189 protein-coding genes and 3 pseudogenes (1 of these 192 cut by a window edge) are annotated in these 230,686 nt (G+C 38.1%); 42 read left to right on the forward strand and 150 right to left on the reverse strand.

Features of this window, described 5'->3' with window-relative positions; translation table 11 throughout:
• Positions 1-140: 140 nt before the first annotated feature.
• The 5 genes from CIL03_RS11240 to CIL03_RS11265 form a co-directional block, all read right to left on the reverse strand.
• Complete coding sequence (locus tag CIL03_RS11240) at positions 141-1,115, reverse strand: DnaD domain-containing protein (protein WP_094885959.1); 975 nt, start codon at positions 1,113-1,115, stop codon at positions 141-143.
• 65 nt (positions 1,116-1,180) lie between these two features.
• Entirely contained in the window at positions 1,181-1,717 is a 537-nt protein-coding gene (locus tag CIL03_RS11245; RefSeq protein ID WP_094885960.1) for a sigma-70 family RNA polymerase sigma factor, read from the reverse strand.
• Between the two features lie 116 nt (positions 1,718-1,833).
• Positions 1,834-2,097 (reverse strand): helix-turn-helix domain-containing protein, encoded by a 264-nt coding sequence (locus CIL03_RS11250; protein ID WP_094885961.1) that lies wholly within the window; start codon positions 2,095-2,097, stop codon positions 1,834-1,836.
• A 737-nt stretch (positions 2,098-2,834) separates the two neighbouring features.
• The gene (locus CIL03_RS11260; RefSeq protein ID WP_094885963.1) at positions 2,835-4,070 is read right to left on the reverse strand and encodes a flagellin N-terminal helical domain-containing protein; all 1,236 of its coding nucleotides are present in this window, start codon (positions 4,068-4,070) and stop codon (positions 2,835-2,837) included.
• 71 nt (positions 4,071-4,141) lie between these two features.
• A complete protein-coding gene (locus tag CIL03_RS11265; protein ID WP_094885964.1) occupies positions 4,142-4,330 on the reverse strand; it encodes a carbon storage regulator in 189 nt (62 codons plus the stop codon).
• Positions 4,331-4,665: 335 nt separating this feature from the next.
• Here CIL03_RS11265 and CIL03_RS11270 point away from each other — a divergent pair, with 335 nt between their 5' ends.
• The gene (locus CIL03_RS11270; protein WP_094885965.1) at positions 4,666-4,992 is read left to right on the forward strand and encodes a hypothetical protein; all 327 of its coding nucleotides are present in this window, start codon (positions 4,666-4,668) and stop codon (positions 4,990-4,992) included.
• A gap of 183 nt (positions 4,993-5,175) precedes the next feature.
• Here the strand turns inward: CIL03_RS11270 and CIL03_RS11275 are convergent, their stop codons facing one another.
• The gene (locus CIL03_RS11275) at positions 5,176-5,769 is read right to left on the reverse strand and encodes a magnesium chelatase domain-containing protein (protein WP_094885966.1); all 594 of its coding nucleotides are present in this window, start codon (positions 5,767-5,769) and stop codon (positions 5,176-5,178) included.
• Between the two features lie 585 nt (positions 5,770-6,354).
• On the opposite strand from CIL03_RS11275, the gene CIL03_RS11280 reads away from it, so the two are divergent.
• Genes CIL03_RS11280 through CIL03_RS11290 form a run of 3 tightly spaced genes read left to right on the forward strand, consistent with a single transcriptional unit; the run spans position 6,355 to position 11,062 of the window.
• Entirely contained in the window at positions 6,355-7,731 is a 1,377-nt protein-coding gene (locus CIL03_RS11280; protein WP_094885967.1) for an ABC-three component system protein, read from the forward strand.
• Positions 7,728-8,441 (forward strand): ABC-three component system middle component 1, encoded by a 714-nt coding sequence (locus tag CIL03_RS11285; RefSeq protein WP_094885968.1) that lies wholly within the window; start codon positions 7,728-7,730, stop codon positions 8,439-8,441. Before CIL03_RS11280 ends, CIL03_RS11285 begins: the two co-directional genes overlap by 4 nt.
• Entirely contained in the window at positions 8,438-11,062 is a 2,625-nt protein-coding gene (locus CIL03_RS11290) for an AAA family ATPase (RefSeq protein ID WP_094885969.1), read from the forward strand. Before CIL03_RS11285 ends, CIL03_RS11290 begins: the two co-directional genes overlap by 4 nt.
• 767 nt (positions 11,063-11,829) lie before the next feature.
• Here the strand turns inward: CIL03_RS11290 and CIL03_RS11295 are convergent.
• Positions 11,830-12,600 (reverse strand): hypothetical protein, encoded by a 771-nt coding sequence (locus tag CIL03_RS11295; RefSeq protein WP_094885970.1) that lies wholly within the window; start codon positions 12,598-12,600, stop codon positions 11,830-11,832.
• A gap of 224 nt (positions 12,601-12,824) precedes the next feature.
• Between CIL03_RS11295 and CIL03_RS20120 the strand changes: the two are divergent.
• Positions 12,825-12,944: pseudogene (locus CIL03_RS20120) on the forward strand (ATP-binding protein); the annotation flags it as partial.
• Positions 12,945-13,201: 257 nt separating this feature from the next.
• Here the strand turns inward: CIL03_RS20120 and wecB are convergent.
• From wecB to CIL03_RS11385, 17 genes are all read right to left on the reverse strand, one after another.
• On the reverse strand, positions 13,202-14,302 hold the full coding sequence (wecB, locus tag CIL03_RS11305; RefSeq protein WP_094885971.1) for a non-hydrolyzing UDP-N-acetylglucosamine 2-epimerase: 1,101 nt from the start codon (positions 14,300-14,302) through the stop codon (positions 13,202-13,204).
• An 81-nt stretch (positions 14,303-14,383) separates the two neighbouring features.
• On the reverse strand, positions 14,384-15,535 hold the full coding sequence (locus CIL03_RS11310) for an aminotransferase class I/II-fold pyridoxal phosphate-dependent enzyme (protein ID WP_094885972.1): 1,152 nt from the start codon (positions 15,533-15,535) through the stop codon (positions 14,384-14,386).
• Positions 15,536-15,627: 92 nt separating this feature from the next.
• Positions 15,628-16,881, reverse strand: coding sequence for a phenylacetate--CoA ligase family protein (locus CIL03_RS11315; protein WP_133087829.1), 1,254 nt, complete (start codon positions 16,879-16,881; stop codon positions 15,628-15,630).
• A 62-nt stretch (positions 16,882-16,943) separates the two neighbouring features.
• A complete protein-coding gene (locus CIL03_RS11320; RefSeq protein ID WP_094885974.1) occupies positions 16,944-17,582 on the reverse strand; it encodes a NeuD/PglB/VioB family sugar acetyltransferase in 639 nt (212 codons plus the stop codon).
• A complete protein-coding gene (locus CIL03_RS11325) occupies positions 17,575-18,174 on the reverse strand; it encodes a sugar transferase (protein WP_094885975.1) in 600 nt (199 codons plus the stop codon). Before CIL03_RS11325 ends, CIL03_RS11320 begins: the two co-directional genes overlap by 8 nt.
• A gap of 40 nt (positions 18,175-18,214) precedes the next feature.
• A complete protein-coding gene (locus CIL03_RS11330; RefSeq protein ID WP_094885976.1) occupies positions 18,215-19,432 on the reverse strand; it encodes a glycosyltransferase family 4 protein in 1,218 nt (405 codons plus the stop codon).
• Between the two features lie 24 nt (positions 19,433-19,456).
• On the reverse strand, positions 19,457-20,743 hold the full coding sequence (locus CIL03_RS11335) for a nucleotide sugar dehydrogenase (RefSeq protein ID WP_094885977.1): 1,287 nt from the start codon (positions 20,741-20,743) through the stop codon (positions 19,457-19,459).
• 140 nt (positions 20,744-20,883) lie between these two features.
• A complete protein-coding gene (locus tag CIL03_RS11340; protein WP_094885978.1) occupies positions 20,884-22,032 on the reverse strand; it encodes a glycosyltransferase family 4 protein in 1,149 nt (382 codons plus the stop codon).
• Positions 22,033-22,495: 463 nt separating this feature from the next.
• Positions 22,496-23,902 carry a lipopolysaccharide biosynthesis protein gene (locus tag CIL03_RS11345; RefSeq protein ID WP_094885979.1) on the reverse strand — a complete coding sequence of 469 codons (1,407 nt, stop codon included), beginning with the start codon at positions 23,900-23,902 and terminating at the stop codon, positions 22,496-22,498.
• The gene (locus CIL03_RS11350) at positions 23,892-25,118 is read right to left on the reverse strand and encodes a polysaccharide pyruvyl transferase family protein (RefSeq protein ID WP_094885980.1); all 1,227 of its coding nucleotides are present in this window, start codon (positions 25,116-25,118) and stop codon (positions 23,892-23,894) included. The genes CIL03_RS11345 and CIL03_RS11350 overlap by 11 nt, the downstream gene beginning before the upstream one ends.
• A gap of 91 nt (positions 25,119-25,209) precedes the next feature.
• Positions 25,210-26,412 (reverse strand): O-antigen polymerase, encoded by a 1,203-nt coding sequence (locus CIL03_RS20345; RefSeq protein ID WP_338061887.1) that lies wholly within the window; start codon positions 26,410-26,412, stop codon positions 25,210-25,212.
• Positions 26,413-26,584: 172 nt separating this feature from the next.
• Positions 26,585-28,408 (reverse strand): polysaccharide biosynthesis protein, encoded by a 1,824-nt coding sequence (locus tag CIL03_RS11360; protein ID WP_094885982.1) that lies wholly within the window; start codon positions 28,406-28,408, stop codon positions 26,585-26,587.
• A 64-nt stretch (positions 28,409-28,472) separates the two neighbouring features.
• On the reverse strand, positions 28,473-29,117 hold the full coding sequence (locus CIL03_RS11365; RefSeq protein WP_094885983.1) for a helix-turn-helix transcriptional regulator: 645 nt from the start codon (positions 29,115-29,117) through the stop codon (positions 28,473-28,475).
• Between the two features lie 154 nt (positions 29,118-29,271).
• Positions 29,272-29,943, reverse strand: coding sequence for a response regulator transcription factor (locus CIL03_RS11370; protein WP_094885984.1), 672 nt, complete (start codon positions 29,941-29,943; stop codon positions 29,272-29,274).
• An 89-nt stretch (positions 29,944-30,032) separates the two neighbouring features.
• Positions 30,033-30,797 (reverse strand): tyrosine-protein phosphatase, encoded by a 765-nt coding sequence (locus tag CIL03_RS11375; protein WP_094885985.1) that lies wholly within the window; start codon positions 30,795-30,797, stop codon positions 30,033-30,035.
• Positions 30,798-31,037: 240 nt separating this feature from the next.
• Positions 31,038-31,739 (reverse strand): CpsD/CapB family tyrosine-protein kinase, encoded by a 702-nt coding sequence (locus CIL03_RS11380; protein WP_094885986.1) that lies wholly within the window; start codon positions 31,737-31,739, stop codon positions 31,038-31,040.
• A complete protein-coding gene (locus tag CIL03_RS11385) occupies positions 31,714-32,478 on the reverse strand; it encodes a YveK family protein (protein ID WP_094885987.1) in 765 nt (254 codons plus the stop codon). Before CIL03_RS11385 ends, CIL03_RS11380 begins: the two co-directional genes overlap by 26 nt.
• 326 nt (positions 32,479-32,804) lie before the next feature.
• On the opposite strand from CIL03_RS11385, the gene CIL03_RS11390 reads away from it, so the two are divergent.
• The gene (locus CIL03_RS11390) at positions 32,805-33,866 is read left to right on the forward strand and encodes a C40 family peptidase (RefSeq protein ID WP_094885988.1); all 1,062 of its coding nucleotides are present in this window, start codon (positions 32,805-32,807) and stop codon (positions 33,864-33,866) included.
• 445 nt (positions 33,867-34,311) lie between these two features.
• Here the strand turns inward: CIL03_RS11390 and CIL03_RS11395 are convergent, their stop codons facing one another.
• The gene (locus CIL03_RS11395) at positions 34,312-35,259 is read right to left on the reverse strand and encodes a nuclease-related domain-containing protein (protein WP_094885989.1); all 948 of its coding nucleotides are present in this window, start codon (positions 35,257-35,259) and stop codon (positions 34,312-34,314) included.
• A 298-nt stretch (positions 35,260-35,557) separates the two neighbouring features.
• On the opposite strand from CIL03_RS11395, the gene CIL03_RS11400 reads away from it, so the two are divergent.
• The gene (locus CIL03_RS11400) at positions 35,558-35,971 is read left to right on the forward strand and encodes a hypothetical protein (protein WP_094885990.1); all 414 of its coding nucleotides are present in this window, start codon (positions 35,558-35,560) and stop codon (positions 35,969-35,971) included.
• A gap of 586 nt (positions 35,972-36,557) precedes the next feature.
• On the opposite strand, the gene CIL03_RS11405 is transcribed toward CIL03_RS11400, so the two are convergent.
• The 13 genes from CIL03_RS11405 to CIL03_RS11465 form a co-directional block, all read right to left on the reverse strand.
• Positions 36,558-37,310 (reverse strand): carbohydrate ABC transporter permease, encoded by a 753-nt coding sequence (locus tag CIL03_RS11405; protein WP_420855415.1) that lies wholly within the window; start codon positions 37,308-37,310, stop codon positions 36,558-36,560.
• A 71-nt stretch (positions 37,311-37,381) separates the two neighbouring features.
• Positions 37,382-38,320 (reverse strand): carbohydrate ABC transporter permease, encoded by a 939-nt coding sequence (locus tag CIL03_RS11410; RefSeq protein WP_094885992.1) that lies wholly within the window; start codon positions 38,318-38,320, stop codon positions 37,382-37,384.
• Positions 38,321-38,394: 74 nt separating this feature from the next.
• The gene (locus tag CIL03_RS11415) at positions 38,395-39,687 is read right to left on the reverse strand and encodes an ABC transporter substrate-binding protein (protein ID WP_094885993.1); all 1,293 of its coding nucleotides are present in this window, start codon (positions 39,685-39,687) and stop codon (positions 38,395-38,397) included.
• Positions 39,688-39,789: 102 nt separating this feature from the next.
• Positions 39,790-41,199 (reverse strand): response regulator, encoded by a 1,410-nt coding sequence (locus tag CIL03_RS11420; protein ID WP_094885994.1) that lies wholly within the window; start codon positions 41,197-41,199, stop codon positions 39,790-39,792.
• Complete coding sequence (locus CIL03_RS11425) at positions 41,180-42,622, reverse strand: sensor histidine kinase (RefSeq protein ID WP_094885995.1); 1,443 nt, start codon at positions 42,620-42,622, stop codon at positions 41,180-41,182. The genes CIL03_RS11420 and CIL03_RS11425 overlap by 20 nt, the downstream gene beginning before the upstream one ends.
• The gene (locus tag CIL03_RS11430; RefSeq protein ID WP_094885996.1) at positions 42,619-43,605 is read right to left on the reverse strand and encodes a sugar-binding protein; all 987 of its coding nucleotides are present in this window, start codon (positions 43,603-43,605) and stop codon (positions 42,619-42,621) included. Before CIL03_RS11430 ends, CIL03_RS11425 begins: the two co-directional genes overlap by 4 nt.
• Positions 43,606-44,281: 676 nt before the next feature.
• Positions 44,282-46,216 carry a BglG family transcription antiterminator gene (locus tag CIL03_RS11435; protein ID WP_094885997.1) on the reverse strand — a complete coding sequence of 645 codons (1,935 nt, stop codon included), beginning with the start codon at positions 46,214-46,216 and terminating at the stop codon, positions 44,282-44,284.
• Between the two features lie 179 nt (positions 46,217-46,395).
• A complete protein-coding gene (locus CIL03_RS11440) occupies positions 46,396-47,784 on the reverse strand; it encodes a glycoside hydrolase family 1 protein (protein WP_094885998.1) in 1,389 nt (462 codons plus the stop codon).
• A 74-nt stretch (positions 47,785-47,858) separates the two neighbouring features.
• Complete coding sequence (locus tag CIL03_RS11445; RefSeq protein WP_094885999.1) at positions 47,859-48,164, reverse strand: PTS sugar transporter subunit IIA; 306 nt, start codon at positions 48,162-48,164, stop codon at positions 47,859-47,861.
• A 65-nt stretch (positions 48,165-48,229) separates the two neighbouring features.
• The gene (celB, locus tag CIL03_RS11450) at positions 48,230-49,522 is read right to left on the reverse strand and encodes a PTS cellobiose transporter subunit IIC (protein WP_094886000.1); all 1,293 of its coding nucleotides are present in this window, start codon (positions 49,520-49,522) and stop codon (positions 48,230-48,232) included.
• Between the two features lie 24 nt (positions 49,523-49,546).
• Positions 49,547-49,855, reverse strand: coding sequence for a PTS sugar transporter subunit IIB (locus tag CIL03_RS11455; protein WP_094886001.1), 309 nt, complete (start codon positions 49,853-49,855; stop codon positions 49,547-49,549).
• Positions 49,856-50,287: 432 nt separating this feature from the next.
• Complete coding sequence (locus CIL03_RS11460; protein ID WP_094886002.1) at positions 50,288-51,202, reverse strand: Gfo/Idh/MocA family protein; 915 nt, start codon at positions 51,200-51,202, stop codon at positions 50,288-50,290.
• Positions 51,203-51,334: 132 nt separating this feature from the next.
• Entirely contained in the window at positions 51,335-52,318 is a 984-nt protein-coding gene (locus CIL03_RS11465) for an SGNH/GDSL hydrolase family protein (RefSeq protein ID WP_094886003.1), read from the reverse strand.
• A gap of 263 nt (positions 52,319-52,581) precedes the next feature.
• Between CIL03_RS11465 and CIL03_RS11470 the strand changes: the two genes are divergently transcribed.
• Positions 52,582-53,466, forward strand: a complete 885-nt coding sequence (locus tag CIL03_RS11470; RefSeq protein ID WP_240508057.1) for an SMP-30/gluconolactonase/LRE family protein — start codon at positions 52,582-52,584, stop codon at positions 53,464-53,466.
• 145 nt (positions 53,467-53,611) lie between these two features.
• On the opposite strand, the gene CIL03_RS11475 is transcribed toward CIL03_RS11470, so the two are convergent.
• The 16 genes from CIL03_RS11475 to CIL03_RS11550 form a co-directional block, all read right to left on the reverse strand.
• Positions 53,612-54,625 carry a 2-dehydro-3-deoxygalactonokinase gene (locus CIL03_RS11475; protein WP_094886004.1) on the reverse strand — a complete coding sequence of 338 codons (1,014 nt, stop codon included), beginning with the start codon at positions 54,623-54,625 and terminating at the stop codon, positions 53,612-53,614.
• Positions 54,626-54,643: 18 nt separating this feature from the next.
• Positions 54,644-55,285 carry a bifunctional 4-hydroxy-2-oxoglutarate aldolase/2-dehydro-3-deoxy-phosphogluconate aldolase gene (locus tag CIL03_RS11480; RefSeq protein WP_094886005.1) on the reverse strand — a complete coding sequence of 214 codons (642 nt, stop codon included), beginning with the start codon at positions 55,283-55,285 and terminating at the stop codon, positions 54,644-54,646.
• Positions 55,286-55,420: 135 nt separating this feature from the next.
• Positions 55,421-56,719, reverse strand: coding sequence for an alpha-glucosidase/alpha-galactosidase (gene melA / locus CIL03_RS11485; RefSeq protein WP_094886006.1), 1,299 nt, complete (start codon positions 56,717-56,719; stop codon positions 55,421-55,423).
• A 29-nt stretch (positions 56,720-56,748) separates the two neighbouring features.
• On the reverse strand, positions 56,749-58,266 hold the full coding sequence (locus CIL03_RS11490; RefSeq protein ID WP_094886007.1) for a sulfatase family protein: 1,518 nt from the start codon (positions 58,264-58,266) through the stop codon (positions 56,749-56,751).
• A gap of 58 nt (positions 58,267-58,324) precedes the next feature.
• A complete protein-coding gene (locus tag CIL03_RS11495) occupies positions 58,325-59,209 on the reverse strand; it encodes a carbohydrate ABC transporter permease (RefSeq protein WP_094886008.1) in 885 nt (294 codons plus the stop codon).
• Positions 59,209-60,090 (reverse strand): carbohydrate ABC transporter permease, encoded by an 882-nt coding sequence (locus CIL03_RS11500; RefSeq protein ID WP_094886009.1) that lies wholly within the window; start codon positions 60,088-60,090, stop codon positions 59,209-59,211. The genes CIL03_RS11495 and CIL03_RS11500 overlap by 1 nt, the downstream gene beginning before the upstream one ends.
• A 212-nt stretch (positions 60,091-60,302) precedes the next feature.
• On the reverse strand, positions 60,303-60,506 hold the full coding sequence (locus CIL03_RS11505) for a hypothetical protein (protein WP_094886010.1): 204 nt from the start codon (positions 60,504-60,506) through the stop codon (positions 60,303-60,305).
• A 72-nt stretch (positions 60,507-60,578) separates the two neighbouring features.
• Positions 60,579-61,892 (reverse strand): ABC transporter substrate-binding protein, encoded by a 1,314-nt coding sequence (locus CIL03_RS11510; protein ID WP_133087831.1) that lies wholly within the window; start codon positions 61,890-61,892, stop codon positions 60,579-60,581.
• Positions 61,893-62,004: 112 nt separating this feature from the next.
• Positions 62,005-62,901, reverse strand: a complete 897-nt coding sequence (locus CIL03_RS11515) for a dihydrodipicolinate synthase family protein (protein WP_165767944.1) — start codon at positions 62,899-62,901, stop codon at positions 62,005-62,007.
• A gap of 36 nt (positions 62,902-62,937) precedes the next feature.
• Positions 62,938-64,098: a mandelate racemase/muconate lactonizing enzyme family protein gene (locus CIL03_RS11520; RefSeq protein ID WP_094886013.1), complete on the reverse strand. Its 1,161-nt coding sequence runs from the start codon at positions 64,096-64,098 to the stop codon at positions 62,938-62,940.
• A gap of 48 nt (positions 64,099-64,146) precedes the next feature.
• Entirely contained in the window at positions 64,147-64,767 is a 621-nt protein-coding gene (locus tag CIL03_RS11525; RefSeq protein ID WP_165767945.1) for a YesL family protein, read from the reverse strand.
• Between the two features lie 46 nt (positions 64,768-64,813).
• Positions 64,814-66,301 (reverse strand): sulfatase-like hydrolase/transferase, encoded by a 1,488-nt coding sequence (locus CIL03_RS11530; protein ID WP_165767946.1) that lies wholly within the window; start codon positions 66,299-66,301, stop codon positions 64,814-64,816.
• 83 nt (positions 66,302-66,384) lie between these two features.
• A complete protein-coding gene (locus CIL03_RS11535; protein WP_094886016.1) occupies positions 66,385-67,692 on the reverse strand; it encodes a family 4 glycosyl hydrolase in 1,308 nt (435 codons plus the stop codon).
• A 116-nt stretch (positions 67,693-67,808) separates the two neighbouring features.
• Entirely contained in the window at positions 67,809-69,155 is a 1,347-nt protein-coding gene (locus tag CIL03_RS11540) for a sulfatase family protein (RefSeq protein ID WP_094886017.1), read from the reverse strand.
• 94 nt (positions 69,156-69,249) lie between these two features.
• A complete protein-coding gene (locus tag CIL03_RS11545; RefSeq protein ID WP_094886018.1) occupies positions 69,250-70,029 on the reverse strand; it encodes an SDR family NAD(P)-dependent oxidoreductase in 780 nt (259 codons plus the stop codon).
• Between the two features lie 80 nt (positions 70,030-70,109).
• On the reverse strand, positions 70,110-71,147 hold the full coding sequence (locus CIL03_RS11550) for a LacI family DNA-binding transcriptional regulator (protein WP_094886019.1): 1,038 nt from the start codon (positions 71,145-71,147) through the stop codon (positions 70,110-70,112).
• 345 nt (positions 71,148-71,492) lie between these two features.
• On the opposite strand from CIL03_RS11550, the gene CIL03_RS11555 reads away from it, so the two are divergent.
• Genes CIL03_RS11555 through galT form a run of 3 tightly spaced genes read left to right on the forward strand, consistent with a single transcriptional unit; the run spans position 71,493 to position 75,164 of the window.
• Positions 71,493-72,677, forward strand: a complete 1,185-nt coding sequence (locus CIL03_RS11555; RefSeq protein ID WP_094886020.1) for a galactokinase — start codon at positions 71,493-71,495, stop codon at positions 72,675-72,677.
• A complete protein-coding gene (gene galE / locus CIL03_RS11560) occupies positions 72,674-73,684 on the forward strand; it encodes a UDP-glucose 4-epimerase GalE (RefSeq protein WP_094886021.1) in 1,011 nt (336 codons plus the stop codon). The genes CIL03_RS11555 and galE overlap by 4 nt, the downstream gene beginning before the upstream one ends.
• Positions 73,674-75,164, forward strand: coding sequence for a UDP-glucose--hexose-1-phosphate uridylyltransferase (gene galT / locus CIL03_RS11565; protein WP_094886022.1), 1,491 nt, complete (start codon positions 73,674-73,676; stop codon positions 75,162-75,164). Before galE ends, galT begins: the two co-directional genes overlap by 11 nt.
• Before the next feature lie 641 nt (positions 75,165-75,805).
• On the opposite strand, the gene CIL03_RS11570 is transcribed toward galT, so the two are convergent.
• From CIL03_RS11570 to CIL03_RS11650, 17 genes are all read right to left on the reverse strand, one after another.
• The gene (locus CIL03_RS11570; RefSeq protein ID WP_094886023.1) at positions 75,806-76,627 is read right to left on the reverse strand and encodes an MBL fold metallo-hydrolase; all 822 of its coding nucleotides are present in this window, start codon (positions 76,625-76,627) and stop codon (positions 75,806-75,808) included.
• Between the two features lie 54 nt (positions 76,628-76,681).
• The gene (locus tag CIL03_RS11575; protein ID WP_094886024.1) at positions 76,682-77,656 is read right to left on the reverse strand and encodes a Gfo/Idh/MocA family protein; all 975 of its coding nucleotides are present in this window, start codon (positions 77,654-77,656) and stop codon (positions 76,682-76,684) included.
• Positions 77,656-78,381: a hypothetical protein gene (locus tag CIL03_RS11580; RefSeq protein WP_094886025.1), complete on the reverse strand. Its 726-nt coding sequence runs from the start codon at positions 78,379-78,381 to the stop codon at positions 77,656-77,658. Before CIL03_RS11580 ends, CIL03_RS11575 begins: the two co-directional genes overlap by 1 nt.
• 53 nt (positions 78,382-78,434) lie before the next feature.
• On the reverse strand, positions 78,435-79,487 hold the full coding sequence (locus tag CIL03_RS11585; RefSeq protein ID WP_094886026.1) for a Gfo/Idh/MocA family protein: 1,053 nt from the start codon (positions 79,485-79,487) through the stop codon (positions 78,435-78,437).
• Positions 79,488-79,510: 23 nt separating this feature from the next.
• Positions 79,511-79,996 carry an MgtC/SapB family protein gene (locus CIL03_RS11590; protein WP_094886027.1) on the reverse strand — a complete coding sequence of 162 codons (486 nt, stop codon included), beginning with the start codon at positions 79,994-79,996 and terminating at the stop codon, positions 79,511-79,513.
• A 16-nt stretch (positions 79,997-80,012) separates the two neighbouring features.
• On the reverse strand, positions 80,013-80,744 hold the full coding sequence (locus tag CIL03_RS11595) for a glycerophosphodiester phosphodiesterase (protein ID WP_094886028.1): 732 nt from the start codon (positions 80,742-80,744) through the stop codon (positions 80,013-80,015).
• 62 nt (positions 80,745-80,806) lie between these two features.
• Positions 80,807-81,583 carry a Cof-type HAD-IIB family hydrolase gene (locus tag CIL03_RS11600; RefSeq protein ID WP_094886029.1) on the reverse strand — a complete coding sequence of 259 codons (777 nt, stop codon included), beginning with the start codon at positions 81,581-81,583 and terminating at the stop codon, positions 80,807-80,809.
• Positions 81,584-81,644: 61 nt separating this feature from the next.
• On the reverse strand, positions 81,645-82,265 hold the full coding sequence (locus tag CIL03_RS11605) for a YesL family protein (RefSeq protein ID WP_094886030.1): 621 nt from the start codon (positions 82,263-82,265) through the stop codon (positions 81,645-81,647).
• 31 nt (positions 82,266-82,296) lie between these two features.
• Positions 82,297-83,196 carry a carbohydrate ABC transporter permease gene (locus CIL03_RS11610; RefSeq protein ID WP_094886031.1) on the reverse strand — a complete coding sequence of 300 codons (900 nt, stop codon included), beginning with the start codon at positions 83,194-83,196 and terminating at the stop codon, positions 82,297-82,299.
• A 13-nt stretch (positions 83,197-83,209) separates the two neighbouring features.
• Positions 83,210-84,160 carry an ABC transporter permease gene (locus tag CIL03_RS11615; protein ID WP_094886032.1) on the reverse strand — a complete coding sequence of 317 codons (951 nt, stop codon included), beginning with the start codon at positions 84,158-84,160 and terminating at the stop codon, positions 83,210-83,212.
• An 88-nt stretch (positions 84,161-84,248) separates the two neighbouring features.
• Positions 84,249-85,874, reverse strand: coding sequence for an extracellular solute-binding protein (locus tag CIL03_RS11620; protein WP_094886033.1), 1,626 nt, complete (start codon positions 85,872-85,874; stop codon positions 84,249-84,251).
• A gap of 124 nt (positions 85,875-85,998) precedes the next feature.
• A complete protein-coding gene (locus tag CIL03_RS11625; RefSeq protein WP_094886034.1) occupies positions 85,999-86,991 on the reverse strand; it encodes a Gfo/Idh/MocA family protein in 993 nt (330 codons plus the stop codon).
• Between the two features lie 535 nt (positions 86,992-87,526).
• Entirely contained in the window at positions 87,527-91,531 is a 4,005-nt protein-coding gene (locus CIL03_RS11630; RefSeq protein WP_165767947.1) for an FIMAH domain-containing protein, read from the reverse strand.
• 491 nt (positions 91,532-92,022) lie between these two features.
• Positions 92,023-93,126 (reverse strand): zinc-binding dehydrogenase, encoded by a 1,104-nt coding sequence (locus CIL03_RS11635; protein WP_420855416.1) that lies wholly within the window; start codon positions 93,124-93,126, stop codon positions 92,023-92,025.
• Positions 93,127-93,672: 546 nt separating this feature from the next.
• Positions 93,673-94,383 carry a glycerophosphodiester phosphodiesterase gene (locus tag CIL03_RS11640; RefSeq protein WP_094886037.1) on the reverse strand — a complete coding sequence of 237 codons (711 nt, stop codon included), beginning with the start codon at positions 94,381-94,383 and terminating at the stop codon, positions 93,673-93,675.
• 139 nt (positions 94,384-94,522) lie between these two features.
• Positions 94,523-95,911 carry a sulfatase family protein gene (locus CIL03_RS11645; protein ID WP_094886038.1) on the reverse strand — a complete coding sequence of 463 codons (1,389 nt, stop codon included), beginning with the start codon at positions 95,909-95,911 and terminating at the stop codon, positions 94,523-94,525.
• Between the two features lie 292 nt (positions 95,912-96,203).
• Positions 96,204-98,294: a helix-turn-helix domain-containing protein gene (locus tag CIL03_RS11650; protein ID WP_240508058.1), complete on the reverse strand. Its 2,091-nt coding sequence runs from the start codon at positions 98,292-98,294 to the stop codon at positions 96,204-96,206.
• Positions 98,295-98,771: 477 nt separating this feature from the next.
• On the opposite strand from CIL03_RS11650, the gene CIL03_RS20255 reads away from it, so the two are divergent.
• Together CIL03_RS20255 and CIL03_RS11655 are read left to right on the forward strand one after the other, a co-directional pair.
• Positions 98,772-98,906, forward strand: a complete 135-nt coding sequence (locus CIL03_RS20255; RefSeq protein WP_276282947.1) for a hypothetical protein — start codon at positions 98,772-98,774, stop codon at positions 98,904-98,906.
• Positions 98,906-99,943 carry an aldose epimerase family protein gene (locus tag CIL03_RS11655; protein WP_094886040.1) on the forward strand — a complete coding sequence of 346 codons (1,038 nt, stop codon included), beginning with the start codon at positions 98,906-98,908 and terminating at the stop codon, positions 99,941-99,943. Before CIL03_RS20255 ends, CIL03_RS11655 begins: the two co-directional genes overlap by 1 nt.
• A gap of 238 nt (positions 99,944-100,181) precedes the next feature.
• On the opposite strand, the gene CIL03_RS11660 is transcribed toward CIL03_RS11655, so the two are convergent.
• Together CIL03_RS11660 and CIL03_RS11665 are read right to left on the reverse strand one after the other, a co-directional pair.
• A complete protein-coding gene (locus CIL03_RS11660; RefSeq protein ID WP_094886041.1) occupies positions 100,182-101,351 on the reverse strand; it encodes an ROK family transcriptional regulator in 1,170 nt (389 codons plus the stop codon).
• A gap of 357 nt (positions 101,352-101,708) precedes the next feature.
• Complete coding sequence (locus tag CIL03_RS11665) at positions 101,709-102,656, reverse strand: DMT family transporter (RefSeq protein ID WP_094886042.1); 948 nt, start codon at positions 102,654-102,656, stop codon at positions 101,709-101,711.
• 501 nt (positions 102,657-103,157) lie between these two features.
• Here CIL03_RS11665 and CIL03_RS11670 point away from each other — a divergent pair.
• Positions 103,158-104,027: an aldose 1-epimerase family protein gene (locus CIL03_RS11670; RefSeq protein WP_094886043.1), complete on the forward strand. Its 870-nt coding sequence runs from the start codon at positions 103,158-103,160 to the stop codon at positions 104,025-104,027.
• Positions 104,028-104,152: 125 nt separating this feature from the next.
• On the opposite strand, the gene CIL03_RS11675 is transcribed toward CIL03_RS11670, so the two are convergent.
• Together CIL03_RS11675 and CIL03_RS11680 are read right to left on the reverse strand one after the other, a co-directional pair.
• Entirely contained in the window at positions 104,153-104,776 is a 624-nt protein-coding gene (locus tag CIL03_RS11675) for an SGNH/GDSL hydrolase family protein (RefSeq protein WP_094886044.1), read from the reverse strand.
• A 77-nt stretch (positions 104,777-104,853) separates the two neighbouring features.
• Positions 104,854-105,801: an acetylxylan esterase gene (locus tag CIL03_RS11680; protein WP_165767948.1), complete on the reverse strand. Its 948-nt coding sequence runs from the start codon at positions 105,799-105,801 to the stop codon at positions 104,854-104,856.
• Positions 105,802-105,933: 132 nt separating this feature from the next.
• On the opposite strand from CIL03_RS11680, the gene CIL03_RS11685 reads away from it, so the two are divergent.
• Positions 105,934-106,326, forward strand: coding sequence for a hypothetical protein (locus CIL03_RS11685; RefSeq protein WP_094886046.1), 393 nt, complete (start codon positions 105,934-105,936; stop codon positions 106,324-106,326).
• A 155-nt stretch (positions 106,327-106,481) separates the two neighbouring features.
• Here the strand turns inward: CIL03_RS11685 and xylB are convergent, their stop codons facing one another.
• Positions 106,482-107,981, reverse strand: coding sequence for a xylulokinase (gene xylB, locus CIL03_RS11690; protein ID WP_094886047.1), 1,500 nt, complete (start codon positions 107,979-107,981; stop codon positions 106,482-106,484).
• Between the two features lie 27 nt (positions 107,982-108,008).
• Entirely contained in the window at positions 108,009-109,334 is a 1,326-nt protein-coding gene (xylA, locus tag CIL03_RS11695; RefSeq protein ID WP_094886048.1) for a xylose isomerase, read from the reverse strand.
• Between the two features lie 222 nt (positions 109,335-109,556).
• On the opposite strand from xylA, the gene CIL03_RS11700 reads away from it, so the two are divergent.
• Positions 109,557-110,174 (forward strand): YesL family protein, encoded by a 618-nt coding sequence (locus tag CIL03_RS11700; protein WP_094886049.1) that lies wholly within the window; start codon positions 109,557-109,559, stop codon positions 110,172-110,174.
• A 43-nt stretch (positions 110,175-110,217) separates the two neighbouring features.
• On the opposite strand, the gene CIL03_RS11705 is transcribed toward CIL03_RS11700, so the two are convergent.
• The 3 genes from CIL03_RS11705 to CIL03_RS11715 all read right to left on the reverse strand — a co-directional run bounded on the left by CIL03_RS11705 (position 110,218) and on the right by CIL03_RS11715 (position 113,334).
• A complete protein-coding gene (locus CIL03_RS11705; protein ID WP_094886050.1) occupies positions 110,218-111,039 on the reverse strand; it encodes a carbohydrate ABC transporter permease in 822 nt (273 codons plus the stop codon).
• 15 nt (positions 111,040-111,054) lie between these two features.
• Positions 111,055-111,933, reverse strand: coding sequence for a carbohydrate ABC transporter permease (locus CIL03_RS11710; RefSeq protein WP_094886051.1), 879 nt, complete (start codon positions 111,931-111,933; stop codon positions 111,055-111,057).
• Between the two features lie 102 nt (positions 111,934-112,035).
• Positions 112,036-113,334, reverse strand: a complete 1,299-nt coding sequence (locus CIL03_RS11715) for an extracellular solute-binding protein (protein ID WP_094886052.1) — start codon at positions 113,332-113,334, stop codon at positions 112,036-112,038.
• 878 nt (positions 113,335-114,212) lie between these two features.
• Between CIL03_RS11715 and CIL03_RS11720 the strand changes: the two genes are divergently transcribed.
• Positions 114,213-115,400, forward strand: coding sequence for an ROK family transcriptional regulator (locus CIL03_RS11720; protein WP_094886053.1), 1,188 nt, complete (start codon positions 114,213-114,215; stop codon positions 115,398-115,400).
• A gap of 89 nt (positions 115,401-115,489) precedes the next feature.
• Complete coding sequence (locus CIL03_RS11725; protein WP_094886054.1) at positions 115,490-117,106, forward strand: glycoside hydrolase family 43 protein; 1,617 nt, start codon at positions 115,490-115,492, stop codon at positions 117,104-117,106.
• A 189-nt stretch (positions 117,107-117,295) separates the two neighbouring features.
• Here CIL03_RS11725 and CIL03_RS11730 read toward each other — a convergent pair whose 3' ends face one another.
• The 27 genes and pseudogenes from CIL03_RS11730 to CIL03_RS11860 all read right to left on the reverse strand — a co-directional run bounded on the left by CIL03_RS11730 (position 117,296) and on the right by CIL03_RS11860 (position 147,121).
• Complete coding sequence (locus CIL03_RS11730) at positions 117,296-118,423, reverse strand: RNA-guided endonuclease InsQ/TnpB family protein (RefSeq protein ID WP_094886055.1); 1,128 nt, start codon at positions 118,421-118,423, stop codon at positions 117,296-117,298.
• Between the two features lie 285 nt (positions 118,424-118,708).
• On the reverse strand, positions 118,709-119,677 hold the full coding sequence (locus CIL03_RS11735; protein WP_094886056.1) for a sugar phosphate isomerase/epimerase family protein: 969 nt from the start codon (positions 119,675-119,677) through the stop codon (positions 118,709-118,711).
• A gap of 281 nt (positions 119,678-119,958) precedes the next feature.
• Positions 119,959-120,999: a Gfo/Idh/MocA family protein gene (locus CIL03_RS11740; RefSeq protein ID WP_094886057.1), complete on the reverse strand. Its 1,041-nt coding sequence runs from the start codon at positions 120,997-120,999 to the stop codon at positions 119,959-119,961.
• Positions 121,000-121,003: 4 nt separating this feature from the next.
• Positions 121,004-122,035 carry a Gfo/Idh/MocA family protein gene (locus CIL03_RS11745; protein WP_094886058.1) on the reverse strand — a complete coding sequence of 344 codons (1,032 nt, stop codon included), beginning with the start codon at positions 122,033-122,035 and terminating at the stop codon, positions 121,004-121,006.
• Between the two features lie 12 nt (positions 122,036-122,047).
• The gene (locus tag CIL03_RS11750) at positions 122,048-122,764 is read right to left on the reverse strand and encodes a ThuA domain-containing protein (RefSeq protein ID WP_094886059.1); all 717 of its coding nucleotides are present in this window, start codon (positions 122,762-122,764) and stop codon (positions 122,048-122,050) included.
• Between the two features lie 330 nt (positions 122,765-123,094).
• Positions 123,095-124,069, reverse strand: a complete 975-nt coding sequence (locus CIL03_RS11755) for a Gfo/Idh/MocA family protein (protein WP_094886060.1) — start codon at positions 124,067-124,069, stop codon at positions 123,095-123,097.
• Between the two features lie 52 nt (positions 124,070-124,121).
• Positions 124,122-125,204 (reverse strand): Gfo/Idh/MocA family protein, encoded by a 1,083-nt coding sequence (locus CIL03_RS11760; RefSeq protein WP_094886061.1) that lies wholly within the window; start codon positions 125,202-125,204, stop codon positions 124,122-124,124.
• A 229-nt stretch (positions 125,205-125,433) separates the two neighbouring features.
• Positions 125,434-126,255 carry a carbohydrate ABC transporter permease gene (locus CIL03_RS11765; RefSeq protein WP_094886062.1) on the reverse strand — a complete coding sequence of 274 codons (822 nt, stop codon included), beginning with the start codon at positions 126,253-126,255 and terminating at the stop codon, positions 125,434-125,436.
• 12 nt (positions 126,256-126,267) lie between these two features.
• Positions 126,268-127,599: a carbohydrate ABC transporter permease gene (locus CIL03_RS11770; protein WP_094886063.1), complete on the reverse strand. Its 1,332-nt coding sequence runs from the start codon at positions 127,597-127,599 to the stop codon at positions 126,268-126,270.
• 100 nt (positions 127,600-127,699) lie between these two features.
• On the reverse strand, positions 127,700-129,049 hold the full coding sequence (locus tag CIL03_RS11775) for an ABC transporter substrate-binding protein (RefSeq protein ID WP_420855411.1): 1,350 nt from the start codon (positions 129,047-129,049) through the stop codon (positions 127,700-127,702).
• A 399-nt stretch (positions 129,050-129,448) separates the two neighbouring features.
• The gene (locus tag CIL03_RS11780; RefSeq protein ID WP_094886245.1) at positions 129,449-130,204 is read right to left on the reverse strand and encodes an SDR family oxidoreductase; all 756 of its coding nucleotides are present in this window, start codon (positions 130,202-130,204) and stop codon (positions 129,449-129,451) included.
• A gap of 24 nt (positions 130,205-130,228) precedes the next feature.
• Complete coding sequence (locus CIL03_RS11785) at positions 130,229-131,212, reverse strand: LacI family DNA-binding transcriptional regulator (protein WP_094886064.1); 984 nt, start codon at positions 131,210-131,212, stop codon at positions 130,229-130,231.
• Positions 131,213-131,569: 357 nt separating this feature from the next.
• Positions 131,570-132,318 (reverse strand): annotated as a pseudogene (locus CIL03_RS11790) (alpha/beta hydrolase).
• Between the two features lie 216 nt (positions 132,319-132,534).
• Positions 132,535-133,272 (reverse strand): glycerophosphodiester phosphodiesterase, encoded by a 738-nt coding sequence (locus CIL03_RS11795; RefSeq protein ID WP_240508060.1) that lies wholly within the window; start codon positions 133,270-133,272, stop codon positions 132,535-132,537.
• Positions 133,273-133,317: 45 nt separating this feature from the next.
• The gene (locus CIL03_RS11800) at positions 133,318-134,442 is read right to left on the reverse strand and encodes an MFS transporter (protein WP_094886065.1); all 1,125 of its coding nucleotides are present in this window, start codon (positions 134,440-134,442) and stop codon (positions 133,318-133,320) included.
• Positions 134,443-134,460: 18 nt separating this feature from the next.
• Positions 134,461-135,507: a GNAT family N-acetyltransferase gene (locus CIL03_RS11805; protein WP_094886066.1), complete on the reverse strand. Its 1,047-nt coding sequence runs from the start codon at positions 135,505-135,507 to the stop codon at positions 134,461-134,463.
• Entirely contained in the window at positions 135,508-136,665 is a 1,158-nt protein-coding gene (gene nagA / locus CIL03_RS11810; RefSeq protein WP_094886067.1) for an N-acetylglucosamine-6-phosphate deacetylase, read from the reverse strand. It lies immediately after the preceding gene.
• 8 nt (positions 136,666-136,673) lie between these two features.
• Positions 136,674-137,549: an ROK family protein gene (locus tag CIL03_RS11815; RefSeq protein ID WP_094886068.1), complete on the reverse strand. Its 876-nt coding sequence runs from the start codon at positions 137,547-137,549 to the stop codon at positions 136,674-136,676.
• Positions 137,550-137,760: 211 nt separating this feature from the next.
• Complete coding sequence (locus CIL03_RS11820) at positions 137,761-138,735, reverse strand: Gfo/Idh/MocA family protein (protein ID WP_094886069.1); 975 nt, start codon at positions 138,733-138,735, stop codon at positions 137,761-137,763.
• On the reverse strand, positions 138,736-139,428 hold the full coding sequence (locus CIL03_RS11825; protein ID WP_094886070.1) for a hypothetical protein: 693 nt from the start codon (positions 139,426-139,428) through the stop codon (positions 138,736-138,738).
• Positions 139,429-139,461: 33 nt separating this feature from the next.
• The gene (locus CIL03_RS11830) at positions 139,462-140,295 is read right to left on the reverse strand and encodes a sugar phosphate isomerase/epimerase family protein (RefSeq protein WP_094886071.1); all 834 of its coding nucleotides are present in this window, start codon (positions 140,293-140,295) and stop codon (positions 139,462-139,464) included.
• A 12-nt stretch (positions 140,296-140,307) separates the two neighbouring features.
• Positions 140,308-141,885 (reverse strand): FAD-dependent oxidoreductase, encoded by a 1,578-nt coding sequence (locus tag CIL03_RS11835; RefSeq protein ID WP_094886072.1) that lies wholly within the window; start codon positions 141,883-141,885, stop codon positions 140,308-140,310.
• Positions 141,886-142,938 carry a Gfo/Idh/MocA family protein gene (locus CIL03_RS11840; protein WP_094886073.1) on the reverse strand — a complete coding sequence of 351 codons (1,053 nt, stop codon included), beginning with the start codon at positions 142,936-142,938 and terminating at the stop codon, positions 141,886-141,888.
• A 19-nt stretch (positions 142,939-142,957) separates the two neighbouring features.
• Positions 142,958-144,010, reverse strand: coding sequence for a Gfo/Idh/MocA family protein (locus CIL03_RS11845; protein ID WP_094886074.1), 1,053 nt, complete (start codon positions 144,008-144,010; stop codon positions 142,958-142,960).
• A gap of 12 nt (positions 144,011-144,022) precedes the next feature.
• The gene (locus CIL03_RS11850) at positions 144,023-145,027 is read right to left on the reverse strand and encodes a zinc-dependent alcohol dehydrogenase (protein WP_094886075.1); all 1,005 of its coding nucleotides are present in this window, start codon (positions 145,025-145,027) and stop codon (positions 144,023-144,025) included.
• 24 nt (positions 145,028-145,051) lie between these two features.
• Positions 145,052-146,104, reverse strand: coding sequence for a dihydrodipicolinate synthase family protein (locus CIL03_RS11855; RefSeq protein WP_094886076.1), 1,053 nt, complete (start codon positions 146,102-146,104; stop codon positions 145,052-145,054).
• Positions 146,105-147,121: an NAD-dependent epimerase/dehydratase family protein gene (locus tag CIL03_RS11860; RefSeq protein WP_094886077.1), complete on the reverse strand. Its 1,017-nt coding sequence runs from the start codon at positions 147,119-147,121 to the stop codon at positions 146,105-146,107.
• Between the two features lie 241 nt (positions 147,122-147,362).
• On the opposite strand from CIL03_RS11860, the gene CIL03_RS11865 reads away from it, so the two are divergent.
• Positions 147,363-148,718: a GGDEF domain-containing protein gene (locus tag CIL03_RS11865; protein WP_094886078.1), complete on the forward strand. Its 1,356-nt coding sequence runs from the start codon at positions 147,363-147,365 to the stop codon at positions 148,716-148,718.
• Positions 148,719-148,782: 64 nt separating this feature from the next.
• On the opposite strand, the gene CIL03_RS11870 is transcribed toward CIL03_RS11865, so the two are convergent.
• From CIL03_RS11870 to CIL03_RS11900, 7 genes are all read right to left on the reverse strand, one after another.
• Entirely contained in the window at positions 148,783-149,910 is a 1,128-nt protein-coding gene (locus CIL03_RS11870) for a mandelate racemase/muconate lactonizing enzyme family protein (RefSeq protein WP_094886079.1), read from the reverse strand.
• Between the two features lie 308 nt (positions 149,911-150,218).
• Positions 150,219-151,256 (reverse strand): alpha/beta hydrolase family protein, encoded by a 1,038-nt coding sequence (locus CIL03_RS11875; RefSeq protein ID WP_094886080.1) that lies wholly within the window; start codon positions 151,254-151,256, stop codon positions 150,219-150,221.
• On the reverse strand, positions 151,256-152,296 hold the full coding sequence (locus tag CIL03_RS11880) for a Gfo/Idh/MocA family protein (protein WP_094886081.1): 1,041 nt from the start codon (positions 152,294-152,296) through the stop codon (positions 151,256-151,258). The genes CIL03_RS11875 and CIL03_RS11880 overlap by 1 nt, the downstream gene beginning before the upstream one ends.
• A 15-nt stretch (positions 152,297-152,311) precedes the next feature.
• On the reverse strand, positions 152,312-153,211 hold the full coding sequence (locus CIL03_RS11885; RefSeq protein WP_094886082.1) for a Gfo/Idh/MocA family protein: 900 nt from the start codon (positions 153,209-153,211) through the stop codon (positions 152,312-152,314).
• A gap of 27 nt (positions 153,212-153,238) precedes the next feature.
• Complete coding sequence (locus CIL03_RS11890; protein WP_094886083.1) at positions 153,239-154,042, reverse strand: carbohydrate ABC transporter permease; 804 nt, start codon at positions 154,040-154,042, stop codon at positions 153,239-153,241.
• A 33-nt stretch (positions 154,043-154,075) separates the two neighbouring features.
• The gene (locus CIL03_RS11895) at positions 154,076-154,972 is read right to left on the reverse strand and encodes a carbohydrate ABC transporter permease (RefSeq protein WP_094886247.1); all 897 of its coding nucleotides are present in this window, start codon (positions 154,970-154,972) and stop codon (positions 154,076-154,078) included.
• Positions 154,973-155,105: 133 nt separating this feature from the next.
• Positions 155,106-156,368: a sugar ABC transporter substrate-binding protein gene (locus CIL03_RS11900; RefSeq protein WP_094886084.1), complete on the reverse strand. Its 1,263-nt coding sequence runs from the start codon at positions 156,366-156,368 to the stop codon at positions 155,106-155,108.
• Positions 156,369-156,724: 356 nt separating this feature from the next.
• On the opposite strand from CIL03_RS11900, the gene CIL03_RS11905 reads away from it, so the two are divergent.
• From CIL03_RS11905 to CIL03_RS11915, 3 genes are all read left to right on the forward strand, one after another.
• The gene (locus CIL03_RS11905) at positions 156,725-157,339 is read left to right on the forward strand and encodes a YesL family protein (RefSeq protein WP_094886085.1); all 615 of its coding nucleotides are present in this window, start codon (positions 156,725-156,727) and stop codon (positions 157,337-157,339) included.
• A 426-nt stretch (positions 157,340-157,765) separates the two neighbouring features.
• Positions 157,766-159,994 (forward strand): FIMAH domain-containing protein, encoded by a 2,229-nt coding sequence (locus tag CIL03_RS11910; RefSeq protein ID WP_206207698.1) that lies wholly within the window; start codon positions 157,766-157,768, stop codon positions 159,992-159,994.
• 297 nt (positions 159,995-160,291) lie between these two features.
• Positions 160,292-163,348: an FIMAH domain-containing protein gene (locus CIL03_RS11915; RefSeq protein ID WP_094886086.1), complete on the forward strand. Its 3,057-nt coding sequence runs from the start codon at positions 160,292-160,294 to the stop codon at positions 163,346-163,348.
• A gap of 118 nt (positions 163,349-163,466) precedes the next feature.
• Here CIL03_RS11915 and CIL03_RS11920 read toward each other — a convergent pair whose 3' ends face one another.
• From CIL03_RS11920 to CIL03_RS11975, 13 genes are all read right to left on the reverse strand, one after another.
• On the reverse strand, positions 163,467-165,059 hold the full coding sequence (locus CIL03_RS11920; protein WP_094886087.1) for an FAD-dependent oxidoreductase: 1,593 nt from the start codon (positions 165,057-165,059) through the stop codon (positions 163,467-163,469).
• A gap of 24 nt (positions 165,060-165,083) precedes the next feature.
• The gene (locus tag CIL03_RS11925; RefSeq protein ID WP_094886088.1) at positions 165,084-165,599 is read right to left on the reverse strand and encodes a hypothetical protein; all 516 of its coding nucleotides are present in this window, start codon (positions 165,597-165,599) and stop codon (positions 165,084-165,086) included.
• Between the two features lie 237 nt (positions 165,600-165,836).
• Positions 165,837-166,889 (reverse strand): galactitol-1-phosphate 5-dehydrogenase, encoded by a 1,053-nt coding sequence (locus CIL03_RS11930; RefSeq protein ID WP_094886089.1) that lies wholly within the window; start codon positions 166,887-166,889, stop codon positions 165,837-165,839.
• Between the two features lie 36 nt (positions 166,890-166,925).
• The gene (locus CIL03_RS19850; RefSeq protein ID WP_165767949.1) at positions 166,926-167,081 is read right to left on the reverse strand and encodes a hypothetical protein; all 156 of its coding nucleotides are present in this window, start codon (positions 167,079-167,081) and stop codon (positions 166,926-166,928) included.
• Positions 167,082-167,144: 63 nt separating this feature from the next.
• Positions 167,145-167,816, reverse strand: coding sequence for a deoxyribose-phosphate aldolase (gene deoC, locus CIL03_RS11935; RefSeq protein WP_094886090.1), 672 nt, complete (start codon positions 167,814-167,816; stop codon positions 167,145-167,147).
• 396 nt (positions 167,817-168,212) lie between these two features.
• Entirely contained in the window at positions 168,213-169,244 is a 1,032-nt protein-coding gene (locus tag CIL03_RS11940; RefSeq protein WP_094886091.1) for a zinc-binding dehydrogenase, read from the reverse strand.
• A gap of 87 nt (positions 169,245-169,331) precedes the next feature.
• Positions 169,332-170,591, reverse strand: a complete 1,260-nt coding sequence (locus CIL03_RS11945) for a galactitol-specific PTS transporter subunit IIC (protein ID WP_094886092.1) — start codon at positions 170,589-170,591, stop codon at positions 169,332-169,334.
• Between the two features lie 136 nt (positions 170,592-170,727).
• Positions 170,728-171,006: a PTS sugar transporter subunit IIB gene (locus CIL03_RS11950; RefSeq protein WP_094886093.1), complete on the reverse strand. Its 279-nt coding sequence runs from the start codon at positions 171,004-171,006 to the stop codon at positions 170,728-170,730.
• A gap of 1 nt (position 171,007) precedes the next feature.
• Positions 171,008-171,490, reverse strand: coding sequence for a PTS sugar transporter subunit IIA (locus CIL03_RS11955; RefSeq protein ID WP_094886094.1), 483 nt, complete (start codon positions 171,488-171,490; stop codon positions 171,008-171,010).
• A 31-nt stretch (positions 171,491-171,521) separates the two neighbouring features.
• Positions 171,522-173,576, reverse strand: coding sequence for a BglG family transcription antiterminator (locus CIL03_RS11960; protein WP_094886095.1), 2,055 nt, complete (start codon positions 173,574-173,576; stop codon positions 171,522-171,524).
• A 530-nt stretch (positions 173,577-174,106) separates the two neighbouring features.
• On the reverse strand, positions 174,107-174,241 hold the full coding sequence (locus tag CIL03_RS11965) for a YvrJ family protein (RefSeq protein WP_094886096.1): 135 nt from the start codon (positions 174,239-174,241) through the stop codon (positions 174,107-174,109).
• Between the two features lie 396 nt (positions 174,242-174,637).
• Positions 174,638-174,856, reverse strand: a complete 219-nt coding sequence (locus CIL03_RS11970) for a DUF2922 domain-containing protein (RefSeq protein WP_094886097.1) — start codon at positions 174,854-174,856, stop codon at positions 174,638-174,640.
• Positions 174,857-174,891: 35 nt separating this feature from the next.
• Positions 174,892-175,116 (reverse strand): DUF1659 domain-containing protein, encoded by a 225-nt coding sequence (locus tag CIL03_RS11975; protein WP_094886098.1) that lies wholly within the window; start codon positions 175,114-175,116, stop codon positions 174,892-174,894.
• A 278-nt stretch (positions 175,117-175,394) separates the two neighbouring features.
• On the opposite strand from CIL03_RS11975, the gene CIL03_RS11980 reads away from it, so the two are divergent.
• A complete protein-coding gene (locus CIL03_RS11980; protein WP_094886099.1) occupies positions 175,395-176,441 on the forward strand; it encodes an LCP family protein in 1,047 nt (348 codons plus the stop codon).
• A 41-nt stretch (positions 176,442-176,482) separates the two neighbouring features.
• On the opposite strand, the gene CIL03_RS11985 is transcribed toward CIL03_RS11980, so the two are convergent.
• On the reverse strand, positions 176,483-177,547 hold the full coding sequence (locus tag CIL03_RS11985) for a glycosyltransferase family 4 protein (protein ID WP_094886100.1): 1,065 nt from the start codon (positions 177,545-177,547) through the stop codon (positions 176,483-176,485).
• A gap of 284 nt (positions 177,548-177,831) precedes the next feature.
• On the opposite strand from CIL03_RS11985, the gene CIL03_RS11990 reads away from it, so the two are divergent.
• Complete coding sequence (locus CIL03_RS11990) at positions 177,832-178,572, forward strand: glycerophosphodiester phosphodiesterase (RefSeq protein WP_094886101.1); 741 nt, start codon at positions 177,832-177,834, stop codon at positions 178,570-178,572.
• A 25-nt stretch (positions 178,573-178,597) separates the two neighbouring features.
• Here CIL03_RS11990 and CIL03_RS11995 read toward each other — a convergent pair whose 3' ends face one another.
• The 5 genes from CIL03_RS11995 to galU all read right to left on the reverse strand — a co-directional run bounded on the left by CIL03_RS11995 (position 178,598) and on the right by galU (position 184,685).
• Positions 178,598-179,983 carry an outer membrane protein assembly factor BamB family protein gene (locus tag CIL03_RS11995; protein ID WP_094886102.1) on the reverse strand — a complete coding sequence of 462 codons (1,386 nt, stop codon included), beginning with the start codon at positions 179,981-179,983 and terminating at the stop codon, positions 178,598-178,600.
• Between the two features lie 24 nt (positions 179,984-180,007).
• Positions 180,008-181,306: a teichoic acids export ABC transporter ATP-binding subunit TagH gene (gene tagH / locus CIL03_RS20350; protein ID WP_094886103.1), complete on the reverse strand. Its 1,299-nt coding sequence runs from the start codon at positions 181,304-181,306 to the stop codon at positions 180,008-180,010.
• A gap of 14 nt (positions 181,307-181,320) precedes the next feature.
• Positions 181,321-182,142, reverse strand: a complete 822-nt coding sequence (locus tag CIL03_RS12005) for an ABC transporter permease (RefSeq protein ID WP_094886104.1) — start codon at positions 182,140-182,142, stop codon at positions 181,321-181,323.
• A 125-nt stretch (positions 182,143-182,267) separates the two neighbouring features.
• Positions 182,268-183,773 carry a glycosyltransferase gene (locus tag CIL03_RS12010; RefSeq protein ID WP_094886105.1) on the reverse strand — a complete coding sequence of 502 codons (1,506 nt, stop codon included), beginning with the start codon at positions 183,771-183,773 and terminating at the stop codon, positions 182,268-182,270.
• 36 nt (positions 183,774-183,809) lie between these two features.
• Positions 183,810-184,685 carry a UTP--glucose-1-phosphate uridylyltransferase GalU gene (galU, locus tag CIL03_RS12015; protein ID WP_094886106.1) on the reverse strand — a complete coding sequence of 292 codons (876 nt, stop codon included), beginning with the start codon at positions 184,683-184,685 and terminating at the stop codon, positions 183,810-183,812.
• A gap of 833 nt (positions 184,686-185,518) precedes the next feature.
• Here galU and CIL03_RS12020 point away from each other — a divergent pair.
• Both CIL03_RS12020 and CIL03_RS12025 read left to right on the forward strand, forming a co-directional pair.
• The gene (locus CIL03_RS12020; RefSeq protein WP_094886107.1) at positions 185,519-186,946 is read left to right on the forward strand and encodes an MBOAT family O-acyltransferase; all 1,428 of its coding nucleotides are present in this window, start codon (positions 185,519-185,521) and stop codon (positions 186,944-186,946) included.
• A gap of 23 nt (positions 186,947-186,969) precedes the next feature.
• A complete protein-coding gene (locus tag CIL03_RS12025) occupies positions 186,970-188,163 on the forward strand; it encodes a DHHW family protein (protein ID WP_094886108.1) in 1,194 nt (397 codons plus the stop codon).
• Between the two features lie 120 nt (positions 188,164-188,283).
• Here CIL03_RS12025 and CIL03_RS12030 read toward each other — a convergent pair.
• Positions 188,284-189,465 (reverse strand): annotated as a pseudogene (locus CIL03_RS12030) (CDP-glycerol glycerophosphotransferase family protein); the annotation flags it as partial.
• 82 nt (positions 189,466-189,547) lie between these two features.
• Positions 189,548-192,871, reverse strand: a complete 3,324-nt coding sequence (locus CIL03_RS12035; protein ID WP_094886110.1) for a CDP-glycerol glycerophosphotransferase family protein — start codon at positions 192,869-192,871, stop codon at positions 189,548-189,550.
• A gap of 299 nt (positions 192,872-193,170) precedes the next feature.
• Between CIL03_RS12035 and CIL03_RS12040 the strand changes: the two genes are divergently transcribed.
• Positions 193,171-196,035: an N-acetylglucosaminidase gene (locus CIL03_RS12040; protein WP_240508061.1), complete on the forward strand. Its 2,865-nt coding sequence runs from the start codon at positions 193,171-193,173 to the stop codon at positions 196,033-196,035.
• Positions 196,036-196,138: 103 nt separating this feature from the next.
• On the opposite strand, the gene CIL03_RS12045 is transcribed toward CIL03_RS12040, so the two are convergent.
• Positions 196,139-197,323, reverse strand: coding sequence for an O-antigen ligase family protein (locus CIL03_RS12045; protein WP_094886111.1), 1,185 nt, complete (start codon positions 197,321-197,323; stop codon positions 196,139-196,141).
• A 289-nt stretch (positions 197,324-197,612) separates the two neighbouring features.
• Between CIL03_RS12045 and tagD (CIL03_RS12050) the strand changes: the two genes are divergently transcribed.
• The 6 genes from tagD (CIL03_RS12050) to csaB all read left to right on the forward strand — a co-directional run bounded on the left by tagD (CIL03_RS12050) (position 197,613) and on the right by csaB (position 204,724).
• Entirely contained in the window at positions 197,613-198,011 is a 399-nt protein-coding gene (gene tagD, locus CIL03_RS12050) for a glycerol-3-phosphate cytidylyltransferase (protein WP_094886112.1), read from the forward strand.
• Positions 198,004-199,185 (forward strand): CDP-glycerol glycerophosphotransferase family protein, encoded by a 1,182-nt coding sequence (locus CIL03_RS12055; RefSeq protein WP_094886113.1) that lies wholly within the window; start codon positions 198,004-198,006, stop codon positions 199,183-199,185. Before tagD (CIL03_RS12050) ends, CIL03_RS12055 begins: the two co-directional genes overlap by 8 nt.
• Before the next feature lie 225 nt (positions 199,186-199,410).
• Positions 199,411-200,145, forward strand: a complete 735-nt coding sequence (locus CIL03_RS12060; protein ID WP_094886114.1) for a WecB/TagA/CpsF family glycosyltransferase — start codon at positions 199,411-199,413, stop codon at positions 200,143-200,145.
• The gene (locus CIL03_RS12065; protein ID WP_094886115.1) at positions 200,142-201,698 is read left to right on the forward strand and encodes a putative polysaccharide biosynthesis protein; all 1,557 of its coding nucleotides are present in this window, start codon (positions 200,142-200,144) and stop codon (positions 201,696-201,698) included. The genes CIL03_RS12060 and CIL03_RS12065 overlap by 4 nt, the downstream gene beginning before the upstream one ends.
• Positions 201,699-201,728: 30 nt before the next feature.
• On the forward strand, positions 201,729-203,618 hold the full coding sequence (locus CIL03_RS12070; RefSeq protein ID WP_240508062.1) for a DUF5693 family protein: 1,890 nt from the start codon (positions 201,729-201,731) through the stop codon (positions 203,616-203,618).
• Positions 203,618-204,724 carry a polysaccharide pyruvyl transferase CsaB gene (csaB, locus tag CIL03_RS12075; RefSeq protein WP_094886116.1) on the forward strand — a complete coding sequence of 369 codons (1,107 nt, stop codon included), beginning with the start codon at positions 203,618-203,620 and terminating at the stop codon, positions 204,722-204,724. Before CIL03_RS12070 ends, csaB begins: the two co-directional genes overlap by 1 nt.
• On the opposite strand, the gene CIL03_RS12080 is transcribed toward csaB, so the two are convergent.
• The 6 genes from CIL03_RS12080 to CIL03_RS12105 all read right to left on the reverse strand — a co-directional run bounded on the left by CIL03_RS12080 (position 204,708) and on the right by CIL03_RS12105 (position 209,720).
• On the reverse strand, positions 204,708-206,045 hold the full coding sequence (locus tag CIL03_RS12080; protein ID WP_094886117.1) for an ArnT family glycosyltransferase: 1,338 nt from the start codon (positions 206,043-206,045) through the stop codon (positions 204,708-204,710). The genes csaB and CIL03_RS12080 overlap by 17 nt on opposite strands.
• Before the next feature lie 24 nt (positions 206,046-206,069).
• Complete coding sequence (locus CIL03_RS12085; protein WP_094886118.1) at positions 206,070-206,411, reverse strand: EamA family transporter; 342 nt, start codon at positions 206,409-206,411, stop codon at positions 206,070-206,072.
• The gene (locus tag CIL03_RS12090) at positions 206,411-206,788 is read right to left on the reverse strand and encodes a DUF2304 domain-containing protein (RefSeq protein ID WP_094886119.1); all 378 of its coding nucleotides are present in this window, start codon (positions 206,786-206,788) and stop codon (positions 206,411-206,413) included. The genes CIL03_RS12085 and CIL03_RS12090 overlap by 1 nt, the downstream gene beginning before the upstream one ends.
• A gap of 8 nt (positions 206,789-206,796) precedes the next feature.
• Complete coding sequence (locus CIL03_RS12095) at positions 206,797-207,516, reverse strand: glycosyltransferase family 2 protein (protein WP_420855412.1); 720 nt, start codon at positions 207,514-207,516, stop codon at positions 206,797-206,799.
• 209 nt (positions 207,517-207,725) lie between these two features.
• Entirely contained in the window at positions 207,726-208,775 is a 1,050-nt protein-coding gene (locus CIL03_RS12100) for a glycosyltransferase family 4 protein (protein ID WP_094886121.1), read from the reverse strand.
• A gap of 213 nt (positions 208,776-208,988) precedes the next feature.
• Entirely contained in the window at positions 208,989-209,720 is a 732-nt protein-coding gene (locus CIL03_RS12105; RefSeq protein ID WP_094886122.1) for a glycerophosphodiester phosphodiesterase, read from the reverse strand.
• A 219-nt stretch (positions 209,721-209,939) separates the two neighbouring features.
• On the opposite strand from CIL03_RS12105, the gene tagD (CIL03_RS12110) reads away from it, so the two are divergent.
• Both tagD (CIL03_RS12110) and CIL03_RS12115 read left to right on the forward strand, forming a co-directional pair.
• A complete protein-coding gene (tagD, locus tag CIL03_RS12110) occupies positions 209,940-210,338 on the forward strand; it encodes a glycerol-3-phosphate cytidylyltransferase (RefSeq protein WP_094886123.1) in 399 nt (132 codons plus the stop codon).
• On the forward strand, positions 210,335-211,486 hold the full coding sequence (locus CIL03_RS12115; protein WP_165767950.1) for a CDP-glycerol glycerophosphotransferase family protein: 1,152 nt from the start codon (positions 210,335-210,337) through the stop codon (positions 211,484-211,486). The genes tagD (CIL03_RS12110) and CIL03_RS12115 overlap by 4 nt, the downstream gene beginning before the upstream one ends.
• A gap of 8 nt (positions 211,487-211,494) precedes the next feature.
• On the opposite strand, the gene CIL03_RS12120 is transcribed toward CIL03_RS12115, so the two are convergent.
• Both CIL03_RS12120 and CIL03_RS12125 read right to left on the reverse strand, forming a co-directional pair.
• Entirely contained in the window at positions 211,495-212,571 is a 1,077-nt protein-coding gene (locus CIL03_RS12120; RefSeq protein WP_094886124.1) for a glycosyltransferase family 4 protein, read from the reverse strand.
• Positions 212,572-212,691: 120 nt separating this feature from the next.
• Complete coding sequence (locus tag CIL03_RS12125) at positions 212,692-213,906, reverse strand: acyltransferase (RefSeq protein ID WP_094886125.1); 1,215 nt, start codon at positions 213,904-213,906, stop codon at positions 212,692-212,694.
• Positions 213,907-214,010: 104 nt separating this feature from the next.
• Between CIL03_RS12125 and CIL03_RS12130 the strand changes: the two genes are divergently transcribed.
• Entirely contained in the window at positions 214,011-215,057 is a 1,047-nt protein-coding gene (locus tag CIL03_RS12130; RefSeq protein ID WP_094886126.1) for a dipeptidase, read from the forward strand.
• Positions 215,058-215,281: 224 nt separating this feature from the next.
• On the opposite strand, the gene CIL03_RS20260 is transcribed toward CIL03_RS12130, so the two are convergent.
• Positions 215,282-219,046, reverse strand: a complete 3,765-nt coding sequence (locus tag CIL03_RS20260) for a S8 family serine peptidase (protein WP_094886127.1) — start codon at positions 219,044-219,046, stop codon at positions 215,282-215,284.
• A gap of 789 nt (positions 219,047-219,835) precedes the next feature.
• On the opposite strand from CIL03_RS20260, the gene CIL03_RS12140 reads away from it, so the two are divergent.
• Positions 219,836-220,243: a hypothetical protein gene (locus tag CIL03_RS12140; RefSeq protein ID WP_094886128.1), complete on the forward strand. Its 408-nt coding sequence runs from the start codon at positions 219,836-219,838 to the stop codon at positions 220,241-220,243.
• 283 nt (positions 220,244-220,526) lie between these two features.
• Here CIL03_RS12140 and CIL03_RS12145 read toward each other — a convergent pair whose 3' ends face one another.
• Genes CIL03_RS12145 through CIL03_RS12155 form a run of 3 tightly spaced genes read right to left on the reverse strand, consistent with a single transcriptional unit; the run spans position 220,527 to position 222,991 of the window.
• The gene (locus tag CIL03_RS12145; protein WP_094886129.1) at positions 220,527-221,189 is read right to left on the reverse strand and encodes a TetR/AcrR family transcriptional regulator; all 663 of its coding nucleotides are present in this window, start codon (positions 221,187-221,189) and stop codon (positions 220,527-220,529) included.
• A 50-nt stretch (positions 221,190-221,239) separates the two neighbouring features.
• Complete coding sequence (locus CIL03_RS12150; RefSeq protein WP_094886130.1) at positions 221,240-222,256, reverse strand: ABC transporter permease; 1,017 nt, start codon at positions 222,254-222,256, stop codon at positions 221,240-221,242.
• Entirely contained in the window at positions 222,257-222,991 is a 735-nt protein-coding gene (locus CIL03_RS12155) for an ABC transporter ATP-binding protein (protein ID WP_094886131.1), read from the reverse strand.
• Between the two features lie 725 nt (positions 222,992-223,716).
• On the opposite strand from CIL03_RS12155, the gene CIL03_RS12160 reads away from it, so the two are divergent.
• The 5 genes from CIL03_RS12160 to CIL03_RS12180 all read left to right on the forward strand — a co-directional run bounded on the left by CIL03_RS12160 (position 223,717) and on the right by CIL03_RS12180 (position 227,980).
• Positions 223,717-224,145, forward strand: a complete 429-nt coding sequence (locus CIL03_RS12160; RefSeq protein WP_094886132.1) for a DUF2935 domain-containing protein — start codon at positions 223,717-223,719, stop codon at positions 224,143-224,145.
• Positions 224,146-224,247: 102 nt separating this feature from the next.
• On the forward strand, positions 224,248-224,991 hold the full coding sequence (locus tag CIL03_RS12165; protein WP_240508063.1) for a threonine/serine exporter family protein: 744 nt from the start codon (positions 224,248-224,250) through the stop codon (positions 224,989-224,991).
• Between the two features lie 21 nt (positions 224,992-225,012).
• Positions 225,013-225,450 carry a threonine/serine exporter family protein gene (locus CIL03_RS12170; protein ID WP_094886252.1) on the forward strand — a complete coding sequence of 146 codons (438 nt, stop codon included), beginning with the start codon at positions 225,013-225,015 and terminating at the stop codon, positions 225,448-225,450.
• 403 nt (positions 225,451-225,853) lie between these two features.
• Positions 225,854-227,344 (forward strand): glucose-6-phosphate dehydrogenase, encoded by a 1,491-nt coding sequence (gene zwf, locus CIL03_RS12175; protein ID WP_094886133.1) that lies wholly within the window; start codon positions 225,854-225,856, stop codon positions 227,342-227,344.
• A gap of 12 nt (positions 227,345-227,356) precedes the next feature.
• Complete coding sequence (locus CIL03_RS12180; RefSeq protein WP_094886134.1) at positions 227,357-227,980, forward strand: cyclase family protein; 624 nt, start codon at positions 227,357-227,359, stop codon at positions 227,978-227,980.
• A gap of 42 nt (positions 227,981-228,022) precedes the next feature.
• On the opposite strand, the gene CIL03_RS12185 is transcribed toward CIL03_RS12180, so the two are convergent.
• Both CIL03_RS12185 and CIL03_RS12195 read right to left on the reverse strand, forming a co-directional pair.
• Complete coding sequence (locus tag CIL03_RS12185) at positions 228,023-228,319, reverse strand: hypothetical protein (protein ID WP_094886135.1); 297 nt, start codon at positions 228,317-228,319, stop codon at positions 228,023-228,025.
• A 355-nt stretch (positions 228,320-228,674) separates the two neighbouring features.
• Positions 228,675-230,686, reverse strand: partial view of an efflux RND transporter permease subunit gene (locus CIL03_RS12195; protein ID WP_094886137.1) — the 3' portion only. It continues 1,054 nt past the right edge of the window; 2,012 of the gene's 3,066 nt are visible here — the last part of the coding sequence; its start codon lies off the right edge, out of view — the gene reads right to left on this strand; the stop codon is at positions 228,675-228,677.

The following is a 230,686-nucleotide window of genomic DNA, read 5'->3' on the forward strand; positions in this document are numbered from 1 at the left end:
TTAATGAGAAACGAATCCAAAAAAGGCTTGGATTCATTTCTCCACAAGTATATTATTTACAATACAAAAAGGGTGCTTAGTTGTCGATTTTTTTCTGTCCATTTTTAGGGGGCTTGACTACAGGCACGCTTAAAAAGTCTCTACACCCCCAACCCCGCCAACATCTCCCGAACCTCCTCCATCTCCCTTACAGCATCAACAGGATCAACCGGCTTCCTCAACTCCTCACGCCTTTTCCTTTCCTGCTCTCTCTCCTTCTTCTTCCGCTCCACAAACCAATCCGGTACAATCTCCGCACTAAATTTATCAGCCTCTCTAACCTGCCCACTCCCCCGTCCTGGCTTCTCTTCCATCATCGCCGCCTCAACACTCACGATCCCCTTCACCTTCCAAGCCTCCAATATCCCCTTCACATACCGCCACTTCTCCACACCCTGCTCCAACGCCAATTCCATCGCATGCAAAACAAGCGGCTCACTCGTGTCAGCAACCCATCCCTGAATACTTCTCGAAATAAACGGACTAATCCCACCAAAATTATCCTCAAAGAAACGAATCGCGCCAGCAGCTGCAGCTGTTGTTTTATTTTGTTTTTGTTTTGTAATATCTTGTTTAAAGAATGGGCCGGGGCTGGAGTCGGAATTGCAGCCGGAGCCTTGGCCGTTACTGTGGCCAGTATTGCAGCCAGCACTCTGGCCAATAGTTTCGTCAGCAGTTTGGTCTGCCTCAGCTGGATTTTCCTGGTGATCATTCTGTAAGTTATCTTGCGGAATAGGAACTTCCTTCGCAGACTTCTCATTTTCCTCTATGTATTCCTCTTCCATACTAAACACCATCACCTGCGAAACCATCCGGTACACAGCCGCCTGATTACCGCTGCGACTTGTCACCCCAATCCGCCCTTTCCGCTGCAATTCCAATCTCGCTTCTTTAAAAGCAGTCGCCTTTAACCCCGACACAGACTGAAGCTGGGAAGCTGCAACACTGAATTCCTTCTTCCATCCGCATAAATTATTAAAATGCATTAGCGCATACCACAGGCAAATGGCTGAGCTGGATAATGGTTCAAATAGATTTTGGTTATGAAACGCATTGATTTCTTTAATATAGTTCATGATTTATTCTCCTAACATTATGTATTAGTAATTAGGGAGCACAACTCTGCACTCCCTGGAAAATATTATTCAAATTCTTGCCTTAACAATTTCCGGATCTCCGCCGAACTTAATTTCCTTCTCACCTCCCGCGCCCACCCTTTCACCGCATCCACTGTTGTATTTTCTTTTTCAGCAATCGCCTTATGGGGCATGTCCCGAATGATGGCATAATCCAGCCAATTCCATTGGTTTTCCGTTAAAAGGGATTTTAATTTCGCACAAAGTTCTGGGGTGTCAAGCAGGAGATCTTTGAGAGCAGTATGATATGAATGATTAGAGCCATCAGATACTCTGGGGTAATCGGATAAATATCTTTTCATTTGGGTTTGTTCAAGACTTTGCTTGCGGATCCGATCAATGAGTCTGTAGCGGATGATGGAATTGAAATAAGTTGCCATCGGCCCTTTATCCGGTTCATAGGTTTTATAGGCATGCCACAGAGCAGTAAGACCTTCCACATAAAATTCCCGGTGCGGGTCGTGGATGTTCAGCTGATGGATATGGTAGTGAATTCGTTGCTTGTTTTGGTTATATATTTCTTCAAATGTGAATTTATGCATGAACAACATTCTCCTTATCTTTGGTTAAAAATCGTGATTCTTACCTTTCTATCCATAATAATTTATACAGAAAGCCTTCTCCTTTGAAAAGGCTTTCACTTCATAGCAAAAAAAAATTATGCTATATCCTCTATATTGATAATCTTCTCTGCTATCAGTTTTTTTGTGATATCATCAGAAATATTTAATATAGCTACGATTTTAAAAAAAGTATCAAGTCTCGGAGCATGTTTTCCATTTTCAATTTGGCTCAAATGGCTGTTATTCATATCTGCTCTCTCAGCAAGCTCCGCAATGGTTAGACCCTTCTCCCTTCTGTAAGCTCTAATTACTTCCCCGGTTTTTTTCTTAAATTCTATGATAATCTCCCCCTTAGGTATATTATCCTATAAAAAACAAAAAAGAAAATTCGATATATCCAATATTTCGACAAAATTTGTGAACAAATTGTGAACCTTTTGGGTTTTTCGTTAAATTTTTTCATTTATGCAAAAGTAAAAGCTTTCAATTGTTGTTTCTAAGATAATGTTTAATTTACATGGGAATTATTCATCAACAAAAAAGCTATCAGTTTTGCCTAAAATAAACAAAACTAACAGCTTTTAATTCCCGTAAACCCCCATTCGACAGTATTCGGGAAGTGACACCCTACAAATTAGAGGAATTGGACATAATTGTACAAAAACGTGCGGATTCGATTCAAATATAATATCAGAGTAGTAATAGGTATTGATATATGGATCGTTACGCAATTATAGTATATATCAATCACCTGGTATAATTATGAACAAGAATGGAGGTGATAAATATGATTAATGTATTGGTGATTAAAAACTTTCAAGAAGTAGGACCAAATATATTTAAAGTTAATTTGAACTTTTTCGATGATATTACGAACAGATACTATTCAGAAAATGTTTTATATGATAATGGTTTCATTAGTGGACCTATATATGATAATGTTACAAGTCCTCTTTCAACGAAAAGTAGAATGAAAATCAAAACATATCTAATTAGGTATTTTAACAATTAATTTCTTTTATTCAGCGATTATAGAAAAAGATAAGGCAGTTAAAAATGCGGTCACTATTACGGACCGCATTTTTGTTAACCAATATTAACGAAGTAATTGTAATACTCCTTGTGGTTGCTGATTTGCTTGAGCTAACATTGATTGTGCCGCTTGTGAAAGGATGTTGTTTTTAGTGAATTCCATCATTTCCTTAGCCATGTCAACGTCTCGAATACGTGATTCTGCAGCTGTTAGGTTTTCTGCTGATGTTCCAAGGTTGTTAATTGTATGATCTAGTCGGTTTTGGTATGCACCTAGTTTGGAACGTTCAGCAGAAACTGTATCAATTGCTGATTGAATAGTAGTTATTGCAGAGTCAGCTGCTGATTGAGATGAAACATCAATTCCCCCTACAGAAATTGTTGTATCTGCTGTAAGTGCAGTATCTACAGTCAATAATGTTGTCTTACCATCAAGACCAGTAAATGTAGTACCATCAGTAGATGTAGCAATGGTATTACCGTTTGAATCTTTTAATGTTGTTGCATTAGCAGTGTAAGTGCCTGCTTGTAATCCACCATTTTCAAATTCAGAAACTGCTGTTGCTTCACCATTCGCAATCTTAATAGTTCCTGAATCAATTTCTTGAGTAAATACAAACGTATCGTCAGTTTCACCTACTGATGCTGTCCAGGTTAATTGGTCTGTAGTTGTTGCAACTACATTTCCATCAGCATCTTTTAAATCAGTTCCGTCGACTTTATAAATGCCATCTTTTAAATCTGCTGCTCCAGTTTCTGTAACACTAACGGTTTCTTCAAACTTTGCATTACCGGTTACACCAAGTTTGTTTCCACGCATATCATTGATATTAATTTTCAAGTTTTGTTGTTCATTAGCACCAATATGGAATGTTCCTTCAAACTTACCATTTAACAGGTTCTGAGTGTTAAATTCTGTTGTATTCCCAATTCTTGATAATTCTTCTGAAAGTTGATCAACTTCTTTTTGAAGTTCAGCACGGTCTGTTTCAGTGTTTGTATCATTCGAACTTTGTACTGCTAATTCACGCATTCGTTGCAAAATAGCATGAGTCTCATTCAATGCACCTTCCGCAGTTTGAATGAGAGAAATACCGTCTTGTGCATTCTTCTGAGCCATTTCCAATCCACGGATCTGCCCACGCATTTTTTCAGAGATTGCTAGACCCGCAGCATCGTCTCCAGCCTTGTTGATAGCAAGACCTGAAGAAAGTTTTTCTAAAGATCCTTGTACAGCGTTACTGTTACTGCTTAGTTGGCGGTGCGTATTTAGCGCCGCAATGTTGTGATTAATAATCATTTTTCCTTACCTCCATGTTTTATTTTCTAGCAAGTCACGTCCGTTTGGCTTGCTGATCTATAATAACTCCATTAATTGGAATTACTACCTTCATAAATTTCTCCACGAATAATTTGATATTCTGATGGAGCGCTAATCCGTAATTGTGTAAAATTACTTAGCTTTTCTTCCCTTTTTACTACCTCAATCTCAATCTCTCTTCCCTGAGAATCTACTATATAGATTTTTTCACCTGGTTTTCTGCCTAACGTTAGGGCCATGGATTCATCCTCCTTGATGTTTACATTACTTATATCGGAAGGTATTTTATAATGTTTAATGTTTTTTTGAAAAATATTTCCAAAAAGAATAATTACCAACGTGATGAGGGCCGACCCAAAATTCCTAAGAGGGGAATTTGACTTTTCTGATAAATTCAACCGAAGCTTTAGCCAATTCTATAAAAGTCCTATTGTTCATCAAAATATGATGTCTGTAGGACTTTACTTATTAAGTGGTATACACTATGGCAATGGATGGTAAATTTCCTGGCATTGTGTGGTAAAAATCATGGCAGGGTTAAAACTAATGGCAGTAATCATATGGAGGTATAAAAATGCTTTTAAGAGGTCCCTTACCGAAAAAAGCATATAAATTTATGGAGCCAAAATACTTAAAGATGTTAAAAGAAAGTAAAACATTCTTCATGAACCATTTAAACAATTACCCAGAAGAAAAATTGGGAAGTGATAATAATGAGGGCAGTCTAACTGCAAAATTTGAAATAAGCAGTTATACTTTTAACAATGGGAAATCTATTAATCCTGCATTCGAAAAGGCTTTTCATTCCATGCAAAATGGCATTAAAATTGGGGAGAATTCAAGAAATATTTCCTTAAATAATGTAACTATACACATTACCTTTCTTGATAAAAGAAAATAGATACAGTTATCAGAAAGAATTTAGAGTCTTATGGAGAAATAAAAGTAATGAAATAATTAAATCTCCCTTAAATTTATACTGTCCGCGTGATGGGGGTCTGCCCCCGAAATCCGACAGCAGGAGACATAACCCCTCTTTAATACAATGGTTTAACACTAATCTATAATTAACCATCATTTGCATTCACTTTAACACATTAACGCGGTGGGGGTCTGACCCATTGACCTTTTCTGAGGATGATAGTGAGGTGTAAGAAAAAGCGGTTAATTGACCTGAAAATGATTCAATAACTTCCTGAAGTGTTTCAACAAAACGAAACTCAATTCCTTCCATAGACTGAAGAGGAAAATCATGCATTGGGGGTAAACATAAAACCTTTATATTTTCTTTCTTCGCTGCAACAATAGCAGGCAGCATCCCATCCACTGGTTTAATCGAACCATCCAATGATAATATACCTAAAAATGCTGCAGCATCAGGAATTGGATATCGTATTTCCCCCGCTTCCTTCATGACCCCGATTGCCATCGCCAAGTCAAATATCGGACTGTTTTTCTTCTGCTCTGCAGGAGATAAATTAATGATAATCTTTTTATCAGGAACCTGACAATCATTCGCATACAAAGCTGCCATCACCCGGTCCTTTGACTCCTTGACTGACGTATCCGGCAATCCAACAATACTAACCCCCTCCACCCCAGGAATCAGCTGCACCTCAACCTGAACACGATAACCCTCCATCCCTTTCAAACCGATGCTAGTTACAACAGTTGCCATTACTTCACATCCTTTAATCGAATGATTACTGGAACTAATACTGTAGATAAAAGATAAGCTATTTACTGAACGAAGTCAAGAACGTACGTTTGTGAGTGAAGGGGAGAAAAAGAAATTATCAGGGGGTAATTTTCTGTTAAAATAACGTTTTCGAACACTTATAAAGTACCAAAATGGAAAATTGGACGAAAAAAGGTATCCTAAATTTTAATTTTAACTATTTTACTTTTTTAGGATCAACTATGCAAAACCACATATAAGTTGAAACATGAAAAAACCATCCTTTCGTCCAGTTACCAAAGGATGGGGTGAGCTAACATAAATTCAGTTTAAATACTAAACAATATTTAACAACCAATTGTGCACTTTAGCACATTAACGTGGTGGGGTCTGACCCCAATGTTCAAAATTACCCACAAACATTTGGTTCAATCTTACTTTTGAAGTTGTTTGATAATAACGACTTTCGCAGATATAATGTATTAAAATAGCATAAATTGGTAAAAACATTTTTCAATCAAATGTCTAATGGTTCTACAATAGAAAAGTAAAATTTTACTTTAAAATATTTGGGGGAATACAACCGTGAGTAAAAGAAATGCAACTGCAAGTTGGAGTGGATATTTACATCAGGGGAAAGTTGGTATTCTAGTTGCACTTAGAGAAATAAATCAATTACTTGATTTAGATCAAGACCTTAACGGCTGGCTTGTAGAATTTGAATCTGCAGAAGATATAGATATTAAACATGGTAAAAAAGTAATATCAAGACACCAAGTGAAAGCTTATAAAGATAAAGTTTATCCTAATGACTATAAAGACGTTTTGTCAAAGCAAACTTTTATTGAAAAAGATGGAATAAGAAAAATTGATACACCTGGTTTTCAAATATGTAACATTAATACGGGAAAATTAGAAGTTGATGAGAATTCGAGATTCCTGCATACAATCACTGAAGTTAAAGGGTTTGAGTTAAATAAAAAGGCTTTTAAACATACATATCCTCGCAATACGTATATAGAAAATCCAAATAAAATTAAGCTATATATTTATCCAGATAGAAAGAAGCACTGTAAATTATCTAGTGGTCAAGACGATAAAATATTAGATTTTTGCAAAGTTGAGATAAAAAATTTAATAAATAGGATGGATGGCCATCCGTTTAAAGATAGCGATGAAGAACACAAAAATAAATTTAAGCATTTACTTGGTATCCTAGACATACAAATAAGACAAAAACATATAAAAGGAATTAGCCACTTTCCAACCTTGAAGTTTGAAGAAATATTCAATGTCATCACAGATAAGAAAAAATACAAACAAAAAAATGTTGAAGTAATGCGTGAAATGTTCGGAGTATCATGGACTGAATTCATTCAAGAAACTCAAGATGACCAAGACTTTAATTATAAGGATAATCAAATTGAAAAAGTTAATAATATAATTGAAGAATTATATAGCATGGATGATGATAAATTGATTCAGTTTATTAAAGACATTAATCCGGATAAAAATAAATCAGGGGATTTTTCTGATATTAATGATGTAATAGCTTTATGTGACATTAATGCTTTTAAAGATGTATTTTATGAATGCTTAGTAGCTGTTACCGAAAATGATTTTAATATAGATTTTAAAGGATATCAAGGCCTTGAAGAAAGTGATGATTATTTGCTAACTTTAATAAATAGAAAGAAATCTAAAACTGGAATTGTTGTAGCAAATATGACGAGAAACAAAGGCGTTACAGATGAAATATTTAATAGAAGATATTTAATTAATGGGCAGATTGATCAAGTACCGTTTGGAGACTTTATTCAGCAAAATTACAATGCAACTACCTTAGATACAAATTGGAAACGTCCAGTAACAGAGAAAGAGATTTTCTATAATCCTAACTTAGAATTTATTTCTGTAGATAATGCTATTGAACAACTAAACAAAAAAGGAGGAAAATCATGAAGAACATTTTGAAAAAAGCTTTCTTAGATTATGGATATGAAGTCAGTGATTTATCGTATAATGTATTATTTTCTGAGATAAATGGTCAAGAGTATTTTTTAACAACACAGTATGATGTAAATGAGTTAATCAATTTTTTTGATTTACCAAAAACAAATGAAATAATAGAAGCATTCGAGAAAAAACAATTAGAAAAAAGTGATATAAAAAAGAACACTACACTATTTGTATACATTGAAACAGATAACCTTAAATCCTTTTATGAGCAGCATAAAAACACTATATTTCAGATTGAGGAGGATGAGTACTTCTTCCGGAAACATGTTATTGTATACTCAAAAAATGGAATACAAAATATTAATCCAAATCATAATATCAGTGAACAGTTACATAAGATATTAAAATCAGATGGAGGAATCGATCGTTTTGAAAAGAATTATTATGATGATGAAGAATTTTTTATTGCTATTCAATTGATGGCAAAGTTACCTTTTCTAATAATTAAAAGCGATGAAGAACCCTATGAGTCGCTCTTAGAAAAAGTGAACAAACAATCTGAGATTATTAATTTGATGATACTTATAGATGGGATGGATGTTGAAGAATCATCAGATTACTTTGATCAATTAGAAGATGATATTTTATCGGAGGAAATAAATACTCCAAAGCTAAGTGACTTTTTCCAACGATTTGAGGAGAATACTGAATGAGAATAAAGAAAATCTATCTTAATAATTTTAAGGGTATTAATAAGAAAAAAATCATAAGCTTTGACAATCAAGCATCACTACTAATTGGCCCAAATGGTTTTGGGAAAACAACAATCTTTGATGTTTTAGAATTGTGTCTAACAGGAGAAATACACAGAACTATAGAAAAAGCTGGTGTAACAAACCATAGAAGAGATTATATTAAACCATTTTTTCAAAATCAAGAAGATAAAGATGTCATCGTTAAAGTTTGGCTTGCTAAATATATAGATAATAGAGAAAAGGAATTTATTATTACAAAACACTTACCTAAAGACCATGATGGAAGAAAAGCAGGAGATAACGGTAGAAGAAATAAACCTTTTGATTTTAAATTTTTAAATACATATAGAGAAATTGTAGAAAACTTCTATGATGATGATTTTAATGCTGAAACAGCAGAGCTTATCAATCAAGGAGATATTGACGAGTTTTTTGGCTTAGGAACAGACGGTTTTGAGATAAAGCATATATATAACCTATTTAACTATCTGCAGCAAGAAGAAACAACATTCTTTCTAAAAAAGTCTGAAAATGAAAGAAGAAGCTCATTAGGTTTCCTATTCCAAACTTCTAATCAAGAAAAAGAACAACAAAATATATCAAAAATTTATAGTAGACTAAAAGATATTAACACTAAGTTAGAAAATAAAATAAAGGAAATTCAAAATATAGAAAAGCTAAATATAGTAGAGTACGAGCAACTTTTTCCAGAATCAGATTTCGATTTTGATAAGAAAGATATATTTGAAAATAAAGATGTAGCCGAATCAGAAAGGTTAATGTATTTATATAATGAAGAGTTAGATAAATTATTTTCATTTATGAATGTTTTCTCACCAACTGAATATAAGAAGAAGGAAACTATTAAGTTATTAAATAATAAAATTAATAATACTGACCTAGTTAATTTCTACACCCTACAAAAGCTCATAGAAGAAAATTATCAATCTATAGATAAGCAAATGAAATTATTAAACGATGATGAAAAAATTAAATCTTTCATACTTCAGAAGTGTTATTCAAAATATGAAGGTTATAGTAAGCTAACTACCACCCGTAATAAATATGTAAAGTTTCTAGAGATAAAAGACCTGAAAGAGCGTATAGAGTCCCTAATCCCTTTTGTGAAAGAAATTCTTCCTGAAATGGTAGATCGCTACGAGAGACTAATAGAAGATAGAAGCCAAGCCAGGGCTACTTCAAAAGAAATTGATTTAACAATTAATGAAATCATCCGAATGAGAAATAGTATACATGAAGAAATGAAAAAAGATAAGACTGATATTTTAGATGAGGATACTTGCCCATATTGTGGAAAAGATTGGGAAAGCCATGAGAATCTATTAGAAAACTTCAATGAAAGAGAAAAGACACTAAAAGGGTTATTGAATAATCAATCCAATCGATTAAATGAGTATGAAGAAGAAATAGAGAATAATTTCATTCAACCAATTATAAAGCATATGAGTAATTATTTAGCAGACCATGAAGAAATAGATCCAAAAATACTTGAGCTGTTAAAGAATTATAATAATAAAGAATTTAATTTCACAGACCTTAATAGCTTTGATTTTAATCACACAATGATATGGTCAGAACCACAATCATATGATGATTTAATGGATGCTTTATCTGAAATTAAAGAAAATATTCAAGAAACGATACCTGTATCAAAAGATGTATTTGAGATGATGAGATTACTTAATAATGTTTCTTTTGAAACAGATATAAATGAGCTAAAAAAGGTTATTTCAAGTGATAATCTAAACCAGTTTATTTTAAAAGATTTTAGTAAAAAAATTACCAAAAGAGAGCAAAAAGAGATGAATAAGAAACTTATCTCTTTTTTAGAAGAATCTAAAGACCGATTCAACTATGATTATGAAAAAGCAAATGATAATGAAGGTATATATAAACGTTATTTTAAACAAGATAAAGATGAGTTTGAAAAATTCAACCTAACTAAAATAGAAAAGAAAAAAAAATATATTAAATATTTGTTTTCAAATAAGAAATCGCATTTGTTGGAAACATATAAGAACAAACAAGATAAATTGGTAAATGTTTTAAACAAGCTAGATACTGTCAGACGTTCGTACGATTCTCTGATTAAAAAGCACAAAAATGAAATGGTGGATAATATTAAATTGCCCTTCTATATATACACAGCAAAAATGCTTCAGAACTATCAACAGGGAATGGGTGTCTTCTTATCAACAAGTGATGGAAAGGATGCAATAAGATTCTTAACTGATCCTACTACCGATCATGACGCGACCCATCACCTAAGTTCCGGTCAATTAGCTGTTGTCTCACTTGCCTTTACATTAGCAATCAATAAAACCTATAATATATCAGATAACTTGAAGTTCCTAACTATTGATGACCCTATACAAGAAATGGATGCATTAAATGTTCATTCATTTATCGAATTAATCAGACATGAATTTCTTAAAGACTACCAATTTATATTCTCAACTCATAGTGATATGAATGCTTTGTACATGAAATATAAATTTGAAAAAATTGATAAGAAGGAAGTATCATTAATTAATGTGCAAAATGAATTTTTCGATTGAAATAAGGGAATTAGTTAATTTCTAAATATATATGGGTCACTGCGATGGGGATTTACCAGTTGTGTGGTTATATTTTCCACTCTCTGTGTGAGTATTTACAGTGTTAGCCGCGAATATTTACCTTCTGATAGAATTATCCAGGCTTGGATTCGACTATATAGCATCATTCCATGCCGATATTCATCGCCCCTGAATGTTGGTTAACATTGAATCCGTAGTACACCCACAACATAAGATAGTAGTACCAAGTTCGTATGATTATTGCGGATGAAAAGAGCCACTTATGCGGAGTTTTAAGCCAGTCATTGTGGAGAGGGTCACCGTTTGCGGAACAGTGAGCCACTGATCGAACTAACAGATTTAGAGAATATAGCCTGAGCTACAGCGGAGCTACTTGCCATTGACTGTAACGCCCGATTCTTTGCATTTGCTGGAAGGGGTCGGGGCCCCGCCAGCGAGTGCTTAGATTCAATTTGTCCGTGTATTATATTTGAGCAGGTGTGCCCCTTAGGCATTATTTGTGCCAGACCTGCGATAGTTTTTTCCACAACACGGATAAAAGTTAAGTCAATGATGCCGGACTAAGCATTTACACTACCTCAAGCACTGTGAGAAGAGTTGTTTCAAAGTTTTATTGATAGCTGCTCTTTTACCGCACTTACTGGCTCAGTTATCCGCAAACGGTGGCTCAATCTGTCCGCAAAATTCACCTACACGACACTCTATATCGTACCATGGAGACTTTTTGTGCACACTTCTCATTTCCATTAATTTTTCTTTATATTTTCTTTCTTAGTGAAATGCTCCTTGTATTTCAGGACAAACCCTTCTTGAAAATAGTAAACATAGAATACCTTTAAATCATTGATATCTTTTTCTTCGTCTAATTTTTCTTTCATTATTAATAATTTTTTATTTAAAGTATATAGTAGTATAAGTTCTTTCAATGTCTCATTAATATTTTCATTTATTAAAGTTACTTCATAATAATCTTTGCTTTTAACTTTAACTTGGTTAAAACTAAATCTAAAGATTATAAGTATCATCATATACATTACACCAAACGTAATTACAGTTAATATTATTTCATTTAACTCCAAATTTCTCTCATTAAGTACCAATAACCCACCATTTAAAAGCAGAATTGACAAATATTCAATAATAAAAATTACTTTATAAAAATTAAACAAACACTTTTTCTTTTTAATTTCCCTAAATTCATTAATTGCTAAAGCAATCAATTGTACAACAAAGGATATAGTAAAAATTAATAATATAACTAAAAGAATATATGGTAGTGAATTACTGATAAAATTAGGGACTTTCTCAATCATATAACTACCAATCGATATAAGAGTTGCTAGAAACATGGATAGGATCACTATTTCAATTATTTGATTTATTTTATTTTTGTACTTATCTTCTAATACCATCTCAATTTTTGTACGATATATTATTTTTATAACTAGATACAGAGCGGTCGGTATCGATATTGTTAGTGAAATTGTTGGTATCATATAATTCATGTCAAAATCCATTATAGCCTCTCTTTCTTTTATACAAAAATATATTTTAAAATAAAAATACACCAGTACAACTTGTATATTTTCCCTTAAGTAAAGCTATTTTTTAAAAAACCCACATACCAATCCTTAAATCTTTGCAGCTCTTCTTAAACCGCAGCACCGGCCTAAAGACAACAGCTAGCTGTAATGTATTAGTGGACGCATAAGTAGTATAGTGCCTTAGGGGCTGTATCCTCAATGTATTTGGAGACTCGATATTGACGGAGACCGTCATTGATCGACTCATTCATCATTCACATTTACTTGTTTTTAATGGTGATAGTTTTCGATATAAAGAATCTTTATTACAACAATAATCCGAGGTGGCAAGTGGCATACATTTTTAAATGCCATTACATATAAATTTTACTTGCCAAATACACATTGGCAATGGTTGGTTAATCCCTTGTCATTAAGTGGTAAAAAACTTAGCAACGCTGGTAAAATCTAATGGCAGTAATCAATAATACCAATTCACTCTACCAACCACCTTTCGACAATTTTCGGGTCGTCACCCTACCTAAAAATAATGAGTAATGGATCCAAGCCCATTACTCATTTTAAATTTCACTAACTATAACCTCGACTCCAAAACATCCGCAATCCGCTTACTAGCCAACCCATCCCCATAAGGATTACTCGCACGACTCATTTTTGCATAAGCCTCTTCATCATCAAGCAACAATTTAAAATTATTATATATATTCTCTTCATCCGTACCAACTAATTTTAAGGTACCAGCAGCCTCTCCCTCAGGGCGCTCAGTAGTATCTCGCATCACTAGTACTGGCTTGCCTAAGCTAGGAGCTTCTTCCTGGATGCCACCACTATCAGTCAGGATCAGGTAGGATTTAGAAAGGAAATTATGGAAATCCAAAACTTCCAATGGTTCAATAATTCTCACTCTATCATTGTTCCCGAGTATTTCATTAGCGGCTTCTCTAACTACTGGATTCATATGAATAGGGTATACCACTTTAATATCCGGGTATTCATCAACAATCCTTTTGATTGCCTTAAACATATTTCGCATTGGCTCACCAAGGTTTTCTCTCCGGTGTGCAGTTATCATTATCAGTCTGCTGTCTGAAGCCCATTCAATTTGCTCGTGTGTATAATCATCTTTAATTGTAGTATTAAGTGCATCTATTGCAGTATTGCCGGTTACATAAATGCTGGAAGGTTCTTTTCCCTCTTTTAAAAGATTCTCCTTAGACATTTCCGTTGGCGCAAAATTATATTTTGCAACTATTCCAACCGCCTGGCGATTGAACTCTTCCGGATATGGAGAGTATATATTATATGTTCTTAAGCCAGCTTCAACATGGCCAACTGGAATTTGTAAGTAAAAACATGCTAGTGACGTTACAAATGTTGTTGATGTATCTCCATGTACCAAGACCACATCTGGTTTTACTTCTTCAAGAACATCTCTCATTTTATCTAAAATATTTATGGTTACATCAAACAAGGTCTGTTTGTCTTTCATAATCGATAAATTAAAGTCGGGGATGACTTCAAAAGCATCCAAAACCTGTGTTAACATCTCCCTATGCTGTCCAGTAACTGTGACTATCGTTTCCAATTTATCACGGGTTTCCAGTTCTTTAACTAAAGGACACATCTTTATTGCTTCTGGTCGTGTTCCGAAAACAACCATTACTTTTTTCTTCATTAATTTCACCCTTATTTTATATGTACATAAAAACCCAGTTTAAATATTTAAAAATAAAATACTGGGCCTTTAGGTTGTTTATTATTTATTCAGTAATTCCAAAACTAGAGCAATAACTCTCTCCTGCTCCACAACACTCATATTAGATCCACTCGGTAAACATAACCCAAACTCAAACAAATAATCAGAAACACTATTCCCATCTTCTTGCGGATAATATTCCACGCCTTCAAACAAAGGCTGCAAATGCATAGGTTTCCAAACAGGACGTGCTTCAATATTTTCTTCGCCAAGTCTATCTATAATATCATCACGAGAAACACCTGTAATTGCTGGATCTATTGTTAAAGCAGTCAACCATCTGTTAGACATAGTATCCTCTAATTCAGGTTGAAACTCTATACCATCAATTTCTTCAAAAGCTTCCTCATAACGTTGAAATACTGCTCTTCGTTGCCTCACCCGTTCATCCAATACTTCCAACTGTCCACGGCCAATTCCGGCAACAATATTACTCATCCGATAATTATATCCAAGTTCACTATGCTGATAATGTACAGCCGGATCACGTGCTTGCGTTGCTAGGAATCTAGCTTTCTTCAATGCTTCTTCATCATTGGAAACAAGAGCTCCACCACCGGAAGTGGTTATGATTTTATTTCCATTAAATGAAAAGATCCCATACTTACCAAAGGTACCGCTTTTTCTTCCTTTATAATAACTGCCTAATGACTCTGCTGCATCCTCAATAACAGGTACTCCATATCTATCACATATTTCCATCAGTTCATCCATCTGAGCACTCTGTCCATATAGGTTTACTACAATTACTGCTTTTGGCAACTTTCCTTTTTCGTTAGCGTCCTTTAATGCGCGTTCTAATGCCAATGGTGACATATTCCAAGTATCCATTTCAGAGTCAATCAGTACGGATGTAGCTCCTTGGTACAAAATAGGATTTGCACTGGCAACGAAAGTTAGTGATGAAACAAAAACTGAATCATCCTTACCAACATTTAAAAGTCTTAATGCCAAATGAATAGCCGCAGTTCCAGAAGTGACAACTGCAGCATCATTAATAGAGTTATATTCTGCCAATTCGCGTTCTAATCCATCTACATTATTCCCTAGAGGAGCAATCCAGTTTAGGTCGAATGCTTCTTGGATGTATTTTTGTTCGTTTCCACTCATGTGTGGGGATGAGAGGAAGATGCGTTCTTCTTTATCAGTCATATTAAAACCAAACCTTCTCTCCATTTTTCTATCTATTGCACCAAAATTTTCGCTTAATGAATATTTTAGCTGTAAACTTCTTCAAAAAGACCTTAATAATATTTCTGCAAAATATATGGTCTCTTACCAGATTTTAACGGTGGAATATCCTCCATATACGAAAATCTTATATTCGCATCTTGCCCTAAAAGACTCTTATATCTATTAACAATTTCTTTTTCTGATGAGAAATCCTTCATTGTAACTAGGTTAATCTGATAATCCTTTTCACCTAATTGAATCAGCTGAAAGTTTGTAACCTTTTCAATATCCCTCATTTGTCCACTTAAAGCCATTGATGCAATAACTGTACCATCTGTTGAATAGATTTCTTCTAACTTTCTACCTGATAAAGTTTCAAGATAAGGAGTCTTGAGTCCACAGCTACAATATCCTTTTCCTAGAATAGCTAAGTCACCTGTATCATATCTTATTAAAGGCATTGCATAGGAATAAAGATCTGTTACTATCACTCTTCCAGTTTCACCAGGTTTTACTGTTTTATCATTTTCGTCAAGTAACTCAATAATATAATTTATGTTATTGAGATGATGCTTGTTCTCTTTTTCACATTCAATTGATAAAACGCCAAGTTCTTCAGTGGAATATCTGCTTAGTGCATTTACACCGAATGCCTTTCTGACACTTTCACGAACATCATCTGTAAGTACTTCGGATATGGTAATAACACCATCTAGCTCATAGAATTTATTATTAGCTATAAAATATTTAGCGATAGCACCGATTGCGGAAGGATATCCTATTAAAACTTTTACTTTCTTTGAAATAATTCTTTGCATTTCATCTGAAAGCCACTTTTCAGAAATTATAAAAGGAGCAATAGATAGCTGATTTTGTATAAATTGATCCTTTTTGCTTTTAATTTTTGAAGCTACATAACCATGTTTTACACCAATATCAAAATTTGCCCATCTGCTAAAAAATGTTACTTCAGCATGTTGCATTTCCTTTTTTTGCTTGGTTAAATAAAATGTAAAGGGCGTACCGTAAGAACCACTAGTTGTCATTGGTATTAACTCATCTTTATTGTATTTTCCAGATAGAAATTCATCATAATTTTCTTTTATAACCTTTTTTTGAATAACTGGGCAATCTTCTATTTTCTTATACTTTGAATAGCTTTTATAAAAATCCGTAGTATTAATAGCGTGGTTTAATAGAGAATCAAACTTTTCTTTTTGTTCCGTTTCTCCGATTACTCCATAATTTCTTTCCATATAAGCTATTTTCTCAAATACTTTACCTTTATTAATCTTCTGAGTTAGTTTAAACATTGTCTTTCTCAATATTTTTACCTACCTTTATAAATAAGATCTATCTGTATTATTAAAAAGGTTAATTCAAGTAATTAAATTTCCTTTCCAGGAACACCTATTATTGTTTTACTAGCTTGTACGTCATTCACAATTACACTTCCAGCTCCAATTCTAGCTTCATTTCCTATCTTCTTACTTGGGATTACAGCAGCATTCGTTCCAATTTCTATTTCATCCCCTAATTCTACATATCCGGATAAAGCAGTTAATGGAAAAACAGAATTAAAATTACCCATTGAAACATCATGACCAATAGAACAATTATAATGAATTAAATTAAAATCATTAATTTGTATATTAGTAGATAGAGCAACGCCTGAACTTATAATATTGCCTTTTCCAAAAACGTTATATGGTGACACATATACATTGGGATGAATTAGATTTGGAAATATTATATTTTTATTTTTACTTAATTTATCAAATAGATCCTTTTTAATATGTGGATTACCAAATGCTAAAACTATATTAACTGGTTTACTAAATTTCAATAAATAATCAATATTGCCAAGAATTTCATAACCATTTATCTGACCTGTATCCGAATCATCTACAAACCCTTGTAACATCCAATTCTCTTCAGTTTGCTTATTTATAGAATTTATTAAATCAATTATTCCTCTGCCAAGTCCACCTGAACCGTATATAATGATATTATTTATTTTACTCATCGGTACCTGTACCCCTAAATCTTTCCATTGTTACATTTTCACTTTTGTTAACTCCATCAGATTTTATTACTTTAGCTAACGTCATAATTAAAATTTTTATATCTAACATGAAAGAGCTATTGTCCACATACCACACATCATATTTAAACTTATCTTCCCAAGTTATTGCATTTCTTCCGTTTACCTGTGCCCAGCCCGTGATACCTGGTTTAACTTCATGTCTACGAGCTTGTTCAAGAGTATATAATTCAAGATAATCCATTAATAAAGGCCTGGGACCTACAAGACTAATATCTCCTTTTAGAACATTAAATAATTGAGGTAACTCATCTAAACTGAATTTACGTAGTAAATTTCCAGTTTTAGTCATTCTGTCACTATTAGGCAATAGATTTCCTTGCTCATCAGTTTCATTCGTCATTGTACGAAACTTTCTAATGTAAAAAGGTTTTCCATGTAACCCTGGTCTTTTTTGTTTGAAGGTAATAGGAGCACCCATTTTAATTAACACAACTACAGATAAAACCGCCATGGGAATTAAAAGTATAATTATTGCAATTAATGAAACTGTGATATCTAATAAGCGTTTCATTATATTTACTCCTTTATATAAAATCTCAAATTATTGTAAATTAATTATTATAAGACATTGCCATCTCTAATTTATTTGTGATTACATTTTTTGTATGGTTGAGTTCAACATACTTTCTACCATTTTCTGAGAGTCTATTATAAAGTTTTTTATCAGTATATAGTTCTCTTATAACTTCCTCAGCTTTATCCAATGAGTAATCTTTAATAACATAGCCACAATTTGCATTTTCTATTGCACTACCTTCTACATTAGACATAAATATAATCGGCTTTTTCGCAGCCATGTAATCATAAAATTTATTTTTACTTATTCCGTATTCGAAAGCTTTTCTTCTCATTAAGCCACAAAATAAAATGGAAGACTCCGACAGAATTGAGGGAATACTTTCTTTTGGTAAACTCTCAAACATAAATAGGTTTTTTAATTTCAATTTATTCTTAAGATTAATTAAAAACTGTTTCTGCTCTCCTGAGCCGACAACAATAAAACTAATATTTTTATCTTTCTCAAATCTTTTTGCTAAATAGAAGAAGTTCTCTAATCCCTCACTTTTAGAAAGGGATCCAGTATAGGTAATGCTAAAGTTACTTTTTAATACGTGATTAATATTGTCAGGAACTTTCTTTGTAAGATTTCCATCAAAGTAATCAAGGTCAATACTATGAGGTGTAAAGAAAATTTTATTATCATTTATATTATATTTTTTAGTTATATATTTATTTGCATTTGGTGCCGTTACTATTATTGAGTTGGCTAAATTATAATATTTTCTTTCTAAATGATTAAAATACTTAAATATAAATGGTCTTATTCTCTTATTTAAATCTTCATAAAGACTTAACGGCCATAAGTCTCTGACTTCAACAATAAATTTAGCATTATTTTTTTTTGCTAAATAGTATCCAGCAATCCAAGTAAAAGGGTGTACTGAAGAAGCTATTATTACATCTGGCTTCTTATTAAATTTTAATTTCTTAACTTTTCTTGTGAAGTTTAAATAATTCACTAATCGTTTTTTTATCCCCTTATATATAGGGGTAGATTTGATAGATATAAATTTATAATTATCATTTATTATATCTTCTCTTATATTCTCCTGATGTATATAACTTGATCTTGCATGATTATATGAGGAAGCTATAAGTGTTATATTATAACCCCTCATGCTTAATTCCTCAGAGAACTGATGATGTCTGCCCGCTCCCCCATATTTTGGGATTGTAGCATGATGATTTATTAAAATAATATTTTTCATATTAAATCCTTCCCATTTCTGTAACTATACATTTTGTTTCAATAGGTTGTTCCTCTTTAGCTCATATAAATTACCAAAATTAAAGTAATGTATTATTTCACTTTGATTTTCTACACAATTCTTAGTGTCTAGGACATTAGGAATTTTCATTAATCGATTTACTTCAGACCAATTAATGTTTTTAAACTCGTTATGATCAGTTAATATTAACATTACCTCAGCATCTTTCAAGGCATCCTCATATGAAGAAAGTTTAAAGTCCACCTGTCCCTGTTTCACGTATGGATCATATGCTTCTACCTTATATCCTTCAAACTGCAGTTGATTAACTATTTTTATAGCCGGACTTTCTCGTACATCATCTATATTTCCTTTATACGCGAGCCCAAATGCAGCAATCTTAGACGAAGAATCAACCACTTTTCTCAATTGATTAACTACAAATTCAGGCATGGATTCATTTATAGATCTGGCGTTAGAAATTAATTTTGCATTCTCTGGGTCTTTCTCTATAATAAAATATGGGTCTACCGCTAAACAATGTCCTCCGACTCCAGGCCCTGGTTGATGTACATTAACTCTTGGATGTTCATTTGCTAAAGAAATAACTTCCAATGTATCAATATTTAATCCTTCAGATATCCTAGTTAATTCGTTAGCTAATGCAATGTTAACATCGCGATAGGTGTTCTCCATTAACTTAGACATTTCTGCACTTTCAGCATTTGTTTCTAGTACTTTTCCTTTTACAAATGTACGATACACATCTGCTGCCTTTTTTGTAGAAATTGAATTAATCCCACCTACTATTCTATTGTTCTCATAGAGTTCAATAAGAATTCTCCCAGGCAGTACACGCTCTGGGCAATGTGCCAAATAGACATCTTCCCCTGGTTTAAAACCAGCTTCATCTAAAATAGGAGCTACTACATCTCTTGTAGTTCTTGGTGGAATGGTAGATTCTATAATAATTGTGTTTTCTTTTTTTAATACTGGCAACAAAGATCTCACTGCACTTTCAACATGTTTCAGATTAGCTGTTAAATCTGGATTATGCGGAGTTGGAACTGCAATGATAAAGACATCTGCTTCTACTGGTGACATTTTAGCAACAAACTTTTTCTCTTTAACTACTTTTTTTACTAATTCATCCAGTCCATTTTCTTCAATAATAACTTTTCCTTTATTCAATTCCTCAACAGCTAATGAATTAACATCTACACCAGTTACTTGCCATTCGTTTTCGGCAAATACAGCCGCAGTCGGTAAACCAATATATCCTAATCCAACTACACATAATTTACTCTTCATTATTAATTCACAACCTTTTTTATTATTAATTGCCTATTTTACTTATTTTGTATGGTAAAAATAACTATTATAACTCCCAACCTTTATTATAACTAGTATTTTTATTTTTTTAGTTAATGTGAATACTTTATACCTTTTCATTATGAAATTCTACGGTATATTTCTAATAACTTCTTTGACTCGATATCCCAATTATATTTTCTCATTACATAATTATAACCATTTATACCCATCTGCCTTGATTCCTCTTGATTTGTTAATAACCATATTATTTTATCTGATATTTCATTAATACTCTTTGGATTTACAAAAAAACCAGATTTCACTTGCATTATTTTTTCTTTCCACAAGTTAAAATCAGAAGCAATAAACGGCAATTTAAAAGTCATGTACTCATAAAGTTTATTTGGACTTGTTTGTGAATGGTCTCCTACATTTAATATCGTAACAATTCCTATATTAGCTTGAATCATATAACTAAATGCCTCTTCTTGACGTAAAGGTCCAAGATAATCTACATATTTCCAACCTTCCAAAAGACTAGCCTCTTCTAGAATACTTCCTCTTCCTGAAGGACCTATCAACCAAAGACGTACGTTTATATACTTATTTACCAATTCTAATGATTTGATTATTTCAAGAATACCCCTTGCTTTAGATATACCACCAACATAAATTAGTCTAAATACTTCAGCCTCACGAGGCTTAGTTTCACTAATTTCATAGGCTTTATTAATTAAGTCTCCTTTTGCAATTGGGGCATTTTCTATTATAATTGACTTACTTCCCATACGAGACAGGATCTCTTTTTGAGTTACTATACACATATCAAAAATATAACTTGCTAAATATTCCATTAGCTTGATAAAACTTGCTAAAGGTTTTCTCAAAGGTTTCGGAATCCAATTTTTAATCAGCACTCTTTTTGAAAAGTCCTCATGTGTATCATATATAACTTTTTTACCAAAAATTTTCAAAATAAATCCTAAAAATATTGTCTCTGGATTATGAATATGATATATATCACACTTTAAACTTAATGCCTTATACAAAAACAAGGGTTGTAATAGAATACGCTCTAATCTATTTTTATAATTTTGGACAGGTATAATTTTAATGCCATCTATCTTAGATTCTTTATTACTTTTTGCAATAATCGTAACATTAAACCCATTCATTGATAGAGCTTTTGCCTCTTTTTGAAAAACCCTAACATCGTTATATTGATGAACTGGAGCAATTATACATATTTTTTTCAAACATATTTCCTCCCTTGCAGCTGTGAACATTCCTAACTCCTAAAAAAGTTTATATGAAATATTGGTGTATTATAATCTATTTAGTTTAGTATTTCCTATTACTATTCCAGCTTTTCAGATAATCCGAACAAAATTATAAAAATCACCAATTAGAATTGTATTGAAAAGAGGCAAAAACAGTAATCTATCAATTATCTCTGTTCACAGACTGTGAATTTATTAAGAAAAAAGCCTTGCTCTGCTTGATACATTGCACCCCATTTTCTGTTCTTTTTTCCTAATAGAATAAATCCATAATTAGCTTTTATACTTTTTAGCCATTAGCTTTCAGTAAAGTTTTCGATTATATCCGAAAAATCCTAACAACTTTATATTTATGCACAAGTGCCACTATGAAATTCTTTTTCAAATATTTTTCACATTTATTTAATAATTCATTTAATAACAGTATCATTTTTCAACTATAATCATCCGACTTCAATAGATCTATTATTTATTTTTTTATTTTTTTGCTTGTAAAGCTCAAAATGCCCTTTATAATTTCCTTATTGTTTATTAATAAAAAGCTAAAAATTATTAAGTTTAAAGTATACTCCAAACTTCTTTCTAAATTCAGATATAGTATAATAACTTGTAAAAATATTAACCCAAAATTTAAAAATATTTTTTTATAATTATATTCAATAACTATATATTTTTTTGTATCATATAATCTTATTATCGTCATCACCATAAAGCTAATCATAGAAGAGATGCTGGCACCTATAACTCCTAGCAAAGGTATTGTTATAATATTTAATACCAAACTAGTTGTCCCTCCTATAATAGATGTCTTAAATACACCTTTTGTCTCCTTTGAAGCAATATAATTTGTTCCTAAAAAGCTTGAAAAACTTGAAAATAATACTCCTATTAGTAAAAATGGCACATAAATCCATGCATCATAGAAATCTTTCCCAATTAAAAATTCAAAAATTGTTTTTAAAAATAATAGTATTGAAGCTAGGACTATAAAAAGAAATTGCTGGTAATAATTAAATATATTACTATAAATATTTTTTTTGTTTTTAGAATCATATTCTTCAATAGCTGACAATTCCCATGCTTTAAAAAAAATAGTATTGAATAAGGATAATATAGAAGGGATTTTGCTAGCAGTTGCAAATAACCCATTATAACTAGTTCCTGCGAATAGTAAGATAAAAAATCGAGAGGAAGCATTGATTATCCACCACATTAAGGTATTGGGCATTAAGGGCAAACTATACTTTAGTAGTCTTTTATTCAAATTAATACTAATACTAGAAAGGTTTATATATTTTAAACTGTTAACATTTATATTAATGTAAATTAATGAAGTAAAAAGGCCCAAAATCATAGATACTAAATATCCAATTACACCAAGTTCTAACCACACTATAAATAATAGATTCATGATTAGTACAACAAGTGACATTAATAAACCACTAATTGCAAAAAGACCTACCATCCCTAAACCTCTTACAAATTGTGTATATAGGGAGTAAAATAACTGCAGTATAATAATTATAGCAATATATGGCAAAAAGTCCCTCATAAAACCAATCGAAAAAAATATAGTTGATAATAACAAAATAATAAGTGAACTTATACTAGTAATAAATAGACAATTAGTGAAGACTGCAGAAACATCTTCATCGTCCATCACAAAACGCAATACTGCTTCAAAGATACTTAATGAAACAATCGGAACTAATAGAGTAATGGTTACCTGAAATAAATCAACCAAACCATATTCAGTTTGAGTTAAATGAAAAGTGTACAAAGGTACTAACAGTAAAGTAATTCCCTTACTTCCAAGGTTGCCTATTGCAAATATTAAAGTGTTATTTAATAATTTTTTATAAGCATTACTCTCCATTTATAGAATCCTTAGTTTTCATAATGCCTATTTCTAATTCATTAAATAGTTGATTATTAATCTCGAATTTTTTTCTGTTAATATTTTTTAATTTTACTAGGTTATCAGTAATATGATGTTTATTCTTGATTTTATTTGAAACCAACTTTTTAATAGTATCCATATTGTTTTCAATATCATCAATGTCAATCACATCTTCAGGGGAGTTAATCATCTGGAACATTTCTTTAACCTTGTCTTGCCAAGATAGACCTATTACAGGAATAAATTGTGATAAAGCTATTATCATAGAGTGCATTCTAGTGCCAATTACTAAATCTGTAACACTGTATAAATCAATCAATTCTTTGAAATTGGTAATATTAACTACAGACACATTACTTTTCGCATTCACTTTTTCATAAACATCATAAACTGCATTGTAATCTCGCGGCTCAGTTGAAAATAAATTTACTTTATAGTTTTCTTCACTTAGATAGAGTATTATTTCCACCAAATCTTGAAGATATTTGTTATATTTCTTTACGCTATCTTTATTTTGTGATAAATCTAAAATACATAAAGATATAACCTTTTTGCCTTCTAATCTCTGACCTTTTACTTCTGATGATTTCTCTAGTAAAAATACTGGATCAATTGATAAATGAACTTTTTCCATTAATGAAGGTTTTATATAATTAAATGACTTTTGATCTCTCACAGTAATGAAATTAGCATCTTTCAAAGAATTTATTGTATACTCCAATTGTTTTTTTGTTATGAACGGACCAATACCAATTGAGGTAATTAAGGACTTTTTATTATACTTTTTAGCTATACTTAATATTTTTTTAAACTTATAAGAAGATAAGGAGTGCCTTGTTAAATCAAAAATTGCATTCCCTCCCCCGACTACTAAAAAGTCACATTTTTTCACGGATTCTTCGAACTCAGTTAAATACTTATTTTTTTCAATATTTCTTATAACTCTCAACGAATGAAGTTTATCAATAATACCAATTTTCCGGAAGTATTCATTATAGAAATTTTTCAATTTCATTTTTTTCCTAGTTCTCTTTATTTCCGTATCTCTTCTTATAACAAATCTGTCCGGAACAAAATTAAAACTATATTTAGTGACACTATGTTCATTCATTAATTTTTCCTCTAAAATATCAGCAATTAATAAATCTCCTAAATTAGTGCTATCGATAAAACTAACAAATACAATTTTCAAAACTACATCATCACCCTACACAATAATTTGATTTGTTTTTACAAGTAATCGCATAAGACATACGATAAAAATAACGTAACATTGAGTTTATTCAATGCTGGTATTTATTATTAATTTTTTTTATCCCGGGGGTATTTATAGAAACAATTATACCAAGACAAACTAATAAAATTAAGTCAGTCGCAAAGTAAGTACCAGTTATTGACCTTAAAATAAAAGATATAAATAATATTAACAAAAATCTAAGCATTATCTGATTCTCACCTATTTTTCTGCTAATAATCAAAATAAATATTTTATACAAAAATACACTAACTAAAATAATCAACCCAGTTATTCCAAATATTAATGTCATTTCCAACAAAAAGTTATGAGAATGGTAATATATGCCGTTGGTTAGTTTCCTAGCTATTCCAAAACCAGATGGGAAAGTTCCATTTTCACCTAAATATTTAATAATAATTGGATAAATATCATCTCTCCCACTTAAAAGTGTTGATTCGTCAATTCTTCCCTCCAACTGAGATATGAACAGCGAGAGGTTTCTCGAATTTATCCCAACCTTAGATATCGAGTTATTAATATATAGTAATATCTCTCTTAAATTAAAAACGATTCCTAAAACTAATGCACTCATTAAAAAAGACTTCAAATAAAATGTGAAACTTTTTTTATTGGACAATAATATAAACGTAAATACCGAAGTGATAATCGATGCAACTAGTACCATCCTCGATCCTAGTATTGCTAAAATCAATACATTAATTACTAAAAATATTATCATTTTAATACTTTTTCTTTTTTGTTCAACTAAATGAATTACTAGAATTAAGATATTCAAGTGTGACAAAAAGCCAATTTCATAATATGATATGTAACCATTCTGCCTATATAGGTAAAAAATAGGCAGAAGAAAAGTAAATAGTACTGAGAATCTAATCCAATTTTTTTTAACTAATGTAAAGGAAATAACTTTTTGTCCAATTAAATACACAGGAATAAAGCTGTACACCAATAAATTAACACCATCAGCAATAACGTAACTTTTATGTGATACAAAAAGTAAATTCAAACAAATAAAAATGGTAAGAATTCCATAAAAAAATATGATCTTGCGAGTGAATTTAAATTTATTCAATAGTAAAGTTGCTATAATTAAGCAAATTAAAAAAGTAGATTTAAAAAAGTAATCATTAATAAATGGTGCTAATAATAAACTTATAGACGTAAAGTATATATATATAACTAAAACCAAAGAATTATATTTAATATTATTCAAATGTAATACACCCATTCCTAAATTTAAAACAGTATTTCCTTTTTGGTTTAATGGTTAACTCATTTTAAAACCTCATTTTAAAAATTATCGTAGCACCAATAATTCACTATTATAAACAGATAGATATAGAAAAGGTATTTGGTAAGTTCATCAATTAGTGATTAAAAGAAAATAACTAATTGTTATATCATCCCCTAACCGCCATCAACGTCCGCTCCATATAAACAATCCTCATCAAAGCATCCTTCAACTCTCCAGCAGCATACCCATCAAACCCATCAATCAAGTCCACGAGCAACTTCCGATCCACCTCAACCGTCCGACCAACATAAATCTTCTCATAAACCGCATCCGGATGAACCTCATCCTCACCCAGCAGCTCCTCATACATCTTCTCCCCAGGCCGAATCCCAGAGAACTCTATCGGAATCTCATCCTCCGTATACCCTGATAGTTTAATAAGGTTCCTCGCCAAATCCACAATCTTCACAGGCTCACCCATATCAAGCACAAAGATCTCTCCACCCTTGGCAAGCGTCCCTGCCTGAACAACAAGACGTGAAGCTTCAGGAATTGTCATAAAGTAACGGGTCATTTCCGGATCCGTAACAGTTACCGGGCCACCACGTTCAATTTGTTTTTTAAACAATGGAATAACGCTTCCCCGGCTTCCAAGCACGTTACCAAATCGAACAGCGACAAATTTCGTCTTGCTTCGCTGGGCCATGTCCTGGACAACCATTTCGGCTACGCGTTTTGTTGCTCCCATTACATTCGTTGGGTTTACTGCCTTATCGGTTGATACCATGACAAATGTGCTGACGCCAAATGTATCAGCAGCTTCTGCGACATTTTTCGTACCGATGATATTATTTTTCACCGCTTCATGCGGGTTGTATTCCATTAATGGCACATGCTTATGTGCTGCTGCATGGTAGATAATCGCTGGCTGATGCTTTTCGACAATATTAAATATCCGCTCGCGATCCTGTACATCACCGATTACTGGAAGGATTTCAGTCTCTGTATCTCCATATGTATTCCGGAGCTCCATATCAATCGAGTAGATACTGAATTCACCATGTCCGACAAGAACAATTTTCTTCGGTGTGAACCGCATCAGCTGGCGGCAGATTTCCGATCCTATTGAGCCGCCTGCACCTGTGACCATCACAGTGCTTCCTGTTACATATTCGGAGATGGCATTGATATCAAGCTCAACTGGTTCACGCCCAAGTAAATCTTCCACTTCGACATTTTTCAGATGGCTGACAGATACTTTTCCTGTCATCAGATCCTCGATTTTCGGGATCATTTGCACCTTGGCATTTGTCTTATTGCATTCTACGACAATTTTCTCCAGTTTCCCATTCTTTAAGGAAGGAATGGCGATAACGATGTGCTCAATTTTTTCTGCTTCGACAACGTTTGCGATATCCTTCACTTTTCCAAGCACCGGCAGATTATAGACCTGCATCCTTTGTTTGGACAGATCATCATCAACAAATGCGACTGGCAGCAGTTCTGAATTATGCTCATTTTTTAACTGACGTGCAATCATGGCACCAGCTGATCCGGCACCAACGATAAGTGTTCGCTTCTGATTCTTCGTATCTGCGATGTAGCGATCACGGAAAATCCGCCACATAAAGCGTGAACCGCCGATTAAGATAATATGCAGCATCCATGTAACGATCAGTGCTCTACGGTAAATGGAAAAATCATTGACTAGAAATTGGACAATCCCTGCGGCAATAATCGATAATGTGATTGCCTGAACTATCGCAACCAGCTCTCCAACACTGGCATACGCCCAGACCTTATTATACAGCTTATAGAGAAATGCAAATAAATGATGAAAGAGTAATAGTGCGATTGCGCTGATAGTGATCGCATCTGTACTAAGTACATTGGTGAATGGATACACAATCCATGATGCGACGAAGATTGCTGTACTGACAATGATTGAATCGAGCAGGACAAGCAAGGTTAGTCTCGTTCTATATGACAATTTCTGCACGCTCCTTTCTTTTGCTGTTTTTTTATGTATAAGGTTATAGTTTTATAGGACTTATTTATAATATCATATCATTAAGTCGTGAGATAACCTTTTTTCTTCCTTTTATTCCTAATTTCTTGTAAATACTGCTGATATGTACTTTCACAGTACCCTCCGCAATATCTAACAGTCTGGCAATCTCTTTATTTCGCATTCCAAGCCTCATTAAATAGGCTGTATCACTTTCTCTGTGGGTTAGCTGGTAATCATTTTTCTCAAGATAATGTGCAAATATTTCCTGATTAATTGTCGCAGCTTCCAACAGTTCAGAAATAAAGTGCTGCGTACTCTCGGCAGGCAACACAAAGTGATCCGCATTTATAGCTCTCAGTATCTCTGCAATCCTGGCAATATTCTTTTCCGTTTTAATGATTATACTGTCCACGCCGGATTCAATAAGCTCTATTTTTCTTTGTTTCCAAGGCATATTTATTACTGCGATAATCTTTCTATTCGATTTCTTCATTCCCTTAATAACTGCGGGAGCCTTGTCATTGGGGAATGAGTCGATATCTATGATGACCATCGCTGCATCTATTTCTTTCCCGAGCGCCACTGTATAACTGTCATATCCGACAACAATCATGTCTTCTTGTTCATTGATTTGATCCTTTATACTGTCCATAAACGGATTCTTATTAATGCAATATACTTTTACCATACTATGTAACCGCCTGTTCAGGAATATGCGCTGCGTTTCACTTACAATAACTGTAAAATAAAAAAGCACGCAGACTCATCATACAAAATACCTAGTCATATTCCTAGTGACTGCGGGTAATAAAAGTCATAAATTACTGCTTCCATAGTCACAGTTACCAATAACTTTTCTTTGAAAACAGTCCCTGTAAATAGGCAATCACTTCTTTGCGGTTATGGATATTCACTTTATTGTATATTTCACTAATATAATTCTTAATGGTGCCTTCACTGAGGAACAGACGCTGTGCGATATGTTTATTTGAAGTTTCCTCCATCAAAAGGTGAGCAATATCAAGCTCCCTTGCAGACAAGTTGATCTCCCGGTTGGCAAGCTTTTGAGAGAGCAGTTCCTTTTTGCTGTAGTTAACCTGAAGAATCTGCCTGGCAAGAATTCTTGCCGCTTCCCCTGAAATGACAATCTCGTCATGATATGCATCACGGATAGACCGGATAACATGGGAGGCGCTTAGATCCTTCAGCAGAAATCCATCTGCCCCTACTTTCTTTCCTATCAGAACCAGTTCCTCATCAGCAAAAGTGGTCAGCAGAATAACCTTGGTCTTCGGAAAATGTTCCTTAATCTGAATCGTCGCCTTAATCCCGTCCACTTGCGGCATATGGATATCCATCAGAACAACATCCGGTTCGTGCTTCAGCATTTTCTCCATTGCTTCTTTTCCATTCGAAGCTGCTCCAACAACCACCATGTCCTCTTCCCGTGACAGCAGTGACCGGACCCCTTCACTAAACAGCTTCTGATCATCTACCAGCAAAACTTTAATCAACTCAAAACGACCCCTTTTACCGTACTGTCGCACCCCCTGCGATAATAACAGTGTAAAGAAAAGGATGTGCAAATGAATGTATACCTATTCTAAAACAAGCCGAGGAATTTCTTTTTCTTTGGCATCATCGGCTCCATGCGGTTGACATTCATGTTGTCAATCAGCAGCTGGCTGTTTTCCAGAAACATATAGAAGTAATCACTGCCAAACTGGTCTTTAACTTCATGAAAGGCTACATCCATACAGAATCCCCTTGATGTCGTATTATGTGCATCTGAGGCAATAAAATGTGTCAGGTTTGCCTCAATCAGCTGGTGGCTGAATTTTTGAATGTTCTTCCCAAACTTGCCAACAACACTTGCAGCAGTTACCTGCGTCAATGCACCTTTTCTGACAAAATCATATAGCTTGGAAGGATCCTCAATAATTTTGCTATTCCGCTCCGGATGGACGATAACCGGCGTATAGCCTGCCACCTGTATATCAAAAAGCATTTTTCCTGAATAGCGCGGTATCTCACCAGACGGAAACTCTACAAAGAGATATTTCGTGTCATTGAGTGCCAGCAGCCCGCCATTTTGAATATCCTCTATCATTTCTCCGTTTATTCGTGTTTCCTGACCTGGAATTACCGTAAGCGGAATGTCTTTTTTAGCAAACAGCTCACTTAATATGGAAACATTGTTCATAATGGTTTGACGGTCATTCTCATATTTCCCGTTTTTATGATGTGGTGTGGCAACAATAGCTGTAATTCCCTGATCAACAGCAGCCTTTGCCATGGCGATACTATCTTCTTCTGTCTTCGCACCATCATCCACTCCAGGCAATATATGACTGTGTATATCGATCATAGACTGTCACTTCCTTAACATTTTAAAAGAATTGTATAATTTATTATTATATCAGATTCTGACAATAGTTTACATGATACGATAGCCATTCCTGTGTTAATAATTTTTTACAATTTAAATGGGTCTTTTTGACCAATTATATCACGGAACAAGATATAAATGATAGGACTTTTTGTTACAAAAATGGAAGTTTCTGGAAAAATGTCAAAACTCCTCACATTATCTGTAAGGAGTTTGACATTAGTTTGTACCATAATAGTAATAGTAATTGGAATGTTTTTTCTCACGGTCATTTAACACAGTCCCCAGAAGCTTAGCTTTTGCCGGCTCGAGGGCCTCTTTTGCCTTCGTTGCTGCTTCGACTTCTGTATGCTTGCTGCGTATAACAAGCAATGAGCCGTCAACAATATTTGCCAGAATCTGCGCGTCTGTTACCGCAAGCACTGGCGGTGTATCAAAAATGACGATATCATAGGACATTTTTGCTTCTTTTAATAGATGATTCATTTTTCTAGATGCCAATAACTCTGCCGGATTAGGCGGAATCGGGCCACAGGAGATGACATCTAAATTTTCCACATCTGTCCTGTTGATTGTTTCGTTTAACGTGTTTTCACCAACAAGAACATTACTTAAGCCCCTTAAGTTGTCCAGGCGGAATGTATAATGTACGGTTGGTTTCCGTAAATCCGCATCAATAAGGAGAACTTTCTTTCCCTGCTGCGCATAAACAACGGCAAGGTTCGCTGTTGTCATTGATTTCCCTTCCCCCGGGCCGGATGATGTTACAAGCATGGATGTAAGCTCTTCATCGACGGAGGCAAACTGTAAATTTGTCCGGACTGTCCGGTACTGTTCCGTGATAGGCGATTTTGGATTCAATTTTGCGATCAGATGTCTTATTTTATTTTTCGGATTAGATAGATTTTTTCTGCGCGCCATTGAAGCCACTCCTTTTGCTGCGTTCTGGCTGGAATGTATAGTGATCCCCTCGAACATCACTGTCATTGATATGCGAGATTACACCAAGCACTGGAAGACCAAGTTTATTCTCAATATCCTCTTCTGTCGTAACCGTGTTATCTAAGTATTCCAGTAAGAATGCAATACCTACACCTACCATAGCGCCTAGTACGACTGCGATGGCAATGTTAAGTATCGGGTTTGGAGCAACCGGTGCTGGATTTTCACTCAGCTGTGCTTCTGTCAGCACACTGACATTGTCCACATTCATAATATCAGGAATTTTATCCTGAAAAATTCCTACCGTAGTATTCGCTATGTCAACAGCCATTTGCGGATGTTCGTCTGTTGCAGTTACTGATACTACCTGTGAACTCTCTTCACTGGAGACTTGAAGCTTTTCGCTAAGTGCTCCCGCAGAATAAGGCAGATTCAGCTCTTCCACAACTTCATCTAAAATAGCAGGACTTTTGATAATAACATTATAAGTATTTATGATTTCGACGTTTGAACGTATATCATTGACATTATATTGTACATTCGGATCCTGCTGCCCCTGATTAACGATAAACTGTGAACTAGATTGATAGGTTGGTGTCAGCACGAAATAACTGATTACCGCAGCAATCAATGCAGCTCCAAGTACGAATGCAATAATAAGAAGCAGACGTTTTTTTACGACCCCAAAGATCTCCTTCAGGGAAATTGTTTCTTCCATTTTGGTACCCCCGTATTCTCGATGAATTCATGTATAAATCTATAATTGCACGACTTTTCAACATTACAGTAAGAAATTATAACACATAAACTTGCAATGCAATATAGTTTTTTTGTTTTTCTTTTAAAATCCATAGGTAAATAGGAGGAATTTTGTAGAAAAATCAACTTTCCATAACTATGAGTATGAGTTACATTACAAATATATTACAAATTCGTTATTAATCTATTATATTTTTGCAATAAAAGATATAATAATAGGAATTCCTGGTACTTTTTGTATACATAGGAAAAAAGGTGATACAGGTGTGAAGGGGGAAACATCGATTGGCTAATAAAAAGATTATTATGTCGGTTACTGCGAGTGCGGCGATCGCGTCAGCAATTTTCGCAGCAGAAGAAGTGGAAGCAGCATCTCACAAAGTACAAAGCGGGGACTCGCTATGGGGCATTGCACAGCAATATGGCACCAGCGTCTCAAGCTTAAAATCAATTAACAACTTGTCGAGTGACCTAATTTTTCCAAATCAAGTAATCGAAACAGAAAAGAAATCATCTAACTCTAATACAAATAATAATAATACTACTAAACCATCTACTACAAAATCTACATACAAAGTAAAAAGCGGAGATACATTAAGTGGCATTGCCTCTAAACACAATATTTCTCTTTCTGATTTGATGAAATGGAATAACCTGGATACGACGCTGATTTACCCTGGGAATGTTTTTGTTGTGAGTAAAGGTGGCTCTTCAAATGCACCAGCGAACAATAATAATTCAGGTTCATCTGATAAAGGGTCATCCAGCACGGGATCATCCAGTGTCTATGTTGTAAAATCCGGTGACACACTGAGCAGAATCGCATCAAAATATAGCGGTGTGAGCGTTTCAGATTTGAAAAAGTGGAATAACCTGTCGTCTGATCTGATTTTGATTGGACAGAAATTGAGCGTTAATGGGAAGAGCAGTACTGGATCAAATAGCTCAGGCGCAAGTGAGAAGCCAACAGCAAATGTTGATTACAATGTGGATAAACTGATAAGTGTTGCAAAAAGCGTGAGCGGCGTCCCTTACAAATGGGGCGGATCAACTACAAGCGGGTTTGACTGCAGCGGGTTCATCTATTATGCCTACAAACAGGCAGGCAAGAGCATCAGCCGCACATCAACCGACGGCTACTTTAACCGTTCCTTCTATGTTAATAAGCCACAGGTTGGTGATATCGTATTCTTCGCAGGCACCTACAGAGCAGGCATCTCCCACATGGGAATCTACCTGGGCAATGGAGACTTCATCCATGCAGGCTCATCAACCGGTGTGACGATTAGTAATGTGAAAGACAGCTATTGGAGTAAACATTTTGATAGTTATAAGCGGTTTTATTGATTTGCTGTTTGGTTAATTGAGGTTTTTGTTAATTAAGGGCCGGATAGTTTAAAGAGGAGGAACTCCAGCGGGGCTGGAGTTCTTTTTTTGGTTGGGTGCGTGGGTGCTGCGGCTGAGTGGCGCCGGCGAGGCGCTCTGGCTGGGGGCTGCGGAGTGCGGTGCGGATTCGCATAGAGTCGCGCGACACTTGCGGAAATTCGCGCGAGGACTGCTTAATGTCGCGCGACAGCCGTGGGAAGTCGCGCGTTATGACTGTTTTATTGGGATATCGCGCGACTTACAGCATGGGTCGCACGAGTTCTGGTCCGAGTTGCGCGACTTTCCCTTTGCGTCGCGCGAGTTCCGGTCTGAGTTGCGCGACCCTCCCCTGCTGTTGCGCGACTTTCCATGTGCACCGCCCGACTTCCGGCATTACCGCCCGACCACTGTAAAGGTTTTAATAAAATTATCCTTTCACCCATCTCTTATACTTTTTCTCATAGATTAGACCACTGGATTGCAGTATTCTAGTTGCTGCGCTTCTGGATTTTATATTTAAAAATTGCATACAATCTGTATTCGTTATCCATGGTTTAACAACCAGCAAATAATCTTCAATCGTTTTATGGTGCGCAGTTTTCGAACGGTTAAAGCAGCGCCCGCACTCCCAGTTGCCATGAATCCGTTTCATACCAACCACCCCGCATACGAGACATGCCACTCCTGGCATGAGGTCGGAAGCTTTTATATTATGTTTTTTAATGATATCTATATCAAATTCCCTGCATTCTCTTAAAATGGCATTTCCTATTTTTCTGTCATCTATTTTGGCATGCTTCTCCGCATACTCCCTATTCTTTGCGAGTATCATTCCTGGAATATGAGCCCCATGAGCAACTGTCTTAGCAAGTTCCTGATCATCCCCCTTCACTTTGATAATTGTTGCCGGGTCACTGATTGCTATAAAGGGGTAAATGGGAATATCGGGGAAATTGCGCTCCTGAAGCCACATCTGAAGTTTGAATTTCTGAAGGTCCGCTTGCGTGACGGGGTAATTGAATCCTGTTTCCTTTCGCCCATCATCGCGGATCATTTGGCGGAGAACGGTATCAAACGTAATTGCCCCACTGTAATTTTTGCTTTCAACGGGAAATATCGCATGGGGAGTGTTTACGAGGGTGTCAATTTGGAATGACTTCCCCATCACGGTGAGGCATACGTCATGCAGAATCGTTGCTTCGGCTGCCAGAAAATCGATGTGATAATCAACCGCCTTCTCTCCTTCAAAGCCTTTCGTCCTGACTGCCTGCTCCCGCTGGACTTCTTGCAATTGCGGAAAATTCGGCCTCAGCCTTGGAACGGTTGCATCATATTTTTGCAATACAAGTGGTTTTGTTCGCCTTCTTATTATCATTTTTGCCCTCCCTGACGAGGGATTACGTCCCTCTTTTTGCTAATATCATACTATATAAATGGATAAAAGCAAGATGGGTAAAAAGCTGGCAGAGCTAGAAAAATTGTGTTTTCCTTGGGTATAGATCAGTAAAATTCCGGTTGGTATTTCCATTTTAGAAATATGGAGGAGGTTTTAGATTCAAAACTGAAATTTGCTGAGTAAAAATATTTTTGTTTATTATTTTATAAATAAAATGTCATGTTTTGTTCGCTTGAAACCATGCTATAATATGTGTATCGAAACGGAGGTGAAAAGCATGGAAAAAGAAGATCAGATAATTGGAATGCTGGAACAGATTATGGGGAAGCAGGATGAGCATAGCCTGAAATTGGACGAGCACAGTCGATTTCTTGGGGAACATAGCCAGAAGTTGGATGAGCACACACGAATTCTTGGGGAGCATAGCCAGAAGTTGGATGAGCACAGTCAAAAACATGATAATCACAGCACACAATTCGGCGAGCATGGTGAAATACTTCGGGCCCTCATTGCAGGTCAGGAACATTTGAAAGCTGAGTTCGATGGAATGAAAATTTCAAATGCAAAGGAGTTTGGTTTGTTAAAAGAGCAAAATAGTAATATTTCCACTAATTTAGTGCTCTTGCGTGATGATACCTGGGCAAACAAAGTGGATATACATCGCATTAAAAATACGATGGGAATGAAATAAAAGGTTTCATTACTAATCAAATCCCATCGTATTCTTCTACTAACTTCTTAGAATAGTTCTTCAGAAAAACCTCATTTTATAAAAAGATTAATGGTTGGGTCATTTGTATCCAGCCATTTTTACTTTTAAAGAATTTATTGCGATGCAGCTGCTGCGTCTTAGGGTTCCAGCAATATTGCCTCCTCCCTCCATACCCGCCAAACTGCTAAATCCCAGTCGAAGAATCATGCGTATTTGAAGATCTCACAGCAAACCAGTCCGATCACACATTCCAGTTTGAATGGTCTTTAGTTTGAGAGGCTGAAGGGAAAGTTGAGCTTTGGTCTGTATGGGATGGGTTTGAGTAAGTATTGGTGGATATCCGCGCGACTGGCACAAAAAGTCGTGCGTGGCTGCCTCAAAGTCGCGCGGCAACCATGAAAACTCGCGCCATTCCAGTTCAAACTCGCGCAATCGGCTTACATTTTATGGTTATCGCGCGACTAACCGGATGGTTCGCGCGACTCCGAGAGGTTCTCGCGCGACTTCCCAGCCGCGTCGCGCCCCACGATCGCGCGCCACGCCAGTGCTATCCCAGCCAAAACCGCTACCCCTTCACAGACCCAGCAAGCAGTCCTCTCACAAAATACTTTCCTAAAAATATATAAACCAGTAATGTTGGCAGTGCTGCGAGCAGTGCACCAGCCATTTGCACGTTCCACTGTACAATCTGGCTGCCTGATAGATTCTGCAGTGCAACCATTACCGGCTGCTGGTCCGACGTTGTAATCGTAACAGCGAACAGGAATTCATTCCAGATATTAGTAAACTGCCAGATTGCCACAACAACAAAACCCGTAATTGATAATGGGATGATAATGTGCCGGAATATCCCCAGAAAGTTTGCGCCGTCAATTTTGGCAGATTCAATCATGGAATCGGGAATGTTTGCATAGAAATTCCGGAACATCAGGGTTGTAATTGGCAGGCCGTAGACGACATGCACGAGAATCAATCCAGGAATTGTGTTATATAAATCAATCGTGCGCAAAAACTGAATCAGCGGAATCAGTATACTCTGATAAGGGATAAACATTCCAAACAGGATAAATGTAAAGATAATGTCGGAGCCTTTAAATTTCCATTTCGACAAAACATATCCATTCATTGCACCAAGCAGAGCGGACAGCAGTGTCGCCGGAACCACCAGGTAAATACTGTTCATGAAGTTCGGCGCCAGATTCGAGAAGGCTTCCGCGTAAGAGCTGAAGTCGATGGCTGTTGGCAATGTCCACATGTTTGCCAGTGATACTTCATCAAGCGGCTTTAAGCTCGTGACAATAATGACGTAAATGGGCATTAGAAAGATAATCGCAAAAAATACCAGGATGAAATATTTGATGAATTTTCCGATACTGAATGTTGGTGCCATTACTGTTCACCCTTTCTGCTGTTCCACAGATATGGAACAATGAATACCGCCACCAGAAGCAGCATTATAATTGCGATTGCTGCACCGTTTGCATAATAATTTCCCCGGAAGGTCGTTTCGAACATATAAACCCCTGGCACATCGGTAACAAAATTCGCACCGGAGCCTGTCATCGCATAAATTAAATCAAATATTTTCAGCGAAATATGCGCCATTATAATGATGACACTCATCGTAATCGGCATAAGCATCGGCAGTACCACTTTCCGGTAAACTTGGAATTCGCTCGCACCATCCATTCGTGCCGCTTCCCGCAGTTCATCCGGAATGCCGCGAAGTCCTGCTAAGTACATTGCCAGCGAAAATCCAGTCATTTGCCAGACCGCTGCAATGACAACGGCAATAATTGCGACAGGCAATCCAAATTCAATGCTTCCCCATTCAAATCCTGCAAGTATATTCGTATCCGTGTACCATTTCGGCTGGATGCCAAACACGCTCAAAAACTGGTTGAATCCAGTTGACGGATTTAACAGCCACTGCCATACAACACCCGTAACGATAAACGATAATGCCATTGGGAACAGGAAAATATTCCGAAAGATAGCTTCCCCTTTCAGCTTCTGGTCAATTAAGATTGCAAGACCCATTCCAATGACTATAACGAGTCCAATAAATAAAATCGTAAAAAATAATGTATTTCGTAAATCGGCCTGGAAACGGAAATCATTGAATAGATATATGTAGTTTTTTAACCCTGCAAAGGAGAAATCGGGGATTAGTGAATTATAATTACTTACGGAAACATATCCGGTCCAGCCGATAAATCCATAAACAAAAACAAGAATTAATATAAATGACGGTATCAAAAAAGCAATCGCCGTCCAATGATCCTTCGTTATTCTTTTTTTCGATTTCAGTTGTACTTCTTTCGCCATGTTAATCCTCCTTGCTTCTGAGGTCTCTCTGTATGAAGAAGAGGCCACCTAACCTAGTGGCGGCCTCATCCTATTTACATCTCAGGTGCTGCGTTTTGCAATGCCTGAATGAAATTATCAACATCTCTTTGTGTAACAAAAATATTTACAGCCTGATTTGCTTTTGTCAGGAATCCTTCAGATGCCGCGGATCCGTGAGCCAGACTTGGAACCAATCTTGAATTCTTGAAATCTTCCATTGTATCTTTTCCATACTGATCATATTTTTCCGGATCTGCATCAACACGTGCAGGAATCGAACCTTTTAACGGGTTAAATGCATCCTGTCCTTCCACTGACCCAAGAACAGTCAGGAATTTCTCGACATCCTCTACATTCTCAACACCCTTAGGCAATCCAAATGTATCGGTAATTATTTGGAAACTGCCTTCTGTTCCCGGGAATGCGAAATAGCCAAAGTCTTTATTTGTTTTCAGATCAAGGTCATTGGCAAAATACCCCTTTGCCCAGTCACCCATATTCAGCATGGCAACCTCGCCATTTGCAACGAGCTGACCGGAATCCTGCCAGTTGCGGGATGCGTGATCCTCATTCACATAATCAAGCATTTTCCCGAAAATTTCTGCCGCTTCCACGACACGTTCATCATCCCAGCCGATTTCACCAGCGAAAAGCTTATTATAATCATCTGGTCCAAGCACACCTAAAAGCACATTTTCGAAAATCTGTGTAGCTGTCCATGATTCTTTATCACCTAATGCCAATGGTGTAATTCCAGCTTCCTGCAATTTATCTGCTGCAGTGAAAAACTCATCAAAGGTTGTTGGAACTTCAATTCCATTTTCTTCAAATACCTTCATATTATAAAAAATAACGTTTCCACGGTGAATGTTCACTGGAACGGAATAGATATTGCCATCGTTGCTCACAAGATCAATCAGCTCTTCCGGAAATTTATCCATCCACTCATTTTCTTCATATAAATCATTCAGCGGTTCCATCTTATCTGCTGCCACCCAGCTCTTATTCAGCTCTTCACCACCATGCACCTGGAATGTTGATGGCGGATCATTTCCCTGCATTCTTGTTGCAAGCACTGCTTTCGCATTAGTTCCAGCACCACCTGCAACCGCAGCATTTTCAACGGCAATGTCCGGATGTTTTTCTTCAAATAAATCAATTAATGCGAGCAAACCATCCTCTTCCCCGGCACCAGTCCACCAGCTGAAGATCTCTACCTGCCCACTTGCAGACCCTTCACTGTCACCTGAATCCTCAGCATCCGATTCACCGGAAGAGTCTGAGCTGCACGCAGCCAGTACAAGCACAAGTGCTGCAAATAATAAAAATCCATATAATTTCTTCACTTCTTTGTCCCCCTTTATGATTTGATAACGCTTTCAAGTTTAATTATAGAAAAGTTCCAGCAATCTCAGCTGTAAAATTTCTGTATTCTTTTACGGTTTTCTTCATTTTTTAAAGATGGACTGCTGAAATTGCTTCGGGGACTCTTGATAATACTTCTTGAACACCCTGCTGAAGTAGTTCGGATCCTTGTAGCCTATCATAAAGCTGATTTCCTTCAAGGAATGCGAATTTCCTTCGATTAGCTCCTTTGCTTTTTCCAGACGGACCTTTGTTAAAAAGTCAATGAATGACATGCCAAATTCCTGCTTGAACATATTCGAAAAGTAATTTGGACTCAAATCTACAGATACCGCAACATCCTCAAGGCTTATAGCTTCATTAAAATGTTCATGAATATACTGCTTTGCTTTCTCGATATAGTTTTTCGACTGATAGTATTCATTCACTCCTAAGCAGCATAAATGAAGAAAAGAATGCCAGTCGGCTTCTGTATATAATGAAGAAAAGGAAGTTTTCGGCAAGGTTATCTGCTTAGCATCGATTATATTTTTAATTGCAATATACAAATCTTCCTTCTCACTTTCGGTTAGATGAAGCTTTTTATAATTCATAACCGCCTCACTTGCATGTCCCTTTTCCACCAAATGACTAATCTGCTCGACCGCATTTTGATTATTTTTTGAAACAGTCTGCATGAATCCATAATTGCTTTTTCCTTCATTTGCAAGCTGAACACTGGCAGCATATGCATCATGATAGGACTTCGGCAATTTTTCCAGAGACTGAACAGGAAAGCCAGCACCAATATAGTTGGTTTCTCCAATTGCAATGGAGAGCTTTCTCGCAAGGGTCAGTACATCCGGCTTTTTGATTTCCTGTGATGCCAAGATGCACAGCACCAGATTGCCATCCGCCTGATGCAGAATGTATTCTCCGTCGATATTTGCTTTTACAGCTTGTTCAGCTGCTTGCCTATTACTTTCAGCCAGTGATTTTATCACGAAAAAACAGCCGCTCTTCATTTCGGGAAAGATTTCTTCCTTTAACGCAGTAAAATCACCAGCAAGCGGCAGCTGCATTGCTTTTGATATAAACTTTTCCTTTAAAAGCTCCGCTGATTTCAGTGTGTTTTCCCGCTCGGCTTCAATTTCCTTCGCCACTCGCAGCAATGTTTTAACAATTTCCTCTTTCTTGCCAGGCTTTAATATATAATCCTTGATGCCAAATCGCATCGCTTCCTTTGCATAATCGAAGGAATCATAAGCGGAAACAAGAATAAATTTTACCTGAGGGTGCTTTGCATTAATCGCCTCAATTGCCTCCAGCCCATTTATTCCTGGCATCTTGATGTCCATCAATATAATATCCGGATTCAGAGATTCAGCCAGTTCGATTGCCATTCGGCCATTCGCTGCTTCACCAATGACAGCCATATTTGTAAAATTATCATCGATGAATTTCTTCATTGCTTTTCGTTCCAGCAGCTCATCCTCAGCTATTAAAATTCGCATGTTTCTCCCCCTGTATTGGCAATTTTAAGCGGATTGTTGTTCCTTTTCCCAGTTCTGACTCAATATCTGCCACATCTTCTTTCTGGTATTGCAACTGCAGTCGGCGAATCACGTTTGACAATCCAATCCCTGTTGAATGCCCGACATGTTCTTCATCTGGTTTTGCCTGTGAAAGCAGCTGGCTGATTTTTTCCTGATCCATTCCAACCCCATCATCACTGACTTCCACATGGATGATTTCGCCAGTCTGATAGATTTTTAACTGGATCACGCCACCCTCTTCTTTTTCCTCAATTCCATGGATAAAGGCATTTTCGACCAATGGCTGCAGGGTTAATCTCGGCACTTCAACCGCCAGACAGCTCTCATCAATATCCAGTTTGAAACGGACACGCTCCGAAAATCTCACTTTTTGAATGTGGAAATAATCTCTGACAACCTCAACCTCATCACGAAGCGAAACATTCTTTCCAATCTCACCCAAGCTATGTCTGAGCAGTGTTGCCACTGAATCAATCAGCCTTGATGTTGATTTCGCATCTTCCAAATAGGCCATTTTCGATAGTGTATTAAGCGTATTAAACAGAAAATGCGGGTTGATCTGATTCTGCAAATGCTTCAATTCCATTTCCTTAAGCAAACGGTCCAGCTCGGATTGATCCTTTATTTCCTCAACAAGCTTATGTATATCCCCGCGCATATCATTAAAGGCATTTCCGAGCAGTTTCAATTCATCGTTTGACTGAATCTCAACCGGATCCCCGAGCAAATCCCCTTCCGAAACTTCCTTCGCCGCATGTGCCAATTTGTTGATCGGCTGTGTAATCCCTTTGGAAAACCAAAGCGCAAAAAAGACGGCCAGAAGAATTGTTGTCACAAATAAAAATACCGTAAACAGCAGGAAGTTTTCATTTCGCTCCTGCAGATTTTGATAGAATGACTGGTAATCTGTCAGCTCTACATCAATTATTTCAAGTGCAGCTTCCTGGATATAATCAGAAGCCGTTCTGGCCTCCTCCAGATGAGCGGTATAAAATTCAATATCATCCCGCAGAACGAAGCCTACGGTAAGTTCGGTTTCATGAATAAATGTCTCTATTAAATTGATATAGTTTTTTATTTCTATTTTATTGGCATCATCAAATGAGCTTTCCAAACGATCCTTTTCACTTTCAAGACGCTGCTTTGCATCAAAATAATCCTTCTCATTATCCGAATTGGACTCTGTTACAACTATTTTCGTTTCCGAATACAGGTCTTCTGACTTTTGTGAAATAGAGTTCAGCAGCAGGAAGCGCTGAAAGCTGTCATGATAGCTTTTCGTTAATTCATTTGAACTGATAAAAATAGAAATTGATGTCACCTGAAATAATACGACAAATACCAGAAAATAGACTAATAGTTTTCCGCGGATTGTTTTCATTGTATTCTGCCTTCAGACTGATGCAAGTCACTTTTCTGGATAATTCTGGTTTCTGTAAAAATTTCGTTTTCCACCAGACCCTTTTCCTGAAGATAAATCATTACTTCCACCGCTTCTGCACCCATTTCCTTTGGATATTGTGCAATTGTCGCATCGATTTTATTATCGCGTATCAGCTCAAGTGTTTCGGGCAGCACATCAAATGCTGTTATGTATACTTGCTTTTTCGGAGCAATTTCCTGAAGGCCTTCCACCATGCCAATCCCATCAAGCGCACTGGTCCCAACCAATGCCGTGATTTCAGGATGTTCCTTGAGCAAGGAATAGGTTGCCTGTGTTGCACCGATTTCCGTAATATTCGATTCCTTTGTCGCGGCAATATGGATACGGTGCTCAGATTCAATCGCCTTTTTAAAACCAGCAATCCGCTCCTGCTGATTAATTGCCTCAAACCTTCCTGTCACAATCCCAACATACTGCTCCCCTGTCGTATTTTTTATAATCGTCTCAGCAGCCAGCTGCCCAGCATAATAGTTATCCGTTCCCACATATGCCTTGCGCTCGCTGCTTTTCACATCCGTATCAATCGTAATTACTGGGATATTCCGCTCCACCGCCTTATGAATAAGATCAACAAAGCGCCTCCCTTCAACCCCTTGTATAATAATCCCATCCACCCTCGCAGAAATCATCCGGTCAAACAGCCCCAGCAACTCATCATTATCCGCCTTCTTCGGTGCCACATACTCCAAATAAATTTCATTTTCTATTGCAGCATTAGTCGCACCTTCCTCAATCATGCGCCAGTAGTCATTTTCCGTCTCCTCCGCAATCAGCGCAAAATGGTAGGTATATTCATTTGCCTTTGTTGCCTCCGTTTCGATGTAGAATGTTTTGTATCCGTAGATCAGCATTCCTAGGAAGCTGATGAGGAAGAAGAGGCCGGATAGAGTGTATAGGAATTGTTTTGTATTGCTGGACATTGGGTTCACCTGCCTGTAAGCGTTTAAGTTTATTTTAGCATGAGAAGGGTGAGTTGACATAAACTAGGCTGTGTAATATTGGGAGGGGCTGGTGGTGCGGTCGGTCGGTGGGCTTGCTGGGGGGCTGCGGTCGGGCGGTGGGAGTCGGCCGGGTCGCGCGATACGGACTGAAAGTCGCGCGAGATCCGCTTAAAGTCGTGCGACCGCCATGTGAAGTCGCGCGAGCCCTGCGGAAACTCGCGCAATAACACTGCTTTATTAGGTTCTCGCTCAACTCTTCGGATGTTTCGCGCGACTTCCGGTCTGTGTCGCGCGAGTTACCAGATGGATCGCACAACTTTAGATTTAAATAATGCCACTAGTTAATTAAAACCTACTTTACTAAGGTCAAATACATTAAAGGGCAAATTAATTAAAAACCGGTTTTATAAAAGACCTTACCAGCATGCGCGTGTACTTGGTGGAGCCTAAAAGCTGGGAAAGTCGCGCGAGACCCACTTAAAGTCGCGCGACTGCCATGTGAACTCGCGCGAGACCCAGGGAAACTCGCGCAATAACACCGCCTTATTACAATGTTGCGCGACATCAAGTATGTGTCGCGCGACTCTTCGCATGTGTCGCGCGACTTCCGGTCTGTGTGTCTCAACTTCTCTCAACATTTAACTCAATAGTCCCGTCAGCTTTCCAAAACAGCCAAAAACTCCTCATACGTTCCAGAACTAACCAATTTCTGAACAACCGGACCGTTCTCAATAATTTTTCCCAGCAAATCATACATTGACTGCAGATCTTCCGTACTGTTTTTCTTTACACAGAGAAAGCATATAAATTGAACTGGCTTATCGTGCCATGTAATCGGTTTTACCAATGTACATATTGCGAGAAATGTCGTATCTGATTTAGGTGTTATTGGATGGGGCACTGCTATCAGATTGCCAAAGGATGTAGGCGCTATTTCCTCTCTTTCTTTTACAGCATCCAGAAATCCAGCTTCAACGAGGCCTTTTTCATGCAGTTGATTATGCATAAATTCCAGAACTTCTTTTTTAGAAGCAAAGCTTTTCTTTAAAAATAGGAGATCCTTTTGAAAATAATCATATACACTCTGCCTTCCCGGAGCTACAAATTTCTTTATTTTTTCCAGGTCCTGCTCGCCCAGTATTGCATTTACCTCAACTACCGGAACAGGCAATTCTTCCGCTATTGGAATGGAGCTGACAATAAAATCAACATCATTTAAATCATATTTTTCAAGCTTGTAATATTCTGTTGTTCCGATAACGTCTATTTCCCTGGCAAACTGGGATTTCAATTTGTAATAAATCAGTTTGGCTGTTCCTAAACCTGATGCACATACAACCAGGCATCGCTTCGGACCGGATTTTAATTTCTGCCTTTCGATAGCTGCACCAATATGAAGTGCAAGGTATCCAATTTCATTTTCATTAATTTCGATTCCCAGATGCTCTTCTACTGCAATTCCGGCCAGGATTCCCGCTTCAAAAGCCAGCGGGTAATTTCGCTTAATATTTTTCAGCATCGGATTTCTTACATTCATTCCATATTTATAACGATTGATAGAGGGTTTTAAGTGTAGTCCAAGGCCGATAATCAATTCCTTATCCTGGCTTATTCCCAGTTTGAAGTCTGCTTCTATTTTATCGAGAATATTCATAACTAGCTGGTAAACACCTTCATCCAGAACTTGTTCAACTACTTCTTTGGAATCATTTGACTGGGATAGCATTTTTGTTCCGAGTAAGTGGATGGCGATATAAGCAATTTCAGGTTGTGGAAATTCCACATGAAATGTATCTTCAGCTTCCCTGACAATCTTCTGTGCTACCAGATATTCCTTCTGGTCAATAATATGCTGCATATCAGACTGATATAATGTCACATGATATCCGCTTATAATTCGTTTATAAGCAATTGCAATGTGTATCAGAAGATTATTTATCGCTATATCTGACATCGTGATATGGTTTTCTTCTATTTGCCTCAAAATTATAGTTTGAATCGTATCCAAATCTGATTGTGCTACGGTCGTGAGCCCGGCTTCACTTAAATAATCACCTGCTTCATCATTGCGTTCAAATAAATATTCTGACATGCAAAAACGGCATTTCAGCTCACTTCCCGTAATCCTTAATCCATAATTTGGGCGTGACTCCAGACGAATTTCATATTCAGCCAATATGTTTTTCACATGTTTTAAATCGTTTTGAATCGTTGATTTGCTGACATAAATCTCGTCTGCCAAATCATCAAGCTTTTCATATCCTTCACTTAACAATAGACGTTTGATTAAATAGTTTACCCGTTCTTCAGGGGATTTCGGGGTAAATGTATCATCAGAAGCTTCTTCTTTAAATATAGATTGTAAAAATTTGCGAAAACTTTTATCATCGTCAATGACTAATTGATAACCTTTACCCATAACGGAATCAACATTTGCTCCATTCTCACAAAGTAATCCATTTAAACTTTTCACATCTTCTCTTGTCGTCCGCGATGTTACTTGGTTTATGTTTGCCAGATATTTTCCTGTGAGCGGTCCTTCAGCAGTCATTAATTTACGTAAAATTGTTTTCAATCGGGAGTTCAACATAATGCCTTTTCTCCTTATCAGTGTCTTGTTCTGCCCTGAATATTAAAAGGTCCTGATTCATATCGTGAACCAGAACCCAGGATTTTTGTACCTTCATTATACTACTGATTTATAAATTGTGGAAAATAGTTGTTATGTGCTTTCGGCATAATTATCATCACAGGAAGCACGAAGGACTATTAAAATCCATTATTCCTGGAAACTTCTTTTATCCAATGAGCACTTTTTTTCAGGGTTCTTTCCTGTGTTTTGATGTCAACAGAAATGAAACCATAACGGTTCTTGTAAGCGTTCATCCATGACCAGTTATCCATAAATGACCATAAATGATACCCTCTTGCGTTACATCCTTCTTCAATCGCTTTATGCAGCCATTTTAAATGTTCACTAATAAATTCGATACGGTAATCATCCTGAATTTCACCGTCTTCCACAAAACGGCCTTCATTTTCGACTCCCATTCCATTTTCAGAGATAAATGACTCAATATTTCCATAGTTTTCTTTCAGGTTAATCATGATGTCATAGATCCCTTTTTCATAGATTTCCCATCCGCGATATTTGTTCATCTTTCTTCCAGGCATTTCATAGTTATCAAAATACCAATCTGGCATAAACGGACTATACGGATTCGGTAAATGATCCTTTGCTTTCACACGGCGTGGCTGGTAATAATTGACACCCAGGATGTCTGCAGTGTTCGCTTTTAATAAAGCAGCGTCACCTTTTTTCGTAACCGGTAATTGGCCATGCTCCCTTAAAATTTCAATTAATTCCGCTGGGTATTCCCCTAGTACTGCCGGATCCAGGAAGCTTCGGTTGAAAAACAAGTCCGTTATTCGTGAAGCTTTTAAATCAGCAGGGTTTTGGCTTCTTGGATATGATGGTGTCAGGTTTAAAATAATCCCGATTTTGCCATCTTTTATATCAAATTCGCGGAAAGCTTCAACCGCCTGAGCATGTGCAATCATCGTATGATATGCTACCTGGACTGCACGGCCTGCATCAACAACATTTGGATAATGGAAATCGTACAAATATCCGCCTTCTACCGGAACAATTGGTTCATTAAATGTAAACCATTTGCTCACCCTGTCACCAAACAAACGAAAAGCTTCTTTGACATAGTCCGTGTAAGCATCAACAACTTCCCTATTTTCCCAGCCGCCTTCATTTTGCATTTCCAATGGCATATCAAAGTGGAATAGATTTACGAATGGCTCAATATCATTCGCAATTAGTTCATCAATTACATTATTATAAAATGTCACCGCTTCAGGATTTACATCACCGCGTCCGCCTGGAATTAATCGGGACCAGGAAATAGACATGCGGAATGTATTGTGACCAATTTCCTTCATTAATTTAATATCTTCTTTATATAAATGATAGAAATCAGAAGTTGATTCAGGGCCAACATTGTCAAAAAAGCGATTGGCTTCTGTTTCATACCAGTGGTCCCAAATATTTTTACCCTTTCCACCTTCATTTGCTGCACCTTCGATTTGCGTTGCAGATGTTGCACTTCCCCACCAAAAATCTTTTGGAAATTTATAGTTTATTGACATAGATGCATTCCTCCTGTTTAAGTTAAGTGTTCAAAATGAGGATAAAATTTTATCCGATTTTTTGTACCTTCCCTCTATTTATTTCGATAGATTTCAATAATTTCAATAGCCAGATCCCTTACCGTCATGGAAGTCATTAAGTGATCCTGTGAGTGAACTAAAATAACGTTAACGCCTTGTCCCTCACCACTTGCCTCCTCTTGAAGCAGCTTTGTTTGGTGTCCATGTGCTTCACCTAATTCTGTACCTGCTTCTTCAATTAATCGGTCCGCTTCTGCAAAATTTCCTGCTTTTGCCTCTTGTATCGCTTCCATTGCACTGGATTTACCATTTCCGGCATGTAAAATAATCTGGAAAGCAATTTCTGTCATTTTATCCATATGTTAATCACCTCTGAAGTCTAATGAAAATGGCCCCGCAAGCGCTCATTGAGGCCGTTATTTTTCTATTCTTTACTTTCGCCTTTTTTCTCAGTTTCGTAATAGTTTTTATCCAGTATTTTCAGGAATGGCCACCAAATAATAACGACAACCAATAGGTTAAATGCTTGCAGAACTGCACCTTGCCATGCATTACCTGTTGCCAGGAATCCACTTAGAATAGGTGGTGTCGTCCAAGGAACAATAATCCCGGCTGGTGGTGGAACTAAACCTGTTGACATGGCAAAATACGTAATGATCGTTACAACAACTGGTGCAACCAGCCATGGAATGAGAATCAGAGGGTTCATAACAATTGGCAACCCAAAAATAATCGGTTCGTTAACATTAAATATACCCGCTGGAGCACCTAATTTTCCTAATTCCTTCAGCTGCCTGCTTCGTCCAATCATGAAGATCAGAATAATAATAGCAAATGTCATACCTGTACCACCCATACCGACAAGGAATGAATCTATAAATTGCTTTGTTACAATGTTAGGCAGTTCTAAACCCGCTTGAAATGCCTGTAAGTTTTCATCATTTAATGCATACCAGATCGGGTCAAATACAGAGTTTATAATGATTTGCCCATGCAAGCCAAAGAACCAGAATACTTGAATCAGCAATACTGCAATAATTGTTGCTGGCAAACCGCTTCCTAATGCGGTTAACGGCTCTTGAATAATTGTATAGATAAAGTTCTGAACGGTATCAAATGGTGTATAACTAAAGATGATACGAACAACTAAAAATACAGTTAGCGTCAATGTAATTGGAATCAATGCACTAAATGATTTTGCAACTGCCCCTGGAACACCAGCAGGCATCTTAATCGTCCAGTCTTTTTGTACAAAAAAACGATAAAGCTCTGCTGCAATAAATGCAGTGAAAATTCCAAGGAACATCCCTTCTGCACCAAGAATTGCTGTTGGAATCACACCAGATACTCCTTCAAGGACCTGTGGTGTTAATATAAGAAAAGCTGAAAGTGCCACAACCCCACCATAAATCGCTTCTCCCCCATAATGTTCGGTTAATTTATAACCAATACCAATAATTACAAACAATCCCATAATACTCAATGTCGCAGCAGACGCAGGTCCTAATGCATTTTGATATGCAGTAAATGCCTCTTCACTAATCATTTTGTCCAAGAACGGGAAGTTTGCAATAACTACAAAGATTGAACCGAAGATAATTAATGGCAATGCTACCATAAAACCATCGCGTAATGCAGATAAATAGCGATTGTTATTTAACTTGTCTGCAACGGGTAATAACATGTTTTCCAGAAATTCCATGAATTTATTATTCATAATTTCTTTTCCTCCACTTTTTTATTATTCACCAATTAACTCGAGGGCTTTATTTAAAACAGCCTCTCCATCAACTCGTCCGTATGCTACTGGATCAATGACATCCAATGGAATACCAACTTCATCAGACACTTTGGCAAACTTCTTCTTCATAAATCTCATTTGCGGTCCAATTAATAGAACATCCGCCTTTTCCATATCGGAAGGAGCTTTATCCTGAGCCACAGCCCAAATCTCAACTTCAACACCTTTTTCTTTCGCTGTTTCCTCCATCTTTTTCACCAACAAGCTTGTTGACATACCTGATGAACATGCTAATAATATACGTTTCATTTACAATTCCTCCTTGATTGTTGTAGTACTTAAGTTGTAATTATAGTTTAGAATAAAAACGCTTTCATCTACACACATTCTTTTTCCGTCTGGTGGCGGAAATGATTAAGCGTTTACAATGGTTTTACTTGGGGGTGGGAATCCGCGATTTTTGAAGTCAAAAGTCGCGCAACAAAGCCCGGGAGTCGCGCGAACCATGTGAAATGTCGCGCGATATTCCAATAAAGCTATGATATGGCGCGACTTTTTGGGGCTCTCGCGCGTCATTAAGCGGGTGTCGCGCGACTTTTTGGGGCTGTCGCACGACTTTGAGCAGACGTCACGCGAACCACCACGGAGGAGTTTTATCTTATGTTTACATTTATTAATTTTAAGCTGGAAGATAAAAAAGCTCCCTACATCAGTCATGTAAAGAACTTTTTCTTATTATCATTATTTGTTTAACAATGCTTCCACAGCGATTTGCGTTTTCAGACCTTCCAATCCATCAACAATCGGCTGTTCATCATTTTGAATACATTCCATAAAGTGCTTTATCGCATTTTCAAACCCACGCTGTTTTCCTGGCGTTTCCCATGATGGTGGAGTTTTCGTCGTAATTGTATCATTCTGTTCTATTTTCATCATGTGCATATTTTCAACACTTATAACTATACCATCCGAAAAGAGCTGCAAATGCTCAAGATCCGCTCCGGCATTACGATGCATCGCTGTAGTATACGTCGCTTTTTGAGATGTTTCAAACGTATGTTGCGCATGAATAAGCTGGTTTTCATTATTTAGATGCATATTTTCATACATCATTTTCAAATTATCATCTGCCAGCCATCGAACGGTGTCAACCACATGAATATAATCATCCAATATTGTAAATTTATAGGAATGAGGACCAATTCCATTCATCCTGTGCTTCTCAAATCGCACCCAATCCAACTGCCCGGCCATTTTTTTTGCTTCCATATACATTGGAGCGAACCGCCGATTAAATCCCACCATTAGCTTTCTTCTATGTTTTTCACTTAATTCAACGAGTCTTTCCGCTTCCAAAATTGTTGATGCCAGTGGCTTATCCACATAAACGTCTATCCCTTTCATTAGAAGTTCTGACACCACCTCAAAGTGGGAGGCCGTCGTACTGTGTACAAACATCGCATCACAATTTTCCGCTAATTGACTCAAACTGGAAAACTCCTGTATTCGGTACAGCTTACAAATACGTTTCCTTCTATCCGCACTTGGGGAAAATGCACCAACAAACTCCCAATCTATTTCTTTGGTGAGCGTTGGTAAGTATGCCTTCTGAGCAATACCACCTAACCCAACCATTCCAACACGCAGCTTTCTCATTATCAAATCACCTCTTGTTTTATTGTAGCTTTCTGGGTAAAGAATGCAAAATGATTAACAAACTCAGGGTTGGTGAAACATTTCAGGCGGAATATGGAATGAGGTTTAAATAATAAGGTGTAATACCCCAGATTACTTCAATATTTCATTCGTAAGTGCTGCAGCCATTTTTGAAAAACCTTCATCATTTGGGTGTACCCCGTCACTATTATAATACGTTGACTGATGGGCTATAAGATCCAGACCATTAATAATCGATATTCTTTGATAGCTGCTGCAAACTTCCTCAATAACTTCTCCAACATCTGAAAAAGAACCAGTTAATTTCCTTTCCTTCCAATCCGATCTCCATACAGGAGTAATCACAAAAATATCCGCAGCAGGGAAGCAGCAGGATAACTTTTGAAAGAAATCAGAACAATTATCACGAAATTGTGTTATACTGTCGCATCTTCCCCAATCATTGGTACCATATGCAACTGTAATGATATCAGGTTTATAAGGTAAGTGTTCATCAAGACATTTTGCATCAAACACATGACCTCCAACCCCTTGATTTAATAGATTCATCTTAAGAGTTCGTGCTAGAATGGCAGGATAAATGGCAGATGGGTGCAATGCATCCATCCCTTGGGTTATTGAATCTCCCAGGCAAAGCAGACTTCTTTCTAAGTTCTCTACTGGATTAAATACAGCATGATCTGAAATTTCAAATTGGTGAATCACCAATTCAAGGTTATGCGGGAAATAAATGACAACCTTATTTAGTTGAGCGGCTGCAGGCGGCAGTTCAAGATAAAATTCATTATACCCATCTTTAATCGGGTTAAATTCTGCACTTTTATAGAAAGCATCATTAATATAAACATCAAAATGCAGCCAATTACGAACAAAGTTTTTCATTGTAAAACGAAACTTGATAAATGCAGTGGAAGTGCTGAACTCCAGAGAAATTCCTGCTAAACAGCGTATCCTCGGCCAGTATCTTTCCTCTTTGGAAAACTCATAAAGCTGTTTCCTTGTAAAGCGAACCGGTATAAATCCATCCTGAACCTCAACTACATGTAAACAGCCTTTAAAAAAGTTGTGATTTATCAGGCAGTGATTGATTTCCATTCTTTTTCCCCCATATTAAAAAAATTTCATTTAAAAATAAAAAAATTCAGTTAAAAGGTTTTGATTCTTTAAACATTTGTATTATGATTATTCTAAGTCTCCATATTTTCAAAATTAAACTAATTTAATTCAAACTGCTGGAATTTCATAAAAGAATTTAGCGAACTTTTAAATAAAGGAAGATTCTATGTAACATTCGTAAGCTCTTTCCTTTCAAACCAAATGTTTCAGATTATCAAATTTATATTAGAGGTGTACTAAAATTGACTCTGCATGCTGAACTAGTTCTTGATACAAAAAACATATTAGGAGAAGGACCTTGGTGGGATTCAGATAAGCAGAAGCTGCATTGGATCGATATCGAGGATAAACGAATCTATAGTTATAAACCACAGTCGAAGGAATATGATTACATCACCGTCAACCAGCTAATTGGATCAGCAGCACCTACAAATTCCAGCAGAAAGCTCCTATGCGCCATGCAAAATGGCTTTTATATGCTAGATTTGCAGACAGGCAGAACAGAGCATATTTATGATCCGGAGCCGGGTATCCATGATAATCGCTTTAATGACGGAAAATGCGATCCAGCTGGCCGTTTTTGGGCCGGCACCATGAATATGGAAGGAAAATCGCAAAGAGCTGCGTTATATTGTCTCGATTCCAAAACCGGATGCCGGAAGGTGCTCTCTCAGGTCAGTATTTCAAATGGACTTTGCTGGAGTCCCGATCACCGAACAATGTATTATATCGATACACCTACACGGGAAATTGTTTCGTTCCCTTATGATTTAAAGAATGGCACCCTTGGAGAAAAAAAGGCTGCAGTGAGTTTCCCTGCAGGTCAAGGAGTACCAGATGGGATGACCATTGATGTGGAAGGAATGATATGGGTTGCCTCATGGGGCGGCGGACACGTTTCCAGATGGGACCCCTCAACCGGTAAATGTCTTGAAACAATTCGTGTTCCTGCTTCACAGGTCACTTCTTGTACCTTCGGTGGTGAGAATATGGACGAACTTTATATAACTTCTGCGAGAGTGGGACTTGATGAAAAAGCGCTTAATAATGAACCATCAGCAGGGGGAATATTTCGTATAAAAACCAAAACCAAAGGGCTTCCTGCTTATAAATATGATGGAGCATAATAAGGGAAAATAGGGCAGTTGCAAGACTTCCTTATTAGCTCCATCATTTGAAGCTCCTGCTGGTATTAATTTCATCTCCCTGCCATTAGGATGTTAAATCTAGTTTTCGAATCTCCGATAATAAGGATGTATTACATAAAACGAATCACTGTTTTTCATTCTGATTTTCAACGTAATTCCTTCCAATTCGATGAGCCCCATAGATTAGCGCATTCTCTATTTGCTCATTTGAAGCCTCAATAATATCCATTTCTTGATATTCCTCTTTCAATAATTGGACAAATGCAGCTCTTAATGGACTTGCTCCGCCAACAACAAACCAATCCAAATTTTCCTCGTTACCAATAAATGAGTGGAGTGCCTGCATATCACTTTGAAGAACTGCACCAACAAAATAGTTAGCCCGTTCATTGTCATCTAATTCAGAAAACAGCTGCAATAGCCGAATATGATAAAAACTCCTGGTTAAACCGACTTTCTTTGCGGCTTTATACCCTTCAATCAGCTGATGCCTGTTTAAGCTTTCTATTAATGTTGTATTTAGGGAATCAGACAAAATGGTGCTGGAGCTAATAGAATGCAGGACTTCACCGCCCAGTGTAGAAAATGATGAAAGAAATGTCTGATCTTCATCAATTAATAAATATTTCGTATGCGAGCCCGGCAATATCATCAGCCCTTTACCTGCAGGCTTTAGCTGTTCCAGCAAACCAATCGTTTCCACTTCTTCTCCCCTTAGTATATCCATTTGGTCGATTACTGAGCCTTCATCAGAAACGTCATGCCTATTTTTCATACCAGGAACAAATAAACATGGAATATGGTAAAAATCCTCTGAAATTACTGTTTTCGAATGATGAACAAAGTCTTCTAAATCCGCTGGTGCAGTCACATGATCCACTTCATAAAGACCGAGATTCGACGTTATCATTCCAGAAGCAATTATGTAGTTAATTTGAGCTGTCTCCAATTTATTTTTCCGGACTAGCTCCCTGATCCCTTGAGTGATTTCACTTTTCAGGCTGTGATTATTACCATCGATTGCTGTATTTCGTATACCCACTTCTATTTTTATGATATCTATTAATTGAGTGGACTCTTCATGGACCAATCTTATTCTGGAGTTAGTGGTCCCAGAGTCTATTAAAATAATATACACTTTTTTTCACCACACTTCTTATGAAGATAAAAAATTAATTTTCTCTCTGATTTCTATAAATTTTCTAGCTTTATTTTCAATCTCTTCAAAGTTCTCTTCAGCAACAAGCTTGCTGTTTACCAATTCACTTCCTATTCCGAGAGAATGCCAGCTAGATTCTAAATAATTTTGCGCATTGTTCAGGGTAATTCCACCTACAGCCATTAATTTGATAAATGGCAATGGACCAGCAAGATCTTTAGCATATTCAGTACCTAAAGTTCTTGCCGGAAACACTTTAACCATTTCTGAACCATATTCATAAGCAGTCAAAGCTTCCGTTGGTGTCATCACACCAGGAATAACAGGGACACCCTCTCTACTTCCTGCCTGGATCGTGGATTGGGATAAGGCTGGTGCCAATAGAAACTTTGCACCTGCCTGAATTGATTCTTCTGCTGCTTCTGCGTTCAAAACCGTCCCCGCTCCAACCAGCATGTCTGGAAATAATTCATTGATTTTTCGTATTGCATCGAGTGCACCAGGGGTGTTCATTGTTATTTCAACGACACGAATCCCTCCGTTATATAAGCTCGATACAATCTGCTCGATCGTGCTGCTATTTTCTATCCGGATTATGGAGATTAGCTGTTCCTTTAAGATTATTTCCATTGGAGTCATCCGTTTCAACCACCTTATAATTATCTTTACAAGTATAATTTCATTTAAACAATTATTAGTTGCACTTATGCAGTAAGAAAGCAGTTATACTTTCTTAACTGCTAAATAAATGAGAACACTAGGAATCTATTATATCTACTTATACGTTGGCAGCCAGTCACCATGTGCTTCAATAAGGTCATCACACAATGACACAATATCATCAATGGACAGCTCTGCTGACGTATGCGGGTCCAGCATTGCTGCCTGATAAATATGTTCCTTTTTCTGTGTCATAGCAGCTTCAATTGTCAGCAGCTGTGTATTGATATTTGTTCTGTTTAATGCAGCTAACTGTTCCGGCAGTTCAACAGTTGTTGGGGCTACTCCGCTTGCATCTACCATACATGGAACTTCTACACACGCTTTATCTGGAAGATTACTGATCAATCCCCCTGTATTCAACACATTCCCGCCAATCTTTATTGGAACGTCCGTTTCCATTGCCTCCATAATATAGGATCCATACTCATAAGTCCTTTTATGTGTCAAATCTTTATCATTGATCAGATTTTCACGCATTTCCTTCCACTCTTCAATCTGGTTTACACAGCGCCGTGGATATTCATCTAAAGGGATATTGAAACGATCAATTAATTCTGGATAGCTGCTCTTGATAAAGTATGGATGATATTCCGCATTATGTTCGGATGATTCTGTCACATAATAGCCAAACCGCTGCATAAGTTCATATCGGATCATATCATCGTGTGTTGTCTTCTGTCTTTCCAATGCTCTCTTTTTAATTTCCGGATATAAATCCTTGCCATTTCGGCTTATTTCCAACAGCCAGGCCATATGGTTAATTCCTGCAATTTTCCATTGTACATTATCAGCAGGCATATCCAAGTCCTTCAGCAAATGATCTGCACAGACTTGTACACTGTGACATAATCCCACTGTTTTTATGCCGCCATATCGCTGCATCGTTCCTGTAAGGACAGCCATCGGATTTGTATAATTTAAAAACCAGGCATCCGGGCATACCTCTTGCATATCCTTTGCAAAATCCATCATTACCGGGATCGTCCTTAAACTTCTGAATATCCCGCCAACCCCCACTGTATCAGCAATTGTTTGCCGGAGGCCGTATTTCTTCGGAACCTCAAAGTCAATAATTGTACTTGGATCATAGCCTCCAACCTGGATAGCATTTATTACATACTTTGCACCTCGTAAAGCCTCTTTGCGGTCAGTATATACTACAATATTTACAGATGAATTCAAGTTCTTTTTTAAGTTTTTCAACATAGTTTCTGAATCTTTCAATCGTTCATAGTCAATATCAAACAAAGCAAATTCGAAATCCTGTAAAGCTGGTACTGTCATGCTGTCACCAAGCACATTTTTCGCAAAAATCGTACTTCCTGCACCCAGAAATGTAATTTTAGACATATAATTCCTCCTATTTTAAGTTTGTTCATTCATGCTAGTGCAATTCTAGGCATCGGCATTGCTTCTTTTCCTAATTCAGCCCAAATAAATTTTAATAGCAGCTCACTCTTTAATTCCTTAAAGGAAGGATTTTCCCATAGATTGTTTATTTCATTGGGATCATCTTTTAGATCAAACAGTTCCCCATGTTTTTGATTATAATAAACTGTAATTTTATATCTCTCATCAACGAATGTTTTTAAATGTACTGTAGTAGGTTCGTGACGATTTTCGCATATTGCGTGATTTCTGAGCCTTTCCCTTTCACCCAGCCAAACGGAACTCTGATCGATTCCAGTCATCGTCTTTGGTACTGGCAGATTGGCTAAATTTAAGAACGTAGGTGCTAAGTCTACTAATGACTGTATCGATGATGAACGTCTATTATTGGGTACTTTATCAGGGTAACGGACAATCATTGGCACTTTTATTAAATCCTCATAATGAAATGCGCCCTTCGCCATTAATCCATGATGCCCGTAAAAATGTCCATGATCTGACGTAAATACAATAATGGTATTATCGGCTAATCCCAGTGTGTCTAATTGATCAAGAATCTTCCCAACATATTTATCCAAAAGACTGATCATCCCGTAATATACAGCGATATCTTTTTTAATTTCCTTCCTATTATGCAAGTGAGAATGAAACCCGTGCAGTAAATATCCTGATTCATTATATTCTGAGAAATCCGGATTTTCTTCCTGCGTTTTCTTAAAATGAAGCGGATTATTCTCATGTTCCTCTTCTGCGAGCTCGGGTACAGTTATTGCATCAGGATCATACATGGTGTCCCATGGTTCCGGAACGATATAAGGAGGATGCGGATCAAAAAAGCTTGCCCACATAAAAAAGTTTTCATCTTTTTCATGATGTTCCTTAATCATTGCATTCGTTCGTTCCGCTATCCAGGCACTATAGTGGTACTCTTCAGGAATCGCCCATTTATGTTTCGACTCCTTGTCCATCTTTCCTGTAGGAGCCTGAAAGTAATCTCTCCATTCGGTACATCCTTTTTCTTCCAGCCACAAAGCATAATGTTGTCCAACATGGGCTTCATTCCCATGATTACGGGTTAATTCCACATTTTCAAACCCATAAAACCGGCTGTTAAAGTTTCTCCAGTAATCCAAGTCCTGTAATAATGGATAGGACTCCAGGGATGTATATTCCTTCGTCGATGCCAGTGGCTGAAAGTGTGCTTTCCCAATCAATGACGTTTTATATCCCGCATTGATAAAGTCCTCACCAACGGTATGAACATTTTCGTTCAATTTAGTCCCAAGCGTCCAGGCACCGTGCTGGCTGGGATATTGCCCGGTTATAATCGATGAACGTGACGGAGTACAAGTCGGGTTTGGGCAGTAGGCTCTGGTAAATGTTGTACCTTCGTTCACCAGTCTATCAAGATTAGGAGTAGAAACTTCTTCATTAAAAGCACCAATTGTATTCCAATGCTGCTGATCGGTTGTGATTAATAAAATATTAGGTTTCTTACGTTCACTCATACTACCTCTCCTTAAAGTTCTGATCATCTTTACTGCTAAGCAGCATAACCGGCAGTAATTACTTCATCCCGGAAGTAACTAAACCTTTTATGAAATACCGTTGGAAGAAAAGAAATACCAGCATAATTGGAATAATAGACATAGTGGTTAATGCCATTAATTGTGTCCAATCTACATAGTGTTCACCTTTTAGCATTGCAAGTCCTAATTGCACGGTATACATTCTTTCATCGGACACAACGATCAGCGGCCAGATTAATTCATTCCAGCGCCACATAAAATTGAATATGATTAACACGCCAATTAAAGGTTTAATATTAGGCAAAATTAATTTATAAAAGATTTTAAATTCGCCAGCACCGTCTATCCGTGCAGCTTCAATTAAGGAATTTGGGATACTTAATATATATTGTCTGGCTAAAAATAACCCAAAAGCTTCCGCTGTTCTTGGAATGACCAGCCCGGCATAAGTATTTAGCCAGTCCAATTGCTTGAGAATATAAAAGTTTGGAATCATCGTGATCTGTACTGGTATCATCAGCGTACATAAGACGATTATGAATAGGACATCCCGCCCTTTAAAATTGTATTTTGCAAATGCGAAACCGGCCAAACAATTTAGGAATACAGCTAAGATAACTGCAGATACACTTACGATTAATGAGTTTCCAAGGTATCCCAAAAAAGGTGCCGCATTCAGCGCATCCAAAAAGTTGCTCCATACTAATTCATCTGGGATAAAGCTCGTTGTTGATGCCACTAATTCTGACGGCGATTTTAAGGCCGTTGACAGCATCCAGATAAACGGTATTAAAAATATGAAGGATACAATACTTAAAATGATGAATATAATTGATTTTTTGATTAAACCTGATTTGCCATAAGAAATAGACTTCCTAGTTTTTCCATTTTCTTTATACTGTAATGCTTCACTTTTCTCCATCATTTTTCCCTCCCCATTCGCAACTGTATCAATGTCAGCAGCAGAATTATGAAAAAGAATGCGGTAGCGAGTGTCGAAGCATATCCCATTTCTCCTTCTGTAAATGCCTTCTGATAGATATATTGAACAATAACTGTAGTGGAGAATCCTGGTCCGCCGTTTGTCATAACATAGATGAGGTCAAATACCATGAAACCATGAATCACTTCCATAATAGCAACAAATGTAGTTGTTGGTTTTACCATAGGGATAGTGATTTTCCAAAATTTCTGCCAAGTATTCGCACCGTCTATTTCAGCCGCTTCATAAAGTTCTCCAGGCACAGCCTGTAAACCTGCTAAATAAATGACAAGGCTGTAGCCAATCCTTAACCATAATGTAGTCAGTATTAAAGCTGGCATAGCTAACTCTGGTGTTGACAGCCAATTTACACTTTCTACGTTAAAATAAGAATAAATGATATTGGCCAATCCATAATTCGGGTTAAATATCCACGTCCATATTAAACCAGCCGCTACCATTGATACCACAACAGGAGCAAAGAAAACTGCTCTGAAAAAAGGACGGAAAGGAATCTTCTTCTGATTTAGCAGTACTGCACCCAGCAGACCCAGAAACACACTGAACGGAACTGTACCAGCAGTATAGTAGAATGTATTCACAAGGGAACGCCAGAAAACGGGATCCGAGAACATCCTTTCATAGTTATTGAGGCCGGTGAATTCCGGCGTCCCCAATATACTCCACTCTGTCATCCCAATGTAGAATGTGAACAAAATTGGAATAATCATAAAAACCATAAAGACGATTATATTTGGAGCTATGAAAATGTAGGGTGCTATTTTATGAGAGTTCTTTTGGGTAAAGTTTTTAAAAGACATATAATTCTACTTCTCCTATCTTTCAAAGAATTTTTATTTTTAATCAGGAAAAAGATAGATTTAAGTTTTACAAACCTATGTAATTTTTCATTTGAATCTTGAACCAATTTGTACAGCCCCGTTAATCGTAATTTTTTGCCAGAATATTAACAGGGCTATACAAACTTTACATAAGAACCTTGTAATCTTATATTTAAAAATTAAATTTACAATCAGTCTCTTGCTGCATAGGAAATTATAAAATTTTTGACCTGTGGATAAATAAACAACCGAATCAGCCACGTCCGGCTCCAGCGCCCAGCGACTAGCGGACTTCCTTCACCTCCGTACGATAAGTCAACATCGGCTCCGGTGTTTAAGGAGGGCCGACTAAAACCGGCTAAAGCCAACGTCGGCATACCCCTATTCAGGGGCATGTTTCCTTTATCTCCTGCGGCTCAGTCCAGTCCGTACGTCGCTAAACGGGCGCTTGCGCCTTTGTTCTTAAATTACTGTACAATATCATTTAGTTTCTTTTCTACATCTGCCACTGCTTCTTCCGGTGTAAACTCAGAAATCAGCAGCAGTTCCAAAGAGTCCGCGAAGGCCTGATTGATTTTTGGATATCTTGGATCAAGTACAGTTTTTGCCATCTGTTCATGCCCTGTTTTAGATTGTTCGATAAAGACATCCATAACAGCTGGATCTTCAACATTGTAATCCGGAGATACGTCTGCACGTGGTGGAAGTCCCATTCCTGCTACAGACCATGCTGCCAGATTTTCCTGTTCAGCCATAAATGCTACAAACTTTTTAGCTGCTTCTGTATGTTTGGAATTCTTCGGAATAGCCAATGCGTTTCCGCCAATATTTGAAGCAGATGATTTTTCTTTAGGTGTAAAAGTAACGCCCCATTCGCTGCTGTCCATTTCTTCTTTAAACTTATTTATCAAGTAAGATCCGCCGATATACATTGCAGCTTTACCAGATGCAAATAATGTTGGTGCATCCTCACTCGTTTTCATTTTGTTTCCTTCAGACATATAGTTTTGATACATTTCCTGCAAGAAGGTGAATGCTTCAATACCTTCCTCTGAATTAATAGCTGCACTGCTCAAATCTTCATTTAGCAAGTACGCATTATTCTGGTTAAGGAAAGGCAGAGCCCGGGAAGCATTATCCGCATCCCACTCAATCGATATTCCATACGGTGCTAGTCCTTCATCCTGGATTCTTTGTGCAACATCAAGAAATTCATCCCAGTTCCATGATTCTTCAACTGTTTTAGGTGCTTCAATCCCAAGTTCTTCAAAATATGTCTTATTGTAATAAACAGCCAGCGCGCCATAATCATGCGGCATTGCATAATACTCATCTTCGTGAGTTACAGCCAATAATGTGCTGGGAATATAATTTTCTTTATGTTCGTTTACAACATCTGTTACGTTCAGAAGAGCATCGTCAGTTACAAACTCACTGACATTTTGATACTGAACCCGGAAAACATCCGGTGCATCATCCGAAGTTATTCTAGTTTTGATTTTTGTATAATAGTTTCCGCCTTTTTCAGGAGGAGGAACAATATTTGCATTTACTTTAATGCCAGGATTGGCCTTTTCAAACTCGTCAATTGATCTTTGAACTTCATTCTGAACCGGTTCAGAGTTGCCCCAAAGTACAAACTCAATTTCTTCAGTTCCATCACTGTCTTCTCCATCACTTGCTGCCCCGTCGCTTTCATCTGTTGTTCCTGCACAGGCACTCAGAAATAAAATCAGGCAACCGACAATAAATATAAACTTGCCATGATAATTCTTTGTCATAACATTTCTCCCCTTTTTAATATTCAGTATTTTCTCCTTATAAACCTTACTGTTCACTCCCCTCCTTTCATATCTTATATAAACCAATCCAGGCTTTTGGTTGAATCATTAACTATAGAAAATAATCCTGAATTGGTTTTAAATATTCATTCATCTGTTTATGCTGTTCAGCATCTAAGGAGTATTTAGGTGATCTGCAATAAGGCGTTTTAATGATGCCACGTCTGTATAATATTTCTTTTTCGGCCTGAATAATCAGTTCAACATTTTGCATCAGAAGATTTAATAAAGGAAGCATTTTTCTATGAAGCTCAAATGCTTTTTCTTTATTTCCATTCTGATATTCTTTATAAATTTCAACATATGGTTCGGTAAACGAGCAGCCGGGCTGGACTCCAACAGCCCCCCGGTTTAATGCATCAATCATTTGTACCCCAGCATACCCGACAAGACATGATATGTTTTCTGCATCACTGGCAATAGAGGATATCGTTGGACCTGGCGGAGTGCTTTCCACCTTAACATATTGTATATTTGGTGCTTCCTCATTTAATTTCACAAAAAATCCGGAATCAAAAGCAATTCCACTTTGATTCGGTGCATATTGTACAATCACAGGGATATCAACCGCATTTGCCAGTTTTAAAATATGGTTTCTAATCTCCGCTTTTAATGGATTAAGGAAAAAAGGCGGAAAAATCATAATCCCATCAGCACCCAGCCTTTCAGCTTGGACTGCTCTTTTAACCGCAGCCTCCCAGCTTTGGTCTGTGATTGATACAATCACCGGCAGCCTTTTTTGCACAGTTTGTATCGTAAGCTCCGTCATTTTGTCACGTTCAGAGTCTGTCAGCTTATGAAACTCACTGGCAATTCCAAACATAGTAATTCCATGAACACCACTTCCAGCTAAATATTCTGTCAGATTTTCTAAACTTTCATAATCTAATTCACCATCATTCGAAAAAGGTGTTGCTAGTATTGGAAGAATACCTTCGAATTTCCCCATAAAAACCTCCATTCTATTACGGCTGTAACTGAATATCTAAACGTAAAAAGCCTCTTTATCTTCTCTGATTCCTGGATGCGCTTCCATAATATCTTCAACTAAATCTACGCCCAGACCAGGCCGATCGGATAAAACTAAACTTCCATCTTTGATGTTCAAAGGATGATCAATGACCTCATCGCGCCAAGAAACGTCATTAAACATAAATTCCTGCTTAAAAAAGTTAGGTACGGACGCACAAACATGCGCACTAGCTAATGTAGACAGCGGGCCGTTCGGATTGTGAGGTGCTAATAAGACGTTGTATGTTTCGGCCATCGTCGCAATTCTCTTCATCTCTGAAGGCCCACCGCAGCGGGTAATATCCGGCATGATAATATCACTTAGCTGTCTTTCTAAAATGGGCCGGAAACCATATCGTGTATAATGACGTTCTCCTACACAAATTGACACCCCAGGATGCAAACGGTCTCTTATCGCTTGAAGTGTTTCTGCACTTTCAGGTCCTGCAGGTTCTTCATACCAGGTTATATTCAAATCAGCCAGACGTTCAGCCATGTTGATAGCTGTCTTCATATTTAACATGGCGTGGGTCTCTATCATCATGTCCATATCATCCCCCACCGCGTCGCGAACCGCTTTGCTTACATCATGGGCCCGCCGTTGAAGTTCTGGAGTAAGAGAAAGGTTTGATGATAAATCATCACCATAAAAATAATTTGTATGTGCAAATGGGTCAAACTTCAGACCGTTGAATCCAGCCTCTTTAACCAGTTTCGCCTGCTGAGCATAGTCTTCTGCATTATGCCCCCCGCCAGTAAACCAGTAATTCGCGTACAGTGGAATCTCGGTGCGGAACGCCCCTCCCAGTAATTCATAGCAAGGCACTCCCAGTACTTTTCCTTTTAAATCCAGAAGGGCCATATCAATACCACTAATCGCACACATGCTTGCACCGTATGGACCAACCCAATTTAAATCACGGTATAATTTCGTCCAAATAAAGTCAGTTTTCATTGGATCCAGCCCAATAATCCGTTCACCCGCATGCTTAGCTGCCGCTTCCACAATTGGGCTGCCCGGCCAATTTGTAGCCTCTCCAACACCCGTGTATCCTTCATCGGTATAAATTTTTATCATCGTCCAATTGTATTTGACACCTTCTACCAGCCAAACATTAACATCTGTAATTTTCATGTGTTACCTCCAAATAGCTTTTATTCGTTCACTTTCTTCAGACAGCTTCTATACCTCCTCCGCTAATCCATATTTTTGCTTTAATAAGTCAACTTTATCTAATGCTCTCGTAAACAATAAATTAATTACTAATGCCATGCTGCTTCCGATAAATAATGTAATTGGGAATACATAAACAACTAAAATCATGGCTGCTGTAACTGCTAAAGCTATCATAGCAATGTGAAACTGAGAGATAGATACTAAAAAAGCGTATCTTATCGTGTAAAAACTATTCACGTGGTCATTACGCGATAATGCAGGAAAAATAAAAACAGTAGTTAATAAATAAATAAGTGTAAAAGATATTAATAGAATCAATACCATATTTTCAAAATTATTTAATTTGGGTAAGACGTAAAAGAAACCAGTTAAAGGTATTAATCCTAAGCCTAAAAAGATGACACCAACTTTTTGGCTGGAAAAGAAATATCGTTTAAACTCTGTAATGAAAGGGCGAATAACATCTTCTTCTCCTGTGTTCTTCCAATAATTGATCACCCCGAACATTGCTGTTGCTGAAGCTGGAATGGTTACCACTGGTAATGAAAAAACCAGCCAAAGCAGATTTAAAAACAAGTAATTCACAACAGTTCCAAAAGTTTCATGCAAGTTTTTTAAAAGGGTCATCTTCCCCACCTCCATTATCCCTTTACGACCACATCAAACGACATATTTATGATATGTCTGTCCTAGGGCGTAAAACTCCGTCCTTCTCCATCTCTGCCGTAATTAATTCCTGCAGAAGCTGGTATTTTACAGACTCCATGGATTTTGATTTCCATAAATTATTCATTTGATCAGGATCTTTCTCCAAATCATACAGTTCACCATAGGCTCGATTATGATAGACTACTAGTTTATATTGCTTTGTAATAAAGGTTTTTTGCATAAAGGAACTTTCTGTCGGCCGGAATTCCACAGTTGTCCAGCTCCTCTTTTCCTTCGTGCAGTCTTTCCATGTTTCTGTTTGATTTACACCTTGAATACCAGGTTCAGGCTCACTGCCTGCAGCTTTCAGAAATGTAATTCCAAGGTCAACCAGGCTTTGCAGTGCATCACTTCTGCTCCCAGGTGTTTTACAATCAGGATGAGATACTACCAGCGGGATCTTTTGAATGTCCTCATAAGCAGGCAGCCCTTTCCACCACAATCCGTGGTTTCCCATATAGTCACCATGGTCTGAAGTAAATACAATTAACGTTTCATCGATTAAACCCGTTTCTTCCAAGTGGTCTAATATTCTGCCAATATGATGATCCATTTGGCTGATCATTCCATAATACTTCTTCATAATTTCCTTCTGCTTTTCATCGTCCATGAAGGGTAGTGCGGTTACACAGGGAGCAGCCATTCCATTAACATTCAATTCTGGTTCATCTGCATACATCTTTCCATCGGCTAAATTTTTATAGTAAGGAGGTTTGTTTTCCATCTCACCTTCTTTGAGACCGTAAACAGGTACATCACTCTTTTCATACATACTTGCCCATGGTTCCGGCACTACCCATGGATTATGCGGATCCTGAAAACTGGACCATAAGAAGAAGGGAGACTCTTTCTGATCGGCTAGATTAATGGCTTCAATGGTTTCATCAGCTGTCCACTTCGAGTTCGAGAATTCCTCAGGAAGATTCCAGGTGCCAAAGTCACTGGATTCTCCGCTGCCGAAATAATCTTCCGTATTAATCCCTTGCTCCTCCAGCCATAATCCATAGTGCCCGCCAGCTGCATGGTTCTCATTGCTATGTCCAATTGCAAGTTTCGTATAATCAAACCCATAATATGGGCCATCCCATTTCTGGAATAATTCACGGTCAAATATATTTGGTGCTGCTTCAAAATTTCCCGGAGTCAAACAAGACATAAAATGACCTTTGCCAATCAAGCCTGTAAAATATCCTTTTTCAGAAAGCTTTTCAGGGATGGTTGGATAATTTTCCGGCAAACTTGTTCCTATCGTGTTACACCCGTGTTTAGAGGGATAATGGCCGGTTAATACAGAAACCCTGGTTGGTGTACAAACCGGACTGCATGTGTATCCCCTGTCAAATGCAATTCCTCTCTTTTTCAGCCGTTCTATATTCGGAGTTTTAACTAATGGATTTTGATAACTGATTGCATCCCAGCGCTGCTGATCGCTGGTAATCAACAATATATTCATAACTATCATTCTCCTTTATCTTTTTAAAAGATATTTTGCAACTTGCCATATTTAAACTGCAAATTCTCTTATAGTGATAAGGATTAATCTGACAGTTCAGGCACCAGGCCTTTATTGACCTCAAGCATCTCATCAAGCAACTGTCCCGGACTGCAATCACAATCCCTGAAACTAGGGTCTGCTGCGATAGCCCCAATTGCTGCTTCGCGGCTTTTTTCCAAAGTAGCAATTACACTTAACTCATGGATTGAAACATGCTGTCTTAACCATGATTCAAAGAACTTCGGCAGAGGCTTTTCCGGATTAATAAGTTCAATTTTATCTTTAGAAACCATAGACGGCAGCTCAACAATTGCATCCTCAGGAAGACTTGGTATTTTTTGATTATTTGGCAGATTCCCTGACAAATACAAATACGGTTCTATTTCTCCTGACAGTGCCTGCATCACCAAGAAGTGCTGTTCACTGTCTTCATTTTGCAAGAACACATCAATAGCTTCCTCATTATCCAAAGCTGCGGCTTCATCACGCTGGACTTTTCGAAGCTCTTTGATTACTAAATTCTCTCTTTCCAATGAATTGGTAAAGGTATGATTGAACATTCGGTGATTTGCATAGGGGGTATAGTCAAAGTTATGCCACATTCCGTGCCCGATTAAGTACCCCAGCTCCTGAAATAATTTCCATTGCGTATATTCCTTTTCTTTCCACAGCTTCACCTTTTCTTCCGGTAAATCCTTTAATACATTTAAAAGGTTTCTGCCATTTCTTTGATCAACAGCTTTTTGTACGACATGGAAATGGTTAATTCCTGCAACTGCAATATCAATTTCTTCTGCTGGAGTATCTGTAAGTTCTCCAATAAAACCTCTGACAAGGGTTGTCCCGTGACAATGACCAACAAAACGCTGATATCCAGTTGCTTTTATAACACCATATACCAGCCTTGACATAGGGTTTCCTGTTGTGTGAACCCAGGCACCGTCTGCATGTTTCTTTACATCTTCAACAATATCGACCATTAAAGGCAAGTGACGTAAAGTCGCCATAAGGGCACCCGGAGAAGCAGTTTCCCCCTCAACCAGATTAATGCCATGGTTCTTCATTACAAAGAAGGTTCTTAACATTGCGTCCGGGAAATCAATTGCATAGGATACCAGAACATGATCTGCATTTTTAATTGCTTCCACTCTATCCTGATAAAATGAATAGCGGAAATTTCTGCCAGAATGTTTATTTAACCGCGTTGTAAGTTGTTCCATTGCCTCTAATGCTTCCGGTCTGATATCCATCATTCGAATATGATAATCATCATGGCTTGCATTTTGGTATAAAGACCTCAGAAATGGCAGTGTAAACTGACTGCCTGCCCCTATAATAGAAATATCCATAAAACCACTCCTGTTCTAATTGTTTTAAATTGATTATTATTTTGGAACTATAGTTAATAATTAAAAGTTTAGTAGGTTACCAGCTGCGAAAATATTATTCTTGCTGAAAGAAAAATTTAAAAAATTAGATCGGGACTTCTTTGCCCGCTTTTAACCAAAGGGGCATCTTTAATGACAGGTGCATTTTCTCCGGCTTCAACCATTCGATTGATTATTTGTGCTTTAAGCTGCTCCCTAATTTCACTAAATCCTTCATGACCAGCCAGATTGGTCAATTCATAAGGGTCTGACTCCAGATCATATAGATACTTTTCAATATAAATATCGGAACTAGAATCATCCCACCCATCTTTATCAGGTGCCTCAATAGCATACTTCCACCGTTTAGTGCGAATTGCCCTACCTACCTGAGTTTCACTTATTTGCACCAGCACTTCTTCCGGCCACTCATTATCCTCATTTCGCAGCAAAGGTACAATAGACCTTCCCTGCATTTGAGGTGGAACCGTAATACCTGCAGCATCCAATAATGTTGGAGGAAAATCAATTAAACTTATCATTTGATTAAGACGTTTGCCGTTTTCAAACCCAGGACCTGTAATCGCCGTTGGAACCCGAATAGAACTATCATGTGCAGAACGTTTATATTCACTGTTTCTGGTTTTGAAATGATTAGCATGGTCTGAAGTAAACAAAACGATTGTGTCATCTGATAGATTCAGACTTTTCAATGCATCATGCAATCTGCCTAAAGCCTCGTCTAACCGCTTAACCATCCCATAATACCCAGGCAGCTGCTGGTAAGACGTACCTCCCAGTGCTGCTAAGTCAGGTGGAGTAAACCGGGAAACATAATTTTCAGCATAGCCATCAGGTGCAGGATAATCATCACTGTGATTTTGATGATGTGGTTCGATATATGACAAAAATAGAAAAAAGGGATTGTCTTTATGCTCATCTATATAGCGGATGGCTGCATCAGTCAGCGCATCAACGCGATAACCAGGTAATTCCACTTTTTCGTTCGCATTATTATATAGTTCTGTGTGATAGGCATCTGAAGTAAATTCCAAGACATTGGAGGCCAGCCAATTTTGATATCCGCCCCGATTAGGTTCGGTAACCGGATTTTCACTTGCAAGATGCCATTTTCCTATATAAGCAGTGTCATAACCACTTTCATTAAAGTATTGCGCTAGAGTCTTACTATCTTTAGGGAGGGGTATTCCATTTCTATAACATCCTGAAGCAGTTGCATACAACCCTGTTTGAAAACATGACCTTGCCGGGCCACATACAGGCTGGCATGTAAATGAATTCTGTACATGTGTACCCTTTTGTGCCATACGGTCAAAATTCGGAGTCAAGTTTAAAGGGTTGCCATGAACGCCTGTCGTATCCCATCTTTGCTGATCTGTAAAAAAAACGATTACATTTGGCTGTTTCTTATTTGATTTCACCATTTCCTTCAACCTTTCGTCATTTGTACTTTTACTAGCTGCACTTAAATTGCGAGATGAAATTTACTGTCCCACCTAATGAAGTGCTCAGGAAAAGCTAAAGCTTTGAATGGAACAGGTAAGTTGATAATCCTCCATCTAAATACAATTCTTCTCCTGTCATCATCTCAGAATCATTCGAAGCTAAATAAACAGCTAATTTGCCTATATCTTCTGGTTGGCATATTCGATTTGCAGCATGCATTTGCATTATTTCATTATTTGCCTTCTCTGGATCATCTTTATCCTGCAGCCATTTTTGATGATGAGGTGTATCAGTAAAACCTGGGCAAATTGAATTTACTCTTATTCCAAACTCAGCTAAACTAACAGCCATGCCCCTTGTAAGTCCGTTAATTCCCGCTTTAGTTGCTGCATAAATTTCAGCATGTGGTATCGTGGCCTTAGCATGATTGGAAGATATATTGATAATGGACCCATTATTTTGCTTTTTCATTAATGGGGTTACATATTTACTTACAAGGAAAACACTGCGCAAGTTAATATTCATTAATTCATCCCATAATTCAACGCCAGCTTCTTCCATCGGTTTTATAATCGTAATTCCTGCATTATTCACTAATGTATCTATTTCACCGAAATTATCATTAACTTCCTTCACCATCTGGGTGATGCTGTTAACATCGCTGACATCGGTTTGTATAAAAAATGCCTTTCCTCCATTCATGTTAATTTGTTCAGCCGTGTTTCTTCCCTCTTCCTTATCAATAGTTGCTATAACAACAATTGCACCTTCTCTGGCAAAAACTTCAGCAATTCCTTTTCCGATTCCACGCCCGGATCCCGTAATAATTGCTACTTGGTTATTCAATCTCATTTTTCCACCCCTGGATTAATAAATATAATATTTATTTCTTGAGTGATAGACTAATCATTAGTCGAGACAGATAATATGCATTAGCCAATTTCAATTTCTTTGAGATGTTTTCCGCAGCTCTCTCGTACTACAATCTCAGTTGGACATGTTATTTTTAATGGCACTGTCCTTCCATTAATCCTATCCAGCAGCATTCTTACGCCAATTCTGCCCATTTCCTGTGTATGTACTTTAACTGTGGTAAGCGGCGTACTAGCATACTTGGCCATTTCTATATCATCAAATCCTACAATTGCAACTTCTTCCGGCACGCTTACTTCAGCCTCCTGCAAAGCCCTCAGAGCACCGATTGTCATTGGATCACTTGCAATAAAGAAAGCCTCTGGCAAAGACTCGCGTTCTAAAGCTTTCTTCATTAGCTCATACCCCTGAGTCACAGTAAAATCGCCGCTATAAATATCATCCTCACGATATAAGCCTTCCTGTTTCATTCTATTCTCAAAGGTAGTATGTCTTAAATCTTCCAAACGGCGTTGTTCATGTGCATAATACTCTGTTTGAATACCCCCTATGTAACCAATTCTTTTATATCCATTCTCAAAAAAATGATTTAAAACTTTATTTGTAGCTCTCTCAAAATCTATAACCACTGAATCATATTTTTCTTCATCCGGAGAGTGGTCAATGTATATAATGTTTTCTGTATTAAAATTATCTATGATTTCCTCATTTAATTTTCCAACTATGATTAATCCGTCCTTTTCACCACTAAACTGATCATTATTACGATTATTCATCCGATATAATTCAGTGGCAGAAATCCCTCTTGCAACACATTCATTTTCAATCCCCTGTCTAATCGAAAGAAAGTAAGGATCACTCACTTCTTCCTCTAGAGAGTTGCATAATAGGATGCCGATTTTTAAACTGTTTTCACTAACTGCCTGCTGTTCCTTTTTTCGTTTATTAACAGTTTTATATTTCAGACTTTCTGCAACACGCAAAATTCTTTCGCGTGTTTCTACTGCAACTGATAATGTTTCATCATTGTTAAGCACACGAGAAACGGTAGATGCTGAAACGTCTGAACGTAGAGCAATATCTTTTATAGTAGCCATTTTATGTTCCCTCACTATTCAGTTTTTTGTTTATTTTCACTAAACATTTACTATTTAGAAACTATAGTAACAGATTAATAAAACGCTTTCAACAGTTATTTTCTATTATTTTTCAATATTTTAGTAAATTTAAAATGTTTTATTCAAAATCAATAGTAAAAGTTTACTTATTTTTACTATAATAAATTACTTGAACCGCCAGATTTTTAGGAAAATATTTAGAAAAATTATAGAAACATTAAATAAAAAAGTTTGATTATTTCACCAATAAATAATAGAATATACTTAATTAAATTAATTAATAAATTGAATTTGCATCTATTCATTTAACAATAGGAGGAATTTATGGCTAAATCTGAACTAATCCAAGAATTTCATAAAGTATTTAACAATGATGATATATCAGTCTGCTCCTTCGCCCCTGGCCGCATCAACCTGATCGGCGAACACACAGACTATAATGGAGGGCACGTCTTCCCTGCTTCCATCTCTTTTGGAACCTACGCATTGGGGCTTAAAAGGAGCGATCAGAAATTTCGTTTCCACTCAATAAATTTTCCGGATGCAGGGATAATCGAGTGTAATCTGGCCGATTTATTCTGCAATCCAGAACATGACTGGGCAAACTATCCGAAAGGAATGATCCAATATTTTAAAAATGCCGGGCATGAGATCTCTCAAGGTGCTGACATTCTCTACTATGGAAATATCCCGAATGGTGCCGGACTTTCCTCCTCTGCCTCCATTGAAATGGCGACAGGTGTTTTGCTTGCGAGCCTATTTAATTTAAAAATTGACCAGCTTGAGCTTGTGAAGCTTGGACAAAAGGTAGAAAATGAATATATTGGCGTTAACAGTGGTATTATGGATCAGTTTGCGATCGGAATGGGCAAGAAAAATCATGCAATTCTATTAAACTGCGATACCCTGGAGTACCGCTATGCTCCAATTATGCTTGAAAATCATGCGATTATCATCATCAATACAAACAAACAGCGAATACTGGCAGGTTCCAAATATAATGAACGCCGCACCCAGTGTGATCAGGCTCTGGCTGATTTGCAGACAAAACTCGTTATTACCAGTCTTGGACAGCTGACAGCGGAAGAATTTGAAAAGCATCAGCACCTTATTAAAAGTGATGTAAATCTTAGACGCGCCAGACATGCCGTTTACGAAAATGCCCGTACATTAGAAGCGCTTGAAAAGTTAAAACAAGGTGACCTTAATGGTTTCGGAAAGCTTATGAATGAATCTCACCTCTCCCTCCAGCATGATTATGAAGTTACTGGACTTGAGCTCGACACCATTGTTCAGGCTGCCTGGGAACAGGATGGCGTCATTGGTGCGCGCATGACCGGCGCAGGTTTTGGCGGGTGTGCTATTGCAATTGTTGAAAAGGAAAAGGTAGATAAATTTAAGAAAAACGTGAACAGCACTTACTTGGAAAAAATCGGTTATCAGCCAACATTTTATACCGCAGAAATTGGTGATGGCGCAAAACAAATTACGGAAGGTGTGGTTAAATGAGTGTGTTAGTTTTAGGTGGAGCAGGTTATATTGGCTCACATGCTGTATATCAGCTGATTGACCAGGGTGAAAATGTCATTGTCGTTGATAATCTTGAAACGGGTCATAAAGAGGCAATTCACCCTGAAGCAGTATTCTATCAGGGCGACATCCGTGAAATTGATTTTTTACGCAGCGTTTTTGAAAAAGAATCCATCGATGCGGTGATCCATTTTGCTGCATACTCACTAGTTGGCGAATCGATGGAGAAACCGCTCAAGTATTTTGATAACAATGTTTACGGTACTCAAGTATTACTTCAGGCAATGGTTGAACACGACGTGAAAAATATCGTCTTCTCATCCACTGCAGCAACATACGGAGAACCTGAATCTGTCCCAATTACAGAGAAGATGCCGGCAAATCCAACCAGCACATACGGCGAAACAAAGCTGACAATGGAAAAGCTGATGAAATGGACGGAGCAGGCACATGGCATCCGCTATATTTCACTTAGATACTTTAACGTAGCTGGTGCGAGAGAATCGGCAGAAATCGGCGAAGACCATCACCCCGAGACACATCTGGTCCCGATCATTTTACAGGCCGCACTTGGCCAGCGATCCCATATAACAATTTTCGGTGAAGATTATGACACACCTGACGGCACATGCATCCGTGATTATGTTCATGTGGAGGATCTTATTCAGGCACATCTGCTTGCACTTGATTATCTGAAAAATGGCGGGGAAAGTGATATTTTCAATCTGGGAAGCAATCAGGGTTTTTCCGTGAAAGAGATGATTGATGCAGCACGTGAGGTTACATGTAAAGAAATACCTGTAAAATCAGGTGAACGACGTGCCGGTGACCCGAGCACACTTATCGCAAGTGCAGAAAAGGCTAAGCGTGTACTTGGCTGGAATCCGGCACGTACTTCCATCGAACAAATTATAAAAGATGCCTGGAACTGGCACGCTTCCCATCCTCACGGCTACGGAAAGGACGTGGAGAATGATGATATATGAGCATATAGCCGGGCTCATTCAAAAAGCAATTGATGCAGAACTGATTGAACCGGCAGATTATATTTATGTTCAAAACCAGGTAATGAACCACTTGAATTTGCAAGCTTTCCCTGAGGAAGTTGATCATAGCACAAATGACTCAATTCCAAACCTGCTCGAAAAAATAGTGGATTATGCGGTGAAAAATGACGTTATAGAAGATGTCCTTGATGAAAAGGAAATTCTATCAGCAACTATCATGAATTGTTTTGTTGCCCGTCCATCCGCGATTAATAAAACTTTTAATGAAAAATATAAAAAATCTCCGAAAGCAGCAACCGACTATTTTTACAATCTAAGTAAAAACAGCAATTACATCCAGATGAACCGGATTCAGAAAAATATCCATTTCAAGGCTGAGACTGCATACGGAGAATTGGACATTACGATCAACCTTTCAAAACCGGAGAAAGACCCGGAGCAAATCAAGCGTGAACGTGAAATGAAGCAAACACTGGATTATCCGAAGTGTCTATTATGTATGGAAAATGAAGGCTATACCGGAAGAACAGGTCATCCGGCTCGAGCAAACCACCGCATTATCCAGGTGCCATTGCTTGATGAAAACTGGTACCTGCAATATTCACCGTACGTTTACTATAATGAGCACAGCATTCTGCTTTCGGAAGAACATCGTGACATGAAAATTATTAAACAAACGTTTGATCAATTATTAACTTTCACAGAAAAATTCCCGCATTACTTTATCGGTTCCAATGCTGATTTGCCGATTGTCGGCGGTTCGATTTTAAGTCATGACCATTACCAGGCAGGCCGTTATGAGTTTGCGATGACCAATGCAGGAAGTGATTTTGATTTTACATTGGATCGATTTGCGGATGTTTCTGCATCTGTATTAAAGTGGCCGCTGTCAGTTATAAGGCTTAATAGTAAAAATAAGGATGCATTATTGAATGCTGCTGACCATGTTTTGCAATCATGGAAAAACTATTCCGATGAACTGGCGGATATAAAAGCTTTCACAGGCGATACACCACACAATACGATCACGCCAATTGCCAGAAAGCGTAGTACAGAGTACGAGCTGGATCTCGTTCTGCGGAATAACCGGACATCAGAAGAGCATCCGCTGGGAATCTTCCACCCGCATGCTGATGTACATCATATAAAAAAGGAGAATATTGGTTTAATTGAAGTTATGGGGCTCGCTGTTCTTCCTGCAAGATTGAAAGATGAACTGGCAGAAATAAAAAGCTATTTATTAGGTGAATCGGGTAAGGTTGCAGCATATCATCAGGAGTGGGCAGAGCAGATGAAGGTGGATTATGGCATTATTTCGGATTATAAGCAAGCAGATATTATTGTAGAGAAAGAACTTGGTAAAAAATTCGCTAGAGTACTTGAGGATGCTGGAGTATTTAAACAAGATGAGCATGGGAAGACTGCAATAAAACGATTTATAAAAACTATAAACACATAAATGGATTAGTATGCGATGGATGGAGATGTTTTTTAACTAGGCTCAAATCCCATCGTATTCTATTAGCTTCTAAGATTAGATCTTCAGAGAAAAACTCCTATTTTAATAAAAAATTAATGGTTGGATCATTTGTATCCAGCTATTTTTTCTTTTAAAAAGCTGCTGTATCTCGGAAATCCAGTAATATTGCGTCCTCCCTCCACACCTGCCGAACAGCAAAATCCCAGTTGAAGAATCATGTGTATTTAAAAATCTCACAGCAAACCAGTCCGAGTACACATTCCCAGACATTCCAGTTTGAATGGTCTTTAGTTTGAGAGGCTGAAGGGAAAAGTTGAGCTTTGATTGTATGGGATAGGTTTGAGTAAGTTTTGGTGGATATCCGCGCGACTGGCATTAAAAGTCGCGCGTGGCTGCCCCAAAGTCGCGCGACAACTATGTAAAGTCGCGCGAACCCAGTTCAAACTCGCGCAATCGTCTTACATTTTATGGTTGTTGCGCGACTTTCCGGATGGTTCGCGCGAATTCGAGAGGTTCTCGCGCGACTTTCCAGCAACGTCGCTCGTCACTGCATGCACATTAACCCAGAGTCTCCACTAGTCAGTCATACCGCATAACGAGCCCTTCCTAGGCGGGTACCATCAAACCTCTAAAACAAGACCATCATATGAACAGTTCACACCAATGTTTTGCAAAACTTCACACAGTTCTTCATGCGGCGGACAATGCTGATGTGAAAAATGGGTTGCATAAATCGTTGTTGTTTCCGTAATAGCATGAATATCCCGCATTTTATCAATCATTGCTTTCATATCATTCAAATTTAAATGAACATTGCTTGTTTCCAGGTTCAATCCCCTTGTACACTCGATAACTAGCGCATCCAATTTAAGATTTTTCAAAACTTCCCATGCTTCTTCTTCGTAAGTTGCGGTGTCAGAAGCAATTAGTATTTTTCCTTTTCCATCATCAATAATGTAGTTAACCGCATCCCCGACAGCAGGAAAGTGTTTTGCTTTAACCGTATTGATTTTGTACTCAGATAAATCCACACGATCGAATGGTAATATCGGGTACCGCTGCAACTCCATACCGGCATCTGTTGGGCTATAGGAGTTAAGCAAGGTCATAACCGAGGGTGGTGCTACTAATATTAATTGAGGCAATTCAGTTTGCTTATGCATTCTTCTTGCACGCATACCCAGATTTTGTACAAATATGTGATCCAGATGACTATGTGTAATCAATGCGTATCTCATATTTATTAAATTGACATCGTGCATTGCACATGCCGCAAATAAGTCCGGTCCCATATCTACCAATAGATCATCGTTGATTAAGTACGTGCTTCGCTTTCTAATGTTACGCCCAAGGAACTTGCGAGAGTGCGTACACGTTGGGCAGTCACAATATGGCATCGGGATTCCTTCTGCAGCAGCAGTTCCTAAAAACGTAATCTTCATTGAATGCACAGCCCCTTTTTATTCAAGTGATGATTCATTCTTCAGCCAGCCATTCTATAATTTAACCGCTCTTCCACTTTCACTAGCTTTATAGGCTGCCAGTCCAACCTCCATAGCCTTCAATCCATCATACCCTGTAATCGAAGGTTCCCTGCCATGTTCAACACAATTTATAAAGTCCTGAATCAGACCCAGGTTCATATCATTCCCGTAGAATACATGGTTCAATGATTTATTGCCGCTTGCAAACAACCTGAAGTGTTCCTGCAGGGCATCCGCTTTTACAGTCTGCTTTGTTCCAATTACCTCAATTGTTACATCACCCCATGTTGGATATTCCGAAAATTTGGACCAGCTTGCATCATGTGTTGCGATAACACCATTTTCAAACTCTAATGTAAGGATTCCTGCATCATCAATATCTATATCATGAAAATATGAATCAACGATTGCATAGACTTCCGTTATTTCTTTGCCTAAATACCAGCGCATGATATCAACCATATGCACGGTATGATCTAAAACGGCACCACCGCCGGATTGCTGTTTGTCAATAAACCAGCCACCTGGATTTTGACCGCGGTTTGTTGTGCGGAAGGCAACAATATCACCAAGTTCACCGTTGCTGATCATTTCCTTTAACTGCTGAATTGGTGAACTGAATCTTACGGGAAAGGCAATTTGTAATATAACTCCATTATCCTCGCATGCCTGAATCATTTCTTCAGCATCTTCAACTGTTGTAGCAATCGGCTTTTCACAAAGGATATGTTTCTTGGCCTTAGCAGCATTTATAACCATTTCTTTATGCCGAATATTCTCACTGCATATAATAACGGCATCCATTTCTTCAGCTAAAAAAGAAGACTGTTCAGCAAAATGCTTTGTATTATATTTTTCAGCTGCTTTTTCCCCTCTTTCAACATCATCATCAAATACCCCGGCTATCTCTGCACCCGGTAATTTCAGTAAACTATTAGCATAGCTGTATGCATGCATATGGGCGAAGCTCATCATACCAATTTTCATTACACTGTACCTCCTTCCACTATTTTTTTATATTTATTTAAACAAGTGATTAGCTCCTGGTCCACCTTATGGGCAGATGCAATTATCGAACTTGCATTATACGTCAATGGAAGAGAAGTAAAATGATTTGGTTTAATTGGGCTCATTTCTTTACTATTAAATTCAATGATCTTTTTGATACCGCTCCAATCAAACTCGATGCTTTCATGATCAGAAAATGTATATTCCAAATGTGCCATTGTACCGCCACTGAAATTCACCATTAGAATAGTATGGTGTGGCAAATCGTCATGATTTGAATGTTTAACCACCACATTTTGCGGTTTGCCAAATAATGAAGCCAATACATATAAGTCACTTGCTATGACGGACTTATCTGCCTCCTGATTCACTACCCTCTTAAAACGAAAAACACCTTTTTGACCTTGTTCCTTTGCAGCAATCTCACGCAGTTTTTTGAAAAACGAATAGTTCTCCAAATCAAAGTAAACCCACAAACCTTCCCTATCCAGATATCCATCCTTTAAAAAAAGTGAAGGTATAATGGTGTCTTGATTTGCTTTTAAAATTATATCAGTATCCTGATCCACAGCTGATACGATAAAGGTTTCCGTTTCATTAGCTAAACCTTGCTTTAACTGATCAACCGAATTCAGTACAACAACTTTTTCATAGGTTGTTCTCAAATCAATTTTATCAAGCCTGCTAATTATAATCGTTGCCATCTTCACTGCCTCCTAGTTCATTAAACTCTCTAAAAATTTATATATACTTCCGGTTACAGGTATATTTCTTTCTTCGTACCCGCTGATTCATATACTGCATGCAGCATTCTCATAACTTGCAGTCCATCGCTTACAGGAGCCATCGTCTCCTTCCCTTCCAAACAGCATTCAACAAAATGGTTAATCTCATTTGTAAAAGCCTTGGCAAAGTCAAAACCTAATTTATCGATTTGTGGGGTAACATTTAAAATTGTATTATTTTTCTCTGTAACCATTGCCAGTTCCGGTTCAATTTCTGCACCGCCTTTGTCCCCGAAAAGCTTCACATTCACTTCATCCTTCTTAGCCTGAAGTGTAAAGCTTACATCAACATAAAGGGAAGCTCCATTTTCAAAACGTATCAATGCATTTGTTAAATCCTCCACGTCATTCAATGCTGCATCATAATCGGCCGCTTTATAAAAGGAAAGATTTTCAATATGAGAACGGTTGCCCAGCTTCGAATAAGTATTACCGCTAACTGAAACAGGCCGTGGTTTCCCCATTAAGTACCAGCAAATATCAATCATATGAACACCAAGATCGATTAACGGGCCACCCCCGGATTTAGTAATATCACTAAACCATCCACCTGGATTTCCCAGCCTCCTTAAACAGGATGCCTTTGCATAATAGATTTCACCAAATTCATTGTTATCAATAAATGACTTTAGAAGTTTAGCGTTATCTCCATGACGCCTCACAAAACCAACCTGTAAAATCTTGCCGGACTTTTCAACTGCTGCTTCTACAGCTAAAGCTTCTTCTACATTCATGCTTAATGGTTTTTCTACTAATACATGCTTTCCTGCCTCTAATGCTGCAATAGCAATTTCAGCATGTGTGTTATTCCATGTACAAATGCTCACAGCGTCAATTTCCTTGTTTTTCAGAAGTTCATTATAATCACGATACAGCTCCGAAACTCCATATAATTTACCTTTTTCCTCTAATCTCTGCACATTTATATCACATAATGCCGCTAACTTTACATCATCATTTTTCAAATATGGCTCAATGTGAGATTTTGAGATAGATCCTACTCCAATAACACCGATTTTTAACATAGTGCCAGCCCCTTTCTGCTATTTTACTTTGCCCTTTTCCTTTGCTTGCTGCCGGGTTTTTCATTTTGCTTCTCAAAAATCAACCCGATTTTAGTCAAGATAAATGTGATCACTGTTGCGAAAATTACAATCCCATAAAATCCGGCACCTATCCCAATACCAACACCACCCACAAAAAAGATCATGGAGGCAGATGTTAATCCTTTTACCTGTAAACCATCCTTTAAAATAACCCCTGCTCCCAAAAAGCCTAATCCCGAAACAATTTGTGCCGCGAGACGCATTGGATCCATTCTCGTGCCAATGAGAGGATTACTAAAACTATCCACACTATGGATGGAAACAATTGTTATTAATGTACAGGCCACCGCTACATAGGTATACGTCTTTAACCCAGCTGGTTTATGCTTTGATGATCGATCCCAGCCAATTAAAAATCCCAGCAATGCACTTATCAAAACTTGAAAATAAACTTCATATTCAATAAAAAACACTCTGAAATATTCCACGTTTAATTTCCCCTGTCTATTTATCCACCATCTTTCTTACAGCTAAAGCTTTTTCCGGATAATCTGTAAATATTGCTGAACAGCCATCTTCCAAAAGCTCCTTTATTCTCTCTTCATGATTAACGGTGTACACCCTGACTGGAAAACCCCTTCGCTCCGCTTCCTTAATCATCACCCTATCGGTTTTCGGGCTGTGTGTATGAAGGCCTTTTGCTCCAATATTCGCTGCATAATTCCAAGGTTCATATAATTTCTCCAAATATAAAATGGCACATTCTATCTTCGGATTTAATTCATTTATTTTTTTTAGGGAATAATGATCAAAAGTAGAAATAATGATGCGATCTGCCAGATTAAAAGATTCAATTTCATTAAGAACTAACTCTTCAAGGCAGGGCAGATCCACTGTTACATTTTTAAGTTCAATATTTAGGATAAGATCATTACTCTGCATCCAGGTAAACACCTCTTTAAGAACAGGAATTCTTTCGCCTTGAAATCTTTCATGGAACCAGGCGCCAGCATCCAATCTCTGCAGTTCCTCTAATGTGTAATCCCTGACAAATCCTGTACCATTGGTAGTTCTGCCAACGGTATGGTCATGTATAACAACTAATTCATCATCTTTTGTCAATTGCACATCCAGTTCAATACCTTCTGCACCGACCCTGACTGCCTCTTTATATGCAGCGAATGTATTCTCCGGGTGTGTGCCGGAACTTCCCCTATGCGCAAAAATTATTGTCATGTTTTGTAAAACCCCTTTTGTTTTCCTGAAAGTTTTTTAAGTTCATTTAAAGAGATGCCACTTTACTTCACATTTGACAACTCTTTGTTAGTTTCCAGATTTATGCCAAATATAAAACGCTGAATAGCCTTTGCTACCCCATCGTTTTCATTCGTATCTGTTATCACATCAGCAGCTTGCTTTAATTGATCATCAGCGTTGCCCATGGCTACACCCAATCCTGCAGACTGAATAAGTCTTAAATCATTCAGATTATCTCCAATCGCCATTACATTTTCCATTTCAACGCCTAAGTACTCACAAACTTTTCGAACGCCGCTTTCTTTGGTAATTCCCTTTAGTGAAAATTCCATATTTGAAATGGAGGATCTTGTAACTTCTATTGATGGTGAATTTTCAACTTGTGTTCTCAACTGATCCATTACCTGATGCTCATTGTGGCGAATACCAAACTTCATCCAGTCACGTTTAAACATTTCCTCCGTCCATGTTCCAGGACCTGTTAGACTTTCCACACTATAGCCCCAGTAAGAAGCTTTTGCTTTTATTGCCAAATTGTGCAATTCTCTAATATCATCCTTGCTGATATAGTATCTATCTAAGAGCTGCCCCGGCTTCTTCCATACTTCCGCGCCGTTGACAAGTACCATCGGTGTATCCAATTCTAATTCGTCACGGAATTCTCCAATTTTTTGGAGACCGCGGCCAGTGGCAAAAATAACAATAACTCCTGCCTCCGCCGCTTTGGAAATCCAATGCTTTGTTACATCTGTAATTCTTTTATCTCTTGTTAGTAATGTTTCATCTAAATCAATTGCTAACAAACGGTAGTTAACCATTCTGACTTTTCTCTCCTTTATTGATTCCCTGCAAAAAACCACTCCATCATTCCTTCAGATATTATGCAGTCTCTGCTTGTTCATATTTTGAAAAAGTTTTAGATGCTCCCCACATGAGGATATATGCAGTGACACTTCCACCAAAGAAAAACAATAATGCAGGAAGTGTAACAAACGTTAAATAATGAATAAAAAGAATTCCAACACCTAACACAATCGTCAATAGCGGGTGAATTATACCGATAATTGCCGGCCATTTAATATATTGAAACGTCTTTAAATTAAAATGGACAAAGATTGGAAACAAATATAGCAGAATAATAAAGTAGATAAAGAATATAGCCAGAACACCGAAGCTTGCGACAAAGTAAACTGTATTTTCCTGTGCCCATAATATTTGCAGTTCGGCGAATAAGACATAACCTATTAATAATAGAATGTACCCAACAACATTAGCTTTCTTGAACTCAATACGATACGATTTCCAAAAGGTTTTGAATATCGGTATATCCTCATCTTCCATCATCCACTTCCTTACTACAGCAAACATAGCTGCAGTGGCTGGAAACAAACCTAAAATACCTAAGCCTAAGATTGTAAAGGCCACCCATAATAAATTCACATAAGCCAATCTGGTAATCCAAACACTAAAATTGTAAAAGCCATTTACAAAACCGTTCACTCCTCACCCCTCCTGATGATTGGTTCTCAATCTATTCTTTAACAGACCCGATCAGTACACCTTTAACAAAAAATCGCTGCAGGAATGGATAGACAATTAAAAGAGGCAATGACGACACAATGATAACTGCATATTTTACAAGTCCAGCTGTTTTCACTTGGTTTACTAATGACTCCGCCAAGCCTGCGCCGCCTTCCATCCCTTCTCCGCCGATTTCATTAACAATCAGAATTTCTCTAAGTATCAGCTGCAGTGGATATAAATTAGAATCTGACAAATAGATTAATGCTGTAAAGTATTGATTCCATAAACTAACTGCATGGAATAGTGCCATTACCGCAATAATCGGCAGGGATAAGGGCAGGACAATCTTGCGGAAAATATAAAAGTCTGAAGCCCCATCTATTTTCGACGCTTCCACCAGCTGATCGGGTATACTTTGCTGGAAGAAGGCCCGCGCCACAAGAATAGACCATGCGCCAACAACGTTAGGTATGACAATTGCCCATATTGTATCTACCATTCCTAATGATTTGATTACTAAATACGTAGGAATCAATCCGCCATTGAAAAGCATTGTAAAAAGAATGAACCATAAAATAAGTTTTTTGGCCATCATTTCCTTTCTGGATAATGCATAGGCACATGGAAGCAATATAACTAAGTGAATAATCGTTCCCAGAATTGTATAGAAAATTGTATTTCTGTACCCCAGCCATATCGCATCATTATTAAAAACCAGTTTAAATCCTTCAAATGTAATATCTACAGGCCATAACCACATTTCCCCAGAGCTGACTGCTGCGGGATCACTAATGGATGCACTAATTACAAAGATCAGCGGATAAATAATAACAATAACAATAAGAAATACAAAGAATGTATTTAGTTTATCAAAGGCTTTATCAGATAGGCCGCGTTGTTTATTCATATATTCCAACCCCTTACCATAAGCTATTTTCACTCGTTTTTCTGGCAATCTGATTTATCGTTACCAGCAAAATGATGTTGATGACTGAATCAAATAAGCCAATAGCTGCTGCAAAACTATACTGTCCTTCCAACAACCCTGTTTGATAAACAAATGTTTGTATAATATCGGAGGTTTCAGAGTTCAAAGTGTTTTGCATTAATAATACTTTTTCAAAGCCAATGGACATGAATTTTCCAATATTCAGGATAAATAGAACAACAATTGTAGGCAATATTGATGGAATATTAATATTCATAATCCGTTGGAGTCTTGTTGCCCCATCAACTTTTGCAGCTTCATGCAATTCCGGATTGACACCTGCCAAAGCAGCTAAATAAATAATGGTTCCCCACCCTAATGATTGCCACTCTCCAGACCAAACATAGATATGTCTAAACCAATCCGGGTCTGTTAAAAACGGTACCGATTCTCCTCCCAGTGCCATAATCACATGGTTTAATAAACCTGTAATCGGATCTAAGAACGCTACTAGCATACCTACCACAACTACGACCGAAATAAAGTGGGGTGCATATGTAAGTGTCTGTGACCATTTTTTAAAGGGCCCATTTCTAAGTTCATTTAACATTAGAGCAAAAATAATTGGTAAAGGGAATAATAATAGTTGATATAGATTAATAATGAGCGTATTTTTCAATAGTCTCCAAAAATAGTAGGAATCAAAGAATCTTGTAAAATGATCAAAACCCGCCCATGGACTCCCTAATATTCCTTCAGTAGCATAAAAGTCCTTAAAGGCAATTTGAACACCATACATTGGAATATAATGAAAGATGATAAAATATGTAAGAGCAGGTAAAAGGAAAACGTATAATTGCCAACTCTTCAGAAAGTTTTTCTTTGTTAGATGTAATCGGTTCTTTTTAATAGCTGGATTTCCCCCTGCTTTTTTTTGCCGCATTGAGCAACCTCCCTTTAAAAAAGATGGTATACGGGAAGAACTATTTATATCCTCCCGTATACATAACTGTTAATCGCACGATATGAATCTAGTTACTCAGATATCTTTCATATGCTGCTTTTTCAATTTCCATATATTCTTCTAATCCCATATCTTTTATAGTTTTTACGTATTTATCCCATTCAGAGAAAGAGATATTTCCAGTAATGAATTTATCCTGCATTTCATCTACATATTTTTCAATATCTGCTGAGAGTGCTGCCATTCTCTTGCTTTCATCTTGGGTATATGTGAACTTTGGTAAAATTTCCTCGATTATATATGGTTCAAGTTTTTCAGCTGCTTCAAGAGATGAAGGATAAGACTCGGCTCCTTTGAAGAAATCCTCCTTAACAATGCCAGGATATCCTCCACCAAGCCAGGTGATATGATCCTTCAAAGCTTGTTCGAGCGTCAGACCATCAGGGTTGTTTTTAATTTCATCTACATAATCAATTGTGCCATCTTCTTTTTCTTCATATGTTTCTCCTTCTACACCCATAAAGAACAGCTTTGTTCCTTCATCACTATAGAAATAGTCCATCCATCTAAGTGTAGCTGCCACATTTTCATTTGCATTTGTAACAACAAATCCACCCATATGTGCTAAAGGTGATCCTATATCGGTATACTTACGGTGTCCATCAGGTCCTTCCAGAGGAAGCATACCAACAAAATTTCCACCTGCTTCCGTACCATAAGTCGTTTCCGCACTTGTTACTACTGCCCCTCCATACAGACCCTCTGAGCCAAGGGCATAACTCTGAGTTGCATCTATCGTGTAGATGCTTTCATGAATTAATCCTTCACTATACAGTTTATTCATATATTCAAGTAACTCTTTGTAATTGTCCGATATTGGGAAAAATCGCATCTCTTTCGATTCAGGGTCTATATCGGTGTATAGATGCTGTCTGCCATTATGATTAATTCCAAAAGATCCAGCTAAAAATTGTCTTAACCCGCCTATTGATGTACCGCCAAATGGAATCTCATCCGCTTCACCGTTTTCATTTAGATCTGTTTCTTTTACGGCTTTAAGATACTCATAAAATTCATCCGTTGTTTCAGGGATTTCCATTCCGAGCTGTTCAAGCCAGTCTTCCCTGATCCATGGTTTGGAACCTATCAGTAATGATGGAAATTCAGGATCATATATTGTAGGAAGTGCATAAATATTTCCATCAGGGAAAGTAATCCCTTTCTTGATATCTGGATATTCTTCTAATATCTTCGTTAGGTTAGGCATATGTTCTTCAATTAAATCATTAAGCTTAAGAAAAACACCTTGTTCACCATATTTAATCAAATCATTATTAGGCATGTAACCTGTATAAAAGACATCTGGATAACTCCCACTTGCTAAAGCCAGGTTTCGTTTCTCTTCCAACCCTTCCTTAGGCATCATTTCCCACTCAATTTCAATGTTGGTCATATCCTGATACTTTTTCCAAACAGTTACCTCATTATAGTCACTTGCAGTTGTTGGAGCCTTTCCTGCCATGAAATGCAGGGAAATCGGTTCTTCAACAATAGGCAGACCGGATTCCGTCAGGTTCTCTTCTGCTTTCTTCGCTGCTTCTTCACTATTCTCTTTACTTTCATCATCACTGCAAGCTGCAAGTACTAGAAATATTGTTGTTACAAATAATAAAAATAATTTGTTTAATTTCACTAATAACCCTCCCTAATTATAATTACCTTCTAAATAAACCCTTCCAGTTCCATTGATTCGTTTCGTATGTACTATCACCCCCCTTAATTCCTAATCCAACTCTGATGTCCTGCCTAGACATACATCACTCTACGCATTCATTTAAATAAACAGGTTGATTCATTTCCATTGATTTTATAGCTGCTAATGAAATTCTTACTGCTTCATAAGCATCACCCGGGGTCAGGATAGGCTCCTCGTCATTTTCAATACACGCTGCAAAATGTGCCAGTTCCTCATAATATGGACTTACTAGTGCAGGACTGACAGGTATAATGCCAGTATCTTTATCGGATTGATCATTTGTAACTACTGTAACTAAATGATTTTCCTTGGAACTATCAAATTCCATCTTCCCTTTATCACCAGTAAATTCAAATTTAGTTGCAAATTTTTCGTGTGACCAGCTTCCTTCTACCTGTGCTGTGACACCGTTTTCAAAATATAAAGTAACAAGCGCACATTCTTTTTTTGGGTATTTATGTCTGTGAAGGCTTTTCGCATTTACACTTTTCACGTCCCCAAAGCACCATCTCAAAAAATCAAAATCATGAATGATCAGATCCAGTATAAGACCACCACTGCGCTGCTTGTTTGAATACCAATCATTCCAGGATTCGGGAAAACGGCTATTACGTGTCATTCTTACAAATTCTGGTTTCCCTATTATTCCAGAATCAACAATATCCTTAGCCTGCTTGTATTCCGGAAAAAATCGCACAACATGACCAACAAAGAGTTTCACATTATTTTCCCTACAAACATCTAAAATTTCTTTGGAATCTTCCAATGTTCTTGCTAACGGTTTTTCACAAATAATATGCTTACCTAGTACTGCTGCTTTCTTAGCATACTCTTTATGTAAAAAAGTTGGGAGACAAATATCAACTGCATCTATTCCATCAAGCTTCGCTATAGCTTCTTCAAATGTTGAAAAAAACTGTAATTGATTGTTTTCCGGAAATTCCGGTTGACCAATATCAACAACCCCAGCAAGTTTTACGTTTTTCATTTTCTGATACGCCCGAATATGAGTTTTCCCCATTGTCCCAGCACCCAGCACAAGTACGGATAACATTTCCCCACTCCCATATAGAATTAAAAACTTTATTTTCTGTTTTTTTCCTCATAATCAAAATTAGCATGCAGCTCTAAAATATGTAATATGTAACATTTGTTTCTGCTATGTAATAAATGACATATACTTGTTAAAACCTGATAGCATCAACGTCAGGCACAGTTCAACAAAAGTTTAGATAATGACCGATTATGCACAGGCAATAAATTTCTCCTTCAAAAACATAGGTAATTTTAATAGTTCTTCGTTCTTAGGTGATTTGTCAGTTTTGGCAGATTCTTTGAACAATCTCTAATAGCAATACTAACGCATCTTTGTTAATTCCCTGTTAAACCACACTAATACTTTTGTAAAATCCTTTTTAATAGTGAATGTTTTGAAAAGAGCTGACGAAAGGATCCGATGTGTAATTTTCACCGGACTTTTTGAATATGTCATTTTTGACATTGTATGTTATTCATGACAAAGACCCCCTGCTAAATATAGCAGGGGGTAACCAGAAGATGTAATATCGTTAATAGGGAATCAGCTTATATTATTTTGATAACCATGATTCCACCAATTTATTCACTTCCTGGTTAAGCACTTCTTTTGCATCCGGTGAAATATGCCTTTGCATTGACTCATTATTCAAGTGCTTCAAAAAGTCCTGCATATGCTTTGTCGCTTTCTCTACTGAACCCTTATTAAAGAACTTTTCAGCTTGCTTCATTTTGTTAAGCAATTGGTTTGCTAATGGCCCTCTTAAGTCATCAGAATCGATATATCCATTTACCAGGTTCTGGATTTCGGATAAATTCATCAATGTAGTTACAGTAATTTGATTACTTACCTCCGACTTCTTGCCGCTCTCATCTTTTGCTGTAACCGTGAACTGATAATCTGTTCCTGGATTTAGACCAACAATCTCATAAGCTGTGTGTGCTGTTGACGCAATTTGCTCACCATTTTGGTAAATATCATAGGAGATCTGCTTATCCCCTTCAATAACCGCATCCCAGGCTAAGTTAACAGTAGTATCCATTTTTCCGGTAACCCGCAAATTCTCCGGTGCCGGAATAACATCACCAGTTGTAAAACGCTGGATATCTGACATTGATTTTCCGCCAAAGTTGTCTCTGGCAGTCACATACCAATAGTAGGTTTGATTTTCTTCTAAACCATTCCATTCCATTTCCGCATTTTGACCGCTTGATACATTTTCGACTGTTCCAATTTCATCATCTGTATAAACATTCACTTCGAAATAATCTGTTGCTACCCGTTTAACCTCTGGTTCTAAATTCAGGTCGATCGTGAATTCATCTTTCCCAGGAAATTCTTCCGGATCATAGTAGTTATAATCATCCAAGTAAGGCGAATAAGTGTTGACATATACCTTTTCGCTGCTTGTATCGAAATGCATAAGCTTCATATATCCGGCTCCGCCATCAGGGTTACCCTGGTAATTAGAAAGCATTTGATAGACGTTTCGGTCTGGCGTTCCATCTCCATCATCATCGATTTCATCTGTTAATAATTCACTATCTGTTAGATGTCCTGATAAAACCATGACAACATTTTCATTTGGTATAACAATTTCCTGGTATAATCTCTCACCAATTGCTGATCTGGTGCCATCTGGAGTCAAATAGGTATGAAAGTTCAAAATCGCTTTGCGGTTTGGATGTTCTGCCAGTACATCATTTATCCAAGCTATATCTTCATCACCAATTCCCCAGCCCATATAGACCATAATATAATCATTTCCGCTTGAAGATATTAAATCATAATGTCCGCGGTTATCTTTATATGACTCACCATAATAGCTTTTGTCTTGGAATCGATTTGCTCCGAAGTATTGTGAATAAATTGTATAGTCATTATCATTTTCCAAATCAACATCATGATTACCAGCTAGTACTCCATATGGAACAGCAGCACTATCCAATACACCCATAAATTGATCTGCACGATCCCATTGATACATTTCATTTACTTCATTAACAATATCTCCCGTGTGAAATACATAATCAATATTCAAGGATTCTTGGTTATCTTTAATCCAATTCACTTGAGATTCATAAATATCCGGCCAAATTTCAGTATAAAACTGCGTATCCGACATCCAGGCAAATGTATAATCATAGTTTTCCGGTGGTGGAATTTGATCCTGTATTAATACGTCTACCTTATTATCACGCACAAAATCTTCAACACTGACATTTGCTGTCAGTACAAAATCCTCTTCTGTCTCGGAAATAGATGAGTCAATGGCAACCCATTCTCCTTCTTCCGCTTCATTGTAATTCCAAGCATACATCGTCACTTTACGTCCTTCCAGTGACTTTCCTTCCCAAATTAATTCAACGATATCTTTATCATCAAGATCTTCTCCCACCTCAACCTCAAATCTCAGATATGGGAATTTTTCTGTTGAATCAGTAATAATATAATCGTCATCCGATGACATTAGTTTTGTATATTCTTCTTCGTTTAACGCAGTTTCACCTTCTGGAACCTTATCCTGTGGAGGTTCTGTTCCAACTGCATTTCTAAATGCTGCTACATTTTCTTTATTCTCCACATTATACTTACGCCCTTGATAAAATGTCACATCAAGTTCATCATTCGTCGGATCAGTAACATTTACACTTAATTCCGGATTTGCAGTGACACCAATAGCTCCATCTTCCGGGGTATTTACTTCCGGTTTATTTGGCATTTCTTCCATTATGGTAAAAGTGATGGCCTTTTCACTTTTATTTCCAGCCTTATCAATGGCAGTCACCTGCAGCACATGGTCGCCTGCAGCTAGATCAACTGAAGAAGTTTCATATGGGATTTCAATAGGTGTGCCATCTAAAGTAACATCAAGACTTTCCACTTCTGTCCCTTCAGTCTCTGTTGTAACATCAATTGTAAACTCACCTTTATACTGTTTCCCTTCTTCAATAGTTGTTTCAATAACTGGACCGTTATTATCAACCAATACACTTGCTGTTGCTTCTCCATGCCCTGGTGCTGAGACTGTAATCAAATGCTCTCCATCAGATAAAGTGCTCGTATCCAAGTTATAGGTTGCAGAGGTCAGTTTTTCTGCTGGTAAATCAAAATCAAAATAGGCCGCACGGTAAGTTTCATCTCCAATGTGTATTTCCTCCGTTGGATCGCTGTACACTGAATCTCTTATCGCTGTACCATCAGCCAAAATCAAACGAACATTCCGTACATCAAAATCGTCTACATATCGATCAATCGGGAAGGTGTCTTCAAAAAAAGGCCCTTCTGTGTCCCCTGCCCGAATTGCCATGTTATTGCTCCCTAACTGAAATTTTTCAGGATCGACAGGTACAATTACTGAAGAATAGCCAGTTATCCCTTCTACTATTTGTAAAATTTCACCTTCTATTGTCACAGCATTTTGTGCACCATTATTCAACCCTTCACCTTCAAATACAAAATATGCTTCTTGCTCCAATGACCCGTAAGTCTCTGTTATTTCTTCTCCGTCAATTGATAAAACAATATCATCAGGGTCTACCCCATTTATATTACCTTTAATTATTGTCTCACCTGTCAATAGATCACCATCTGAAATATTCAGCCTTGGATCCACGCTGCCTTCAACAATATCAATCTCGTATGTATCACTTGCTGTCTCATTGATACCATCTGATGCAACAAAATAGTACTCTATTTTTTCACTGCCTATAACATCAAGAAAATTAATCGAATGATGATAGAGAGAATCTTCCCGATTAATCGCTAAATTAACAGACTTGAAATCACTCTGATTATTATTTTTATAAAATAAGGTAAATGTTTTAACAAGCGAGTCGTCTTGCGAACCTGCAATTATTTCAATGTTTTCAGTTGGTGTTACTTCTGTTTTTCCGGTTAGATTATCTATTGTTGGCGAAATTGTATCATCCCCAACACTAATTAATGTCTCGGGCACTTGGTTAGCTTCTAAAGCACCAGGTGTTGCCGGTTCTGTCCCTGCACTTGTCTGAATCATCACGTTTGATCCATCTTCTGGATACTTATAGAAAATACCTTTGTCTGGCTGTGTATCATCAACACCATCATTATATGTTGCGAGAACAATCTCATGTCCCGTATTTGTTGCGATAACCATACTTCGTTTTCGGCTATTAGAAATCGAATTTCCATCAAGCTTCACAATATTTTCATTTTCAACTAGATTCGTATTGTAATTTGCATTGAAGTCTGAGACAGTTTGATCGCTGTTTCCCCCATTCATGACCCAAAACACCATCGTCTCCCCAGAATTTATCCATACATCTTCTGGAATTGCCCCCCAAATCTGGTCATAATCCGGCCCATCTGGATAACGGTAATGAATATTATAATCTTTGAAATTAATTTCCTTATCCGTATTGTTATAAACCTCAACGAATTCATATCCATCCACCGAGTTTACATTAGTCGAATCCGGAATAACCTCTGTAATCAATAAATGCGGCAATTGGCCATCATTCAACTTCGTTTGATTTTCCCCTTCCGCATGAACTAACTCGGATGAACCACCGTTCAACGGAAGCATACTAAATATCAATACAATCGACAGTAAATAAATCAACTTACTTTTAATAGAAATTACCTCCCCTTGTTCTAATCTCATTTCTGGATTAAAATTGCATAGTAACCCAAATTCGGTTCACTTATGTCTTTCATGTTGTGAAAAACGCTTTAATATGTACATCACCCCCCTTTATAGGATTTATCTCCCATATAATGTAACCCCTCTCATTTTCTAGTGAAAAATAACTATCTGTATTTTCATTATTTTCCGACTTATTAATTTCCAAATTAACATTTTTTTAAAATTATTGTAATATGTTTCTTTTGTTTTCAGTATGTCAAACTTTACATATATCGTGATAACACCTATTACTAATATAGTAATTTACTAATATTAAGCCGTAATTGATTATTAACAAAGTTAAAGTAAAGTTTAGAATGACAAAAAAACTCCAAAGACTTATTACGCCTAAGGAGTTTGTACCTATTTTATAGTTAATCACTTCATTGATCCCAGTCAAATGAGAGGTTTGTTTTTCTCCAACTTTTATGTGCTGCAGCATCATTCATCGCTTTTGTTAAATCTTCAGTTGTCTTTATTGAATATGACTTTTCAGGGATTAGTCTTTGAAGTGCTTGTTGATATTCTTTATTTTTAAATGCTTTCATTAATTTCCTGAATTCATCGGTGGTACTACGTGAGCTACCTTTTAATCGTATCCCCTTTTCTAAAATATCTCTTGTATTTATTGGTACCAATTCTTCGGAGACTCCCATTAAAACCAATGTGCCCTCCCTGGCAATTAGATCAATCGATTGATTAATTGCACTAGAACTAAACTTACCACCTGTACATTCAAACACTGTATGTACCCCACTTTCACTTTCAAAATCAAAATCTTCTACTAGTGCAGTCATAGCAAAGCTTTCGAACTGAGCGATCTTTTCTGGTATCGCCCCAAAAACTAATAGATTCTCTTTTGCTATTTCATAAATATAATGAAGTGCTGTTGCTGTTAAATAGCCTACTGGGCCGTCTCCAAAAACGGCTACTTTGCCTTCTTTTGTAAGCAGTAAATTTTCAACTTGATTAATAGCACATAAAGAAACGGAGCATAATTCAGTTAATATAGCAATATTATCATCGATTTCTTCAGGTACCAGAACTAAATTATCTCCCCCAATTACTAGATTACTCTGACCGATTCCATCATAACCACTCCCTAAAAATTCACCGTTTAAGCAGTAGTTTGGATGACCACCATTTTGGCAATTTGTACAACATGCTTTCCTGGATGTATTATTCAACACATAACCAGGAATGCTAGGTACAATGACAACCCGATCCCCTTTGTTGAAATCTGGATGAAGTGAGCTTTCTACAATTCCTAATCCCTCATGAAACAAAGCCATTGGTAATTTTTCCTCGATCGCTTTCTTTCTCCGGTTCCCAGTAAAATATCGCAAATCGGCATGGCATACACTAGCTAAATATGGTACAACTTCGACATCTCTTTCATTCAGCGTATGATGAATTTCAACTTTTTCGAATGAACCTGGTTTTACTAATCGAAATGCAGTTGAAACAATATTCTTATGTGTAATAATAGCACCTCCTTTTATTATTATTCATTTTTTTAGTTTAGACTGTTTATAATGCTTGTTTATTTTTAACCCCTCAGTTGATGTAAACTACGACATAACTTTAAATGGTAATTGAGCCACCACTGCGGAAATACACTTCGCTTTCCGCGGGCTCGCGATGAGCCTCCTCGGTCGCAAAGAACGCTCCCTGTGGGGTCTTATCGTCTTCGCTTTCCCACAGGAGTCTTCGTGTATTTCCTCCGCTAGTATTCAGGTTACTGCCGATAAAGTGCAATAATATTCAAAACAAGCATAGAACCACCTCACCAGTTCGGGTGAGCGCAGGGCGGTGACTCCTGCGGGAATAGCACGTGTCCGAAGACCCCGCAGAGTGGTTTTCTCGAGGAGGCTGAGGCCGTGCCCGCGGAAAGCATCCGCCCGCAGCGATCCCGAACGGCGATTCTTGCAGATGCTAAGTAGTACGCAGTTTATTCAAATTATGTTAAAAACAACAATTTCGATGAACGTGCAGTGTGCAGTCCCATTCTTCTAGAAAACAGCCCTAATTCATTATGTAAAATACCTTGCATAGAGCGATTTAAAACGTTCCAGCTCATTTGTCGTACAAAGAACATTTTGATAGTTCATTGCCTTTATAAACTGCTCTTCATTATCAACAGGCCAAACGACAATTGTTATACCTGCTTCTTTACACGATTTAGCATATTCTTTTGTTAAATATTCAATCCTTAAAGATAAATAGGTTGCATTTATTTGCTTCATAAATGGTATAACCGCTGGGGAAGCACCATGTTGAATAATTCCTAATTCTATGTCATCAGACAGGCTTCGCATTTTCGCGATAGCATAATGATCAAAAGAGTTCACGTAGACTTGTTTCAGCATCCCTGTTTTCTGAATAACATTGAGCACAGCCTCCTCTATCCCGATGTACAAATCCCCTTTTTGTTTTAATTCAATACTTACAAATATTTTATCTTTAGCAAATAACAGCGCTTCCTCTAAAGTAGGAATCTTTTCCCCTTCACCGACCTGGAAACTTCTTAGTTCTTCAAGAGTGTATTCCTTCACCATCCCCTGTCCATTTGTAGTCCGGTCAATAGTTGAATCATGCATTAAGACAGGTATTCCATCTTTACTTAATTGAACATCCAGCTCAACATGGGTAAAATTTAGATTAAGAGCAGCCTGATAAGAGGCTATTGTATTTTCTGGATACTTTATCGGATAGCCACGATGTGCAAGCGCTTTAATTTTCATTAAATACTCTCCCTTTACTTGATAATCACGTCTTAAATAATTGGCAAATGAAACTCAACGAATTTTGCCATTTGTTTTGTCATTCTCCGCTGGCGGCAGCGAGTTTCTAATTTTCCCATTTTTGCTAACCAATCATTACCTACATGGTTTCCTTATATTTCTCCCGCAGCCCAGATAATTCCGCTTTCAATTCACTCACTATATCCAAATAGGATGGATCATTATAAACATTATTCATTTCTAATTGATCCTTCTCCAAATCGAATAATTCCCATTCCGGCTTTGTTTTCTCAGGAACTGCACCTTTTACATCTAATGGATCCCCATAGTAATAAATGAGTTTATATTTTTCCGTACGTATACCATAATGAGCAACAACATTATGAGTAGTTAAGTGTTCCCAGTACCGGTAGTAGACAGATGTCCGCCAGTCAACAGGATTTATCCCTTGAGCAATTAAACGAAAACTTTCTCCCTGCATTGGTTCCCCAGAATCTGCACCTGCATAATCCAAAAAAGTTGGCGCAAAATCATTATTGATAATCATTTTATTTGATGTGCTTTTCGGGTTAATCTCCTTAGGATAACGCATGACAAAAGGCATGCGTAATGATTCCTCATACATGAAACGCTTATCATACCATCCATGTTCCCCTAAAAAGAATCCCTGATCAGAGGTATAGACAACAATTGTGTTTTCAGATAAATCATGGTCGTCAAGGTAGTTTAACAGCCTTCCAACATTATCATCAATGGAAACAACACATCGTAAATAGTCTTTGATATAGCGCTGATATTTCCACTTTTTTACTTCCTTTAATGTTAATCCCTCAGGCGGTTTTTCTTTTACATCATCCTCTGTTAAATCTTCGATGCGCATATCAGCCTTCATAGCTGCATCAGCTCGATTTTGATAATTATCATCGAAATTAACCGGTTCACCAAATTCCCTTTCTTTAAATAGTGTTGCATATTTTTCCGGCGGTTGCCATGGACGATGCGGTGCCTTATGGTGAACCATCATCATAAAAGGCCTTTCGTGATCTCTTGAATTAAGCCAGTTTATAGAATAGTCTGTGATTAAATCTGTTGCATAGCCTTCTATTACTTTCTTTTTTCCCATTTCTATCATCGTTGGATCATGATACTTTCCTTGACCAGGAAAGATGTTCCAATAGTCAAACCCGGTAGGATCGCTATTTCCGCCATGCCCCAAATGCCATTTTCCTACAATAGCAGTTTCATAACCATTTTTCTGCAAAAGCTTAGGAAATGTCTGCTGTTCCCCGTCAAAGTCATCAGATAATCCCCTTACACCGTTTATATGACTGTACTGGCCAGTAAGAATAGCAGCCCTGCTCGGTGCGCATAGTGCATTTGTACAGTAAACATTGTCGAAACGCATTCCCTCATCAGCTATTCGATCAATGTTTGGTGTTTCAATCAATCGATTATTGTAGCTGCTGATTGCCTGTGATGCATGATCATCACTCATTATGAATAGGATATTTGGTTGCTTAGAGTTCATTTTTTTCTCCTTCCAAGAAAATTATTGTGGGATAAGGCTGCATTCTAAAAGTTTAGGTCCCGGCTGCAGACATAGCATATACAAAACGGGCGCAACCCACCGTTACGTCGCAGTTTATAGATATAGCACGAGACTTTATGAAATAAAAAAATCACATTCAACTAACAAGCTATCTATACCTTCCATCTTTTCACTACTTTCTGAAAAAATCATAGCATAAGATAAGCCCCTTGTTGATATGTGACTTTTGCACTTACTGTGTTAGTTCTTACAAAAAATATTTCATTTAAAATTAATGGTGATTCCTGTACTGACCAGGAGTAACTCCTTCCTCCTTTTTAAACTTTCTTGTAAAGTTCGCAACATCTACATAGCCAATATCCAGAACAATCTTCTTAATTGGCTTGTCAGTTTCTTTTAACTGTCTTTTAAATTCCTCATTGCGTAACTGCCAAACAAACTGAGTAAACGTTTTTCCAGTTTGCTCCTTCACAAATCTGCTAAGGTACGATGCCGATAATTGGAAGCTTTCGGCTGTAAACTCCAGGCTTAACTCATGTGATTTATAATTTTTATGAATATAATTCAATATGTTATCCCGAAGCAAATTATTATGGCTTTCTTTTCTCTCTTCAACTTCATCACAAATATCTACTATTAACTTATTTAGTATTTCTTCAAGATTCTCTAACGTTTTGAACTCAGTTAGACTTTGAATCTGCTCGACACTAAAGCTGATACCTAATTCCAGTGTGTTTTTTAAAACTGTATTGATAATGTCAAAACACATACATCGTAACATATATAAAGATGCATCTTGTTCCTTTACATTCGTAATGATATTCTTTAACGTTTCTCTAGCAACTATTTTATCACCTTGTTTTAAACTTTGAATAAATTTAGCCTGATCTTCTGCAGGATACCAAAATGGATTCCCTTCTGCAGTTGTAATATTTTCAAAGTAAATCGCACTTTCATTATTGTTTAAAAGATTATATTCTATAGAGGCACTGGCTTCAATAAATGAGCGATTAATCCAATCTAACCCTTCATAAATTTTCCCTATACCTACAGTTGGCATTTCTTTACAGTATTCCTTTAGTTTCTTTCTCAATTCCTTTACAAAATCTAGCTGAATCTCATTTACATCCTTATCATTTTCATTAATATTTACAATAATTGCCACTGCATTATCATGAATTAATTCCACTCCATAACCGACACAGTCTTCATAAGAAATCGTTGTTAGCAATTCTAATACTTTCTCTCTGCTTTGCAATGATTCATGCTCCATTATTCTGTCTTTAAAAGAAACTAATACAATAAAGAAGCTGTCTCCATTAAAACTTATCTCTAAATCAACTAACAGGTCATTTATTTCCGTTTTCCTTTTTATATCACCTTTTAATAGTAAGGATAATAATTGATCTTTTATAAGTGGTTGGTGCACCTTCATTTTTTTATGTAATTGTTCACTATCTTCATGCATTAACTCGATAGCTTCCTGGATGCTCTTCAATTCATCTTTATGTTCTTTTCGATGCAAATTCTCTTTTGATTTTGTTAGTAAAGATTGAGCAAGGCTCTGAATAGGTTTGTATTGGCGAAATGACATAAATACTGTTGTTAGGATACCAATTAGAGCAATTATTGAAAGTATTATAATGATTGTTAATTTCAAGCTATCCATTTTTCCATAAAACTGGGCAGTAGGCATTGCCGTCACAAAAGTCCAATCACTTATCTCAGAGCGAACTGTTACAAGTGAATAATTTTCTTTGTTTATTGTTTTATCCAAGACACCTGTTTCGCCCTTTGCCAGTTTTTGCACCTTCTCTGCACCTAACTTTTCACCTGTGCTACTGGATGCAAGTAATTCATTATCCTCATTAAATATATACATGTTACCTTTAAACTCACCTAATACATTCTGCGTTAATTTTTTTAATGTCGATTCTTTAACAAGAAATGCCAGTGTACCAATAGCAAATGTGTTATTCGTTGGGATCGGATACAAATAAGAAATGATATGATTTTGCTCATTGTTATCTGAAATAAGACTCACTGGATGTACTGTCGCCTCTGTAACCGTTTCCATATCTGTTTTAAATTTAGCAATCTCATCTTCTTTAATTTCATATACCAAGTTAACTAACGTATTCATCGAACTGCTGCCTCTTGGGGAATAAACCTGGTCACCTTCATGATAATATAAATATAGTCCATCAATAAAAGAACTATTAACTTTATATGATTTTAATTCTTCAATTGCTTCCTTACTATAATACGGATGACTTATCATGTATGGAGTAAGACGATGATCTAATGAAATTCTAGTTGCAATATTTTCCAACTCTTGCATTCTGGAGTCTGAAAAATCCATAACTTGTTCTATCTTTTCAGTATTAGACTGTACAATTTCCTCTCGAAGGCTCTGTACAGACATTTGGTAAAAGACTATACTTATCGTTAAATATGGAATTAAAAAAATAATCAAGTAAGACAGCAAATATCTATACAAAAGAAATGACCTTTTATTAAACAATATTATTCACTCACTTCAAAAGAATTTTCCAGGTCTTCCTAGCCGCTAATTGCAATTTTAAATAGGAAAATTCTATATTACCCTATTTTATTATAGTATTTAGATAGTTTAAGAGATTGTTACATTAGATTTTGTTAAAATAATAATACATCACTCCAATGAAAACGTAAATAGTCATTTTAGTAGAGAGGATTGTTAAAAGATACTTATATATTCAAAGAGGTTATTTCTATGAATTTATTTCATGGCTTAAACCTCGCATTTATAAGGAAGTTACAGGGGATATTATGATAAGTGTCAGTATGTATAGCTTGAATGGGCAGAGCAGATGAAATTTCAGAGAAAGAGCTGAAAAAAATCGCGAGAGTGCTTGAAGATGCTGGTGTCTTCAAGGATCAGCAAGCATTCGGAAGATTTATCCAGACATTAAATAAGCAGGTGGTAAAATAATGAAAATCGAATCAAAAAAGGTTCACGCAGAATGGCAAGAATTCACTCTGACAAACAACCAGGGCATGACAGTCAGCGCCCTTAACTATGGCGGAATCATCACCAGAATTCTTGTTCCTGACCGTAATGGAAACTTAGAAAATGTTGTACTGGGATTTAAAAATTATGCGGATTATGAGTCGAATTCCAATTATTTTGGTGCTCTCATCGGCCCTGTTGCCGGAAGAATACAGGATGCTTCATTTGAACTAAATGAACAAAAATACATGCTGGAAGAAAATGAAGGAAAAAATCATCTCCATGGAGGGTCTGCCGGATTTCACCAGGTCATATGGAATGTGGAAGCTTTTCAAACAGGTGACACTGTCGGGCTAAAGTTGACACATAAATCTCCGGATGGTGAAGGTGGTTATCCTGGAACTGCAGATATCGAAGTGACCTATACGCTTAATAATGAAAATCAGTTTATTATTGATTATTCAGCAGCCAGTGACCAAACTACTCCACTCACATTGACAAATCATTCTTATTTCAATCTAAGTGGAAATATAAAAAACACCGTTCATCAGCATCATGTGACAATGGACAGCGGGAAATTTGTCGAACTGGATGAAGAGCTGATTCCAACCGGAAGCTTAATCGATGTCAGTGGAACTTCCTTTGATTTTCGAAATGGCCGATTTTTGGAAGATGGGTTTAAGGATAATTCGAAACAAAACAAGATTGCTGGCGGGGGTTATGATCACAATTTTATTTTTGATAATATAAAGGAAGAAAATGTGATTGTATATGAAAAGCAATCAGGACGTGTTCTAACAATAAAAACAGATCAGCCCGGAATGGTCATGTATACATCAAACGGTTTGGACGGTAAGCTTGAATTAGCTGAAGGTCTTTCAAGAAAGCATCTTGGTGTATGCTTTGAAACTCAAGCCTCACCTGCCTCTTTACATTATAAGGGCTTTCCGAGTGTGATTCTAAAAGCAGATAAAGAATATAATAAACGTACATTTTTTTCATTTGGTGTAGAGGAATAAATCGGAATTTGTTATTATTTCCCGGGAAATGCTGAAATTTGAAAAGCAAAACGGTTATTCAAGAAGATAGCCTTTTTGCTTTTATCCCGCCTTAACGGGCAGTAAGACCCCCACTTCAAGATTTAAAAGTAAAGCCAAAGAAGATAAGTGGGGGATCAACTGCCCGTAAAGGTCCGATTCTGTTCAACTAACATTCAGTGGGGGAGATAGGGAAACCCCCACCGAATGAAGTTTCACTTTATATAACCGGATCAAATAACTCCACCAGCAGAAGTGAAACTGCACCTAATAATGTTGCATCATCACCAAGACTGGTAACCGTTACTTCTGTCAGCTTTGCTTCAGGGGTCAGAGCCATTTGATCAATCGTTTGTTTGATAAAAGGTAAAATGAATTTCTCACTTTTCATTACTCCCCCACCCAAAACAATTTTTTCAGGATTTATCAAGTGAATCAGATTCGTCAACCCGATACCAATGATTTGACCGGTATATTCGAGAATTTCTATGTAAGCACCGTCTCCAGCATGTGCTGATTTGTAAATTTCTTCTCCTGTTAATGAATCTGGTGCAGACTGTATATTTGTTTTAGCTTTTTTGACAATTGCAGAGCCGCTGACGAATGCTTGCAAGCAGCCACGGTTACCACACGAACATTCAGGTCCATTTATATCAACTGTCATATGGCCAAACTCACCAGCAATATCCTGTGCACCATGATAGAGCTTTCCGTTAACTACTACACCTGAACCAACACCACGGCCAATATTGACTGCAACCATACTGTCCACTTCACCATGACCGCCAAACCATGATTCACCCAGAGCCATAGCCCGGGCATCATTCTCAACATTGACGACCAAATTGAACTCCTGCTCCAGCTCAGCCTTTATTGGAATGTTTCTCAAATTCAAGTTAGGTGCTATCAGCGATGTACCTTCTTCCACATCTACAACACCATGCATCGCCACACCTATTCCAATAATTTTATCTTTTATTGTCGTTAATGATTGCAGCAATTTATGTATATTTCCTTTTAAAATCTCGATGAACTGCTCATTTGTAATCGGGAGTTCCAGTCTGCTGGAATTTCGTTCATATATTTTTCCCGATAAATCTGCAAGTACACAGGCAACATTTTCAGGCCCCGCGTCCACACCAATAACATAAAATGCATCACTGTTTATGAGAAGCATTGTAGGTTTTCTTCCGCCTTTAGACTCTCCAAGAGAACTTTCTCTCACGATCTCCTGCTCGATCAGTTCTTTCACAATACTGCTGACAGTCGGAGGTGTAAGCTTCGTTTCCTTCGCAATTTGTGCTCTGGAAATAGGTGCGGATGTACGTATTTTATTTAAAATGATTGATTTATTTACTGATTTCATTAACTCAAAGGTGCCGCGCTGCATAAATGCTCCTCCCAATTTAGTTAAATTAATTAAGTTGGTATTAAGTATATTATATTTGAATATTTTAATAAAGAAATTGAGTAAAGCTTCCTGATTTATATTTGGGTTATAGTCTTGAAGCTTCTTTCTTCGAGTTTGTGATTGAGGTTGGATGCGGAGTTTTGTTAAGTTGAGAGCTAATGTTGCAAGTTGAGACAACCTTGTTTAGTTAAGACATAACGGAAGTTTTTCTGTTTATCTCTCAACTTTCAGCCATTATCTCTCAAGTTCAAGTGATCTTCTTTCAAGTTTCCTCTCCTTTCTCTCAACTTTACTGTACCAGCAAAATTAACTTAAAATTACATTTCTGCTTGTTTCTTAACCAGATTCCTTCCGCACCGCTCCCCTCTTCACACGCCCATTATAATTAACCGCAATAATCCCTAGCGCCACCAGCACCAATGCGGACAAAATAAACAAATTCAATTTCTCGCCCGGTATAAACATAGCTGATAAAACTGCACCTGAAACCGGCGTAATAAATTTGTACATGGTAATTTCACCAGCTTTATTGAATTTTAAAAGCGAATACCAAAGTCCAAATGCTGCAGCAGACAGCAGTGCGGAATAAATGAACAGCCCCCAGCCAAGCGGTGTAAATGTCATTGCATTTTCATTTAACTGTGGCAGACCAATTACCAGCATAAGCCCTGCTCCGATGGTTAACTGCCATCCTGTTATCGCAAATGGATGTATCCCTACAGCCAATTCCTTTGCCATAATTGTCGCGATAGCACTTGTCAGCGCAGCTAATATCATATATCCTTCCCCAGTCAATTGGAAACTCAGCTGCAGCTCCTGTCCCCAGTTAGCGACAATTATTCCAATAAAACCAGCTGCTAACCCGAAAGCTTTTTTCGCATTCAGCCGGTCATTCGAATAGAAAAAGTGGGCCAATAAGACCGTAATAAATATTCCGCTTGACGATAATATTGCTCCTTGCATTCCAGACACTTTTGCAAGCCCATTATAGAAAAAGTAATATTGCAGGCCGGTTTGGATAATACCAAGTATAATAAGAAAAAGAAACTGTCTCTTCGTAACGAAAAGATGTCTCCGATTGAAAATAAATAATCCTATCAAAATAATTAATCCGGCTAACAGAAAACGCATCCCTGCAAATACGAGTTTCGCTATTGTATCATCTGGCGCCATCTGTATTTCTTCATAGCTTAATTTTAAAACTGGAAAAGCACTGCCCCATAATACGGAACAGAATAAAGCGATACAGACTACGAGCCATTTCTTTTTAAACAATCTGTTCATGTAAGTCATCTCCTGCGATGTATAAATGTTAATAGACCTCTTGGATCTGGCGTGATTCATTAAATATTTTAATGTCTGTCTGGCGGTTGAGCTTTCCGGCTCCTTTTTTTGTCCTCCCCACCATTCCAAACCATTCATTCTAGCCTTACATTATAGCATAAATTCAACAGTATAATCTCTTTATCCTTCTAACAGGGTTAACTAGCTAGCAGTATTTAAGGAGGAAACAGGATGACTGGTAATGTTGGTGAGATGGTCAAAAAATATTATGAACTCAATAAAGTGAAATTTCATTCAGAGGTAACTTGAGAAAATTATCTTGATTCAACTATCAGCACGATTAAGTACGAATGCATTGCGAGCAGCTAATTATAAACTGCTGCAGGAGAAGTAACCGCTAACTTACTTCTCCTGCATTGATTTCACCTGTACACTGCATCTGAGAAAATTATTTGCTATACTTGTCTGCAGAATAAAATTCAATTTAAACGAGGGATAATAATGATCATTATCGAAAATAATTGGCTTGAAGCTGGCATTTCACTCCATGGGGCTGAAGTAAGGGAGGTCAAGCATAAAAAGAATGGCCTTAGTTATATGTGGACTGGCGATGAACGTTACTGGGGGCGTGTGTCACCAGTTTTGTTCCCAATTGTCGGCCGTTTAAAAAAAGATCAATATCAACTGGAGAGCAAGACCTACAGTATGAAGCAGCATGGGTTCCTACGCGACGTGGAATTTGAGGTGGCTGAGCAAAAGGCGGATGAAGTCTCTTTTGTATTTCATTCTGAAGGTAAATTCACCGATATTTACCCATATGAATTCAGGGCAGTAATTCATTATGAACTAAAAGAGGATTCGCTTATGATCGGCTGGGAGATTACAAATGTGAACAATGATGAAATGTACTTTTCCATTGGCGGCCACCCTGCATTCCGAGTGCCGCTGCTGGAGGGAGAATCATTGGAGGAGTACAGGTTAACATTAAATCCCGCTAAAAATAAAGCAGCGAAAGAGTACGAATTAAAGGATTCATTCATTCAGGAAAAAGGGGTGTCGGGCCACAAGAGTATTAAGCTCGCAGCATCCCTTTTCAAAAATGACGCTCTTATTTACGGCAATATTGATCTGGTGACACTGGAATCTGGAAATCACGGTGTTGAAGTAACCATGAAGGATTTCCCCTTTGCCGGAATCTGGTCAAAATATAACAAACAAGACGGGACAATTGCTCCATTTATCTGCATCGAGCCCTGGTATGGGATTGCGGATACAGTTAATACTACTGGAAACCTCAAGGAAAAGTTTGGAATTAATAAGCTTGAGCCAGGCGGAACGTTTCGAAGTGAGTATGGGATTCGATTTAAGTAGTATTTCGCTGCTAAATTGAATCATAAGCCCGGGGTTTTCTGTGCATACTAAATAATAAGTGAAAATCCAGCTGTCATTGGCCCCCTCAGCTTAAAAACTTGAGGGGGATTTTTCTATCACCGGCATCATTGCTTATCCAGCAAGCCTTTAGCTGCTTCCAGCCAAGTCGCAGCCATCAGCATATTACCTGCAGAGTTCATATGTACGCCATCTATTGTTACATTGTAGTTCCTGTCTGCATTTAAATAGCCTAGAAAAGCTAAATGTGACGGGACAACAATAGCTTCGAATTTCTCAGCCAGACCATTTACTATCTCCACATATTCCACTAATTTCTTATTTCCCTGTGAATGGACGTCCTCTTCAATAATTGTTGGTTCCATTAATACAATACTTGCATCAGTCTTGGAGCGAACCTGGGTTAATAAATCATTATAAATCATTTCAAATTCAGCTGGATGGATCTGCTTCATTTGCGGATTATCGATTTGACGCCATACATCATTAATACCAATAGAAATAGATAGAATATCCGGATTAAGTTCAAGCACATCCTCCCGCCACCTGGCAGCTAAATCACTGATTCGGTTTCCGCTTATCCCTTTGTTTGTAATCTTAATTTGTTCAGTCAGATGGACCGTTTTCAAGTAATCATGTATTATTCTTACATATCCATTGCCAATATTGTCAAGGTCCCCTTGTTTACCACTTTCAGTAATGCTGTCGCCGATGAAAAGAATATGTTTCATTGAAAATACCTCACTTTATTATTGAAGTTACTTTATAAAATCTTTTTTGCAGGTCTTGCTCTATTCAATTGCCTATATTATAAATTTTCATTTACAAATTCAATCGTCTTATCCACATGCTCAACCATGCTCATGTCATGTGCTGTAAATGGATATATTTCCATGGATTTCGGTGCCGTTATAAGATTATACACTCCAAATGCTGGCATCGGCGGACAGATCAGATCCTTTAACCCTTGTGAGATTCGGGTTTTGCATGTAATAGATTCACTCAGATTTAAATTATCAAAGTATGTGAGATTTTCATATACCAATTCTATATGTTCCGGATATTGGTGCAAAAATTTTTCAACAAATGTTAAGGAACCCTCGAATTTCTGCTCGATTGCGAGGGGGATATCGCACATATTCGGCATATCAGCAATTGCTAGCTTTGGCCGGTCATCCAATGCCGCAACAGCCAGTGTGATGCCTCCACCCATGCTTCCTCCGATAACACCAATGCGATCTGGGTCTATTTCAGGTCGAGAGCAGGCAAAATCTATTGCACGGACACCATCTGTGTAAACCTTACGATAATAATATTCTTCTTTATCCAGGATCCCCTTCGTTACCCAGGTTCCAAGACTATCTGAGGTATAACTGGAAAAGTCACCACTTTTGCCCTGTCCCCTGCAATCCACTGCTATGACAGCATACCCCTGGATGAGCCATTGCATATAATTTGAAACAGAATGTTTACTCATGGAATATCCATGAAAAAATAATAGACAAGGCAATTTTTCATTATGTTCTTTCGGCAGGATGTAATGCGCATGTATCGGTGTTTCATCAAAGCCATGATAGGTTAGTTCATACGCCGTAATTTGCTTGATTGGATAATTCAGATCCGTTAATTTCGCACGCAAGGGTTTCTTTTTTGCTTCAGACAGTGTTTGGCTCCAGAAATCATGATGATCCGGTTTGCTTGTACGTTCAGGCTGGTATGATTTAAGTTCCTCTATCGTTTGTTTTATATGTAACACGCCTTTTCTCCCCCAGTAGAAAATTAGTAATAGTTTGAATGTATCAGAAGCAGTTTATTTAGACAAGCAGTAATATTCACTGCCGCAAAGCAATAAGATTAACTATCTAATTGTTTTTTGGGAGGGAATAGGATGAACAGCAATGATACATTACTGACCGGTGATATGCTGAGGAAATATTATGATCTTAATAGAAGAAAAAAAGAAATCGAACAGGAAATGAATCATTTAAAAAAGTTATTTCACACGTATTTTGACAGTGAAGCAGGACCGCAGACGAAGGGTGAATTTACTCACAATGGCTTCAAACTGCAAAGACAAATCCGGAAGTCTGAAAAATTTAATACTGACGTGACCATTGCGAGACTGGATGAATTGAATATGAATGAGCTGATTAAGATTGTAAGAAAACCGGATGATGAGAAGATAAATGCGGCTGTGAGTCTAGGGTTATTGAAGGAGGAGGATCTTGAGGACTGCAGGGTAACGAATTATTCGGCTGCAATAACGGTTAAGGAACTGTGATAATTTTAAAATGAGTTATAGACACCCCAATGGTAGTCCATAACTCATTTTTATTTAATAGTAGAATTCTCAGCTGAATTAAGCTGATTTCCGGGCAGAAGATATACTTTCCAATCAGTAAAAAAAGTACACAGCCATCAAGCCCATGGTATAACCTATTTCCGAAATTCCGCCAATTTCTCATTCAACTCTTTTGTCCGACCATATACATCCTGATAAACACCAAACAACTTCCTATATCTCTCCACATTTTCCCTATTCGGGTGGAACTCTCGCGTCACCTCTAAAAACGCATCCGCACAATCCGCTAACGTATCAAACCAGCCACATCCATACGCTGCCAGCATAGCCGCACCCATACCTGGACCTTGCTCACTTGAAAGTTTTACTATCTTAGCATCAAAAATATCAGCCTGCATCTGCAGCCAATTTTCATTTTTCGCACCGCCTCCAGTTGAGACGATTGTATCAATGTTCTTTCCATTTTCGCGGAAAATAGCTATCGATTCATTTAATGAGAAGGTGATTCCTTCCATTACAGCCCGGACAAAATCTTTTCGTTGATGGGAACTGTCCATTCCGATAAAGCTTCCGCGAATAGCCGCATCTGCATGTGGTGTTCTTTCTCCGACGACATATGGTGTAAACAACAGTCCATTGGAACCTGCAGGAACAGAGCCGACTTCACCAACAAGCTCCTCAAATGACTCATCTTTTGCAAAAACATCTTTGAACCAGCTGAGACTGTAGCCTGCTGCAAGGGTAACACCCATCGTATAATAGGCATTTGGTGCACCGTGATTAAAGTAATGGACTTTTCCTTGGAAGTCTTTATCATTACTGGATTCATAGGAAAGCACAACACCTGATGTACCAATACTGCAAAGTGTTTTTCCATCTGCCAGAATTCCGGATCCAATGGCACCACAGGCATTATCTGCAGCCCCGGCAAATACACGCGTTGAAGCCGAAAGCCCGGTTGCACCTGCTACCTGAGAAGTTATTTTACCTACTTCTTCGTGTGAATCCACAAGTATCGGACAGATACCTGTATCAATATCCAGTAATTCACAGATTTCCTTACTCCATGCTTTTTCACTGACATTGAGTAGTAATGTTCCAGCTGCATCCGAATATTCCATATGTAATTCACCAGTCAGCTTATAACGTAAGTAATCCTTTGGCAATACAAACTTTTTGGCCTTTGCAAAAATCTCTGGTTCATGTTCCTTAACCCAAAGCAGTTTAGGTAAAGTAAATCCTTCCAATGCAGGATTTTTTGTAATTTCAAGCAACCGGTCTTCACCAATTACATCATAAATTTCCTGACACTGGGCAGTTGTTCGTGTATCATTCCAAAGAATAGCATGACGCAGTACTTCATTATTTTCATCAAGCAGGACTAATCCATGCATTTGTCCGGAAAAACTAATACCCTCAATATCTTCCCGACTGCCATCAAAATTATTTAGGAGATCAGACAGTCCTGCAACTGTCTGATCAACCCATACTATTGGATTCTGTTCACTATAACCGGTTTTTTTCTGAATTAGTGGATAATCTTTAGAAACTTCCTGAACTACATCTCCATTTTGATTAACAAGCAAAAGCTTTACCGCACTCGTTCCCAAATCAACACCAATTACGTATTTCACCTGCAACACCTCTTCTGCCTTTAAAATCTATTCTCCAGCGTAAGCTCTCAACAAATATTGATTGATTGTTGCTTTAATTTTTTCCAAACGACCGGATTGATGTTTAACCTCTGACAATCCCAGCGCATGCTCTTCAAGCTTATGGAAGTCAGTTTTTCCTTCTACAATATCCAAACCGATACCATCAGTGTAGCTTTGATAGCGTTCTTCAACTATACCTTCAAGTACTTGATCATCAATTAATTTTTGGGCAACTTTTAGTCCAACTGCGAAACTATCCATTCCAGCGATATGGGCATGGAATAAATCTTCCGGCTCAAATGAACCTCTTCTCACTTTCGCATCGAAGTTCAGTCCACCACGGCCCAGTCCACCATTTTTAAGGATTTCATACATTGCCAGAGTTGTAGAGTACAAGTCTGTTGGAAATTCGTCTGTATCCCATCCGAGCAGAGGATCACCCTGGTTGGCATCGACTGAACCAAGCATATTATTCACACGTGCATAGCGCAGTTCATGTTCAAATGTATGCCCTGCTAATGTTGCATGGTTTGCTTCAATATTAAATTTAAAATGATCATCTAGACCATAGTTTTGCAAGAATGCAAAGCCTGTCGCTACATCAAAATCGTATTGATGTGTTGTCGGCTCTTTTGGTTTTGGCTCGATTAGAAATTGCGCATCAAAGCCGATTTCCTTTGCATAATCGACAGCCATATGGAAGAAGCGGCCCAGGTTATCCATTTCCAGCTTCATATCTGTATTCAGCAGTGTTTCGTATCCCTCACGGCCACCCCAGAATACATAGTTTTCTGCTCCCAATTCTTTCCCAATTTCCAATCCTTTTTTCACTTTCGCTGCAGAATATGCAAAAATATCCGCATTATTGGAAGATGCAGCCCCATGAATAAAACGAGGATGCGTGAAGTTGTTTGCCGTATTCCAAAGCAGTTTTGTTTTGCTGTCTTTCATATAATCTTTCATCATGCCAACAATCGTATCAAGGTTTTGATTTGTTTCTTTTAAATTACTTCCTTCTGGTGCAATATCCACATCATGGAAGCAGAAGAATGGTACATCCAGTTTTTCAAACAATTCAAAAGCAGTTTCAAGGCGCGCCTTGGCTAAATCCATTCCAGTATATTTATCCCATGGGCGAATAGCAGTACCCTTACCAAATGGATCAGATAAATCTTCCGTAAACGTATGCCAGTATGCAACACCATAACGCAGGATTTCCTCCATTGTTTTGCCGCCAACTTTTTCGGTCGGATTGTAGAATTTAAATGCATATGGATTTGTTGAAGTGGAACCTTCGAATTTGATTTTGTTAATATTGTTGAAATAAGCCATAGTTCGTACCTCCTGAAAAAATTATATTAAAAAGTTCTATAATAAATGTAAATGCTTACAAAGTCTATTATAGCAATGCCACATTAGTTTGTCCATTAGATAAACAAAGTTTTTAATAATATTTAATTAATGCTAAACAAGTATTGTTGCCGTATAATAGTTCATGATAGTTACAGTCAAACTTAGACACCGATGGATTTTATCAGTAAGGAGGTTGCATCCTTGAGTAATACTAGTAGTGTAATTTACAGCATAATGGAATGGATTACTCGTTTCGCTTTTGTAAATATATTATGGATACTGTTTTCACTGGCTGGTGGAATTATTCTTGGTTTCTTCCCCTCCACTACTGCAATGTTTGCTATTGTCCGGGATTGGTTAAGGGGAAACACGGAGGTTCCGGTTTTTAAGACCTTTTGGAAATATTTTAAAAAGGATTTTTGGAAAAGTAATCGTTTAGGACTATTTATCATGGCAATCGCCGCTATAATCGGAGCAGATATCTGGTACATACAAATTAACCTGAATGAGCTTCTAACCTGGACATATATCCCACTGTTCGCATTCATGCTGCTGTTTCTGTTATTTTCTTTTTACATATTCCCAGCTTTTGTACACTATGATCTTAAACTATTTAAACTGGTCAAAAATGCTTTTCTAATCATGTTAATTAATCCTCTAAATACAATTTTAATCATTCTGTGTCTCGGATCCCTTTATTTTGTAATGCGTTCGATTCCGGCATTGGCATTCATTTTTGGCGGGAGCTCCTATGCTTTTATTACAATGTGGCTGTGCTTGAATGCATTTAATAAGATACAAAGGAAGCAGGGGAAATAAAAAATCACTTACTCAAATAGAGAAAGTGATTTTTTAATTTGCATTATCCTTTAACAGCACTTGAAGAAATACCCTCCACCACTTTATTACTGAAGAATAAAAATGCGAGCAGTATTGGTAATACACTTATGATTAATGTTGCACCAATAGCACCCCAGTCGGTCATGTACTGTCCAATAAAGTTTTGGATTCCAACTGTAAGTGTTTTAAATTTGTCTGAACTGATAAATGTGTTCACAAATACGAACTCATTCCAATTATAAATCATATTGATAATGACAGTTGTAGACATAACAGGTGTTGTCATCGGAAGGATTATCCTGAAAAACATCCGATGAACCGAGCACCCATCAATAATGGCTGCTTCTTCTATTTCACGTGGAAGTGTGTAATAAAATCCGAGCAGTATCATCATCGTAATCGGCAGGTTATAGGCCGTATATGTAATGACAATTGACCATGGATTATCAATCAGATTTACATTTAAAAACATACTGAACAAAGGAATTATTGCTGAATGGATTGGAATCATCAGACCAACCATGAATAGACCCAATACTAGTTTGCTAAGTTTCCATTGCATTCTCGTAATTACAAATGTAGCCATACTTGCTAATAAAACGGTTAAAATAATCGCTATACCAGTTATCCAAATACTATTCCAGAAATAAAGACCAATTCCGCCTTCCCAGACCTTTGCATAGTTTTCCCATCTGAATTCGGATGGCAGTGCAAATGGGGATCCTGAGAATATCTCCTGATTGTCTTTCAAAGAGAACATGAACAGCCAGATGATCGGGAAAATTTGAAACACTGCTACGATTGCTAAACATAGATACAGAAAAAAGTAACCGATGCGCCCCATACGATAAACCTCCTATTAATATTGAATTTCCTCTTTGGTCGCTGTAGCCTTTCGTACGATTACAGTCACGATTAAAGTTATGATTAATAACAGGAAGCCAATTGCACTGCCATAACCAAAGTCATTACTTGAAAAGGCCAGTTTATACATGTAAGACGCCATAACTTCACTGGCTCCATTCGGTCCACCGCCAGTCATAACATAAATCAGATCAAAATATTTCAAAGATCCAACTACAGCCAGTACAACCGTTACTTTTATTACTCCCATAATTAAAGGCATTTTAATTTTTAATGCAATTTGAAGCGGAGTTGCCCCGTCAATTTTTGCTGCTTCTACCAGTGACTCGGGAATATTTTTCAATGCTGCATAATAAATCAGAATGTAAAATCCTGCATATTGCCATAAAATAGGTATAAATATTGCATATAGTACAACCGACGGCTCCGCCAGCCATGCTGGGGGATTTTCAAATCCAATAGCCACCAGAAAACTATTTAACATCCCATTTGTAGGATTAAAAACCTTAATCCATAATTGGGCAATTGCAACAGAAGATAATAGCATTGGAATTAAGTAGATTTTCCTAAGCAGATCTGCTCCTTTTATTTTTGATGCCAATATAAGTGAGATTGCCAGATAAACAATCAAACTAAGTGTGGAAAACAAAGCTAGTAAAAAAGAATGTAATGCACTATCCCAAAACTTTGCATCCTGAATTGCATTGATATAATTTTCCAACCCTATATACTCCATAGCCCCAATGCCATCCCATTCCATTAAGCCATAATAGCCTGTTAGAATCAGTGGGATGAATATGAGGACACCTATTAATAGGAGTGCAGGGAGAACATACAATGCTATAATCCATTTATTGGACATTACTTTATTCATAACATTCAACCCCATATCTTAAGAAGTAGAAAAGGACATTCCAGCTTTCAGGATATGTCCTTTTCATTTTGACTGGATTACTTCAGGCAGATTACAAATCTGCTATTCTGCTGAAAGTGCTTCTTCATGTTTCTCAGCAAATTCTTCCGGAGATACTTCATTTCCGAATAGTGCCTGGATCATATCCAAATGAACCTGTGCTACATCAGCACTCATTTGAACATCTGCAAATAAAGTAATATTACTTGCCTGATTTAAATCATCCAGAACATCTACATACATTTGCGGAAGATCCAATGATTCAGCATCCACCTTCGTAGCTGGAATAACACCAGCTTCTGTTACAGATTTTTCTCCCCATTGCTGTACAAAGTATGAAACAAATTCTTTTGCTTCTTCTTTTACATCTGAATCTTCAGCTACAAATAGTCCAACACCAGGACCACCAACAAAACTGTCCATGTCTCCCTGACCATCTACTGTCGGGAAATTAAAGTATTCTACAGAATCTCTGAATTCCTGAGGTACATCTTCATTTGTAGTATAGTTTGGCAGATCCCATGTTGCAATTAAATACATTGCTGCCTGTTCGTTCATAAACATGCTTTTCGCTTCTTCATCGGATAGACCATTAAAGCCTTGTACAAATGCATCCATATCAACAAGATTTTGTACTTCTTCAGCTGCCGATACCAATGCAGGGCCTTCAAAAGAACCGGATCTGTTAATTGCATTTGTTAATACATCGCCACCACCGATTCGATCAGCAAGATACATGTACCATAGAGAACCTGTCCAACGATCTTTGTTTCCTAAAGCAATTGGAGCTACTCCATTATCTTTCAAGGTTGTAACAACATTCTCCAATTCTTCCAATGTTTCAGGAGCTTCCAGACCGTATTCATCAAAAATAGCTTTATTGTAAAATACAGTCGCAATATTCAATTCCAGTGGTAAGCCGTACGTACTTCCATCAATTGCATAGGCTTCTGCAGTTCCGGATACGAAGCTATCATTCAGATCTCCTTCAAGCAGATCATCCAATGGTGCAAACATTTCACCATCGACATATGGCTCCAAAAATCCTGCAGCCCAAGTCATTCCTACGTCAGGTAACTCATTTGAAGTTGAAAGTACCTTCAATTTATCTTTATACTGCTCATTACTTAAAACTTCCAGCTCAATCTTTACATCTTCATGTTCACTTTCAAAGTCTGAAATGATTTCGCTTACAATTTTGTTATGCTGAGCAGAACTTCCTTCAGGCCACAGGTGCATAAATTCGATTGTCTTCTCATCACCAGAGCTAGAATCAGCATCGTCAGAACCTGAACATGCTGCCAGCAATAATACAGAGACTAAAATGGTAAATAGAATTGTAATCGCTTTCTTGTTTTTCATACCAATACCCCCAGATTTAAATTTTTAATGCTTATTGCCTATAATCTATTTTCAGAATACCACGCAAAACATCGTTTGTCTAGTGGATAAACAAAGTTTTTATTATTTGTCCTATTATGGTACACTACCATTAGATACATGCTTCGAGTGTATGAAACCGATTATATAGTCGCTTCTATCATATACCAATTTGAAAGTGTATAGATAATAAAATAGCGTTGTTTTCGCATGTATGCCTCGCAGTGGATGGGAATTGCGACGTAAAATCAGCGATGATAATTCCATCAGCCGCTCAGGAAATATAACCACACTTCTACTAGCATATCAGTCATCCACTCTCTATGTGACCGGTAGCTAATTATTTCTGGTGGTTTGGGCACAGAGAGGCGCTCTATGTGACCGGCAGCTAATTATTTCTGGCTACCTGGACACAGAGAGGCGCGCTATGTGACCGGCAGCTAATTGTTTCTGGCTATTTGGGCACAGAGAGGCACGCTATGTGACCGGTAGCTAATTATTTCTGGTGGTTTGGGCACAGAGAGGCGCTCTATGTGACCGGTAGCTAATTGTTTCTGGCTATTTGGGCACAGAGAGGAACTCTATGTGACCGGCAGCTAATTATTTCTGGTTGTTTGGGCACAGAGAGGCGCTCTATGTGACCGGTAGCTATTGTTTTCTAGCTATTAGGTACGCCAAACCCTAATAATCCGTTCAATCCGCAAAAAACATCCGTCCGAAGTTGAAATCAACAGAGCAGTTACGTCGCATTCTATAGATTTTGCGACAAAAATAATTTTCCTTTTCGGTGGGAAGAGTAACCGCAGTCCCAGCATTTTGGAAAACAAATTAAATAAAGAATGAAAGAGTTGAGATTAAAGATGAGGATAAGCCAAACTTTTAATCAGCATGTTGTAAAGAAAGGGAATAAATCATTGGTTCTGGAAACGATAATAGCCTGCTCTCCTATATCAAGGGCAGAAACCGCCAACGTTACCGGCCTGAATAAAGGAACCGTTTCGTCACTGGTGAGTGAACTATTAGAGGAAAAGTTAATCAATGAATCAGGTCCGGGGAAATCTAGTGGAGGCAGAAGACCAGTCATGCTGCTTTTCAATGAAGTAGCCGGATATTCTATCGGAATTGATCTTGGAGTAAACTATATACTTGGTGTGTTAACAGATTTAAAGGGCAATATTCGTCAGGAAGAATTAGTAAAGTTTAAAGATTTATCCTACGAAGAATTAAAAACTAAATTATTTTTTATGATAGATTCCCTTTCCTCATCTGCTCCACCAAGTCCATATGGAATAGTTGGGATTGGTGTCGGAGTTCCTGGAACGGTAAATAAAAATGGAGAAATTCTTTTGGCACCAAACCTTGAATGGAGGAATATTCATTTAAAAGCACTTATCGAAGAGAAATATAATTTGCCGGTTACCATTGAAAATGAAGCAAACGCAGGTGCTTATGGGGAGCAAAAGTTTGGAGTTGGCAAGGATTCCAATAATATTATTTACGTTAGTGTTGGAATAGGTATTGGTGTTGGACTCATTTTGAATGGCAGTTTGTATAAAGGAAATAATGGATTTTCCGGTGAACTGGGACATATGACCATTGAAGTCAATGGTGAAAAATGCCGGTGCGGCAGCGAAGGCTGCTGGGAGTTGTATGCATCCGAACAGGCTTTAGTTAAAAATGCGGAACAATCAGGTATTAAGCCTTCCTTTGAAGATGAAATATCTTTGGAAAATTTAATGATGCTCGCAGAAAACGGTGATTCAGAAACGATTAAGCTATTTGAAAAAATTGGCGACTACTTAGGTGTTGGGATTAACAATATTATTAATATCTTTAATCCGGAACAGGTCATTATCGGTAATCGCATTGCTTCGGCTGAAAAATGGCTGAAAGAACCATTAACTAACCGTATGCTCAAACAGACATTATGGTTTAATCAAAAGGATCTGAAAATCGATTTTTCCGAGCTCTCTACCCATTCAGCCGCTTTAGGTGTAGCCGCTTTTTCCGTTGATAATTTTTCACGGAGTCTTTGGTCGAATAACTAAATGTGGGGGGATTCGGCCCTTGCCAATTTTGAAAGCACTTCCATGAGTTATTGAGTTAAGAAAAAAATATATATATTGAGGTGGATAAAATGACAATAATTCAAAACCCGATTTTAACAGGCTTTAACCCAGATCCAAGTATTTGCCGTGTTAATGAAGATTATTACATTGCCGTTTCTACTTTCGAATGGTTTCCTGGTGTAGGAATCTATCATTCTAAGGATTTAAAAAACTGGCGATTAGTTTCACGACCGCTCAATCGTCTCAGTCAATTAAATATGATGGGAAATCCGGATTCAGGTGGTATTTGGGCACCTGCCCTATCCTATAGTGACGGTAAATTCTGGTTGATTTATACTGATGTAAAGGTTACGGAAGGTCAATGGAAAGACAGCCATAATTATTTGGTCACCTGTGAATCAATTAATGGTGAATGGTCTGAACCAATTTACTTAAACAGCTCCGGATTCGATCCTTCCCTATTCCATGATGATGATGGAAAGAAATATCTGGTAAACATGCTCTGGGATCATCGTGTTGGCAACCATAATTTTTACGGGATTGTACTTCAGGAATATAATCATGAACAGCAAAAACTTGTTGGTAAAGCTGAAGTGATTTTCAAAGGAACTGATATTAAACTTACAGAAGCCCCTCATTTATATAAAATGAATGGATATTACTACCTTTTAACAGCAGAGGGCGGAACAAAATATGAGCATGCTTCAACGATTGCACGTTCTAAGGATTTAAGAGGACCATACGTGGTACATCCAGATAACCCATTAATTACTTCGTGGCCAAATCCACGGAATCCCCTGCAAAAAGCAGGTCATGCGTCAATCGTTAAGACACATACAAATGAGTGGTTCCTGGTTCATTTAACAGGCAGGCCTTTGCCACAAGAGGATAAGCCATTATTGGATCATAGAGGCTACTGTCCTTTGGGGCGTGAAACCGCAATCCAGCGATTGGAATGGAAAAATGATTGGCCATATGTTGTCGGAGGCAATGAACCTTCACTTGAAACAGAGGGTCCTGATATAGAAGAAGTAATATGGGATAAAGGTTTTGATGAGAAGGATGATTTTAATAACGATACATTAAATCAACATTTCCAAACTTTACGTATCCCTTTGGGAGAAGATATCCTATCACTAAAGGATAATCCCGGACATTTACGTCTTTACGGGAAAGAATCATTAACATCCAAATTCACTCAGAGCTTCGTTGCACGTCGCTGGCAGCATTTTAATTTTACTGCTGAAACAAAGGTCGCATTTAACCCGGAATCCTTTCAGCAAGCTGCAGGATTGGTAAATTATTATAATACCCAAAACTGGACTGCACTTCAGATAACATGGAATGAGGAAAAAGGCAGAATCCTTGAATTAACAACCTGTGATAACTTTACGTTCGATCAGCCGCTAAAAGATAAGCAAATCGTTATCCCAGAAGAAGTTGAACATGTTTACCTGCGTGCTGATGTAAATACAAATATTTACGAGTATTCCTATTCATTTGATGGTGAGAATTGGACTAAAATCCCTGTTCAGCTATATTCTTATAAACTATCTGATGATTATATTCAAGGTGGCGGGTTCTTCACAGGTGCATTTGTAGGAATGCAGTGTCAGGATACTTCCGGTGAGAATCTGCATGCTGATTTTGATTATTTTGTTTATAAAGAAAAAGAAAGTAATTGAGCTGGGTCAAACAAATTGACAGTATAATAATGTGAATGACCCCACTTTACCATTTTCCAAATGCGTGAAGATGGGGCTTCCTGTTTCACAGACCAGTGCATCCCAGGGTCTCCAGAATGTCTTATACAGTCTCCGCAGGCTTTGTTTTATACTGATCGGACACAACCTTGCCCTACAGTCGTTCAGATACTAGATTATTACTGGCATCTTGTCCAATTGTTCCAGTCCCCTCTGCAGGATATTCAAGCTGGCATTATAATCTCGGTCAAGGATTGTTCCGCAGCCTTTGCAAATATGAGTGCGAATCGATAACGACTTTTTGACACGTGTTCCGCAATTTGAACAATCCTGTGAGGTGAAGTGTGGATTGACTTTGATCAGTAACCCGCCATTTCTTTCACACTTATAAGAAAGCATATTGCGAAACATTCCCCAGCCCGCATCAGAAATGGATTTGGATAGTCGCTTGTTTTTTACCAATTGTCGAATGTTCAAGTCTTCCACGGCAATAACTGAATACTTTTTTGCCAGATTGAAGCTTAATTTATGCAGGGTGTCTCTTCGCTGGTTGGATACTTTTTCATGGAGTTTTTGGATTTTGGTGACTTGTTTCTTGTAATTGACTGATCCCCGCTTCAGATGGGAGAGTCTCTGCTGGGCTCTTTTCAGTTTCTTCTCTGTTTGACGAAGAAATCTTGGATTTTCATGGTAACTACCATCGGACAGAACGGCATATTTATTTAATCCAACATCAATTCCAACTGCAAGGTTTCTGTTGATCGGTGCTGGGTATACCTGCCTCTCGACTCTAAAAATAGCATACCAGCGTGTACCCCGCCGTTTGATAATCAGTTGTTTGATGGTTCCATCTATCGGGCGATGTAAGTGAATGGGAATGTTACCTAATTTAGAAAGCTGTAAATCTCCATTGATGGCAAAAGATGCGGCGTAGCAATAATGTGAGTTTGGTTTGTGGCCAAATTGCGGGAAGGTCATGCTGTTGTAGTCTTTATATTTCTTTAACTTCGGATAGCGTGCTTCTTTGCGGAAGAATTTAATAAATGCATGGTCAAGACGCCGGAAAACTTCCTGCAATGGTTGGGAGGGCATATCTTTGAGGTAGGTCCAGGCGAGTTTATCCCGTTTCAGTTGGGTTTGCATTGCAGATCGGCTGTATGATTCCTTGGAAAGCTTGTATTTTCGTTGTTTATCCAAAAGAGCTGAGTTATAGGTTTGACGGCAATACGAAAGCCAGGTATCCAGAGTTTCCTTTTGTACGTCTGAAGGGAAAATTTCGTATTTTTGATTTAGCAGCATCAGCTTCACCTCTCATTTTAATTATAGAACAAACGTTTGTGATAATCAAGCATTTTGCTACCGCAAATCGAAATTCATCTCCCCCTTACCACTGGGTTACACCCTTCATGTGCTTGAAGAGGGAGACTTCTTTCGAAAAGTCGTTAAACTAATTTGCGCTACTAAACTTATTGCCTCATATGTCGTCATCTTACCACCTCCCTTCATATAAGGAAGATGGCCAACCGCATACTAATAATCAACAAAAAAGAGCCAGACACCACCCAGTATCCAGCTCTCCGACTCTTAAGCCCACCACATATCCACAGGCTTTTCCCTAATCAAAACATCTTTCAAATTCCGAACTGCCGCATTAAACCCTTCATCAATCGACATCAGCGGATCCTCATGCTCAATGCTAACAACATAATCATAGCCATAAGTCCTTAATGCGCTAATAATATTCGACCATTCCTGTGAACTATGACCATATCCAACCGAACGGAATGTCCATGCACGGGACTGCACATTCGAATACGGCTGCATGTCCGTCAGCCCATACATATTCACATTATCCTGATCAATATAAGTATCTTTCGCATGGAAATGATGAATCGCATTTTCCTTGCCGAGAATTTTAATTGCTGCAACTGGATCAATCCCCTGCCACCACAGATGACTTGGATCCAGGTTCGCCCCCACTGCATCATTCGTAGCTTCTCTCAGTTTTAGCATCGTGTATGGTGTATGCACCAAAAATCCAGCATGAAGTTCCAGCCCGATTTTAACACCATGGTCTTTGGAAAATTGTCCCTGTTCCTTCCAGTATGGAATCAGCTTTTTCTCCCACTGCCATTCCAGAATATCAGAATATGCTGTTGGCCATGGGGTTACCGGCCAGTTGGGATATTTCGAATCCTCATTCGATCCCGGTGTTCCTGAAAATGTATTGACAACCGGAACACCCATCAGCTCTGCCAGCCTGACTGTTTTGAGGAAAATTTCATGTGAGTCCTGTGCATGCTTTTTATCAGGAGATACCGGGTTGTCATGGCAGCTGAATGCACTGATTGCCAGGCCGCGCGAATGAATTTTATCAAGATATTCTTTTCGTTTATCTTCACTTTTTAATAGTTCATCTATGTCACAATGCGCATTTCCCGGATTGCCGCCTGTGCCTATTTCTACTGCATCAAGACCAGATTTTTTCACATGATCCAGCATATCTTCAAATGATTTATCCTGAAATAATACTGCAAATACTCCTAGTTTCATATTCCATCCGCCTTTCTGAAAAATTGTTTTCGTATACTTTGTTGCTTTTACTCTGCCGCGGTTAATGGAAAAGGCGACGTCATATCAGCGATGATAATTCCCGACCGTTTAGAATTTTTACCACACTTCCATCATTATATCGGCCCATCTACCGAAATAGCCTCTATGTGACTGATGACTACTATTTTTTAGTTAGTTGGGCTTAGAGAATGGTTCTATGTTACCGGTGGCTACTTGCTTCTTGCTATTTGGGCTCAGGGAAGTACTCCCAAATCCCGATCTTATCTAAGCCTCACACTCGTCCCCGTCTCACTGCTTTGATAAATCGCTTCAATAATTTTGGAAACCTTCATTGCCTGTTCCGGCTTCACAACTAACTCTGCCTCACCAAGACAGCTGTTGACGAAGTTTTCTGCTTGAACATGCCCTGCTGCCGTTTCATTATGCTCCGCCTTGGCAGTGCTTTCCATCATGATGCCGAGCTTTGGCTGGTATAATTCAAATGGATAAACGTTCATGCCTCCATCCGCTCCGGATATACTTAAATGGATGGCGTCTTCCTTTATATTTGCAGCCCATGAACATTCAAACTGAAGTGATATCCCATTTTCAAAGGTGATATATGCTGTAACATGATCATCCACTTCAAATGTCTCATGGTCAAACGCTCCCCAGTCGTTAATCTGGTTTGGTGATTTGCTTAACCGATTATACGTTGTCCCCATAACTTCTGCAGGCTCTGGGTCACCAAGCAGCCAAATAGCTAAATCAAGCATGTGGCAGCCAAAATCGATTAAGCTGCCTCCGCCTTGAAGCTCTTTATTTGTAAAAACTCCCCAGCCCGGAACTTTTCGTCTCCTTAATGCCTGAACCCTTGTAACAAGCGGGTCACCTATTTCGTTATTCAATACTGCCCTTTTTGCTGTCTGACCTGCCTCAGTATAGCGATAGTGATAGCCAATCGACAGGAGCTTTCCTGCTTTCTTTGAAGCTTCCACCATTCGTTCACATTCCTCAGCTGTCATTGCCATCGGCTTTTCACAAAGCACATGCACTCCTGCAGCGAGCGCCGCAATAGATATTTCAGCATGGAACTTATTAGGAGTGCAGATTGTTACAGCATCAACCTCTTTGAATAAATCATGGTAATTCGAGAACACATGAGGAATGCTGAATTTCTCTGCAACCTCCTCGGCCCGCTCCTGATTCATATCATTTACAGCTGTCAGCTCAACCCTGTCCTGCAATTGCAGAAAAGCGGGTATATGTCTTCCCTGGGCAATTCCGCCGACACCGATGATTCCCATTCGTAATTTCTTCATCTAATTACCCTCTCACATTGCTGATTTTCTTTGTTTCACTTGATTCCAATGCACCTAAAATAACCTCAAGTGATTTCTTTCCTTCTTCCCCTGTGATCAGTGGTTCCTTATCCTCGAGAATGCTTTCCACAAAGTGGTCGATCACTTGTGTGCTGGTCTGTCCGCCAGATTCATTTGTCTGGATTCCGCCAAGCTCATAGTTCACCACTTCCCCGTTTGTATACTGGACAACCAGAGAATATTTCGGATCATCTTCCAGACGCAGTATGGCATTTTCACCATAAATAATTGTCGAATTATCTTCGCCTGCGTTGTATGCCCAGCTTGCGACAAGGGTTCCAATAATGCCGCTTTCAGATTTCAGCACACAAACCGCATTATCATCGACATCGGTATCACCTTTCGCACTTGTTTCCACAAATGCCGCTACCTCGGAAAATTCCTCTCCGAGCAGATACCGCATCAGATCCGCTTTGTGAACACCAAGATCACCCATCGCCCCGATAAATGCTTTTTCCTTTTCAAAAAACCAGCTGTCTCTTCCATCAATACTCCATCCTTCAGGTCCGCCATGACCAAAAGCTGTCCGGAAGCTGTAGATCTTTCCGACTTCACCACTTTCGATCAATTGTTTTGCTTTCTGATGTGATGGAACAAACCGCTGATTATGGCCAATCATCAATTTCCGGTTATTTTCCTCAGCAGCATTGATCATATTTTCAGCTACTTCACGTGAAGTAGCCATTGGCTTTTCACATAACACGTGCTTACCTGCATTCAATGCCGCAATTGAAGCAGGAGCGTGCAGGTAGTTTGGCAGGCAGACACTTACAGCATCCACATCCTCTGTTTTGAGGAGCTGTTCATAGTCTGTATAGACTTTCGCATCATACTCTACAGCCATTTCCTCTGCCCGTTCTTTTACAATATCGCAAACTGCCGTGATTTCTGCTTCAGGATTTGCAGCATATTCAATCAGATGTCTGTGTCTCGCAATGCTTCCACAGCCGATTACTGCAACTTTCAATTTCGCCATGTTCACTCACCTCTATTTCGATAATTTCTCTAATGGCTGCCTGTTTCCATAGACATGTTTTGGAGTATTCGTATTTGCAGCCCATTTCACACCATTTTTAATCACTTGTTGAATTTCCTTATGATGATAGGTTGGATAGGTTTCATGCCCTGGCCGGAAATAAAAGATCTTCCCGCGTCCGCGCTTGAACGTGGCACCACTGCGGAATACCTCCCCGCCTTCAAACCAGCTGACAAAAACTAGTTCGTCGGGTGCCGGTATATCAAAATGCTCCCCATACATTTCTTCTTTTTCAAGCTCGATATATTCCCCAAGCCCCTCTGTGATTGGATGCGTCGGATCGACAACCCAGAGCCGCTCCTTTTCATCAGCTTCACGCCACTTCAGGTCACAGCCTGTGCCCATCAGCTTTTTAAAAACTTTGGAAAAATGAGCGGAATGAAGTACAACAAGACCCATCCCATCCAGGACACGCTGCTTCACTCTTTCCGCTATTTCCTCACTCACTTCCTCATGCACTTTATGTCCCCACCAGACGAGCACATCCGTTTCTGCTAAAACTTCCTCTGTCAGTCCATGTTCCGCTTCGTCGAGTGTTGCTGTTTGTGTCTGGTGCCCTTCTTCTCCCAGAAAGGAAGCGATTGTCTGATGGATGCCATCTGGGTAAATCTCGGACACTTTAGGATTTTCTTTTTCATGTCGGTATTCATTCCATACGGTTACTTTCATTATGTTCACTCCTTGCTATATTGTTGCGATTACAATTTTCCGCAGCAGGTACTGGTTTTCGGTCTGTTGGGGGTGTGGGAGTTGAGAGATAATGGCGTTTAGTTGAGAGAAGGGGCCTTGAAGTTGAGAGAAAAGCTTCCCTAGTTGAGAGACAATTGCTGGAAGTTGAGAGAAAAACCAATTTTATATTAATATCTCTCAACTTTTACCCAACCTCTCTCAACTTTCCTTCTTTTTCTCTCAACTTTACTGCATCGTCTCTCAACTTTTCAAGCAGCTAAAGCCAATTCTCATATCTAAGCCATCATCAGCCACCAATTAAACTCCAACTTAACCAAAATAATCTTTTAATTCAATTCTTCTCCCCGTTTCATGGGAATGCGCTGCCGCTTCATTAATTAATGTCAACAAAAAAATATCTTCTTTTGTAATATAAGGCTCAGCTCCGGAAATAATTTTAGCCACCCACTGCTCCATTGGCATCGGCAATTCAGCCACACTTTCCTCCAACTGCTGCCACTCTCCATTATTTAAGTGGACACTTTTAACCTTAATCGACTCATCCTCTACAAGCAATGTCCCCTCTGTGCCATAAAGCTCCAGCTGGAACGGGCTTCCATGAGATAAGAACCCTGTCTCTATTACACCAAGGGCTCCTGATTTATACTCCACGATCACAGCAGCACTATCATCCACTTCACTGCTAACCTGCTTTCGAAGCCGAGCATATACTGCTTCTGCTTCTCCGGCCAGGCGATTCGTCAAATAAATCGGATGTGCTCCGAGATCGATCAATGCACCTCCACCAGTCTCTTCCGACCTGAAAAAACGCTCCGGCAGCCAGCCATGATTTTTTCCTTCCATTGGCACAGCACCATTATGTGCCATACGGCAGCGAATCATAGTCAGTTCTCCAAGCAAGCCTTCACGCAATGATTTTTCTGCGTGCAAATAGGCTCTATCCGAAAGCCGCGGAAGAGAAACCATCAGCTCAACCCCCGATGCCTCAGTTGCCTCCCACATTTCCTCACAATCTTCCAGAGTAAATCCTAGCACCTTTTCTGTAAAAATATGCTTTCCATGCTTTGCAGCCTCGAGAATAACTTCCTTATGCATGCTTGTTGGTGTTGTTACAATAACAGCATCGATTTCCGGGTTGGACAAAACAGCCTGCAAGTCCTCTTCAAATGGAACATCCAGCTCAGCCGCCCACTCCATACCACGCTCACTGTCCTCATCCCAGATAAGCTTAACCGCCAGCTCTTCATTTGCCGCAGCTTCACGGGCATAATCATCTGCATGCACATGCCATCTGCTAAGTAATGCTACATTTAAAAATTTAGATCACACTCCAATTTCAATCAAAATACACAGCTTTCCCAGTTTTACCAGATTCATATATTGCCTCCAAAATCTGCGTGACAACCAATGTCTCCTCGGGCTTCACGACCGGCTCTGTATCATTCAAAATACTTTCAATCCACAGACGTATTTCCAAATCTGCTTCACTTTCTGTTTCACCCTCAAAAAAAGCAACGCCTCCTGGATCCAGTTCCACATTTGTTGTATACAATTTTCCAAAGTCTTCCCCATGTATCCGCAAGCCGTCCTTCATGTCAGCACCACCCTCCGTGCCGCTCAATGAACATTTTGCTTCATCAACATCCAGCGAATTCAACGCCCAGCTGGATTCAAGAACAATTGTTGCACCATTTTGCATCTTAATAAACCCGAATGCAGAATCCTCCACGGTGAATTCATCCGGATCCCAGGGACCAAAGGCATTTGCTGCATCTTTCTTTTTCCCGAGCTTATGGAAGACCGAACCCATTACCGATTTCGGCTCATAGTTGTCCATCATCCATAATGTCAGATCAAGTGCATGTGTCCCAATATCAACCAGCGGACCGCCACCCTGTTTTTCCGCATCAAGGAACACGCCCCATGTCGGAACGGCACGTCTCCTGATCGCATGTGCCTTCGCATAATAAATTTCTCCCAAATCACCACGTGATGCAGCCTTGTGCAGGTACTGACTGTCCGCCCTAAAACGGTTATTATAGCCAATAGTCAGCTTTTTTCCCGAACGCTTTGCAGCTTCCACCATCCGCTTAGCTTCCTCCGATGTCTTTGCCATCGGCTTTTCACACATCACATGCTTGCCGGCAGCGAGCGCCGCAATTGAAATCTCAGCATGGGATAGATTCGGTGTACATACATGAACAACATCAATTGCCTTGTCTTTCAGCAATTCCTTATGATCTTCATAGATTTTTGCATCCGCTGTTCCAAAATCTTTTGCTGCTGCTTTCGCCTTTTCGATATTTCGATTGCAAAACGCCACAATCTCAACTTGTTTTAACTTTTGGAGGCTGGGAAGATGCTTTTTAATCGCGATTGCCCCACAGCCAATGATTCCAATCCTCAATTTCCTCTCCATTATTCAATCAACCTCATTTTCCTTTGGATACCAAATATATATAATGGCAAAAAATAATTAATATCAGGATTAGCCACGTCCAGCTCCAGCGACCAGCGACTAGCGAGACTTCCCTCACCTTCGTACGATAGTCAACATCGTCTCCCTATGGTCGCCGTGTTTCCTTTATCTCCTACGGCTCAGTCCAGTCCGTACGTCGCTAAACGGTCGCTTCCGCTTTTGTTTTAAATTATTCTTTAACAGACCCGCTCGTCAAACCGGAAACAATCCGTTTCTGGAAAAACAGCACCAATATAACAATCGGAATTGTCACAATCACTGTTGCTGCGGAAATGTCGCCCCATGGAACCGAATATTGACTCTGGTACATGGAAATTCCAACAGGCACTGTTCTCCACATATCATCACTATTGATTGTCAGCGCAAATAAGTACTCATTCCATGCGGCAATAAATACAAGGATTCCTGTAGTAAACACTCCAGGCGCTGCCAATGGAAAGATGATTTTCCGGAATGTCTGAAACGGACTTGCTCCATCCAGCTTGGCGGATTCCTCCAGTTCAAACGGTATTTTTTTGAAAAATGTTGCCAAAATCCAGATCGCCAGCGGAAGACTGATGGTAATATACGGAATCACCAGCCCCATATAGCTGTTACGCAGACCAAGACCTGTCACCAGGTTGAACATTGGTGAAATGATTGCAATTTGCGGGAACATCGATGCCGCCAGCACAAGTCCCAGGATCAGTCCTTTACCTTTGATTGGCAGCCTGGTCACTGCATAGGCTGTAAATGATGCAAATGCCAGTGACAGTATCGTTGTCAGTGATGACACTGCAAAACTATTAAGCATATACCTCAGCAGTGGCCTGTTCGTCAGTGCTGCTTCATAGGAATCAAGCGATGGATTTTTTGTAAACCAGCGGAACGATGAGAAAATTTCTCCCGGCGGTTTGATTGATGTTAAAAATACCCAGATGAATGGAAACATCACAAGAAAAACAAAGATGATCAGAAACAGATAAAATCCAATCCCTGCGCGTTTATTCATTTAAAAACCTCCTCACTTTGCACGACCTGCAAAAAGATCAGAACCGATTAATTTCACATAAATAAAGCTAATGACCGCTACACTCAAAAACACAATGACGGAAAGAACTGACCCTTCCCCAAAGTTCTGCTGGGCGAATAATGTTTTATAGGCATAGACGGAAATCGATTCGGTTGCGTTTGCAGGCCCGCCGCCTGTCAATACATAGATAAGGTCAAACACTCTGAAGGCATCCAATGTCCTGAAAAGCAGGGCAACTAATATGGATGATTTCAGAAGCGGCAGTGTAATTCTCCAAAACTGCTGAACTTTATTAGCCCCATCCACGCTTGAGGCTTCATATAGCGAACCCGGTATTGTCTGTAAACCGGCTAATAACAGTAATGCCATATACGGCGTTGTTTTCCAGACGTCTGCGAGAATGATAGAAAACATTCCGCCATCAGATGTCGACAAAAGCCAGGACGCACCCGGAATCACGTTAAGTACTTCCAGATAATGTGCGACAATTCCGGACTGGCCATCGTATAAGAAGCCCCACATCATGGCAGCTACCGCAGTTGGAATCGCCCAAGGAATCAGGACAGATGCCCGAATAATTCCCCTGCCTTTAAATGCACGATTTATAAGGAGTGCAACGGCCAGGCCAAGCACCAATTCAAATGCAACTGAAACTACTGTGAAAAAGGCCGTATTCCCCATGGCCTTCCACATCCGCTGATCTTTCATATATTTCCCATAGTTTTCAAGGCCGATAAAGTTAGACTTTAAAATATTGCCAGCAGTTGATGCCAGTAAATCAGACGTTTGCTGGAATGCTTGTGAAGTCTGTTCATCCCCGCTTGCTTCGGCAATTGCTGTGAGTTCTGCGGAATGGGATTCCAGCGCTTCTCTGTAGTCTTTCGCAAAATCATTATCAAGCTTTGAATATTTCAGCTCCGAATCCCTTACCGGGGTAAAATTCATCAGCAGCTCATCAATCTTTTCTACCTTTGTATTAATCTCTTCATCACTGATAAGTTCTGAATGGTAGCTTTCAATATCCTGCTGTATCTCTTTTACTGTTTCTGCATTCTCTTCACTATCTGCACTGCCTGCTAAACTATCAAGCTGGCCTTCTATATAAAAATGATTGTCCACATACCGCTCCAAATCAATTGTCGCACTGAGCATCAGCTGAGAACGGGCCGGATCATTCAGCCTGTAATCAAATAAACTATTATAAAATGATTGCGCAACCGGCCAAAGCACCACAACAATAACCAGAATGAGCGATGGAATAACCATGGCATAACCAAGCTGTTTTTCACTCAGTTGAAAGCCGCGCTTTTTCTTGTTTTTCATGCTAAACCTCCTATCTAATAAGGCATTGCTTTAGCCCTATTAAAAGAAAAGCAAGATGAGAGTCTCCGCCCATCCTGCTATTTTCCAATCAACTCAAATTCTATTCAGCCATCGCCTCTTCGATTTTCGTCTGCATATTTGCTGCAGCATCCTCAGGGGTCTGGTCACCTGTTAATACTTTGGAAATTTCAATTTGCATGATATCGGAAACTTCCGGATAAATTGGTGAAACCGGTCTAGGAACTGCTGTTTGCAGTACTTCTCTGAATTCAGGGTTTGCGAATAATGTACTTACATCCTGCACTTCCGGATCGTCATATAAAGCGCTTAAGGTTGGAGGACGTCCACCCTCAACTGCACTGATTTTTTGTCCTTCTGGCCCGGAGATGAATTTCACAAACTCCCATGCCGCTTCCGGATGCTCAGAATATCTGTTAATCATTGTCATCCATCCGCCAAGCGCTGAAGCAGTACCCTCATCACCTGCAGGCAATCTTGCCATTTCTACATTGCCAACAATTTCAGATCTCTCTTCATCATTGGATGATGACATCATATACGGCCAGTTTCTAGCAAAGACCGCATTTCCTTCAATCCATGCATTTTCTGTTTCTGTCTCCATAAAGTTAAGGATATTTTCTGGAACAAAATCAGATGTTACGATTTCCTGCATCTTTTCAAGAGCTTTAATCGTTTCTGGACTGTCCACTACAACATTATTATCTTCATCTACAACTTCACCGCCATAAGAAGCGATATATTCAATAGCATTTGTAATTAAACCTTCATATTGCGCGGCTTGCATGAGGTAGCCATGTTCTGTGCCCGCTTCCCCTTTCAGCTCACCAGCCATTTCGATCAATTCATCCCATGTTTTTGGTGGCTCGTCCACAATATCTGTCCGGTAGTAAAATACTCCGGCATCCGTGTACTGTGGCATTGCCCATTGCTTCCCATTAAAATTCGCTGCTGCAACAGTTCCAGGGAAGTAGTCTTCCATGTTGATTCCATCCTTCTCAATGAAACGATCCAGTTCCAGCACGTAGTTGGCTTGAGCAAATTCTGCCGGCCAGATTACGTCTGCATTAAACACGTCGATCTCACTGCTTTGAGAGCTTAAAAGTGTTACGTACTGGTCATGAGATTGCCCAGTATCTGCAGGCATTTCCCGCTGTTCTACTTTAATATTCGGATTTTTCTCTTCGAAAGCTTTGATTACAGCTTCTGTTGCCGGTGTCGTATCCACACCGCGCGCATATACGATTGTTACTTGTTCTTCTTCACCTTCATCTGCTGCTTCTTCTTCCTCACTGTCAGTACTGCTATCATCCGATGTATCAGTCTCGTCAGGGTTGTCTTGTTCTGTTGATCCTGAATCGCTGCAGGCAACCATAAAAAATGCCAAAGCGATTAACAATAAACTGCTAAGTGCCAACTTCCAAAACTTCAATGTAATGCCCCCTTTTTTAATGTCGATTTCATTTCAGAATTGTTTTAAAGGAATATTCTTTAAAATGAAATCGATTACATTTGACTTCATTATACGATAAATATAAATGTTGTCAATATTTATTTTATTATTTTTTTTAGTTTTGTATTTTGTATTTTGTTGGGTATTTGGAAAAGTTGAGAGATGTGGGCATGAAGATGAGAGATACTGCTGCGAAGTTGAGAGACATGCAGTCCTAGTTGAGAGAAAGAACAGCAAAGTTGAGAGACACACAAAGAAAGTTGAAACATAACAGCATATTCTCAAGTTATCTCTCAACTATACTCGGCTTTCTCTCAACTTCAACAGCTTTTCTCTCAACTTTAATCACTTATCTCTCAACTCCAAAAACATTTCCAACTATCTCCTTAAAAACCCTCCTTCAGAGTTAATAACCTGTCCTGTTATCCATTCCGCTTCCCTGCTCGCAAGAAATGCAATCAGCCGTGCCGCATCTCGAGGAAGTCCCATACGACCCGACATAAACTTCGGCAGCAATTCCTTTTTAATTTCATCAGTCATCCAGCCAGTATCCGTCGGCCCGGGATTAACTGCATTAACCGAAATCCCCAAAGGCGCAACCTCCGCAGATAATGAAAGTGTAAATGCAGAAATCGCTCCCTTTGAAGCACCATAAGCCAATTCGTCGATCATTGGCCCTTGACCCTGTCCGGATGTCAAATTGATAATTCTCCCAGAAGTGCGGTCAGTTTTTTCAAACCGCCTTGCAAATTCAACACTCAGCAACATTGTTGCTCTCATATTGACAGCATAATGATCATCCAGCACCTTTGCATCAAGCTTTTTATACCCATCTCTAGTTGAGTGTGCAGCATTATTAACCAGTATGACAGGTGAGCCCAGCGACTTTTCAGCCTCATCAAGAATAAGCGTGTCTGCATCCGGCCGTGATAAATCAACCTCCATACATTCACACCTTACCCCCAGATCCCGGATTTCTTTTTTAAAAAACTGCGGCCATTCCATCTCTGAATTCCAGTGGGTAAAAAATACATCAGATCCCCCTCGCGCCAGTTCAAGGCATACAGCAGCACCAATACCGTTTTCATGACTCACACCCGTTACCACAGCAACTTGACCAGAAAATTTATCTATCTTGAACACCTCACTTTTTTAGTCTTACGTCGATTCCCTTATAATTAATTCATGATCCAGGATCAGACTTTCCACATCATTTCCTCTAATTTTATCAATAATCATAGTTGCCGAAATACAGCCCATTTTGTACATTGGCTGTGCAATTGTTGTCAGTGTTGGATGCGTCATATTGGAAAAGCTGATTTTATCAAAACCAATGATGGCAATATCCTCAGGCACCTTCAGACCGATAGAATTTATTTCTTTCAGTGCACCAATTGCCAAAACATCCGAAACAGCAAACACTGCATTCGGCATATCAGCCTCGTTTAAAAGGGAACGCATAGCCTGCTGACCGCTTTCGAAACCAAGCTGTTCCACACTGCGAATCCACTTCGATTCAATCGGCAAACCAAATTCCTTCATGGCTTTTTCATAACCACTTCTGCGCTCACGGGCATACAGAAACTTTTCATCTGAATTTATCAGGGCAACCTTCTTTTTCCCAATTTTAATCAAATGTTTAACCGCCTGGTATGCTGCCAATTCATTATCAATCGTTACATAAGAGATCGTACCATTTTCATCAAATTCACTGCACTGTATAATCGGATGCTTGCATGCCAGGTCATGAAGGTTTTTACGATTGACAGTGGGATCCATTAAAATAATCCCGTCAGCTAGCCGATTCCGGACCATATTAAAATAAATAGCTTCCCTTTTTGGATTGGAGTCCGTTTCGCAAAGTAGAATGTTATAACCCTTGCCAATCGCTGTATCCTCAATCCCATTAATGATTTCCGTATAAAACGGATTCGAAATACTTGGGATTAAAACTAGAAGCAGCCTGCTTTCCGAATTCCGTAAATTACGCCCAAGCACACTCGGCTCATAATTTAATTCTCTGATAGCCTGATCCACCCTCATTCTCGTTTTTTCTTTAACAGAATTCCTGTTATTGAGAACCCTTGAAACAGTTGCTGCAGAAACGCCTGCTTTCTTAGCCACTTCCTGGATAGTTGCCATAAAATCACCTGTCTTTTTATGAAATCGATTACATTTTATGTTATATTTTGGGGTGTTTTTTGTCAAGATGATAAAGTCGGATGGTGACCCTTCTTACTTCTTTACAGTTTCCGAAATAATTATTTAGAAAAGTAGTCATGAGGTTTAATCAAACGTTTGTTTGAAGTAATCTATTAGAAGTGAGACAAGAGATAAACCTTTAAGGCCGAGAGTTAAAGTCTGGTCGAAAAACTCACTATTTGAACATCTTCATATTCCATCCCTGATGCCTTTCGAATGACAGGCATCAGAGATTTCTCTGCAGCTTCCTCTGAATGAATACAGCTGCAAACTCACTTTTGCTATTTTTTCTCCATCCTAATTTAATTTGACTGGCAGCCAATTTAGTACATCTTGAATTTTTTTATCCCAATATGCCCAATTATGGTCACCAGATTCAAATTCAGTTTTCAGGTTATAACCAGTTTTTCCACAAGCTTTTTTAAAGGTAACATTATCATCATAAAGAAAATCCTCTGTTCCACAGCTTTGGTACAGCAATGGCTTTTCCTCAGCGTCAATAGCTCGAACAAATCATTGCTGGTTCCTTTAATACTTTTCTCGCCAAAAATCTGAATGAATTCCCGCTTCCGGTCATCAGCCTGTCTTTCTATTAAACTTTCAATATCCAGAGCACCTGACATACTTGCCGCAGCTGAAAACTTATCTGGATGTGTGAGCGCCCATTTAAATGCGCCATAGCCCCCCATTGACAGACCAGCAGCAAAATTATCCTCTCTCTTATCTGATAAATGAAACATGGAGTGAGCTATATTAGGAAGTTCCTCAGTCAAAAACGACCAATATTTATTACCATAAGCCATGTCCGTATAATAGCTGTGGTCGACTTGCGGCATTACAACAGCAAGACCCATATCTTCAGCATATCTTTCAACTGATGTGCGCCTTGTCCACATTGTATGATCATCACTGTATCCATGAAGAAGATAAAGCACTGGATAGTTTTTCCTGACCGGGCTATTTAATGGTCTTTTTGGAAGAATAACGGTCATTGAAGTGGATAAATTTAAAACCTCCGAATAAAAATCACATTTAAGAAGTGGCATATACCTATTCCTCTCTCTAAACAAATTTGGTAACCTTCGACAATTCTCTATGGTATCAGCAATTCATGAGTTATTTTCAGGAAATAATTGTCGATATTTCCCGGGAAATGAAAGTATTTCATATTAATTAATAGTTGATCAAACGTTTGTTTAAAGGTTAAGTCTCCATTTCAAACAAATCTTGTATCATAAAGATAAAATCAGCAAATACAAAGACTACCTCCGAGCAATCCGCTCCCGAATCCGCAATGCTTTTTCCGGATAATCAGTTATAATCGCTGCACAGCCAGCTCTTATAAATTTTTCCATATACTTTTCCTTATTTACTGTATAAACTCGTACAGGAAAGCCATTTTTTTGTGCTTCTTTCACCATATCCTCCGACGTATTTGGAAAATGCGGATGCAGACTTCCTGCTCCAAGTGTTTTTGCGTAATCCCATGGCTTATAGAGCCTCTCCTGATATAACACAGCGCATTCAATATCCGGGTTCATTTCATTCATTTTCTTCAGTGCATAATGATTGAAAGATGAGAAAAAGACACGATCCTCCAAATCGGAGTTTTGTACCTCTTGCAGCAGCTTCACTTCAAAATCCGGATATTCCACAGTAGCATTTTTCAATTCAACATTTAATTCAAGGGTGTTTCCCTTCATCCATGAAAGAACTTCTTTCAGGGAAAGAATTCTCTCACCCCTGAACTTTTCTGAGTATTTGGAACCGGCATCCAGTTTCCTTAATTCATCAAGTGTAAGGCTCCTGACTTCCCCAGATCCGTTTGTTGTTCTGTCAACAGTATTGTCATGGATGACAGCAATCTGATTGTCTTTTGTTAAATGGACATCCAGCTCAATACCATTTGCTCCGACCCGTTCTGCCTCCCTGAACGCAGCCATTGTATTTTCCGGATGTGTTCCAAAACTGCCCCTATGTGCAAAAATTTTAGTCAGCATGTTGAGTCTCCCTCATCTTAGAATGTTATCAGTAATCTATTGCTTTCACGTTCTCTTCTTCGGTTTTATCCATAAAAGACTCACACTTGCCAGTGAAATCAGTGCTGCCAATCTGTACATTTCATCAATTTCAATGTAATCCAGCACAAAGCCTGCAAGCAAATTTCCGAGCCATCCCCCGAGTCCAAATGTCACTGCCCAGTAAAAAGTTTGTCCTGTTGCACGATACCTTTCTGGTGCAATCACATCAACGTAAGCCACAGAAACAAAATACTGGATACTGTAGGACAAACTCAGCAAAATCTGTGACCAAACCAGGATTTCAAGACCGCTGCTGTAACCCAATATAATCCACCTGACAGCATAAATAATTGCTGTAGCAGATAAAAGGATTGGGAATGAAAAATTATTCATCAGTTTTTTTGATAATGCAAAAAAGGGTACCTCAAGTATTGATTTGATTAATAATGCCAATCCAACAACAGTCAGTGTCGCTCCCATATTTTGAATATAAATAGCGTAAAATGAATTATTCGCATGCACTGTCAAATGAACAAGAAAGCTAAAAAGCAGGAACATAAGAAATGCAGGATTTTTAAATAAACTGACTGCCTTCTGCATACTGAAGTCTTTTTTTCCGCCTTTTTTTATTGGCAGTCTTAATGCAAGAGTTAATGCAATAAGCAAAAAGCAGCTATGCAGGATAAACATCAGCTGCAGGCCAAATAAATCGAGCACTTTTCCAACAGCTATTACGCCAGCTGCATATCCCACTGACCCCCAGAGTCTGACTTTGCCAAAATCATTTCGGTCATCCAGCAGCGACATTGCCGTAGCATCAGCAATTGGCGGCACAGAGCTCTGGAAGAAGAAATAAATAATATTAAGGATGAGTAAGTTTTCGAATTCATAAGAGAACGGGTAAAATAAAGCCGTCCCTGCAGATCCTATGATCATGATGAACAATGTGATTTTGGGAGAATCCCAGTAATCTGTGAGCATTCCCCAAAATGGCTGGGCAAAAATCATTACAAGCGGACCGGCCGCGAATAATATTCCAATTTCACCTGTTGTCAGGCCGACATCCACATAATACAGGTTCAAAAATTGGAATGCACCTGTCCCAATGAAAAATAAAAAGTAAAACATATTCAGCAGTGCGTATTTCATACAGTCACATACTTATTTCTAAACATAATTAAGTCCTTCTGTGCTTGGCATTGGAAGCGGGAACACACTCTCAGCATTCTCATTTGGATCGAAAACCTTTTTCACGAATTCCTTTGGAGTTAAAGCATTGATTGATTCAAGAATTTCTGGTTTACTGATTTCTGGATTCTGTTCTTTTAAATAAGGAAATGCCTGATCTATAAATCTTTCACGGTTCACAATGTAAACTGTCCCGCCATTTTTCCTTTCTTCATTTTGATACGCATGCAGTTCCTGCTGCAGTTCATCCTGCCACGTTACAGCAAGTTCAAGCTTTGAAACGTAATTTCCCATTAACATATCCTGGAAAATTCCATGCACTGCCTGTGGATCGCCGCCCCATTCCATTACAATTCCATTATCGGTCCCATTATTTTCTTCTTGTAGCCCAATCACGGCATATCCTTTTATTTCATTATCCTTTTCAGCGACAAACAGCGCCTGATCTTTTTTAAAAATGCTTGCAAAGCCTCCTGCCTTCAGCAGCATTGCCCATTCCCAGACACTGCTTTCATACCGGACTTTTTTATTTTTATTCAATTGGTGTACACTGAAAATATCTGCTTCGGTTCCTTTTCTGACTGAGCCATCATAAATCGCCCTTTTTACGTTAGCTTCAAGTGTAAATTTCTTCATACTGCCAAAATGATAGCAGTCATTTCTTGTATAAAGCCCTCTGTCCCCCGATATCAATAATAAAGAAGCACCTGCATTATCAATAGATTGATAGATTTCCTTCAGTATTCGGGTTGATATACCTTGTTTGCGGTAGCTCATATCTGTGCATACCGCTCCAATTGAAAAGATATTGAGTGATGCACTGCCAATCCGGATAATGGATGGAACGAGACCGATAAAGCTGACCAGTTTTTCTCCATCAAAAGCTCCATAGGAAAGCTGCAGCTCCTTTGAAAACACCTGCGGAAAAGCCTCTCCCATAGAAGTATGTCCCCCGTCACGAAAGGTTTCATCTGCAAGTTTCACAGCCTGATCGAATTCATCTGGTTTCAGTCTTCTAATTTTCATTTAGTTCGATGCCTCCTTGTATACAGTTCTTCCGTCAATAATAGTTTCCATTACATTTAAACTTTCACTCAAAACTACCAAATCAGCATTATAACCGGCTTCAATTCTTCCCAGTTTTCCTGCCCCATCAATAAATGATAAAGGTGTCTCAGCAGCCATAAAAACTGCCTCTTCCAAAGGGATATTGCAGTGATCGACTGCAAACTTTATTCCTTTATCCAAAGTTATCGCACTTCCGGCCAATTTTCCGTTCTTTTTCAGGGTCACTTTGTTTCCCTTTCTGATCAGTTCCTTTCCCCTTAGGTTATATTCACCATCCGGAAGTTCATTATATCCGGTGCAATCCGAAATAAGAGCCAGCCCTTCTTTTCCTTTTATTTTATATAAAAGTTCTATTACCTTTGGATGAACATGCAGACCATCTGCAATCAGCTCACAAAGTAAATTCTCATAAAATAAAGCTGCAGCTGCTGTACCCGGTTCCCTGTGATGCAGCGGACTCATAGCATTAAAGGTATGGGTCAATTGTGTCAGGCCAAATTCCATTGCTTCTCCAATTTCATCAAGCGTTGCATTCGTATGGCCTGCAGATACGCTAATCCCTTTTTCCCTCAATGACCGGATGATTGAAATTCCTTCTAATTCCTCAGGTGCCAGGGTTATCTTTTTTATAACGTTTTCAAATTGGCTGATCACATCTTCCAAGTCCTCTGCTGTCAGCTTTCGAATCAGCTTTTCACTTTGAGCACCGCTGTATTTCGGACTGATCCATGGACCTTCTATATGTACACCTAACATCTTTGCGCCATTTGCCTGCATATAATTATATTTATCAGCTGTTCCAAGAAACCTCCGGACATCTTTCAGCGCTACAGTGCGGGACGTCGCTAAATAGGAGGTGACACCATACTTTGGCAGTTTACTGGAAATCGTATGAAATATTTCAGGTTCATCATCCATAAAGTCCTTACCGTCTGCACCATGGATATGAATGTCAATAAAGCCTGGACAAATGTAACCATCATTTACCTGGTAAACAGGCAGGTCTTCTTTCTTCATTTCCGGACCGACATAAGTTATTTTTTTATCTGATATTTCAACAAATGTATTTTTTATAATTCTTCCATCTGTTATGACATCACCTTTCAAGTAATACATATCTTCCCTCACCTCTCTGGTACTAAATAGCTTGCACCAATCATGCTTGCATTGTTTTTCAGATGTGCCTGCTGCAAATTCAAGGGAATAGAGGAAAAGTTCGTTGCCTTTTCGACTAAATTCTCCCACCAGTACTCACTTGAATCAATCACGCCACCACCAATAACAATCATTTCCGGATCGAATAAATATTGCAAATTACTAATTCCAATAGCTAAGTAATCTATAAAAGTATCCACGATTTTTTTACAGTATTCATTCTCCTGATAATTTTCAAACAGTTGTTGGGGACTAAAGTTTTTATTGCTTAAAACAGGGTCTTCCTGAATCATGCGCTCAAGCGCTCTGCCTGAAGCATAAGCTTCCCAACAGCCTTTTCTCCCGCAGCCACATTGTTTTCCATCCGGAACAATAACCATATGGCCAACTTCCCCACTGTATCCATTCAAGCCATGAACCAATTGATTATTATGTATAATTCCTCCACCGATTCCAGTACCAATGGCTATACAAATATAGCTTTTTACAGAGGTTGCTGCACCAGACATTCCTTCTGCCAGCGCAGCACTGTTTGCATCGTTATCTACAACGACTGGCACATTAAAAGCAGATTTCAACTGCTCAGCTAATGGTACATTTACAAATGCTGGAATATTAGCGGCACTAGTAATAATTCCTTTTTCAAAATCAACGATGCCAGCAGTTGCAATCCCAATTCCTTTAAGTTCAATACCTTTATCCAAATCTCTTATTTTGTTGATCATTGTCTCAACAACCGCTTCTGTCGGTGTTTTTATATCTTCAGTCTGAACAAGCTGCTTCTGTTCATTAAACAATCCAAATTTAACTTTTGTTCCACCTATATCTATGCCAATTGTATACATAAGCTCAGGTCTACCTCCTGTAAAAATGGACACCTGAATCTAAAGGTGTCCATCTGTATTTTCATTAGGCTGTTATCAATAAAAAAATTGTTTTTACTTTAAGTAAAAATTATCTTGCGTAGAGTAATTTCTCTTGCAAAAACTTATTGAGTGAATGGGTTCGCTCGGGTTACTACGATTAACTGCATTTATAGAAAACAACTTTTATTTTCTATAAATAAACCGGCGATTTCTTCTTGCTTGACTCATAGGCTGCCAGTGCTGCTTCCAATGCTTTTAAACCATCATAACCGGTTATAGATGGTGTTCTTCCTTCCTCTACACATGCGATAAAGTCCTGAATTAAGCCAAAATCCATATCATTTCCATAAAAAACATGACTCAGCGATTTGGCACCGCTTGCATACATTCTGAAATGCTCTTTAAATGCATCTGCTTTCACGGTTTGTTTTGTGCCAATCACCTCAATTGTCGCATCACCCCACATTGGATACGCTGAGAATTTTGACCAGCTGGCGTCATGTGTAGCGATTACGCCATTTTCGAATTCCAATGTAAGAATGCCAGCATCATCAATATCTATATCATGAAAATAGGAATCTACTATTCCATGAACCTCGGTAATTTCCTTTCCTAAGTACCAGCGCATGATGTCAACCATATGCACGGTGTGGTCTAATACAGCACCACCGCCTGACTGTTCCTTATCAATGAACCAGTCACCTGGATTTTGGCCGCGGTTTGTTGTTCGGAATGCCACTATCTCTCCTAAATCTCCGTTATCTATCATCTTTTTCAACTGGGCGATTGGTGAACTGAATCGAACCGGAAAAGCAATTTGTAGAATAACTTTATATTCGTTGCAGACCTGAATCATTTCTTCCGCATCTTCAATCGTTGTGGCGATTGGCTTTTCACATAGGATATGCTTCTTTGCCTGTGCTGCATTCAGTACCATTTCTTTGTGACGGTTATTTTCACTGCAAATAATTACGGCATCCATTTCAGTTGCAAGAAAGGTATCCTGATCATCGAAATATTTTGTATGATATTGTTCCGCTGCTTTTTTTCCACGATTCGTATCATCATCAAAGATTCCAACCAGCTCTGCATTGGGCAGTTTTATTAAGCTATCTGCATAGCTGAATGCATGCATATGTGCGAAACTCATTATTCCAATCTTCATTTATTTCACACCTCCATTTAAAAGCCCGCAGTATTTAATCAAACGTTTGATCAAATTCTGATCAGCCTTATGAGCGGCTGACAGAATGGAATCTGTTGAATATAATAATGGAAGACGTCTGTAACCTTTTGGATCAATTGGGTTCATTTCTTTACTATCAAATTCTATAATATTTTGTATCCCGCTCCAATCAAACTCAATTCGTTCATCTTCATCGGAAAATGTATATTCAAGATGTGCCATTGTACCGGAACCAAAGTTTACCGTTATGATTAGGTGATATGGTTTAACTTCCTGTTTTGTACCTTTCAATTGTACATCCTCTGGTTCACCGAGGATGGATGTGAGCACAAACAAATCACTAGCTGGCAGCCCATTACTTTTTTCATTCCTCACTTTTCTTCTGAAGCGCAGAACACCTTTTGGATCTGTTATCATCTCTTTTGCCTTTTGAAAGAATGGATACTGCTCCAACTCAAAATATACTTGAACACCTTCATAGGTCTGTTCAAGCAATGTTGAGGGAATGAATAAGTTACCTTCTTTCTTTAACCCTTCATTCATATTCGATTTATTAATTAAAAAAGTGCCTTCTTTCTCAGTTAGATCATTGACTGAATCAATGATTTTCGGCCTCTGAAAGGATGTCTGGAAATCTATTTGATTTAAGTCCGCAACTACAATATTACGCATAGACTGCCCTCCTAATACTCTTCTTCATATTTCTTAGTTCAATAAATCCCTTAATCGATTTACAGCTTCTTTATTTGCAATCTTTGTATCATCAAATCCCTCGTATTCAATCGACAGCCAGCCATCATAGTTATTCTCTTTTAATCCCTGAACAATATAGGACAAATCCACTTTTCCATCTCCGGGAACTGTACCAATCAGTTCAACGCCCTCTGTAGAACGGAATCCTTTGATCGATTCGTCAGCGCCCTTTTCACGGAAATCCTTAAAATGAACATGAACAATCTTATCCCGCAATCGATCAAATGCCTCTTTGGGCTCCTCATGCACCAATAAAAAATTCCCAGTATCAAAGGTGGATTTTACAAAAGGGCTATTTACTTTATTAATTATTTCTTCTACCTGCTCACTTTTTCCTGCAAGTAATCCATGGTTTTCAATGGCCAGATATACCTGTTCTTTTTCAGCAGTCTCAGCACAAGCTTTTAAACCTTCAACAATCCAATCCTGGCCGTCTTCATAGGTCAAATCACCATGCAAGTCACCACAAAATACACGAATGATATTTGTCCCCAATTGTTTTGCCACCTCGATGCCATCTTTTATTTTAGCAACTTCTTTGGCACGTTCTTCACTTGATTCTTTCACAAAATTATTTGTTACATCATAAGCAGATACAGATAAATCATGCTTTTGCAATGCTTCTTTAACCTGTTTAATTTCCTTCTCTTTATCATTCCAGTAAATATCGAGGAGTTCTACTCCGTCTAATGAAATGTTTTTCGCATAGTCAATAAAATCAAAAATTGTCCAGTTTTCCTCTTTTATTGTTGAATTCAAGCTATACATACTTACACTTATTTTCATAATATCCTCCCTTTAAAAATCCGCTTCATCCTTCTCATAGAACGCTTCAGGCCATTCAAGCTCGAAGCCGTCTTTTCTTAATTCATTTTGAAATTCAGCCAGTTTTTGCTTGTTTTCGCGAACTGCTTTTGGCCTTATTCTATTTTTTAAACAAAAGGCGGCTAATGCTCCGCAAGCCTCTCCGATATTCCATTCGGTCGGATGCAGCCGGTAACATCCATTGGTTATATGTGTTGTTCCGATATTTTTGCATCCAGCCAGTAAATTGTCAGCATCCTTTGGCAGTAAAGCACCTAATGGAATATGGAATGGCAATGCCGGAATATCAACATAATTCCTTCCAGTCATACTTGGATGCAGATCAATACTATAGGATCCAATTCCTACACGATCTTCATATTTCTTTCCTGTTTTTCCTTCATTAAAATCAGGCGAAACATCTTGTTCAACTATTGTATATTCCGCTTTAATCCGCCGTGATTCCCTGATATATGCAGCCTTTGCCAAACCATCTTCCGTATCAAAAATATCCTTTCTCAGCTTTAAGCCAGGATATCCCTTCTCGCCATCTGGACGCGGCGCCTCTGTTTGCAGCCAGTATAATAGAGATAGACTTAATTGTTTCCCTCCATTAAGATGCTTTTCTTTTTCTTCATTAGTAACATCATAAATATTGCCTAAAAAATAGTCATTTTGCGGCCAGTTCATCAATGTAATATCGCCAGCCTTTAATTCGGTATCATATAGCTCCTTAGCGAAGATCCTGCGATACTCCCATAATGGAAACCCTGACTTTTCCCGAAATAATGTATATTCGCGCTTTTCCTTTGTAATCGGATGCGGCGCATATAAGCTCAGCAATTTATCCGGCCAAATTTCAGGATGAAACTCCTTCCAAAAGTTATACATTTCAGGCTCAGGTATTGTATGATTTTCTCCTTCACAATATTCCATTCCAAGTACATACGTAAATGCCTGGATATCTTCCAAATCGGCTATGTCCAGCGCATGGGCTTCCCCTGTTTCTGATTTCGCTTCGGCACCTGTTACATATTCTATATTCGCTAAAGGCAGAATATCTCCTGCTTCGGTTGCATCTATAAAATAAGGTGCTGCCACCTGACTGACTGTTCCTGTTTTCACATTTTCAACATTCATATAATCAATCGTACTTTCTTTTCTCTCGACAGAAACTGCTTTCGTATTTAGAGCAATTGTTAATTGATTTGTTAAAACATAAGGAAGCAGCATTTCATTCAAAACATGCAAGGTAACTCGTGGATCATGGCAAATAGAGCTCACTAATCCATTCCCGGGATTAAAGTGTTCTCCTGCCTTTTTCACTTTCAAATTATTCAAATATGTTTCTCTTACTTTATTCCGGTAGTTACGATACCGTTTGGTAGATCCAAACTCCTCCATCCATTCATGTTCATCAGGCGGCACACCCTGGGAGGTTACCTGGCCGCCTATCCATTCTGTTTCCTCCGTTAAAAAAACACGTAATCCATTAGCACATGCGGATAGTGCTGCTGCACAACCACCCAGTCCTCCACCGGCAATTACCAGGTCCCAATTATTGGAATCCATCTATAAATACACTTCTTTGCCCGTTTTTGCTGATTCGTAAATAGCATTCAGCATTTTCATAACTTGTACCCCATCAGCGACGGGTGCTATATTTTCTTTCCCTTCCAGGCAGCAGTCCACAAAATGATTGATTTCATTGACGAATGCTTTGTGGACATCAAAACCAAGATTATCCACCTGTGGGGTTACATTCATGATCGTGTTATGCTTCTCAGTTACGAAAGCCAGTTCCGGTTCAAACTCTGCTCCGCCTTTATCTCCAAAAAGTTTTACATATAGTTCATCTTTTTTCGCCTGCAGTGTGAAGCTGACATCTACCATAATGGAAGCTCCATTTTCGAAACGGATCAATGCATTCGTCAGGTCCTCCACATCGTTGAGTGACGGATCATAATCAGCTGCCTGATAGAATGATAGATTTTCAATATGACTTCGGTTGCCTAATTTATTATATGTGTTGCCACTTACAGATACAGGACGCGGTTTCCCCATGAAATACCAGCATATATCAATCATATGAACACCTAAATCGATCAATGGTCCCCCGCCTGACTTGGAAATATCACTAAACCAGCCTCCAGGATTTCCAAGTCTTCTTAGACAAGACGTTTTTGCGTAATAAACCTCTCCCAATTCATTATTATCGATAAATGTTTTTAACAGTTTTGCATTATCTCCATGTCTTCGCACAAATCCTACCTGCAAAATCTTTCCTGTTCTTTCAACCGCTTCTTCTACCGCCAAAGCTTCCTCTACTGTCATACATAATGGTTTTTCTACTAAAACATTCTTCCCCGATTCCAGTGCTGCGATTGCAATTTCTGCATGTGAATCGTTCCATGTGCAAATACTTACCGCATCAATTTCCTTATTTTTTAGCAGCTCATGATAATCAGAATGCAGCTGTGTCACCCCATATAGTTCGCCTTTTTCAGCTAATCGCTTTTCATTCAAATCACATAATGCCACTAATTCCACGTTTTCATTTTCAAGATATGGTTTGATATGAAATTCCGAAATCGACCCAACTCCAATTACTCCAACTCTTAGCATATATTCGTTCTCCCTTCATTTAATAGAAATGGATTTCCCTTTTTTCTTCTGAAGATTGATAGATAGCCTGCAGCATTTTTAGCACCTGATATCCCTGTTCACCATCAACTGAAGGGGGTGCCCCTGTTTGAATACATTCAATAAAATGATCAATTTCTGATTGAAATGGATTATTTTTTTCAACTAATGGATTGGATTTGACTAAGGTACCCTCTTCTTCTCTAAATAGTGTAAGTGGTGCTAAAGCTGCTCCACCTTTATCTCCTAATATTTCAATTGAAATACCATCATCCTGCTCACCATTCATGGCCCAGGCTACCTCCAATGACAGCACAGTTTTATTTTTAAACCGAATCCATGCAGCTCCAAAATCTTCTACATCAAATAGATCATTTGCATTTAACCGTTTATTTTTGGATTCCCAGCTTGAAACCTGTTTTGTATCATATTTACCTAATCCTGTGAGTGTGTGACCAGTAATGGAGTCCACTTTTGGTTTGCCCAAAAGCCACCATGCCAGATCAAGTACGTGAACTCCAATATCCATCATCGCACCACCGCCAGACAATGCTTTATTTGTAAACCATCCCTTTGGTGTCCCACGTCTTCTAAACAGTTTTGCTTTTGCATAATAAATATTCCCAAACGCATTGCGGTCTGCATATTCTTTTAGAATTGCTGCATCACTGCGAAAACGATGTGTCATTCCAATCATGGTTATCACATTTTTCGTTTCAGCCAGCTTTAAATATTCCTGCACTTCCTTTAAATTGGTACCAATCGGCTTTTCCATAAATACGTGAATTCCTTGATCAGCAGCGATTTTAGCTATTGGAATATGTGTTTGATTTGGGGTACAAATGATCACAGCATCTACTTTGACGTTTGATGTCATTTCATTGATATCCGTAAAATAATGTTTAATATTATTGTTCGCTGAAATCTGTTTTGCCCGTTCTAAATCTATATCTACTATTGATGTGATCTTAACTTGGGAACTGCTGCTCAAATTAACCAAATGTGTTTCTGCAATAGCCCCTGCCCCAACAAGCGCTACGTTAATATTTCTCAATTCACCCACACCCTACTTCGTAAAATCAATCAATTTTGTCAGTGTATTAGATTTTTTATTTAATAAATCATCAAATTCATCTGCAGCATCTGAAAAGTTTACTGTTTCTGTGATTAACAAACTTACATCAATCCGTTTTTCACTCAACAACCGAATATATTCCTCAACATTTCTTCCTTCTGTCCAGCGTACAAAGCCATAAGGATAATCAATCGCTTTTTCTTCATAAACCTTATCATAGCGTCCAGGCCCTCCAGCGCGGGATATCAGGAGCTGCGCCTCTTTACCAAACATCAAATCTCTCGGAAAATCAGGTTCCACATCACCGACAACTACAACCTTCCCTTTGTTGCGCACCCATTTCAGACTTTCATGAGTAAGGGCTGTCCGCTTTCCGCCAGTACATAATAAGACGGCATCAGCACCATTGCTATTTGTAGCTGTATTTATTGCTTCTTCCATTGCTTGCTGACTGGAAAAAGAGCGTATTTGTTCTTCTTCTGCGAGCATTTCCACCCTCTTTTCATGGAGATCATATGCAATCACGTTATACGCTGCAGCATTTGCAATTTTTGTGATCATTTGACCGAGCAATCCAAGTCCAACAATAACGACTGTTTCACCAAACTCAAGCTTTGCCACACGAAGTGCATGGATTGCGATTGCTCCAATCCCTGCAAGTGCTGCCTCCTTTGGCTCTATGTTCGAAGGCACTTTTGCGAACAACGTTTTCGGAACAAGTAAATACTCTGCATGGCGGACATATGGCGCGCCATAGCATGCAACCAGATCTCCTTTTTTCACATCGGCAATTTCTTCACCGCATTCCTCCACGATCCCCATTGCGCTGTAGCCCAAATGAACGTTTGCCTCCCCGCTGTTGGCAATCATGCCAAGCTCCGTCCCGGGAGAAATTGCAGAATACATTGTTTTAACGAGTATATAGGACGGCTTTATTATCGGCTTTTCATCTTCAACTATCTCAACACGCTGGTTCTGTGCTACTATTTTCCGCATGATCGTATGTCTCCCTTCTTTCGGTTATGACAGCCATTTCTTCAAATTATTCTTTACAAATTCATCATCATGCAAATGTGGATAGTCTGCATAAACCCGGTCAATTTCTTCAGCCTGCCCCGGACTTAATTTTTCTTTTTCCAGCAGACACCAGTTGCCTTTTAATAATCCTTGTCTTGTTAATACTTCGTTAATGCCGGCTATACTTCCTTTAAAATCATTTTTCGGATCAAAAAAAGCAGCATTTGCATCGGTGATTTCTTGCCCGACTGTTAATAATTCAGCAGGTATCAAGTCTTGGTCCCTTGCTTTCTTAATTTCCTCGAAAACATCGACCACCCGTTTCGTCCATACTGACCAGTGCCCAAGCAGCCCGCCAACGATTTTCTTCTCCACCGTTTGGTCACCAGATTTTATTCGATAGGTTGTAAGCAGGTCGTTAATGATATTGTCATCATTTCCGGTATATAAGGCAATTTCGTCATTTCTTTTCGAATTGCAAACCGCCCGGACTACGTCGAACGAGTGATAACGATTGAATGGCGCAATTTTTATGCCATAAACATTCGGAATATCTGCAAAACGGCTCCAGAAATTATAGGAGAATACTCTGCCTCCAACTGAAGGCTGCAGATAAAATCCGAATACTGGAATAATTTCTGCAATTCTCTCCGTCCTACTGATTAATTCATCCTCAGAAAGGTCATTCAAGCCACCCATGCTCAACAAACCCAAATCATAACCAATTTCCTTACTGAATTTCGCTTCCCGGATTGCCTGTTCCACCGGTCCGCAAATACCAGCTATCTTAATAAAGGAATTCTGAACGTTTGCTTTTGCTATTTCCTCCATTGCAATCGTTAATACTTTTTCATATAAATCAAATTGCGGATCCCTTATCTCAAATTGTGTTGTATGAACCCCAACAGCAATTCCGCCAGCACCAGCTTCAATATAATATCTCGTAAGTGCCCGCTGACGTTTTTCATCCAATTTCCTGTCACTGATCAGCGCCAAAGGATGTGCAGGGATTACCGTCCCTTCATGTAATAGCTCTTTTATCACCTTTTTTAACATTTAAAATGCTCCTTCACGTTCCTGAAAATGTGTTGGTTTATTATTTGTCTCTCCATCAATCGCAACCCAATCAGCAATCATATCCATCATCTGCTGGATAGAAACCTTTGGATAACCGAACAATTTATGTGCTTTCGAGGCATTATTCAATAGGGCTTTTGGACTTTCCTCACTGCTGAATCTGACATTTTTATTTAGTCTTTTTCCAAATTCCTCTGCAACCCAGCGTACAGAAAGTGTCTCAGGTCCTGTAACATTCACAATTTCAGGAGGTGTATTTGTATGCAGCAGTGATCTGATTGCATATTCATTGGCATCGCCCTGCCAGATGACATTTACACTCCCCATCGTTAAATCAATTCGCTGACCTTCATTTACCTGTTTAGCAATTTCAAGCAATACACCATAGCGCAGGTCAATCGCATAATTCAGCCTGAACAGGAGCATAGGTGTCTTATTTTTATGGGAAAAGTATGTAAGTACCCGTTCACGTCCAAGACAGGATTGGGCATATTCTCCAACCGGATCAACAACAGTATCTTCAGAGCAATTGCTTGATAAGACATTTGTCAGAGGGTAGACGTTCCCTGTTGAAAACGCAACAATCCTTGAGTTTTTAAATTTCTCTGCCAAACGTCCCGGAAGATATGCATTCATAGCCCATGTGAAATGTTCATTTCCAACAGTGCCAAATTTATTTCCGGCCATATAGATAATATTTTTCACATCCGGCAATGCAGCAAGTTCATCATCATCCAGGAGATCCACTGCAATTGTTTCAACTCCATAATCCTCCAGTTCTTCTCTTAAATTTCCGGAAGAAAATCTGGAAACGCCAATCACTCTTTTTTGCATTTTTGCTTCATCAATCGCTCTTTTTGTCATTTTGGCCATCGTTGGCCCCATCTTCCCGCCAACCCCTAAAATCAAAATGTCCCCATCCAGTTTTTTCAAATCATCGATTAATACCGATGAAGGTTTAGTCATAAAATTTTCCAATTCTGCAATCGTTTTCATTTAAACACTCCTATGTATCATATTCTGTTGACATTTAACTATCAGAATAAATATTTATCTTTATATTATGGACATCACAGTTAAAAGACAAGTCTTAAAAGTGTCTTTATATAGATTGCCAACTTGCTGCAGTCCTTGAAATTCGTACAATTTTGACAAAAATGATTTTAAAAAGTATGATAATTACAATAAATCTAAAAGAGACATGTCTCTACTTACGTCCATTAAGGAAGGTGATTTGATGCAAATAAATACGGTTACTGACAATTCAGAGATTACGATTGGAATTATTGGTCCGCGGGCACTTATCGAACAAATAAAGAAAACATTAAAGTCTTTCCCAAATTTCAAACCAATATTTTCTATAATTAATCCTGAAAGCGTTCTCGCTGATGCTGTAAATAATTTAGTAAATGATGCAGATGTATTAATGTTTACTGAATATCACCAATACCACTTAGCAAAACAGCTTATTGATTTTTCCATCCCTGTCCACCATGTGCCTCTGATGGGAACCGGTCTTTACAGATCATTATTTCTTATTAAAAACAGTTATGGCCTAAAAAAACTTTCTGTTGATACAATTGAACAAAAATATGTGGAACAAATACTCTTTGAATTGGATGAGACAGATTATGAGTTTGCTGTTTTTAATGACCATTCCAGAAATATTCTGATCACGAATATCATTGATTTTCACAAGGAAAATCATTTAAAAAACGGAGCCATTGCCATTACCGGCATTCAGGAGGTCTCCATCAGACTGACGGAAATGAATATCCCAAATGAATGGGTAATTCCAACACATCAGGATATGATTGTCTCTTTGGAACGTGCGCTTCTGGCAACAGCCACCCGCAGAAATAAAGAATCACAAATCGTTTTTGGATTAATCGATATTGATAATTTTAAAAAAGTAATTGAAAAATATCCTTCTGAGCATGATGTTCAATTATTAAAATTGCAAATACAGCAAACGCTGCTTAATTACACAAAACAGCTTGACGGGCATTTAATTAATATAGGCAGTGAAGAATATTCCTTTATCACCACTCGCGGAATTTTTGAACGGGAAACAAGAGGCTATAAATTTATTCCATTGCTTCATGAAACAAAAAGTGAAATCGGCATTACATTAAGCATCGGTGTCGGTTTTGGCAGCACCGCAGCTGAAGCCGGAAGTCATGCTCGCCTCGCACTCCGCCAATCAAAGGAATTAGGCGGAAATGTTTGTTATATTGTGCGTGAAGACCGAAGTGTGCTCGGACCTGTTGACATTACAACCCACACCCAGTACGAACGCTATGATCTGTCCATTACAGATGCAGAGCTGCTTGACAAAGCTGAGAAAGCAGGGATGTCAGCAACCTACATGACGAAACTGATGGCACGTGTTGCCAGATACAATAAATATGATTACACTGCGCAGGAACTGGCTTCAACACTTAATATCACCATTCGAAGCGCCCACCGCATCCTTCTTAAATGGATGGATGCAGAACTGGTCGATATAATCGGAGAAGAAAAAGTGACGCATAAAGGCAGACCGCGCCGGATCTACAGGCTGAGCTTCATTATTGATGCTGAAAGTGAATAGCCTTATTGGTACAGTGCTTTATCGGGCGGGGTTCCCGCTCGATTTTCTATCCCTTCCCACACCTTTAAATCACCTTGACTGAAAACTGCTCCAGCTTATCTTCATCAACTTCCCAGCCAATACCTGAGCCTTTAGGCAAGGCCACTTCTCCGTTATGAATCGCTGCCATTTCCTGAGATGGGTCATCCTGTAAAAACAATGGACCATTCAAATCAACAGGTGCTGTAATTTCCAATGCATGAAATAAATGAGCACTGGCATATAATCCCAATGTTGATTCTGTCAGCCCGCCGCCAAGCAATTCAAGTCCAGCAGCCTTCGCTATTTCGCCACAGCGTTTCGCCTGTGACAATCCACCCATTTTCGTCACTTTAATTACAGCAGCATCACAAGCCTGCATCTGAATGGCACGGATTGTATCCTCAGGTGTCCAGATGCTTTCATCAAGCGCTATCGGAACTGTTGTCGATTCTCTTAGCTTCGCATGTCCCAGCAGATCTCCTGCTGCGAGCGGCTGTTCGAATACATCGACTCCAATATCTTCCATTGCTCTCGCAAGACGCATCGCGGGTTTTAATGTATAAGCCTGGTTTGCATCCACACGGAAAAATGCATCTGGCAAAATCTCTTTAACAGTATTGATGACAGCCAAATCCTTATCGGGGTTAATCCCGATTTTCACATCAACCCCTGTATAACCTTCCTTCTTAGCTTTTTGAGCTTTTTCTGCAGCTTCTTTTTCATTAGAAGCGCTGATAAGACAGGATAAGGTGATTCTCTCACTTGGTCTCTTAAACCAGAGATAACTGAGAGGCTGTTTATTTGTTTTAGCAATAGCATCCATAACTGCCATGTCAACAGCTGCTTTTGCTATTGGCTGTCCCTTGGTCAATCCCGATGCAATCTGCTGATCCATTGCCTGATGAATTTCTGCCAGTTCATAGATAGATAAACCTATTAGATTGCTGGCAAAATAATTTTTTATTGTACTCACCGCGGATTCCAATGTTTCATAACTCCATCGATGACTTGGGCGTGCCTCTCCCCATCCTTCAATGCCGTCGTTTGTTGTTATTCGGACGTAAACGTGGGGAGCCCCTGCATCTTTACTCCCTACCTGTCCGCCAGATATGGAAAAGTTTTGAAGCATCGGCAATTTGACAGGGAATACATCCAGCTTTGAAATCTCCATTATTTTAATAGCTCCTTTTTTAATTCTAGATTTATTGCCTTCTTGCCACAGCAGTTGCTTTCCGTGGGAGGTGGGCCAGTGGGAAGTCCAAGTTGAGAGATAATTCCCTAAAGTTGAGAAACAATTGGAAAAGGTTGAGAGAAACCTACTTTTATACTTATTTTGTTTCAACATCCCTCTGGTTTCTCTCAACTCTAAAGGATTTTCTCTCAACTTTATTCATATATCTCTCAACTCTGTGACATTATCTCTCAACTAAAGCACACTGCTCTGTAATTCCGCTGTTCCCGGAGGTCTGCGAACAACTTTTAAAGATAATCAACCCCAGTTGCCTCATGATCCAGCCATTTATCAAAAAATCGGTACGCCATCTCTCTGATATAGGAGGGAAAATCATGTTCCTCCGTTCCCAGCAATGAAATAAAACGATCCTTGCAGCCCATTGACTCGTAAAGTCTGGAAACATGCTGCAATCCTGATCCGATTGATTTCCAATGTGGAAAAATAGCGTCACACTGAGCGCTCCAGTTAAACAATGGCGCTGGAGCAGCAAGTGCTAAAATTTCATGAAACTCGAAGGGAATTTCTCCCTCATCAATCATTGCTGTCAACTTTGGGAAATGTGTGTACCAGTCACGCTCTGCCCACTGCTGTGGTCTGTAATCCCCGGTGAACGTCGAGAATCCGCAGCTGCTAACCACTGCTTTAATTCGATCATCCATCCCAGCTAAATAATAGGCATTATATCCGCCGAATGAATGACCGATTGCGCCAATCCGGTCCTCATCAACTAAATCATGACCAATCAGGAATTCCAGACCCTGTTTATGGTCAGAAATGTTTTTTGCTGTTATAGACAGCCAGCTGGGGTTTTCTCTGTAAAAGACAGCAGTATGGAAAGATTTCTCATTTTCAATGATCCGCTCCCCAGCAGTCAAGGCATCCGGGACAAGAACGATATATCCTCTTTTAGCAAGTTCCATTGCGTAATTTTGCTTGCCCTTCACTCTGTTGGTACTTATTGAATCTTTTCCAGCTTCAGCTGTACCATGCATTGCAATGACAGCCGCTGACTTTTTGTCAGATGCACCATCGGGTATTAGCAAATATGCAGTAATTTCATCCCCATCTGCTGCGTTATAAGTTAGATGCTGTCGGATGAATCCATCTTCTTTAATTTCCGAATGAATCTCTGTCAGTAATGGAGCATTATCCGGTATTTCACCAATCATCGACTGCCAGCGATTTAGGATATCAGCTCGTTTACTTATCCAGTTATTTTCCAATTCAGTTTCATCAATAAGTGACGGTATTCCCATTTCATTCAATTCATGTAATCGATACATCAGCTGGATACTCCTTTATCCCTATGGCTTTCAAATGGATGGAACTCTGATAAAATCACTTCATTTCCCGTCCGGGCAGATTCATAAACAGCCAGAATTATTTCCACAGATTTTCGCGCCTCCATTCCGGATATCATCGGTTCACGATCATTAATAATAGCTTCAACCATGTCATTTATAATGATTGCATGCCCATCATGATCAGGAAGCGGCAGCTGTGGTGCAGCCAGCTGGTTTGTCATAGACTCCCAGATTTCCACTTTTGAATCTGTAACCTTAAGTGTTCCTTCATCACCATTTATCTCAATACTTGTTTCCTGTTCTGGATAAACCGATGTAGCTCCTTGAATTGTTCCAATTGCCCCATTCTTAAATTTTAAAATCGCTGCAGCAGTATCCTCCACTTCAATATCTTTTCTTGTAAGCGTTCCAGTATAAGCTTTAACACTTACCACTTCTCCACCAATCCACTGCAAAAGGTCAATCCCATGAACCCCCTGATTCATTAGTGCTCCTCCACCATCAAGCTCCCACTTTCCCCGCCATCCAGCACTGGCATAGTATTCATCCGACCGATAATATTTTAAATAGGCATTGATCATCATCATGCCGCCGATTGCGCCTGAATCCAGATTATTTTTAGCCTCCAGAAAATGCGGCAATGTTCTGCGCTGAAAGACAGAACCTAATTTCACTCCTGCTTGTTTGCATGCATTGATCATCAGATCCATATTCCGAAAAGTAATATCCAATGGTTTTTCACTTAAAATATGCTTTCCCATCTCTGCACATTTAACGGCAAACCTCGCATGCATTCCGCTTGGGACACACAGACATACCACATCAATTGGTTCTAAAAGCATCGCTTCATAGTCTGTAAATACTTTATTTATATTGTAGTCGTGTGCAAATTTTTCTGCTTTCTCCTTATCAATATCGGCAACTGCCGCAAGCTCGGCAGTTGGATTTTCCTGAATTGCTTTTGCATGTAATGGCGCTAATATACCAGCACCGATAATCCCAAATCGAACCTGCTTCATTTAATCACCCTGACTTTAAATAAATACGGATTTCCCCGAGATTCTGCTTTCATTAGCCGCTTCTATAAAACGGATAAGCTCCCTGGTCTCACTCAACGCAACTGGCGATTCGCCACTATGGAAAAAACCCATAATTTGTTCGAGCAGACTAACATAAAAAGGCTTTTGATTTTTGTTAATAGAAACAAATTCGGAAGCCTCTTCAAAATGAATCATTGCTCCAAATTGGCTATTTCCTTTTCGATTTCCTCTAATCGTTCCAATGCGGCCATCTTTCCAGTAACCTGTGAGCACATCATGATCCTCGTTTGCCGCAGAAATCACCTTTTCAGCTCCTTCACCTAATATTGCTAAAAGCATTTCAACTGCATGGATTCCATACCAAAAAAAGCCTGGCTGCTTTTCCTGGATTTCCATCGGCCCGAAGCAATCTGCTCCAATTATTTTCCCCTTTTCATACTGGTCAAGAACAGATGTCAGCCCTTCTGCAAAGCGCAGTGCTGATGTACTCATAATCGGTGTTCCATACTCCCTTGACAGCTTGATCATTTCGTCAGCATCTGCTGAATTTAAAGCGAAAGGCTTATCAATAAATACCGGTTTTCGATAAGGAATAATTTTCCTTAGTTGTTCCAGATGCTGTGCTCCATCCACAGACTCTAATAAAATAGCAGCACTATTTTCTGCTGTTTCTTCAATGGTATCAGTAATCTCCACATCATAATCTTTAATCTGCTTTGTAAACCCCTCTACACGGGAAATGCTCAAATCAAAATCCGGAGAACCGCCTGGAAACGCAGTGACAACTTTTCCGCCTTTTATATGATCCTTTTCATTTTCATCATTCAGTAATTTAGTAAAAGCGACTGCATGCGAGGTATCCAAACCTATCATGCCAATCCTCAAATCTCTCATGATTACCCGCCTTTCCTGATCTGCTGGCTACTTCAACCCAGACATCTGGATTCCTTCCGTAAAATAGCGCTGGAAGAATAAGAAAATCAGAAATGTCGGGATAAACGAAAGTGTCGAACCTGCCATTTCTACTCCAAAATCTCCTTCTTTCCCTAATAAGGATGCAAGACCCACTGTAACGGGGAACATTTCTTCCTTCGTCATGTAGATTAAAGGCTGGAATAGATCGTTCCAGTTGGAAATGAAAGCGAAAGTACCAACTGTTGCAACAACCGGCACAGACAATGGCAATATTACCTTAAAGAAAACTTTAATGTCATTTGCACCATCAATACGGGCTGCTTCTTCCAGATCATTCGGTATACTTTGAAGAAACTGCCGTACCAGAAACACACCCATAATCCCCCAAAGCTCAGGAATAATTAATGCCCAGTATGTGTTAATCCAGCCAAAATCAGCGAACATAATATATTTAGGGATAATTAATAGCTGCTGCGGAATCATGATAACAGCCATAAAAATCCAGAAAATGGCCTCTCTGCCAGGGAACTGCTTCTTGGCAAAAATGTAACCGAGAATTGCACAAAACAGCATTTGGCTGAATACCGGGATTATCGTAATAACAACCGAGTTAAATATCCATCTTAAAAAGATTCCATTATTGAACAAGTAAACATAGTTTGACCATGTAGGATCTTCCGGTATCCAGAAAAGCGGATCAAGCAATGCATATTTCATATCTTTAAATGATCCAAATACCATGATCACAAATGGCAGCAAAAAACTAAAACCCAATATAATTAAAGCAATGTATGCTATAACCTTTTTCACTATTTATTCTCCCTTCCAAAACGAGCAGTGTCATTAATACAGCGACGTTTCTTTACCCAAGTATTTTCTTTGAATCAGTGAAACTACTAAGATAATAAAGAACAACGCATAGGAAAGAACTGCTGCATAGCTTAGATTAAGTCCTGCAAATCCTTGCTGGTACAGGTAAAACACTATTGTTGTCGTTGAGTAGTTTGGTCCTCCACCTGTAAGCAGGAAGGTTGAATCAAAGATTTGAAACGAACCAATTGTTGTTATGATCGCCACATAGAAGTGTATCGGCTTCAGCAGCGGAAAAGTGATCGTCCAGAAAATCCGAAAGGCAGAAGCCCCATCAATCTTTGCTGCTTCATAAAGCTGCTTTGGTATCGATTGCAAACCCGCAAAATAATAAATCATTGTACTTCCGGCAACTTTAAAGACACTTAAACCTGCCAGCACCATAAGCGCCTGGCCAGAATCTGCCAAAAACAACTGTGGGTCAATTCCTATGAAGCTTATGATCCAGTTGACCATACCAGTTTCTGTACCGCGGAATAGCCATCCCCAGATTCCTGCAATAATAACAAATGAAGTTACTACTGGAAGGAAAAATATCCCTTTGAAAAATCCGCCGAATTTTACCCCAGAATTAATGATTAATGCCAAAAGCAATCCTAAAGCCATCGTCGGAACAATATAGTAAATGGAAAACAATACTGTATTCCAAATCGCTTTCCACGCTAATTTATCATTAAAAAATGCTATCCAGTGCTTCAGTCCAACAAACTCAGGATCACCAATTATTTTCCAATCCAGAAACGTGAGGACTAAACTGAATCCAAATGGATAGACCTGAAAAACCAAAAAGTGAATCAATGTAGGAATAAGAAAAATATAAACAATAGCATTTTTATCCCATTGACGCTTGGCCCTTTCTTTAAATGGCAGCTTTTTCTTTCCATTTTTTTGAATTCCCTCTTCTTTTTGTTTCAGTGTTATCACCTATTTCATATGTAAGTTAGCAGCAGAGAGTCCCATCACTATAATTGAGTAACAAGAACTCCCTGCTCCTTAAAACCTGCTATTTAGCCAATTCTGCTTCAATTGCCTCAGCTGCTGCATCCGCTGCTTCCTGTGGTGTTTTCTCACCTGCCATCATTGATTGCACTTCAGCCTGAATGGAAGGCATAATGGTACGGCCAATTGGATGTATTACTCCAGGCAAAGCGTATTGTGTATACTCCGCAAGCTGACCTAAATATTTTTCATCATCAAAAATATCCTTCGCAGATTCCCTTGTAGGAATATACTGAGTAATTGTATTGAATTTTCTTTGACTTTCAGCATTTGTAGCTACTTTTATAAACTCAGCTGCTGCATCCGGATTATCACTGTTTGATGGAACAACGAACATTCCTGTTGTACCATAGGTTAATTGTTCTTTATTCTTAAGTGGCGGTGCAATGACAAAATCTAACCCACTTTCTTCTAAATTCGTTAAGGATATCCCTGAACCCTGCACTGCCAGAATATCGCCTGCATTCCATAGTGCATCATGATTCATCGCAGTAATCGAATCTTCAGGAATCCAGCCGTTATCATACATTTTTTTAACAAATTCAAAGGCTTCTACGCCTGCTTCATTGTTGATCATAACCTCGTCATCCTGTGTGATAACTTCTCCACCAGCCTGCCAAAGGAAAGGATATAATGTTCCGTTCATGGATCCTCCACCCTGGTAGCTCATGGCATAAAATCCTTCTTCTTTTGCTTTTTTAGCCCATTCTTCAAATTCGCTCCATGTAGCCGGAAGGTTTTCAGGGTCTTCGCCAATCGCTTCAACTACTTCAACATTGTAGAAATAAGTATAAGCCTCCTGAAGAATTGGCAGCCCGTATGTTTTATCCTGCCATTTTGTTGAAACAAGAGCAGTATCCACAAAATCGTCCATATTATTGTCTTCCAAGTATGGATCAAGTTCTAACAGCATACCTTCATCAGCATATTGCGGCATTTGATCCGGGATTGCATAAAAGACATCCGGTCCGTTATTCGCTGCCAGAGCAGTCAATACTTTCTGGTCACGGTTAGCCCATGGAATCGTTTCAATTGTTACATCTACATCGAATTCCTCATTATAAGAAGCAATTATTTCATCCCACATAGCACTTTCTGCTTCTGCATCAGCAGTATATGGATGAACCCAAACAGTTATTTCACCTGATACTTCGCCGTCACCGCCGCCTTCTCCATCACCGGAACCGGTTGCCTCTTCATCTGAACTGCACGCAGCCAGAACCAGTCCCAGGATCAAGAACAATACTAGAAAACTAAATTTCTTCATTAACTAAAACCCCTCTCTGATTTTTGTTTTCAAATTTTAAAAGCTTTCTCGCAGTTAATCCCCCACCTCCTTCATCGTTATGCTGCTGCATATAAATACTGCATTGCATTGTAAGCGTTGACATTGCTTTGCACAGACTTGCAGAAAGCATTTTTTAATTATACTAGTTTCATTGAAAGATTGTTAACTTAATATTATGTTTTTTTCAGACAAGAGACAAGTCTCTAAATTGTCTTTAAATAACAAAGTGATGAAAAATTGCTAACTGTATTATTACTGCTGATTTGACTTTGATTATAGATTTGCATTTTTAAAAGCAGGTAACGTATAGTTAAATCATTGAAGGAGTGAATGTTTTGGGCGGATGGGACAAATTTAATACCATTGCAATGTGGATGCTTAAAATCGCGTATCTGAATTTGCTGTGGATTCTTTTCACATTTACAGGACTGATTGTTTTCGGTCTGTTTCCAGCTACAGGAAGCATGTTTGAGATTGTAAGAAAGTGGATGAATCAGGAAAGAGATGTAAGAATCTTTCACGAGTTTTGGAAGAATTACAGGAAAGAGTTTATTAGATTGAATGGATTTGCGTTGATCTTTATCGCGGTTGGATATTTTCTTTATTATGATATTACATTTCTGAGAATAAACTCCGGGGAATTCCAGCTGCTGATCCCTGTATTGATTTTTATCGGTGTTTCCTATTTCATCACGCTGTTATTCTTTTTTCCGGTCTATGTGCATTTCGACTTAAAATTCTTTCAGTATATTAAACAATCCTTTTTAATTGCAATGACCTCCCCACTGGAGATCCTGCTAATGATCATATCGGTCATCGCTTTGTATATTGCTGTTCTGTTTTTACCGGGAATTATACCATTGTTTACAGGGAGTGTACTGGCAATTGCAATAACATTTCTGAGCAAGCGGGCATTCCGGAGAATTGAAAGAAAAAAAGGACTATTGTAAATGAGGAATTGTACAAGTTAAACTTGGCTTAACCTCAAGCTTTAATGGCGGAATTCCTATTCAGCGAAAAAAATGATTTTTGTCTGCGAAGCAAATGCATCGAACTATTCCTTGTGCACTTATAAAGAATATCTTTAAGGTTTGGCTATCTAAGCCAAACCTTTTTTTCGTGACTTTTCTACCACTGTATTCATAGGTATATAACCCATATAACATTACGACTAATTAAAGACTTGTTTATTGGCAAAAATAATTTAACAATATTACCAATAGAGATAATAGTCAAAATTTGTAAGCGTTTCCCTTTTTATCGAAAATCATATTAGTAATAGGAAAATATTGTAGAAAAGAGGGTGGAAATCTGCAAAACGATCAAGATTGCCAAAACTGAGTTTGAAAAATACCTTAGCAGGAGGATTGAACTAAGTGAAAATCATAGTTAAAACAGCATTATCTGCAGCGTTTTTGTTAATGATAGGCTTATTTCTGCATCAGGGGGAATCCATTTCAGCAGAAGTCAACAAGCATTTCAGTGAACCAGTGGACCAGGGTTCACCAATCAGAAGTGTCGCTGTATATGATTCAGCCTATGGAACTGAAAATGGAAAAGACATTATGTATACAACAGCATCAGGAAATCCAGCAATCTTTCAGGTTGTTGACCTGGAAAATCAGGAAGTGCTAAGAACCTATACCTTGGAAGGATCATCAAGTTCTTGGACCCACATTACCGTTCCTAACGGAAATGTCTATATCGGCGGAAATGGGTCGCTGTATGAATATTCCCCTGAAACACAGGAAGTAAAGAACCTTGACGGTATTGGTGAAAGCGTCGTTTATGGACTGTCCTATGACGAAGAAGGACGAGTCTATTTTGGTTCTTACCCAAATGCAAAAGCGGGAATGTATGACCCCAATACTGGCGAAATGAGAGATTACGGAAGTGTAGCGCCAGGACAGAGCTATACCCGCTCCACTGCCTATCATGATGGTTACCTGTATTTAGGAGTAGGGACAGACAACCGTTTAGCAAAGCTTGATGTGGAAACTGGTGAATACGAAACAATTGAATTCCCAGACCATGTTGTTCATGGGTCCAGCGTCTGGCAGCTTGATGCTGCTGGAAAATACATCGTTGCTGGAGTCGGTGGCGGTGAAAACGCTCTGTTATTTTATGACACAGAAGCAGAGGAATGGAGCGACACGTATTATTTAAATAATAAAGGACTTCGCTTAGTGGACGGACAGCCTGGAAGCAATAAAGCATACTTTTTGCAAAATAACCGGCTTCAGGAAATAGATCTAGAAACGCTGGAAAAGACAGATACCGGTGTTGTGTTTGGCACTTTTCTTCGCAATACGTCATGGGTCGAAGTTCCAAATGATCCGGACTTTCCAGGTTTATCATTGGTAACGGTTCATTTTGGCGGTGAAGTCACCTACATGAACCTGGAGACAAAAAAGGTAAAAACCATTGCCTATCCGATTGTTGGAAATCCTATTCCTCTCCAGACAATGGAAAAAGGACCTGATGGGAAGCTTTATCTAAGTGGCTATCCAGGTGGAAAAGCAGCTGTTTTCAACCCTGAAACCGGCGAGTCAGAGGATTTCTCTTTAGGACAAGCAGAAGGCATGGCTTCTATTGGGGATAAAATGTATTTTGGCGTTTATCCTGGAGCGACAATTTTCGAATTAGACACTGCAAATTCAGAGCTGGATCCAAAGCAAATCTATGATATTCCCAATCAGGACCGTCCATTCGTAATGACTCCTGTGGGAAAAAAACTTTTTATCGGCACAATTCCTGATTATGGAAAACTGGGAGGTTCTTTAACGGTACTTGATTCAGACTCTCCTGAAGACACAGCAGTTTATGAAAATGTTGTTCATAATCAGTCCATCGCTGGCCTTGCCGAAAAAGATGGAAAACTCTATGGATCCACAACCGTTGCCGGCGGACTTGGCATTAATCCCACAGAATCGGAAGCCAAGCTTTTCGTCTGGGATATTAACGCAGGAGAAAAAATAGAGGAGTTTGTCCCAGAAATACCGGGTGTAACCGTTCAGCCTGATATGATCAGCGGTACCAGCGTTGGACCAGATGGACTGATTTGGGCTGCAGCTGACGGAACAATATTTGCGATGAACCCTGACACATTGGAAATTGTAAAAAGCAAAAATATTTACCCTGAGGTTACCGGTTATGGCAACTGGCGTCCAGTTCACATCCGCTGGGGTGAGGATGGGCTTATGTATACGACATTGGCAGGTAATATAACTGTTATCGATCCCGAAACACTAGAATACGAGACATTGGCAGAAACAGAGCTTATGACACTCGGTGATGATGGAAATATTTACTATGCTGATGGACCAAAGGTAATGAAAATAGAAGTAACAGAAAAAGTGACTCATGAAGATGCACTTGATGTGATTCATGAGCAGACGGACGATGGCAACATCGTTCACTCATTAAGCAAAAAGCTGATTAACAAAATAAACCAGGCTATTCATCACAGAGATGATGGAAGACTGGAACAATCAGAAAAGTTCACGGAAGATGCTTTAAAACATTTGAATAAGGCAAAGCCATCTGATATTACAGCAGATGCAAAGGCAGAAATAGAAAGACTGCTGAATTTGATTGATTTTTAATTTTTAAATTATTGGGTGGTGATTGCAAGTTGAGAGATAGGCGGCGGAACTTGAGAGAACCAGCTGGAAAGTTGAGAGATAACCGATAAAACTTGAGAGAGCATGCAAGGAAGTTGAGAGATAATGAAGGGCTAACTAGTTATCTCCCAACTATATGCTGATGTCTCTCAACTATAAGCATTTCTCTCTCAACTACAGCCCGTTATCTCTCAACTCACGCCAAGCCCACAGCACCCAGCGTCATCACCCTGTCTCTATTTAATTGTAGAAATCCAATACCTATAAAGGAGAAAAAATATGATTAAAAAAAATACACGGATGTTTTCAATCATGCTGTCTGCATTACTGATTTTTTCACTTCTCCCACTCTCAGCACCTGATTCTTCCATTTCTGCTGAGTCGAATGATGAGTGGAAGGAACTTCAAGTAGAAAATGGCGATTTTGAGAATCCGCCTGAAGCTGAGACAGATTTACCTTCCTGGGACTACTGGACCGGTGGTTATAAAGAAGGAATGGCAATATCAGAAGAAATTGTCTATGAAGGCAAGCAAAGTCTTGCCGTCGATAATAGTGGTGTCGTGGGACTTTTCAGTCAAGCAATCGATGTGACAGAAGGTGACGCTTATCGATTAACAGCTCAGCTATATGTTGAAGAGCTAGAAGGCAATCCTGGAATTTGGCTGCGCTGGCTCAATGACGAGGGTGAGATTATCCAGAATAGCGCGAAGTATTTTGAGGACCTAACCCAAGGTGAATGGCAGGAGGTTGCCGTTCAAGCAGATGCACCACCAGGAGCTACTGGTGTGAAAGTTTTCATCTACCAATCTTCCACTTCATTCATGAAAGGATACTATGATTCTATTCAGTTATGGGAGGACTCATCCGGTATCTCGCTGGACCTTCCATTCGACTATGGAGATCCCATTAACCATGGGCCTGGAGCATTAGCAGCTAAAACACAGGGTGCAGCAATTGGTGATGGAGAGCTTTATTATGCGACGAATGGTTCACCAGCTACCTTTTATGCAGCTGATTCCGAAACGGGTGAAATGATTTTTTCTGAAGAACTTCCAGGCAGTGATGTGGTTTGGGGAATGACCGTTGGTTCTGATGGAAATGTTTATTTTGCCGGTACGTATGATGGAATATTGTATCGATATCTAGTGGATGAACAACGTTTGGAACAAGTTGGGAAAAACCCTTCCGATAACTGGGTCTGGGAATTGGAACCAACGGAAGATGGCAAAATCTATGGGGCGACCTATCCGAATGCAAAGGTTTTCGAATATGACATTGAAACAGATACACTCACAGATCTGGGTTCCTTCCATGAGGAACAGCTTTATGCCAGAGGCTTAGGAGTAACAGAAGAAAATCTCTATGTCGGTATTGGAACAGTTGCTTCCCTTGTCAAAATGAATCGGGAAACAGGCGAAAGGTCAGAGATCGAGCTTCCAATTACTGGTTCTAACTCGTCTGTTTCGAATATCTGGGAGTATGATAATAATTTATTTGTTGCCTATGGCACTTCCATGTTAACGCTGGATGCAACAACTGGTGAAGTTTTAAATCAGATGAATTGGGAAGATAAAAACACGTTTGATGGGCAAATTTCTTCTCCTTCCCCATATGATGAATCGATTATTTACTATATTGATAAACAGTCAAGAGAGCTTTGGACATATGACATGGATACACACGAAACAGCGCCTGTCGAACCAAGCATAGAGCTTCCTGCTTCACCATCAAAAACTATGAAGTGGATTAAAAATGAAAATGGTGAAGATGTACTGGCAATTGTGCATCAGCAAATTGAGTATTCAGTGTATAATCCACAGACAAACACAATTGACATAAGCTATCCGGAAGTGGAATTGCAGGGACTTAATATCCAAAGTCTTGAGATGGGCGAAGATAATAATGTTTATATGGGTGGCTATCAGGGATCCTTTGGGGTATTCGATACTTCTAAAGAAGAATATATCCTGAATGAACGTGATCCGCATCAAATCGAAGGAATCGGTTTTCTTAATGGCGATGTCTATTTAGGAACATATGGAGGGGCATATATCTACAAATACGATCCAGAGCTTCCATATGAATATGATGGCGGGGGAGAAAACAACAATCCGGAAATGGTTTATGATATTGGAGTTCAGCAAAGCAGACCTTTCACTTTCGAATCTGGTGATGACAAACTTTTTGTCGGTACAATCCCAGATTATGGCCAATTAGGTGGTGCTTTAACCATTTATGACTCCAAAACGGACGAATGGAGCAGTATCCGTAATATTATTGAAAATCAAAGCATCATCGGATTGGCTTATCAGGATGGCACCATATTTGGAGGTTCATCCATTGGAGGCGGATTAGGAATCGACCCTACCGAAACAGAAGCTAAAATGTTTGCCTTAGATACCGCTTCAGAAGAATATGAAGTATTTGATTTGAATGTTGATGGATTGAAAACACCGGAAATGATCGGTGAATTATCCATAGGACCTGATGGTAACCTTTGGGGCGTGGCATGGGGGATGGATGATGCAGGAATTGCAAATACCGTAGTTTTTGCAATGGATCCTGAAACACGTGAAGTCATTAAAAGCACAGAAATGTATTCCGGTGTTCACCGTGCAAGCCAATGGCGTCCATTCTTTATGAGATGGGACGATCAAGGATTACTATACACAACAGCGGCAAGGAAGCTTACTGTAATTGATCCTGAAACAATGGCAAGCAAACAAATCATTGGTGATACCGTACATTTAATGGATATTGATAAAGAAGGAAATATTTATTATGCATCAGGAGAAAATTTATATAAATTGCCTGTTCCACTGGAAAATGCAGCAATTACTCCTGAAAACACAACAATGCTTCAAGGAGAAGAATCAGATCTAAATCTTGAAGTGACCCTTGCCAACGGAAAAACAGCTGATTCAGCTGGAGCATCTATCGAATGGGTAAACACAAATCCGGATACTGCAGCAATTGAAGATGGAATTCTTTCAGCAAAAAATGCTGGAAGCACAGACATTCATGCAGTTGTTTCCTACAATGGAGAAGAAATCACTACTAATTCAATAACTATAACTGTAGAAGTCAGCACCGCATCATTATCACAGCAAATAAACGAACTGAATGAAGCCGGGGAAATCGAGAATTCACTGGCAAAACAATTAACAAATCGGTTACGGCAGGCTGAACATCATTATCAAAAAGGTCAGACAAAACAGGCCATCAAGAAATTGCAGGATTTCCGTAAGCATCTAGCTAAAAGTGATGCAGCAGAGGAAATTAAAACAATGCTTGAAAATAATGTGGATTCGATTGAAGAATCATTTAGCAGATAGCATTTGATTGTTATCCTGCTGTAAAATGCTTTTAACTTGCTAAATCATTAAAAAAGGGTTTCTGTATCTTTTTGCAGAAACCCTTTTCTTTATTATTCTAATGGCCAGTTCAGCTTTATTACTCTTTTCCAAAAGTCTGCTTCATTCTTTCCCTAGGGTCATCCTCAATTGACTCATCCCAATGTAAAACCTGTCCAGCTTCGGTCAGCACATTTTTCAGTTCAAAATAATCTATATCCTGAACATCAATATTATTTTTCAAAGCAAGACCAGCTGCAGCACCCGCAGATTGTCCAATAATCATAAATACTGGCTCCATGCGGATAGAACCATACGCAATATGTGAACTTGATAAACACACTGGTACAAGCAAATTGGTACATTCCTCAGCTTTTGGTCTGATCGACTGATAAGATACAGGATACGGCGAAATCGGTATCTCCACATCTCCCTCATTTTCACATTTTCCATCAACCACAACTCTTCTAACATGATGTGAATCCATCTGATAGGATGCCAGGCCGATAGAATCTTTAACAGTTGTTTTAGCCAAGCAATTATTATCCGTCATCACATAATCTGAAATCATTCTTCTGGCTTCGCGGATATACAGCTGCGCAGGCCAATTTCCTGTTTCCACAAATTCGTCAGCTGGCAGTCCCCATTCGGCAGCCTCATTTTTAACATGTTCGGGAACTTCAGGATCATTTGCCAGGAAATACAGCAGGCCAAGATTATAACTCACGTGATCCTGGAATATTTCCTCCCGGGTCTCATAGCTGCCTTCAGGCCATTCATAGTTCATGCCAATATTATCAGTTGAAAAGGCTCCGTAATTGTTAAGATCTGTCTTTCCATTTGGAAGTGCTGTATGAAGGTTCATCGCGTCCCAAACCCCTGCTTTAATGTATCGTAATAATAACTCATATCTTCCAGGGTCATAGTCTTTCGGCTTTGGAAAAGATATTTTTTTATCCGTGTCTTTCGTTAAACAAATGCGAAAATTATATGCCTGAATTCTTCCATCGCCTTCCCCCTGTTTCTCCTGCTTATCCAATTTTTCTTCAATCCCCGGCAGCAGACCAGAGCTCTCATCCCCTTTTATCACATATGGGTCAATATCCGTTTCGAATTTATGATGAGGATAACCAAACTGGACGCCATTATATATTTCTTGATAGGTACCATTCGACTCCCGGCCAATAAAATAAGAAACATTTACTTTAGACATCAGATCACCTTCATAGCTTGCATCAATAAAGTGCTTGCCAGAAAACATGTTTCCATTTTCCATCATTATCGATTTTATTTCCGTACCTTCCATCACGGCATCACGAAGATGCTGCTTTTTATAAACAGGAATGTTATTTTCCTCCAGCCACTTCTCAAAAACATATTTTGCTGCTTTCGGTTCAAATGTCCATTGTTCTTCTTTTCCATAATATTTGCCAATGCGCCGGTAAAACTCTCTGGATAGCCCTCCAATTGCATCTTTCGCGCCAAAGTCTGTTGCGCCAAGGCCGTTGGCTGTTATTCCGCCGATATGATTGCTGAATTCCGCTATAACAACACTCAGGCCCATTTGCTTTGCCTGAATGGCAGCTGTTATGCCAGCAGGAGTGGCCCCATATACGACTAGATCCCTTTCAATATTTAATTTGGGATTTCCCCCATTCTCCAGCGGTTCATAATAACTTGGATAATTGTCCATTGTCATCCCCATTTCGTTTTATTCTTACCCGATTATCTTTCTAAGTGCTTCTGCATTTTCTTTCGCACTCTCCATAGGGTCTTTTGTAAAATCCTCCTGTTCATACAGAATGTCAAACCCGGTCTTCCCTTCATCGGCTTCAAATTCAAAAGCATGATTATGATATCCGAATCTAAAGCCTGCACCCTTCAATTTCCTGCCAATTCCATTTAAAATCTCTGCAGTACGATAATAATCATCTGGTTTAGTGCGCATATTTTCTGGCAAAGAAGGACAGATAATCAGATCATTGTCAATCACTTCATGGAATCTCATGACCTCATCCAAATTATTTACAAGCTGATCAATTCCAACATGAGCACCCGCAGTAATAATTCCAGCAGCAGCCAATTCAGCTTTCACTTCCTTTGCTGGATAATCGAAAAATCCTGCAAATTGAGTTCCTTCATAACCCATCTCTGAAGCGTTCCTGATTGTTGTGAGCAGATTATCCCCTGTCGCATCTCTTACCGAATATAATTGCAAGCCCAGTTTCCCCATTCTATCTCCCCCAAATATAGCTTTTATCCTAACTGACATTTTTCAAGTGATTCTACTATAAACTTCTATGATAGAGTCGAAATTCCTTTTTATTTCTCTAAATAATTGTCGATATTTCCCGGGAAATGATGAAATTTAAGCCTTTGTTTGTTTTGATCAAACGTTTGTTTAACTCGTATTTGATGCAAATAAAAAAGCGCCCACACGGACGCTTCATCAAACTTCATCTTTTTCAATTCAATTATCTTCCGGAAAAAACATAACCTTCCCAAAAGACTCTTTCCTATTTATGATTCGATCAAATGTCTCTGGACCTTGCTCCAAAGGCAAACGATGTGAAATAATTGGTTTTACATTAATTTGGCCAGTACTCATATAGTGAACAGTCGTGCTCCACTCTTTTCCTGGAAATGGAGATGAAATTGCATTCCATGAACCAAGTACTCTTAGTTCATTTCGAACAATTTTTTCAAAGTAAAACCGTTCAATATTAATATCTGCATATGGTATACCCATAAATACAACTTCTCCGCCCTTTTTAGGCAATGCAAATACTTGTGCAGAAGTGATTGGAGATCCAGCTGATTCGATGGCAACATCCACACCAGCACCATTAGTATGCTCCAATATTTGTTCATGGGCAGGCTTTTCCAAGGAATTAATTAATACATCCGCCCCAACCACTTTTGCAATTTCCAGCTTGGAGTCATCGATATCGATTGCATAAACTTTTTTTGCACCGAAAATTTTTGCCCATTGCACAGCAAGCAATCCAATATTTCCACAGCCCATAACAGCGACCTCTGCACCTGGCTGCATACTCGTACGGTAAAAACCATGCACAACTACGGCAGAAGGCTCAACCATCGCTGCTGTTTCATAGTCTACATTGTCTGGTAATGGAACAATATTTTCTGCTGGAAGTTTAGCATATTCTGCGTATGCTCCTGGATGGTATGCTCCCATAACATGAAGATTTTCGCAGCGTGACAGTTCACCTTTTCTGCAGCTTTCACATTCTCCGCAGTAAAAAGTTGGACAGCCGGCAACGCGGTCTCCTGCTTTTATATTTCCTACTCCTTCGCCAACTTCGACTACTTCTCCGGCGAATTCATGTCCAAATACATTACCTTCCACATATGGGCCTAGCTTATTATATCTGGATATGTCTGAACCACAGATACCCACAGCTTTTACTTTGATGATGACATCATCTGCTTTTTCAAGTACTGGTTTATCTGCTTCTTCAAAACGGATATCCTGTTTTCCGTATAGTCTCAAGGATTTCATTCATGACACCCTTTCCATGTTCTAGTTGCCTTAATTCTAGTTTGCTGATTCATTTTGCGGCTTTTTCTTCTTGAAAACCTGCAGCAATGCTAGTCCGATAACAACTGTATTAAGAATCAGCTGATTTTCAAAATAGAAATCGGATATTGCTGTAAATGGTCCAATCATAAAATCTATTAGTGTTTCCGTCATTTAAATCAACTCCATTTCGAATAATAACGAAATCTTTTAGTTAACAGTCTTAAAGTTTCTCTCTTAATAGGAAGCTGTTGAAGTTTCACCTGAAATGATAGCTACCGCACCACTGGCACCAATGCGGTTTGCACCAGCTTTTACGATATTTACAGCATCTTCATAGTTGCGGACTCCTCCAGCGGCCTTCACGCCAAAGTCTTTTCCGACGATGGAACGAAGAAGTTCAACATCTTCCACAGTAGCTCCGCCGCCATTAAATCCTGTAGCTGTTTTTACGAAATCTGCACCAGCTTCAACGATCAGATTGGCTGCAGCAATTTTTTCTTCTTTAGTTAATAATGCTGTTTCAATGATAACTTTGGTTGTCAGTCCTTCTGAGGCTTTAACTACCTCAGCAATGTCATATTTTACAACATCCAGCTCACCGGATTTCAAAGCGCCAAGGTTGATGAGCATGTCAATTTCTTCAGCACCGTTTTTAATTGCTTCTTTAGTTTCTTCCACTTTCGTGTGTGTTGTTGCTCCACCAAGGGAGAAGCCAATTGGCACACCGACTTTAATTTGATGGGGAGATAATAGACTGTGTGCATGTGCAACATAATACGGATTAACAAAAACTGTTTTAAATCCATGTTCGATTGTTTCGTTGCAGAATGCTGTAATATCATCTTTGTTTGCGGTTGGTTTCAAAAGTGTATAGTCAATCATGTCGATCAATTCTTGTTTATTCATCTTATGCGCCTCACTTTTATGATTTTTACAACTCTATTCAAATTTGCTTATACGTTCTTAGTTTCTATAAACTGCTACGTAAAACTGCTTTGAAAGTCCATTATAATTATTCTGCAGATCAACAGCCTGGGGCGGCGCGCGGCAAAGTTGAAAGTCGCGCGATAGAGCCTTCTAGTCGTGCAACAATCACTTAAACTCGCGCGAGAAACCTCATTCACACGTGTATCGCACGACTCTTCTTGGCTGTCGCGCGACTCCACCTAGCCGCCGCGCGAGCAGGGGCTAGCTGCCATTTAATGTTAGTTCGCAATTTACATCAACTGCTCAGTATAGCTTAAATCACAAAAATACAAGTTTTTATAAACCAGCCTCTAATAAAAATCTAATATTAACTAATTACTCAACCGGTGTCAGCAATACTTTAATCGCTTCCCCGCTTTTAATTGCCTGGTATGCTTCGTCCCATTGTGTAATGTCAAATTCATGTGTAACCATTGCTTTTGCGTTGACACTGCCATTATTCATTAATTCAAGGGATGGTTCCCAGTCTGCTGGTTTTTGGCTTCGGCTTCCAACAACGCGGATTTCTTTTTGAATGATTTTTTCAAGATCAAATTGAACTTCCGGCTGTGCAAAAAGTCCAACCTGGCCGTATTGCCCTTTTTTACGAAGCAGGTCAAGTCCTTGTTTAGCTGCAGGTACTGCACCGGAGCATTCAAATACAACATCTGCACCATAGCCGTCAGTCAGGCTGTTCACAAGCTCTTTAATATCCTGTTCCTGTGTATTAACTGCATAATCGATACCTAATTCTTTGGCTTTATCGAGACGGACTTTATCATTAGTTAAACCAGTAATAAGAACTGTTGCACCACGGCTTTTAGCAACCTGTGCTGTAAACAAACCAATTGGACCTGGTCCGATAACAACGACAATATCGCCTTCTTTGATATCTGTTTTATCAACTGCATGATGTGTACATGCTAATGGTTCTGTCATTGCTGCAGACTGATAATCAACATTTTCCGGAAGATGGTGAACACTGTCTTTACGTGCGACAAGGTACTTGGCAAATCCTCCGTCCTGCTGTGTTCCTAACCCTTTACGGTGGTTACACAGGTTGTAATCTCCAGACTGGCAATATTCACATTCGCCACAAATATAGAAAGTAGTTTCCGAGGTAACACGGTCACCAGGTTTAAATTCTGTAACACCTTCACCGACTGCAACTACCTCACCTGAAAATTCATGTCCTAACGTTACCGGAACACCAACTTTATAATGTCCTTCATAGGTATGAATATCTGAACCGCAGATTCCTGAATATTTTACTTCAATTTTAACTTGATCCGGACCTGCTTGCGGTTCCGGTTTATCTTGAATTTCCAGATTTCCAAATCCATGTGCTGTTTTTACTAATGATTTCATGTTGAATTCCTCCTTGTAGAACTAGTTACTTATGAACTATGTCAAAAAGTCACCATGATCATGCTGACTTTTTGACGAAGAAAACTATTAATTAAACAATGCAAAGACTTTATAAATTACCCAGTTTACGATATTACCGCCCTGGTCAATACTTGAGATGGAAGCTGACCCTTCAGGCATATCGAAGTTGGCGTTTTCAGCCATTTGTGTAAACATTGGCGCAACGTCTGTAGCGATATATAGTGAAATTGCAATCATAATCGCACCAACGATTACGGAATGGACAATATTACCTCTTGCTGCACCAACGATGAATGCAACAATAAATGGAATCGTAGCCAAGTCACCGAATGGAAGTACAGCATTACCTGGTAAAATTACAGCAAGTACAACAGTGATTGGAACAAGGATCAATGCAGTAGAAATAACTGCTGGATGTCCTAGAGCAACCGCTGCGTCCAATCCGATATAAATTTCTTTGTCGCCAAAACGTTTGTTTAGCCATTCACGTGCAGATTCTGATACAGGCATTAAACCTTCCATCAGAATTTTAACCATACGAGGCATTAATACCATAACGGCAGCCATCGCCATACCAATTTCGATAATTTCCCCAACGCTGTATCCAGCTAACGCACCAATTGCTGCACCAAGGAATAGACCGATGAAAATTGATTCTCCAAAAATACCGAAGCGTTTTTGGATTGTATCCGGATCAGCATTCCAGTTTCTGATTCCAGGAATCTTTTGGATACCTTTTACAAGGAAAATCCCAGGAGCGTAAGAAATCGTACTTCCTGTTGCAATGGAAACACCTGGCAATTCATAGAATTCACTCATCATAGGCGCTGTCCAGTCAGCAACTTTAAGACACACAATTTGGAATAAGACTGCGGCAATCAGACCTTGGATAATGCTGTCTGAAATCGCATACACCATTGCAGCCATGAAAGTATAGTGCCAGAAGTTCCAAATATCAACGTTCATTGTTTTCGTTGTTTTTGTAAGAAGCATTATTACGTTTACAACTAATCCAAGAGGAATGATAAATGCTGCTACTACAGAAGCCCATGCAATAGATGATGTTGCAGGCCACCCCACATCGATTACGTTTAATTCCACTCCTAATCTGTCAACCATACCCTGTGCGGCAGGTCCAAGATTAAGAACAAGCAAATCAATAACTAAGAAAATACCAACAAATGCAACCCCGATTGTTAAACCGGAACGAAAAGCTTTACCTGGTTTTTGACCAAAGAATAATCCTAATAGAAAGATAGCGACAGGCAGAATTACTGTTGCACCAAGGTCTAAGAAAGCTTGTATATAATCAACAAATCCTTCCATGATTTTGTTCCTCCCTAATGTTTCTCATGTTTATTATGAATCTCGTTCTCTTCTATTTGCAGAAAACGAGAATTGATTAGATTAATTAAGTTTAGTGTTGGCGCCCACCAGCCAGCAGGCGCCTCTATTTTGAAATTTACTTTTGAAGTTCATCCAAAATTTGTTTTTTTGTATCTTCAACACCAATTCCAGTTAAGAATGAACGTGCGTTAATTACTGGGAATGGATATTCTTTTTTAGTCATTGCAGTAGTTACTAGAAGATCCGCTGAATCTACATAGCTTCCAACTTCAGCAATTTTAATTTGAACCAAATCAACTTTGATGTTGTTTTCTTTTGCCATTTCCTCAATTGCACTGTTAACAACCGTTGAAGTTGCGATTCCTGCTCCACAAGCTACCAATACTTTTTTCATGTCATTCACCTCCTTCAAGTGCAAAGTCTAACTTCTCTGCAAGCAGATTTTTAATAGCTGATGCATCTTTTTCTTCTGCTAGATAGCGTAATGCAGCTTCATCCTGGAAAATTTGCATTAACCGCTGCAGCAGTGACAGCTGATCATCTGCCTTATCCATTGCCAGCATAAAAATAACTTTTACTGGTGTTGTCTCATCCGGGTCACCCATGACACCGAAATCAACCGGATCTTTTAAAACTGCAAAACTGATTGTTTTCTTATTTACATGCTCCACGTCTGTATGCGGTATCGCTACAGATACGCCAGCTGTAGGAAGACCTGTTGCGAATTCTGCTTCTCTGGCAATAATCGCCGGGATGAAGCTCTCTTTTACAAGACCTTGTTTCTCCAGGTTCTCCCCCATTGCTGTTAAAACTTCTTCTTTCGTTTTTGCTTCCAGATCTACCAGAATAATAGATTCGTCAAAATAAATATCACTCATTTTTTTGCACACCTTTCACCAATGTTGTTTACTAGACTGAGTATTTATTTATAATTTTAAAAATTTCTTCCCGGCTGTCTGAATGAATGATTGCATTTCGATCCTCATCAGATCCTGCCAGTTTCATTAACTGCATCAATGCTTTTAAGTGCTTTTGCTTATCAACCGCGGCAATAATTACAATCAGATTAATGGAATAATCTTCTGTAAAAATCACGCCATTTTCCAGACGCAGCAGACTCATCGAAACATCATTCACACCTTCATCCGGTGCTGCATGGGGAATTGCTATGTTAGGCCCAATAACAATATAGGGATCCTTATCATAGTGGCTTATTATTGCATCCACATACCTTGTTTCGATATGACCGCTTTCAACCAGCGGATTTGCAGCAATCCGGATCGCCTCATCCCAGGATGACACTGACTGCCTTAAGGTAATATTACCTGGAGTAATCAGTTCATCCAGTCCTGCTGCCGGCAGAGCTTTTTCCTGATTTTTCACCTGTGCTGTATCATCCCGGTGAATGTAACGGTATAAATTTTTCCTTAACCGCTGTTCATCTTTGATATCCGCATGATTCTTTACAATATTGATTAATTCTTCAATATCTATATCAGAAGGAATATAACCATGGGTTTCCAGCATTACCTGCTTTCTGAGACGTATCTTTTCCTCACGCTCCAGAAACGAGCTGGCAATAAACAATTTCTTTTTTGTTTCCAAAACTACTGGTGAGAAAATGATGTCATAGTCCAGTTTGTAATTCACAAATTCCCTTACTGACAGGGAATCCAAAAAAACGAACTCCGGAAATAATTCTCTAAGCTCACTAAACATAAGCCTTGAAACAGAGACACCCTTCGGACATACAACAATCGCTTTCACCTTTTCCTGAATGCTGTCACCCTGTTTCGATAACCATCCGCCAATTAACATGGTCAGATAAGTTGTTTCACTTTCAGGGATTTTCTCCCCAATCAATTCCTCAAGCGGCTCAGTTGACTGCTGAACAAGATGATGCAATTCCATAAATTCCTTACTCACTGAAAGCTCAACATCATTTACTTCCGTAAGATGGTATTTAATTCGATAATAGGCAGGTTTGATATGAAGCAGCAGTTTATTTAATAATTGCTCTCTATCCTGAATAAATATAATTGCTCTTTTTTCAAAAAGCCTTAGCATATCGTCTATTGCCTGCTTCAAATTTGGAATTGTCTCTTCTGTTAAAAATTCAGACCAGTATACATTTGCCGTGAGCAGATACAGTGTGATAAACATCCGTTCTTCCATAGGAATATCTTCAATGTCATACAGGATTTCTTCTGTTGCCAGGTATTCCTTCGTATCAGATAATTCCTCATACCCAATGTAAAATGGATCTACAATGTGCCCCTTCTTAATTCTTTCCAATACAAGAATCAGTGTATAAGGCATAATCGCAACTTTTTCATCTGTGAATTGTATCGTTAATTTCTTTTCTACATTATCAATCCGGTTATTTATTTCTGTAATCTCGTGCTCCTGAATATTTGCCAATTCACAAATCCGATCAGCACCATTTGTCATATTCAGCAATTTGGAAATAACATTGGTAAGCAATTTCCGGATATTAAATTCCTTACCTTCAATCAGATAACCCAAGCGTCTCGAATAGCGGATGTTTAAGTCAAGACGGGAGACAAATTCCTGCGCGCGCTTCAAATCACTGAGCACTGTGTTCTTGCTGACTTCCAGTTCGCTCGTAAAATGAAATAAGGAAAGCTCCTCATTGCTTAAAATCATCATCACAATCATGTACACTCTTTGGTCCTCTGAAAGGATATTCATGTCTGCAGGTGAAGCATTAGGCTGTTCACTTGCAAGATTCGTAAAAACTGTCTGATCGATTATAAAATGACCCTGCCTTGTTCTTTCAATAGGAGAAAGTTTGCTTTCATCAAGCCAGTCATTTATCTTGTTGATGCTGTATCCAAGCTGTCTTCTTGTCAGCTTATATTTCTTTTCCAAATCCTTGCTGCTGGTACTTGGATTACTCAATAAATCATCTAAAATCTTTTTGCTGCGATCATCAAGTTCCATGATTATCCCTCTTTCAATTATTATTGTATCATCGAAAACAACCTTGTTGGTGACGTTTTCATCGTAGTTTAATGAACCATGATTGTACAATGTTGTGCTTTGCTGGAACGGGATTGGTGGTTGTACATTCATTGAAGTGGTGGCAGTTGCAGTTGGCTGCGGAACTTCTTTTGGAAGGGTATCGGAGTTTAGGTGTAGGTTGTACATATTATAGTGAAGCATTGTACATTATTTCGTTTAGTTTGAACTAAGTTGGGATCAAGTATGTATTTATGAAATATACAGCCGAAGTTGAGAGACATGTGCCTTTACTTGAGAGATAATCGTCGAAAGTTGAGAGAGAACTGCGTACAGTTGAGAGATAATGTCATCCTCCGTTGTTATCTCTCAACTTTCGGTGGCAGTCTCTCAACTTGACCCTAGGATCTCTCAACTTCAACCGGGTTTCTCTCAACTTTCACCCCTCCATCAATGACCACCTCATTAAAAGACGGGAAACCTCCATATTGCAAAGTTTCCCGTCTCCATTATCACTTCATTTTCTCAGGCAACCCATGAATTGATTCAATAAGCTGATTAAGCTTCCCCTCAATCCGGTGCAGTAAATAAAACGTCACCGCGATAGGAAAGCCTACTTCAGTTAAAAAAGGCACCCAGGTTTCCATTGAATTTCCCTCCTTATTTCTGGTTGAATTATTTAGTTTGGACGTCTACAGTGAAGCAGCTGTCTCTTGCGTGAGCTGTGCTGTCTGCAGCCACTTTCTGTGCAGAAATATACGGTATTGCACTACTACAAGGGAAGAGCAGCTAAAGTTGAGAGATAACTTCACTCAGATGAGAGATAGGTGCGGATTCCTTTACTTTCTCTCAACTTGCAGTGGGTGTCTCTCAACTTTGCCGCACTGTCTCTCAACTTTCATTCGGTGTCTCTCAACTTTGCCGATTTATCTCTCAACTCTCCTCCTCACTTCTCACCCACTTCCTTCTCCACCATCCCACTACCACATCTACCAAAAACAGACCAGTGGCCCGGCCGCTGGTCTGTTTCGTCAAGCTCTCCCTTATAACCCTAAATCCACATCTTCTACAATACGTTCTACTACTCGTGCGCTCTTCTTAGCGACCAGGTCACCGCCAGATGTCATGAATGCATTTTGTGCGATGATCTCATCCATTGCTGCGTTAATTGCAGCTGGATCAACTGGTTCAACAGGCTGATCAAGTGAGTATGTTACGGTTTTCCCATCGTAATTTTCAAATTTAAGCTCCAGCTTTTTCATGTTTCTTCCTCCCTTCCTCTAATTTTTGTTTCCGATTACCCTTGTCTGATATCGGAGCTGTCTTTACGTTCAATATTGTAAAGATTGCGCTCCTGCAAGCCTGCAAATGCTGTTGCAATTGCATACAACTGATCTGCAGTTACTTCCGGCTTTACGTTATTAAAACTTTTTGTTACGTAGATCGGCTGACCTGTTGATGTGTCTGTCCCATTATTCAGCACCAGTTGCAACTGAGAACTTGTCATATCTTGTATTGCCATGTGACTCACCTCCCTTTCACAGATACAATCGTTTGTTGTTTGGGAAAGGGGGTGTGGGGCATAAAAAAATAATCGCATGTTTTGTGTAACTTTTTTCATCCAACTTCGTCTATATTAAATGAGTCTTTAGATTGTAATAAAAATGTTATTTACGAATACCTATATTCATAGTAAAATAAAGGTTAGCTTTTAAAACGTGTTTCGTTTATTTTTATTGGAAATGTGATATCCTTGAATGTTATATTTTCCTATTCTTAATTTAAGGGAGAATCATCGTAATGTCGAACAAAAAAACAACGCATACCCGCGTGGTCAGAAGGAAAAAGAAGAAGCTGAGAAAGCGGGCTATATTCATTTTCATTCCTGTTCTGATGGCGTTTTTGGGTGTTATATCATATGCAACTTATTTATATATCAAAGCAGATTCTGTAATGTCCGATTCTTATGTGGATGATGGCAGGGAAAAATCAGAACTTAGAGAAACTGCGGTAGACCCTACTGAAGATAATGTTTCTGTACTGATTATGGGAGTAGATGCCAGCGATATTCGAAATAATGCGGAAAGCTCCCGAACCGATACGTTAATGGTCGCTACACTAAATAAAGAAGATAAAAGTGTTAAATTAGTCAGCATTCCACGAGATTCATTAGTTTATATTCCTGAGGTTGGATATGAAACGAAAATCAATCATGCACATGCCTATGGCGGAAAAGATGCAACGATTGAAACAGTTGAAAACCTGCTTGATATTCCAATCGATTACTATGTTAAAGTGAACTTTGAAGCTTTTATCGATGTAGTTGATGCCGTTGATGGCATAACAGTTGATGTTCCATACGAACTTTACGAACAAAATTCAAAAGATCAGGCAAGAGCTATTCATCTTCTTCCAGGAGAACAGGAGTTAGATGGTGAGGAAGCATTAGCACTGGCGCGAACCAGAAAATTGGATAATGATATTCTGCGAGGTAAAAGACAGCAGGAAATCATTAAATCAATTGTTGATAAGTCTATATCCGTTAATTCCATTCTCAAATACGATGATATTTTGGAAGCAGTTGGAAGCAATATGACGACAAATATGACCTTCAGCGAAATGAAAAGCTTTATCACGTATGGTACCAAAGGTTCCCTGGATTTTGAAATGTTTACATTAGAAGGGGAAGATTATCAGCCTACAGGTACGTATTACTGGCTGCTTGATGAAATTGCACTTAGTGAGACAAAACAAGCATTGCAAAATCATTTAGATATTTCGTCATCAACACTTACTAATGGTACAAATCAAACAAAAACGACAAGCGGGGAACAAAATCCTTATTAACTATAAAAGAAGCTGCTGACAGTAATGTCAGCAGCTTCTTTTTATGTTTTATCCCTCAATCCCCTTAACACCTTGAAAAAGTTTGTCAATGGCTTAAAGTTACTGTCTATTAATTCGAGATTCTCAATCAAAAACTGAATCGCCAGTATAGCTACCGCAAATATCATAATCGAACCCCATACGGTTGTCATTGAAAATAAAATTGCGGCTAAACTAAACATGAAACTTAAGGAATAAATAAAAAGAACTGTCTGTTTATGTGTAAAGCCAAACTTCACCAGCCTATGATGCAAATGAGAGCTGTCCGGACTCGACATAGGCTGTTTATTAACATATCTCCGAATCATTGCAATCAACGTATCTGAAATTGGAACTCCCAGGATAAATATAGGGATGATAAATGAAATTACCGTTACATTTTTAAATCCAAGCAGGGCCAATACCGAAATCATATACCCTAAGAACAAAGCACCGGTATCTCCCATAAAAATCTTTGCCGGAAAAAAATTATAGCACAAAAATCCAAGGGTGCTGAAGAACAGGATTAACGCCATTGTTGCTACATAAACCTCTCCCATGATAATTGCCATTACCGCAATCGTTATCAAAGCAATGGAAGATACACCTGCTGCCAGCCCATCCAACCCATCGATTAAATTAATTGCATTTGTTATACCAACAATCCAGAAAATAGTAATAATTGAACTCAGGAAACCAAATTCCAGCTGTCCGCCAAACGGCAGATTAATGAATTCAACCTGCAAGCCACCCCAGAATACAACAAGGGAAGCGACAGCAATTTGCGTGAAAAATTTAACTTTAGGAGATAAATCATATAAATCATCTATAAGTCCAAGTGCAATAATAACAAAAGCACCACATACAATTGCTATATGAAATTCACTGATTGGCTGCAGTATCAGCAATCCCACAAGAAAGCTGGTGAAAATAGCCAGCCCACCTAATGTCGGAATCGGATCTGTATGCATTTTACGAAAGTTTGGTTTATCTGTTGCGTTTAGTTTTTTGGCATATTTTATAATTATTGGGGTTATTATTAATGACACTAACATGGTGATAAAGGCTAATATCATTATTTTTATCATTTAGCCCACCTCATTTGTTTAAAAGAGCATCCTATACATTTCATCCATTTTTTTCATACTTAGTTACTAATTATAAACCTTTTCGGCAAATTTCTCTATGATAATTTTAAAAGATATAAGGATTTAATAATTAGCCGTTTCATGGATAACTTACCCTTTTGAATAAATTAAATGCGTTTTTTTAGCTTCAATTAACACTTTCCGGTTCTTACTCTATAAAGTTTTTCCAGATAGAAATGCTTATGGTATGATTTAATCAGCAATTTTAAAGAGGAGATGATAAATTGGTTCTTAATTTCGCACACCGCGGTTCATTAACAGAAGCTCCAGAAAATACGCTCCCAGCCTTCCAAAAGGCCATTGCACATGGTGCTGAAGCTATAGAGTTGGATGTTCAGCTTACAAAGGACAGACAGCTTGTGGTATGCCATGATCATAAATTAACGCGATTTAATAAAAATGCGCCGAAGCGGATTATCGATATGTCATTAGAAGAGATAAAGGGAATTGATGTTAGTGGATCTTTTAAGGAAGAATATATGGGGACGACATTACCCACTTTAGATGAGGTGCTGGAGATCTGCCAGGATGAGCTGCTTCTCAATATTGAGATTAAAAACATCCCGGTCCTCTATGAAGGTATCGAGGACATACTTATTCGTTGCCTGTCAGAATATAACCGGCTTCACAATGTAATCATTTCTTCCTTTGATCATATGGCATTGAAAAGGATACAAGACATTGCCCCTTCTATGCCAATCGGAATGTTATTTTATTATCGGATTCTTCAGCCATGGAAATATGCAGAACATAGTGGGCTTGAGGTAGCAAGCATTCATCCAAATCAAGTGTATACGGATAGAGAATTTGTAAAACAGTGTAAAGCGTCTGGCTATAAGGTTTATCCTTATACTGTGAATGATTTGAAGCATTATGAGGAATTAGTTGATTTTGGTGTGGATGGTGTGTTTTCGAATAATCCAGAGATATTTGGAAAAGTAACTTCATTAAAACTAAAAGGCTGACAACAGCCAGCCTTTTAGTTTTTATTTATTTTTTTCTTTTTTTCATTGCAGCCCAAATTACAATCAACAAAATCACTAATACGCCTACTGCAATATAAATTCCTAATCCGGAATTCTCCTCTTCACTTTCTGAAGCATCTTCTTCTGCTGCCTCAGATTCACTTCCCTGTTTTGCAGGCATTTTAAAATCAGTTAATGGTACTGCATAAACATTGGAATCCTGACTGCCGACAAATAGTGTATCATTAATAATAATTGGACCAGCTGGAGCCAGTTTTCCACTCAATTTCTTTTCTCCCACTTTTTCGCCAGTTTCTGCATCTAATGCATGAACGTATCCCTTAGTATTAGAGAAATATACTATTCCATCCTGTGCAACAGGCGGAGCCTTCATAACCTCATCTTCAAACTCCCAAAGTTTATCACCGGTTTGAAGATCATACGCGTAAAATGTTTTGGTAATTGGGCTGCCGACATAGATATTGCCTTCGTAAATCATTGGCGCTCCAGATTTATTGTTTTTGACAAATTCGCCTTTCCCCAAGCTTGTCTGCCACTGAATTTCTCCGGTTTCAACGTCCATTGCATACATCAGATGCTCGGGATCATCACTATCACCTACGAGTGCAGTAGTTACCACTAAACCATCAGCAACTGCTGGCGGAACATCATCAAGCCCTGCAAATACATCAGGGAATTCAGTTTGCCATTTGAACTCATCATTTGTAAGGTCATATGCTGAGAAGGTGTAAGGTACTGGTTTTCCGCCCCCAACATACAGTGTGCTATCCGTAATATTTGGTGCAGACATACTGATGATTGAACCTATTTCGGCTTTATGCAATAAATCTCCAGTTTCAGGATCTAGTTTATATAAATGTTTATCTCCGGTCGCAATGTATAAAGAACCATCATAATATGCTGGTGTCGGCATTACTTCGCCATCTGTATTATATTTCCATATAATTTCACCAGTTTCAGCGTCTAATGCAAGTACTCCACTTTCTTCTGTACCACGTATTCCATTCTCCTGAAAAAACCTGTTTCCAAATCCTACAAATACTTTTCCATCCTTATAGATCATTTCTGAATGAATCCAGTTTGGTGCCTTATTTTGCCATAATTTTTCTCCGGAAACTACATCAAAAGCAAATAAATCTCCAGAATTGTGATTACCTACAAAAAGTTTATTGCCTGCTACTACGGGGGTTGCTCTAACTTCGTCTGCCGTTTCATAAGTTTGGCTTTCCAGTGAATCACTGCCATTATTAAATATTGCGTTTTTGTCACTATTCATCCTATACTGTGTCCACTCATCCGGTCCAAAAGATTCAGCGACTACAATAAGTGGAATTAACAAAGACATTGATAAAATAAACAATACAATAAAGAAATAGTTTTTACTTTTCATTTTTGTCCCTCACAACATATTAATTTATATCGACAAATGATTTTGGTGAACCCACATTTCCTGACCATTCAATTTTCCTCGATACCAAATATTTTTTCCGATTTTTTCTGTTTTATTAACTATAAACTTTTCCCCTTTAGCTGATTTCAATTCCTTTAAGACGATGTTATTCTCTGCCCCCCAGGGTTTGTTATAGCTCCGGCCTCTCCCATTCATCATAAAGTGCCTGGTATCCTCATCGATAGCTACATGAAGATGGACAGCGAGATCACTCGACTTCATCCATCCGATCACATCTTTTTCAGAACTTGGACTATCGCTCAATAAATAAAATGTATCACCTTTGTATGTAACAAGTTTTTTAATATAATACACATTTTTCAACTGTTCATTATTTACCTCATGACCTTCTTCAAGATTGGAGTGATAAATAAAGGCATTTGTAGATTTAATTTTTCCGAGTAAACTCGTATATTCCTCTTTAATTTTGAATTCATCTTTGTTCCGCAAATTTTCTTCTGCCCATTGTTCCTGAAGTTCCTTATTACCATTTAATATCATATTCCGATATTCTTCTCTTTCCTTTTTGTTCATTTTCTCCCATTGATGAAGAAACGCCTCATACTGTGGCAATACTTCATCCACTTCACCATAATCTTTAACTTTTCCAAATTCCAACCATAGTATTTTTTCACAAAACTTTCTCATTTGGCCTAAGGAGTGACTTACAAAAACCATCGTCTTTCCTTTTTCCTTAAATTCCAGCATTTTATTCAAACTTTTCCCAGCAAAAGCTTTATCGCCAACCGATAATGCTTCATCAATGATAAGAATGTCCGGATCGATGTTAACAGAAATCGCAAAGCCGAGCCGTGATTTCATTCCGCTGGAATAGGATTTTACAGGCTGATCAATAAATTTCTCCAGTTCAGCGAATTCAATAATATCAGGCTCTAATTCATTAATTTCGTCCTTACTGAAACCTAACATTAATAATTTCAGCTCGATATTATCCCTGCCTGATAACTCAGCTTTCAGACCCGAAGCCACAGCAATAAGTGAGGCTTGTCCGTTGATCTCCACTGTGCCCGAAGTGGCGGGTACAATCCCGGCAATTATGTTGGAAAGTGTTGATTTCCCAGAACCATTAATCCCTACAAAACCGATTACATCGCCTTTTTCTGCCTCGAAGTCGACATCTCTGAGTGCATAAAAATTTTCACCAATCTCTGTTGGCAGAAATAGATCCAATATCCGTTCTTTTGTTCCACTATAAAATTTATATTTTTTACTGATGTTTTTGGCAATAAGCGCTTTTTTCATGTAATCACAACCATTTATAAGTAATCAATAAAGTGTCGTCTGAATTTAAGATGCAATGTAGATCCTATTAAGAAGAGTATCAATACGATGCCCCAGAATATCAACGTATATTCCCATTGATCAATGAAATGCCAACTGCTTCCAAACAATGCAGTCCGGTATCCATCAATTAGATAATATAAGGGGTTCAATTTCATCAATTCCATAATTAGAGGAAGTTCCTCAAGAAGGCTCAATGGCCATAATACCCCCGATAAATACAACAACATCCTTAAGGTAGAATTCAGAAACATATGTACATCTCGAATAATCGTTGATAATGTCGAAGTTATGAGCGATAATGCAAAAACTAAACAATACGCTCCAAAAATGTAATAAATTAATTGTAAATAGTATAGCGAAATAAAATAACCCATAAACTGCAAAAGAATGATAGAAATCACTAGCATAAACAAATGAACGTAAAAATGGGAAAAAATAATATAGTTTGGAATGATACTCATAGGAAAATTCATTTTCGAAAGCATTCTTAGTCTCGAAAAAATGGATTTAGAACCTTGAATCGTTGCTTGATAAAAAAAGATCCACAAAAAGAACCCTGCTAGAAGCCATGCAAAAAATTGAATATCAATTCCATCTACCTTTATTGGGTCCCTGCTTCTCAGGGTGCCGAATACAAACCAGTATATAAGTATCTGTATAGCAGGATTGATGATTTCCCACGCCATACCTAGATAATTATTTTTATTTTTATTTTTCAAATCATATAAAGATAATCTTCGTATTAAATAAAAGTTATTAATTTGCTCTCTAATAACTGCGATTACTGATTTCATTTGTATATCCTTTCAAGTCTAAATGCTGTAGATTACAATCGTAATACATTATACAAGTAATACATAGAGAAAACAATAAAGAATCGGCTCGTATTATCTGTGCGATTCTTTATTGTTTTCAATCGTCATATATTTTGAATCAAATTGCACCAATCTTTTTTGTGTTTTTCTACACTGAATCGCTTATCCACTTCACGCGCATTTTCAGACATTTTATCCCTTAGTTTGTCATCCGTCATAAGTTGTTTTATTCTTTCTGCTAATTCTTTTTTATTCCCCTTTTCAACGAGGTACCCATCTACTCCACTCTGAATTATATCTTTCGGCCCATATTTAGCGGCATAAGCTACAACGGGGGTTCCAGCGGCCAAGCTTTCAGTCACACTCATCCCAAATCCTTCGTAATCTGAAGTCAAGACAGAGCACGCCGCAGATTGATATATTGATACGGCATCTTTAGTAAAACCCTTCAGCTTTACATTATTTTGAAGTTCTAATTCCTCGATTAATCCTGTTAAGTTATCTTTCTCTCTTCCAAAACCGTAAATATGAAATTCAGCTTTTGGAATTTCCTTCACTACATGTTGGAATGCCTTGATTGCTTCATCCAGTCTTTTCTGGACAACATATCTTGCCAGAGATACAGCCAGATGCGGATTGTAAGTGGCTCCCACATTTTGTAAACTTTTCGCTGGTTTTTCGGCAGGATGTGGAATTACTGTCAGCTTTTCGCTTGAGCCAAATTCTTGTTGAATATCTTTTTTTTGTTCCTCTGTCAATAAGACCACTTTATCAAACTTGTCCAAATTGGAAAATAAGAAGCGGTATTCCTTTCTGATTTCACCTTCCTCATTAAACGGCTTGTTAAAATGATTGTTGTGAATTACTGGAATTATTTTAACTTCTTCATTTTGCAATTTGGCAACGAAATTATCCATCGGGCGCTTTTCCACCATTAATACCGGTCGGTCTATGCTGTTTAGCTTTTTCTCAAGCCATTCTAATTTTAAATCTTCCAGTGAATCAAATTCTTTTGGGCTTTCACCAAATAAAGCTGCTCTAGAGGATTTGTTAGTTTCAGGATTAACCCAAATTGTCAAATAGCAGTCACCTTTATTATCAAAATATCTATCCAAACGTGGTTTATTCAATTCCAGATCCATATGTCTTCTACGTGTCATATACCCACTATGATTGTACTCATCCCGCTGTGTTCGATGTCTTGATTGATTCATATGGTCAACAAACAAAAGCTTCCCCGCATTATCAAACCGTTTATATTTCAAATAATATCCATCTTTATATAATCGGTATGAAGGTAATTTCTGTTTTTCGTCCCTAAACATGACAAAGCCTTTTTCTTTCAAAGCGATTTTAGTCTTTTTGTAACCTTTCTTATTCGGTTTTAAATCTTCGAATACGTTAAGTACCTCAACCTTTTTGTTTAATAAACCCGTATCATAGAGTTCATTTATTTCCTGTTCAATATTCTGCCGATACAAAAGCGTAAAAATATAAACCTTTTTAAATCTTTCTGCGAGAATGTTTGCACGTTTAATTGCAGCTTTTGTCAACCCTCCACTTACCGCACGCACCGAATTTATCAGGATTATTGGAGTGTTTTGTTTCATGTCTTTGCACCTCTTTCAGTTAGACTGTAGACTAATTCACATTTTTGGACTTATTTTAGTGATACTGTTGATATAGGATAAAAGTGGCTCACGAAGGTCTTCTCTTTCCAGTGCAAGATCAATAGTGGTCTTTATGAAGTCTAGTTTTTCCCCAACATCATACCTTTTCCCTTCGAATTCATATGCATAAACTTGTTGAATTTTATTTAATCTTTCAATTGCGTCCGTTAATTGGATTTCTCCACCCGCACCAATTTTATGCTCTTCTAAAAATTGGAATATATCATGCGTCAATATATATCTGCCAATGATTGCAAGATTAGAGGGTGCAGTACCTTTTGAAGGCTTTTCTACAAACTTGTTCACTTGATACAACCTGTTTTTATTTGAGAGTGGATCGATAATACCATACCTGTTCGTTTCCTCTTCAGGAACTTTTTGCACTCCAATTACACTTGAACTTGTTTTATCATATATCTCTATTAATTGTTTCAGACAAGGTTTATCACTCCTGACAATATCATCACCGAGCAATACAGCGAAAGGTTCATTTCCGATGAACTTTCTAGCAGACCAAATAGCATGACCAAGACCTTTCGGTTCCTTCTGCCTGATATAATGGATTTCTACTTTGGCTGACTTTCTAATTTTCTCAAGCAGATCAAATTTCTCTTTTTTTATGAGGTTTTCCTCTAATTCATAGGCACTGTCAAAATGATCCTCAATCGCTCTTTTCCCTTTTCCAGTAACAATGATGATATCTTCAATACCTGAGTTCACTGCTTCTTCAACAATATATTCAATTGTAGGTCGATCTACAATTGGAAGCATCTCTTTAGGCATCGCTTTTGTTGCTGGTAAGAATCTCGTTCCTAACCCTGCTGCTGGAATAATTGCTTTTTTAATTTGCATTTTAACACTCCTTTAATATCTTTGTGAAATATATTTCCACTATTCTACCAATGCATACCCTTCTACAAGATAACAAATCTTTTTATGAAAAGCTTCTGTTGTCTCTGAAAAATAAAGATTTTTTACATATCGTTAACAACAAAGCTTCATTTATATACTCATGATAGATCATACACGAAGTTTTCAAAATAGAATACTCAAGGTTCTCATCAATTAGAAAATGAAGTAAAGCAGCCTCCTATAAAATCCAAGGCTTATTAAGATAATATTCTAATCCATGTGCACAAAAAAACAATAGTATTGAAGCATAATACTTGATCAAAATATCTATTAGCTATAATAGTTCCATTATATCGAGGTAATTAAACACATTCTCCAAAAATTGCCATGATACTTTACAGTACTAAATTATTACTAATCACCTCATACTTCTTTGTACCAAAATATATTAATCATTTATTATCAATCCAATGTTTCTTAATATATACCCTAACTTTATAAAATCTAAATTTGGTTTAATATCCTCCATAGTTATTCATCGATTATCCCTTGCTGAAGAATTAGTTTTTGCAAAAGGTATCCAGTATGATTCTATTTTGTAAGGTACTTTAATAATAGAAGAAATAAAATTTACTCCTCTTAAACTTTATATATGCTTTGTAGTATACTTACCAATGTGTTGGTTCCTCTACTTTTCACCACTCATTATTGAAGATATACTTTCCCCAAATCCTAGTCTATAATTTTTTTGAAATTACCAATGACGTCTGCAAATTTTTATATTATAATTGATACTTGTGAGTTGAGTTATTTAAATAGAGAGGAAATACGAAATGGTATTTAGTTCAAGTATTTTTTTGTTTGTCTTCTTGCCAATAGTTTTATTGGCATATTTTATTGTTCCAAGAGTATTTAAAAACACAGTATTGTTATTAGCAAGCTTACTTTTTTATGCATGGGGAGAACCCAAGTTCGTCCTCTTAATGATTTTTTCAATTATTATTAATTATATATTTGGATTAACTGTAGAATCAAATAGAAACAACAAACGTAAAGTTAAAATTATTATAGGTTTAATGGTTTTTTTCAATTTGTTACTATTGGGTATTTTTAAATATACTAATTTTATTGTAGATAATATAAACTCTCTATTAAATATTTCCATTAGTGTACCTGATATACCTCTACCCATCGGGATATCTTTTTTTACTTTCCAAGCCATGAGTTATGTCATTGATGTATATCGCAAAGATGGTAAAGTACAAAGAAACCCGTTAAATTTAGCATTATATATATCTCTATTTCCGCAATTAATTGCAGGTCCAATCGTTCGTTATCAAACTGTAGCAGAACAGATAAATAAGAGGGTATCTGATTTACCAAGAATTGCTTATGGAGTTAGAAGATTTATTATTGGTTTAGGAAAAAAAATGATTATAGCAAATAACTGTGGTTATATTGCAGACCAAATATTTGCTCAGAATCCAGCAGATATGTCTACTGGTGTAGCGTGGATTGGAATTATTGCCTACAGTTTACAAATTTATTTCGACTTCTCTGCTTATTCCGATATGGCTATTGGACTTGGAAAGATATTAGGTTTTGACTTCCTTGAGAACTTTAACTATCCTTATATATCTAAGTCTGCTACAGAATTTTGGAGAAGATGGCACATTTCTCTAGGATCTTGGTTTCGTGATTATCTTTATATACCATTAGGAGGCAATAGGAAAGGCACATTTAACACTTACCGGAACCTTTTCATTGTGTGGTTTGCTACTGGGATTTGGCATGGCGCCAGTTGGACCTTTATTGCATGGGGGCTTTATTATGGTTTTTTAATCATGATTGAAAAGGCATTTTTAGGTAAACTCTTGAATAAAATCCCGACCTTCCTTCAATATTTATACACTCTTATAATTGTAATGGTAGGATGGGTATTCTTCAGAGCAGAAACATTCTCTTACGGTTTTTCATATATTGCAGTTATGTTTGGTTTTAGCGGCACAAGCCTATTGGATAATGATACATTATATTATTTATCCCAATACGGCATTTTAATAGCTATTGGAATATTAGGTTCTACTCCAATATTAAAAAAGACTTTTGAATTAATAGAGTATAATTCCATTAATTCAACTTTCATACGTATTTTCGGAAAGGAAATTTCTATAAATATGTTTCTAATTATAACTTTTATTATTTCTGTTACTTATATAATTTCGGGTACATTTAATCCATTTATTTATTTCCGATTCTAATTAATTATAAAGTGGGAGTTTTTATGAAAATTTCAATAGGTGAATTAATAGTAGTAATATTTTTCTTATCCTTTATTTTTCTTTTTAGCATATGGAGTGTTGTAAAAGGAGATGAGACAAATTCTGTAATTGAAAATCGAAAACTGGATCAGCGGCCAGATGCAACTCTTAATAATGTGTTATCTGGAGAGTACTTCAAAAGATTTGAGTCATATTATAACGACCAATTCCCATTACGAAGCGAATGGATAGAAACTAAGAACACATTTGAAAAGACTGTATTCCAGCAGAATCTTATCAATTCTACTTTTGTACATGACGATGGATACTTGATACCAACATTGGTTACAAATGAAAATAATCTAAAGCCTGAAAATATTGCTGAGCGCATCAACAGCTTTGCATCAAATATAAAAAATAAAGATGTTGATATATTTTTCGCATTGGCACCAAATAAAACAACAATGATGGAGCACAAATTACCTGACTACATTTCAAGTGAAGCAAATAAATTGTCTGATCAATTAATAAAAGAGCTTTTAAATATCGGTAAAATTAAGACTGTTGATCTCAGAGATGCTATTAAGCCTCATCTAGTTGAAAAAAACTTATATTTTTATACTGATCATCATTGGAAACCAAAAGCAGCTTTTTACGGGTATAGGACAATAATATCTAAAATTCAAGAAAGCAATGATATCTTGAATCCTCTATCCATAAATGATTTCTCATGGGAAGAAAGCAATGTTAAATTTCTGGGATCTGATGCGAGAAATACTACAGAGTCATATGTTAAATATCCAGATACTGTTACTATTGCTAAACCTAAATTTGAGGAGAAAAAATTAGAAATCTGTTATAGAGGTAATTGTAATAGATCATTTTACGACTATAGATATCTGGAATTACCTGATAAATATACTAACCGATATAAAGTATATTTTTCGGGCGATGTACCAGAAGGCATAATCAGAAATCCCAATGTTTCAAATGATCACAAATTGTTAATTCTTAAAGATTCTTACGCTAACACAATGATTCAATTTTTGGCAAGAAATTATAGTGAAACAAGAATTCTTGATATGCGGCATTATGATAAAAAAAGTGTGTATCAGTATATAGAAGATAATAATATAACTGAAGTACTTTTTCTTCACAACATTAATTCTTTAGTAACTACACCTTCACTAACAAACTTTAATAACACGAGTAAATAAGGCTGCCAATTGGCAGCCTTATTTACTAGCTATGATGCATTTCTTTTTACGAATTATCTGTGATACACTGTAGTATTCCTACTGCCTTTCGCACATTTTTATATAAATTCAAAAAAGCATTTAATTATTCTTAGAAAAAACTTCTTCTACGACTCTTTTGGAGGATTCACCATCTTCTAAATAACAAAACTTTTGATAAAACTCTTCTTCAAATTGACTTGGAGTATATCCTTTTTCTTCAATCTCTTTAAGTACATTAATGAGTTCAGAGGTTTTTTTAACTAACGGCCCTGGAGCCTTACTTTCAAAGTCAAAATAAAACCCTCTCAATTTATTTCTATATTCTTCAATATCATACACATAAAATAGCATAGGTCTCTTCAATATAGCAAAGTCAAAAAAAACAGAAGAATAATCAGTAATTAAAAAATCAGCAATAAGATACAGCTCTCTTATATCTTCATGATTCGAAAAATCAAAAACAAACCCTTCATATCCAGCTAAGTCAATATTCTCGGCTACGAGGTAGTGAAGTCTCAAAAGAATAACATAATTATCTCCCAATTCTTTTTTTAATAAATCTAAATTCATTTGTAAATCAAATTTGTATTTCCCTTTAGAGTAGAATTGGTTATCCCTCCATGTCGGAGCATATAAAATAACTTTTTTATTCTTAGGTAAGTTACAAAGCTTCTTTAAATGGCTTATTGTATCTTCATTATTATTATTGACCAAAAAATCATTTCTGGGATACCCAGTTTCAAGCATTACCTTGTCAAATTGAAAAGCCCGTTTAAATATTTCTCTAGAATACACATTTGGTGATATTAAATAATCCCATTTTTTGACTTCTTTCAGAAAATTACTTTTGTAATTCATAGTATTAGTTCCAGGCATATGCACCTCATCCATATCAGCTGCTAAGCGCTTTAAAGGAGTTCCATGCCAGGTTTGTAAATATATTGTACCCTTAGGTTTCGGAATCCATAATGGCAGCCGACTATTAGTTACCCAGTATTTGGCCCTAGTCATTAAAATGACCCACTGTAATGAAAACCGTTTTATATAATTTAAGTTTTTACCTTCAAATGATTTAATATATCTTTTATCAATGCTCCAATACATTTTATATTGGGGGCAGTTATCCAACATATATTCATAAATTGCCCGGGGATTATCACTATATTGTTTACCCAAAAAGCTTTCAAAAATTATAATATTTCCTTTTATTGGTAATCTGCCTAAAATAGAGAACAATTTCCTGTAAAATTGTTGAACCAGTTTATATATAACTTTTTTCACCGCCCCACCCTCCTTAAGACCTTCAATTTAGAAGAAGACACCTACCAGTAAAGATAGGTATCTATTTCAATTAAGCTATATTTTAGTTTTGTTTTGAAAATATATTATCTACAACCCGCTTACTAGCCATTCCATCCTCTAACGAACAATACTTCTCTCTAAATATTCGATATTTTTCATAGTAATCGTTTTTTACTTGTTTGATTTGTGTTACCTTCTCAATTATATCGTCCGTATTGTACATAAGTGGTCCTGGTGCTTCATTTTCAAAATCCATATAAAAACCACGGATATTATCTCTATAGTTCTCCAAATCATAAGTATAAAACAATATTGGTTTATTGGTATTTGCAAAATCAAACATTACTGATGAATAATCTGTAATCAATATGTCTGCCAACAATAGCAGTTCCTGAATATCAGGATAGCTTGAACAATTTATAACAAAATCTTTTAATGACTCATCAATTTTTAATTTATTATTTATTACAACATGCATCCTTAACAAAATAACATATTCATCACCTAATTGTTCCTTCATTTTATGAAGATCCATATTTACATCGAACAAGAATTTGTTCTTTTTTGATGTCTGATCGTCCCTGAATGTAGGTGCGTACAATATCACTTTTTTCTCATCAGATAATTTAATTTTGTTTCTAACTTTTTCGACTATATCCTGTTTATTTTCTTTATAGAAAAGGTCATTTCGGGGATAACCTACTTCTAATACTTCGCCATTATATCTAAAAGCACTACTAAAGGCTTTTGTAGCGTAAGCACTCGGAGAAATTAAATAATCCCAATTCTTAACCGCCTTTCCTACTCTTTCAACATAATCATCACTTCTACCATGTACTTCTTCAATATCATACAACATTTTCTTCAATGGAGTCCCGTGCCATGTCTGTAAGTACGTTGTTTCTGGACGTTTTTTTATATAAGTTGGGAAATTTTGATTGTTAACCCAATACCTCGATTTAAAGAGATAATAATAGTACTGTGGACTCAATCTTTTAATACGCTTTGTATTTATATCATTAAAGCGATAACTTTTATTATATACCCAAACTTTTTTGTAATCTAAATTCCGGTCCAGGATTTCCTCATAAATGTTTTTCGGGCTATCTCCAAATTGTTTTCCTACTCCACTCTCGAATAGAATTAATTTAGGGTCAACTGGAATTATTTTAGAACCTATTTTATAAAATAACTTCATGCTCGGAAAATAATATTTACTCTTTCTATACTTGTTAAATAAAGCCTGATTTAGCATTTCAATTTTCGGATTATCCATAATGCTTTTATTAACTTCATTATTCTTAATTACATTATAAATTCTTTCTGAGGATAACTGATCCCTATGATTAATAAATTTGTTTGCTCTTTCAACATACTTTGATTTCATTATAAAGTCATTATCAGCATATTCCTCTATTAAATTTATTATCTGGTCCTCTTCATAACAAATTTCACCTGGCAAATCATTATCCAAGTCTAGATGAGAGGGCCGCTTTCCGATAAATCTTGAGCGATCAAACTGAAAATACAATACTGGTTTATGAAGAAAACTAAAATCAAAGCCTACACTGGAGTAATCAGTTACCATCAATACACTCTCTTTTATTAAATGCTGGACATCTACTTCACCTTGGTTAATGATCGTAACCGAATCATTCTCAAAATACTTACTAAACCTTTGCATGTTAGGGTGTAAGCAAAAAATAATTTCAAAATTATTTTTGTTAGACAAATCATGCAAATATTTATTGTTAATCAGTTCTTTATATCGAATGTAGTATTCACTTTCAAAAAATGCATCGTCTGTGACGATCCAATCACGCCATGTCGGGATTATTAAAATTTGTCTTTTCTTCATTACATCCTCTTTGAATAATGTATCAAATCTAGATAATCCAGTAACAAATACATCATTAGGATCATAACCAAAATCATTAACTATCATTTCTTTTTCAAAGTCTGAACTAACCATAAATAAATCGGTATCAAATCCCGGAGCTTTTTTTCCGTAATTGGCTATCATATTTTTAGTACCCATGATTCCATGCTGCAGAAAAACTTTATCTGCTTTTACTTTTCTTTTAAACGTCTGTGTCCTTATTGGGTACAAATAATCTGGATGATGTGAAGAGATCACTTTTTTTGCAATAATAGTCTTCCAAATATGTTCTTTAGACTGATAGTCAATTACATTTCCATATTCTTTAACATTTTCTCTTTCTGGAGAGGCTTTATCAATTACATAATATACATTCTTCTCAGGATACTTTGTTCTCATGTGCTTAAAGAACGCATATCCAGTATCTTGCGCTTTATAAATTCGTTCTCCCACCAGCCAGGTCTCTTTATTTTTATTTAGTAAACGGATAAGCCAGGCCCACCTCATTACACGCCGCAAATATTTATATGTTTCAACAGGATATTTATATGTTTCGAAAGACAAATTAAACTTTTTAAATGTATAATATGGGTTTATAATGTTTGCTTCCTTCTTATTATTCGCGTATAAATCTCTTAAAAATAACTTAGCTCTTAATGTTGGCCTTCCAACCCGTACGTATTTTATTTCTGTTCTATCGTGCAAATTTAAAGTGAAAAACAAATCGTATATATCTTCATCTAACATTTGTCCATTATTCATCTCTACTGTATTGATATCTGCTATATAGGAGTATCGGTTTAATCCATATTTTTTGACTACATCTTTTTTAAGCAGTGTGAAATCTATCCTGTTAGAAATTAGTTCCTTTTTGGTATCTCTTCCTTTTAATACAACTTCGCCATTATTTATTTTTGAATTCCTAGAAAAGATTTTCCCCTCTAATCTCAAGATATTATTTAGCTTTTTAACCTTATCTATCTGAATTTTCGTCGGGGAGTCAGGTTCATTATTTATGGTTAACGATAAATTTCCCTTAGTTGTAATATAATTTATTATTGAATCTTCTTCTTTGTGATAATACGACAACCCTTCAATGTTGGTATATTGAAATCTTCCACACCGAATAAAATATTCTACGTACTTTTCATTGTTTTCCTCAATCAGTTTAATTTGCCCCGTATCTTTTTTGGTTGAGCTTAATTCAGAGTATGGTGTTCTGATTTTAAAATACCAATCATAAGTAGTCTCATTATTCTCTTTTAATAATTTTAATAATTCATCTAATGATATAACAAATTTAAATTTATTTGTTGGATTAATTTCGCTTACTTTAATCTCCTTTGTTTCTTCTCCTCTGAAAAATAACCACAACTCTTTAGCATAATATCTTTCTTTGTTAAAAATCCCTTCTATTTTTAGTTTTCCTTGGTCTTGAAGAATCTCTACCTTATATTTTACTTTTTTCTTTGTTTTACTTTTTTTAAACCATGAAAATAACTTCATTTACAACCCTTCAATCTTTTTTATAGTCCACTTTCCCTAAAGAATAATTGTTCTTTACTTCTTGATGATATAAACAGTTTTCGTATTTATAACCAATAATATTACAAAATAACTCAATAAATTATATCTCCTATTTTCATCAATTTCAAATTTCGACAAAATATCTCTTAACAACTGGTGTAAAATCTGCGATAATATTAATGTTGGATTCTATGGAAGGATGTGGTAATATTTTAAGTTTGTTTTAGTATTTTTAGATCTTAATGCTATTTTTCGGTCAATCATGATAGGAGAGATAAATGAATACTTTTAAAAAAATATGTCTAGTTATTTTTGTATTTACATTGGTATTTCAATCTACTAGTCTACCAATATTTGCAATTTCTAATGTAGATCAGGATGATATACATACAGTTAATGCAACTATCGTCACGACTGAAGATGAAATAGAAGTTCCTCTGTACAAGGAACAACCTATACCTAGTGAAATAATATTGAATCTTAACCAAAACGATGTTGTATTAATCCTGGAAAAAATGGATGAATTCTCACTTGTAGAATATAAAGATATTGAAACTAAAAAAATTACACAAGGTCTTGTTGACAATGCAAATCTATTATTAGCTGATGAGAATATTGAAAATGAGGCTGATACAGATGAAGATAAGAATGATCACTCTGAAACAGTTACGGAAGATGATTCTTTAGATGAGAGTAAAGATTCTACTGAAGAGGCTGCTGAAGAAGAATCTTCAGATAGCAATTCGCAAGATCAAACACCTGATGTAACAGGCGATGATCAAGTAGAAGAATCAATCTCTAAGTCTACCATTGATTCAGCTGCTGATGAATCAACTGATAATAATGATTCTGCAGTTACTAAGGACATAGAAGATTCTAAATCTATTACTGATGAGAATAAGAAACAAAAAATGGATGATAAGAAAAACCAAAGAATGATGACTTTTTCTTCTAAGACATCCAAAGTTGCAACTAACAATCAAGTAGCTTATTACGGTGTAGCATTACAGAATCCAACACATATTTATGCTTCACAATCTGTTCAATCAAGTAATATACTTAAATCTTATGAACAAGGTTCTATTCTTAAGTATTATAAGTTAAATGATAGCTGGTATGAAACTGGCGTTTATATTAACGGCAACTATCATATAGGCTATATTCATAAGTCTCATGTGGAAAACACAATACAAAATCCAGAATGGCTTAATGGGGTTGCTTTAAAAAGTTCTACTCCCGTTTACACAAAGGCTTCTACCAGTTCTAAAGCTTTAAAATCTTATCCTACTGGTTCAATTCTTAAATACAGTACCTTTTCTAATAATTGGTATCAAACCGGCGTTTATATTAACGGAGTGAAGAAAACTGGATATATTCATAAGTTCCATGTGGAAAATGCAATTCAAAATCCAGTATGGCTTGATGGAGTTGCTTTGAAAAGTCCTACTTCCGTTTATACTGATGCTTCTACCAGTTCTAAAGCTTTAAAATCTTATCCTACTGGTTCAATTCTTAAATACAGTACCTTTTCTAATAATTGGTATCAAACAGGTGTTTATATTAACGGAGTGAAGAAAACTGGATATATTCATAAGTCCCATGTGGAAAACGCAATTCAAAATCCAGAATGGCTTAATGGGGTTGCTTTAAAAAGTCCTACTTCCGTTTACACTGATGCTTCTACCAGTTCTAAGGCTTTGAAGTCTTATCCTACTGGTTCGATCCTGACATACAGTACGTTTTCTAATAATTGGTATGAAACAGGCGTTTATATTAACGGAGTGAAGAAAACTGGATATATTCATAAGTCCCATGTGGAAAACGCAATTCAAAATCCAGAATGGCTTAATGGGGTTGCTTTAAAAAGTCCTACTTCCGTTTACACTGATGCTTCTATCAGTTCTAAGGCTTTGAAGTCTTATCCTACTGGTTCGATCCTGACATACAGTACGTTTTCTAATAATTGGTATGAAACAGGCGTTTATATTAACGGAGTGAAGAAAACTGGATACATTCATAAATCTCATGCGGAAACAATTACTGATAATCAAAAATCATTGTCTGGCTATGGTATAAAAAATCCTACCAAGGTTTATTCTTTGGCTTCCAAACAATCAAAACCATTAAAAGTATATAACTATGGTAGTAAGCTAAAGTTTAAAACATTTACTAAAAATTGGTATGAAGCTACTGTCTATATAAATGGGCAAAAGCATACAGGATATATCCATACAAAAGATATAACTTTCGAAGATATTGCAGTTAAAACAAATTACAATTTAACACTTGCTGATGCTTTAGAAATTCAAAAGACAGCTAATCCTCAAACAACGAATGAATATAATACTTTTGTTTCAAAAGATTGGATCAACAACAATAAAGTAACTGCTGATGTATTAAATGTCAGAGGTGGCCCGAGTACTAGCTATTGGGTTGTTGGTCAATTAACCAAAGGACAACATGTAACAGTTCTTAATGAGTCTGGAGGCTGGTATCAAATTGAATATACAAAAAAACATCAATTTGTAAATGCTAGCCCAGATGATGTATTACAATACCTTAACCCAAATAATTTCGTTAATGATAAAAGGCAGCAATTCCAATTTCTTGACCTATCAAGAAACAGTGCAGCTACTGCTAGCGTTCTTAATAAGTATCTACAAGGAAAAGGAACACTTTCTGGCCAAGGAAAAGCATTTATTGATGCTGGAAATACACATGGTATAAGTGATGTTTATTTAATTTCCCATGCTATTCTGGAAACTGGAAATGGAAGTTCCACGCTTGCAACTGGTGTGAATTATAGAGGAGTAACCGTCTACAACATGTTCGGTATTGGAGCATATGACAGCTGCCCTATAGACTGTGGAGCGAAGAAAGCATATGAAGAAGGCTGGACAACGCCATATAAAGCTATCGTAGGTGGAGCTGGATTTATTGGCAACAGTTATATTAAATCTGGTTTAAACACATTATACAAAATGCGATGGAATCCTCAAGCAATGGATTTGACAGGAGCTTACGGAAAACAATATGCCACCGATATTGGTTGGGCATCTAAACAAGTAAATTCCATGTATAATCTTTATCAGCAATTAGATTCATATGTTCTATTTTTAGATATCCCTGTTTACAGGAGATAATAATAAATTAAACAGAGTTAAAATAGCGCCATAATTACATGTAAAGTAATTATGGCGCTGTTTTTTTTCATATAAGCTATTCAAATAGCCGGATTAGATATCATTATCCACCCATTTGGCTGTTATTTTTTTCATTAAAATTTATACCTATCAGAATAATCACCCATTGAAGCATTGCTATAGAGTAATTGTTTTGAAATAATGTGAGTTCAAAATTCTCGTATACCAATATTCCTATAAAGAAACATGCTGAAATTCTACTAACATAATTATCCAGATTTTTAATAAGCAATAACCATATTGCGTAAAGCAGGAAAATGAAGAGAATCAGTCCTATTATCCCAGTTTCAATTAATACTTGCAGGTATTGGTTATGTGAGGTGAGGGTTGTATCTGTAATATCTCTAGCATTGGTTCCTAAGCCATACCCGAATAATGGATTTTCAATTATTTTATTAATAATTCTATCCCATAATTCACTTCGCCCTGAATATAGGGACTTTCCTAATAATTGAATACTCAGATTATCCAAAAATAAACCAATAGCTGTATTTTGGATTTTAATATAAATAAATAGAAATAGTATATTAAATGCAATAGTAACATAAAAAATATAATGAAATAGCTTCCTATAGTACTTTGAAAACAACCAACTTATTAATATTACCCCAAATGCAATCAGGACTGAGCGAGTATTAGTTGCATAAATTAATACAAAATTCATTCCTATTAAAGAAATAAAATAGATTTTCTCTATTCTATTACTATATTTAACTATCAGAACTTTAAAGTAAAATAAGCAAAAAAGCAGAACTGCCAAATAGTTAGGGTTTCGAAAGATACTCTTAAAGCGATGAACTGAGAAATCTGAAAGAATCCAATGTGCAAATAAAAGAATCAAAGTAAGTCCAGAAATATATCCTAAAAGTTTAATATGTCTGGTCGACCATTTAACTCTGATCAGTCCTAGAATGAATAAATAAAGCAACATCAACTGACAATAATATAGACTATCTACTTTGTTAGTTGTTATAAAGCTTAAACTATTTATTATCATCATTAAGGCAATAGACCAATAAATCATTTTTAAGCTCGAATTATATGTTTCTCTAACTATAAAGCTTTTTATTAACATTAATAGCATAAAAACAAATGACAAATAAATACTTAGTTCTCCAATATTTTTTAAGACTTCGTACTGTGTTCGGATCATTGTATTTAGTATCAGCAATATAAATATTTGCACCAAAAACATAGATTCAATTTTAATTGAATTATTGTTAACCATTTAGCCGCTCCTTTTATTGCCATATATTTTTAAAAATAATAATATCAAATACAACTATAGATTAAAAATAAATTTTACTATTTTACTAGTAATTTCGCTATGTAAGATAATTTTACACAATATTTCTATTTTTTAACGTAACAATTAACACTTACATAAACTTCTTGTTTTCTTTACAAGAATCTCATAGTATAATAATATGTAGAGTTTTTGTTAAAAGTTTGTTAAGACAATGTAAAGGAAATATAGTATTATATAATTAAGAATTTTTACCGGAGGTTTTTTTATAATGAAGAAAGTAATCACATATGGAACATTCGATTTGCTCCATACTGGACATATAAACTTATTACGTCGCGCTAAAGAATACGGTGATTATCTAATTGTCGCCATTTCAGCAGATGAATTCAATGCACTTAAAGGAAAAAAAGCATATTATACGTTTGAACAGCGTAAAGCGATTTTGGAAGCTATTCGCTATGTAGATGAAGTAATTCCTGAGAGTACATGGGAACAGAAGGTAGAAGATGTTAAAAAACATGATGTTGATGTCTTCGTAATGGGTGATGACTGGAAAGGAAAGTTCGACTTTCTGAATGATCATTGTGAAGTTGTCTACTTACCTCGTACTGTCGGGATATCAACAACTAAAATTAAAACAGATTTGACTAAAGCAAATAATGGCTAGAGAATTAGGAATTACAATCTACCTTTTTGTTTTCCGTATACTCTTTAATATGTTTAAACTTTTTCCCCAAAAGAAGAAAACAATTGGTGTTGCTTCATTTGGGGATAATCTATTTTATACAGTGAATTCATTAAACAATCTGGCAGATGAGGAAATTATCATATTAAAAGACCCCTCCTGCCGCTATGAATTCGATTCATCCGTAGGCAGCATTATTCCTTTTGATATAAAACAGCCTGTTTCCTTTTTGAAATCTATCTACCATCTTGCCACAGCAACGACTATTTTGGTAGATACCTATTTTGGCTTTTTGGCAGCTGCTACTTTCAGAAAAGGAACGACATGTATTCAGCTTTGGCATGCAGGCGGGGCTATTAAGCATTTTGGATTAATGGATCCTTCCAATGAGTTCCGAAGTGTAAAGGCGATTGAGCGTTTTCAGCAGGTTTATAACCGATTTGATTATACAGTAGTTGGTTCTGAGAAAATGGCTGATACGTTCCGGGAAAGCTTTGGCTTGCCCGATGAAAAAATGCTTCGGACCGGTATTCCGCGTTCGGACGTTTTGTTTGATGAGAGCGTAAGAAAACAAAGCTGGCAGGATTTAGTGGAAAGGTTTCCTGCTATAAAAGGCAAAAAGATTATATTATATGCCCCAACATTTCGTGAACAGCAGTTAACTAATTATGCACTCGAACTCGATATCAAGCAGCTTTATAAGGCATTATCTGATGAATATGTATTATTTATCAAGCTTCATCCGGCTGTTTCCAGTAATATCAGTTTTTCCTATGGGGATTTTGTGTTTGATGTGTCTGATTACAAAGATACAAATGCTTTATTGCTCATAACAGATTTGCTGATCACTGATTATTCCTCGATTCCCTTTGAATATGCATTGCTCGAAAAACCAATGATTTTCTTTGCATATGATCTGGAAGAATATAGAGTGACCAGTGGCTTAATAGAAGATTATGAGAATCAAATGCCAGGACCCGTTGTTGCATCTACTGAGGCTATCATTCTGGCAATCAGCGAAGACCGCTTCGATATTAATCGAATCAGGGCTTTTGCAGATGATTGGAATAAATACTCCAATGGCAATTCAAGTTTAAATTTATCGAGATTTTTAACTGGTACAGAAGAAAAGGAAAAAGAAGAAGTACTTGTCTAAAAGCTTTTTTGGAAGATAACTCTTTCAAAAGGGCTTTTTTATTTAGGCTATTTTAAGAAACTGTTAAGACTTTGTAAATCATACTGTGTTTTTGGTAAAACTGTAATATGATTAACCTGATTTATAAATCCGGACTCATTTAAAACAACTTCTTGTTTCCTGGCTGCTATGTTATATTTATCGAAAGTATAGTTGTTTTCCAATCAAAAGGAGTCTGATTTTTTCATGAAACATGTAACCATTATGGGAATACCATTTATACATATCGATCAGCAGGGATTTGTCTCATTATTACAAGGACATATCGAACAAAAGAAGAAAACCTTTGTTATTACCGCAAACCCCGAGGTTGTCATAAAGGCAAACGAAGACGCAGCATTTATGGAATATATAAAACAAGCAACCTATATCACCGCCGATGGAATCGGTATAGTGAAGGGAGCACAAATCCTGAATAATCCGCTGCCGGGCCGTGTAACAGGCTATGACACCATGATGCAATTATTAGATATCGCCAATAAAGAAAACTATAAAATATTCCTTCTTGGTGCACAGAGGGAAACATTGGATAAGACAATTGAGAAAATATCCATCAACTATCCCGGTGTGAATATTGTTGGTTCACATGATGGATACTTTAACTGGGAAGATAACGACATTGCAGATCGAGTTGCTGAATTAAAACCCGACATTACATTCGTAGCATTAGGTGTTCCAAAACAGGAGAAATGGATAGCAGAGAACCTGCATAAATTTAACTATGGTGTTTTTATGGGAATTGGCGGCAGCTTTGATGTTATAGCAGGAACTGTAAAACGGGCACCAGTATTTTGGCAGAAATTGAATCTGGAATGGTTTTACCGATTACTGAAGCAGCCAAGCCGCTGGAGACGCATGATTGCTCTGCCGCGGTTTGCCATACAAATTATCAAACAGCGAATGAAGGGGCCGTCTTCATGAGTCAATCAGCTTTTGTCAAAAGCACATTAATCTTAACTGTGGCTACACTGATTTCAAAACTATTGGGCAGTATATTTCGCATACCACTGCAAAATATTGCTGGGGATGAAGTGCTTGGAATCTTCAGCTTAGTCTACCCTGTCTATATGGTTGCCCTTATTTTATCGGTAGCAGGTATTCCAATTGCAATCTCCAAGCTGATTGCCGAAGCAAAGGCCAAAAATGAACAGCAATCTATTAAGGAAATATATATTACTGCAAGTATTCTGGCTTTATTATTTGGCATCATAAGCTTCTCGCTGATATACAGCTTTTCCTCACCAATTGCTGCTGCATTGGGCGGTTCCACAACACGTTTAGCACTGATCGTGGTTGCTGCAACGTTACTGATCGCACCATATATGGCAGTTTACAGAGGCTTTTTCCAAGGGTTTGGAGATATGAGGCCTACAGCAATTTCACAGGTAATCGAACAGTTTATTCGTGTCAGCTTGATACTTGCTGTTGCATATATTTTAGTTATGAGAGATTATTCAAATGAAATTGTTGCTGGTGGATTGATGACAGGTTCAGTTGTTGGAGCGTTCGTCTCCCTTGTGTATTTAAGAATAAAATATAACCGTTCTTTTTTTAAGGTCGCCTCGGCTAAAAAATACTCTTTTTCTTTATTTTCCAAATGGAGTAAAAGAATATTAAACGTTTCGATACCAATTGCAATTGGAACGATTACGATGGCTTTAATGAATTTCGTGGATTCATTTACAATTCCTTATGGCCTTAAAGCTTCTGAAGCTGCAGCAGATGGAATAAATTATTTATATGGGATATATGGGCGCGGGCTTTCTCTTGTCCAGATTGCAACTGTATTTGCAACATCCATCGTGCTGCCTTTGATTCCATTAATTACTAAACAATTAGCAAATAAGGATTACCAACAAACGAGAGTTACGATTGAAAAGTCTTATCGTATGACACATATAATTTCCTGGCCGGCAGCAATCGGGCTTTTCTCCCTGACACTGCCTTTGAATCTGGCGTTGTTTACCAATATTGAGGGAAGCTGGGTGCTGGCAATTATAGGCTTAAGCTCTGTTTTTACATCCTTTACTATATTAGGCACAGGTATTTTACAAGGAATGAATTTTGCTAAAGCTGCTGCTATCATTATTTTGTCAGGTGTTGTGATAAAAGTTTTTTCGAATATTTATTTGATCAATTTATTTGGTTTAAATGGTGCGGCCTTGTCAACATTGATTGTATATATCCTTTTATTCGCAGTTAACACTCTTTATTTATTTAAAAAATTGCGCTTTACTCCCTTGAACACGGAAACAGTGAAGATCATTCTCGCCTCGGTAACAATGGGCGCTGTTATAGGGATACCAACATTATTAATAGGTTTTGAAGGCTGGACTCGATTCCAAGCTTCATTGTACTTATTCGCAGCTATTTTATTTGGAATTGCTATTTATCTTCTGCAATTATTTGTATTCAAGATAATTGATAAAAAAGATTTAAAACGTCTTCCTCTGGCTGAGAAATTCATTAAATAACATCAGGTACAGAGAATAAGGAGAAATAATATGGTTAAACAAAAATGGATTTGGAGTGCCTTACTTTTATTACTTCTGGTTTCTTCCCTTGGAATATATGACAGATGGGTGACCGAGACAGAAAATAATACCTACGAAATTGCAGTTCCCTATCATGAAATTCAGAGTCTTGCGGCAGATAGCGCTATGACGCTAGATGAAGTAATTTCCGCGTTAAAGGAGGCTGGCCTGAACACGATCAGTCTAAATCCGACGTCATTATATGATTTGGAACAAAAAGAGATTATCACCATCTATGAAGAAGATATTTTATATGATGTTTTGCAGTTTACTGACATTGGTGATGACTTCAATCCGGAAAATGAAGGTTATTACATTACTATCCCGGAGTTACCTTATTATCAAGCGTTAATTACTGATTTTTTTAATCCAGACAAATTAACCATTGGGGACAATTCTTTTTATTTTATCGCTAAAGATAAGAATACAAAACTATCCACTGCCATTGGATTTGATGAAACAGCAATGAAACAAATAAAAAGTCAGGATCTTGATTACATTCTAAGAATCGAAAATGACAGCAGTACAATAAATAATCAAAATACGGTAAATACATTACTTGATCTAAAGGATGACAATAATTCACGCCTGTTATTCTCCGGACAGGATGTTATTGGTTATCCCAATATGCAGAATGTAACTGCCTGGACAGATCAGCTTCATGAGGCTGGCTATCATTTCTATACCATTGAATTTGCACAGCAAAAAGGGCTGCAGACAATTGCGCGAAATACGGATTACAATACCATTCGCTTACATAGTATAAATTTAGATAATAAAACGCTGGATAAGAATATCGAGCAGGCAATAAGAGCTGTGAAAGAACGCAATATCCGCTCCATTTTCTTTCATATCCAGTCGGGGGATTCACAGGAAAGCTTAAATAATGCAAAGGCATTTGTTGAAGGTGTTCACAACGGAATGCCAGAACACTTTAATCCAGGTCCACCAGAACCCTTTAATACTTTTTCCATCCCAGTTTGGATGACAGCAATTGTTCTTGCTGCAGGTACTCTATTTACTTATTTAGCTGCAGGCGTTATGCGCAATAAGAAGCTTCAGCTTGCCGCATCTGTCTTTATGCTAATACTTACAATCGCTTATTTCCTTTTAAATAAACTGCTGATCTTGCAAGCTTTTGCATTGATCATCGCAGTGATTACACCAATTTACGCTGTACTGTCTACTGCAAAATTGGAAACGAATAAGATCAGCAAAATTACGTTTCAATTCCTCAAAGCGATTGGAATTAGCTTTGCCGGTATTATTATTGTAGTTGGTATCCTGAACGGAAATGCATTCATAACCGGTTTTGAAATTTTTAGAGGAGTAAAATTGGTTTACGCGATTCCTATTCTGGTTACAGCTGTACTTTTATTTTGGAGGATAGCATTTAAGCTAGTAAGGGACCATGGATTTACTTTGCTGAAGGCCGAAGTTAAATACTGGCATCTGCTCATTTTTCTTTTGATAGCCGCTGTTGGCTTTTATTATCTTAGCCGAACAGGGAACGCTGGTACTGTCAGTGAAATCGAATTAATCATTCGTTCCACAATGGAAGAAATTCTGTATGTAAGACCAAGAACAAAAGAATTCTTGATTGGCTTTCCTTTCTATATTCTAGCCCTCTATGTAATGGGCTGGAATAAGATCATCGGCAAGCTGCTGCTAATACCTGGTGTGATCGGGTTCTTATCAATCATGAACACATTTACGCATTTTCATATCCCATTACACCTATCCCTATTACGCACCATCTATAGTATTGTCATTGGATATGCGATCGGTATGCTATTTATATACGTATATAAAATTTGCACCCCTTACATCGTTAAAATCTATAAAAAGAGGTGGAACTAATGCATGTTGTGTTGTCTGGTTATTACGGGTTTGATAACGTCGGAGATGAAGCTATTTTGTTTTCGATCATAAATGCCCTAAAAAATTTGCAGCCTGAAATTGAAATCACGGTGCTGTCTAATAAGCCAGAATCTACGAAAGAAACGTATAAGGTAAATGCAGTTAACCGAAGGAATATTAAAGAAATAGCTCGCGCAATAAAGGAAGCTGACGGTCTTATAAGTGGTGGCGGGAGCCTCATGCAGGACCGGACTGGAATAAAGTCCATTCCATACTATGCAGGAATTATTAAACTAGCGAAATTGCATAAAAAGCCCGTTTTCATCTATGCTCAAGGAATGGGGCCAATGAAGCGTTCTCTTTCTAAATGGATTGTGAAACACACACTCAATAAAGTAGAGAATATTACCGTCAGGGATCAGGATTCGAAAGGTCTGCTTAAGGAAATTGGTGTAAAACAACTGTCTTCAATCGTTCCTGATCCAGTATTAGGTCTGGATTCCAGTGATTTTATTAATAACTGGAAAGAAGCACATAAATTAGAGAAACCTATTATCACTGTAAGCGTAAGAAAATGGGAGACGAATACACCATATAAAAAACGAATTGCAAAATGTCTGGATCAGCTTGTCCAGACAGGCAATACGGTTGTATTTGTTCCAATGCATGGAAAACAAGATGAGGAGACATCAAAGGAAACAGCTGCATTAATGCAAGAAAAAAGCCTTATTTCCCCTGCAGACGCTTCGATTGAAGAAAAAATAGCCCTAATCGGTGAATCGAAGCTGCTGATTGGAATGAGGCTGCACTCCCTTATTTTTTCAGCAGTCACGTATACTCCTTTTGCAGCTCTTTCCTATGACCCTAAAATTGATGCATTTGCATCCATCTGTGAACAGCCGGTAGCAGGTCATGTTGAGAAAGAGGATTGGGATGAACATACGTTATTTGAAATCGTTACTAACTCCATGAATGATGTTTCCCAGCAGGATAAACTGAAAACTAAAGTCAGAGAATACCAAAAGCAAGCACTCACAACCCCTGAGCTTGCATTGCATACATTTAAAACGGGCACAGTCCCCTCTACGATTAATGTTTTAAAGTAGTGGAGGACTGTGCCCTTATTATCGCTTTCAGTCTATTAACGGTAGTTACTGCTGCATAACCAGTTAATATACACACAATCGGCATAATGAAAAATCCGTATCTTGGAATCGTCAGGAAAAGATTTGACAATAGGATATACATAACTAATATTGCGGTGATTGCCAAGGTTTCTTTCTTACGGGAAATAAAAGCGGTCAGAAACGCTATGATAACTATAAATAGATGCATTTTTTTAATATAGGTCAGTGCCCAATGCGAGTAAAAGTAGATTCCATCAGGGATTTTAAATAGCTCGTATGTCTTCCCTACAGTGAACCAGGAAAGCCAAAGACCAAAATCATTTTGAAACCCCTCTTTAATTTTCATATGAGCAAATTCCTTCTGGTCCATTCCTAAGCTTTCCTTCTCTTTTAAATAATCCGCTGCCGGGTATATGCCAAACGGATTACTTCCCGCATACCAGCTGTTGCCTGAATGGGTAGAGAATAATATGAATTCGTTGAACAGAATAAAGTTTCGTATCACCCATGGTAAAATTACCAGCATTGCTCCGAATGCCCAAATAACCCCAGCACCTAACCACGCTTTGTACTGCTTCCTGTGTTTGATAATAATTATAGCAAAAGCAATTAAAACTAGTGGTGCGATAACAGGCCTTATCATTACCCCGTAGCAAAATACAACTGCGAATAAGAAGTGGAATAACTTTTTATTTGTTTCAAGGGCAATCAGAAATAGATAGATCGCAAGGCAAAAGAAAAAAATAGCCGGTATCTCTGTTAATGCCATCCGGAAATAATGGAGCGGCGGGAAATATACAGCATAAAGGCCGCTGGCAATCACACCCATCCAGCGGTTTTTAAAGACCTTTGCTGTAATTAAGTAGATAAGATAAACCGTTCCTATGCTAATGGCCATATTAAATAATTTTACCATCGTCATTTGTTCTAAATTGAATAAATCTGCTGCACTGAATAATAATACCAGGATCAACGGATAGCCTGGTGTAACAAAAGCATTGCTTTCAACGATATCTGTATTATGTGTATCAAAGCCATATACACCGTGCTCTATGATCTGATTTGCCATTTTTGAATAAAGGTAAGCATCACGGCTTCCATAAAGCCAAGTATGCTCTTTTAGCTTTGCTGTCGCTTCATCCATTTCACCATCCTGAACCATTTGTTCCAATTGCTCAGGAGGTATTTGATTAAAGTTCTCTCCCGGATGCTTTATTAGAAAATAAATATGTACCATTGCAGAAAATGCTATGATTGCAATTAATAGATACATTGGTAGCTTATTAATAAATTGTTTCATCAGTTAAAAACCGCCCCGCTGCTATTACCTAGCTATTAAATATACTCCAAAAACAATAACTGCTGCTCCAGCCCACTGAGTAGGAGTAACAGTCTCCTTAAAAATAGCAAATCCTATAAAAACTCCCAGTACATAAGCCAGACTCTGAAAGGGGTATGCAATGCTAAAAGGCATCTTTGTCAAAATATAAAGCCATAGTACGGTTGCAAATACATAAATCATGCCCCCACCGATAATATATGGTGACTTTATCACATCAATAAGCGTACCTGCTCCCCATGGACCAATTTGGCTCATGCCAGTCTTCCACAGCATCTGTCCGCTGACAAGAAACAATATATTAATAATGAGTAAAATATAATTCATTATTCTTCTTCCTTCTTTTGAGTTTCTTTTTTCATTTGCGCCAATTCCTTTCGATGTTCTTCTTTAAGGAGCGCATATTCCTGTGTTAATACGATCATTTTATTGCTTAAACTGGATATTCGTCTTGTCAGATCAAAAATCATGATCAGTGTACAAAGCAAGCCAAATAAAAAAAGCAAGCTCGGTGCATATGCAATACCTGCGAAATCTGCTAAAAACTCTAATAAATTTTCTGATAAACTTAAAATACCGAGAAAAATGCAGGTAATGATCCATAGAATCGAATACTTTGTTTCCAGTATCCCTCTTCGAACGGATTCAATGACGATAATAAAGAAGATACCTACAATCAAAAAGAAAACCAGCGTGATACTCATAAGCGATACTACTCCTTAACTATTTTTTGCATAAGAATAGACAGTGTTACTTTCCCCATATAGTAAACACTTCTCCACGAAGAAATCGATGATTCTCCACCCTGCCGCTGCTGCATATTAGCTGTAATTTCTTTCATTCTTAAATTCTTTTTATAAAGCTGTATAAGTACTTCCGGCTCCGGGTAATCTTTCGGATAGTTTTTGATAAATAATTCAATAACCCGAGCATTTATCGCCCGATATCCAGATGTTGGATCAGTGAATCGCTGCTTCGTAAGAAACCTCAATATGACATAGAAGTAATAAATCCCTATCCTTCTCATCACACTGCCTCTATAGCTTGTCTTCTTCAAAAATCTTGAACCGATAACCATATCCGCTTCGTCCTTGATAATTGGGTCGATCAATTGGAACAAATCTTCAGCATTATGCTGCCCGTCAGCATCAAATTGCACTGCAATCTCAAATCCATTATTATATGCATATTTATAGCCTGTTTGAACGGCTCCGCCAATGCCTAAGTTTTGCGGAAGTTCTATTTGCACAACCTCAAATTCTCTGGTAATCTCTTTGGTTCTATCATTGGAACCATCATTAACGACACAAATTTCCAGGCTGCTTATTTTTTCTTTCAATCCGGTCAAATTTTCCAGTGTGCTGGCAATGTTTGCTTCTTCATTGTATGCTGGTACGATAATCAGGATTTTTGGAGTATCGAGTAAACTCAACATGCCCCTCTCCTTCCATTTCTCTCTATTGTAACTAGTGTTCCACTAGTTGAGGTTTATGGTAATAGCATGTACATTTTCTGGTGTTTTATGTTTCAAAACACTATTTAAATCCTCTATGCTGATAATTTGAAAAGAGGCTTCTGATGCTTTGGCAATTTCCGAAATTATCCAGTAAAAAAGTATATACCTGAAAGTCAGTCGTACAATTATTTCTTTACTTTATTCCCATCCATTAATTTCAATAGCGGCCGATAATTCTCACTTATCAGGCCTGTCACCTCAACTACCAGTTCAACAATCAACAGGAGTGTAATCAGTATTATTGCAGAGCTCCACATTGTCGTACGGGTTAATAAAATTGCTGCAACACTAAACAAGGCACTAAATGCATAAATCATAACTACGGTTTGCCGATGGGTGAATCCCATTCTTATAATACAGTGATGCAAATGGAATTTATCTGGTGCGGCTATTGGCTTTTTGTGAATAATTCGGCGGATAATCGCAAAACTCGTATCAATTATTGGTATGGCTAAGACAATAATTGGAACAATCAATGAAAATACAGCAACATTTTTATATAATCCCATAACAGCTAAGACACTAATCATAAACCCTAGAAATAAAGATCCCGTATCTCCCATAAAAATCTTCGCTGGATGAAAATTATATACAAGAAACCCTAAGGTACTGCCTAATAAGGCTAATCCAATTAATGCAATGAAGGTATCTCCCATTGAGATAGCCAGACCAGAAATTGTCAGCAATGCGATGGAAGACACTCCAGCTGCCAGTCCATCCAGACCATCCATTAGATTAATAGCGTTTGTAATTGCTACAATCCAGATGATTGAAATCGGGATCGCAAAGTACCCGAATTCAATTTTATCTCCAAAAGGCAAGGTGATAAATTCAATTTGAACTCCACCAAGCACTGTTACTGCAGCAGCTGCTAATTGACCGGCAAGTTTCGTTTTTGATGAAAGTTCGATAAGATCATCTAAGACTCCGGTTGCAATGATAATCATGGCACCTGCCATAATTGCCCAATTGGATATACTTTCAGGCCAGAACACAAGAAAACCAACCAGAAAGCTTAAGATAATCGCTAAGCCTCCTAATCTTGGCATTAATTTATTATGAACTTTTCTATCATTCGGTTTGTCAACAGCTCCAATTTTAATTGCAAATCGTTTTACAAATGGAGTTATTACCATTGCTGCTAAAAAACAAATCACCAGAGCAGTGTATCCCATTTAAATCCTCCTAATATGTTGGTGCGACTAATAGAATGATAGACAGTGTATGCAGATTTTTATTTATGGAAGCTAAATCCTTACATAATTTTGTTTAGGAAGAAAATTATTTAGGATATAATAAGCTGCCACTGGAAAAATGATTAAATAAAGAGACGTCCTTCTAATAACTCTCCACTTTTTATTTCCTTTTTTACTCATTGGTCTGCCCATTTAAACATACACCTGTTCCAAGTCATCAATTAAATGCGGGTAATTAAATGCTTTATATTTTTCTAATTCGTCCGTTGTAATTAGTATGGAAGGATATTTTTGTAAATATCTCATCTGTTCGAGTGTATTGACTGTCCATACAACCACCTGAATATCCAGCTCCTCGCATTTTTCAATAAAAGATTCATTTAATTCACCGTATCTGACTGCCACATATTTAGCATCCAGCTTATCAATTAAGCGAAAATGCGATCGTTTAAATTTACTGACGAGTGGACCGATTTCTATATCTTTGGAAATTGACCGCATTTTGGCAAGCGATTTATGATTAAAAGAAATAAGATAAACCTGATCTTCCACACCTGTTTTCCTTATCACTTCATATACTTTTTCTTCGATCCCTTTATATAATTTGGGATCCTTCAATTCGATGGATACAACAATCCGGTCCTTTGCAAGAAGGAGCACTTCTTCCAGTGTTGGAATTCTTTCATGGTAATCAATCGTAAATTGCTTTAGTTCTGTTAAAGTAAATTCGCGTATTTCCCCAACCCCGTCAGTCATTCTGTCAATCCTGTTATCATGCATCACAACCGGAATTCCATCCTTACTTAAATGCACATCAAGTTCCATATGTGTATAGCCTAATTCAATAGCTGCCTGAAACGAAGACATTGTGTTCTCTGGATATTTCGCTGGATACCCTCTGTGACCGATTCCTCGTATATTCATGAAATTTCTCCCTTCAGTCTATAAGATTTTGGCTAATGGGTTGATCTACTTTCAATTGTAACTAGTTATTGTTAAGGAAGGATTAGATTAGAGTAAAGTTTCTGTAAATTCTAAATTGATGGTCTGCCTGGAGTAATATTGATTATCTTTTTGTTTACTTTTACTAATTTAGGCATACTACTATTAATAAATGCACATTTTTACCCGGAGGTTTTACCAATGACAAGAGTGATCACATACGGAACATTTGATATTCTTCATACTGGACATATAAATTTATTAAAGCGTGCAAGTGAATACGGAGACTATTTAATTGCAGCAATTTCATCTGATGAATTTAACGCAGTAAAAAATAAAGAGGCATACTATACATTTGAACAGCGAAAGGTCATATTGGAAGCTGTCCGCTTTGTAGATGAAGTAATTCCTGAAGATACGTGGGAGCAAAAGTTAGAGGATATAAAAAAATATCATATTGATATTTTGGTAATGGGAGACGACTGGAAAGGTAAATTCGATTATTTAAACGACTATTGTGAAGTCATCTATCTACCAAGAACTGTCGGTATTTCCACCACTAAAATAAAATCTGATTTAAACAGGTTGAAAAGAAAATGATAAAAGAAATAGTAATTGCTGTTTATCTTCTTATTTTCCGGCTTATTTTTACGGTTTTTAAAATGCTTCCTTTAAAAAAGAAAACTGTTTTTATTGCTTCTTTTGGCCAAAATACGTTGTTTACGGCAGAAGCATTGGAGAAATACACAGATCAGACTGTGATTATTTTGAAAACGAAAAAGTGCATGCTTCATTTCGATAGTTCTGCCAGACGCAAAGTGATCCCTTTTCGTCTGGCAAATCCCATTGGCTGGTTCATTGCTGTATTCCACCTGGCCACCAGTCAAAAGGTGTTTGCAGATAACTACTATGGAATACTCGCTGCAGCTAAATTTAGACAGCATACAAAATGTATCCAATTATGGCATGCTGCCGGTGCGGTTAAAAAATTTGGACTGAAGGATTTATCACTTGGGGAAAGACGGCCCAGTGCTTGCCGGCGGTTTAAGAAAGTGTATCAGAGATTTGATTATGTTGTTGTGGGTTCAGAAAGGATGACAGCTATTTTCCAGGAAGCCTTTGGGTTAGCCGGGAATAGATTTCTGCGTAAAGGCGTTCCCAGAACAGACTTTTTCTTTAATGAAGAGATGAAAATAAAAGCGAAGCAATCCATTACTCATAATTTCCCCATCATCACTGAAAAGAAAGTTATTTTATATGCCCCAACCTATCGTGATGATGAGCTGACAATGAACCAGATTATGATTGATGTGGACAAAATATATGACCGTTTAAAAGAGGATTATATATTATTAATCAGCATCCACCCCGCAGTAACACTGGATGACTTCCAAATGTACCCTGATTTTCTATTCAACGTTTCTAACTATCCGATAAACCACATACTGCTCATTTCTGATGTCCTTATTACAGATTATTCATCTGTTATGTTTGAATTTTCCTTATTGAATAAGCCAATGGTCTTCTATGCCTACGATTTGGAGGAATATTCCCGCACAAAAGGGCTTTGGGAGGACTACGAATCTCTTGTGCCAGGTCCTGTTGTACAAAGCACCGATCAAATCATCGAAGTACTTGTAAAAGAGATTAGCAGCAGAAACATGATAACGGAATTTTCGAAGGAATGGAATACATACTCAAATGGCAGATCTAGTGAAGCTCTTATTAAAGCTATTTATTTTTCTTAGATTATCATTTACCGATTCCTTCTTCTAAATCTAAGCAGCCTTCTCAGTGCAGTCACTACAGGCCGTTTCCCACCCATTACAATTCCTGCAAGCTCTGCGAAAATATGCAGGAGAAAGAGTATAAAAATAGTAATAACCATGGTCAATGTTATAGAAGCATTGGAAAACAGAATCGCCATCACACCAAATAATGCACTGAAGGCATAAATGATTAAAACTGTTTTTCGGTGGCTGTAGCCCGCTGCCAGTAATTGATAATGAATATGCTTATTATCAGCATTCATGATGCTTTCTTTATTATAGGCTCTCCGTACAATCGCAAAAAGTGTATCAAAAATAGGCACTGCCAAAACAATGATGGGAATAATAAAACTGAACAAAGCTATATTTTTAAATAAACCAAGCATGGAAACGACAGCGATCATATAACCCAAAAAGTTGGAACCGCTGTCTCCCATATATATTTTTGCCGGATAAAAGTTATGTCGCAGAAATCCAAGGTTCGCACCAATCAATGTGATACTCAGGTATGCAACCAGAATTTGAACATCAATTATGGCCATAATGAAAATACTTGTTAACGCGATAGTCGTTACTCCCGTAGCAAGCCCATCCAAACCATCAATCAGATTGATGGCATTTGTTATTCCCACAACCCAGAAAACAGTGATAATTACACTAAAAAAACCGAGATCAATCATTCCAATGACTGGCAAGGTAATCCGCTCAATAATGAGTCCTGAGGAAATTAAAAATGAAGCCGCGACAAGCTGCCCTGTCAGTTTAACAACTGGTCTGATGCTAAATCTGTCATCCAGAGCTCCCGTGATAATAATAACGATGGCTCCCATTAGAATTTCAGTAATATAAACATGACTTGGATCCAGATACAGTACCCCGAGAAAGGTTCCCGCAAAAATAGCCAGACCGCCAAGCCTTGGCGTAACGTTTTTATGTATTTTCCGATAGTTCGGCAAATCCACTGCACCAATTTTAACAGCCAGTTTTTTAACCGGATACGTTAATAAAAAGCTCCCGAGAAGTGCAATGAAGAATGCAATAGCCAAATCAGCATAATTAAACATAGGATTCTCCTAAAATTCTTTTGTATGATTCTTGAATGTACCCCTCAAATTATATCGAATGATGTTATGTTTTAGCAAATTATATTGGGAACATGAGGAATACCATTAACTCTCGGTGAGTTAATGGTATTCTGATATTGCCGATTGCCTTTCTTTTCTTTTTGATATCTTCTGTTTAATATCCTGAAATGTAAATCCTTTCAGTATTTGAATACCGGCATACATCAGATAGGCTAGAATGAATACAACTGGAGTAAACAGGAGTTTCCAGCCTATCGTTTCTTCTATATATGCCAAATCAAATCTTGTCATCATAATCCCGATGAACTTCATTACAAATACATGTGCAACATATATTCCCACTGCATTTGCGCCTATTTTGGAAATCATCGTATTTTTTCCTAGTTTATTATGCTTGATTATAGTCATAAAAAGAATTATTATCAGTGGGATTGTTGCCAGAAAGTAATTCTGTGCATTACCTTCCCAAAGTTTCATGGTGACGTAACCTTCCAATACCTGAATGCCTGATAATAAAATGATCAGGACGATATAAATATATGTTGATATTCTTTTAGCGGCAGCTTTTACCCTGTTTAGATGGGTTGCCAGCATTCCACCCAGTACAATATAAAAAAGCCCAAAAAACAAAGCATCACGAGTTTCTAAATTAACTTCAAGAATGGTAGAGTAAGATTGTCCGAACAACCCAAATATATTCAGACCAAGACTTATCACTGCCAATAGAGCTAAACTGTCTATTTTAATAAATATAAATAAAATAATTATCGACCAGATCAATGCAAGCAGAAACCATAGATGATACTGAGAGTGTCCTGTACCATAATAAAAAAGCTCCCATGTAAATACATTTTGTATATAGTCTGTGAACATGGTCTGTAACCCTTGAGAAGTCTTGTCTGTTTCAATAATTTTTACAGTAAGATCAAATAAAAAATAGAAAGTAAACCATGCAAGCCACAGTTTCACAAGCTTTAACGTATATTTTTTAAAATAATTTATTTGTTGTTTCGTTTTTTCTGTTGGATACTTCTCGGCAATACTGTTTATTTTCTGTACAAATAAATAACCTGATGCCACAAAAAAGAACGGGACGGCAAACCGTGCAAATGTGTCGATGATAAAATCAGCATCATCTCCATGTATTGCTCCTATTTGCACACCACTTAATGTTCCTGTATGGATGCATACGACAGCGAAAATAGCAAAAGACTTTATAAAATCAATACTGTAATTCCGTTCCATGATGAAATAGTTCCCTTCTGCAGTGATGTATTTTAGCTTATATAGAAATACCTCTTTTTCATTATTCATAAACGCTGCTACACTATTCGAAGATATATTTAAATTTCTGCCTGAAGTGATTGTTCTTTTAGTATGTTAAAATAGAAATCAATTAATTACCTGGGGGTATACGAATGAACTCAGATAAACACAGTCAATTAATAAACGAAATCCACAATGAATCAATCACCATCGACGCCCACTTCGACCTCCTATACGATGTTGCAGCGCAAAGGAAGCTTGGCCGTAAGCAAGTCATCGAAACAGATCATCTCCCGAATTTTATCAAAGGCGGATGGAATGTTATTGTGTCGTCTATTTTCCTGGATGATGCGGATTTGCCAGAGAAGGCTTTACGTGGAGCATTAAATCAGATCAGCTGTCTTTACAGAGAGATTGAAGAGTCTTCAGATAAAATCATGCTTTGTAAAACCGCTGTTGACATCAGTCTTGCTAAAAAAAGCGGAAAAATTGGTATCATGCTTTCATTTGAAGGTGTGGAGCCACTAGGAACGGATATTTCATTATTGTGTGTGTTTTATGAACTGGGAGTTCGGATGATCGGCCTCACATGGAGCAGACGGAATTTGGCAGGTGATGGATGTTCATTTAACTTTTCAGAGCATCAGATGACTGGAGGGTTAAGTGAATTCGGTCTTTCCGTGATTAAAGAAGCGGAGAAACTCGGGATGATTATAGATGTCACCCATATTAATGACGAAGGATTTATGGATATCATCAGTCATTCTCATCAGCCCGTTATTGCATCTCATTCCAATGCAAGAGTGGTCGCCAAAACACCAAGAAACCTAACAGATGAGCAGCTGCGGAAGATTGCCGCTTCAGGTGGAGTTGCTGGGATAAATGCCGTAAGTATTATCGCTTCAGAAACTGAAAAAGGAGCAACCACCGAAAAGCTGGTTGATCATATTGAACATATGGTAAGCGTAGTCGGAGTCAACCATGTCGGGCTTGGCCTTGATTTATGTGATTTGTTTAATAAATACTCATCTTCAGACGGAACAGACCCGCTGTCGAATAAAACATTTGATATATTGGCGGATCATGGGGCATTGGATGAGTTAACCTATGCATTGCTGCACCGGGGGTTCGGGAAGGAAGATGTAGTGAAAATTTATGGAGGGAATATGCTGCGGGTTTATGAGACGGTGCTTGGGTAATTTTAAGGTCGTGCGACAGCTGATTGAACTCGCGCGGCGACTGGAGAGAATCGTGCGATATCATCATTTTATTGGGATAGCGCACGACCTCTAGCCTGGATCGCGCGACTCGCAGCACCCGGGTTGCACAATTTCGGTCGGAGCTCCTCACATCCAGCCGTAGCTCAAACAAAAAAGCCAGCATTCCACAAACAGAATGCTGACCTTAATTTATCTTCCTCTACCTATCCAAAAAATCCCCAGATACCGCCGATAATTGACCAAATTTTATCAAAAATATTCTCTAGTTTATCTTTCCAATGGCCATTTCCGTTTCCATTACCCTTATCACGCTTCTCTATTACTACTTCTTCAACAGTTTCATGTCCGCCGAGATCAACAACCTTGAATTCAAATACATTTTCTCCGTCTTCAAGATCCAGTTCAAGTTCAATTTTTTCATTAAACTTATTTTTGCCGTATGGCTGGGAAAGTTCATTTACATAAACATGATTTCCGTTCACATACAGTTTGATCTCGTCAAAGTTATCTTTGATATCTGCTCTTACTGTAATTGTATCTTCATTTGTTTTCTTTTTAGCTTTCACTTTCAGCTTGGCCTTTTCTGTATCCACAAAATATCTGCGTCCAATTTCCGTTTCATTTCCAGCGTTGTCCACTGCTTTAATATGATGGAAATAGTAGCCGTCTTTTTTGTGTTTTACAGTTAAGGAGAAGTCGTAGCGGTCTTCTTCTTCGTTATAGACAAGTTTCGCTTTTTTGCCATCAACTGTAACTTCTTTTACACCGGACTCATCTGTCACATATCCGGAGAATTCTACTTTTTTATTCGTTTCCACTCCAAGGACTTCAGGTGTAAGCAAGTGAAGATCTGGGACAGTGACATCCGCTTCTTCTTCGATTACTGCCTCTTCTTCCACTTCATTTCCTGCATAGTCACCCACTACAACCGTAACTGTTTGCTCGGCACTTATTTCTTCAGCCAATTGATGCTCTGTTTCGCCGCCAACATATGGCTCTTCCAGAACGGATTCACCATCTACTAAAACATCCCAATAGGCAACGCCGCTTCCCTCAGCAGGATCAGAAGCATCTACTGTAACCAGCTGTTCGTCTAAATCAAGTGTTGCTGCTAATTCAGGTACTGTTGTATCAAGTAATACTGGAACATTTAGTGACTGCCACTCCGCACCTTCAAAGTCAATTACTCCTTCAGCTTGCAGGTAGTATTGTCCTTCTTCAGCTGCTTTGCCATTTATTTTACCATCCCATGCACGTGAGCCATCCAGGGAATACATTGGACCATATCCACTATCATAATAATTCTTCCTTAGATTGGATTCGAGTGCTATTGTTCTTACAACTTCTTTATTTTCATCCAAAACATTGAATTTAGCTTCTTTTGCATTCCTTATCAAGGACAGGATCATTAATGCATCATCCTGAACTCCGTCACCGTTTGGAGAGAATGCGATTTTTTCAGGATCAATTGCGCCTGTTGCAAGATCTTCTCCAAGGAAACCGTAGTTGTCATCGCCAAGACTTGTCACAGCACCTGTCATCCCGTAAAAAGTATCCGCATCCCATGCTGGAGTATCAAAAATTGGTGCACTGTCCCAATCTCCTTTAAAGCCAACATATGGAACTGTCAATTCGGGATTTGTGTCTGTTGGGTCTGTTAATGTAACAAAACCTTCCAGCCAGTATCCATTTGTGTAAATCTCAGCAAGTGACGCATCGACTTCGCTGACATCGATTGTTACATTTACTGTAGCTGTTCCATTTGCAGGTACTTCAATCGTGCTTAATGATTCACCATTTACTAATGCAAGGTCTCCAAGATCAGTTGCACCAAACATATTAGGTGCTGTGACCAGTACGCCGCCACCATCAACAGGTGTATCTGTCTGCACATTCGCCCGGGCTTCATACGTAACAGCTTCATCTGTGAAGTTTTCTGCAGTCAGTTCAAATGATACCTGATTTTCAGTAACTTCTTTCAATGCAACTTTTGCTTCATTTGTTTCTGATTCTGATACAACAACTGGTGTAGATAATGCTGCATGAAGCTGCATCAATCCAGCACCCTGACGTCGTGGTGAAACAAGTGCACCATCAAATTCAACTTGTTTTGATGTATTCATCATCAGGTTTTTTGTAAGGTTTACACGGTCTGCTCCCTCATAGCCAAATTCCTGATCCACTCGTTCAAGTACTAACGCGCCACCACCTGACACATGTGGTGCAGCCATGGAAGTACCACTCATCAGGCCATATTGATTATCATTTAATGTTGACAAAATCTGTCCGCCTGGTGCAGTGATTTCTGGTTTGAAATCAAGGTCTGGTGTTAATCCCCATGACGTGAATGCACTCATTTTTCCAGCTTCCGGGTTATCAATGGTTGCTTCTCCACCTGAAAATTCCACTGTAACTGCTTGTCCATTTTGGATGGCTTGAGAAAGTTTGTCACCATCACTCTTCAACATAAATATTTGCGGAATTACGATGGCCGGATCCGTTGCCATATTAACAATTCCATCCGTATTGTTATAAATTATTACACCTTCAGCCCCAGCAGCCTGTGCGTTTATCGCTTTATCTGTAAAAGCCAGCTCTCCACGCTGAATAAGTGCATATTTCCCTTCAGCATCCTGTCCTTCAAAATCTTCCGGATAACCAAGACCTGCATCAATCAATTCATATGATTTCTGCTCCACATCATTTGGATGGATATTTCCTGCTGACAAGAAAGCTCCTGTATCTGCTTCACCATCAATCAAGTATTCAAGTGCGTCCACCTGCATGAAATCATTTTCATAGGAAGCTACCTGCAATGACTCATAGGAAACCCCTGGTGATCCACTTACACCATAATCCGGATTAGAAGCATATGGATAGAAAAAGCCATCTGCAAATAATGCAGAGTTGCCTGCAGAGATTGACATAAGTACGCCATTATCTACCGCACGTGCTACTGCCTTCTGTTCAGGTGAATCGGAATCAACAAAACCAGCAGTTGAACCCAGACTCATATTTAACACATCAACGCCTAATTTGATCGCGTCATCAATTGCTTTAATATAAATATCGCCATAGGTTGATTGAAATTCCGGATCATTCCCGAAAACTTTTAACGCTAATAACTGCGCTTCCGGAGCAATCCCTAAAATACCGCCATTCTCTTCATCCCCATTTGCGCCTACAGTACCTGCAACGTGCATTCCATGATAGTTTGCTCCTGCATGAATTTCACGGATTTCGTCATTTTCATCCATGTAGTTGTAACCATATGGAACTTTTTCCGTATAGAATTTACCTGGCAGCTCTTCTTCTTCAACCGTTTGATTTACAGACTCCTCCGTAAGTTCAGCAGTTTCACTATCTGTCAGAACCATGTCACGGTGAGATGGATCGATCCCAGTATCTATGATACCAACAACCATGCCTTCTCCTTTAAAGCCATAATCGCGCCATGCTGCCTGAGCTTCTACCAGTTCTTTACTGTATTTCATTTCCGGTTCTGCGATTGGACGTTCATATTCATTCACAATATGTACAGTCTTGACGTCCGGAAGCTCTTCAATTGTTTCAATATCCTTTTGTTTTACCTCAGCACTGAATCCATTAACTACAGTAGTAAATTCCTGCAGATATTTTGCATTAACTTTTTTATCTTTCATTTTAGCTTTTACAGCATTTTGATTTGCCTTTGCTGCTTTTTCAAGCTTATTCTTTTCACTTTTATTCAATTTCTCATATTTAACACCTTGTCTGGTTGCCTTGAGAATCGGTGCTTCATCTTCCATTTCCACGATGACCCTTAATTCCTGTTCCGGGTCAGCCGTATTTTCCAGTTCCTCTTTTTCAGGACTCACTTTTTTCTGTGCATTATCCGGCAGTGATTGTACCCCCATTGCACTGGCAACAGTGAAATTACCAAGCGCCAGCAGCACTGCCAAAAATACAATCGCAATTCTTTTTAACATGAAACTCCCCCTCGATTTAATTAATGATTATCAGTTTGAAAAATTCCTCCTCCCACTGAAAATTCTGAGTCTTAATATTCAGATATGTTAATCATATAAAAAAAATAATAGTGTAACTAGAGTATATAGTCATAGATAGATAGTTTTGTTTTTGATAAAATACTGCATAATTCTATTTAATTTAATGAGTAAATAGTACTTATTTTTGTCGAAATAAGCGTCTGCACAAGGAGTCGTCACAAATAGGGATGAACAAACTAATAGGTATTTGGATGGATTTATAAGCAAAAGAATAACCGGAAAGTTCCTTTATAGCCTTTATAATCGGGGCGGAAGTTAGGAGTAATTGTTTGGGGTTTTGGAAACAGCTCTATAAACCTAGTGAATCTGGTAATTCAGTTAAAATGTCGGATAGATTGGCTTTACGAACTAATAGGAGATGAAGGATTAACTGAAATGTCACATGGAACAGATCTATGTAACAAAACCAGATGAACATTCATTCGAAACGGCACATAGTACAGGTCTATGAACCAAAACTAGATGAACATTCGTTCGAAAGGGCACGTAGACTGGCTTATGGTCCAAAACAATTTGAAATACCGAATGTTAGGTAACATTGATTTTTTTATGCTGTGTTTACAGAGGAAACCATCTACGAAAGAAAACTGTGCTCCATTTCCCTTCACTAATTGCAATGATTTTATTTAATCTATTACAACTCTCCATTGAGCATAACAATCCCCTATGCTACTATTTTAATAGTAATAAAGTAAAGGAGGTTATATCATGCCTGCACAATACATTTTTGCTTTGGCAGCTGTTCTTGCCGTAATTCCTATTTTAGTTATTTTCAAGGTATTTCTGGATAAGCTGAAACGCGACCCAAGTCAGCAAGGAAAGGTTCAGTCTCGATTTATGATTGGGGTTGCCTTAAGTGAGCTCATTCCAATATTATTGGTTATCTGGGGGTTCATTGAACTGACACCAGTTTCCAGCATTGGGGAATTACTCCTGCCTGGACTTATCGTGATATTTTTAATGGTATTCGCTGTTTTCTTTATTTTCCTGCAAAAAAGTGTTGATGTTGAACCAGAGGCGAAAGCAATTGTGAATTCATTTGCCATGATAGGCATTCCGATCACAATGGCCTTTCCGATTATTGCGCTTGTGAGTCTGTTTCTGATGATGCCTTAGGGTGGGAATTGTTTCAGTAGGTTATTTTTGAGTATTTGCGGGGAGTTGAGCGACGAGCAGTGAAAGTTGAGAGACTCTGGTTTAAAGTTGAGAGATAATCGGCAATAGTTGAGAGACTGTAGGCCGAAGTTGAGAGATACCTCCATAAACTTGAGAGAAAGACAGTTATTTTCAATTTATCTCTCAACTAGCAGTAGTTTTCTCTCAACTTACTGCTCGTTTCTCTCAAGTAACAGCAGGTATCTCTCAACTCCTTCCTCAAATCATATTACAAAAAAACTCCCTACACTTTCCCAATCCCTCTCATAATAAACTCAATCGTCCGTTTAATTTCCAAATCATCTTCCCAGTCCAAATCCGGCTGCAGCAGGAAGCGGGTGATTAAAAAGCCTAATACCGTTGGAGCCATCAAGCGGATGAGCGTTTGATTTGGTAGATCTTTTACTTCCCCTTTTCCTTTATAGTAATCCAGCACATTATTAATTGCCGGATAGACCTTTTCAGCAAATACTTTTTTATAGGACGCTTGAATATCCGGATGGAACGCCAATTCCTGCAGTAATATTTTCACAAGCGGCACGTTGGCTTTGGCAAATTCAAACCTGTTTTTTATAAAAGCATATAGAAAGTCTTCAATACTCGTGTAAGATTTCCTGAATACTTCATCCACAAACTTCTCAGCAAAAAGCGGTGCGGAAAAGTCCGTGATTACCGGAGTAATAATCGCTGCAAGCAAATCCTTTTTCGTACGGTAATGGCGAAAAATCGTTCCCTCTGCGACACCTGCCCGCTTAGCAATTTCACTTGTCGATGTATTATAATATCCCTTTTCAGAAATAATCTCGATTGCTGCTTCCAGTATTTTCACTTGTTTTTGGGTCATATTCTCCGATTCACCAAGTGTATCGATCATTTGCCTGTAGATGGATTGATCTTTTTCTGACATTTTTTATCCTCCCTGATGGATTAATCTAGTTTGTCCGCCACATTATTAAATCACAGCTTCCTATGCCGCTTCAATGCAGCAATATTTAGTAAAATAAATACAACCGAAAAGCCAATCAGTATTCCAATATCACCCCATACATCGGAAAGCTGCTGGCCTCGAATCATAACTTCCTTTAAAGCATCTGCCCCGTAGTACAGTGGCATAATTTTTCCAAATGCGTCAAGCCAGGCAATGGATTCCGTATGGAAAATTCCCGCAAAGAAAACCTGTGGAACAATCACGATTGGGATGAACTGAATCATTTGAAATTCATTTTTGGCATATGCGGATAAAAGTGTCCCAAGACTTAATGCTGTAATCGCAAGCAGGATTGCAATTAAAATCACTGCAAGAAATGAACCGGCCATGTAAATATCCAGGACATAAATGGAAAACGCCGCTACTATAATCGATTGAAGAATGATAAAAATCCCAAATCCACTTAAGTATCCTGTGACAATTTCCCAGCGTTTCAGCGGTGTTGCCAATAACCGTTCCAATGTCCCTTGTGTGCGTTCCCGGAGAAATGAAACACCGCCAATGATAAATGTGAAAAAGAATACAAAGAATCCAATAAGTACCGGGCCAACATTATCAAATAATTTTACATCTGTAGAGCCATGAAGAAATTTAATATCAACCTGCAAATTACCAGGATTCATCTGTTTGGATGCTTCATTTAACACCCGCTGTACTGCGGAGGTTGCTGTCGGGTCGCTTCCTTCCATGGTTATGTTCATCTGCTGATTTTTCCAGGCAAATTGGGCATCTATTTCCTGCCGCTTTAAAGCAACTTCAGCTTCTTCCATAGTCATTTTCGAAAAAGAAGCATCTTGTTCTTCCAGCACCTCCTGAATCGAATCAGGAACATCTGTTAACGCAATCACCGGTTCATATTCCTCCATATCAAGCACAAGCCATAGTAATGTCATTACAAATAATGGTGCGATAAACATAAGGGCAGTACTTCGCTTATCACCCAGCATCTGCTGAACAATTCGTTTGATAATCGCATTTACTCTCATTTATCCCACCTCCACTTGCTGGCTCTTTCCAAAATATAAAAATGCACCTTCAATTGTTTCTGTATTACTTTTCTCCTTCAGTTCAGCTGGACTTCCTTTTGCAATCATGTAGCCGTCACGAAGCAAAGCCAGTTCATCACACTTCTCTGCCTCATCCATAACATGTGTTGTGATAATGATGGTCGTTCCCGCTGCCTGAATCTTTTTAAGATCCTTCCAGATGGATGCCCGAAGAACCGGATCAATTCCAACTGTCGGTTCGTCAAGGATAAGCAATGACGGACGATGCAGCAGTGCCACAGCCAGTGACATCCGGCGTTTCATACCTCCTGAGTAATGCTCCAGCGTTTTATTAAGATGATCGTTCAAATTAACGATTTTTGCTGCTTCATTGACACGAGCTGTTCGTTCTTTTTTCGGAATTCCATAGATGCTGGCAAAGAATTCGAGGTTCTGTCTTCCCGTTAATTCACTGTATAATGCATCATTCTGAGCCATATAACCGATTTGCTGCAATTGTTTCAGTGATGGCATTTCAGTGTTATCAATAGAAACGGTTCCTTTCGTCGGGTTCAACAGTCCAATCATGATTTTTACCATTGTCGTTTTGCCTGAGCCCGATGGACCAAGCAGTCCAAAAAGCTGTCCCTGTGGAATTGCTAAATCAACACTTTTCAATACCTGTTCTTTTTCAAACTGATGCTGAATTCCTTCTAGTTTTATAAAATCATTCATGGTAAAACCTCCTTTTGTTTTGGTGGTTTGGGCCAGAGAAGCGCTCTATGTGACCAGCAGCTACTTATTCCTGGTGGTTTGGGCTTAGAGAGGCGGTCTATGTAACCAGCAGCTACTTATTCCTGGTGGTTTTGGGCTCAGAGAGACGCTCTATGTGACCGGTGGCTACTTATTTCTGGTGGTTTGGGCTTAGAGAGGCGCTCTATGTGACCGGTGGCTAATTCTTTTGGTTGTTTGGGCTTAGAGAGGCGGTCTATGTAACCAGCAGCTACTTATTCCTGGTGGTTTTGGGCTCAGAGAGACGCTCTATGTGACCGGCAGCTACTTATTTCTGGTGGTTTGGGCTTAGAGTCGCTCTATGTGACCGGTGGCTAATTCTTTTGGTTGTTTGGGCCAGAGAGGCGTTCTATGTGACCGGTGGCTATTGTTTTCTAGCTGTTGGGCTTAGAGAAGTACCCCCAAATCCTGATAATCCCCGCGAAACATCCGTCCGAAGTTGAAATCAACAGAGCAGTTACCTCGCAGTCTTCTATCGAAATTGCTAATATCTATACATTCGTTGCTAAATCACAGCCTTATCTGTAATCGTTTAATATATGAGTGATTACTCACTTTTATGATAGATTATATTATCATTCATGTAAACAGAAAAGTAAATTCCCGCATCAATCCGTCTTGTCTCACATAAATATTAATGGACAAAACTATATCAGGGAGGCCGGGTTATGCAATTTTATTATGGGAGCCAAATGCCGCTGAGGGTACTGGATGAAGCGGAGTTCTGGAAGGAACAGGAGGCTGAGCACACGGTGGTCATGCGTGAGCTTATGTCTAACCTGGAACAAGAATATGTGGATGCATTAAAGCAATGGGAGGAAGTTCTGAATACGACACATCAGCATGTGCGCCGCTATGTCGAGTCAGTTACGAGGAGCAATAATCAGCTTTCTCCCCAGCTCTACCAGCAGGTGCTTGAGCTCGTATCATTTTGCCTGCAGGAAAGTGTTGCATTCACCCAATTTTGCCGCAAAGTTAAAACTGAGAGTAAAGCTGCAGCAGGCAACCAAACAGCAAAGGTTGTCATCGACCATATCATCGATGAATCCGAGTATTTTATCGGAATTGCGCAGACCATTTTGTATGAACAAAATTAAATTATTCAAAGAGTATTCCTTCATATTAATTGATGGAACACTTTTTGTTTCAATCCCTCGGCTGAAGACTATATAATATGCATTAGAGAGAGGGTGTCTGTTTTGAAGGAATATGTACAAATAGCAAAAGTATGCATGCTGGCCGGGAAGATTATGCTTCAAAGCGGTGCGGAAACATATCGGGTAGAGGATACAATGAATCGGATTGCCATCGCTTATGGTTTAAATAATGTGCAAAGCTATGCGACCCCAACAGGAATTAACTTTTCTACGGATATTGCAGCAGATACCCATTTTATCCGTATTTCGAATCGTTCGAATGATTTACATAAAATAGCAGAGGTTAACAGTGTTTCAAGGAAAGTGACGGCTGGGGAACTTGCATTAAACGAAGCACTCGATATGCTGAATGAGATTGACCATGCCAAATTAACCTTTCCAGGCTGGATGCAAATTATTGCTGCAGCATTTGTAAGTGGAAGCTTTGCCATTATGTTTGGCGGAACCTGGCCGGATTTCATCCCTGCTTTTGTAGCAGGCGGGCTCGGATTTGCTGGGATGCTTGGATTTGAACGTCTTGTTGCAATCCGGTTTATGGCTGAATTTTTTGGAAGTGTAATGATCGGTGTCCTTGCATTTGTGTTTATCAGCAATGGATTTGGAAATGCATTGGATCGAATTATTATCGGTGCAGTCATGCCGCTGGTGCCGGGTTTACATATAACGAATGCCGTTCGCGATCTGATGGCAGGTCATTTGGTTGCTGGTGTTTCCAAGGGTGTTGAAGCAACGCTGACTGCCTTTGCGATTGGTGCGGGGGTTGCGGTAATTTTTGCTTTTGTTTAAGTTGAGGGGAGGAAAATTATGATGATGATCATTACACAGCTTATTACAAGTTTTATCGCTTCTGCTGGTTTCGGAGTTCTTTTTAATGCACCCCGGCAGGCACTGGTGCAATGCGGGCTTGTCGGAATGTCTGGCTGGATTTTATATTATGAGCTTGTTCTATTAGGAATGGACGTCGTTCCAGCAACTATTTTCGGAGCAATGCTTGTCGCTGTTTTGAGTCAAATTTGCGCAAAGGTTTTTAAAAAGCCAATTATTATTTTTAATATCTCTGGGATCATACCACTTGTCCCTGGTGGAATCGCCTATGATGCAATGCGTCATTTTGTAGAAAATGATTATTATACAGCCGTGCAATTATCGGCAAAAGTCATGCTTCTGGCAGGAGGGATTGCAATTGGGCTGATGTTTTCGGAGGTAATGAATCAGGTAATAAAGAAGTTTCCTGCCAGGGGGTGAATTTTGTTGCAATCACTGAAGTTTAACATGGATTACCTCCTAAAGTTGAGAGACAGATGTATTTAGTTGAGAGATAACTTTGCATAGTTGAGAGATAACTTTGCATAGTTGAGAGATAACTGCTTGTGCGGATGTTTTCTCTCAACTTCAGCTGGTCGTCTCTCAACTCTTCGATGCTTTCTCTCAACTTTTTCTCATCGTCTCTCAACTATGCCACCTTTTCTCTCAACCTACTGCAAGACACCTCACCACCAGCTTCAACTCCAAACCCAATCCACGCTCCTCCTGCACCATACACCAGCACCCCATATAATTTATCAAATTCCCCTCCCCATTATTTGATTTTAATTTTCATTCCTTATAAACTAAGATTATTATCTTGTATGAAAGGAGGCGCTGTTTTTTGAATATTCATGACAAACCGAAAGTAGTGATTGTAATCTTCGGGGCAACAGGGGATTTGGCAAAACGGAAATTATTCCCTTCGATTTACCGCCTCTATCAAAATGAAAAGATCAGCAAGGAATTTGCTGTTGTAGGGCTTGCCCGCAGGCCATGGACAAATGATGTTTTTCGGGAGAATGTTAAACACTCCATCGATGATGCACATGCCACCGATGACGACATCGATTCATTCACTTCGCATTTCTACTATCATTCCTTTGATGCAACAAGTGATGCTTCATTTCAGGAATTGAACAGTCTTTTGGGTGATCTTGAGAATACATACCAAACAGAGGGAAACCGTATCTTTTACTTGGCGATGGCGCCTGAATACTTTGGTCCGATTGCAAATAGCCTGAAAAGCTTCGGCCTGAAAAACAGCGCTGGCTGGTCACGTCTTGTGATTGAAAAGCCCTTTGGCCATGATCTAAAATCTGCCAATGAGCTAAATAATGAAATACGGGAAGCCTTTGATGAAGAACAGATCTACAGAATCGATCATTATTTAGGAAAAGAAATGGTGCAGAATATTGAAGTTATCCGATTTGCGAACGGATTATTTGAGCACCTTTGGAATAACCGGTTTATTTCTAATATCCAGGTAACCTCAAGTGAAGTTCTCGGGGTGGAAGACAGGGCCAGGTATTATGATCATTCCGGAGCAACACGTGACATGGTGCAAAATCATATGCTGCAGATGGTGGCATTGCTGGCGATGGAGCCTCCAATCAAATTAACAACTGACGAAATCCGCTCAGAAAAGGTAAAAGTTCTTCGTGCACTGCGACAACTCAATACGGAGGATATTGGTGATTATTTTGTGCGGGGACAATATAGCGATGGAACAATGGATGGGAAGCAGCTTAATGGTTACCAGCAGGAAGCAGACACATTGGCAGGCTCCAATACCGAGACATTCGTGGCCGGCAAAATAATGATTGATAATTATCGCTGGGCCGGGGTTCCATTTTATATTCGGACAGGTAAGCGGATGGCGGTTAAATCGACCAAAATTGTTGTTGAATTTAAGGATATTCCAATGAATTTGTATTACACGGAGGAAAGTAAAAAACATCCAAATCTGCTTGTCATTAATATCCAGCCAGAAGAAGGTATCACGCTCCATTTAAATGCAAAAAAAGCCGGTGCCGGATCGGTTGCCCAGCCAATCCAGCTGGCATATACGAATAAAGAAGTGGATGGAATCAATACACCGGAAGCATACGAAAAATTGCTGCACGATTGTATGCTTGGCGATGCAACAAATTTCACCCATTGGGATGAAGTTGCCTATTCCTGGGCTTTTGTTGACGCTATTTTAAATGCATGGTCAAGCACGAAAGCGTATTTCCCCAATTACCCATCAGGATCAATGGGACCGGAAGCTGCTGACAGGCTTCTTGAAAAAGATGGTTTTCACTGGTGGCCAATTATAAAAAATAATGAATAAGGAGCGATAATCTTGAAAATGTATGATGTTACTGCAGATATTTTTGAAGGAATGCCCGTTTACAAAAATAAACCGGAAAAGCAGCCAATAATAAATACTGTTACAAATGGACATGTTACGGAATCACGCATCGATATAGATTTGCACACTGGAACCCATGTTGATTCACCACTTCATATGATCAATGATGGGGATACGATGGAGACAATCAAACTTGATGATTTAGTTGGAAATGTAAAGCTTTTTGATCTATCCCATGTAGAAGATCGGATTACGAAAAAGGATATTGAAGCATTTTCCATTGAGAAAGATGATTTTATCCTTTTCAAAACAAAAAATTCATTGGAAGAGGCGTTCAATTTTGAATTTATTTTTGTAGCTGAAGATGCCGCCGCACATCTTGCTGAGCTTGGCATAAAAGGTGTTGGTGTTGACGGCCTGGGCATTGAACGAAGCCAGGAAGGACACCCAACCCACCGCACACTTTTTCAAAACAAAATAATCATCATGGAAGGACTTCGTCTTGCCGATGTTACTGAAGGAGAGTACTTCATGGTGGCAGCACCGATAAAGCTTCAGGGAACAGATGCCGCTCCGGCAAGGGTTATGCTGTTTGAAGGAGTATCTTTTACGTAAAAATGCATAATGCCAGCACATTTTTCAATGTGCTGGCATTTTTTATCTGTTTTTATCAGAAATTGCAGCTGTTATAAGTAACACAATTGCTGTTAAGATATGCATAATCATCCCAACAATCGGGATCCATGCAATACATGAGGTGATAATGCCAAGAATACTTCCGGCACTTGCACCTCTGTCATTTTTAGTTAGAACCAGGGTAATGATATGAAGAATCAGCATCACGAGAAGCGGCATCCAACCCTGACTCATAATATATAATCCACCTAAAATGGGGAAGCCGAGCAATCCTTCGAAAATTCCCGTTATCAATTTCATTATGCGTGATAAAGACATCTGCTTACCTCCATATTGAATAAAAAAATCATTTCTAAGACCATTTTCCCTATTAATGGTTTGTTGACACAGACAAGCTGAAAATCTTTCAACTTGGTTGAGCTATGCAGATTATTGAACGGACGTCTGGCCGATAGAACGGATATTCGCTATCTCGGACGGATGTCTCGCTTGTTGAACGGATATTCGCTATCTCGGACGGATATCCAGTAGACCGGATTGAAAGAAAGAATAAATTTGCGTAATTCTCCCTCACCCTTCACTCCCCATTCAAGCTGGGACAAGGGACCTGACCCCATGTCCATATGCTTACTAGCAGAAAAGCTCCCCGCCATACGAGGAGCTTATTCAAAAATTAAGCTTTCTTCCTCTTCTTCCTTCCAACAATTTTCCCAGTCAAATCATCAAACAATGAATAAACTACTGGGATTAATAATAGCGTAAAGATTGTTGATACACCCAGCCCGAATATAATAGTAACTGCTAGCGGCTGCTGCATTTCTGCGCCTTCTCCCAGTGCAAGTCCGAGTGGGATCATTGCAAGGATGGTTGTTAATGTTGTCATCAGAATTGGACGCAGTCTGCTTTGCCCTGCTTCAATAATTGCTTCATATCGATCCATTCCTTTTCGCCGTAAAATATTAATGTAATCAACGAGAACAATTGAATTATTTACGACGATCCCGGCCAGCATGATGATTCCGATAAACCCTGGAATACTCAGCGGAAGGCCGGTTACGAACAATCCTCCCATTACTCCAACGACTGTTGCAGGTAAAGAAAACATTATAATGAACGGGAACAGGAAGTTCTCAAACTGGATTGCCATTACTGCATAGACAAGGAAGATTGAAAATACAAGAGCCAATGCTAAATCTGCAAATGATTCAGCCATATCCTGTGCCTGCCCGCCTATTTCATAGCTATAGCCTTCAGGAAGCTGCATTTCAGCAAGTTTGTTTTCAACATCTGTTACAACACTTGCCAGGTCACGATCCACTACCTGACTGGTAACATTTAATTGCGGCTGCTGATTTTGTCTCTGTAATGCAACAGGTCCGCTCATTTCTTTAAATGCTGCGACTTCTTCCAGTGGAATTACTGCACCTTGAGGTGACTGGATTTTCATATCCTGCAAATCACTTATTGTACTGCGTTCATCCTCTGGATATAGCAGCGTCACATCCATTTCCTGGCCTTCTTCACGATATTGTGTAGCCACCTGGCCAGTGAATTGCAATTGAATTTGCCCTAATATTTGTTCCTGAGATAGTCCATACATTGCTGCCTCATCGTCATCAATTTCGATATTCATTTGTGGTACACCAGTTGACGCTCCCGACTCCGGATTATAAACACCATCAATGGATGAAATTTCATTAACGACCTGACCGGAAAGCACCCGGAGAACCTCATGTTCCGGTCCATTTAATTGAATCTGAATTGGATCACCCATTCCCATGCCTGCATCCATTGAACTTACCGTAATTTCAGCTCCTGGAATTGTCTGGAGATCTTCATCAATATCCTGTACAATTTCGGTTGTTGTTTTATCGCGCTCTGCTGCAGGGACCAGCTGCATTGTGTAGGTGGCCTGGTTTCCCCCGCCACCCATCGCAAATCCGCCACCACCAGCAGTTACATAGCTTGTTTCAATTGCTGATTCATAGGCAGTTAACTTTTCATTTACTTTCTCAACGATTTCTGTTGTATGTTCCAATGAGCTGCCTGCATCTGTTTCCACACGGATTTCCATTTGACCCTGGTCAGCTGACGGAATAAATTCAGCTCCTATTAATGGAATTAATCCCAGACTCGCTGCAATGGCAATGACAGTACCTGCAATCGTTGTTTTACGATGCTTCAATACCCATTTTAACACGCTCTTGTACTTGCGGTTGACCCACCCAAGGAATCGATCAAACCAATAGCGGCGTCCACTGTCTTCCATCGCCTTTGAAAGCAATTTTGATGAAAGCATTGGAACTAATGTTACTGCAACAACAAGTGATGCGATCAGCGAGAATGATACAGCCAACGCAAGTGGTGTAAATAAATCGGATGCAATCCCTTCAACGTATACAATTGGCAAAAATACGACCAATGTTGTTGTTGTTGAGGCAATTACTGCCGGCGCAAGCTCTGACGCCCCTTTTATTGCAGAATCAACCAGACTATGCCCTTTCTGCCTGTAGGAATATATATTTTCCAGAATAACGATGGAACTGTCCACCATCATTCCAAGCCCTAATGCCAAGCCTCCCAATGTTAAGATATTAAGTGTTTCTCCAGTGAAATACATTAAAGCGAATGTGGAGATAATCGCAATCGGAATCGAGAGGCCAATAACGACTGTTGCGCGTACAC

The organism is Virgibacillus indicus (assembly GCF_002266285.1).
GTDB classification, from domain to species: domain Bacteria; phylum Bacillota; class Bacilli; order Bacillales; family Amphibacillaceae; genus Virgibacillus_K; species Virgibacillus_K indicus.

What these genes read in the sequence shown, in the direction of transcription:
- tagD (WP_094886112.1), top strand. Translation starts at nt 197,613, where the DNA reads ATGAAGAAAGTAATCACATATGGAACATTCGATTTGCTCCATACTGGA.
- CIL03_RS11380 (WP_094885986.1), bottom strand. Translation starts at nt 31,739, where the DNA reads ATGGCGCGCAGAAAAAATCTATCTAATCCGAAAAATAAAATAAGACAT.
- CIL03_RS11245 (WP_094885960.1), bottom strand. Translation starts at nt 1,717, where the DNA reads ATGCATAAATTCACATTTGAAGAAATATATAACCAAAACAAGCAACGA.
- CIL03_RS11330 (WP_094885976.1), bottom strand. Translation starts at nt 19,432, where the DNA reads ATGAAAAATATTATTTTAATAAATCATCATGCTACAATCCCAAAATAT.
- CIL03_RS11395 (WP_094885989.1), bottom strand. Translation starts at nt 35,259, where the DNA reads ATGATAATAAGAAGGCGAACAAAACCACTTGTATTGCAAAAATATGAT.
- nagA (WP_094886067.1), bottom strand. Translation starts at nt 136,665, where the DNA reads ATGTATTACTTGAAAGGTGATGTCATAACAGATGGAAGAATTATAAAA.
- CIL03_RS11640 (WP_094886037.1), bottom strand. Translation starts at nt 94,383, where the DNA reads ATGAAAATTAAAGCGCTTGCACATCGTGGCTATCCGATAAAGTATCCA.
- CIL03_RS11645 (WP_094886038.1), bottom strand. Translation starts at nt 95,911, where the DNA reads ATGAACTCTAAGCAACCAAATATCCTATTCATAATGAGTGATGATCAT.
- CIL03_RS11730 (WP_094886055.1), bottom strand. Translation starts at nt 118,423, where the DNA reads ATGCTGCTAAATCAAAAATACGAAATTTTCCCTTCAGACGTACAAAAG.
- CIL03_RS11260 (WP_094885963.1), bottom strand. Translation starts at nt 4,070, where the DNA reads ATGATTATTAATCACAACATTGCGGCGCTAAATACGCACCGCCAACTA.
- CIL03_RS11805 (WP_094886066.1), bottom strand. Translation starts at nt 135,507, where the DNA reads ATGAAAATTAGAAGACTGAAACCAGATGAATTCGATCAGGCTGTGAAA.
- CIL03_RS11535 (WP_094886016.1), bottom strand. Translation starts at nt 67,692, where the DNA reads ATGGATATTTCTATTATAGGGGCAGGCAGTCAGTTTACACTGCCATTT.
- CIL03_RS11960 (WP_094886095.1), bottom strand. Translation starts at nt 173,576, where the DNA reads ATGGAACTTGATGATCGCAGCAAAAAGATTTTAGATGATTTATTGAGT.
- CIL03_RS11655 (WP_094886040.1), top strand. Translation starts at nt 98,906, where the DNA reads ATGAAAATCGAATCAAAAAAGGTTCACGCAGAATGGCAAGAATTCACT.
- galU (WP_094886106.1), bottom strand. Translation starts at nt 184,685, where the DNA reads ATGCAAATTAAAAAAGCAATTATTCCAGCAGCAGGGTTAGGAACGAGA.
- CIL03_RS12125 (WP_094886125.1), bottom strand. Translation starts at nt 213,906, where the DNA reads ATGAATAATGAAAAAGAGGTATTTCTATATAAGCTAAAATACATCACT.
- CIL03_RS11610 (WP_094886031.1), bottom strand. Translation starts at nt 83,196, where the DNA reads ATGAATAAACAACGCGGCCTATCTGATAAAGCCTTTGATAAACTAAAT.
- CIL03_RS11555 (WP_094886020.1), top strand. Translation starts at nt 71,493, where the DNA reads ATGGCTAAATCTGAACTAATCCAAGAATTTCATAAAGTATTTAACAAT.
- CIL03_RS12105 (WP_094886122.1), bottom strand. Translation starts at nt 209,720, where the DNA reads ATGAATATACGAGGAATCGGTCACAGAGGGTATCCAGCGAAATATCCA.
- CIL03_RS11800 (WP_094886065.1), bottom strand. Translation starts at nt 134,442, where the DNA reads ATGAAATACGCACTGCTGAATATGTTTTACTTTTTATTTTTCATTGGG.
- CIL03_RS11405 (WP_420855415.1), bottom strand. Translation starts at nt 37,310, where the DNA reads ATGCCCATTTACGTCATTATTGTCACGAGCTTAAAGCCGCTTGATGAA.
- CIL03_RS11750 (WP_094886059.1), bottom strand. Translation starts at nt 122,764, where the DNA reads ATGAAAGTAACCGTATGGAATGAATACCGACATGAAAAAGAAAATCCT.
- CIL03_RS11505 (WP_094886010.1), bottom strand. Translation starts at nt 60,506, where the DNA reads ATGCCCCTGAATAGGGGTATGCCGACGTTGGCTTTAGCCGGTTTTAGT.
- CIL03_RS11950 (WP_094886093.1), bottom strand. Translation starts at nt 171,006, where the DNA reads ATGAAAAAAGTATTGGTAGCTTGTGGAGCAGGAATCGCAACTTCAACG.
- CIL03_RS11900 (WP_094886084.1), bottom strand. Translation starts at nt 156,368, where the DNA reads ATGAAGAAATTTAGTTTTCTAGTATTGTTCTTGATCCTGGGACTGGTT.
- CIL03_RS11820 (WP_094886069.1), bottom strand. Translation starts at nt 138,735, where the DNA reads ATGAAGATTGGAATAATGAGTTTCGCACATATGCATGCATTCAGCTAT.
- CIL03_RS11915 (WP_094886086.1), top strand. Translation starts at nt 160,292, where the DNA reads ATGATTAAAAAAAATACACGGATGTTTTCAATCATGCTGTCTGCATTA.
- CIL03_RS11440 (WP_094885998.1), bottom strand. Translation starts at nt 47,784, where the DNA reads ATGTCAATAAACTATAAATTTCCAAAAGATTTTTGGTGGGGAAGTGCA.
- CIL03_RS11525 (WP_165767945.1), bottom strand. Translation starts at nt 64,767, where the DNA reads ATGACCCTTTTAAAAAACTTGCATGAAACTTTTGGAACTGTTGTGAAT.
- CIL03_RS12065 (WP_094886115.1), top strand. Translation starts at nt 200,142, where the DNA reads ATGAGTCAATCAGCTTTTGTCAAAAGCACATTAATCTTAACTGTGGCT.
- CIL03_RS11760 (WP_094886061.1), bottom strand. Translation starts at nt 125,204, where the DNA reads ATGGAGAGGAAATTGAGGATTGGAATCATTGGCTGTGGGGCAATCGCG.
- CIL03_RS11940 (WP_094886091.1), bottom strand. Translation starts at nt 169,244, where the DNA reads ATGAAATCATTAGTAAAAACAGCACATGGATTTGGAAATCTGGAAATT.
- CIL03_RS12040 (WP_240508061.1), top strand. Translation starts at nt 193,171, where the DNA reads ATGAATACTTTTAAAAAAATATGTCTAGTTATTTTTGTATTTACATTG.
- CIL03_RS11325 (WP_094885975.1), bottom strand. Translation starts at nt 18,174, where the DNA reads ATGAAACGCTTATTAGATATCACAGTTTCATTAATTGCAATAATTATA.
- CIL03_RS20345 (WP_338061887.1), bottom strand. Translation starts at nt 26,412, where the DNA reads ATGGGTGTATTACATTTGAATAATATTAAATATAATTCTTTGGTTTTA.
- CIL03_RS11550 (WP_094886019.1), bottom strand. Translation starts at nt 71,147, where the DNA reads ATGGCTACTATAAAAGATATTGCTCTACGTTCAGACGTTTCAGCATCT.
- CIL03_RS11840 (WP_094886073.1), bottom strand. Translation starts at nt 142,938, where the DNA reads ATGCTAAGAGTTGGAGTAATTGGAGTTGGGTCGATTTCGGAATTTCAT.
- CIL03_RS11515 (WP_165767944.1), bottom strand. Translation starts at nt 62,901, where the DNA reads ATGGGGAAATTCGAAGGTATTCTTCCAATACTAGCAACACCTTTTTCG.
- CIL03_RS11925 (WP_094886088.1), bottom strand. Translation starts at nt 165,599, where the DNA reads ATGGGGAAACTGGGCTTGCAATTATATTCGGTAAGAGATGCGACAGGG.
- csaB (WP_094886116.1), top strand. Translation starts at nt 203,618, where the DNA reads ATGCATGTTGTGTTGTCTGGTTATTACGGGTTTGATAACGTCGGAGAT.
- CIL03_RS11920 (WP_094886087.1), bottom strand. Translation starts at nt 165,059, where the DNA reads ATGGACAATTATCCAAGTTATTATGAACCGCTGGAGAATGGGGGAAAT.
- CIL03_RS11955 (WP_094886094.1), bottom strand. Translation starts at nt 171,490, where the DNA reads ATGAGTGATATTTATTTTGACGAATCTATTATTCTGGTAGATCTGGAA.
- celB (WP_094886000.1), bottom strand. Translation starts at nt 49,522, where the DNA reads ATGAATAATAAATTCATGGAATTTCTGGAAAACATGTTATTACCCGTT.
- CIL03_RS11585 (WP_094886026.1), bottom strand. Translation starts at nt 79,487, where the DNA reads ATGTTAAAAATCGGTGTTATTGGAGTAGGATCTATCTCAAAATCTCAC.
- CIL03_RS12035 (WP_094886110.1), bottom strand. Translation starts at nt 192,871, where the DNA reads ATGAAGTTATTTTCATGGTTTAAAAAAAGTAAAACAAAGAAAAAAGTA.
- CIL03_RS12115 (WP_165767950.1), top strand. Translation starts at nt 210,335, where the DNA reads ATGATAAAAGAAATAGTAATTGCTGTTTATCTTCTTATTTTCCGGCTT.
- CIL03_RS12070 (WP_240508062.1), top strand. Translation starts at nt 201,729, where the DNA reads ATGGTTAAACAAAAATGGATTTGGAGTGCCTTACTTTTATTACTTCTG.
- CIL03_RS11875 (WP_094886080.1), bottom strand. Translation starts at nt 151,256, where the DNA reads ATGTATCGATTACATGAATTGAATGAAATGGGAATACCGTCACTTATT.
- CIL03_RS11495 (WP_094886008.1), bottom strand. Translation starts at nt 59,209, where the DNA reads ATGGAGAAAAGTGAAGCATTACAGTATAAAGAAAATGGAAAAACTAGG.
- CIL03_RS11720 (WP_094886053.1), top strand. Translation starts at nt 114,213, where the DNA reads ATGAGGATAAGCCAAACTTTTAATCAGCATGTTGTAAAGAAAGGGAAT.
- CIL03_RS12145 (WP_094886129.1), bottom strand. Translation starts at nt 221,189, where the DNA reads ATGTCAGAAAAAGATCAATCCATCTACAGGCAAATGATCGATACACTT.
- CIL03_RS11710 (WP_094886051.1), bottom strand. Translation starts at nt 111,933, where the DNA reads ATGAATAAAGTAATGTCCAATAAATGGATTATAGCATTGTATGTTCTC.
- CIL03_RS11980 (WP_094886099.1), top strand. Translation starts at nt 175,395, where the DNA reads ATGTCGAACAAAAAAACAACGCATACCCGCGTGGTCAGAAGGAAAAAG.
- CIL03_RS11340 (WP_094885978.1), bottom strand. Translation starts at nt 22,032, where the DNA reads ATGTTCACAGCTGCAAGGGAGGAAATATGTTTGAAAAAAATATGTATA.
- CIL03_RS11660 (WP_094886041.1), bottom strand. Translation starts at nt 101,351, where the DNA reads ATGCAGCGCGGCACCTTTGAGTTAATGAAATCAGTAAATAAATCAATC.
- CIL03_RS11460 (WP_094886002.1), bottom strand. Translation starts at nt 51,202, where the DNA reads ATGAGAAAGCTGCGTGTTGGAATGGTTGGGTTAGGTGGTATTGCTCAG.
- CIL03_RS12130 (WP_094886126.1), top strand. Translation starts at nt 214,011, where the DNA reads ATGAACTCAGATAAACACAGTCAATTAATAAACGAAATCCACAATGAA.
- CIL03_RS12140 (WP_094886128.1), top strand. Translation starts at nt 219,836, where the DNA reads ATGCCTGCACAATACATTTTTGCTTTGGCAGCTGTTCTTGCCGTAATT.
- CIL03_RS11480 (WP_094886005.1), bottom strand. Translation starts at nt 55,285, where the DNA reads ATGACTCCAATGGAAATAATCTTAAAGGAACAGCTAATCTCCATAATC.
- CIL03_RS12120 (WP_094886124.1), bottom strand. Translation starts at nt 212,571, where the DNA reads ATGTTTAATTATGCTGATTTGGCTATTGCATTCTTCATTGCACTTCTC.
- CIL03_RS11815 (WP_094886068.1), bottom strand. Translation starts at nt 137,549, where the DNA reads ATGTATACAATTGGCATAGATATAGGTGGAACAAAAGTTAAATTTGGA.
- CIL03_RS11595 (WP_094886028.1), bottom strand. Translation starts at nt 80,744, where the DNA reads ATGACAATAATTTTTGCGCATAGGGGAAGTTCCGGCACACACCCGGAG.
- CIL03_RS11580 (WP_094886025.1), bottom strand. Translation starts at nt 78,381, where the DNA reads ATGGCAACGATTATAATTAGCAGGCTTGATAAAATTGATTTGAGAACA.
- CIL03_RS11265 (WP_094885964.1), bottom strand. Translation starts at nt 4,330, where the DNA reads ATGGCCCTAACGTTAGGCAGAAAACCAGGTGAAAAAATCTATATAGTA.
- CIL03_RS12005 (WP_094886104.1), bottom strand. Translation starts at nt 182,142, where the DNA reads ATGAAATCAGTAATCGCAGTTATTAGAGAGCAAATTAATAACTTTTAT.
- CIL03_RS11335 (WP_094885977.1), bottom strand. Translation starts at nt 20,743, where the DNA reads ATGAAGAGTAAATTATGTGTAGTTGGATTAGGATATATTGGTTTACCG.
- CIL03_RS11465 (WP_094886003.1), bottom strand. Translation starts at nt 52,318, where the DNA reads ATGGAAATCAATCACTGCCTGATAAATCACAACTTTTTTAAAGGCTGT.
- CIL03_RS12025 (WP_094886108.1), top strand. Translation starts at nt 186,970, where the DNA reads ATGAAAATTTCAATAGGTGAATTAATAGTAGTAATATTTTTCTTATCC.
- melA (WP_094886006.1), bottom strand. Translation starts at nt 56,719, where the DNA reads ATGTCTAAAATTACATTTCTGGGTGCAGGAAGTACGATTTTTGCGAAA.
- CIL03_RS12160 (WP_094886132.1), top strand. Translation starts at nt 223,717, where the DNA reads ATGCAATTTTATTATGGGAGCCAAATGCCGCTGAGGGTACTGGATGAA.
- tagD (WP_094886123.1), top strand. Translation starts at nt 209,940, where the DNA reads ATGACAAGAGTGATCACATACGGAACATTTGATATTCTTCATACTGGA.
- CIL03_RS11715 (WP_094886052.1), bottom strand. Translation starts at nt 113,334, where the DNA reads ATGAAAAACAAGAAAGCGATTACAATTCTATTTACCATTTTAGTCTCT.
- CIL03_RS11345 (WP_094885979.1), bottom strand. Translation starts at nt 23,902, where the DNA reads ATGGAGAGTAATGCTTATAAAAAATTATTAAATAACACTTTAATATTT.
- CIL03_RS11420 (WP_094885994.1), bottom strand. Translation starts at nt 41,199, where the DNA reads ATGCGAATTTTAATAGCTGAGGATGAGCTGCTGGAACGAAAAGCAATG.
- CIL03_RS12010 (WP_094886105.1), bottom strand. Translation starts at nt 183,773, where the DNA reads ATGAAACAAAACACTCCAATAATCCTGATAAATTCGGTGCGTGCGGTA.
- wecB (WP_094885971.1), bottom strand. Translation starts at nt 14,302, where the DNA reads ATGAAGAAAAAAGTAATGGTTGTTTTCGGAACACGACCAGAAGCAATA.
- CIL03_RS11285 (WP_094885968.1), top strand. Translation starts at nt 7,728, where the DNA reads ATGAAGAACATTTTGAAAAAAGCTTTCTTAGATTATGGATATGAAGTC.
- CIL03_RS11435 (WP_094885997.1), bottom strand. Translation starts at nt 46,216, where the DNA reads ATGTTGAACTCCCGATTGAAAACAATTTTACGTAAATTAATGACTGCT.
- CIL03_RS11490 (WP_094886007.1), bottom strand. Translation starts at nt 58,266, where the DNA reads ATGAGTGAACGTAAGAAACCTAATATTTTATTAATCACAACCGATCAG.
- xylA (WP_094886048.1), bottom strand. Translation starts at nt 109,334, where the DNA reads ATGGCTTATTTCAACAATATTAACAAAATCAAATTCGAAGGTTCCACT.
- CIL03_RS19850 (WP_165767949.1), bottom strand. Translation starts at nt 167,081, where the DNA reads ATGACGGAAACACTAATAGATTTTATGATTGGACCATTTACAGCAATA.
- CIL03_RS11830 (WP_094886071.1), bottom strand. Translation starts at nt 140,295, where the DNA reads ATGAAAATAAGTGTAAGTATGTATAGCTTGAATTCAACAATAAAAGAG.
- CIL03_RS11510 (WP_133087831.1), bottom strand. Translation starts at nt 61,892, where the DNA reads ATGACAAAGAATTATCATGGCAAGTTTATATTTATTGTCGGTTGCCTG.
- CIL03_RS11970 (WP_094886097.1), bottom strand. Translation starts at nt 174,856, where the DNA reads ATGAAAAAGCTGGAGCTTAAATTTGAAAATTACGATGGGAAAACCGTA.
- CIL03_RS11745 (WP_094886058.1), bottom strand. Translation starts at nt 122,035, where the DNA reads ATGGCGAAATTGAAAGTTGCAGTAATCGGCTGTGGAAGCATTGCGAGA.
- CIL03_RS11400 (WP_094885990.1), top strand. Translation starts at nt 35,558, where the DNA reads ATGGAAAAAGAAGATCAGATAATTGGAATGCTGGAACAGATTATGGGG.
- CIL03_RS11530 (WP_165767946.1), bottom strand. Translation starts at nt 66,301, where the DNA reads ATGAATATATTGTTGATTACCAGCGATCAGCAGCGCTGGGATGCAATC.
- CIL03_RS11670 (WP_094886043.1), top strand. Translation starts at nt 103,158, where the DNA reads ATGATCATTATCGAAAATAATTGGCTTGAAGCTGGCATTTCACTCCAT.
- CIL03_RS20255 (WP_276282947.1), top strand. Translation starts at nt 98,772, where the DNA reads ATGGGCAGAGCAGATGAAATTTCAGAGAAAGAGCTGAAAAAAATCGCG.
- CIL03_RS12080 (WP_094886117.1), bottom strand. Translation starts at nt 206,045, where the DNA reads ATGAAACAATTTATTAATAAGCTACCAATGTATCTATTAATTGCAATC.
- CIL03_RS11930 (WP_094886089.1), bottom strand. Translation starts at nt 166,889, where the DNA reads ATGAAATCCTTGAGACTATACGGAAAACAGGATATCCGTTTTGAAGAA.
- CIL03_RS11455 (WP_094886001.1), bottom strand. Translation starts at nt 49,855, where the DNA reads ATGAAACGTATATTATTAGCATGTTCATCAGGTATGTCAACAAGCTTG.
- deoC (WP_094886090.1), bottom strand. Translation starts at nt 167,816, where the DNA reads ATGAATAAACAAGAATTGATCGACATGATTGACTATACACTTTTGAAA.
- galT (WP_094886022.1), top strand. Translation starts at nt 73,674, where the DNA reads ATGATATATGAGCATATAGCCGGGCTCATTCAAAAAGCAATTGATGCA.
- CIL03_RS11320 (WP_094885974.1), bottom strand. Translation starts at nt 17,582, where the DNA reads ATGAGTAAAATAAATAATATCATTATATACGGTTCAGGTGGACTTGGC.
- CIL03_RS12090 (WP_094886119.1), bottom strand. Translation starts at nt 206,788, where the DNA reads ATGAGTATCACGCTGGTTTTCTTTTTGATTGTAGGTATCTTCTTTATT.
- CIL03_RS11545 (WP_094886018.1), bottom strand. Translation starts at nt 70,029, where the DNA reads ATGAGATTGAATAACCAAGTAGCAATTATTACGGGATCCGGGCGTGGA.
- CIL03_RS11855 (WP_094886076.1), bottom strand. Translation starts at nt 146,104, where the DNA reads ATGTTAAAAAAGGTGATAAAAGAGCTATTACATGAAGGGACGGTAATC.
- CIL03_RS11685 (WP_094886046.1), top strand. Translation starts at nt 105,934, where the DNA reads ATGAACAGCAATGATACATTACTGACCGGTGATATGCTGAGGAAATAT.
- CIL03_RS11765 (WP_094886062.1), bottom strand. Translation starts at nt 126,255, where the DNA reads ATGAATAAACGCGCAGGGATTGGATTTTATCTGTTTCTGATCATCTTT.
- CIL03_RS11995 (WP_094886102.1), bottom strand. Translation starts at nt 179,983, where the DNA reads ATGAAAAGTAAAAACTATTTCTTTATTGTATTGTTTATTTTATCAATG.
- CIL03_RS11575 (WP_094886024.1), bottom strand. Translation starts at nt 77,656, where the DNA reads ATGAAAATTGGTATGATGAGCTTCGCCCATATGCATGCATACAGCTAT.
- CIL03_RS11965 (WP_094886096.1), bottom strand. Translation starts at nt 174,241, where the DNA reads ATGGAAACCTGGGTGCCTTTTTTAACTGAAGTAGGCTTTCCTATCGCG.
- CIL03_RS12085 (WP_094886118.1), bottom strand. Translation starts at nt 206,411, where the DNA reads ATGAATTATATTTTACTCATTATTAATATATTGTTTCTTGTCAGCGGA.
- CIL03_RS12060 (WP_094886114.1), top strand. Translation starts at nt 199,411, where the DNA reads ATGAAACATGTAACCATTATGGGAATACCATTTATACATATCGATCAG.
- CIL03_RS11735 (WP_094886056.1), bottom strand. Translation starts at nt 119,677, where the DNA reads ATGAAACTAGGAGTATTTGCAGTATTATTTCAGGATAAATCATTTGAA.
- CIL03_RS11410 (WP_094885992.1), bottom strand. Translation starts at nt 38,320, where the DNA reads ATGGCGAAAGAAGTACAACTGAAATCGAAAAAAAGAATAACGAAGGAT.
- CIL03_RS12155 (WP_094886131.1), bottom strand. Translation starts at nt 222,991, where the DNA reads ATGAATGATTTTATAAAACTAGAAGGAATTCAGCATCAGTTTGAAAAA.
- CIL03_RS11365 (WP_094885983.1), bottom strand. Translation starts at nt 29,117, where the DNA reads ATGGTAAAAGTATATTGCATTAATAAGAATCCGTTTATGGACAGTATA.
- CIL03_RS11860 (WP_094886077.1), bottom strand. Translation starts at nt 147,121, where the DNA reads ATGAAAACGATTGCAGAATTGGAAAATTTTATGACTAAACCTTCATCG.
- CIL03_RS11240 (WP_094885959.1), bottom strand. Translation starts at nt 1,115, where the DNA reads ATGAACTATATTAAAGAAATCAATGCGTTTCATAACCAAAATCTATTT.
- CIL03_RS12100 (WP_094886121.1), bottom strand. Translation starts at nt 208,775, where the DNA reads ATGGGATACACTGCTCTGGTGATTTGTTTTTTAGCAGCAATGGTAATA.
- CIL03_RS11785 (WP_094886064.1), bottom strand. Translation starts at nt 131,212, where the DNA reads ATGGCAACTATCCAGGAAGTGGCTAAGAAAGCAGGCGTTTCTGCAGCA.
- CIL03_RS11665 (WP_094886042.1), bottom strand. Translation starts at nt 102,656, where the DNA reads ATGAACAGATTGTTTAAAAAGAAATGGCTCGTAGTCTGTATCGCTTTA.
- CIL03_RS11795 (WP_240508060.1), bottom strand. Translation starts at nt 133,272, where the DNA reads ATGCTGACTAAAATTTTTGCACATAGGGGCAGTTTTGGAACACATCCG.
- galE (WP_094886021.1), top strand. Translation starts at nt 72,674, where the DNA reads ATGAGTGTGTTAGTTTTAGGTGGAGCAGGTTATATTGGCTCACATGCT.
- CIL03_RS11600 (WP_094886029.1), bottom strand. Translation starts at nt 81,583, where the DNA reads ATGGTTAACTACCGTTTGTTAGCAATTGATTTAGATGAAACATTACTA.
- CIL03_RS11865 (WP_094886078.1), top strand. Translation starts at nt 147,363, where the DNA reads ATGCAAATAAATACGGTTACTGACAATTCAGAGATTACGATTGGAATT.
- CIL03_RS12150 (WP_094886130.1), bottom strand. Translation starts at nt 222,256, where the DNA reads ATGAGAGTAAATGCGATTATCAAACGAATTGTTCAGCAGATGCTGGGT.
- CIL03_RS11385 (WP_094885987.1), bottom strand. Translation starts at nt 32,478, where the DNA reads ATGGAAGAAACAATTTCCCTGAAGGAGATCTTTGGGGTCGTAAAAAAA.
- CIL03_RS12170 (WP_094886252.1), top strand. Translation starts at nt 225,013, where the DNA reads ATGATGATCATTACACAGCTTATTACAAGTTTTATCGCTTCTGCTGGT.
- CIL03_RS11500 (WP_094886009.1), bottom strand. Translation starts at nt 60,090, where the DNA reads ATGTCTTTTAAAAACTTTACCCAAAAGAACTCTCATAAAATAGCACCC.
- CIL03_RS11835 (WP_094886072.1), bottom strand. Translation starts at nt 141,885, where the DNA reads ATGGATTCCAATAATTGGGACCTGGTAATTGCCGGTGGAGGACTGGGT.
- CIL03_RS11705 (WP_094886050.1), bottom strand. Translation starts at nt 111,039, where the DNA reads ATGGGGCGCATCGGTTACTTTTTTCTGTATCTATGTTTAGCAATCGTA.
- CIL03_RS11725 (WP_094886054.1), top strand. Translation starts at nt 115,490, where the DNA reads ATGACAATAATTCAAAACCCGATTTTAACAGGCTTTAACCCAGATCCA.
- CIL03_RS11375 (WP_094885985.1), bottom strand. Translation starts at nt 30,797, where the DNA reads ATGATCGATATACACAGTCATATATTGCCTGGAGTGGATGATGGTGCG.
- CIL03_RS11290 (WP_094885969.1), top strand. Translation starts at nt 8,438, where the DNA reads ATGAGAATAAAGAAAATCTATCTTAATAATTTTAAGGGTATTAATAAG.
- CIL03_RS11885 (WP_094886082.1), bottom strand. Translation starts at nt 153,211, where the DNA reads ATGAGAGATTTGAGGATTGGCATGATAGGTTTGGATACCTCGCATGCA.
- CIL03_RS11295 (WP_094885970.1), bottom strand. Translation starts at nt 12,600, where the DNA reads ATGGATTTTGACATGAATTATATGATACCAACAATTTCACTAACAATA.
- CIL03_RS11275 (WP_094885966.1), bottom strand. Translation starts at nt 5,769, where the DNA reads ATGGCAACTGTTGTAACTAGCATCGGTTTGAAAGGGATGGAGGGTTAT.
- CIL03_RS11870 (WP_094886079.1), bottom strand. Translation starts at nt 149,910, where the DNA reads ATGGAGATTTCAAAGCTGGATGTATTCCCTGTCAAATTGCCGATGCTT.
- tagH (WP_094886103.1), bottom strand. Translation starts at nt 181,306, where the DNA reads ATGAAAAAAGCGCTTATTGCCAAAAACATCAGTAAAAAATATAAATTT.
- CIL03_RS12045 (WP_094886111.1), bottom strand. Translation starts at nt 197,323, where the DNA reads ATGGTTAACAATAATTCAATTAAAATTGAATCTATGTTTTTGGTGCAA.
- CIL03_RS11945 (WP_094886092.1), bottom strand. Translation starts at nt 170,591, where the DNA reads ATGGAAGGATTTGTTGATTATATACAAGCTTTCTTAGACCTTGGTGCA.
- CIL03_RS11425 (WP_094885995.1), bottom strand. Translation starts at nt 42,622, where the DNA reads ATGAAAACAATCCGCGGAAAACTATTAGTCTATTTTCTGGTATTTGTC.
- CIL03_RS11985 (WP_094886100.1), bottom strand. Translation starts at nt 177,547, where the DNA reads ATGATAAAAATAATGATATTAGCCTTTATCACCATGTTAGTGTCATTA.
- CIL03_RS11615 (WP_094886032.1), bottom strand. Translation starts at nt 84,160, where the DNA reads ATGCGGCAAAAAAAAGCAGGGGGAAATCCAGCTATTAAAAAGAACCGA.
- CIL03_RS11310 (WP_094885972.1), bottom strand. Translation starts at nt 15,535, where the DNA reads ATGACTGATAAAGAAGAACGCATCTTCCTCTCATCCCCACACATGAGT.
- CIL03_RS11445 (WP_094885999.1), bottom strand. Translation starts at nt 48,164, where the DNA reads ATGGATAAAATGACAGAAATTGCTTTCCAGATTATTTTACATGCCGGA.
- CIL03_RS11975 (WP_094886098.1), bottom strand. Translation starts at nt 175,116, where the DNA reads ATGGCAATACAAGATATGACAAGTTCTCAGTTGCAACTGGTGCTGAAT.
- CIL03_RS11570 (WP_094886023.1), bottom strand. Translation starts at nt 76,627, where the DNA reads ATGAAGATTACGTTTTTAGGAACTGCTGCTGCAGAAGGAATCCCGATG.
- CIL03_RS11520 (WP_094886013.1), bottom strand. Translation starts at nt 64,098, where the DNA reads ATGAAAATTACAGATGTTAATGTTTGGCTGGTAGAAGGTGTCAAATAC.
- CIL03_RS11675 (WP_094886044.1), bottom strand. Translation starts at nt 104,776, where the DNA reads ATGAAACATATTCTTTTCATCGGCGACAGCATTACTGAAAGTGGTAAA.
- CIL03_RS11650 (WP_240508058.1), bottom strand. Translation starts at nt 98,294, where the DNA reads ATGGATTTTTCAGACTCCAGAATGCAAGAGTTGGAAAATATTGCAACT.
- CIL03_RS12185 (WP_094886135.1), bottom strand. Translation starts at nt 228,319, where the DNA reads ATGTCTTTATCACGCATAATGAAATTGATAACGGGAATTTTCGAAGGA.
- CIL03_RS11825 (WP_094886070.1), bottom strand. Translation starts at nt 139,428, where the DNA reads ATGCGTAATATTGTAGTTGCGGACTTAAATCAAATAGATTTCCAGACA.
- CIL03_RS11770 (WP_094886063.1), bottom strand. Translation starts at nt 127,599, where the DNA reads ATGAAAAACAAGAAAAAGCGCGGCTTTCAACTGAGTGAAAAACAGCTT.
- CIL03_RS20260 (WP_094886127.1), bottom strand. Translation starts at nt 219,046, where the DNA reads ATGTTAAAAAGAATTGCGATTGTATTTTTGGCAGTGCTGCTGGCGCTT.
- CIL03_RS11880 (WP_094886081.1), bottom strand. Translation starts at nt 152,296, where the DNA reads ATGAAGCAGGTTCGATTTGGGATTATCGGTGCTGGTATATTAGCGCCA.
- CIL03_RS11850 (WP_094886075.1), bottom strand. Translation starts at nt 145,027, where the DNA reads ATGCGGAAAATAGTAGCACAGAACCAGCGTGTTGAGATAGTTGAAGAT.
- CIL03_RS11540 (WP_094886017.1), bottom strand. Translation starts at nt 69,155, where the DNA reads ATGGTGAAATCAAATAAGAAACAGCCAAATGTAATCGTTTTTTTTACA.
- CIL03_RS11270 (WP_094885965.1), top strand. Translation starts at nt 4,666, where the DNA reads ATGCTTTTAAGAGGTCCCTTACCGAAAAAAGCATATAAATTTATGGAG.
- CIL03_RS11740 (WP_094886057.1), bottom strand. Translation starts at nt 120,999, where the DNA reads ATGAAGAAATTACGAATGGGAATCATCGGTGTCGGCGGAATTGCCCAG.
- CIL03_RS11625 (WP_094886034.1), bottom strand. Translation starts at nt 86,991, where the DNA reads ATGTTATCCGTACTTGTGCTGGGTGCTGGGACAATGGGGAAAACTCAT.
- CIL03_RS11430 (WP_094885996.1), bottom strand. Translation starts at nt 43,605, where the DNA reads ATGTCCAGCAATACAAAACAATTCCTATACACTCTATCCGGCCTCTTC.
- CIL03_RS12055 (WP_094886113.1), top strand. Translation starts at nt 198,004, where the DNA reads ATGGCTAGAGAATTAGGAATTACAATCTACCTTTTTGTTTTCCGTATA.
- CIL03_RS12020 (WP_094886107.1), top strand. Translation starts at nt 185,519, where the DNA reads ATGGTATTTAGTTCAAGTATTTTTTTGTTTGTCTTCTTGCCAATAGTT.